We start from the raw sequence: 225075 nt of genomic DNA, 5'->3' as shown, positions 1-225075 counted from the left end.
CAGGCCGCGCTCCGGCACGATCAGCCCATTGCGGCAGACCAGACGGAACAGCAGCGGCTGGACCGACAGCGTCCCCTGGCCGACCTCGGAGTTCGTGATCGCCACGCCGGCCTGCACGATGTCGCCGGGCGCCATTTCCGTTCGCAGCTGCGGCGTGACGCATTTGAGGTACATGCGCGTCTCGGTCAGCTCGACCGACTCGAACACGACCTCGGGCAGCGCCTGCAGGATGGGCAGCACATGCTCGGCCAGATCGACGTGGTCCAGCCGGCGGTAACGGTCCGACAGCACCGCGCGCACGCGCCCGTCCAGGGTGCGCAGCAGCCGGCGCTCCCCCTCCTGGTCCAGCCACGCGTTCACGTTCAGATCCAGCAGCCCCGGCTGGTCGGTCCGCATGCGTTCGAAATACGCCTGCGGGATGCCCAGCTTGTCGGCCAGCTGGCGCCGCGCCAACGGCGTGACGCCGTAGCGCGTCGGCCCCGTGGTCTCCTGGACCTCCAGCGTCGTCGCGCCACCATCGTCCGTCTGGTGCCGCACGAGTGCGGAAGGCACGACCAGATCCTTCTTGCTGTCCAGCTGGCGCTGCAGTTCCTGCGCCAGGCTCACCAACGTCCGTCCATGTCTCATGATCCTCTCCTTCAGGGTGGATGACGGGGACGACGCGCCCCGCCGGAACGCAGGTCCCCAGGGGGTGCACAACGGCGCCGACCATGCGGCGCCCACGCGGCGCGCTTGCGCGCACCATCGACTCCAAGGCTGCCTTCGCCGCGCGAGCGGCCTGGTCTGGCAGCGACCAGTCGGGAACCCTCGGAAATGCCTTGTCGGCGCGGGCTCGCGTGCGGCGAACCCGCGCTGAAAAGGCCGGGCGCGGCCCCTGCCGTCGCCCGTCCAGCCATGGCGCAGGGTTGCGCCTGGATGGCCGCCTGCTCATGCCGCGCGCAGCTGGACAGTGCGCTGGCGCTGGCGCCAGATATCCGCCCAGTCCGTTCCGGCCGCCTTGGGCAGGTAGACCTGCACCTCGCACGGTGCCGCCCCGCGCGGCTCGCGGCGCAGCCGCCGGGCGAGCGCGTACGCGCAGGCCTGGCCCGTGAAGTCGCCATCGGCGTCGTTGTCGGCGTAGATGCAGACCCGACGCACGGTGGGCGGTACCCAGAGCTTCTCCAGGTTGCCCGCGCCGAGTGCGCACCACACCGGCTTGCCGGTCGCCAGCAGCACCGCGAGGCCGGTCTCCAGGCCTTCGCAGACCGCCAGCTCCTCGGTGGCCTCGGCCAGCGGCACGCAGGCGCCGACATAGCCACCCGACAGCAGCTTCTTGGCATCCTGCGCGGCCAGCTTGTCACCGCCGTTCAAGTACGTGCGGTGCAGTGTGACCAGCCCCTGCGGGCTTTGCACGCTGGCCAGCATGGCCGGGTAGTCGGCCAGCTTGCGCGCCCGCGCCACCCCCTCCTTGCGGAAGTAGCCCAGGGCCGGGTGGCAGCGCAGGGCCGGCGGGTAGGCCGCCAGGCCCAGGCCACGGGACTGCAGATAACGGTCCACGGCATCGCCGGTTACCACCGGCCGCGCCTCGTCCCAGATCCGCTGCGCCAGCTTGCGCATGCGCTCGGGGGACGGCGCCGGGTCCGGCGCGGCCGGGGCGGCGGGCAGCCGGCCCAGCAGCGACTCCACGGCGCACAGCGCGCCGTGGAAGTCCAGGCCTTTGCAGGCCTGCAGCAGCTTGAAGCCGCCGCCCGGGCCGCACTTGCGGCAGTGGTAGTTCCCCTCGCCGAACTTGTCGGTGTACTGGAACCGGTCCACGCCGGCGCGGCACAGCGGGCACGCCATGGGCTTGCGCAGCAGCATGCGCTCGTCGAGTCCCTGGGCGCGCAGGATCTCGGTCCAGCGCCCGTGTGCGGCCCGCCGGGTGGCATCCACGCGCTGCGCGTACTCAGCGTTGTCCATGGACTTCTCCGAGCGGGATCGCGGTCAGCGGCGAGCCGACCAGTTCGACCGAGCAGCCGGGCGCTGCGCCGGCGCCCACCGAGACCTCGAACGAGCAGCCGTGCAGCAGCGGGTAGCGCCCCAGCTGCATGGTCGCCAGCAGCGCGGTCATCGTGGCCTGCGCATCCGTGGAGCGCAGATGCCAGATCAGCGCCGCAAGCGCCTCGCGGTCGGCGTCCAACTCGCCGTCGCGGCGCCGTTCGTTGTCGTCCAGAAAGTCCGACAGCTGGCGCACGGACTCGCCGCCGTGCTCGCCCTCGGGCACCAGCAACTGCTCGCCGTGGCAGACGGCGGCGTCCTCGACCACGGCTTGGTCCGTGCCGACGCGGATGCGCACGGCGCGGCACAGCACGACCCGCGGGCGGACCCAGCGGCCGTCCAGCTGCGCGTGCGCCTGGACGTCCAGCGCCTCGACGTCGGCCTTGGCCTCGTCGAGCCGCTGCAGGTGGCGCTGCACCCAATGCCGGGCGTCCAGGCCGTAGGGACGCACCACGAGCCAGCGGCCTGCGCGGGCCAGCATCCAGTGCGCGGCGTTGTCCGCGTGCGGATCGTCCAGCGCGACCAGGCGCACCTGGCCCTGCTCGATCTCGGCACGGCTCGGGGCCTTCGCCACCGGGTCCATGAACGCCCGCTCGAACGCATTGCCCTGGACCGGGTAGCCGCCGATGCGCTCGAACAGCGCGGTGGGCAGTTCGTCCAGGTCGTTTAGCAATTCGAGCAGGCTCCAGCAGCGCATGGCGCCGTAGTAGGTGTCGACATACTGGCGTTCCGGCAGGCTGGCCTGCGCCTTGTGCAGCTGGTGGCGCCAGCACGCGTGCAACTGCGCCTCGATGCGCGGCAGTTGCTGGTCGGCGTCGATCAGCAGGTCGCGGTCGGGCAGGCGGGCCACGAACTGGCGCGGGTCCAGGTGCACGACATTGACCCGGTCGGTCTCGAAGTAGGACGGCGTGTGCACGCAAAAGCCCTGCAGGAAGACCAGCATGCCGCGCACGGCACGGCCGTCGTAGCGGCCCGTCAGGTGCACGGCGCCGAGAGGCGTGTGCTCGAACACCAGGCAATCCTCGGCGTAGCGGCGCACCAGCCGCTGGCCGTTGAACATCACCTCGACGGGAAAGCCTTGGCACAGCCGTTCCATGCGCAGGGGCAGGTCGCTGAGGTCCACGCCGTGCAACTCCACGCGCGTGCCCTGGACCAAGGTGTCCGTCTGGACGACCTCGCAGGGCATGCGGCGCAGGGCCACGTGGGTGTCGATGTCGACGCGGTGGTGTCCCGAGTGCACGACGCAGCGCGTGGCCGCGTACAGGCACTGGGTGAAGCCGACGCCGAACGGGTGCTCCTCGACCAGTGTGTGGTGGTCCCAGCCCGAGCGGTGGAAGGTCAGCAAGGCCTGGAAGTCCTGCAGGCCGCAGCCGTCGTCCTGGACGACGAGGCGCAGGTTCTCGTGGTCGTACACAACCTCGATGTGCCGGGCGCCGGCGCGGCGCGCGTTCTGCAGCAGCTCGGTCACGAGCGTGAAGCGGTGGCTGAAGGCGTAGCGCTGGTTGCGCAGCGCGCCGTCTTCGTCGATGTGGACTTGGATCTGCATGGTCATCTCCTCAAGTTGCGGAACGCGCCGATCGGGGCGTGACCGCGGGTTGGATGGAACGGCGGACAGCAGGACGACGGCTCAGGCGAACAGGTCGCCCTGCAGCGCGATGCGCCGCGTCTCCTCGTTGAGCCACTGCGGGTTGGCCGCCAGGCGCGCGGCGATCCAATCCGGGTGGTCCAGCACGGCCTCGCGTACCCAGACCGGGTAGCGCAGCAGCGTCTCGCGCAGCCATGGCTTCACGGCGGCGCGGATGCGGTCGCGGACCTCCTCGGGGTCCACCAGGCCGCAGTAGGGCAGGGGCGACAGCGGGCTGCAGCCCACGACGCGCAAACAGGACACGAACGAGAACGGCTGGCCGTCCTTGGCGCGCTCGGTGAAGACCCAGCGCAGCGTGTCCAGCTTCTCCTCCAGCGGCGTGTCCGGTTCGGCCAGGTGCTGGACCTCCCGGAGCAGCCGCCAATGGAGCAGCACCAGGTCTTCTTCGCTCCACTCCAGGGGGGAGGCGGTGTCGGCTTCGAGATCCGACGGGGCGGCCGCACACTCCGGGTCGTTCCAGAGCGACGGCATCGCGTCCAGGGCGGCGGGGCAGAGTGCAGGCTCCGGCCACGGTCCGGCAGGACACACGCGAACGTCAAGGGCCTGCGCGCAGGCGGCGGTTTGCAGCATGGTGGTCTCCAGGGGTGAACGAGGAGGCGACCAGCACCCGCGGGGCGTGGAGCCCCCAGGGGTTAGGCAAACATCGGATCCGGGACGGATCGGGACACGAGGCTGGCTTGCGCACGGCGCGCTGCGTCGTACGTCCGGTCTGCCAGCGACCGGCGGGAAACACGCTTTCGGCGCCAGGCCAGCGGTGCGGGGCCTGGACCGGCCTCGAAAGCCGCATCCGCGTCCGGTCAATCCACCTGACGCCGCACCGCACGGACTGCAGCGGGGGCGTCGTTCACTCCAGGGCTAGCCAGGGAAGCAGGGCCAAGCTACTGCATGAGACGCACAGTAGGCGACGCAACGCGCGGCGTCAAGGCGCATGGGACGGCGCACCTGGAGGCAGGTCGAAATCGGCGAAATCAGGGGGCATTTCGCGTGGCGGCTGGCGCCGAACCGGCCCACCATGCACGCAGCGTGATGCCACAGGAGGATCCCATGGCCGCAATCGAAGTCGTCCAACTCGACCACGGTGGCGTGAACGCCCGCATCCTCGCGCGCGAGAACAAAGCGGACTTCCGTCGCGTTGAGGCGGCCAGCCTGAAGATCCCGTCGCGCTTTGCCAGTCCCGACGGCAAGCGCGCCTTCGTGCGCTACTTCAACACCTTCCAGCTCGGCAGCCACTTCGTGTCCGTGATCGCGCGCACCCGGCTGGATCCGGCCAAGGTGGCCGAGGCCGAGAGCGTCTTGCGGACGCAGATGGAACAACTGGCCGAGGACATGGACCAGGCCTTTGACATGGCGGAGGCCAAGTTCAAAGCCCACGGGATCACCGTGTCGGCGACCTATGACACGGTGCCCATGGCGCTGGACGTCGGCGTGCTGTCGTCCAGCGGCCGGCGCTACCTGGAGATTCTGGGCAAGCTGGACCAACTCATGCCACTGCTGCAGACCCTGGAGATCCACGAAGTGGGCACAGCCGAGGAGATCGACCGCGACCGCGCGCGGCTCAAGCGCAGGGTGCGCGACGTGGCCAATACCGCACGTCACCTCGCAAGCCGGCTGCGGCGCCAGATGAACGCGCTGGACGCGTGGGACAGTACGGGCGGTCGTAACGCACAGGAGGGCGCTGACGTTCCGCCGTCCGCTGAGACGCAGACTGCCGCATCTGTCGCGGAGGTCAACGCGGTAGGCGTTGCACTCAACGGCGCAACGCCGCATCCCGTCACCGCCGCTGCAACGGATGGCGTTGCCACACCATAGCGTCCGGATTCGCGGAGGTTCTGGGAGCATCGACACAGCGGCAGCCCGCCACTCGGCTCGCAAGGACTAAAGTACGTTCGGCTGACTGTGCCTTGAGGCGCAGCAGCACGTCGCAGTCGTCACCTGCCTCCGTGTCCCGATCGCGTCGCCGATCGACGTTTCGACATTCCGACCCGCCGCGCGGCCGCGCATGCTGCCGCCGTGTGGGAGCGGATGACGTCCCCGTGGCAGCGGAGCGCCCACGGCGACGGACAAGGCAGGCGTTCCTTGGCAGCCATCGCTTGGTGACCGCGACAGCTGCGACTGGGCAGGTCTTCCATGTTCGCTGGCGCAACGCCGGCTTCCAGGATCGATCATGCGCGACTCTCGTTTTTCCCTCGTCAGTGCAGTGTCTGCAACAGATGCAGCGGCCCGGTTGGTCGAGCCAATCCGGTTCCCGGACACCGGTTTTCTTCGTCTGAAGCAATTGCTGCTCTTCATTCCGATGTCCCGGGCGACCGTCTGGCGGCGCGTCAAGGATGGCCAGTTTCCGAAGCCGGTGAAGCTCGCGGGCGCGATCACGGCTTGGCGCGCAGAGGATATTCGCCGTTGGATGCAGGAGTGCCCGTGACCCAAGTGGCGGAGCAGTCGCGGGTGCAGATTGCTGCGCGCAGCATGTCCCGCGTGGGCGCTGTTGCCAATGTGCGCCAAGTCGCGCTTTCTGCAACGAGCGGAATGGACCGCTCGGGGCTGCCGCCGGACGTGAACTCTCCTCGTCGAGCGCCAACAACGGCCTGCTGTTGTTTATGGCGACTGGCACCCGCCGTCGATTGCTAGAGCAAGATCGTTGCAGCTAGTCGCCTGCGCAGCAAACCTGGACGCCAGTTGTTCAGGGATTGCCGCCGTCGCCACCATAAAGCGGGTGGGTGGTCCAGGCCAGTTATCGGCCGCAGAGGGCTCCGTAGCATGCGTGGTTCGAACGACCGCACTGGAGTGGCCTGCGGTCATCCCGATCGTCGTCGCTCTACTATTTGAACATCACGAGGCCGAGCGGAGGGTCTGGTCCGGCCTTGAGGCCAGCGACGCCCCTGTAGCTGTAGTGGCGCGCACGACCGGTCTGAAGTGGCTTGCAGTCCTTTTAGTTTTGACTCTGTCGATCCTGGACTTTGGCAGTTCAACGACTGCGGCCGAAAGAGATGCGGCGACCGCGCCACGCGACCAAACAGTCCACTCAGCACTGCCCACCTCCAGCCAACCGAGATGACAACACCGTGCTGACCTCACGTGGACGAGTTCACCGGTTGCGCGGCGCTCGCCGTACACGCTGCGCAGTCGTCGGCCGTACAGCGCGTGCCAATGGTAGAAGAACTTAATTTCTTGCCCGACATGGGCAGAATGAACCGGAACTGGAGATGGGCCACAAGGCATGGATGTTCGTGGGCAGCAAAATGGCCGGCCAGCGGGTCACCTTACCGCTGGCAGCCACTGGCCGATGCAGTCAGCGGATGAAGAACATCGAGACGCTCATCGCTGAAGGCGGCGACATCACCATCGGCATGGTTGCAGGCGTCGAGTGCGGCGCCACGGCAGCAGATGGCCACAACGCGCTGGCCATGCTCGTGCGGCGTGAAGGAGAAACAACAGCGCCTTGCTGCGTCATTTATACAAGGCCGTCGGCAGGTACGACCTCACGACGAGCCAACAGACGAGATCAACCCGCCCTGACGACTCCGTCAGCTGGCTCGAGGTGGTATGACTGGACGCCCACGCCACACGAGTACCTGCGCAGAGAAGAGGCAAATCTCCCCAGCACGGTCGCTATCATTCAAACCAATTACATGCCCGCGAGCGCGGGCCGGGGAGACGGCTTGACGACGGCCTCAAAGATCACCATTCAAGAAACCTTAGATTTGCTGGACGGGCCCTTCGCTGCCGTTGCGAAGGGAATCGGCGAAGGCTCCTACACCTTATGGCTCGGGTCGGGCATCTCACGCGATCGTGTCATCGGTCTTGATGGCGTTCTTGCCAAGTTGATCGAGTTCCTTCGGATTAACGTCACGCCCCATCCGGATTGCGCTCACCGTCGAGCGCTTGAGAAGCTGTTCCGGATGTCAGGCTTGCCAGCTGCGGACATGGCGGGTATCGACCTTGGCCAATCCGCCGCGTCCTGGCCGGTCCTGAAGGCGCTTGTTGCGGCACTTTGGAATCAGTACTCCGCGGTCCTGTCCATCGAAGTGGGTGACCGCAAGCTCGACTATCTGCTCTGGGATGGATTGGACTTTCCGAACACGTTCGCCAGCCAGGATGCGGATGCCGAGCACCTGGCCATTGGCATGCTCTCGCTGGAAGGTGCGTTCTCCCTACTGGCGTCCGCCAACTGGGACGGTTTGCTGGAGGCGGGCGTGCGTGAGCTTGGGCATCCGGAGACGTACAGGGTTACCGTGACCGGCGAAGACCTGCGCAGTCCCGCAGCGGCCGTGGCGACGTTGTACAAGTTCCATGGATGCGCCATCCGTGCAATCTCCCACGAAAACCCGTATCGCCGTCTTTTGATCGCTCGTACTTCGCAGATCACATCCTGGATGACCAACGACGATTTTAAGATCGCGCGCGACCAGCTGGGTGCGATGCTTCAGGTGCAGCGCACGTTGATGGTCGGCATGTCGGCGCAGGATGAGAACATCCGGCACACCTTCGCAAACGCGAACGCGCACAAGGGCTGGCAATGGGACGCGGCGCCCACTCCCGTCCTGTTTTCGGCGCAAGAACTTGGCGACGATCACCGAAACCTGCTTCAGAACGTTTACGGCGAGATCACCTACGAGACGCACAGGGCGGCGATCTGCCAAGCCGCGCGCATACAGGCTTACGCCAAGCCGCTGCTGATTGCCCTCCTGCTTCAAGTGGTGTCCAGCAAGCTCAAGGTGTTGGCCAACGACGTGACGGCACCTGGACTTGATGGCGTCGCGCGCAACTCGATCGTTTCCGGGATTTCGTTCTTGAGAAGCCGTGCGGCGTCGGGAGGTGATGTTGACCGACTTGCCTATGTGAAACAGCTGGCGGCGACACTTGCTCGCGCGATGCACCAACATCATGCTGGGGTGAGCGCGAAAGGCCCGCAGCGGTACTTCCCGATCGACAGCGATCCAGTGTTACGGCTCAAGGACAAACTGATTCATCAGGGCTCCGGCATGCGCGAGGCGGCGGCCGCCCTCGGCTTGATCGGATTCGAAGAAAGTTCCCACGCGTGGCGAACATCCACTGACGACCCGCTGGACGCCCGATCGGGAGCGCTACGCCTGACCTCGACCACGGGATCCGCCCGGGTGTTTCTCGCCGCGAACGATGACGCCATTACCGGGCTGCTCGAGTGCGAGGCATTCGAAGATTCGGACGCAGACGTAGTGGTCATCTGCTCGGGGAGGGTCACGGCTCGGCAGTCACGCAGTCCCAGTGGTCATCGCCGCACCGGGGTCGCGACCGCTCGCTACGTAGGACTTCGGGAGATGCTCCGCGATGCGCGCGACCTGGACGATCTCCGAGAACGGTTTCGGCAGGAAGTGGCACTATGACGACCAGCGACCGCGTGGTGGACCTTCTGGTAAGTGAGGGTGGCTACAGGGAATTGCCCAAGCCCTTCAAGGTCGGCGCGATTTCGTTCGACTTCACCCACGTGCTCGTCGCCGGTGAGCGAGCAAACGATCTGGTGGTTGTGATCGAAGTCAAGGGCGACGCGCAGGATGATGCCGTCATCCGCAGGATGCTTGCCTTCACACGTGCCCTGGACGTCATGAGATCCAAACGACCGGTCACCGCCGTGCTGACGTCCGGTCAAGTGAGTGCAGAAACCGTGCGTTCTATGAGCAACGTCTGCCGGGTCCTTCCGTTGGGTGCGCCTTCCGGTCCGACGGCCTTGACCGCTGTCCGCGATTGGCTGTCCGTGCTCCTGCCGCTCCAGCAGCCCAGCACGAAAGAGCTGCAAGTGAGTTGGGAACACGATTTTCGCGCGCTCCTTCCGCAGGACGTCACGGCCGACCTTGTCGAGGCCGTCGTTGGCGCTGCCGCACTTGGCAAGGAGGCAGTGGAAGCGCAGTTTTCCAGCGCGATGGAGAACGCAATTGCTCCTGCGCTGCAGGAAGAGGGAGACAACTGATGGCCTCGCAGCGTCTCAACTCTCTCACAATCGAGAATTTTCGCAGCCTGCGCGGCAAGGTCGTGATACCGCTGCATGCGCAGGTCATTTTGGTCCATGGCACGAATGGCATGGGAAAGACCAGCGTGCTGTCCGCTCTTGAGCTGGGCCTGACCGGCAAGATCTCTCACCTAGCGGCTCCGGGCGACCCGTACAAGTCGTACTTGGCCACGCTTGGCACGGATGGCGGCTCGATCAACCTGACGACCACCACTGGCCAAGGCGATGTCGGACACGGCTCGCTCACTTTCGGAAATGGCGTGTTCGAGGACAAGCCGTTGTTGCAATCTGCGGACGCCCGCTTTTTCTCCGAGCGTTGCTACCTTCCTCAAGCCACTCTCGGGCGCTTGCTTGAGATCTACAACACCCAGGCTTCATCGGCGACGTCGCCGCTGACGTTGTTCGTTAAGGAACTTCTTGGGCTTGACCCTCTTGACGCGCTGGTGGACGGGCTCAACGCCGCGCACCACGTTGCGCGACTGCGCAATCTCGTGCCTGCCCAGAGAAGACTGGAGACCCTCCGCGATTCAATCGAAGAGGATATTGGTCGCTTAGATGAGCAGCGGACTGCTCTGCAGCGGGAGACGCAGGATCGCGAGCGGGACGTCCGCGAGTCGATTGCCGGTTTGAGGGGCGAGGTTGCGCAGGCGGAAGCGCCTTTTGACTCAGAAGCGATACGCGTCGAACTGCAAGCTGACCGTAGCTTAGAACAAGAGCTTTCCGATCGCATCCGGCAGGTGGCGGAGTTGCGGAGCTTGGAAGAACGATGGAAGTCCCTGCCTGCCGACGACGCGAGCCGCGACATCGCAAGCCACGAGCGGCACGCGCAGGCCTGCGCGGGTGCGCTGCGGCACTGGCGCGAGGGGCCTGGGGCGAAGCTCGATACGGTAGTGGCGACAGTGCGGGCTGTGTTCGCGGACGTTCCGCTGGTCGATGACGGACCCGAGACAAGTCACGCCGAGGCGAAGCGGCGCGCCGCGTCAGAGTCTGCGAGGTGCATTCAACTGACCACCAGAAGCGCCGCCGCGCAGGCGCGGATCACGGACCTGGACACCACGATCGAGCGCTCCACGAAACGGATCAAGGAAATCAACGATGCGCTGGCCGTCGCGGCGAACGATGCCGCCGCGCTCTCCAGCGCGTTGGCGGGGGTTATGCCGCACGTGAGGGGGGATCATTGCCCGGTGTGTGACCGCGACTTCGCGCAGGTTGGTGGCGAACCCTTGTCAGTGCACATCGCTGCGAAGATCGCGACACTGACCAACGAGGCTGGCCGGCTTCAGGGCCTTGCGACGGAGCGAGCCGAGGAGGCCGACCGCCTAGCTTCGGCGCAGCGTGAGCGCCTGGGTGCCTCCAGCAACCTTTTGTCCGCGGAAGAGAACGCTGCGATGACCTCGCGTGCGACCCAAATGTCCGAAGCGGCGGAGCAGCTTGAATCGTTGGGGGAGGTCGTTCGCATGTGGACGCATCTCATCGACGAGGCCGCAAAGGCGCACGAAGCGGTTGCGCAATTGCGTCGCCGTGACGAATCGTCGCAGTCGCTTCTTCCCGCTATCGAGGTGCATCTTGTTCGCAGCGGGGGGCGGAGCATAAGCACGTATCCGAGCGTGGAGGCCGCGATCGAAGAGGCTGAAAGGCTTTCGGGCGAACGGGTAGTTGTTGCGGAGAAGCGGCTGAAGAACCGGGTGGCCGTGTTGTCCCAACTTGACCTCCATGCAAAAGACGTGAAGACAGCTTCCAAACTGCAAGCCGATCAGCAGGCGCTGAAAAAGCGCCAAGCCACGGTGCTCGCGGCCGAGAAGGCTGCTAGCCAACGTCGAGACACGGCCAAGAAGATCGCGGCCGCCGCCGACAGGACAAGGTCGGAGATCGTCAAAACGGTTTTCAACACATCGCTGAACAGGGTGTGGCGCGATCTGTTCGTGCGGTTGGCACCATCCGAACAGTTCGTACCAGCTTTTAAACTGCCCTCCACGGACGGCGGCAAAGTGGAGGCGGTGCTCGAAACCTTGTACCGCTCCGGCACACCCTCTGGCTCACCGGGGGCGATGCTCAGCCAAGGCAATCTCAATACGGCCGCGTTGACCCTCTTCCTGGCGCTGCATCTTTCGGTCCCCGTGCGCTTTCCCTGGCTAATCCTTGACGACCCGGTGCAGTCCATGGATGACGTGCACACCGCGCAGTTCGCTGCGCTGTTGCGCACCTTATCCAAAAGCATGGATCGGCAGCTTGTGGTCGCGGTGCACGAACGCGCGTTGTTCGATTACCTGACACTGGAACTCAGCCCCGCGTTTCCCGGTGACAGTCTGATCACGGTAGAAATCTCACGCAACTTTCAAGGTGACGCCGTAGCGACGCCGCGCGCGTTTGGCTACGAAGAGACCTTTCCGATTGCCGCGTGAAGGGGTTCGTTCTCAGCAGCGGGTGGGGCGCCACAGGCTCTGGCACCGGTGTGAGAATGCCGGCCAACTTGTACCGCTTGATTTCTACTCCGTGCCGGATCGCGAAGGCGCATGCCACTGAGCACTTCAGCGTAGCCGAATAAATGTACGAACTGCATCGTCTGGGCTGGAACAGCTTCCAGCAACTCTGTCTCAGCATCGCGCGGGAGGTCCTCGGGCAAACTGTCCAGTCTTTCCTTGATGCGAACGATGCGGGACGCGATGGCGCGTTTGCAGGTCATTGGAGCCCCAAGCCGGGGCAAGACTACAAGGGAACGTTCGTCATCCAGTGCAAGTTCTCCAAGGTCGCGGGACGGCGACTTACCGTCGCCGATGTCGCCGAGGAGATTCCTAAGGTGCGCGCTTTGGCTGCACAGGGGTTGTGCGACGTCTACATCCTGATGACGAACGCCGGGGTCACGGGCCGGCAGGATGCCCGCATCCAGGCAGAATTCGTGCAGGCCGGGGCGAAGAATGCGCTGGTGTTTGGCGTGACCTGGATCGAGGACCAGATCCTTGGCAGTGCCCGTCTGCGCATGCTGGTGCCTCGCGTCTATGGCCTGGGGGACCTTAGCCAGATCCTGGATGAGAGGGCATACAGGCAAGCGCATGCGGTTCTGGAGTCCATGAAGGACGAGCTTGCGAAGGTCGTCCTCACCGATGCCTATCGCAAAGCCGTCAGGGCACTTGATGCGCACAGCTTTGTGTTGTTGATCGGTGAGCCTGCGGCAGGCAAGACTACGATTGCATCGATGCTCGCGATGGCGTCGGCGGACCGCTGGAAGTCGTTGGTGGTGAAGGTCGACGACCCCTCGACCATTGTCGAGCGCTGGAATGTGGACGAGCCGTCGCAGTTCTTCTGGGTCGACGATGCATTCGGATCGATGCAGTACGAGTCTTTGCTCGTGTACGAGTGGAACCGTAAGCTGACTCAGGTCAATGCCATGCTGCGCCGAGGTGCCAAGATCGTCATGACTTCGCGAGACTACATCTACAACCGAGCGCGCCAAGATCTGAAGGACAGCATGTTCCCTCTGGTCAGCGAGAGCCACGTAGTGATCGATGTGCATGAGCTGTCGAGCGCGGAGCGCGAGCAGATTCTTTACAACCATCTCAAACTAGGGGCTCAGCCACAGGAGTTCGTGGAAAAGATCGTGCCGCATCTGGACGCTGTTGCAGCGCATCCTCGCTTCGTGCCCGAGATCGCGCGACGCTTGGCCAATCCGAAATTCACGGAGAAGCTCTACCTCAGCCGCTACTCGCTTGAGCAATTCGTGGAAAAGCGTGAGCAGCTGTTGCTCGATGTCATCGAAGGACTCGACGACCACAGCAAGGCCGCTCTCGGGTTGATCTACATGCGTCGAGGCAACTTGGAAAGCCCTATCATGCTCCGCGAGTCCGAGCCGCAGGCTTTGGAGCGGATGGGCAGTACCTTGGGCGAATGCCTCAAGGCTATGGAGGCCTTGAACGACAGTCTTGTCATTCACACTTGCATCGACGACCAGACGGTATGGCGCTTCAAGCATCCAACCATCGGCGACGCCTACGCGACGAGCCTTGCCAAGAGCTCGGAGATGCTCGTGATCTATATCCGCGGCAGCGCCACGGAGAGTCTGTTGTCCCAGGTAACCTGCGGTGACGTCGGCCTGCAGAACGCGCTTGTCGTCCCCAAGTCGCTTTTCGCGATGATGGCCGAGCGACTGGGCTCTTACGCTGTGAGCAAGACCTTCAAGCAGGAGTGGCTGGGTAGCTGGATGGCTCGGCGCAACATCTGCCAGTTTCTCGCAGACCGCTGCTCCAAGGAGTTTCTGTCTCAGTACCTTGCACAGGCGCCCGAGCTGCTTGAGTGGGTTTCCGAGCCGGAGATCGGTCGTTACGCAACACCGCAGTCGGACTTGGGAGTCCAACTGCATCGATTCGGGTTGTTGCCGGAAGCGAACCGAAAGCGGTTGGTCGCGGCAGCCTGCAAGGCCACGATCTCGGGAAATGGCGTGGTTGCGCTCAGCAACTCGGGCATTCGAGGCCTTCTTCAGCCAGAAGAATCAGCGAAGCTCGACGAGCGCATGCGTTTAGAACTCCTGCCGAAGTTGCCAAGCCTGAGGTCCGAGAGGCAACTCAGCCATGACCCATCAGAACGGGCCGATGAGCATATGGCGGGCATGCAGGAATCCTTCTCCGAGCTCAAGCGCCACTTTCTCGCCGATGTCGATGTGGTCGAGCGGATCGACGGCGAAGCCAAGCTTGCCAATGACTGGGTCGCAAACGCCAATTCGCCCGAACCCAAGCGGGGACCCAGGGCTCTGGGCAAGGTCGAGCATGCGGAGGGCAAGCATGGCGCGCGCAGCATCTTCGACGACCTCGTTGTCCGGGAAGGCGACGGCGTTGATGGCTCGTCGCACTAGCGACCTATGAACTGCCCGCGAGCCGCCAACGGCTATTGCATGCCGCCTGCGAGCATGCAGCCGGCAGGCGCCAAGGCCGTGTCGCAGCATCGCCAGCCAGTCGAAAAGCCCACACGTCCAGCCACCCACAGCTTCCATGGCCAGGCGCACCAAGGATGGCGCACTGCACGCGCTTCGTGGAGATCACAGCCGCGCTGGACCGCCCATAGGTAGCGTCATGCCTTCGCATTTGGCAGCTCAGTAGTGGTTAAACCTGGGTGAGGCCGTAGTGGCCTTAGCCGACGTTGATCTCGGTGGCAGATCCGGGACCCGTCCGCAACTATTCCAGGACCACAGATTGGAGTCCGCGGACTGCATGGATTTCATCTTCAGCGCGCGGTCCGTGTCTTGCAGGAAGTCGCCGTTCAAGTGGAGCGGCACCGGTGCGGGCCCTGCATCGAGCAACAGCGCATTCGCGAAAAGGGCTGCGCTCGCGTCGTAACGCAACGGCTTGAAGAAGCGCCGTTGCTGCGCGATCAGGGCCTCGACCAGCGGCAGTTCATGCAGGCCTTCCAACGGGATCCAGTCGCGGCTGGCGAGCATCAGGCTGGCCGTGTCGACTTCGAAGGCAAACGGACGGCGGCAGCGCACCAGCGCGGCCACGAGCAAGCGCAGGCGTTGGTCCGACTGGGCATCGTGGGCTTCCAGCAGTGGGCGGTAGGCGCGCACGAGCCTGCCCCATCCCTGGGGCGCGAGCAGCAGCGGCGTGTCGGGCATGTGCCGGATCCAGAGACGGTGGTAGAGGTCGCCCGGCTCGGCGCGCTTGAGATCACCGATCACCAGCACCATCGGCGAACGACCTTCCTCTGGCCGCGTGATGGCGAGGCATTCGCGCCGCTGCGCCGCCTGCGCCTCCTTGCGCCGCTCGTCGAAGGGCTCCGGCACGTACAGCCGTTCGGCCAGCTCGCTGCCGTTGACCGTGACCCCCGCGGCCGCTTCCATCAGGTACTTGCGCAGTACGGCCTGGTTGCGCTTGCCGGCCATGGCCGGCGTCCAGCGGTTGAAGCCCGCGCGCTCCAACAGGTAGTGCAGGACTGCGCGTAGCGACATCCGATGGCGCGGGCTCGCGACATCGCCAGGTTCGCCCCGAGCGCCCGGCGGACTGCCGCGCCCGGCCAGGCGTGCCCAGGGAAAGTCCACACGCAGGGCCACCCGGTCGGGGCCTGTGTCCAGTACGGCATCGCCGACCAGGCGCCCCAGGCCCGAACAGGCGCCATCCGGCGCGTAGGACGGACAGGCGGGATGGTGCTGATCGCCGGTCTGCGGCATGCGCTTGACGAGGAAGCGTTCGTGCCGCGCGATGTACATCTCGACCCCGCCGGCCATGCACAGACACCGCGGCCGTTCTCCAGCCGCGTGGGCGCGTGCCAGCGCCTGCTGCAGCGCGGCATCGTTGGCCTGCCACAGCCCCGCGCGCAGTTGGAAGCGCTGTGCCTCGGCCGGGCCGTCGACTTCGATGTCCACGTTCCACCTACACCAGGTCCTGCATCAGGACGGCCAGGGTCGGCACGCGCCGCGGGAACTGCTCGCGCACATGGCGGCGCTCGGAGATGCCGAACAGCAGGCCGATCTGGGCCTCGTCCGCGCCGCGGGCGTAGAGCCGCGCGGCGAGCGTCTGGCGGGCGGTCAGCGCGGTCAGGTGCGGATGGTCGGCGTGGCGGAACAGCGTGCGGTAGCGGTCCCAGATGGCGCGGCACTGGTAGCGGTGCTGGCCCTCGGCGCCGTAGGCAGTAATCGCGTAGCCGCAGCCGGAAGGGGACAGGAACAGGCGGCTGTTGGGTGCCAGTCCGCGGAACGTGGCGTCGTCGCCCACGCCGCGCTGGCGCCCCCAGCGGTCGGCCAGGTATGCGTCCAGGGCCTCGCGCAGGCGCGCGCTGCCGAACACCAAGGGGCGGGCACGGCCGGTGATGGCGATCTCGCCACGAATTTCCGAGAACCTGCGCACGCTGCCGTCGGCGAGCAGATAGTCCCGCACCTGCAGACGCGCGATCTCCAGCGGGCGCGCGCCCGTGGACAGCAGCAGGTAGTACAGCGCCACATCCTCCAGCGGCTGGCGGCTGCGCGCGCGGATGCGGTGGGCCCCGGCGGCGATGTCGTCGTCCGACAGGCAGGGCGCGCGCGGCTCCACGCAGCGTTCCAGCTGCCCTGGCAGGTCCAGCGCGCGCAGCAACGCTCCGCTGTGCTGACGCAGGCGGCGCACCGAACTGGAGGCCTCGACGCTGAGGCCCTCGACGCGGCCACTGTCGGCCAGCCGCGCCGCCAAGGCCTTGATCTGGCGCTCCACCACGGTCCGGCTGACGCCGTGTGCCGTGGCGACGGCTTCATAGGTCTGGTCCGCCAGGACTGCGCGCAACATGTCCACCGTGCCCGCATTGATAGTGCCTGGCGCCGCGCTGGCGCCTTGCAATTGATCGTCCATCGGGTCACTCCTTCCAGCACGCCCTGTGTTGCGCGCCTGGAACTGAATGCTGGTCCAAAGCCGATGACCGCGCGAGCGAAAACAGGCCTTGATTTGCGCGATATCGACCCCGAGGCGGCGCAGCATCCGGCGGGATGCCCGGACCGCAGGCGCAGCGTCAGCACAACGCCGCCGCAGAGGCTTGTGCGGACGGCTGTTGCAATTCGCCACAACCCGGCGGCGCGCCGCGCGTCGGGCATCAGGTACCAGCAGCGCCGCGGCGCTTGAGGCCGGCGGGATCGGCGCGAGCATGGTCGGGCCGGCATGTGCCGGTGTCACCGATGGAAACCACCATGTCCAGTGCACTCGTTTAGGTCCATGGCGGCGTTCCGGCGTCTGCGGGCCTGCTCGGCCAGGGTCCGCTCCGTATCCCCACGGCCGGCAAGATCCGACCCGGCATCATGGTGCTGACGCGCCGGGCGGCCGAGCATGCCGAGGCGAAGTCGATCTACCGGCAGGGCGTGTCCGAGGGCCAGTCGTTCGAGCAGATCGAGCGCGCGCTGGCCCAGGCCTTGCCCGCGCTGAAGTCCCCGCTGGTGCCGCGCAACGTGCCGTGGTTCACGGTGCGGCCGCAGGACTTCCCGAACCCGGAGATCGCCGCGCAGATCCTCGACGCCTACGGCGAGGACCGCGGGCACGGGCGGCGGCTCTACCGTTTCCCTGTGGTGTTTCCCTCGGACCACTGGTCGACCGTCATGCCGCACGAGCTGGCCTGCTGGACCACCCACGAAAAGCGGTACTGGTCCCAGTACGGCCCGGATGGGCAGCAGCGCCACTGCATGCGCCATGCGCCCGTGCCGCTGGACAGCAGCGGCCGGCGCACCATCCGGGTTTTTGGCGGACGCAAGGCGGTGCCGCGCGAGGAGAACGGCGGGCTCTGCGATCCGGAGGTCTGCCCGGAATACCAGGATCGCCAATGCAACCTGACGGGCCGCTTCGTGTTCTTCGTGCCGGGCGTGCGCTCGATCTGCGCGATCGAGCTGCCGACCAACAGCTTCTACGCGATGAGCCGCGCCATCCAGCGCTTTCAGGCCGTGGCCCAGCTGCGCGGTGGCCGGATCTCGGGCTTCCTCGGGCGCGAGCGCAGCTGTTTCAACCTGACCAAGGTGCTGCAGGACGTCGCGCATCTGGACGAGCAGGGGCGTTCGGTCCGGGTGCCGCAGTGGATCATCGAGCTGGAGGCGCCCGTGGACGTGACGGCCCTGTTGCGCGAGCGCGAGGACGAGGCCACGGCGCTGCGGCAGGCCACCGGGGCAGCAGCGGCGCTGGAGGGCTGCAGCGCTGTCGAGCCGGCCGAACGCGAGACCGATGCGCAAGACGGAGCGGTCCCGGCCGGCGCGGCGTCCTCGCCGACCGTGGCCCAGCTGGTGCAACGCGCGGGGGCGATGGGCCTGGCGGCCGAGGACTACCTGCGCTACGTGGCGCGGCGTTTCGGGACCGGCTGGCAGCGCCAGGTGGCCGTGCGCGCGCAGGCCTGGGGCGAGCTGGAACGGCACCGCCATGACCCCAGCGGCTATGGCGACAAGGTCGCTGCGGCCCTCGCCGGTTGACGCGGCCGGAGACCGACCATGCGCATCGCCCACCTGTCCGATCTGCACTATGGCACGCGCACGCTGGAGGAAGCCGACCGCTGCCTGGCCCACGCGGTCGACCGGATCGGCGCGCTGGGCGTCGATGCCGCCGTGCTGTCCGGCGACGCCACCGACCATGCCCTGGCGCTGCATTCACCCGCCGCGGCCCGGCTGCTGACGCAGCTGCGCCGGTTGGCGGATCACTGTCCGGTGTTGGTGCTGCAGGGCACCTATGCGCACGAGCCACCGGGCGCGCTCGACGTGCTGCGAACGCTAGGCGGGCGCCATCCCATCCATGTCGCCGACCGGATCCAGCAGCTGGCGCTGACCCAGGCCGGCCATTGGACAGCCTCGGCCGCCTGGTGCTTCGACGTGCTGCCGGCGGACGCAGCGGCCGTGTTCTGCTGCGTGCCCACGGTCAACAAGGCCACGGTCGCGGCGGCCGTGGGCGCCGCCCAGGCCGGCGCCGAACTGGGCGACCAGCTGGCCACGCTGCTGGCCGGCTTTGCGCCAAGCCACCGTGCCGCGCGTGCGCGCGGGCTACCGACGATCGGCGTGTCGCACGGCACGGTGTTCGGCTGCCTCAGCGAGCACGGCGTGCCCACGGCCGGCTTCGACCACGAGTTCACGACGGGTGCGCTGTTCGCGGCCGAGGCGCAGGCCTTCCTGCTCGGCCACATCCACCGCCACCAGGCCTGGCGGCAGCACGACGCCTGCGGCACGCAGTGCATCGCGTACGCCGGCTCGATCGGTCGCTTTCACCATGGCGAGGAGGGCGACAAGGGCTTCTTGCTCTGGCAGGTCGAGGCCCACCGCGCCGATTGCCGGCTCGTGCCCACTCCGGCACGGCTCACCGTCGACATCGTGTTCGCGGGCCGGCCGGACCTGGACGCGTTGCGTCTGGCGGCCGCGCGCGAGGCCGTGGCGGGCGCCAGCGTCCGCGTGCGCTGGACCATCGCCGACGAAGAGCGCTGTGCCGTCGACCGTGCCGCCATGCTGCGCATCCTGGCGGGCGCCACCGATGTGCAGCTGGAGGGCCGCATCGTGCCGCTGGCCCGCGCCCGCGCGCCCGGCATTGCGCAGCTGCCCAGCCTGGCCGACAAGGTCCAGGCCTGGGCGCGCACCGTGCAGGTGGACCCCGACCCGTTGCTGGCGTGCCTGGCGGAACTGGCCGCCAGCCCTCCCGACGACACCGCCGCACGGGCGCTGGCGCTGCCACCGGCGGCTTTGCGGCCCGACTGGGCCGAGCTGCCGCCCGAGGCGCTGGCTGCGGCGGTTTGAGGGGCGATCGATGGGGGCTCACCTGGTTTGGTGAGCCGAAGGCCAGCGGGGCCATCGTGCGCCCCGCCGCCGCGCTGCGCGACGCCCGCCGCGTCTCCACCCGCCGGAGTGCCCTGTCCTTGTTCCTTGGGCAGAATCGCACCATGGAGGAACTCCTGAACCTGTCCGAGGTCGAGCTCGAACGGCTCGCCGCATCCTGGCGGGCCGAGGCGCTGCGCGGCGTGCGCGAGGCGCGCGGCCAGGCCCATTTGTGCGAGGCCGAACTGCGCCGCCGTCGCGGTGCCGTCCCGGTACGCGACCACCGCACGCTGGACCTGCGGCCGCTGGAGTCGCGGCAAAGCCGCCCGCGCTGGTGGGCATTCTGGTCGCCGCGCTGAGATCCAGCCGCGGCTTGCAGCGCGTCCAGGCACCGGCATGCTGGGGGCATCGGGACCGGTGTCCCGGGAGGGCCTCGCATGCAACCCTTGCACCTCACGCTCACTGGCTTCCGTGGGATCCGCGACGGCCTGGGGCTGGATGAACTCCGCCTGGACCTGCAGGCCTTGGCCGGCGATGCAGCGCTGGTCGCCATCACGGGCCGCAACGGCAGCGGCAAGACCACCGTCATGGACAACCTCACGCCGTACTGCCTGCTGGCCAGCCGCGGCAGCGGGACGGGCGGCTTCAGCTATTACGACCATGTCTTCCTGCCCGAAAGCGTCAAGGACCTGGTCTGGGCCCATGCCGGCCAGCGCTACCGGTCGCAGATCGTGGTACGGCTCAACGGTCGCCGGCGGACCGAGGCCTTTCTGCACCGGCTCGACGACGATGGACACTGGCGACCGGTGGTGCTCGACGATGGCCTGCGCTCCGACGGACGACTGGAAACGTACAACGGGTGCGTCGAACGCCTGTGCGGCAGCGCGGACACCTTCTTCACTTCGGTTTTCGCGGCGCAGGGCCGTCGCCCGCTCAGCAGCTACCGCAACGCCGAGATCAAGGGCTTGCTGGCCGACCTGCTCGGGCAGGACCAGATCCTGGCCATGGGCGCGCAGGCGGGGGACACCGTGCGCCTGCTCAAGGGCGGCCTGGCCGGCGTGCGGCAGGGCGGTGCCGAACTCGAACTGGCCTGCGCGCAGGTGGCGGCCGAACTGCAGCGCCTGGGCGGTGCGTCCATGCGCCAGGAGCGGGCTGCAAGCGTGCTGCAGCTGGCGACCGCCGACCTCGAGGCCGCCGTGGCGGCGCACGCGCGGTGCACGGCCGAACACGCGCAGCAGCAGGCCGTGTCGCCGCAGCGCGCCCGGTTGGCGCTGGAGCTGCGGGCGCTGCAGGAACAGGCCCGGACCACCGCGCAGGATTTCCAGACGCAGGACACGGCTGCGCTGCGGAGCCTGGAGCGCCTGCGGCAACGCGTGCAGACGCGCGGGGCGCAGGTGGCGCAGCGGCGGGACACCTTGTTGCGTGCTCAGCAGGGCTGGATGCAGACCCTGGCGCAAGAAGGATCGGTTCGGCATGCGCTGCACCGGTTGCCGCTGGCGCGCCGGAGCCTGGCCTTGCGGCAGGCGAGGGCGCAGGCGGCCGCGGACGGGGTGGCGGCGTTGCGCGAGGCCGAGACGGCCCAGCAGCGGGAGGACCAGCGGCTGGCCGCCATCGAACGCGAGGCCGGCAAGGCGGTGCTCTGGGTGCAGGAGCTGACCCACCGCGCTGGCCTGGTTACTACCGTCCCGTGCGTCGGGACCGACCTGCAGCACCGCTGCGGCCTGCTCGGCGATGCCCACGCGGCACGACGCCTGGTGCCCGATGCGCAGGCCGTTGTAGACCGCTGCGCGCGGGAGCGGCGCCAGGTGCTGCAGGACAGGCGCCGGACGCTGCAGCGCCTGTACGATCTTGCGCGCGCGCCTCAGGCGCTAGTGGTGGCCGAACAGGCCGCGCGGCGTGCGGGCGACCGTGTCGTCGCGCTGCGGGAGCTCGCGGCGCAAGGCCCGGCCTGCGACCAGGCGCGCTCCGCACTGGCGGATCTGGCGCTGGACCTGGCAGCGCTGCCCACGCCGGATCAGGCGGCCGACTGGACCGCGGAGGACCTGGCCGAGCGCAGCGAGATCCTGCAGGCGCGTCGGTCGGTGGCCGCCAGGGCGGCGCAGGCCCGTGCACGGCTGTCGACCGCACGGGCACGCTGCGAAGCCGCGTTGGCGGCGCTGCCGCCGGCCCCCGATGGATCGGCGCTCGCGCAGGCCGCAGCGGCCGTGGCGCGCGCACGGACCGCTCAACTGACGGCGCAGCAGGCGCTGGTGGCCGCCACGCGTGAGCGGCAGGCGGTCGATGGCTTGCAGGCGCAGCACGCGGCACAGTCCCAGCGGCTGGCGGCCATCAAAGCCCATGCGGCCAGCGTCGAACGCGCACTCGGCGACTGGACCCTGCTGGCGCGCTGTCTGGGCCACGACGGCCTGATTGCGCTGGCGATCGACGATGTCGGTCCCACGCTGGCCCATCTGACGAATGAGCTGCTGCTGGCCAGCCACGGCCCGCGCTTCACGGTCGTGCTGCAAACGCAATGCATGTCCGGCAAGGGCGAACTGCGCGAGGGCTTCGAGATCCTTGTGCATGACGGTGACAGCGGTGAGCCCAAGCCACTGGGTCTCATGAGCGGCGGCGAGCGCACCTGGATCGAGGCCTGCCTGGTGCGTGCCGTCGCGCTTTACCTGGCCCAGCACACGGGGCGCGGGTACGACACCTTGTTCTCGGACGAGGCGGACGGCGCGCTTGATCCGGAGCGCAAGCGCATGTTCATGGCCATGAAGCGTGCGGTGCTGCGGCTGGGTGGCTATAGCCGCGAGTACTTCGTGACGCAGACGCCCGAACTGGTCGCGGTGGCCGATGCCGTCATCGACCTGGACCGGCTCTGGGCAGCGCGGCCCGTGGAGGCGCTGCACGATGCGTGACGCCGGCCGCCTAAGCGGCGGCTGCTGCGTCACGCCGTGCGCGACGGCCGATCCGGCGCAACGGCAGGCGCCCGCCGCACGCGGCGCGGCGCCCGCTCGAGGGATCGACCCCCCGGCTCTGCATCAGATCAGTCCGCGCTCCGCGAATGAGACCAACTGGTCGCCACCCACGATGAAGTGGTCGATGCAGCGGACATCCACCAGCGCCAGCGCACTCTTGAGCGTGGCGGTCAGAACCTCGTCGGCCCGGCTCGGTTCGGCACTACCGCTGGGGTGGTTGTGGGCAAACGCCACGGCCGCAGCGTTGTGCGCCAGTGCGGCCTTGACCACCTCGCGCGGGTACACCGAGGTCTGTGTGAGGCTGCCGCGGAACAGCTGCTCCAGCGTCAGCACACGGTGCTGGGCGTCCAGGTACACGACCAGGAACACTTCATGCTCCAGGCCCTCGCAGTGCAGCCGCAACCAGTTGCGCAGCGTGCCGGGGCTGTCCATCAGGGGTCGACCCTGGAGGTCGCGTTCCATCTCGCGCAACAGGAGTTCGCGGGCGGTCGCCAGCAGGTCGCGCACGCGGTCGGCCTGCCAGGCCGCGCCTGCTGTCACGCGCTCGCCCGTGCAGGCGGCACCGGTGGCGGGCATGGGCGCCAGCAGGCGCTCGATCAGCGCCGCCTGGCTCATTCTTGTGAGGTCCATGGCATTCTCCTGAGTAGGGTGGAGCGACGCCGCGCCCTTCAGGGGCCAGTCGCCCCATGGGGTTGAAGCAAGTTTCGGCAATCCCTGTCGGTGCCGCATCGCAGTGCGGTGCCAGGCGCACCGTGGCGGGCACGCCACGCCCAAGGTCTGCAGTGACACCTGGCCGACATCGCCGTGTCGGCCCAGAAATCTTTGTGTCGTTGGCGCGAAACGCTGACGCAAAGGGCTTGACCTGCGGCACGATCGCGGCAGGAGGTGCACCTGCATGCTTTGCCTGGGCTCTGCGATCCGTTTGACGCACGCCGAGCGCGCACGGCTGCTGCAGCTCACCGACATCGCGCCGGACGGTATCCGCTCACGGGCCGACCTGTGGCACTACGTGGCGCGCTGCAAGGCGCACTACTGGGGCCGCTCCGAGGACACGCGCTTTCTGCACTGGCTGATCGACTGCGAGGCCGCGCGCTGTCTGGCGGTGGACGACAGCCTCCTCCCCGAGGGTGAACCCCGGGGAGGATGACCGTCGCCTCAAGCGCCTCCGACAGCGCGGACGACCGTGGCCGCCGTGGTCTGCGCAGGGTCGGTGTGCACCGGCGCTGCCTCCGGCGGCGTGACCCTGGCGTCCGCCGCCTGCGCACGAAACGACGACTTAGCGGCCCGCATGCCCGGGTCGGCCGACAGTCGGCGCACCTTGGCCTTGGCAGGCTCGCGCGCGTCGACGGCGTCTGCGGGCAGGCAGGCCAGCGCGGTATCGCCCGCGCGGACCAGCGTACGGCGCACGGCACCCGGTCCATCGACGAACAGGGTGCGGACGATCCAGCGCGCGCACCAACCGATCCGCGCGTCGCGGGCCGTGCGCGCCTCGGCCAGCCGCAGGGATTCGCGGCAGGTCAGGTACAGCGCCAGGTGCACGCGCTTTGTTTCCGGGTCCAGGTCGAGCTGGGCCAGCACTTCCGCCGCGATCGCCGGGTCGTGCCGGGCGCGGCGGTAGAACGACACCCAAGCGCGCTCCTCCTCGGTCTGGACGCTGGGGCGGTGCGCAGGGCTGCGGAACGAGTGAACGGTCATCGTGGATCTCCTGGTGGGGCGCGTCGAACGGGGGTCGAGAGCGCCGGGGAACCATTCACGGCAGGGCGACGGCGACCGCGAGCGGTCGATCGGCGCGGACCTCTGGCAGGAACAGGGCTGGCACGGCCCGGCGTGGACGCGATGTCGTCTGGGGGAGGGCGACGCCCCCCAACAGGTAGGGCACACGGCGCTGGGACTGCAGCATGGGAACAGCGGACATGGGGTTCTCCTTCATGGTGGACAAGGGAACGCCCATCCCCGACGGGGACGAGAGTCCCCGGTTGGGAAAGCGCCAGACGGGATGGCGCACGGACTGCGGACTGGCCTGCGGGACCAGTACAAGGTGAAGGCCCGCATCCACGGACGCAGGCCTTCGCTCGATGCCGGACAGCGCGGGCTGTCGTGGCATGCGTTCGGCATCGGCGCGAGGCCGACGAAGGGTTCCAGACCATCCGAGGATGGCCAGCCGGCATGGGCCGGCGCTACAAGGCAGGTGACGACTGCGACGCCAGCGAGCTGGACTCCAGGGGCGCCAGAGCGACCGTTGAAGGCTTGGTAGACGCGATGTCCACGAGAGCACTACCAGTATGGCGTGAGGGAGCCGCTGGAAGTAGTCCTGCGAGGCAGTTGCCACACGAGAACGTCCGGCGATGCGGGCGTTCTCGGCGGTTCGCGGCATAGGGTGCCATGTGAACAGCCCGAGTTGCCGGACCGTTTGTTCGAGACGCTGTGCGAGCACATGTCCCGCTTGCGCGTTGCGCAGCGCAAGCGCGCCCCAACGCCGTTGCAAGGTGCGGCCACAGAGATGGGTTTGTCAGGTCGTCGGCCTACATCGCGGACAGGCCGCCGCTCGTAACTTGGCATGTCTGACTGCGGGAAGGCAAGATGGACAAGGCAGAAGCGCCGCGACTGTCGACGTGCCGGGGAGCCTGCTGGAATCCTATGCCTGCATGCGCATGTGCTGGTTCAAGATCAGTCAGCTCAAGGAGAGCGCGCTGCGGCGCCTGGACCACCGCGCCCACCCCTAACCACAACGAAGGAACAGCTATGGCAGATACCCCCACCCCCAGCGGCGAAGGCTCGCGACCTACGACCGACGGGACGGTTGACAACATCGGCGCAGGCGGCAAGTTCGACGTTGGCCATGCTGCCACCGGCGAGCCCAACGAAGGTCCTGCCAACCCGGAAGGCATGCAGGACAAGCGGGCCGATGCAGACGCTGCTGAGCATGACGACTCCGTCCCGCTGGGGCTTCATGGCGACCAGCACGCGCAGACCAACCAGGAGCCGCCGGAGCACGGCGGCTGAGCGGAACAGAGCTTGCCTGCGCTACGTCCTACTGACGCCATGCAGGCTCGCACCTCTCCCGTCGAGACATCAACAGGCCGCAACGGCGTGCGGCCCCCCCGCAAGCGCGATTCGGAGCCCCCCATGGCTGACACCCATCTTCATGACCCACGCAACAAGTTTCCGGTGCTCCCTTTTCCACGGCAGCATCAGGATGTGCCAGGCAAGCAAAGCGCCATGCAACCTGTGCCCGACTGCGGTGAAAACTCCTACGCGGGTTCCGGCAAGTTGAAGGGCCGCAAGGCCATCATCACCGGGGGCGACAGCGGCATCGGTCGCGCCGTGGCCATCGCCTACGCGCGCGAAGGCGCGGACATCGTCATCTCGTACCTGAACGAACACGATGACGCCGAGGCGACGGCTGCGCTGGTGCGCGACGCTGGCCGCAAGTGTGGCCTGGTGCCAGGAGACATCCAAGACCAGCGCCACTGCCAGTCCATCGTCCAGCGCGCCGTGGAGGAGTTGAGCGGGCTCGACGTCCTGGTCAACAACGCCGCGTTCCAGATGTCGCACAAGGACCTGCAGGAGTTCTCGGCCGAAGAGTTGGATCGCACCTTCCGCACGAACGTGTTCGCCACGTTTTTCCTGACCCAGGCCGCCGTGCCCCACACGCCTCCCGGCAGCAGCGTCATCAAGACGGCTTCCATCAACGCCGACAAGCCCAACGCGACCTTGGTGGCTTACGCTGCCACCAAGGGCGCGCTACAGAATTTGACGGGCGGCCTGGCGCAACTTCTTGCCGAGAAGGGTATTCGGGTCAACTGCGTCGCGCCCGGTCCTGTGTGGACACCTTTGATCCCCAGCACCATGGATGCGGAAAAGGCCTCACAGTTCGGCGCGCAGGTGCCGCTCAAGCGCCCAGGGCAGCCCGCCGAACTCGCTGCGGCTTACGTCATGCTGGCCTCGGAAGGCGGCTCGTACATTTCGGGTGCAACAGTGGCCGTGACCGGCGGCGTGCCGCTGATCTAGCGGTTGCGCGCTTCGCCGCCCTCGAGTTCATTGCCATGCGTTTGCCGCTCTGTTCCAAGGTCACGGGGACGTGCCCGTCAAGGCCCGTTGCAACGGGGGCGGCACTTGCGCCGACATGGCGCGATCCAGGCGCAGCGACGGGGCACAGGGCCGAGTGGGACGCTCAGGACGATGAGGAGCGAAGCGCTGAGCATGGCGCGCTGACGTGGCTGATGGTGTGTGGGTTGGCTGCGGTGATCGGCGTCGCCGCCGTCGTCATCGCGGTACTCTGATAGGCACCCTCGCGTTTGAAGTCAAACGCCGGCCATCATCTTTGCAAGCACCGCCAGCCCTGCTTCCGCGTTCGGCGCGCAGAACCAGGTCTGAGGCCAGCTTTCCGTTGCACGTTCGTCGTATTCTGTCCCTCTGTATTGGCGGAATCCCCCACGCATCCGAACGAGCTTGACGTTGTGCATGTGGACGAGCTGCTTAGAGAGGCCTGGTAGCCCCAGCAGTTCGGCATGCCAGTGGGGGTGGTTGCCCCAATCCATGCAGATCACGACACCAGCCAGTGCGGGGGGCGCAGCGACTTCCGACGCGGAAAGCTTCAGGCCCTGCCTGCGCATGCAAAACACGACACAGCGGTAGCCCGCCTTTCCTTTGGCATCGAGGTCGGCGGGCGTGCCAGGCGCCCAGTTCCCCAGCCGGTAGCAGCCAGACCCGGGCTCGAACCACGGTGCGATGTCGCTCACGCCGAGACCTCGAACCAAGCAGCGCTGATGGCCGCCAGGCTCTGCAGCCCGGCCTCGCGTGCCACCAGGTGCGCGCGCTTCCATTTCCGAGCCAGGGCCTGCTCGTCGTCGGTCAGCGTGCGGCCGAGGTACTCGGCGTCCTGCAGGGTTCGCAGCGTCTCTCGCACAACCTCCGGCGTGCCGAGCTTGTCCTCCATCACCTTGGAAAAGCGCGTCTCCGCCTCGATTCGTTCGGAAGGCCCTAGATCGCTGTCGCGCAATCGGACCGTGTACGGCGGCGGTGGCGGCGGCGGCGCTGTGGGGGGCGCCGGCGGTGCCATGTCGAGGGAAAGCTGGATGCCCTGCATGGTTGACATCTCCGAACAACTGATTAAAAAAACAGTATATGCTTGCAATATGCTGCCGGCGCAAGATGGCTCGACTGCTGATCAGCCTCGCTCGCCCGCGGAAGCCCGCTGCTTCCGGGATGCCTGGCGCCAGTGCACCGATCGATATGGAAACGAAGGGCGTTGCGCTTGGGCACGGCTTGGAGAACATCGACCAAGTCAGCGGAAAGGGCTGGGTTTCAATGCGGCAGCACCGATGTCCGGTTGGGCAGCCGGCGGGCATGTGGATCACCTGGCTGAGGAACGCCCTGCACCCACTTGAGTGCTTGCGGACATCGCGACGCCGCTGCTGTACGCCGTGCTGGACAAATCCCATGCGAGGCGACGAGACGGCGTCGGCGCCACGCACAGCATCAGGGCAGGCGCGTACGGCGCTGGTGAAGGGCGTCCAACGCCTTCGGCGGCCGAGAGCGCACGCTCAAGACGTGGGCAATACCACCTGTAAACCTTGGCGAGATGACGATGCGTTACAGCCATCTCACAGGCAGTTGAACACGCCGGATGACCGATGGCGGGTTGAGCAATGCCGGCGCGGCCGGTGCGTTCAGCAAGCGCAAAAACGCGCTTGGCGAACCCAACAACGGCGCCGCTTCACACGAGCGCATGTAGGACAAGGCGAACGACGCGGCGTCTGCCGAGCACGACGACTCCGTGCCGTCCAACCTGCAGGGCGACCAGCATCCGCAAACCAACCAAGATCCGCGCTGGCTGTTGCGTTCGCCTGGTCTACCGGGTCCAGTTCGCGCAGCCCCAACCGGCCCACGATCCCCCCACCAGCCAGGCGCCGCTGCGCACCAGCCGCCAGGCGGTGTCACCGGCTGGCAACTGCACGAGCCAGACGTCGCCGCTGCGGTCGGCCCACAGCACGCGTGCGTCGACCTGGGCCACGGCGTTGAAGGCCTCGGCACCGTGGATGCCGGGGCCGAACACCACCAGCGATGGTTGATCTCCCGCAGGCCAGGTCGCTGCCATGGTGGCTGCGCCCAGCGTGACGACGACCAGCGCCCCCACCATCGCCCGCGCCCCATGCGCGGCCAAACGGCCAGGGCCGGCGCCGGGCGGAGCGCCGCGCCGCAGCCACAGGCCAATCGCCAGCGGCAGCAGGCCGAATACGGCGAACCACAGCAGGTCCCAGAACAAGGGGTCGGCCGCATCGCCGCGCACGCGGTGGATGCCGGTCAGCCAGTGCGACAGCACGGCATCCAGGATGTGCCAGCCGCCGAAGCCGGCCAGCGCCGCGCCGCCGAGACGACGTGCTGCACCCGGGCCTTCCTGCAGCGCATGGCGCGCGCGCCACAGGCCCACCAAGGCCACGCCGGCGACGACGTACATCAGCAGGTGGAATAGGCCGTCCGCTAGCATCTGCATGCGCATGTCCTGCAGCGCCGCCAGCCGCACGTCGCTGAGCAGGTGATGCCACTGCAGGACCTGGTGCAACAGGATGCCGTCGAAGAAGCAGCCGAGCGACAGGCCCAGCAAGGCGGCCGAGCGGCCCGGCGAGGGCTTCATGGGCTGCTGCCCGGCTCGGTGTCGGTCTTGCCCTGTTCCTGGGCCTCTTCGGTCAGTTCGCTGTAGTAGCGCTGCGTGGCCGGCCCGCGCGGCACATCGACATGGCCGTGCGCCACATCGCGCGCGGCCTGGTGCATGCGTTCGCTGGGCTCGCCGGTGCCGCTGTCGGACGACTCGTCGCGTTCATGCGGAAGCCGCGGCGCGACCTCGCCGTCCACCACCGCATGCGTGGCGCCGGGGCCGACGGCCCCCGGCTCCACCACCGGGCGCGGGGCGGCGGCGCTGCCGGTGCTGGCCGGGCTCGGCGATCGCGTGGGCGTCTTGCGGTCCATGGGCTCAGGCCGCCATGGCGTTCGGCGCCACGCGGTCCCAGCGGCGGTGCGCGCCCAGGTCGGCCATGAAGCTGGCCATGACAGCGGGCAGCTCGGCGCCGACGGAGACGCCGGCCGCCGGGGCCGCGCCTGCCAGCACGCCGGCGGCAGTCAGGAAGTCGCGGCCTTCGGCCAAGCCGGCCACGGGCTTGGCATGCTTGAACGCCTCACGCACGAAGTGCACGGCGTCGCCGCTGGCCTTGAGCTGCGCCACGTTGCCCGCGCCGCCGAACACGCACACGGCATCGAACACCACCGAGGGCATGGTGACGATGAGGTGGTCGACCGGCAGGCTGTCGCCCGCGGCGCCCTTCAGCGTGCCCAGCCGCGTCGACAGCACCTTCACCGCCGCACCGCCCTTGATCAAGGCGGCCTTCATGGCCTGCAGGCTGGCCACGTCGACACCATCGGCCGCGAGGAAGGCCACCTGCCGGCTGGCGATGCCGGTAGGGTTGCCGCGCGCGATCATGCTGAGCTTAGGCGACGGCGGGTAGCGCTTGTCGCCCACGCGCACGCTGGCGGGCGGCACCGGGATGCCCAGCACCTGGGCCACGCGCCCGGCCAGCTCGCGGTCCACGTTGACCAGGTTGGACAGCATGCGCACGCGCACTGCCGCCACGGCGACCTTGGCCAGCTCGAACTGCAGCGCCTGCACGATGTGCTGCTGTTCCACTGGTGTCTGGCTCTGCCAGAACAGCGTGGCCTGCGAATAGTGGTCGGCGAAGGTCTCGGAGCGGTGCCGCACCTTGGGGCCGTTCACGGCCTCGGGGAAGCTCGCGAAGCCGCCTTGCGATGCTGGCACCTCGCGGATCGGCGGCGCGTCGATGGAGCTGGGCTCGTAGTTGATGCGGCCCTTGGCAATCGTCTGGCGATGGAAGCCGTCGCGGTTCATGTTGTGCATGGGGCAGACCGGCCGGTTGATCGGGATCTCATGGAAGTTGGGCCCGCCCAGCCGCGTGAGCTGCGTGTCCAGGTACGAGAACATGCGGCCCTGCAGCAGCGGGTCGTCGGACACATCGATGCCGGGCACCAGGTTGCCGGTGTGAAAGGCCACCTGCTCGGTCTCGGCGAAGTAGTTGTCGGGGTTGCGGTTGAGCTGCATCTTGCCGATGGGGCGCACCGGCACCAGCTCTTCCGGGATCAGCTTGGTCGCGTCCAGCAGGTCGAAGCCAAAGCGCGTCGCGTCGGCTTCCTCGACCACCTGCACGCCCAGCTCCCATTCGGGGAAGTGGCCGGCGTCAATCGCATCGGCCAGGTCGCGGCGGTGGAAGTCGGGGTCCTTGCCGGCCAGCTTCTGCGCCTCGTCCCAGGCCAGTCCGTGCACACCGGCGAGCGGCTTCCAGTGGAACTTGACGAAGCGGCTCACGCCCTGCGCATTGATCATGCGGAAGCTGTGCACGCCGAAGCCCTCCATCATGCGGTAGGAGCGCGGGATGGCCCGGTCCGACATGATCCACATGACCATGTGCGTGGACTCCGGCATCAGCGAGATGAAGTCCCAGAAGGTGTCGTGCGCGATCGAGGCCTGGGGGATCTCGCGGTCGGCCTCGGGCTTGGCGGCGTGCACGAGGTCGGGGAACTTGATGGCGTCCTGGATGAAGAACACCGGGATGTTGTTGCCCACCAGGTCGTAGTTGCCTTCCTGCGTGTAGAACTTGGTCGCGAAGCCGCGCACGTCGCGCGCCGTGTCGGCCGAGCCGCGCGAGCCCGAGACGGTGGAGAAGCGCACGAACACCGGGGTGGTGAGGGCGGTGTCGTTGAGGAATTTCGCCTTGGTCAGGCTGTCCTGCGGCGCGTAGACGCGGAACACGCCATGGGCGGCAGCGCCGCGCGCATGCACCACGCGCTCGGGAATGCGCTCGTGGTCGAAGGCGGTGATCTTCTCGCGCAGCAGCTGGTCTTCGAGCAGGGTCGGGCCGCGGCGGCCTGCCTTGAGCGAGTTCTGGTTGTCGGAGATCTTTAGGCCCTGGTTGCTCGTGAGCAGCTGCCCCGTGTCCACGGAGGTTTCGGTCGCCAAGTCGGCCGCCTTGTCCACGGCCTTGACGGCCGCGGCAGCGGGGGCGTTGGGCGCGTTCTGCGCGGCGGCGCCCATCAGCAGGGGCGCGACGGCCGCCCCGGCGGTGGTGATGCCGGCCGTGCCGAGAAATCGCCTGCGGGAGGGCTCAACCGTGCCTGCAGGGCTTTGCTTGTCATCGTTCATGGGAAACTTTCAGGGGATTGAGGGGTGGTGCACATCCGTCTGGCACGATGGCGTCTGGCCACGTAGCGGGGTGCGCGGACCAAATCGATGCAGGCCCAGAAGCAAGCTGCGGTGCGAATGGGATGGTTGGCCTGCACGACGATCCGATGCGTGGGACAAGGCGCAGACATCAGCGGGCGCTTGTCCCACGCACAAGCGAGCGAACGGGGCAGCCATGTTGACTGACCTGGGTCGCGCGCGAGCGGCGGCACACGGCGCCCTAGCGCCCGACGACACCGCGTCACATTGCTGTAGCTCCCCCCTGTGTGTTTGCGCGCAGCAATCCCAGCAGCTTCCGCACGGAAGTCCCGGAACCGGGCGCGGTGTTCAGGATTTTTGTCGGCGGTGGACCGCGTTGTAATGGACGCCCAGTTTGTGAGGCACCGCGACGAAGAGGCGGTACGGCTCTGGCACTAGCGCGCTGAAGATGCTGCGATGTCGGCCAAGCGCCAGCTGCGCTGGGGGCCGCCTTTCGAGCCGACCGTAGTTAACGCCATCAAGGCGCGACGGGCCATGCGGGGCGGTGGCCGGAAGGCTCGTCGTGGGCCGTTGTGAGCCGTCGTGACCGGCGAGCAGCAGCTTGATGACCGGCGGATGCGGTTGCAGAGCCCTCACCTCCAAGCCGAGCGACAAGACCACGCGACGGTAAAAGGCCGACGCGTGGCGGCCCGAGCGTCTTCGGAAAGGGTGCCTTTGCACTGAGCCGCTTGCACGAATTCTTTGGAACTGAGGCTGCAATGTGCGCAAAGCCGCTGGCCCATGTAGACCCACTCCCGGCCACCAGCCGACTGTCAGTGAGAGCATCAAACTGCCGATCCAGACTGGCAGCTGACCTCAGACCTTCTGGGCTGAGCGACGGATGCTCGTGAAATTCGCCATTCACATCCGAAAAGCACGTCGGTCCGCTGTACGACCGGAACCGGTCCATCAACGACAGCTCGCCGCAACATCGTGCGAACGGATGCAAGCGCAGCTAGCGAAATGGCGATCTGCACCCGTTGCGGAAGTTTGAGCTCGTGGTATCGACTGCCGCAGTGGTGAGAGGGACTTAACCGTGCGGTGGGCGCTCCGTGCGGCACTTGAACGTTTGATCGGCGCGTTGGTGGCACCGTCAATGTCAAGGCAATGCCGCCTCGTCATCGCCAGAGCTGTAAACATGATTGGGACGCTCCGCGTGGAACTGCCGGTTGACCCGATCCAGCGGGCATGGTGCCTTGGCGTCGCTGATCGTGGTGCGCACTACCTTGCCGCGCATCACGCCGCGCAGGCCCTGGCGACGCATCAACCGCTCGACCGTGCAGCGGGCCACCACTGTCCCCTCGCGGGCCAGCTGTCGCCAGACCTTGTCGGCTCCGTAGACCTGCAAGTTGTCCTGCCAGACGCGTTCGATCTGCGGTAGCAGGGCTTCATCGCGACGCGCTCTTGCGCAGCGCTTGCCCGGCTCGCGCAGCAGCGCCGCATGCCGGCGATAGCCCGAAGGGGCGACCTGCAAAACTTTGCAGATCGGCTCGACCCCGAAGGTATCGCGGTGCTCGTCGATGAAGTCATTTACGACTTGAGTCGGCGGTCGAGCTCCGCCTGGGCGAAAAACGCGCTGGCCAGCTTCAGGATCTCGTTGGCCCGGCGCAGCTCCTTGACCTCGCGCTCCAAATCTTTGACCCGCTGCGCCTCGCTGGTGGTGACGCCTTCACGCACGCCGCTGTCGACCTCGACACGCTTGACCCATTGCAGCAGCGTCTGCGGCACGCAGCCGATCTTGGGCGCAATGGACTCGATGGCCGCCCACAATGACGGGTACTCCCCACGGTGCTCTTGCACCATCCTCACCGCGCGCTCACGGACCTCGGGTGAGAACTTGTTCGACTTGTTCATGGCTTCATCTTCTCAAGAGTTGAAGCCTCCTCGAAACCGGGGCGATTCAGTCCTGGGCGGGCGCCTCGCATGGGAGGGAACAGCGACAGGCTGGTGGGACCGTGACGCCATCTACCGCGTCATCGAGAACCTCACGCTGAACGCCGCCAAGTACGGGCTACCTGCGAGTCCGATCTTATGCCGCATCACCAGAATCACGGACAAGCACGTGGACCTGACCGTGGAAAACCAGGGAAGTCCATCGACTCCTCAGACCGCGAAACGATCTTTGCGCCATTTGCGCGGGGAATGGGTGGAAAGTCCAGCAACCAAGCCGGATGGGGCATCGGCCTGGCTTTCGCGCGGTCGGTCGCACATGGCCATTGTGGTCAGCTGAAGCTGTTGCGCTCGGACGAAGAGGGCACAGTTTTTGGACTGGATTTGCCGGTCGATGCCAGGGCAAGCATCGCGCGCGGTGAGGCCCTGGGGTATTGACGGATGCCGGAGCTGGCTACATCCGTCGCGGTGTGCTTCGGCGGGCGACCCGTGCTGGGAGCCGGCAATCGTCGCTCAGCGGCTTGCGGAGACAGACTGCCACGGGCGCGCAACTGCCGACCGCGTGGACCCGCTCCCGGCCATAAGCGGGCAACTGTCAATGGCCGCTTCCGCGCTTGCTGATACAGAGGCTTCGCGAAGATGCGGCCATCGGACTAGCACGACAACTGCGCGGGCCAGCGATCTACTGTGGCCCAACATCTGTCGCGTTCGCAGCGCGTCAATCGGACAGGGACATGAGTGCAGAGCCGCGGCGCTGATGGATACGACTGATCGTTATTGCACTTGGACCCCAGCCACTTGCACGACGCGGCTCCACTTGGCCATGTCGGCCGCCAGGAAATCTCGCAAGCTTTCTGGTGTGCCGCCCCCCGGGATCACGCCGTGGTTCGCCAAGCGTTGTTGCACATCGGGCATGGCCAGAATGTGCGCCAGCTCGCTGTGCAAGCGCTGGATGACGGCAGGCGGGGTTCGGCCTGGCGCGAACAGGCCAAACCACGCCGTGACTTCGAAGCCCGGCAACCCCGATGCATCGACCGTGGGGATCTGCGGCAGATCCGGCAGACGCGCTGTGCCGGTGACGGCCAGCGCTCGCACCTTGCCGGCCTGGATGTGTGGCAGCGCCGCCGGAATGGTAGAGAAGTACACCTGCACGTGGCCGCCTAGCAGGTCGGACATCGCGGGGCCGCCGCCTTTGTAGGGAACGCCCAGCATGCGCGTGCCGGCCATGTGGTTGAACAGTTCGCCGGCCAGATGCGCGGTGGTGCCGGTGCCGGAGTTGGCAAACGTGACGGACTGGGGCGCAGTCTTTGCCAACTGAATGAGCTCCTTCACGTCGCGCGCTGCAACGCTCGGGTGCACTACCAACACCAATGGCAGCGTGCCGACCAGCACGACCGGTGCGAAGTCCTTGACCGTGTCGAAGCCGAGCTTGTACAGGCTGGGATTGATAGGGAACGAGGTGATCGGCATGACCAGCGTGTAGCCGTCTGGCGTCGATTCCGCCACCAGTTGGGCGCCAAGGTTGCCCGCGCCGCCTGGACGGTTTTCCACGATGACCGGCTGACCCAGCGCTGGCCCCAGCTTGTCGGCCAGCAGACGTGCGGCGAAGTCCGTGCCACCACCGGCCGCCACCGGCACGACGATCTTGATCGGGCGGTTCGGGTAGTTACCGGCGCTCCAAGCGGGCAGACAGGACATGGCGGCGGCAGCGCCTGTCCAGCGCAGCACGCGTCGTCGCGTGGGGGTTGGTGTCGTGGGCGGCACGGTACAGGGGTAGCGAGCGGGCATGGTGAAGTCTCCTGATGGATGGAAGGCTGGGCGCAACGCTGGCGTCAGCGAGGGGGAACGTTCAGCGACCCACGACGCGTGGTGCGACAGGTCCTGTCGCGCCTGCGCGTGGCCGCGACTCGGAGAGCGTCGAGTCGCGGTTGTCTGCTGAACCGCATGCGAACTGCCTGTCATGGGCGCCCAAACGCTGCAGGATCTGGTTCACGATGTAGCAGGCAGGCTCGGCCTGGGCGTGCGCGGCGAATGCGCTGCAAGCCAGCACAGTTAGGGCCGCGAGGTCACGAAGCTGTTGCGCAGCGCATCTGAAGACGGGAGTGGGCATGGCATTCCTTTCCGATGGCGCTACATGTGCGCCATCAATGCAGAATGCATTTCAAGATCTTGCGGTGCTCTGCCGCTACGGGCTAACCCCAGCCGATTTCATCGATTGAAATTTTTTGCGCCCAAGGCGCCAAGGCTCTGCAGTGGCGTTCAGGGCCTGTGCAGGTGCGGCCACAGTTGCGCGACGACTTCACGCTCGCCTGCGTAGGCATAGCAGCTGTCGACTTTCGCAAGGCGCTGGGCTTCACTGCCGGGCAAGTTGATTTCGGCCAAGCGCTTGGGGGCCAGCCCCTGGAAGGCGGTCGTCGCCATCGGCCCCAGCAATTCCACGATGTGCGTGCACGAGGCCGCGCCCCCCAGCAGCTCACGGACCTGGCGATTCCAGCCGTTGCGCAGAGACAGGCCCTTGAGCGGGGCTAGGGTGCCGGTCGCACCTGGGCACACGGTGAACGGCGTGGCCTCCATGGACGCGAAGGCGTCGTGCACGAGCATGTCCTCGTCGATGACCAGGTGCACGGCGATGTCGTGGATGGGTGTGCCAGGTGGCGTGTCGCCCGCCGCCAGCTGGCGGCGGAACGGGTGGCTCTTCGTGTCGAGCAGGCGGCCGACCACCTCGTAGTGGCCATCGCCACGCCGGTAAAACCGCAGGTCGATCTGGCGGTGGTGCAGTTCTTCGCGTTTCATCGTGAGCTGGCGGCCTGCGCCGCGTGAGTCAGGCTTCCTGGCGCACGGGCGCCCAGGCAAAGCTGTCCGGATTGTCGGTGCACACGGCTCCGGACGCGACGAGGGCTGCGCACTCCGCGGCCGACATGCCGGCTTGTTCAAGCACCTGCAAGGTGTGCTCGCCGAGCGCGGCTGGCGCAAGGGTGGCGACGCCATCGCGGTCGGCGCCTTGTCGCGGGAACTCGGGCACTTCGAACTGCAGGCCGCGGAAGGCCACCTGGCGCAGCTTGCCGGGCGTGTGTGCTTGCGGCGCTTCCAGCACCCGCTCAATCGGCAGCACCTCGGTGCAGCCCACGCCCGCCGTTTTCAGGCGCGACATGGCGACGTCGAAGGTTAGCGCGCCGATCGCTTGTTTCACCAACCCTTCCACCTGCTCGCGCGCCTTCTTGCGCTCCCGCAGTTTGGCCAGCGCGGGGTCTCTCGCTTCCGGCAGATCCATCGCCTCGCAGAACTTCAGCCAATGCCCATCGGTCAGCATCAGCAGGTACAGCCAGCGCTCGTCTGCCGTCAGGTAGGCGCCGTAGCCCGGCATGCTGAACTCACCATGGGGTTCGCGTTCGGGGCGCCCCAGCAGCTGGGTCTTGAGTTGCACGCCAACGAGATCGCGCGCTGCAACGTGCAGCCCGGTTTCGTACAGGCCCACTTCCACGTGGCGTTCGGCCGCGCCCGACCTGGCCTGCAGCAGAGAGGCCAGCACGCCAATCACCGCGTACGCACCCGCAAACTGGTCGTGGTACGACGGCCCGAGCCGGCTTGGGCGACCCTGAATGCGGTTGCCCTCCATCACTCCCGTGGCGGCCTCGGCTACGGGATTGGACGCCAGATCGTCCTCTTGTGGTCCTGCTGCGTAGCCTCGGATGTGGCAATACACCAGGTTTGGGTTGATGGCCGCGCAGTCCTCGCGGCCGACCCCCAGCTTGCGCGCGGCCTTGGGCGCCAGGTTGTGCACCAGTGCATCGGCGCTGGCCAGCAACGTGTGCAGGGCAGAACGTCCCTCCGACTTGGACAGGTCAATGCACACGCTTTTTTTGCCGTGGCTGTAGGCGATGAAGGTGCCGCTCGGGCCGCCCCGCACCAGGCTGCGCGTCGGGTCGCCAGCGGGGGGCTCAACCTTGATCACCTCGGCGCCGAGCTGCGAAAGGATGTGGCTGGCGAAAGGCGCGGCCAGCATGGTGCCGATCTCGATGACACGGCGGCCGGAAAGCGGTGCAGACATTTTCAATTCCTTAAAGAATGCATTGTTTGTCGATGTGAATTGCCGGGTCGGAGCCTACTTTGGGTTGATCTTCCTGTGAAGACAAGGGAAAACCCTGCAACTTCTTTGCGATGTTGCTCTTATAGAATGCATTGTGCGTTTTGCATCATTTGTGTTTGGCACTTGCGATTTCCAGGAGGCAACCATGCAGAGAAGAACTATGTTGGCAGGCGGCGCGGCGGCGGCTGCGGCGTCCTTGCCCGGCTTGGTATGGGCCCAGCAGGCTTCGCCTGGCATCGACTTGGCGAACAAGACGGTGACGGTGGGTGCGTTCAGCCCCATCACCGGTCCCGTGCCGTTCTATACGACCCTCACGCACGCCGCCGATGCCTGCTTCAAGTGGGCCAATGAGACCAATCAGCTCGGCGATGGCTGGAAGATCAACTTCGTGACTTACGACGACGGCTACGAGCCGGCGCGCAGCGTGGCCGTCACACGCCGGCTGGTCGAGGAGAACAAGATCTTCGCGCTCGCCGCCGCCACCGGGACGGCGCAATCGGTCGCTGTGATTCCCTATGCCAAGGAGGTCGGCCTGCCGATGATCGGCCCCATCGGGGGCGCCACGGCCCTGTTCTCCGAACGCCTGGTGTTCCCGCTCTTGCCCGACTACGGTTGGTCCGCCGCGTCCAACCTGGCCTACGCGCTGAAAGAACTGAAGGCCACGCGCGTCGGCCTGCTGTGGGAGAACGACGAGCTGGGCCGTTCCGGCAAGCGCGGCTTCGACCTTCACCTGGCCACGCTGAAGAAAGAGGCGGCCGAATCGATTCCGTTCGAGGTGCGCAACACCGACTTCACCCCGCATGTGCGCCGCCTGGCCAACGCCAAAGCCGATGTCGTGATCCTGTTCGGCTCGAATGCCAACCTGGCTTCGGCGCTGAAGGCGGCCGAGCGCTCCGGCTACAGCCCCAAATGGATGGCGCCGTTCTTCACGGCCGATCCCACCACGCGCAAGCTGGCGGGCCCGCTGCTGGACGGCACCTACTTCTCGTCCTGGCTGATGCCGGCCGGAGCGGAAGACGCCGAGGTCAAGGCCTACCGCGACAACGTCGCCAAGCACTACCCGAACGACCCCATCGGCGTCTTCGGCCTGAACGGATGGAGCAACGGCGCCCTGTTCGTGAAGGGCTTCCAGATGCTGCTGGCCAGCGGCAAGCCGCTCACGCGCGCCAACCTGGTGGACGTGATGGAGACCATGACGAATGCCACCGTCGGCGGGGCCCGCAACGTCAGCTACAAGGCGGGCGACCACCGAGGCGCACGGCAAGAAGGGATCATCCAGGCGCAGTCCGACGGCAGCTTCAAGCTGGTGCGCGACTTCCAACCTTTCCCGGCCGACGTCTTCGACGCCAAGCTGGGTTGAACCGGAAGCCACCACCATGAGCGAAACCACCCAGAACCCTTTCGCCGGCTGGATCGGACGTGAGGAAGAACGCAGCCAGCGCCTGCTCGCCAGCACGGCCGAGGCCATGGCCGCCACGCTGGACCTGCCGGCCGCGCCGCAACCGGGCGAGCCCCTGCCGCCAGGTTGGCAATGGCTTTACTTCAATCCCGCCGTGCGCCGCAGTGGACTGGGCTTGGATGGTCATCCGCAACGCGGAGGGTTCCTGCCCCCGATCGAGCTGCCACGTCGCATGTGGGCCGGAAGCCGCCTGCGCTACCTGGCCGACCTCCCGGTCGATGCTCAGGCGACACGGCGCAGCCTGATCCAAAAGGTCGAGAACAAGACCGGCAAGCGCGGCGCGCTGTGGTTCGTGACGGTCGAGCACCAGACTTTGTGCAACGACCGGCTTTGCATCGTGGAAGAGCAAGACATCGTGTACCGCGAAGCAACGCCGCCCGGACAGTCTGCGCCCACGCCGGCCCGGCACGACGCGGTCGCGCAATGGGGCCACGAGGTGCAGCCCGACACCACCTTGCTGTTTCGCTATTCCGCGCTGACCTTCAACGGCCACCGCATCCATTACGACCAACCCTACGCGCAGCACGAAGAGGGCTACCCAGGGCTCGTGGTGCACGGCCCGCTCACCGCGACGCTGTTGCAGCAACTGGCCGTGGCGCAGGGTGGTGGCCGCGCGTTGGAGCGCTTCGACTTTCGCGGGGTCAGCCCGCTGTTCGTGGGCCGCACCTTCCGTCTGGAGGGCCGCGACGAGCCCGACGGGACGCTGGCCCTCTGGGCGCGCGGACCCGACGGTGAATTGGCCATGTCAGCCACGGCCGCCTTCCGCTGATCCCCAACGCATCGACAACCCATCCACAGGAGACATCACCCATGGCACAGCATCTGAGTGGGCCGGCGAGCCTGCAAGGCCAGGTCGCGCTGATCACGGGCGGCGCGGGCGGCATGGGCCGCGCCATCGCGCAGGCCTTCCACGGTGCCGGCGCCACCGTCATCGCGACCGACCGGGCCGAACACGAGGACGTCGGCGACGGCATCCACTACCGGCAATACGACGTGACATCGCGCCCAGCGACTGACCGGCTCGTGGACGGCATCGTGGCCGAATACGGCAAGGTCGACATCCTCGTGCTGTGCGCGGGCATCATCGCGCGCACGCCCCTGGCCGACAGCAGCGATGACGAATGGGACGCCATCCTGTCGGTCAACGTGCGCGGCGTCGTCAATCCCACGCGCAAGTTGTTCCCGTTGATGTGCGCTCAAGGATTCGGCAAGATCCTGGCGGCCGGCTCCATCGCCGCCAAGAACGGTGGCGTGGCCTCGGGTCCCGCGTACGTGGCCTCCAAGGCCGCCGTGCACGGCATGATGCGCTGGATCGCCAAGGCCGGCGCGCCGCACGGCGTCTACGCCAACACGCTGGCCCCAGGGCCGGTGGAAACGGCCATGTGGGCCAACGTGACGGGCCAGGCCGCCCCGTCCGCCAACGGCACAGTGCCGCTGGGTCGTTACGGCAACGCCCAGGACATCGCGCAGGCTGCCCTCTTCTTGTGTTCACCGGCGTCCAATTGGATCACCGGCACGTCGCTGGACATCAGCGGCGGCATGTGGATGGACTGAGCACGCCATGAGCACCTCATCCATTCCCGTGATCGGCTTCGTCGGCCTGGGCGTCATGGGCGGCGCCATGTGCCGCAACGTCGCACTCAAGCATGCCGGCGATGTGCTGGCCTTCGACATCAGCGCCGACGCTTTCGCCGCGGTGGAAGGCACCAAAGCACGCCGGGTCGCCACGCTGGCCGCCCTGGCCGAGCAGGCCGACGTCGTGCTGCTGTCCCTCCCAGGCGGTCCGGCCGTTGAGCAGGTCTGCCTGGGCGCTGGAGGCCTCACGGCTGGCGCGCGCCGCCCGTCCGTCATCGTGGACCTCAGCACCACTACGGTGGCCGCGGCCCGCAGCATCGACGCGCGACTGGCCGCGCTCGGTGTGGCGTTCGCCGATGCGCCGGTGGCGCGCACCCGGGAAGCCGCGCAGCGCGGTGAACTCAGCATCATGGTGGGCGCAGACGATGACCTCTTCGCGCGCATCGCGCCGCTGCTCTCTTACATGGGCTCGGACGTCACGCACTGCGGGCCTGTGGGCTGCGGCCAGGTCGTCAAGCTCATCAACAACGCGTTGGTGTTCGAAAACACCGTGGCGCTGGCCGAGATGATGGTGCTGGGCCAACGTGCGGGCGTCCAACCGGCCACGCTGCTCGATGCGGTGTCCAAGGGCTCGGGTGACAGCTTCGTACTGCGCAACCACGGCCGCAAGGCCATGCTGCCCAGGGAGTTTCCGGAGAAGTCCTTCCCCAGCGCCTACGTGCTCAAGGACATCGGTTACGTGCTCGAACTGGCGCAGCAGACAGGGACGGCCACGCGCGTTACCGAGCTGGCCCAGCTCTACTACCAGTCCACCCACGCGGCGCACGGCGCAGCCTACTTCCCCTCCGTCATCGAAGTGGTGGACGCTGGCCATGCCTTGGCCGATGCCGCGGGAGACCGTACATGAACGATCTGCTCGGTCTCGTCTGGGCAGGCGTCGTCAGCGGCTGCCTGTACGCCATGGGGGCGATCGGCATCGTGCTGATCTACAAGAGCTCCAAGGTCGTCAACTTCGCGCACGGCAACCTGGCCGGCCTGGCAGCCTTCCTGGTGTTCGGATTCACGGCCGGCACATTGGCACAGCTGTCGTGGGGCGTCGCGGTACTGGCCACGCTGGCCATCATGGTGGCGGTCATGGCCGTCAGCTACTGGCTGATCGCGCCGCTGGTCTTCAAGTCGGATCTCACCAGCACCATCGCGACGCTTGGCATCGGACTGGTCGCGCAGGGTGTCACGCAGTTGGTTTTCGGGGCCAACGTGGTCGCACTGGACCTGCCACTGCCGAAGTGGCACGTGCAACTCGGCGCGCTGCGTGTGACCGGCTACGACCTTGCGGTGCTGGGCGTGACAGGGCTGACGATCGCCGGGCTGTGGCTGCTGATCGAGCGCACGCGCATCGGCATTGCGTTCCGAGCCGTCTCGGCCAACCCCTTCGCCAGCCGCGTCTGCGGGCTGAACCTGCGCCACGTGCACCTCTTCTCATGGGTGGTGGCCGGCCTCCTGGGCCTGATCGCGGCGCTGCTGATCGTGCCCACCACCTTCCTGTCATCCACCACGGTAGCCGCGTTCATGCTGCAGGCGTTCGCGGCAGCGGTGGTCGGCGGCTTCAGCAGCCTGCCGGGCGCGGTGGTCGGTGGCATCTTCATCGGCGTGCTGATGAACCTGCTCTCCTACTACGTGGCCGCGGAGTTCAGCAACACCTACCTGCTGCTGACCATCCTGCTGGTCCTGAATTGGTTCCCCAGGGGCGTGCTCGCCATGCGGGAGGGCACCCGTGTCTGACGCCTCCACCTTGCAGGGCGGTCTGGTCCCTCCGGGTACCACCGCGGCCTCCACCGCACCCGTGCCACGCCGTCGCCTGGCCGAAACCATCAACTGGGTGGGCATCGCCCTTCTCGTGGTGCTGCCGCTGGTGGCAGGCGGCTACTGGACCTTCACACTCGGCCTGGCTTTTGCCAACGCCATCGCCATCTTGGGCGTGAGCTTCCTGGTGCGCTTCGGTGGCGAGGTGTCGATCGGCCACGGCGTTTTTGTCGCGGCTGGCGCCTACACCGTCGCGCTGGTCGAGAAGTACCTGGGCCTGTCGTTGCTGGCCAGCCTGCCGCTGGCGGCGGTGGTGGGGGCGCTGCTGGGCCTGGTCTTTGCCTTCCCGTCGCGCCACCTGTCCGGCATCACGCTGGCCGTGGCCACCATGGCACTCGCCCTGGCACTGCCCGAGATGCTGCTGCATTTTTCCAGTGTGACCGGCGGCTTCGAAGGCCTGTACGTCAAGCAGGATGCACTGCCTGGCCTGCCCAAGGAATTGCAGCGCTACTACCTGCCGCTGGCCGGCCTGGTGCTGGTGGTGCTGCTGCTCAAGCAGTTCCGCCGCTCACGCCAGGCGACGGCGCTGCTCCTGATCCGCACCTCCGCCCATGCCGCCGAGAGTTTCGGCATCCGCCGCAGCTGGGCCCGGCTGTCGTGCATGGCGCTGAGCGCCAGCATCGCGGCCCTGGCTGGCGCCCTGCTGTCGTTCAGCTCTTCGACGGTGTCGCCCAACAGCTTCACGCTGTGGACCTCGATCTTTTTGCTGGTCGGCTCCGTCGTCAGCCTGTACGCCCTGACCTTCGTAGGGGCACTGGTCGGCGGCCTGTTCCTGACGCTGATGCCGTTGCTGTTGGCCGGCGCGGGCAACTGGGTGCCCATCCTCTACGGCGGCGCGCTCTTGGCCGTGGTGCTGGGCTTCAACGCGCTGTCGCCCGCACTCAAAGCGCGGCTCGAAGGAGGACAAGGATGAGCGCCGTTCTGCAAGAACCCGATGGCGGCGCGCTGGTCGTGGAGCAGCTGTCGCTGTCCTTCGGTGGCATCCATGTGCTGCAGGAGATCGGCATGACCTTGCGTGCCGGTCAGATCACCGGATTGATCGGTCCGAACGGCGCCGGCAAGACCAGCTTCTTCAACTGCCTGACAGGCCTGTACGCACCGCAAGTCGGCGCGATCCGTTTCGGCGGCAGGCGGCTGGAACGGGTGCCGCCAGCCGGTCGCGCGGCGCTGGGCTTCTCGCGCAGCTTCCAGCACGTGGCGCTGTGCCCAGAGCTGTCGATCGCCGAGAACGTGATGATCGGCTTGCACCGGCTGTCCGGCGCGGGCTGGCTCGACGCCATCCTGCCACTGGCGCGCGGCCGTGCCGAGCGCCGCGCGCACCGTTCGCAGGCCGTGGCCGCGTTGCATCGGTTGGGCATCGCCGACGTGGCCGACGCCATGCCCGCGCAACTGCCGCCCGGCGTATTGCGGCTGGCCGAGATCGCGCGTGCCACGGTCGGTGCGCCACGGGTGCTGCTGCTCGACGAACCGGCCGCTGGCCTGAACTCGGTGGAAACCCACGATCTGGCGCAGGCGCTCAAGACCCTGCGCTCTCCGCAGCTGGTGCTGGTGGTCGTGGAGCACGACATGGACCTGATCATGGAAGTGTGCGACCAGATCCACGTGTTGAACGTCGGCCGCGTGCTGGCCTGCGGCACTCCTGCACAGGTCCGGGCCAACCCGGAAGTCGTGCGCGTGTACCTCGGAGACGACGATGTCTGAGCCCCTCCTGCAGCTCGAAGACTTGACCGTGCGCTACGGCGCCGGGCCGGTCGTGCATGGCGTGACGCTGGCCATGCAGGACGGCAGCGTGGCTGCGCTGCTGGGCGCGAACGGCGCCGGCAAGTCCAGCACCCTGCGCGCCATCGCCGGCCTGGAGAGCGCCGAAGGCCGGGTGTTGTTCGATGGCCAGGATGTGTCGCGTTTGCCGGTAGCGGCCCGTTTCAAGGCCGGCATCGTCTACGTGCCCGAGGGCCGCGCCATCGTGGCCGACCTCACCGTGGCCGAGAACCTGCTGCTCGGCGGCTACTTCGTCGACGCGGCCACGCGCAGCCGTCGCCAGCAGATGGTGCTGGAGTTCTTTCCCGAGATCGCCAACCGGTTGCGCGCACCGGCCGGCCTGCTCAGCGGCGGCGAGCAGCAGATGCTGGCCATCGGCCGCGGCCTGATGTCCGGCCCGCGCCTGCTGCTGCTCGACGAACCCTCGCTCGGTCTGGCGCCGCTGCTGGTGGCGCGCGTGTACGAGCGCATCGCTGCGATCCAGCAAGAGCAGCAACTGGCAGCGCTGTTGGTGGAGCAAAGCTTCCATGCCGCGGCCAAGCTGGCCACGCACGCCTGGGTCATGCGCCACGGCCACATCGTGGGCGAACTCGATGCCCAGGCCTTGCGCAGCCGCGAAGGCCGCCAGCAAGCCATCGACGCCTATCTGGGAGCGCGCCAGGAGGCCGCTGCCTGAACCGAATCTTTCACCCCGTCCCTTAGCCATCCGACCACCACCACCACAGGAGAGTAGACCTTGAACACCGCAACCCTCGACAAAGCCCCCGCTGCGCAAGCCCAACCGCAAGGCGAGGTCGGCAACGCACCGGCCGAAGGCCGCATCACCGATCAGGCCGTGGCCGACGCGCGCGCCATGATCGGCCTGCACCTGCGGCCCGAAGGCCCCTACCTGCAAGACGCCACGGCCGACACGCTGCGCAACTGGTGCAACGGCATCGGCGACTTGAACCCGCTCTACCGCGAGCTGGGCTACGCCTCCGGCACCCGCTTCGGCACGCTCGTCGGCCATCCGATGTTCCCGATGGCCTTCGGCTGGTTGGGCCGCACGCGCTGGGGCCTGCCTGGCGTGCATGGCTTCTACGCCGGCAACGACTGGGAACTGTTCCGCCACGTGCGTCCTGGCGACCGCATCACGGCCATCGAACGCGTGGTGGGCGTGGAGGAGAAGGAGAGCAAGTTCTCCGGTCGCCTGGTGCTCCAGTACGTGGAGGCGTCCTACTACAACCAACGCAGCGAGCTGGTCGCGCGGGGCCTGGGCACCTGCACGCGGCACGAACGCAAGGCGGCACGCGACACTGGCAAGTACGCTGAAATCGAGCAGTACCAATACACCAACGAGGAGCACGACCGCATCGACGAGATCGTGCTGAACGAGCCCAAGAACATCCGCGGCGCCAACGTGCGCTACTGGGAAGAAGTGGAAGTGGGCGAACAGCTGCCCACCATCGCTCGCGGCCCGCTGTCGTTGATGGACACCATGGGCTTCCTGGTGGGCTGTGGACGGGGCCACACGCATGGCGTGGTCCTGCAGGCCGCGGTCAAGCACCCGGGCCACTTCTTCCGCAACCCCGAAGCGGGCGGCGGCGTGGAGTACACCGGCATCGGGCACCACCGCGAGTCGGTGGCGAAGGAAGTCGGCGTGCCCGGTACTTACGACTACGGCCCGCAGCGTTCCTCGTGGATGGCCTCCATGGTGACCAACTGGATGGGCGACGCCGGGGTGCTGAAGCGTGTGCGCACGGAAATGCGCCGCTTCAACATCGTGGGCGACACCACCTTCTGCAAAGGCAAGGTCGTGCGCAAGTACGTCAAGGACAACGTCGGCCTGGTCGACATCGAGATCGCGGCGGAGAACCAGCGCGGCGAGGTCACCACCCCCGGCGTGGCGACCGTTGCGTTGCCCTCGCGCGATGTCAAGCGACCCGCCTTCCTGGACGGTGCGGCCATCGATCTGGAGCTGCCGGTCACCCGCTGAAAGCGAACGCCATGCCACTGCACACTGCCATGTCTTCCCAGGAGAGGCCGTCCGCTGCGGGTCTGCCGTTGTCCGGCTGCCGTGTCGTCGAACGCTCGCGCACGGTCGCGGCGGCCTACGCCGGCCGCCTGCTGGCAGCCATGGGCGCGCACGTGGTCATGGCCGAGCCGGCTGGCGGCTCGCCGTTGCGCCAGGCGCCGCCCTGGCTGGACGATGGCGGCGAGAGCGCGCTGTTCGCCTACTTGGCCGTGGGCAAGCACAGCCTGCTCTGTGACCTGCAGGCCGAGTCAGGACGGGCGCGCCTGGACACCGAATTGACCCAGGCCGACATCCTGCTGGACGACACGCCACTGCGCGAGCGGGCGGCGCTGGGCCTGGATGCCGCCAGCATCGGCGAGCGCTTCAAACAGCTTGTGCACGTGAGCGTTCTGCCATTCGGTGCCAGCGGTCCCAAAGCCGATTGGGATGGTGAGGAAGTCAACCTGGTGCATGCCGGCGGAGAGGGCTTCCTGCTGCCGAACGGCCTGTCGCACGAGATGTTCCCGGACCGGCCGCCACTGAAAATCTACGGTCACTTCGCGGGCTACCAGGGTGGCGCTATGGCTGCGATGTCGGCTTTGTCCGCTTGGTGGGCCGTGCCGCAAGCCGGCGGACAGTATGTCGACGTCTCGATCCAGGACGCGAACCTGTGCGTGGGCTCGTTCGCACTGCAGCGGCTGGGCGACGGATCGCTGGAGCACCGCGCCACGCGGCACTTCCGGTACGGTGGCGTGTTCCAGGCGGCCGACGGCTACCTCGAACTGCTGACGCTGGAAGACCGTCAGTGGTTGGCGCTGGTCGAGATGATGGCGTTTCCGGAGTGGGCCATGGACGAAGCGTTGCGCGATCCGCTGGAACGCAGCCGTCGTGGGAACGAGATCAACCAGCACATCCGAGCCTGGATGGCGCAGCATCCGGTGGATGAGATCGTCAGCCGGGCGCAGGCGCTCGGCGTTCCCGTGGGCCGTTACCGGTCACCGCAGGAAGTGGCGAGCGGCGCGCACGAACAGGCACGCGCGCTGTTCGCCGATGCGCAGCTCAGTGATGGGCGCAGCTTCCAGGTGTTGCGCGCCCCGTTTCAGTTCCGCTGCACCCCGTTGCCCGGCGGGGCCAGTGTGCCGGCCTTGGACAGTATGGCAACACAAGGGACGACATGAGCCAACAGACAACATCGCTGAACGCGCCGCTTGCAGGGGTGCGCATCGCCGATTTCACGATCCACGCCGCCGGCCCGTTCTGCACGCACCTGCTGTCGCAGATGGGGGCGGAGTGCATCAAGATCGAAAGCCGGACGCGTCCCGATGCCTTCCGCAAGCCGCATGCCGTCTATGGCCGCATGCAGGCCGCAACGTTCGACCAGGTGTCGGCCAACAAGCTGTCGGTGCGCCTGAACCTCAAGCATCCGGAAGCCGTGGTGCTGGCCAAGCGGCTGGTCGTGGCATCGGACATTGCCGCCGAGAGTTTTCGCCCCGGTGTCATGAAGCGCCTCGGCCTGGACTTCGAAGCGCTGTGCGCGGCCAAGTCCGACGTGGTGCTGTTGTCCTTGTCGTCATGCGGTCAGAGTGGCCCCGATTCGCATTTCGCGGGCTACGCGCCCCTGTTTGGCGCCTGGGGCGGGCTGGGCTGGATGAGCGGGTACAGCGACGGGCCGCCCGTGGAGATGCGCCATGTGATGGACCACTCGGCCGGCCTGCACGCCGCGCTGGCCACGATCGCCGCGCTGCACCAGCGTCGCCGCACGGGCCAAGCCCAGCACGTCGATCTGGCGGCGCGCGAAGTGGCCTCGGCCATGATTGGCGACGCGCTGGTCCTCGCCAGTGCCGGCCTGGTGCCGCCCCGGCCTGGAAATGCCGACCCGGTTCTGGCGCCGCACGGCGTGTACGCCACCGCGGTGCCGGACCGTTGGCTGACCTTGGCGGTGCGCAACGACGCCGAATGGCTGGCGTTGCTGCAGGTGCTGCGGCAGTCGGCGGCAGACCCCCGCTTTGCCACCGCTGACGGCAGGCGCGCGCACCGTGAGGCGCTGGATGTTCAACTGGAAGTGTGGCTGGCGGTTCTGGACGGCGATGTGCTGGCCTCCCAACTGCAGCAGGCGGGCGTGTGCGCCCATGTCTCCTGGAACATGCAGGACATCGCATCCGATCCGCATCTGCGTGCACGCCAGTCGCTCACCGAGGTGCAGGGCCCTGGCATCGAGCCGCGCCTGGCCGTGGGCGCGCCCATGCGCTTCGGCCGCACGTCCGACGTTGGCATCCGCAGGCTGACGCCCGAACTGGGCCAGGACGAGGACTACGTGTTCGGCGAGCTGTTGGGCTTGAGCAGCGCGCAGCGCGCCGAACTGGAAGAGCGCGAGGTGATCCTGTGAGCCGCGAACGCATCGACCGCAGCCTGTTGTTCGTGCCAGGCCACAAACCCGAACGCTTCGACAAGGCCGCTGCCAGCGGGGCGCATGCCATCGTGCTGGATCTGGAAGACGCCGTTGCCCCGCCCGATAAGGTGGCCGCGCGCGACCAGGCGGCTGCTTGGCTGGCGAGTGGACGCAGTGCATTCGTGCGGGTGAACGCCGCCGACACGCCCTGGCATACCGACGACATGCGCATGCTGGCCGCGAGGCCCTCTGCGGGCCTCATGCTGCCGAAAGCGAATGCCGCGAGCATGACGCGCGTGCTTCAGGCCTTGCCGCAGCGCCGCTCGATCGCCTTGCTGGAGACCGTGGCAGGCTACCAGGAACTGGCGTGGCTGGCCGTCGTGCCGGGCCTGGAGCGAATCGCCTTCGGCAGCGTGGACTTCGCCGCCGAGACCGGCATCTCCGATGTGGGCGAGGCGCTGACGGCCGTGCGCACGCAGATTGTGCTGCAGTCCTGCGCGGCCAGTTTGGCCCCGCCTGTCGATGGCGTGAGTTTGAGCTTCACCGATTTCACGGTGATGCGTGACGACGCGCGGCGCTCGCGCCTGCTCGGGTTTGGCGGCAAGTTGTGCATCCATCCCCAACAGCTTGCAGCCGTGCATGCCGCCTTCGCCCCCACCGAAGCCGAACGCGATTGGGCCGCGCGCGTGCTGGTGGCATTTGAAGCCAGTCGTGGCGCTGCCACCGCCGTGGATGGCAGGATGATCGACAAGCCCGTGGTCGACAAGGCGCGCCGCCTGCTGGCCGAGTCGGCCTTGGGCGCACTCTAGAATGGCCCGCAGCGGCCGGCGCATCCCATGAGAATCGCCCAACGACGCCACCACGCGGTGCCGCCGGCCAATTCTCAGGCCTACGGGGGAGATGCCTGGACCGGGATGGCTCGGCGGGCAATGGCAGATGGAGTACCGAACCAAGGAAGAGCAGGTCGCAGACTACCTGCGCGAGCGCATCCTGTCTGGCGTCTACCCGCGCGGATCTCGGCTGAAACAGGCCGAGATCGCCGAGCAGCTGCATCTGAGCATCACGCCGGTCCGCGAAGCGCTCAAGCTGCTGGAGGCGGAGGGTTACATCGGCGGCGATTCGTACCGGGGCGCCCGCGTGGCGCAGTTCGACGCGTCGGCGACGGGCGAAGTCCTTCAGCTTCGTCTCCTGCTCGAAACGCAGTTGGTGCGTGCTTGTGCGGAGCGGGTCACCTCGCGCGATGTCACGGATCTTCGCTTGCTGGCCGACGAGTTCGAACAGGCCTTCAAGACAGGCGATCGGGCCGCCGCGCGCGGGGTCAACTACCGCTTTCATCGACGCATGTACGACATCGCGGCCATGCCGCAGACGCTGCATTTCGTGCAGATCCTTTGGGCCCGCTATCCGTTCGACCTCATCAATGCCGTCGAGGACCGCGGCCAGGAGGCCGTCGACGAGCACGAGGAGATCTTGCGCGCGTTGACATCGGGCGACCAGTCGGCGGCCATGCTCGCCATGCGCAAGCACATCGAATCCGGTTGGTCGGTCCTCAAGACCGTGAATTCGACCGAGGCCTAGACCTCTGGACGCGCCGCGCACCGCGGCGCCACACGACCTGCTACGCACCTTCCGCCCTCGGTCGCGGGGGAAAACGACCGCGTGCGCGCGAACACCACGAATTTTTCAAGGAGACAAGCATGATCCATTGCTCGCGGCAGCGCGCCCGGCGCAGCCTGTTGATGACCCTGGCGGCCGTGATAGGTGTGAGCCTGTTCGGCGCAGCGAAGGCCCAACCCGTTTGGCCCGAGAAGCCGGTGCGCATCCTTGTGCCCTACGCTGCGGGGCAAGGCGCTGACGTGCTGGCGCGCATGATCGCGCACGAACTCACCAAATCATTGGGACAGAGCGTCTATGTGGAGAACAAGGCGGGTGCCGGCGGCAACATCGGCACCGCGCTGGTGGCCAAGGCGCCGCCCGACGGCTACACCTTCCTCCTGGGCACGAACGCCACCAACGCCGCCAACGGATACCTGTACGCCAACACCGGCTACAACGCGGCGACCGACTTCGATGCCGTGGCCATGCTGGGTCTGCTGCCGATGGTCATCTGCACATCCGCCGCGGAACTGCCATCCAACGGCATCGCGGAGCTCGTCAGCAAGGCGCGTTCCCATCCCAACACGCTGAACGTGGGGCTTCCGAGCACGTCGTCCAGCGTGATCTTCGCGCACTTCGTGAAGGCCGCGAACGCGCCGATGTTCGGCGTGAAGTACAAGGCGTCGGCGCAGTCCATGACGGACGTCCTGGGTGGGCAGATCCCGCTGGTCATCGACACCGTGATCGCCGCGCGTCCGCACCTGGCCGGTGGCAAATTGAAGGCGCTGGGCATCACGACGCTGAAGGAAAGCGAGGTGCTTCCAGGCGTGAAGTCCGTCGCCGATCAGGGCGTTCCCAATTTCGAGATCGTGGCGTGGGACGCCTTCTTCGCCCCACGCGGAACACCTGCTTCCGTGGTGCACAAGTTCGCCGAGCACGTGCAACGCGCGCTGCAACTGCCCGACCTGCGCCGCAGGCTATTGGAAGCCGGTCTGGAGCCGCGTTTCATGGGGCCTGCCGAGCTTGACACCTTCGTCAAAGGCGAACGCGCGCGCTGGGGTGAAGTCATCCAGGCCGCCGACATCCGGGTCGAGTGATCCGCGAATCCAGCCACCATCACAAGGAGAGCATCTTGTCGCGTTCCATCTATCTCGTTCTTGACATGGAGAACGACCTCGTCCACGCCGACGGCGTGAACTACAAGGCCGCTTACGCAGAGCAGGTCGAATCCCGGCGCATCGTGCCGAACACCCGCGTCGCGATCGACAAGGCCCGCGCCGCCAACGTGCGGGTTGGCTTCGTGCGGGTCGGCTTCTCGCCGGACTACCGCGAGTGCCCGCCCAACTCGCCCATCTTTTCCGGGGCGCGCACACGCGGCGTGTTCCAGCTCGGAACTTGGGGAACGGAGACCCACCCGAGCCTCGGGCAGCGTCCTGAGGATCTGGACATCGTCAAGCACCGCGTCAGTCCCTTCTACGCCACCAGTCTGGAAGCGATCCTGCGCGCCCAGGACATCCGGCGCATCTACTGCTCGGGCGTGTCCACGAACGCGGTGGTGCAGGCCATGGTTCGCGAAGGCCACGACCGCGACTACGAAATTGTCGTGCTGGAAGACTGTTGCTGCGCACCGACTGCCGAAGAGCACGCCAACGCCATTGGCGGGCTCAAGCGCTTCTGCCAACTGACCACCTCGCAGGTGGTGTTCGAATGAGGGAGCGCGTGTGACGCAGACCTCTGTCGGCTTGGTAGGCCTCGGCAACGCGGGCATGGCACTCGCCGAGGCGTTGCGCCAACGATTTCATGTCGTAGGGAACGACCGCGCTGCGGGGCGCGTGGAGATCGCGCGTGCTGCGGGCGTGGAGACCGTGTCGCAAGCCCAGGAGGTCGCGGCGCGTTGCGACATCTTGCTGCTGTCGTTGCCCAACCCGCAGGCATCACGCACGGTCATGGCCAGCTTGAGCCGAGCCGACCTGCAAGGTCGACTGGTGATCGAGACCAGCACCGTCGGGCCGTCCGACATCGAGTGGCTCGTGGACGCGGCTGCGCAGCAGGGGGCGCAAGTCATCGATGCTGCGATCGTCGGCGGCGTGCAAAAGCTGGCGCGCGGTCATGGCACCTTGCTGGTGGGAGCGTCGGACGCCGATCTGGTGCGGGCACGCCCGGTGCTCGAAGCCGCTGCCGATGCTATCTACCATTTGGGGCCGCCCGGCAGCGGCATGCGAGCGAAGCTGATCAACAACGCGGTGGCGCACACCACGATGGTCATGCTGGTCGAGGTGGCCGCGCTGGCCGCCAAGGCCGGGGTTGCTCTGGATCTCTTCCATGAGTTGATGCGCCGCGACACCGGGCTGCTGCGACCGCTCACGCACCGGTTCGATCAGCGCATCCGCAACCATGATTTTTCGGGTGGCATGCCGACTGTGAACGCGCGCAAGGATTCGGCTTTGGCGCTGGAATTGGCACGCGAGCTGGGTGTGCCACTGTTCACGCTCGAAGCGTCGCACAGAGTTTACGAAGAGGCCGGCCGCGAAGGCTTGGACGCCAGCGATTACGCTTCCATCGCGCTGCTGTGGGAGCGGTGGACGGGTGTGTCCTTTGCGCGCGAGGGCGTGTCCCAGGCCGCGGGCGGCCCCGTGCAACAAGTTGAAGCAGGAGAGCCAACATGCAGGAACTGACGCTTCAGGGTGAGATCGTTGCCCACGGCCTCCAATTCCCCGAGGGGCCGGTGGCGCTTGCCGACGGCAGCATCTTGCTCACCGAGATCGCCAGTGGCCGCCTGGTGCGCGTGACGCCCGCCGGTGCGATACAGACCGTCGCCGAATTGGGCGGCGGCCCGAACGGCGCCGCGTTGGGACCCGACGGCCATTGCTACGTGTGCAACAACGGTGGGTTTAGTTGGAGGACTGATGCAGGCTTCACGCGGCCCACGGGTCCTGCCGCCAACTACGAGGGGGGTTCGATCCAGCGGGTCGACCTGCACACGGGAGCGGTGCGAACGCTCTATTCGCACTGCGACGGTGTTCCTCTGCACGGACCCAACGATCTGGTGTTCGATGGCAGTGGGGGCTTTTGGTTCACCGATTTCGGCAAGACCTTCGAAGACCGCATCCTGAGGGGTGCGGTGTACTACGCGCGTGCGGATGGGAGCTTCATCCATCGCGCCGCGCATCCGTTCTTGACGCCCAATGGCATTGGCCTGTCACCGGACGGCGGCACGCTGTACGTCTCCGAGACCGAAACCAGCCGGCTGTGGTCCTACCCTGTCACTGGCCGCGGCGAGCTGGCGCTCGCCCCTTGGCCATCGCCCAATGGCGGCAACTTGGTGCATGGATTGCCCGGGTACCAGCGCTTCGATTCATTGGCCGTGGAGCAGTGCGGCAACGTGTGCGTTGCGACCCTGGTCCACGGTGGCATCAGCGTCTTCTCGCCCGGTGGCGAGCTGCTTGAGTTTCATGCAGCGCCCGAAGGCTATTGCACGAACATCTGCTTCGGCGGCTCGGAACTGCGCACCGCGTACATCACGCTGTCGGGCTACGGTCAGTTGCTGGCCGTGCGCTGGCCGCGCGCGGGCCTGGGTTCACGCTGAACGGACAGTCCCCTCGTCGGCGCCGGGCCTGCGAAGGGCGTGCGCAGCCCGGGCGGTGATGTCTCGCACGGCCAAGACCAGTTCTTCATGGATGGGACCTGCCTCGGACTCCGCCAGTCCGCTCTCGTGGCCTGCCACGGTCAACGCGGCGAACGGATGGCCGCTCTCGTCCAAGACGGCTTCTGCCATGGCCCATATTCCCGGTGCCAGGTCGCCACGTGTGTAACCGTACCCGGCGCGTTGGCTTCGCTGCCGCATGCGGGCTAGGTCGGGAAGTCTTCTGGTTCCGCGGCGCGTGATCTCCGTCTGCAAGTTGTCTTCGAGGATTAAAGCAGCCTCCACCGGTCGGAGCCGCTGCAAGATGGCCAAGCCGCCCACGGCTGCGATCAGCGGCCTCCGCGTGCCGACGCGGATGAGCATGCCAGGCAATTCGCTGGGACCTCGCTTCTGGAACGCGCACACCAACTCGTGACGACTGCGCAAGCTGAAACTGGCGATGCAGTCCAGCTCTTTGCACAGCCTCTCCAGTTGCGGCTCGACGCATTCGCGCAACAGCTGGTACTGAGGCAGTGCCAGTCCGATCTCGAACATCATGGGGCCTGCGTAGTACCGCACGTCGTTGGGATGGCGTTGTGCGAACCCTTCGCGCACCAGGCAGGACAGCATGCGGTGGCAAGTGCCGCGATCCAGGCCCACCTCCTCTGCTAGATCAAACAGCCGCCAGCCGAATTCGCCGCGCTGACTCAACTGCCGCAGCAGGGTCAGCGTCCGCTCGACGCTGCGCGTTCCTAGCGCAGCAGCGCTAGACGTCTCTGTTTTGGGCGGCCCTTTCAAGATGAAGCGCTCTTAGATGTAGAAGTGCAGAAATATGCCGCGCTCGACTTGGAAAATTGTTGCAGTGCGGAGCTTCGTGTATGAGCGAGCCAGCCAGCGCGACCCAACGATAGAGCTAACACCCGACTTGCTTTTCCCGCTTTCTCGGAGCAGGTCGAAGCTTTAGCAAGAAAGCCCCTTCCGGAGAGTAAGACAATCACCTAGTCGTTGCTTTCCGGATGCCTGAGCAACATCGGAATCTTCGGCGCACTTGTTTTCCAGCAATCTTACTGTGACGCAGCGATCGTCAAAACGCGTAAAAGCGCGACGTTGTCCGCAGCATGACTCGGTTGGGCCTGCGCCGCTCCCCATAGTCTGTGCGCCACCGGCTTTTTTTGGCGGCTGCTGACCTATGGCCTGCCCGGTCGGCTCCCAACAGGTGTACCGGCACGGTCTCACGCCGTGCTACCTGAATCGACTGGCGTGAGTTCTACCTGCTTTGTTCTTTGTTCAAAAGGCATCCCTCGATACTTCGAACGGTCGCCATATGTCAGCTTTGCGGTAACGAGTTCAGGTCAACCGATGTCTCCTCAGGGCGCAATCCGGTCGCCGAAAACTTCGAGCAGATGCCGCGCCCGCCGCAAGGCTCAACGTGCTAGAGATGGATCCATAGCCTTTGCTAGCGCGATGCTGTTCCCGTCGAGGTCCCTGACCATCACCGTGCGGACCCGCTCATTGTTCGTGCGGGCGCCAACTTCGACACTCATCGACTCCAGCTTGCGCAAGTGTTCGTCGATGTCGCTGACGGCCAGCGTGAACGAACAGTTGCCGGCACGCTCGGCGCCCTCGTAGACCTGAAGGCCACCGCCACGCGGAAACATCCATTCCTCCACTTCAGGCATGGGTCGATGCCCTCGGCCCCCCAGAAGCTCGCTGTACCAAGCGGCGGACCGGTCGAGATCCTTGACTGCGACGCTCGCCAATGCGTTCGCGAATGCCATGCTGGACTCCCTTTGCGTGGTGATGAGATGTTATGCGCCCGAGGGCAGCGTTACAGCTGGGGATGGCAGCAGCTGTACTGCAACTGCTCCTGGAAATCGGGACGTCCTCCCGGGGTCGGGTCGAACAGGTTCCAGAACGTGTCGAGGCTGCCGGTCGCGCGGTGGTCCTGGCCCGAGTCGGACGGTGCGTCGACCATTTCCGAACTCCAGGCCATGCGGACCACGCCATCGGCAGCGCGATGAAACGCGAGCATCATCGGTTTTTGCTGTCCGTCCTCGCCAATCGCGCCGTGGTCGGCCTTGAAGCGCGTGTTCTTGGACTACACCAGTTCTAGATGCCGCCATCCGAGGTCGCAGAAGGTCTTCGCCAGGTTCTCCGGCGACGTGTCGGCCGCAACGACGAAGCGTCCGCCGGCCGCGGCAAAAGCGTGGACCGCGGGATCGAGTTGATCGAGCAGCGTCGTGCAGGAAGGGCAGGGCTGCTCTTCGCGGGGCAGGGCGGCTGTCTCGCCAGTGGCGGCCGCATCACGCGGGTCCTGCCGATGGCGTGGGTACATGTAGCAATAGACCGGCAGCGCGTCGCTCTCACCGAACAGCATCGTCCGTCCGCATGCGTGATGCCTTCGACCAGCGCGTACGCATCCTCGCCGAACTGCGTACCGGGCTTGACCGTGGTGGCCGTCACCAATCGCGCGGCGACAAGGGCTTCGACGCAGCGAATTTCGTCCGATTCCTCGATCGGCAATGGGAAGCGCGCGCGCTCTATGGTGCGCAAGAAGTTCAGAGGCATGGCGCCAATAGTTCGCCACGAGTGTGTCAGACCGGAAGCCCTGTCCGCATGCTGGTTTATTTTTTGAGCCGATGGTGTCGCGGCTCTGCACGCCTTGCACCAGCTTCTCCGGCGCAGTGGGCATGCCCTTGGCGCGGAGCACCACGTTGCGGCGCCGGCCGGTGTGGGCTGCCTGCGAACTCCTCCACGGAAACCTTCTCGATGGCTTTGGGCTTGAGGCCGGCAAGCGCATCCAGCACGGCCTTCTTGTCCTTGCCGGCGCGTACCGCCGCGGTGGCCTTGGCGATGGCTGTAAAAACCTTGCCGGCTGTCCTTGTTCCGCGCTGTGCGCGGCGGCGAGGGCTAGTGCTGCAGTCAGGGCCGAGATGCGCCAGCGATATACGTGCGGCGGAAGTCCGTTGGATTGGTATTGCAGAGTCAATGCCCTATCTTTTTTGTACGGCTCGCGCTGGTGGGGTGGACGTCAGCCAGAGGGCAGCGCATTCCGAAGGATAGGCAGTCGCCGTGGCGAGCCGCAGCAGCGCGCTGAGCGTCGCCACGGCGGTGAAAACGCCGCGAATCGCAAGCAGTGCAAGCACGCTCACCGGCGAGCATGAGGAAGGACGGTTCACCTCGAATTCGGTGTCAATCTAACCGTACGCAGACGACTCACAGAGTCCAATTCGTCGCACCGTACAGGCAGCGGTGGCGTTTATTCACTCCCCGCACTCGCGTGAAGCAGTGGTCCTGAGGGAAAGGAAATCCGTGCCGTATAGGCGCGCGGGTTGACGGTCACCGCCCTCCAACTGCATCTGCGTGCAGCCCAGCCATCATGGTCATCGGAGGGCGCCACGACCGACGATTGCAGCGGAATTGCAGACGATCGTCAGCCGAACCCTACAAACTGTTCTCCTATTTGCTCTCATGAGGCTGGGAACGAGGCCGCGACCATTGCTAGCTTTGAACCGTAAGGGGCGCAATGGTGACAGGCAACATGAGCACAAGTGGAGGCCCGGACCGGTTGACCGTCAACGGAGTTCCGCTGTGGCAAATGCATACTGTCGTGACGGTCTCCTCGCTTCCGTTGTTCCTCGGCGCTCTCCTCACCGACTGGGCGTACGCGTCCTCGTACCAGATTCAATGGACCAACTTTGCCGACTGGCTTAACGTCGGAGGACTGACGCTTGCGGGCGTCGCTCTGGCGTGGGCCGCTGTTGCCGAAATTGTGAGTCCCAGGCGCCACGCGGGTCGCCGATGGCTTGACGTTGCACTGCTCGCCGTCACCGTTGTCCTCGGGATAGCGAACGCGTTCGTGCACGCGAAGGATGGCTGGGCTGCGATGCCTGCCGCGCCGATTCTCTCCATGCTCGTGATGGTTGTGGCGATGGCCGCATCGGTGGTCGGGCTTACACGGTTGGGCCGGAGGGCTCACCAATGAAGGCATCTCTTGTTTTGATCCTTGCGTTCGCCTGCGCGGGTCTCGCCGGATGCAGCCAGGACGCAACCGTTGGGACACAATTTGGAGCCATCGATGGTCTGCCGGAACCGAGCGGCGGCCTGCTGCCCAGCATGAAAATCGCCGAGCCTGCAAGTTGGTCCGGCAAGTTGCCGAAGGCTCCTGAAGGCTTCACCGTCGCCGCGATCGCGACCGACCTGCTGGTTCCCCGGCAGACGCTTGTACTGCCTAACGGCGACATTCTTGTCGCGGAAGGCAAGGGCGGTGGCGCTCCGGTGCTGACCCCGAAGGACTACATCGCCGGGTTTATCAAAGCCAAGGGAACGACCAAGGCAAAGAGCGGTGACCGCCTGACGTTGCTTCGCGATGCCGATGGTGACGGTAAGTACGAAGGTCGCTGGGTGTTCGCGGAAAAGCTTGACGCACCCTATGGACTGGCGCTGATCGGCAACCAACTCTTCGTGGCAAACCAAGATGCGCTGGTGCGCTTTGACTATCAGACAGGCCAGACCCGGGCATCGGCAGCGCCGGTCACCGTCGCGCTGCTGCCATCGGCCGTCAATCATCACTGGACCAAGGCGTTGACGGCAAGTCCCGACGGACGCCACCTTTACGTAGGCATCGGCTCCAACAGCAATGTCGGGGAGCGTGGCATGGAGATCGAAGAGAACCGAGCGATGATCTGGGAGGTTGACGCGCAGACCGGTGCAACTCGGCCGTATGCCACTGGATTGCGCAACCCTACGGCACTCGCCATTGAGCCGCGTCTGAAGCAGTTGTGGGCAGTGGTCAACGAACGCGACGAATTGGGGCCTGACCTAGTGCCGGACTACCTGACCTCGGTGCGCGAGCGAGCCTTTTACGGCTGGCCATATGCCTATTGGGGACAGAACGTCGATGCCCGGGTGCGCCCACAGGACGATGCCAAGGTGAAGATGACAGTCCGGCCCGACTACGCACTGCAGTCGCACTCGGCACCGCTGGGCGTCGCGTTCGCCGCGTCTAGCAACGCCGATTCCCGTTTCGCCGAAGGCGCCTTCGTCGGCTTGCATGGAAGCTGGAACCGCTCGGTGCCGGTGGGCTACAAGGTGATCTTCGTGCCGTTCCGCGAGGGCCGACCGAGCGGCCCGCCGGTAGACTTCCTCACCGGCTTCCAACATGACGCAAAGACCATGGGGCGGCCGGTCGGGGTGACAGTCGACCCGCGCGGTGCCGTGATCGTGGCCGACGATCTATCGAACACCGTCTGGCGCGTGGCACCGGCACGCTAGACGGAACGCCACTACCATGCCAGCATGAACGAGGCGCAGCGGTGGATACCCTATTGCGGTGAAGCGCCGGGCCCCGGCGTCTGGCTTGAGCGTTGGAATCTGGACCCGGTCCTCTGGACCGGCCTCGCCATTCTTGCTTTCTTCTTTTGGCGTCCGGCGATGACCGGCGGTATGTCGCGCGGGCGCCGTCGCAGTGTTCACGGCGCGTGGGGCTTGACGGTCCTTCTGTTTGTGTCGCCGCTGTGCGCGCTCAGTTCGGCGTTCTTCACGGTGCGTGTGATCCATCACATGGCCTTGGTGCTGGTGGTAGCGCCTCTGCTAGCGTTCGGGCTGGCTAGGTGGTTGGATCGCCTGCCGGCACCGCTGTGGACCAGCACGACACTGGCTGCGCTGACGTTCTGGATCTGGCACGCACCTGGCCCCTACGGCGCCGCGCTGTCATCGGTGCCGGTCTACGCACTGATGCAATTTTCTCTTGCGGGCAGTGCCGTGTTTTTTTGGACCGCACTGCGCCGCACCAGCGCCGCCTCAGCACTGGCTGCGTTGCTCCTCACAACGGTGCAGATGGGGCTGCTCGGCGCCCTGATCACCTTCGCCGCGCGGCCGATGTACCCACCGCACTTCCTGTCCACGCTGGCCTGGGGGGTCTCGCCGCTCGAGGATCAGCAGGTAGCCGGCCTAACGATGTGGGCGCCCGGCTGCCTGGCCTACTTGTGTGCCGCGGTCTGGATCGGCTGGCGCTGGATGCGATCCGAAGGCAGCCGGACCAGTCGCCCGTCACCATTGGAGTCAACCTGAACCTCGTTGCCATCATCGAATGGGCCGAGGGCTACAACCGCCGCGGCCTGTACTCGCCGATTGGCGTGACCTTCCATTGGGTGATGGCGGCGTTGATGGTGTTCCAGCTCGGCTACGGCTGGTATTTGAGCCTGCTGCCGGCGGGAGGCGATAAGTATGTGGGCTACCAGACTCACGCCGAGATCGGGCTGACGATCATGGCGCTTGGCTCTTTGCGATTTCTTTGGCGGAGCCAAATCAGCGGGCCAGAAAACATCGAACCGGATTCGTTCGCTGGCCGGGCCAGCCGGCTGATCCAGGCCTGGTTCTACTTCGGCTTCTTTGCGCTGCCGATCAGTGGCTGGGTGATGTGGTCCACGCTGCCGGGTGACCTGCCGCTGTCGATCGCCGGCGTGGTCCCTTTTCCCAACCTTCCGTTCGACCAAATGTCCGAGCAACTGCAGCACAGCCTCATGCAGGGCGCTTCAACAGCACACTTCTGCATTGTCTGGATCACCGTACTGGCCATTCCGGGCCACGCTGGTGCGGCATTCTTCCACTATGTGGTCAAACGCGACCGCGTGCTGCAGTCGATGCTCGACCTCAATGGTCCGCAGGTACCGGGCGTGGTGGGATCTGCGCCAGGTAGAGGCCCAGTGTCCTGATCTCCTCGGAATCCAACGATTGCGCCACGCGTAGCATCACATGAAGACCATCACCACGTCGCTTCGAGAGCTGCCAGTCGCGCAGCTGCTGGGCCGCGTAGAAGGCCGGCTGGCCCGCCAGCGGTGGCCCCGCCGACGTACCGGCGGCTTCGGCACCATGGCATTGCATGCAGGCGCGCGCGTACAGCGCGGCCGTGCCTTCGGTCGTCGCCTCCGTGGTGGCTGGCGCCAATGCTCGGGGCGGCAGCGCGGCATAGTGGTTCGCCACCATCACGCGCTCGTCGCTGTCGAGGAAGCGGGCCACGTCGCGCATCACCGCGTGCGGACGCAGGCCGGCAGCGTAGTCTTCCATCTGCTTTTGCAGGTAGCCGGCGGGCAAACCAGCAAGGCGGGGTGCATCGAAGCCGTTGCCTTCGCCCCGCGCGCCATGGCAGGTCGCGCAGGCGTAACGGGCGCCGCCTTCGCCGCCACTCATCGCGATCAATTCACCGCCGCGTCCAAAGCGGTCGTCGCTGGGCGCCATGCGGTCGGTGCATCCACCGGCGGCGATTGCGACGAACGCGGTAACAATCGTCGTTGTCAGGACGGATCGCTTGAACGGCCGGGCGGACTTGTCGGGTGAACGCATGGGACGCAAGTGTGACTCAATCGTTGCCCGGGGCAAGCGTTGTTGCCTGTGGATGGTGGTCTGCATGGCAGCATGCGGCTTGGCCGCTTGCGATGGACCTCCTGATCGAACGCCACGGCTCGACGAGGCCGATGTCGCCCGCGGAATTCGATTGGTCTCAACGAAGGGGTGCGTGGCCTGTCACACCTTCCCTGACGTCGCCTGGCCGCGCGGCGCTCTGGGACCCTCGCTGGAAAACTTCGGCGGGCAAGGCCTCATTGCCGGCCGGCTGCCCAACCAGCCCGGCGTGCTGATGCAGTTTGTTCGCAGTGCACCCGCGATGGTGCCCGGCACTGCGATGCCGGTCATGCCCATGTCGGACCAGGAAGCCCGCGATGTCACAGCCTACCTTCTCCAGCTCAAGTCTCGCTGAGGCCTTGCGCGGCTGGCCGCCGCCAGTACTCGACCCGCAGGGGCCGTTCTCAAACACGGTCACGACGCTGGCCTGGGGGCTGATGGCGCTGATGGGGCTGATCTTCGTGCTCGTCTGCGCCGCGATGTGGGTGGCGCTGTACGGCAGCGACGGGCTTCGCGCCAAGCTGGGCGGCGAGCGCGTCGTCAAATGGTTCGGGTTGATCGTGCCGGCAGGAGTGCTCTTTCTTCTGCTGGTCTGGAGCATGGCGCTGGTGTCGGGCCTGACGACCATTCGGGGCGACGAGCTGCGCATGCGCATCGCCGGCAACATCTACTGGTGGCGCGTGTCCTACCTGGACGCTGCCGGGCGCGAGTGGCTGGCCGATGCCAATGAGCTGCACATCCCCGTCGGCCAGGCGGTCGTGATCGACATGGTGTCCGAGGATGTCATCCACAGCTTTTGGGTGCCCAAGCTCGGCGGCAAGATGGACATGATCCCGGGCCGCACCAACCGCCTGAAGCTGCAGGCCGACAAGCCCGGCGTTTACGGCGGGCAGTGCGCGGAGTTCTGCGGCGGCGCGCATTCGCTGATGGGCTTCGTCGTGGTTGCGCACGACGCCGCCGACTGGCAACGCTGGCTGGCGGCACGACAGCCGCCGGCATCGACCACGGCGATCAAGCCTGCACCTGTCGCGAACACCGAAGTCGAGCGCGGCCGGCGGCTTTTCGGCGAGGTCGGCTGCGCGGCGTGCCACCGCATCGCAGGCACTTCGGCGCAGGGCCTGTCCGGCCCCGATCTCAGCTTTGTCGGTGCGCGGCGCTCGCTGGGGGCCGGCATCCTGCCGAACAACCGCGGCACGATGATCGGCTGGATCGGCGACAGCCAGTCGATCAAGCCAAACAACCGGATGCCCGCCTACCGCTCGCTCAGCGGGGCTGAGCTCGGCGCGCTGGCGGCTTACATGGAATCGTTGAAGTGACGGCCCACAGCGCCGGTGTGCCTGGGGTCGACGGCGCTGTGCGCGACGCCGCGGCCGAGCCCTCCGAGACTGGCTTCGACGCGCGCCTGTACCAACGCTTCCCGACGCAGGGCGGTCGGCCCGCCGGAGAGCTGGAGGCACTGGAGACGGTGTGGGCCTCGCCCCAGGGCTGGCAGCGCCTGAGCGACGTCAACAACAACGTCATCGGCTTCATGTTCATCGTGACTGCCTTCGCGTTCTTCGTGGCCGCGGGCATCCTGTCGCTGGTGATGCGCGTGCAGCTGGCCGCGCCGCTGGCCGGCATCGTGCCTCAGGAGACCTACAACCAGCTGTTCACCATGCATGGCTCGGTGATGATGTTCCTCTTCGCCGTGCCAGCAGTCGAGGCCATCGCGGTGCTGCTGCTGCCGCAGATGGTGGCCGCCCGCGACCTGCCGTTCCCGCGCCTCTCGGCGTTCTCGTACTGGGCCTACGCGATCGGCGGCTCGGTGTTCTTTTGCTCGATCTTCTTCAGCTTGGCGCCCTCCGACGGCTGGTTCATGTACCCCCCGCTGAGCTCGGGCACCTACTCCAAGGGCATCAACGCAGACTTCTGGCTGCTTGGCATCGGTTTCATCGAGATCAGCGCGATCGCCGGCGCGATCGAACTGATTGTCGGCGTGCTTCGCACCCGCGCGCCTGGGATGACGCTGACGAAGATGCCGATCTATGCGTGGGCGGTGCTGATCTTCGGCGTGATGATCATCCTGGCCTTTCCCGCGATGATCCTCGTCACGCTGCTGCTTGAGGTGGAACGCGCGTTCAACTGGCCGATGTTCGACGCAACCCGGGGCGGTGACCCGCTGCTGTACCAGCACCTGTTCTGGTTCTTCGGACACCCCGACGTGTACATCATCTTCCTGCCGGCCTCGGCGATGGTGTCGACGATGGTCGTCACGGTGGCGCAGAAGAAGCTCGTCGGCCATGAGATGGTCGTGCTTGCCATGGTCGCCACCGCGTTCATCAGCTTCGGCGTTTGGGCTCATCACATGTTCACCGTCGGCCTGCCCAACCTCTCCTCGGGCTACTTCTCGGCGGCGTCGATGGCGGTGGCGATCCCGGCCGGGGCGCAGGTCTTCGCGTGGATCGCCACGCTCGCGTCGGGCCGCCCGCAACGCAACGTGCCCTCACTCTTCCTCGTCGGCGGCATCCTGATCTTCGTGATGGGCGGGCTGACGGGCGTGATGGTGGGCATGGTGGCGTTCGACGGCCAAGCGCACGACACTTATTTCGTCGTCGCGCATTTTCACTACGTGTTGATTGGCGGCATGGTCTTCCCGCTGTTCGCCGGCTTCTACTATTGGACGCCCATGCTCGTCGGTCGGCAGCTTTCCGAAAGACTCGGCCGCTGGGTCTTCTGGCTGAGTTTCGTCGGCGTGCATGTCTGCTTCCTGCCGATGCACCTGACCGGCCTGATGGGCATGCCGCGGCGGGTGGACACCTACCTGCCCGAGCGTCTGTGGGGCCTGCCCAACCTCGTCTCGACCGTCGGCGCATTCATCATGGCCGCTGGAGTGCTGCTGTTCCTAATCGATGCCGTGCGCTGCTTCAGCCGTGGAACGGACGGCAACGCGCGCAACGTTTTCAACGGTGGCACGCTGGAGTGGCTGTCTGCGGCCAACTATGCTGTGCGCTCGATACCCGTGATCAATCACCTCGAGCCGCTGTGGGCCGACCCCCAATTGCGGAAGGACGTGGAAGCAGGCCGATACTTCCTGCCGAACACCGCCACCGGGCACCGCGAGACGCTGATCACGAGCACCTCGCGCGCAGAGCCACAGTATCTGCAGATCATGCCCGGGCCTTCGTGGTGGCCATTTCTCGCGGCCCTGTTCACCGCGGGATTCTTTTTGCTGCTGACGGTGAAGGCGATGGTGCTGTGCGCGGTATGTGGCGTGATGGCGATCGCGAGTCTGATGCGCTGGTTGTGGGACAGCGACCGTCACATCGAGCAACAGCATGTGGACGTCGGTGCGGGCATTCGGCTGCCCACGTACTTCACGGGCCCGCAGTCGCACGGCTGGTGGGCTGCGGTGCTGCTCGACATCGTGCTCGGAATGATCTTTCTGATGGCGATGTTCAGCTACCTGTACTTGTTCGGATCCCATCCCGACTGGGGGCGGGTCACCGCACCGCAGGGCGCACTGGTCAGCGGCCTCGTGCTGCTAGGGGCCGCGGCCGCGCTGGCTTTGGCGGCACGTCCGGCGCTGGCGCGTCTGCGGTACGGCCCGGGCATCAGTGCTGCGCTGATGGCGCTCAGCGCCACCTGCCTGACCGCTGCGCTGGCCGTCGATGTGCTCGACTGGTGGAACTCGGGCCTGCGCGGCGATGCGAGCGCTCAAGGTGCCTCAATCTTCGTCATGTTGGCCTGGCACGGGGTAATTGTCTTTGCGGTCGTACTCAGCGCGCTGTACTACCTTGCACGCTGGATGCGAGGTTTGACGCCCGCGCCTGTCAATAAGACGCTGGAGGCGCTGCGCCTGCTGTTCATCTACACAGCGCTTGAGGGCAGCGCCGCGTTGCTGCTGCCGCGTTTGGTGCCGTGGGGCGGCACATGAACGCCAACCGGCCAGCCAGCTGGCAGCCCGTGCTGAATGCGCTGTCGATCTGGTTCTTCCACTTCCTCGCATGCTGGGCAGTGTCGGAGTTCTCGCCCCACCGTTGGTGGAACCATGTGTCGGCATGGGGCTTCACTGTCGTCGCGCTGGCGGCCGTGGGTGTTGTTCACTGGCGGCTTGAGCACGCCGATGCCACCGGCGAGCTTGCTCGCTGGAAGCTGCGCTTCGCGCGCGGAGCGACTGCCCTTGCGTTGATCGCGATACTTTTTACAGCCTGGCCGTCGGTTGCGCTGCGGCCCTGAGCTTCAAGGTCGCTTCCGTCAACCCAAAGCCCCATATGTATGACGCTTGTTCGCCGCCCAACTCGCGTTCGGCGTTCTGGGCTCCCGGGAAGTCTGACAGCGCTGAAAGCATCGCTGAAGGTGTGAGCACCGAGTCCGCGGCGCCGGCACCGATGGCTGTTCGGCATGTCAGGGAATTCCGCCGTCCCTGGCGCCTGGACGATCGTCAGGCCGCCCGCATTGCGGATGGATTTGAGACCGACGGTGCCGTCATGGTCGGTGCCGCTGAGCGCGATGCCCACACAATGACCGCCTGCGTCCTCTGCCATGGACGTCATGGAAAAAGTCGATGGGTTATGCGCCGGACGCACGGAAGTGGGCGCAATCTCGAAAACACCTTGCCCCCATCCAGCCCCATCAACTTGCCAGGCGGCATCACATACACGTTCCACCCCCTCAGCGCTGTACGCTGTGAGCATCGGTGGCGGACAAAGAGCCGGCACGCCCCAGAAGATCCGCCAGATGGCTAACTCGGTCGACCGGGAGATGTGTCACGACGATGTAGGCCAATTGCGGATTGCCCGCGGCTGCGGCAAACAGCTGTTTGAGTGCGTCCACACCGCCGGCGGAGGCGCCACACCGCGACGTAGGTGAGCGGTTGCGAGGAGGTTTCTTCGAATCCGTCCGCTGAGCTTTCGCTGTGGTCCATAAACGCTCCCGGTCGCACGGGTTGCGGGGCATGCGAGCGTGCGCGCCGACGCGCTGGGACAAGCAATTGCGGCATTCTAGGCACGGCCCATTCCCCGATACCGCCGGACACCCCAAGTGCGCAGATTGAAGTCAGAGTCGGTGTCCGCCTCGGTCACATTCTTCTGAAGATCACGGACACCATGCGGTCTGCCCTGAATGCACCGTCCGTACGCAATGCCCACGCTGGCCAAGCGAATCAATCATGGAAGCACCTGGGCACGTTCGGCCTTGTAGTTGGCAAAACCTCTCTCTGAGTGCATGGGGCAAACACGCAGGGTGGCCTGCTCTCACCAGAAGCTTGAACCAAAGCGGGTTTGAGCCCCGCCGTCCATGGGCTAGGGCAGCCGCAGCGACTGGCACGGCACCTTACGCGTTGCCGTCTATTTCCGAGATGAATCGTAGGCCGGCAAGTCCAGGAAAAATCGTATGAGTTCATTGCTAGCGTTGAGGTCGCAGTCTTGTGTGAAAGAGCCCAAATTGCTTCCGCCAAACCAGGCATGGGTTCCACCCGAAACAATGAGCTCGCGCACCACCACGAGCCCCTGGTCGTCGACGAATTCCGTGAACCGACCACTCTTCGTGGTCACGGAGCCGGAAAGAGGCCGTCGCTTCGACACGTTGACTTTGGCTTTCTTAATGGCTGCAATCGCCTGCTTTGTGATGGCTCGGCCGTTGGTTTCATGTACGGTGCCGTCTGCGTCGCCGTGAATGACGAGCGTGCGCATTGGGGAGCTGTTGCGTTCCAACGAACGATCATGCACAGCAGCATTTCCCCGCATGACTGCGAACGCGCTTTTCACGTCGCAAGCCGCGCCGCGTGGCAGGCCGGAGTGGGCGGCAACGGCAGAGAAAATCTCAGGATAGGACTGCCCCAAAATGACCGCCATCGACGCGCCAGCCGATAGCCCGCCGATGAATACCCTGGTCTTATCGATCACAAATTCCGCCGCGATGGCGCCGACGATGCCAACAATCAAGTCGGGTTCGCGCCCACCACGTACTTGCTCCGCCGGCATGTACCAATTCCAGCAGCTTGCGCTGTTGGCATTCGGTGTCTGACGAGGGTAGGCGATCGCTACGGCACGCCCGATACCACTGTCGCCTCCGGTGATGACGGCTCTGCGTCCCGACAGCTTGTTCGAACCTACGTAGGACTTCTCGCGGCAGTCGGGCACCGGCTGCATCGTGGACTGCTCGCCCGGCGGCTCCTGGTGTTGCCGCGGAAATGGCGGCACCGGTACTTCGTGCGAGGGTCGATGAGAACAGGCTCAGCCATGGCCGTGTTCCGCGTTGCGCTTGCGTGTTGCCGCGGCCTTCTTGGCCGACGCGGAGCGCTCCTCGGCCGATCGCGATGCCGAGGCTCGCCCGCCAACGGCGCCTCCCTTGCGTGCCGAGGCCTTGTTGTCCGGCTTGCCTCGACCCGAGCCGCTGAAGTTGCCGCCGCCGGACTCCTTGTTGACGGTGGCCCAGGCACGCCGTTCAGCTTCGGCCTTTGGTGTACCGCTCGACTCGTAGCTCTCCTCGATGCGCGCAGCCTTGCGCTTCTGTTTGGACGTGTAGGACGACTTGTCGCCTTGTGGCATGTTGCGCTCCTCAGTGGTTCAACGCTGCAGGAGCAATGCTGGGAGTTCTCGTGTCGGCTCCATGCCCGATGCGGTCGAATGAAGGCGTCAGTGAAAAGGCAACAGCATTCCAGCAGGGTCGCGTTGCTTCGGAGATGGTGTTTTCCTTCACTGCAGGTCGAAGCGCCTCGCGCCAAGCTGTCGTAGTTCAGCGGATGACGGCAAGCGTAGGCGTTGTCCCACGCTCAGCGGTTTTGCGCGCGATTCAATGTCAGCCGGGCCGTGCGTGGTGCTCCGGCCCTTTCTGAAATTGGGGAGACATCATGAATCGCAGAACCTCACATGGCGCCGGCCACGGCGGTGACTGGCAAGGCAACGCGCAACAGTCGGGCTACGCGCCGTCCGATGGCCAACACGGTGACTACCCATCGGTTTACGATGGCCAACGGCGCGACTGGGAGCGGCATCAAGGCAGCTACGGCTCTGGACGCGACCAGTTCGGTCCCGGTTACAGCAGGGGACCGGGTGCCTATGGTGGCGGAGGAAGCTCCGGCGGACCCGGCGCGTACTGGGGTGCTGACTACGCCAATGATGAACTGGGCTATCAGGGCGGCAGCCGGAGACAGGCGTATGGCGGCGGCGACTTCCACGGGCGGACCTACGGTGGCGGAGGGCCTGGCTACCGCGGTCAAGGTTTCTCGGGTCAGGGCTACGACCGGGGTGACGGACGGCCGTCGGCCGATGCGGACGACCGCCGAGGTGATGGCTATCAGGGCACGGGGTGGTCCAAGTATGGCCAAGCCGAGGGCGGTCGCGCCCCGCACCATGACCCGGACTATCAGCAATGGCGAGACGAGCAGATGCGCAAGCTCGACAACGACTACGCCAGCTGGCGTCAGGAGCGTTACAACAAGTTCTCCGACGATTTCGCACAGTGGCGCTCCAGCCGCAGTGCCCAAGGGGCTGGCGGGTCGGGCGCAGGCTCGAGCGGCTCGGTGGACTCCAACAGCGCAGAGTCGTCGAGTGCCAATTCGGGTTCGCCGTCATCTTCGTCTACTTCGAAATCGAAGTAGCCACGTCGGCGCGACCGACCAAGTGTCGGTTGCGCGGCTCAACTGAGTGAATAGAGCAGGTAAGTGAGAAGTTCAGGCCCGGGCGATATCCCTCCAATGTCCTGCAAGCTGAGCGCTGGGTGACTTGAGTTGAACGGCCTATCTGGAGGCTTTCATTTTTCTCGGCACAGCCCATTGCCGCAGGATGTCCAAGGCTTGGCCCGCCATGTGTTGCTCCGACGGCATGCTGCGCGCCGCCATCGGAGCGCCGGCCTGCACGCGCAGTGCGTCCACGTCGATCGGATGCCGCTCGACCACCGGCAGCCCCTCGAAGGCCGCGCCGGACTGCTCCAGCGTCGCCGCGTAGAACAGCTTGCGGATGCCCACGATCTGCATCGCGGCCACGCACAGCGCACAGGGCTCGCAGGTGGTGTAGAGCTCGCAGCCGGCCAAGCTCACGCGCTGTAGCTTTCGGCAGGCATCGCGGATCGCCTCGACCTCGCCGTGCGAGGTCGGGTCGCAGTGCGCGACCGAGTGTTTGAAGCCCTCGCCGACCACCACACCGTCCTGCACGACCACGGCGCCGAAGGGCTCGGTGCCCGGTGTGTCCAAGGCCTGGGCCGACAGGGCCAAAGCCTGCTGCATGAATTTCTCTTGGTACATGGGGTTCCCCTTGTCAAACGTTCTGTGGCAGCAGCCAGGCGTGCTTGGGGTCCCAGGACAGGCCCACGCGGCGTCCGGGCGCCAGGCCCAGCGACTCGATCTCGTGCTGCTGCTTCTGCACGCGGAATTCGCGCCCGCCGGGCACGTCGATGAAGATGGTCTGCGTGGAGCCGACGAACTCCAGGCCGATCACCGTGCCTTCAAGCCGTGCCATGCCCGCGGGCGCGGCGCTGGCCGTGTCGGCCAGGCCCACGCGGTCGGCTGCGATCACGAAGCTCGCCGCGGCGCCCGAGGAGAGTGGCCGCGCGGCCGGCACTGCGAACGTACCGAGCGGCCCGACCACGTCGATGGTGCCCGCGCCGCCGCCCGCCGCCACCGTGCCCTGGACCAGGTTGTTGGTGCCGATGAAGTCGGGCACGAAGGGGTTGACCGGGGCGCGGTAGACATCCTGCGGCGCGCCGGCCTGCTGGATGCGGCCCTCGTTCATGACCACGATGCGGTCGGCCAACGCGAAGGCCTCGGACTGCGCATGGGTCACGTAGACGAAGGTGATGCCCAGCTCCTTGTGCAAGCGGCTCAGCTCGGTCTGCATGCGCACGCGCAGGTGCGCGTCGAGCGCACTGAGCGGCTCGTCCAGCAGCAGCACGGGCGGCTGCGTCACGAGTGCGCGCGCAATCGCCACGCGCTGGCGCTGGCCGCCCGACAGCTGGGCGATCTGCCGGTCGCCCATGCCGGCCAGGCCCATGCGGTCCAGCCATTCGAGTGCGCGCTTGCGGCGCTCGTTGGGCGCAATGCCTTGCATGCGCAGCGGGAAGGCCACGTTCTCGGCCACCGTCATGAGCGGGAACAGCGCCAGGCTTTGCCAGACCATGGGCGTGTTGCGCTCGTAGGCCGGCACGCCGTTCATGCTGCGCCCGGCAATGCGGATCTCGCCGCTGGTGGGCTGGTCCAGGCTGGCCAAGAGGCGCAGCGTGGTCGACTTGCCGCAGCCCGAGGGGCCCATGATGGCGATGAACTCGCCGGCCCGGATGTCCAGGCTCAGGTCGCGCACGGCGTGGTGGCCGGGAAAGCGCTTGTCCACGTGCTGCAGGGAGACGAAGCGTTCGTTGTCCATGGGTTCGTTCCTCGGGGTTAGGGGGCGGAAGGCTTCTGCCCGGCGCGCACGCCGACGAAGCGCTGCGCCAGCAGCACCAGGGCCACGCTGACCACCAGCACCAGCGTGCCGATGGCATTGATCTTGGGGCTGACCTGGCCTTGCAGCAGGTTCAGCACGCGCACGGGCAGGGTCTCGTGCAGGCCGCCGACGAACCAGGCGACCATGAACTCGTCGAAGGACACTGCGGCCGACAGGAAGAAGGACGCGACGAGCGCCGACTTGCAGAACGGCAGCACCACGCGCACCAGCGCCACGCCCGGCGGGGCGCCCAGGTTCCAGGCCGCCTGCTCCAGGTCCGGCCCCAGCTCGCCCAGGCGCAGCCGGATGATGGCCATCGAAAACGAGGTGGCGATGGCCACATGGCAGGCGATGATGGCCTCGAGCTGGCCGAACAGGCCGATGCGCGACAGGAAGGCCAGCATGGCCATGCCGAGGATGGTGGCCGGCACCGCGGGCGGGATGGCCACCAGCAGCGAGAACACCGTCTTGCCGCGAAAGCGGTAGCGGTAGTCCAGGTAGGCCGCCGCGAAGCCCAGCACGGTGGACAGCACGGCCGTGCCGCCCGCCACGATCAGCGTGTTCAGCGCGGCCTGCCGCACCATGTCGTCCGCCAGGATGGCGCGGTGCCACTGCAGGCTGAAGCCGCCGAAGGGAATGCTGGGAAACCGGTTCGTGTCGAACGAGAACACGACGATGACCAGGATGGGCGTGGCGATGAACGCGAACAGCCCGCCCAGCCAGAGGTACTGCAACACGCGTGAAATTTGTGGACTCGGGCGGGGATTCATGCGGATCTCCTCGTGCTGGCGAGCCGGCGGCCCAGCAGGAACACCAGCCCCAGCAGGGCCAGCATGCAGACGCCGATGACGGATGCCCGCGGCCATTGCGAGCCGGACTTCACGGTGTCGACAATCAGGATGGACAGCGTGGGCGGGTTGCTGCCCGTCATGAACAGCGAGCTCACGTAGTCGCCGAAGGCCAGCAGGAAGGTCGTGGACCCTGCCAGCACCAGGGCCGGCCGCACGGCGGGCAGCAGCACATGGCCGACCACCTGCAGGCGCCGGCAACCCAGATTCTCGGCCGCCTCGACCAAGGACGGGTCCACGCCGCTCAGCGCGAAGCTCAGCACCAGCACCGCGCTGGGCAGCGTCAGCGTCAGCAGGCCGACCTGCAGCGAGAAGGCGCCGCCCAGCAGCGGCAGCGCCTCGATGCCCAGCGCGCCGAGCAGGCTGTTGGCGATGCCCATGGGGCTCAGCACGATCTGCCAGGCGTAGATGCGCAGCATGTAGCTGGAAAACACGGGGATCACCAGCAGTGCGATGGCCAGGTCGCGCAGCCGTGGCTGCAGGCGCAGCGCGATGGTGTAGGCCGCGGGGAAGGCGATCAGCAGCGCCAGCACTGTCGTGGTGGCTGCTGCCTGCAAGGTGTGCAGCAGGGCCTTGTAAAAGGTCGCCGCGCCCAGGATGCGCTCCCAGTTGTCCAGCGAGAAGGCGGGCTCCAGCCGGAACGACTGCACGCGCCAGAAGGTCACGACGATGAGGAACAGCAGCGGCCCGGCGAAAAACACCAGCTGCCACGCCAGCACCGGCACCCCGAGCAGGGTGGGCAGCGTCTTGGAAAAAGGGCCGCGGGGGCGGTCCCTTCCAGGTTCCTGCACGGGCGGCACGCCCGTGAGGGTGCTTGCATCGGCCATGGCTGCGGCGTCCACGCGCGATCAGGCCGACTTGAACTGCGACCAGACCTCGTTCCACTCGTCGATGCTTTGCTTGCTCGGCAACTGGCGAAACGCGATCTTCTTGGCCTTGTACTCGTCCATGACGTTGGGGCCCTTGAGCGTCATGCGCAGGACCTCGGCCTCCTTGGGCATGGTCTGGTTCAGCAGCTTCCAGCCCGCCATGGAGGGAATGCTCTTCTTGTTGTCGGCCTTGGTGGCCATGCGCACCTGGCCTTCGGGCGAGGTCGTGTACTGGATGAACTTGCGCGCCAGGTCGCGCTTGAGGCTGCCATTGACGATGGACAGCGACTCGGTCCACTGCAGCCCGCCTTCCTGCGGAATCACGGTGTCCACGGGCACGCCGTTCTCGCGCAGGCCCAGCGTGATCCACTCGCCGATGCCCGGCACCAGCTGCGCGCGGCCGTTGGTCATGGACGAGAAGATGTCGGCGATGGTGTAGAAGCCCGAGGCGTGCGGCTTGAGCGAGAACAGCTTCTTCTTCACGGCCTCGAAGCGGGCCTTGTCTAGGTCGAAGGGCGGGCGGTTGCCCTCGGACAGGCTGATCGAGCCCATGGAGGGCAGGTACCAGTCGAACAGGCCGACCTTGCCCTTGGCCTTGGCCGTCCACATCGCGTTGTAGGACTCCAGCTCCTTGGGGCTAAAGGTCTTGCTGTTGTACGACAGGCCCAGGTAGCCGAAGTCGGTCATCACGCCGTAGAGCTTGCAGTCAAACCAGTGCAGCGGGAACTTCTGGAACTCGGGCCAAAAGTCCTTGATCTCGGCGATGTGCGGCGCGAGCTGCAACCGGCCGTCGTTGGCGGCGGATGAAGTGGAGAGAGCGGGGAGGGCGGACATGGCATCGAAATACTGGACGTTAATACAGTATCACGAACTTGGGGTGGTGTCTGCCCGGATCGCGGCAATGAGAGGCCGCCAAGGACGTCCATGGTGTGCATCGGGCGATCGCAGCGGGTGTGCAAAAGTTCCGTGCCGTTGCGTCGAGGCAGTCGAGCTGGTCATGGTTTTGCGCTGCGAAACGCGGCCCTTGGGTTGTCCCTGGGTCCCGTGGGCAACACTGTGGACAACTCGATGAACATCGCGCGGGATTGGCGCTGGGCGCGGCTTGCGACGCGATGCTCAAGAATTGGGCAGCGGCGGGAATGTGACTCGGGTCGGCGGCTACCTGCGCGGCTGGCGCGCGAATCGACGGACGCCGCTGGCCATGGGCTGCAACGGTGGTAGATGAAAGGGCGGTGCGACGATGTGCTACAGCGCTCAGATCAAAGCCGACTACACGCGCTTCGTGCGCGAGTACGGCGCCGTGCACAGCATCAAGGATTTTTTTGACCTGTTCTGGCGCCGCCTGTCCGACCCGAATATCCAGGTGCCGCGCGCTGTGGAAATCGGCGTTTGCCTCACCCGAGACCGACGAGGCGCGTGAGATCCAATCGATGATCGCGCAGCACGCGGCTGCGCACGCTGAGGACCTGCGGCTCAAGCAAGCAGCCCCGCACGAGCCGCTGGCTGTCGCAGGGGTGAAGCTTTCCAAGAAGACGACGGCGGCGGTGACGGAGAGCATGCGGATCGTGTTCAAGAAGATCGCCGCTTGCGGGAGCGCATAGACCATTCCAACGGGCCGAGCTCGATTCCTGCGCTCGCGGACGCAGGCGCATTGACGGAACTCGGCGCGTCGTTGATGTGGCCCTTGGCGGTCGTCTGGCGGTGAAAGCTGCCGAAGTTGATGTTGTGCTTTGGGCACACCGGCCGGATGATCGGGATCTCGTGGATATTGGGTCAACCTAGCCGCGTGAACTGCATGTTCAAGTACGAAACCGGCCCTGCGCCAAGGGGTCGGCCGATACGTCAATGCCCGGGACCAGATTGCTTGTGTGGAAAGCGACCGGTCGGTCTCGGTGACGTCGTTGTTCGGGGGTGCGGTTGAGCTGCATCCTGCCAATGGCGCGCACTGGCGCCAGTTCCTCGGGAATCAGCTTCGTGGAGTCCAGTAGATCGGCTGGAGCCAGTTTTTCGCGGGTTTCCAACCCGCCGCGACGGCGCACCGTCCCACAGCAGCGCGCTCGGGCGAACGCGAAGAATGCTTGACACCAAGGAGGAGCCAGCATGCCAGCCAGCCAACCCGGGTCTGCGTCGCAGAGCCCCGCATCGTTTCGACCCTCGACACACACTATCGACATCACCATCAACGGCGCCGCGCACCAGCTGCAGGTTGACGCCTGGGTCACGCTGTTGGACCTGCTGCGCGACAAGCTGCGGTTGACCGGCACCAAGAAGGGCTGCGACCACGGCCAGTGCGGCGCCTGTACGGTGCTGGTGGACGGCGAGCGTGTGCTGTCCTGCCTTTCGCTGGCCGTCATGCGTGATGGCTGCCAGGTCACGACCGTCGAGGGGCTGGCCGATGGCGATGCCCTGCATCCGCTGCAACGCGCTTTCGTCCAGCACGATGCGCTGCAGTGCGGTTACTGCACGCCTGGCCAACTGTGCTCGGCCGTGGGCCTGATCAACGAGGGCCACGCGAAGACGCTGGACGATGTGCGCGAGCTCATGAGCGGCAACCTGTGCCGCTGCGGCGCCTACGTGCAGATCGCGCAGGCGGTCGCCGAGGTTGCCCTGGGGCAGCCCGAAGCGCGCGGCGAGCGCGCCCATGCGGCGATCGTCACCGGCACGGTGCCGGCATGAACGGCTTCGACTACAGCGTCGCGGCCGACGTCGACGGCCTGCTGCAGCGGCTCGCGCCGGAGGGAGACGCAGCCCACGGCGCTTGCAAGATCATTGCGGGCGGCACCAACCTGCTGGATTTGATGAAGGAGAACCTGGTGCGCCCGCGCCAGCTCGTGGATGTGAACCGGCTGCCGCTGGCCGCGATCGAGCGGCTGTCCGATGGCGCGTTCCGCCTGGGCGCGCTGGCGCGTAACGCGGCCACGGCCTACCACGCAGAGGTGCGTGAGCAGCTGCCTTTGCTCTCCACGGCCATCCTGGCCGGTGCGTCGGCACAGATCCGCAACATGGCCAGCAATGGCGGCAACCTGCTGCAGCGCACGCGCTGCGTCTACTTTTACGACGCAGGCGTGCCCTGCAACAAGCGCGTGCCGGGTAGCGGCTGCCCCGCCATCGACGGCCTGGCGCGGCAAAACGCGATCTTGGGCGCCAGCGCGCACTGCATCGCCACGCATCCGTCGGACATGTGCGTGGCACTCGCAGCGCTCGGAGCGGTGGTGCACGTGCGCTCGACGCGTGGTGCGCGGCAGATCGCGTTCGCCGACTTCCACCGCCTGCCAGGTGACGCGCCCGACATCGACAACACACTGGCGGCGGACGAGCTGATCGAGGCCATCGTCGTCCCGCCGTCGCAGCACTATGCGGCCCACTCGGCCTACCTGAAGCTGCGCGAGCGGCTGTCGTATGCGTTCGCGCTGGTGTCGGTGGCAGCCGCGCTGGACCTGGACGATGACGGCCGCGTGCGCAGCGCCCGCATCGCGGTGGGCGGCGTGGCCCATAAGCCTTGGCGCGACCCGGCGGCCGAAGCACTGCTAGTCGGCCAGCCGGCCACAGCCGCTGCGTTCGATCGTGCGGCTGAACACCTGCTGCGCGGCGCGCAAGCCCGGGGCGTGGGGCCCGGCAGCAACGCATTCAAGATTCCGATGGCGCGCCGCGCCGTCGTGCGCGCGCTGGAGACGGCCGCGCAAGGCACCGTGACCAACACCGGGGACAACCTTTGATGAACAACACCGCAATGGATGTGCAGCCGGTCGCAGAGCCTGGCACGGGCTACGTGCAAAAGGGCGACGCGGTCGCGCGGGTGGACGGCAGGGCCAAGGTCACTGGCCAGGCCCGCTACGCAGCCGAGCACCTGTCGGACGACATGGCCTACGGTGTCGTGGTCAACAGTACGATCGCCAGGGGCTGCATCGTCGCCATGCATCTCGACGACGCACTGGCCGTGCCGGGCGTGGTGGACATCCTTACGCATGGCAATCGGCCCAGGACACGCAAGCTCGACCTGTTCTACAAGGACATGACAGCGCCCGCGGGCTCGCCGTTCAAGCCGTTCCACGGCAGCAGGATCTTCTACAGCGGCCAGCCCGTGGCGCTGGTGCTGGCCGACACGTTCGAGGCGGCACGCTACGCGGCGTCGCTGGTGACGGTCGAGTACGAGGAAGAAGCGCACGACACGCACTTGTTGAGCAACCTGGAGCGCGCCTACACACCAAGCCGGCTCAAGGCGGGCTTCACGCCGCCGCCTGCCGAAACCGGTGACGCGCAAGCCGCGTTCGACGCCGCGACCATCAAGGTCGACAGCACCTACTACGCCGGGGTCGAACACCACAACCCCATGGAGATGCATGCGACCACCGTGCTGCGCGCCGACGACGGGCACCTGACCATCTACGACAAGAGCCAGAGCTCGCAGAACAGCCGCTGGATGGTGTCGCACGTGTTCGGCCTGGCCAAGAGCAAGGTGACGGTGCGCAACCCGTTCGTTGGTGGCGCATTCGGCTCGGGCCTGCGGCCGCAATACAACCTGATCCTGGCGGTGATGGGCGCGTTGCAACTCAAGCGTTCGGTGCGCGTGGTGCTCACGCGCCAGCAGATGTTCACCTTCGGCCACCGGCCCGAGACCTGGCAGCGCGTGCGGCTTGCCGCCAGCGCCGACGGCACACTGCAATCGGTCATGCACGAGGCCATCGCCGAGACGTCCAGGCTGGAGGACTACGTCGAGGTTGTCGTCAACTGGTCAGGGCAGCTCTACAAGTGCGAGAACGTGAAGCTGGCCTACCAGGTCGTCAAGCTGGACCACTACAGCCCGATCGACATGCGCGCGCCTGGCGCCGCGCACGGCGTGCATGCGCTGGAGATCGCCATGGACGAACTGGCCTATGCGCTGGACATGGACCCGCTCGCGCTGCGGCTCAAGAACTACAGCGAGCGCGATGAGGCGCAAGACCTGCCGTACTCCACCAAGGAGCTTCGCGCCTGCTACGAGCAGGGCGCCGCGCGCTTCGGCTGGAGCCAGCGGCCCATGGCGCCGCGCAGCATGCGCGAAGGCAACGAGCTGATCGGCTGGGGCATGGCCACCGGTCAGTGGGATGCGATGCAGATGTTCGCGCGCGCCAGCGCAGTGCTGCATGCGAACGGGCGGTTGGTGGTCAGCAGTGCGGCCAGCGACATCGGTACCGGCACCTACACGGTGATGGCCCAGATCGCGGCGCATGCGATGGGCCTGCCCATGGAGCAGGTGGTGTTCCGCCTGGGCGACTCGACCTTGCCCGTTGCGCCGATCGAAGGCGGCTCTTCGCATGTGGCGACGGTGGGCTCGGCGGTGGAGGGCGTGTGCGAAAAGCTGCAGCGCACGCTGTTCGGCATGGCGCTGTCGCTGCCCGGCAAGCCATTAGACCGTGCGCGCTTTGCCGACATCCGGTTTCGCGACGGTTCAATCTGTTACGACGGCGCCGACGGCGCGGTGGCCGTACCGCTGGCCGACGTGCTAGGTGCGGCCGGCCGCGACCGCCTCGAAGAAAAATACCTGATGCTGCCCAACATCCTGAAGCAGAAGAAGTACGTGCGCGCCACGCACTCGGCGGTGTTCTGCGAGGTGCGCGTGGACGAGGACTTCGGCACCGTGCGCGTGACGCGCGTCGTCAGCGCCATTGCGGCCGGGCGCATCATGAACGCGCAACTGGCACGAAGCCAGATCCTGGGCGGCGTGGTCTGGGGCATTGGCCAGGCGCTGCACGAGGAGACGCACACCGACCACCGCTTGGGCCGCTTCATGAACCACAGCCTGGCCGAGTACCACGTGGCTGCCAATGCCGACATCCACGACATCGACGTGATCTTCGTGGACGAAGACGACCGCGTCGTGAGCCGGCTGGGGGCCAAGGGCGTGGGTGAAATCGGATTGGTAGGCGTGGCTGCTGCAGTCAGCAATGCGATCTACCACGCCACCGGGCGCCGTGTGCGCTCCACGCCGATGACACCGGACAAGGTGATGGCGCCTTCCGATGCGTGGGCTGCCGGCGACAGCGGCATGTTCATGAAAAGCTGACGCGCAGCCGATGCTCGGCTAATGGGCCGGTCGAACGGCCGTGCCGGCATGTATGCCGGCACGGCCTCTCATGCTGAGTTCACTCAGGCAGTTGCAGCGGCCATTTCTTCCATGAGCGCGTCCTTGCGCGCCTGCAGCTCATCGCGCATGGCCACCAGATCCAGGCCGCGCGCAGCACGCGCCTTGACGAAGATCTCGCCGCGCTCTTCCTTGACGTGGTGGTCGATGTACTCGCCCAGCACGATGACCTTGGCATCCCACTTCGGGTCGCTCTCATCGCCTTGCTCGATCTGGGCGATGAGGTCCTTCGCGGTCGAGTGCTCCACCTCGGCTTCGTCGAGCAGGTCGCCGGCCTTGGTGGCCGAGCGCAGGGCGGGGTAGAAGATTTCTTCCTCGATCTGCGCGTGCACGGTCAGCTCGCGGCAGATCTGGTCGGCCAGTTCACGCTTCTTCTGCACTGCGGACTTGGCCTTGGAGTTCGTGAGTTCCTCGAACTCCTTGAACATCTTCTTCACGTTGCGGTGATCGGCGTCGAGCAGCGTGCATGCATCTGGAGTTTGACGGGTGGCCATCGTGGGTTCCTCTTTGGGTTGTGGGGCCTCCAGGATGCTGCACCCCTGCACGCGGCCGCGTAGGCATCGCTCCTGCGCGCCATGGCCGATTCAGCTGCGGGCCCGTCAGTGGCGATGCCGTGACGCCGACCGATGCTTGGCTGCCGGTGCGTGCTGCAGCTGCAATCGGTCGCGCGGTCCTACGGCGTGCGGCCGGTGCAGCCGACACGGCAATGCGTGGCCGCGTTCACACACTGCAAGCCGGCGCTCATGCCCATCCCCCGTTCTCCAAGGCACCCATGACCAACAGACCCTTCCACATGCTGCGCTATGCCGCCGTGGCCGCAGCCTCTGCCGGCCTCGCGCTGGGCGCCTTTGCCCAGCAGGGCGACGGCACCGACGTGCCGATCCGCACCAATGTCTTCAAGCCCGCGAAGGTGGACCTGACGCAGGAGCGCCTGGCCGCGATCAAGGCGCCAGAGGGCTTCAGCGTCTCGGTGTTCGCCAACAGCTTGAAGAACGCGCGCATCCTGGCGGTGGCGCCTGATGGCACGGTCTACGTCAGCCGGCGCGACCAGGGCGACGTGGTGATGCTGCGCGACGAGGACGGCGATGGTCGGGCCGACAACGGCGGGCTCATCGTCGCGAGCCGGGCCGGCGCGCATGGCCTGGCGATCCGCGATGGCAGCCTATACATCGCCACCGTCAAGGAAGTCTTCAAGGCACCCATCAAGCCCGACGGCACGCTAGGCGACCTGGAGATGCTGCTCGGCGACCTGCCCGACTCGGGCCAGCACCCGAACCGCACCATCGCGTTCGGCCCCGACGGCATGCTCTACATCAGCGTGGGCTCCACCTGCAATGCGTGCAACGAGTCCAACCCCGAGAACGCCACACTGCTGCGCGCATCTCCCGACGGCAAGAGCCGCACCATCTTCGCCAGCGGGCTGCGCAACACCATCGGCTTCGGCTGGGATCCACGCACGGGCGAGCTGTGGGGTATGGACCACGGCATCGACTTCCTGGGCGACGACGTGCAGCCCGAGGAGCTCAACAGGATCGAACGCGGCAAGCAATACGGCTGGCCGCACATCTGGGGCGCAGGCGGCGTGAACCCTCAGAGCACGCCGGTCGGCGACATCAGCAAGGAGCAGTGGAAGGCGCTCAGCACGCCCATGGCGCTGGGCTACACGGCCCATGCCGCACCCATGCAGATGCTGTTCTACCCGGGCGGCGCGTTTCCGGCGCAGTACACGGGCGACGCGTTCGTCGCCATGCGCGGCTCGTGGAACCGCAACCCGGCCTCGGGCTACGAGATCGTGCGCGTGCGCTTTGCGGATGGCAAGCCGCAGAAGTTCGAGCCCTTCGTCACCGGCTTTTTGACCGACGGCGGCAAGACCCACATTGCACGGCCAGTCGGGTTGGCACTGGCCAAGGACGGCGCGCTGCTGATGTCCGACGATGCCAACGGCACGATCTACCGCGTGGCCTACCGCGGCGGCACGACCCCGGTGGCTGCCGCCACAGCGCCGGCCGGCCCCATGCAGCAGCAGGCGATGCAGGGCAGTGGCGTGCCGCTAGCCAAGGACCGCGAGGAGACGCGCACTGCGGCAACGATCACGGTCACGTCGGCCACCATCGCGCCACAGGCGGCGATACCACCCAAGCACAGCGAGTACGCCGATGGCGTGTCGCCCCAGCTGTCATGGTCCGCGGTCAGCGGCACCAGGTCGTACGCCATCGTGATGGAAGACCCGGACGCCAAGCCCGTGACGCCGTTCGTGCACTGGCTGGCGTGGAACATCCCGGCCACCGTCACGCACCTGCCCGAGGGCTTGCAGGAACAGCTGCGGCTGACCGAGCCCGACGGCGTGTTGCAAGGCGCCACCACGCGCGGCTCGCCAGGCTACTTCGGCCCGCGCCCGCCCGTGATGGACCCGCCGCACCATTACCACTTCCAGGTGTTCGCGCTCGACACCGTGCTGCAGGTGCCGCCCGGTGCCGATCGCGACCAGTTGCTGGCGGCTATGCGCGGCCACGTGCTGGCCAAGGGTGAACTCGTGGGCACATTTCAGCAGCAGGTGAAGCCGCCGAAGTGAACTCGCTTTTTTGCGATTGCCATCGACGCATGACACGGGCGCTTGCCAGCGACCGATGGGCCAAGGTGTCGACTGCGACATTTGGCTGCGTGCCTTGAGCGGGCTTCCCGCCTGAATAGCGTCATGGTTCGCAGTACACACACCTTGATCGTGGTCGGCACCGCGTTCGGCGACCGAGAAAGAATGACCAGGGCCTTTGCGCGCAAAGGTGCAGAGGTGCAGCTGCGACGTGCGATGGGCAGCAGGGATCCCCAGGCCATTGCCGTCTGGGTCCGATGCAGCCGCTTTTTTGGTTTGTGGAAGACCTGGGCTCACATTGGTTTTGTGGCACTTGACCCATCGGACCCCTGGGCTCCGAAGTTGGACTCGGGCGCCATGCGTGTCGTGCGGGCGTGGGTCCACAGCACTTATGTGCCACTGGAGCGGGAGATGCCGAAAGTTTCGGTGCGCGTGATCGTCGATTCGGACGCGCCGGACACCTTGCACAAGCCAGGGCTGTAGTGAGGTGCTTGCCGTTTTCCGTGTTCCCGAGGGCCGACGGTTAGCAGCAATTCGTTAATCCGGCCGCGCTCCTGGCAACCAGCGCGCCATCGTTGACGTCAGTGCTTCGAGCGTCAACGGTTTGGTCAGATAGTCGTCCATGCCAGCCTCGATGCACTTGGCCGCCTCTGCAGAGCCGGCGCTCGCCGTGAGCGCGACGATGGGAACCTTACCGCCTTGCTTGCGCGGCAGTTTGCGGATGGCCGCGGTTGCCTGAAAGCCGTCCAAGACCGGCATCTGACAGTCCATCAGGATCACGTCGAAAGACTGCGCAGACGCCATGTCCAGCGCGATGGCGCCGTTGGCGGCCAGAGCAGTGCGCAGCCCGAGCATGTCCAACATCGCCAGCACTACGCACTGGTTCACGGGATTGTCTTCGACCACCAGAACCGACCCACGCAATGCGGTGGAAGGCAGCTTAGGTGCACTGCGCTCTATCTCGCATTGCGGTCCCATCCCCGCACGTGCGCCCTCGACCGCATGCCGCAGGTCCGCGCGGCGCACCGGTTTGGCAAACTGGCTTGCGATTTCCAGTTCCTGAAGTTGCTGTGTCACGGTCCGCGTGTGGCCGCCGCCCAGGAGCACCAGGCGCGTGCCCGCCAACGCCGGTCGATTGCGGATCTCGAGAGCGAGTTGCAGACCATCCATGCCTGGCATGTCCGCGTCCAGCATGACCAACTCAAACGCGCGGCCGGCCAGTGCAGCTTGCTCAAGTTTCTCGAGCGCATGGGCGCCACACGCGGCACTGACTGCGGCCACGTCCATTGCCTGCAGTTGCGCGACCAGGGTCTGTCGACTGGCGGCGCTGTCATCGACCACGAGCGCGGCAAACCGTTGCCGTGGCTGCGCGATCTGGCCCTGCAACGGATCGACAGTCTCGTGCACTAGCGGCAGCAGCAGCTCGACAACGAACCGCGAGCCCAGCGTTTGGCTGCTGTCGATGTCGATGCGGCCGTCCATGAGTTCGGTCAGCCGGCGGCAAATCGCCAGCCCCAGACCCGTGCCACCGAATTGCCGGGTCGTCGAACTGTCTGCCTGCGAGAAAAGTTCGAAGATCCGGCCATGCGCTTCGGGGGCGATGCCGATCCCGGTGTCACGCACAGAGACCACGACGCGCGCACGGCAGTCGGCCTGCCGGGCAACGGTCGCGTGAAGTTCCACATGTCCGCGTTCTGTGAACTTGACGGCGTTGCCGACCAAGTTGACGAGAATCTGCCGTAGGCGAAGCGGGTCACCATGCAGCCGTGCTTCACCGTCCGCTGGCGTGAACCGGCCCAGCAATTCCAAGCCCTTGGCCTGCGCCGGGTGGGCAAACATCGCCAGCGTGTCCTCAATGACGTCGGCGAGAGTGAAGTCAACCGTCTCGAGGGTCAGATGACCCGATTCAATCTTCGACACGTCGAGGACGTCGTTGATGACGCCCAGTAGATGACGACCGGACATTTGCACCGTGTTGGCCCAACTGCGCTGCTGCGGTAGCAGGTCACTGTTCATCAGCAGCTCCGTCATGCCGAGCACCCCATTCATCGGCGTCCGAATCTCGTGGCTCATGGCGGCCAGAAATTCACTTTTCGTTTTTGCGAGGGATTCGGCGGCTTGCCGTGCGTCATCAAGGTCGCTGCGCATCGCGAACTCCTTGCGCAGCACGAACTCGCGCCACCAACCGATGCCAGCCGCCAGGATGAACAACGTGGACACGTGGTAGAGCCAGTACGCGAACTCGCTCGTGGATTGACCAAACTCCATCCACAGCGCGCTGCCGAAGGCCAGCAGGATCATCGTGCCAGACAACAGTGCGAAGCGGAACTGCACGCCCAGGATCACGAAGCAGTAGAACTGCAGGAACGTGAAGTTGAGGATGCCGACCCAGCTCTTGAGCCCTGCGCCACCTTGTCGGTCGACGAGCGACAGGATCCAGAAGAGCGCGACAGCCACCACCACGATGAAGCCAGCGACGACGGGCTGCCAATGCCGGCGGGCGGCAGGTAGAGCGGTGTATGCCAGGCCCGCCACGAGGATCGGTACGGCGACCTGCAGGCGAAGCCAGTTCGCAGCGATCGCCGGATCGGCGAAGTGGTCCACGAGGAAGTCGCCGACGATCAGCAAAAGGCCGAGAACCAGGCTTGCCTGCGCATACCGAAAGTAGAACGCGACGTAGTGCTGGATGAATCGGCGCTCGTAGGGCATCGACGCGAACGCCAGCATCAACCGCAATGGCATGCGACTGTCCATCGGATCAGTCAGCGTTCTGCTCCTGTGTGTGGCGTGGTCGGACGGTGATTTCAAACGGGGATCAACGCCAGGATCGGACGCATCGTCCGGAACAGCTCGCTGTGAAAGCATGGGGCACTTCCGCGCATTTGCACATGTGGGTGGGGCCGGGCCCGATGCACACGCTGCGCAGCGCAGTCATGTGATGCCCGGGATCATTTTTCCCGCAACGCCTCGCGCGATGGTGGAGGAACTGTGAACGCGATCTGCGATTTCGCCCGTAGGAAAGCTTTTTGGTCCTCGCTTCCTACAACCGCGCCGGACCGCGGCGTTTACAACAGGCAGCCAATCAAACGGAGCCGGTATGAACCAGACAAACACCCAGGGCCAGCGTGTCCAGGAACCCACGACAGTGACCAGTCCAGACGAGCCGACAGAGGGTGAAGGGGATGCGCAGCGTCTGAAGGAGGACATGCGTCAAGCTGTGGCCGGATCCAGCAAGAAGTTGGATGATGCAGAGGATCAGGCGCGTTCGAATGCGCAGGTGGTCCGGCCTGACCACAAGAGCAACGACGCAGGTCAGTAGTCAGCGGTGCGACGGTCCACGCGAACGACGCCATGGCCAAGGTGACCCGGCTCGCCGGGTCTGCCGCACGCAGATGAGGCTGTCACATTCACTGCGCCGAATGCGTGACGCGGTCATGGCCGTCAAGTTTCTGCGCATCTTGTTTAGGGCGGCCCTGAACTACATCCAGCATCAAAGCGCAAACCAGGCGGGCAGTGTTGCCTTCTCCATGGTTCTGTCGATGTTCCCGCTGTTGATCCTGTTGTCAGCGGCGGCAGGGTACGCGGGGCAGCCCGGGGACGCCGCTGCACTGGCTGCCCGGGTGATGGAGTACGCGCCGCAGCTGGTCCGCGACGCCGTACAGCCGGTGATCGATCAGGTGATCGCGCGTCGAAACCAGACGTTGTTGACGATCGGCCTGTTCGTCACCCTCTGGACGGCTTCATCTGGCATGCAGGCCGTTCGGACAGCTTTGAATCGGGCCTATGGCGTGGACCAGGGACTTCCCTTTTGGAAGGCACGCATCAAGGTCACGGTGTTCACGGTCGTGGTTGGCGCCTGCACGTTGGTGGCGTTCAGTTCCGTCATCGTGATGCCCTACGCGTGGCGGCTCCTGCAGACCGACGGTGCTGGTGAAGAAGCCGTGTGGCTGCGCCATAGCGTGCGGTATGGCTCTGCCTTCCTGGTGATCGTCATCCTTTACGCGATCTTGTACGGGTGGTTGCCGGATCTCCGCCAGCGTTTGCTGACCGTCGCGCCGGGAGCTCTCGTCGGCGCCACCGCTTGGACCGCGGCGGCCGCCATGCTGTCGTACACGTTCAGCACGGCCGGCAAGCTCGCCCTGCTGTACGGCGGCTTTGCCGGCGTCGTGGCAACCCTGGTGTTCCTCTACGTCAGCGCAAGCACGCTCATCTTCGGAGCCGAGATCAACGGCGCCCTGCGATCAGAACGGGACGGTGCCTGACGGAGGTCCGACACGATCCACCGCGCTGCATCGCTGGATTGCAGCCGGCATGTAGTTGCGCAGGAAGACATGGCGGGCCATCCACGTTTCGTAGACCTCGGTTGTCCCCACATTTCGCACAACCAGGAAGCCGCGGTGAAGCCCCCTGTAGTTCCTAGGCTCCTTCATGCAATGTCGTGCTGCCAGCAACGTGTAGCGCCTGTCGTAGTCGGCACTCGACATTTCGAGTGCCAACACCGTGGTGCCGTGCGGACTCTGCGATCCGCCCTTGGGCCCCACAAAGGTCTGCATCTGCTCCCAGCCCACGCAGAGGGGTTCACTGTCGAGTTCCACTGGCACCCCACGCGCCCAGATAGGCCTGTTGTTAAGCGGTCATTCTGATCGACACGTGCAACAAATTCGCGACGGATTTGTCACGAAAGAAGAACTAATCAAGGCGCGTGACCGTTGCGGTCGATCTGTGCGAAGCCTTGCTCAAGCAGATCCGGCGATGGATGCCGCCACCCACGGCTCGGATCGGGATGTCGGACTCAAACTGCCGTTGCGCGCTACAACGCTGTGGCCCATGGGCGTGACTGCCAACACAACGGCAGCGGGTTGTATGGCGTGTCCGGCCCGCGTGCGGATCAAGGCCGGTATCGCCAACTCCACAAAGCCAGCCGCCTGGTATGCCAGCACCAATTCGAACGCCGGGCCGACCGGGACACGCCTGGGCAATGGGCTCGCGGCCAGAATGCGCAAAAAGCGCAGGTCGACGACATGCTGCAGCAAGGGGAGGGCACTCATGAACTTCTGCGGTCCGAGGCGAGGTTGGCAACGTGTATTCCGACGCGCTCGCCTGTTGGCGCGAGTGTCCGGCGCGTGCGGAACGTGATGGACCAGCGCATGACCTCGGTCGGCATGACGCAATGTTGCCAGGCCCAACGTGCCTCACCTTGCATCACGTACGCCGAGCGGGGCGCAGCATCAAGGCGCAGGGCGTGCCGGTTGCTCGCAGGGGTCGGAGGGTAGGGTCGGAGGCGCAATTGCGCGGCTCCACCCAACGACACACCGGCGATGGTCTCGAAGTCCGGCACATCGCGGTGCCAGCCCAAGGGCGTGCCCGGTGCGTACTCGGCCACGAGCGCGTGCACCAACGCATCGTCTTGAACCTGTAGCCAACGCGCGACCTTGCTGCGCAATGGGTGCAGTTCGCAAGGCAGGGTCGCGGCCGGGCGGAGCACGTTGTCGTCGTAGTCGAAGCGTCCGCCGAAGCTCAAGACCTTGCGCCGGGCCGTGTACCCCTTGTAGAGCGCGGGCTGCAGTGCCATGGCGCGCACGTGCTCGATCAGGTCCAATTCCTCGGCGACGGACAGGAACTCCGTCTCGTAGTGCAGGCCGGCGATGCCTGGAGGCGCGGTATTGCCGAACAGGTCCGGCGTGGGTGGGGGCATCTGTGTCATGACATGGCCTCTGGCTGCACGGCGCGGTCGCCCAGCAGGCGCATCAAGGCACGGCCGTTGCGCTGGCCCTGGTCTTCCATGTTGTTGTTGAAGACGACATGCATGGCCGTCACGCGCTCGGCCAGGCGCACGATGTCCGGTACGAATCCGGACAGCTCTTCGTCGGAGTAGTCGTAGTTGAAGCGGTCCGATGCGGCGGTCAATCCTTTGACGTTCCAGCTCGACGTATTGCGGCCGTGCAGCCGCAGGATGGCCAGTTCGGGATTCGTGGCCTCCCACAACGCGGGAACGCTGTTGGCGAAGCCCTGCGGCCCATCGACCACCACATGGACGAGGCCCAGCTCGCGTTCCCAATCCAGCGTCGCCGCCGCGTTCTCGGGCCGAAACCAGGTCTCGTCGCGAAACTCGACGGCCAGCCGGTACCCGGCCATGCGCTGCACGCATTCCTCCACATGCAGCCGACCCGGCCGGTTGCGCTTGACCCATGGCGCGAACTGGAAGTGCACGGCTTGCAGCTTGCCCGACGCCCGCAAAGGCTCCAATGCCAGAAGGAACCGGCGCCACAGCTCGTCGACGATCTCACCCGGCAGGTCGCGGTAATAGAACACGTCGCGCCCGAATGGGGCGAGCGCCTGTTGGATGTCCTGGTGCAGCACCACCACGGGCGTTTGGTGCAGGGTAAACAGCCTGAACGCCTTGATGTTGAACACGAAGGAGGAGGGCGTACGCTCGGCCCATGCCTGCGTGCGGTCCGGCGTCGGCATCGCGTAGTAGCTCGAATCCACCTCGACCATCGGGAACTGCGTCGCGTAGTGGCGCAGTCGGGCCTCGGCCGACATGGTCTTGCGCGGGTAAAAGCGCTGGCAGTCGATCAGTGTCTTGTCGGTCCAGGACGCTGTGCCCACGAAGGTGTTTGGCATGCCCATGATGAAGCTGTATTGATATACAGTGTACTCATGTCCCCCGTCTTCGACCACACGCCAGGGCTCAAGACCCGATCCGACCCATTCGCCGATCTCAACGAGGCCCAGCGTGAAGCCGTCGAACATGGCACGTCCAACGCGCCAGATGCGCGCCCCTTGCTCGTGATCGCTGGAGCAGGCTCGGGCAAGACCAACACGCTGGCCCACCGCGTGGCACGGCTGATCCTCGATGGTGCCGATCCGCATCGGATGCTGCTGCTGACCTTCTCACGCCGCGCGGCCTCGGAGATGGAACAACGCGTGGCCGGCGTGCTGCGCCGCGTGCTCGGCATCGGTTCGGCCCATGCGCCCGTGGCACTGCCTTGGTCGGGCACCTTCCACAGCGTTGGCGCGCGCCTGCTGCGCGAGTACGCCGGACGCATCGGGTTGGAAGAAAACTTCACGATCCAGGACCGTGGCGACTCCGAGGACCTGATGGCCATCGTGCGCAACGATCTGGGCCTGTCGGCGACCAAGAACCGCTTCCCGCAAAAGGGCACCTGCGTGTCGATCTATTCGCGCGTGGTCAACACGCAGGGCAGCTTGGGTGAGGTGCTGCAGCACACGTACCCCTGGTGCAGCCAGTGGGAAGCCGAACCGCGCCGGCTCTTCGCTGGCTATGTCCAAGCCAAGCAGGAGCAGAACGTACTGGACTACGACGACCTGCTGCTGTTCTGGTCCGAGACGATGGGCGATCCTGAACTGGCTGCCGACCTCGGGGCGCGCTTCGACCACGTGCTCGTCGACGAGTACCAGGACACGAACCGTCTGCAAGCGGCCATCGTCTTGGGCCTCAAACCTCAGGGGACCGGCGTGACCGTGGTCGGCGATGACGCGCAGTCCATCTACGCGTTCCGCGGCGCGACGGTACGCAACATCCTGGACTTCCCGCACCAGTTCGGCCAGCCGGCCCGCACCGTCGCTCTGGAGCGTAACTACCGCTCCACGCAGCCCATCCTGTCCGTGTCGAACGCCGTGATCGCACAAGCCAGCGAACGCCACGCCAAGACCCTGTGGACCGACAAGCCGTCGCAGACCTTGCCGCAGTTGGTCACGGTGCCGGACGAAGCCAGCGAGGCCCGTTGGGTCGCCGACCGCGTGCTGCAGCACCGCGAGGCCGGCCTGCCGCTGACTTCGCAGGCCGCGTTATTCCGCGCGTCCTCGCACAGCGCGATGCTTGAACTGGAGCTCACGCGCCGCGGCATCCCCTTCGTGAAGTTCGGTGGGCTCAAGTTCTTGGAAGCGTCCCACGTGAAGGACATGCTGGCCGTACTGCGCTTCGCACAGAACCCGCGCGGGCGCCTCGCCGGCTTTCGTACGCTGCAGCTCATGCCGGGGATCGGCCCTGTCACCGCCACGCGTGTTTTGGATGCGATGGAGCAGGCCGCCGACCCGATGGAAGCCGTCATGGCGTTCGAGCCGCCGACCAACGCCGCGGCCGAGTGGGCTGGCTTCGTGGCGCTCTACACTGCACTGCGCAGGGGCGCATCGAGCTGGCCGGCCGAGGTCGGACTGGTCAAGGGCTGGTACCTGCCGCATCTGGAGCGTTTGCACGACGACGCAGATGCGCGGCGCGCGGACGTCGACAACCTGGAGCGCATGGCCGGCGGCTACGCGAGCCGGGAGCGCTTCCTGTCGGAGCTGACCTTGGATCCGCCCGATGCCACCAGCGACCAGGCTGGGCCGCCAGGCCGTGACGAGGACTACATGATTCTGTCCACCATCCACTCGGCCAAAGGGCAAGAGTGGAAGGCTGTGTTCGTGTTGCGCGCGGTCGACGGCTGCATCCCTTCGGACATGGCCACAGGCAACAGCGCGGAGATCGACGAAGAACGGCGGCTGCTGTACGTGGCCCTGACCCGCGCCCGCGACCATCTGCACGTGATGGTGCCGCATCGCTTCTACGTCACGCAGCAGGGGGCGATGGGCGACCGGCATGTGTACGCGGCGCGGACGCGGTTCATTCCGGAGGCGATGGTGGGTCAGTTCGAGTGCGTGCAGTGGCCTGTGGCCACCAGTGCAGCGAGCCCAGCAGCGGGCCGGCAAGCCGTGGTGATGCAGGTCAGGGACCGCGCGCGTTCGGCCTGGCGCTAGCCTGGTCTCCACCCATCGGGTGTGCCTCTCGTCCTACATTGCAGTGTGCTCGACGCGCCATGCAGGCGTTGATCTGCCTGCCTACGCTGTGTGCTGCCCAAAGCAGGAGATGCACATGGTCACCGCACGCTCGATCGCCTCACTGACCCTCGGCTTCGGCCTGGTCAACATCCCGGTGCGGTTGTACTCGGCGACCGATTCCGGCTCATCGGTCCGCTTCAACCTGCTGGCCAAAGATGGCTCGCGCCTGAAGCAGCAGTACATCTCGGAAAAGACGCGCAAGGTCGTACCGCGTGCGGAAATGGTCAAGGGCTACGAGGTGGAAAAGGACCATTTCGTGTTGTTCAGCCAGGAGGAGCTCAAGGCCTTGGAGGAGGCGAGCAGCCACGTCATCGAGATCGTGGCTTTCATCCCCGAGCAGGCGGTTGACCCGCTGTACTACGACAATGCCTACCTGCTGGCACCGGACAAGCGCGGCGGCAAGCCCTACCACCTGCTCATGGCCGCCATGCAGAAGAGCGGCCGCTGCGCGCTTGCCAAATGGGCCTGGAAGGCGAAGCAGTATGTGGTGCAGGTGCGAGCGACAGACGATGGTCTAGTGCTTCAGCAGTTGCTGTACGCGGACGAGGTGCGCTCGCTCAAGAACCTGGACATCGAGCCCGTGAGCGTGTCGGCCAGCGAATTGCAGTTGGCCCTGCAGCTGATCGACCAGATCGCCGAGGACCACTACGACCCGTCGCAGTACAAGGATGAAGAGAAGGAGCGAGTCCTCGCGGCGATCGACGAGAAGATCGCCGGCAAACAGGTCATCGCGTCCGCCCATCCAGAGGATGCCGTGGCTGGCGGCGGACAGGTCATCGATCTCATGCAGGCGCTGCAGGCCAGCCTGGGCAAGCGCAAGCCTGATGCGAAGGCGCCTGCCAAGCCTGGCACCACGGTGACGGCGATGGCCGATGCCAAAGAGCGCAAGGGCGTCAAACGCGCATCCAAGGTGGCCGCCCCAGCGCCGGTTGCCGCGCCGCGCGGTCGCGCGCGCAAATGAATGCAGCCGCGGGGCCAGGCATGTGGTCGCTGCGACGCGTGCAGGCAACGTTGGGGCTATCACGCCGGGTGGTGCAAGGGCTCATCGCCGAGCACGTCGTGCAGCCGGAGAGAGGTCCGCGCAACCAGATGCGCTTCACGTTCCAGGATCTGGTGCTGCTGCGCACGGCATTCGGACTGCAGCACGCCAAGGTGCCTCCGCGCCGCATTCTGCAGGCGCTTGCCAAGCTGCGCGCAGACCTGCCGCCTTCGCTTCCGCTCAGCGGCCTGCGCATCACGGCCGAAGGTGCAGATGTCGTGGTGCGCGGCGCCGATGGTCCTCGCGAGGCGATCTCTGGCCAGTTGGTTCTCGACTTCGAAGTGCTTGCACGGGAGGAGGGCAGCCTGACGCTGTTGAATGTTGGCGAAGCGGGCCCGTCGGTCGGCAAGGCTTCCGACACGACGCGATTGGCCGAGGCGCATTTCCAGCGTGCCGAGGCGTTGGAGGACACCGATCGCGCAGCCTCACTTGAAGCCTATCGGCAGGCCTTGGCGTTGAACCCTGCGCACCCTTGCGCGTCCGTCAACCTGGGGGCGTTGTTGTGCGAGGACGGTTCGTGCGAGGAGGCCGTCGCGGTGTTCGAGTCGGCGCTACGACATGGGGTGGCCGATGCCTTGCTGCACTTCAACCACGCTGTCGCACTGGAGGATGTCGGCCAGTACGAGGCGGCGCAGGCCAGTTACGAGGTTGCATTGACGCTCGATCCGCAGCTTGCCGATGCCCATTTCAACCTCGCACGGCTGCTGAGTGTGCAAGGCGACTTGCAGGGCGCTGTGCGCCATTGGAACGCCTACCGTCGGCTGCAATCCCAATTGATCGTTTGATCATCGATCAAGATCGCCCTCGGCTCGCAGGAGCCGATGGCCGCTGTGCGCCCATTGCAGTCGGTCGTCTTGAGAAGCTGAGCGCTGCACTAGAAGCAATCAGATCTCCATCCGCTCTGAGATCTCCGGGGCGTCATTGACCTCGATGCCCAGGTATCTCACGGAGGACCCTAGTGTCGAGTGCCCATGCAAAACTGCCCCGCATGCAGGTTCTTTGTTCGACAGTCAATCGGCGTCGCCTTAGTTCTACGTATTGGATGAGAGCCAAAGTCCGTGGATCCAGGCACAGGGCGGTTTCAAACTTGAAGTGCAACGCCGGCAATGAGATCCGCAGTGAGTTGTGAGAACACTTCATGCGGGGAGTGRAAGTTGAGGATTTTGCGCGGACGGTGGTTGAGCATGTGCTCGATGGCGGTGAGCTGCTGATGGCTCACCTGACTGAGGTCCATGCCCTTGGGCAGGAACTCGCGCACCAGGCCGTTGGCGTTCTCGTTGGAGCCGCGCTGCCAGGGGCTGTGCGGGTCGCAGAAKTAGATGTCCATGTTCAACTGAGCACTGAGCGTTTCGTGCAGCGCCATCTCCGAGCCCTGGTCGTACGTCATGGTCTTGCGCAGGCTCTCAGGGATGCTCTTGAGGCGGCGCTTGAAGCCCTCCARCACGTCCTGCGCGGTGTTGCCATCGAGCTTGACCAGCATGGTGTAGCGGCTCAGGCGTTCGACCAGCGTGCCCACCGTCATGGTCTTGCGCAGGCTCTCAGGGATGCTCTTGAGGCGGCGCTTGAAGCCCTCCARCACGTCCTGCGCGGTGTTGCCATCGAGCTTGACCAGCATGGTGTAGCGGCTCAGGCGTTCGACCAGCGTGCCCACCGAGGAGCGGTTCATGGCSCCCTTGATCAGRTCGCCCTCCCAGTGMCCGGGCACGATRCGCGCGGCYACCTCKGGCGGTCGCAGGCTGATGTTGGTCATGTTGGGCAGGCCCCCCTTGCGGGCRGTGCCGCGGGCGCGTGGCAGGCGGGCCTTGTGGCTCTTGCGCAGCAGGCCGACCAGCTCAGTGCGCAGGGTATTGCGCGGCATCGCATAGATGGCGCAGTAGATCGTCTCGTGCGAGATCGACATGGGTGGCTCGGGCAGCGCAAGCCCGGCCTGGATCGCTGCCTTGTTCATGCGCGGTTGGCTTGCAGCAAGGCCTGGATCGACATCCGATCAGCTGCTGTGACGTGCGAGTAGTGAGTTCCCATTTGGGCGGCACCTTACAGGTTGCGCCGTGTCGCACTTCAAACTTGAGGCCACCCTACCCTTTGGCAGGCAATGCTGCCTGTCGCAGGCTGAAGCGTGCCGGGCCGCCATCGCTGGGCACCAGCTGCCAGCTGCGGTCGTGGAACGCGGCCACGGCCGGACGGTGCGCGATCGACAGCAGCGCGCCGCCCGCGCCCTGCACCTGGGCCACCAGCTTGCCGTAGACCGTCTGCTCGGCTGCCGGGTCCAGCGCGCTGGTGGCCTCGTCCGCGAAGATCCAGCGCGGTTTCTTGAGCAGCACGCGCGCGATGGCCAGGCGCTGCTGCTCGCCGCCCGAGAGCTTCTGGCTCCAGGCGTCGGGCCGGTCCAGGCTGTCCTGCAGCTGCGGCAGCAGCGCATCGCGCAAGGCGGCGCGCAGGTCCTCGTCGCGGTAGTCGCTGGCGGGCTTGGGATAGGCCAGCGCATCGCGCAGCGGACCGTCCGGGAAGTAGGGCCGCTGCGGGATGAACATGGCGTCCGCCGGCTGCGTGACGCTGCCGCTGGCATAGGGCCAGATGCCGGCGATCGCGCGCAGCAGCGTGGACTTGCCGCTGCCCGATGGGCCTTGCACCAGCACGCGTTCGCCGGGCTGCATGTTGAGGTCCAGGCCGCTCAGCAGCTGCGTGCCATCGGGCAGGGCCAGCGCCAGATCCTGCGTGGCGAGCGCGCCCTCGGCCTGCGTGTGGCGGCTGTGGACGCTGTTCACCTCGTCGCGATGCGCGGCCAGGCTGGCCTCGAAGCTGGTGAGCCGGTCGGTCGTGGCACGCCACACGGCCAGCTGCTGGTAGTTGTCGACGAACCAGGCCAGCGAGTCCTGCACGCGGCCGAAGGCCGTGGAGATCTGCATCAGCTCGCCCAGCTGGATCGCGCCGCTGAAGAAGCGCGGCGCGGAGATGACGAACGGGAAGATCACCGCGGCCTGCCCGAAGAAGCTGCTGAACCAGATCAGGCGCTTCTGCGCGCGGATCAGGTCCAGGTAGTTGGCCAGCACGCGCGAGAAGCGCAGGTCCAGCTGCTGGCGTTCCACGGGCTCGCCGCGGTCCAGCGCGATGGCCTCGCTGTACTCGCGCACGCGCACCATGTGGTGCCGAAAGTCCGCCTCCAGCCGCTGCTGCTGGAAGTTCAGGCCGATCTGCGGCTTGCCGATCACATGCGTGATCCAGCTGCCGGCCACGCAGTACAGCACCGCCATCCACACCATGAAGCCCGGCACCTCGACAGGGCGCCCGCCCAGCTCGAACGCGAACGCGCCCGACAGGCTCCACAGGATGCCCACGAAGCTCACCAACGTGACCGCGGCGTTGAACGCACCCATGGTCAGGGACACGGTGTAGGTGGTGAACAGGTTCAGGTCTTCCTGGATGCGCTGGTCCGGGTTGTCGGGCACGGTGCCGTCGGCCGCCTGGCCATAGCGCGCCAGTTCCAACCGGTAGAACGCATGGCCTGCCAGCCAGCGCTGCAGGTACTGCGTGGTCATCCAGGTGCGCCAGCGCACCTCCAGCAGCTGCGTCAGGTAGAAGCGGTAGACCGCCAGCACGATCAGGCCAAAGGCAATCAGCGTGAAGCGCTGCAGCTGCTGCCAGAACACCGCCTGGTTCTTCTCCTGCAGCGCGTCGTAGAACACGCGGTACCAGTCGTTGTACTGCACCAGCAGCCACACGCCGCCAAGGTTCAGCGCAATGATCGCGGCGAGCAGGCCGCGCGCACGCCATTTCTCCTCGGACTGGAAGTAAGGCAGCGACAGTGCCCAGATCTTGCGGGCCTGCCGGCCCGTCAGTTGGAGTCGTTCTTGCAGCTTCATCGTGGCGCTGTCGAAAGTCGTGGTGCGACCCATGCTAGCGCCGGACCCCGGCGGTGAACTTACGTGGTGCTTAAAACTTCGGCGCCGGGAACTGCATGTCGCGGTAGGCCACGATGCCGCCGCCGCGCACCAGCCGGTAGCCGCCCCAAATCAGGAAGAACAGCGGCAGGCCGATGTAGGTGGCCACCACGCCGGCCCAGTCGATGCGGTCCTGCAGGAAGGCCTGGTAGTTCTGCCCCAGCGTGATCACCAGGCACAGCGCGAACGCGAACACCGGCCCCAGCGGGAACAGCCCTGCGCGGTAGGGCAGCGCGGCCAGGTCGCGGCCCTGGAAGGCATAGCCCTGGCGGAAGCGGTAGTGGCTGATGGCGATGCCCAGCCAGGCGATGAAGCCCGTCATGCCCGACAAATTCAGCAGCCACAGGTAGACCTTCTGCGGGCTGAACACGAAGCTGAAGAAGCACAGGCCCGCGACCACGGTGGTGGCGACCAGCGCCATGCGCGGCACGCCGTTGGACGTGACCTTGGCGAAGATGCGCGGCGCCTTGCCCTCGGTGGCCAAGGTGTAGAGCATGCGCGTGGACGCGTACATGCCCGAATTGCCGGCCGACAGCACGGACGTGAGCACCACGGCGTTCATCACCGCTGCGGCCGACAGCAGGCCGGCGCGCTCGAACACCAGCGTGAAGGGGCTCACGCTGATGTCGCCCAGGTCGTTCTTGAGCAGCTGCGGGTCGGTATACGGAATCAACAGGCTGATCACGGCGATCGCCAGCACATAGAACAGCAGGATGCGCCAGAACACCTGGCGCACGGCGCGCGGGATGTTGCGCGCCGGGTTTTCGGACTCGCCGGCCGCAATGCCGATCAGCTCCGTGCCCTGGAACGAAAAGCCCACGATCATGGCCACGCCGATCAGCGCCGCGAAGCCGCCTGCAAAGGGCGCATCGCCGACCGACCAGTTCGCCAGGTTGCCCATGAAGCCCTGGGGCGCGCCGCCGCGCAGGATGCCGAAGATCATCAAGGTGCCCAGCGCGATGAACACGATCACCGTGACCACCTTGATCGCGGCGAACCAGTACTCGGCCTCGGCGAAACCGCGCACCGAGAACGCGTTGAGCGCGAACATCAGCGCCAGGAACAGGGCGCTCCACAGCACGCCCGGCACGGCCGGAAACCAGTAGGCCATCACGAGCTGCGCGGCCACCAGGTCGACCGCGATGGTCACCGCCCAGTTGTACCAATAGTTCCAGCCGATCGCGAAGCCGAAGCCCTCGTCCACATAGCGCGCGCCGTAGGTGGCGAACGAGCCCGACACGGGCATGTAGGCGGCCAGCTCGCCCAGGCTCGTCATCAGGAAGTAGACCATCAGCCCGATCACCGCATAGGCCAGCAGCGCACCGCCCGGGCCGGCCTGCGACACCGTGGCGCCGGAGGCCACGAACAGCCCGGTGCCGATGGAGCCGCCGATGGCGATCATCGACAGGTGGCGGGCCTTGAGGACGCGGTGGAGTTGGCCCGACGGGGCGGCGGCTGTCATGGAGATCGTTCTTGTGGCGTGCGCGATGCGCGCGCATTCTCCATGCCGTGCCCCGCCGCGTCGAGCGGGCGCCGGCGAGCGCGTTGCGCCGGCGCAGCGGTCTCAGTGCGCGTGCATCGTGATTGTGCAGGCGCCGTCGACCGTCTCCGCATGGTCGGCATGGCCACTGCCGCACATCTTCTGGTAGGCCTTGAGCGCACGCGAACGCTGCGCGATGGCCAGCGGGGTCTTGAACGGCGCCAGGATGTCCTGCACCGACATCGTGATGCCGTTCTTGACCACGTACTGCACGTTGGCCGCGGCCTTCAGGTCGTCCAGCGGGTTGCCGCTGACGATGGTCAGGTCGGCCAGCTTGCCGACCTCCACCGTGCCCAGGTCGCGGTCCACGTAGCTCATGCGCGCGGCGTTGATGGTCACGTTCTGCAGCGCCTGCAGGTTGGTGGTCGCCAGGCCCGAGCCGCGCAGGCCGGTATGCAGCGCGATGCCAGGCGCCACCAGCGGCGCGTCGGTGCCGATGGCCAGCAGGCCGCCGGCCGCGGCCACCTTGGCGCTTTGGTCCGCGTCTTTCTTCACCAGGGCGACCTGGGCCGGCGTGGGCACTGCCGTGCCCTGCAGCCCGGCGATGAAGTTGGGCGGCACCAGCAGCGCCATGCGTTCGCCCGCGATCAACGCCGGGTCCTGCCCGACCAGCGCCAGCGAGGAGAACAGCGTGTCCACGACATGGAAGTCGGACTTGGCATGCAGGTCGTACGCGTCCTGGTAGGTGAAGCCGCCCACCGACTTCGACCAGCCATAGCCCATGCGCTGCGTGGCCGACAGGTGGGTCGTGCCGCCCAGCCCGGCGGCCGAGCCCGGGGCCAGCATGTGCGTGCCGGTGGGCACGCCGTAGTCCAGACCGGCCTGCGCGATGCGGTTCATCACCGGGATCGGCGCGCGCACATAGGACTTCATGTAGTCCGTGCCCATGGCGCGTGCCTTGGCGATCTCCAGGTCGGCGATCTCCGTCGTGCGCAGGCTGCGCGCAAAGCTGTAGAAGGAGCGGTTGCCCTCCCACAGCGGCGGCGAGATGAACACGCGCGGGCCGACCAGGTTGCCGGCCTCCAGCGCCTCGCGGATCTCCACGCTCTGGTGCAGCGGCCCGGCCACCGACTGCACGGACGTGATGCCGTAGGCCAGCATCAACGCCGAGATCTGGCCGAACTGCCCGCCCTGGTACAGCGTGAGCGGGTGCACATGCGGGTCCCACAGCCCGGGCATCACCGTCAAACCCGAGGCATCGACATAGCGGTCGGCCGTGGCTTCGGAGCCGGCCTGGTGCGGGCGCACCTGCGTGATGCGGTTGCCCCGGATCACGATGTCCATGTCGGTCTGCACCGAGGCGCTCTTGCCGTCCCACAGCGTGCCGGCGCGCACGATGGTGGTGGCAGGGCCCACGGCCTGCTGCCAGGTCAGCGGCACGGCCACGTCGCGGTCGTTGCTGCCGTCGGACTGGATCAGTTTGAGCCTGGTCGCCGACTTGTACAGAATGGTTTTCGAGTCGCCGGCCCAGCTCGGCAGGTCGGCCACGGCGCTGGTGATGGCCTTGGCGGCGCCGGCCGGCGAGCCGTCGGGTTTGAGCGGCATCACGTGCAGCACGGCGTCCATGATGAACGCGACCTGGGTACCGTCGGGCGACAGCGCGGCCGCGCCTTCCTCGCGGTCGGCGATGTGCTGCGGCGCGGCGGCCACGGCGTGGAAGGTCCCGGTCTTGGCGGCCACGTCGATCACGCGCAGCTTGTTGTAGCCCTCGCGGAAACGGTTGTTGATGCGCTCGTTGTCCACCAGCACGATCTTGTCGCCGTCCGGCGTCCAGTACGGTGTGCTGACCTGCGAGCTCACCTGCGCGATGACCACGCTGGCGGTCTTGCTCGCCACGTCCCACAGCTCCAGCTGGCCCGAGCCCGTGGTGTAGGCGATGCGGCTGCCGTCGGGTGACATCATGGGCGTGACCATGGACTTGGCCGCGATGGCGCCGAGCCGCGTGCGCGCCTTGGTCGCCACATCGATGCGGTCGATGGCCAGCGCACCCGCGTTGCCGCGCTCCGACGAGAAGATCACCGCGCTGCCGTCGCGCGTCCACTGCGGGCTACCGTCGCGGTCCTTGTCGTTGGTCAGCCGCACGGGCGGCTCGCCGATCTTCATGGTCCACACGTCGTTCAGCGCGACGAAGGCCACGCTCTGCCCGTCTGGCGACAGGGCCGGGCCGCTGATGCCGGTCACGGTGCGCTGGCCCAGGTCGTCGAAGCCACGCGGCTTGGGGGCGGTGATGACGGGCCGGCGCACCGTGAGCTGGGCGCTGAACGGCACGTCAGCCGGGTTGGCGCCGGCCGCATTGCGGATCCGGATCTTGCCGTCGGTGGTGTAGAGGAAGCGGCCGTCGGGCAGCCAGCGCACCGGGAAGGTGAACACGTCTTCGGTGCCCGAGACGTTGGCGCCGCCGATGGTGAGCGCGCGCTCCGGCGTCTGGAAGACCATGGCCGTGCCGCTGGGCGTGTAGTTGGGCGCGATGCCGGGGCCGACCAGGGTGCGCGCGCCGCCGGCCAGCGGCGCGGTGTACAGGTTCGCGGTGTCGACGAACAGCACCTGCTGGCCATTGGGCGATACCACCGGATTGCTCTCGGCGCCCGCGCCGCTGGTGACCTGGCGCAGCGCACCGTTCGCCAGGCTCAGGCTCCAGATCTTGTACTGGCCGTCGTTGCTGCGGTCCGACGAGAACACCAGCGCGCTGCCGTCCGGCGTGAAGGCCGGCTCGCGGTCGTCCTGCGGGCCGGTGGTGAGCTCCTTGGCGTTGGCACCGTTGGGCGCGATGGACCACAGGTGGTAGTTGCCTTCTCCCGTGTAGTTCTGGAACACGATGCTCTTGCCGTCGGGCGACCAGACCGGTGCCGTGGGCTCCATGGTCCACGGCGTGATGCGGGTGGCGTTGCCGCCAGCGATGGGGATGACCCACAGTGCGCCCTGCGCCGAAAAGACGATCTTCGTGCCATCGGGCGAGGGCGCGGCCGCCATGTTGGTGCCCTCGTGCAGCTCGACCGTCACGTCGCGCGTGGAGCCACTGAGGTTGCTGGTCTGCCGTACCTCGATCGTGTCGTTGCCATCGTCGCCGCCGCTGTTGCAGGCCGCGAGCACGGCTGCAGCCAAGGCGCTCACCAGAATCCGGGGGTGCAGGTGCATCGTCTCCTCCAGGTTGCTCGGCCACCGCTGCCGTCGAAGGAAAAGACCGGCTTGGGGCCGGCCTCCTCAGCGGGTCAGACGTTCGCCTCGCCGAGCGACTGCGTGTGACCGAGGGGCCGACCATAGGAGCGCCGGGCGCCATGCACAACGGCGCTTGTATCCAAACGCTATGCGTGCATCAACGCGTTATTTCGGCCGGTTCCGGTGCTGCATTCGCGCACAGGATGAACGAATGTGCGCCCCAAAGTGGGGCGAGGTTTTACAAAGTTTTTCAGATCGGCCGTGCTGACGACCAGAAGTCAGGCCTGGGGCGGCAAATTCGCCACACCGTGGTGCACGTGCCCGGCCGGCACGTGGCGCGCGGCCGAATGCACATGCGTGGTCTGGTCGTCGAAGAAGAAATCGGGCTCGAACTCGCGCAGGAATTCGCCCTTGGCCAGGCCGCCCAGGAACATCGCCTCGTCGACCGCGATGTTCCAGTTCATGAGCGTGCGGATCGCGCGCTCATGCGCCGGCGCGCTGCGTGCGGTGACCAGCGCGGTGCGGATGCGCATCTTCGGCGTGCCGGCCTGCTGCAGCCGGTGCAGCGCGGCCAGCAGCGGCTTGAACGGGCCGTCGGGCAGCGGCAGTGCGGCCTTGTCGGTCTCGTGCAGCTGGAACGCGTCCAACCCCTGGGCGCGAAACACCTGCTCGGCCTCGTCGGAGAACAGCACGGCGTCGCCGTCGAATGCGATGCGCACTTCCTCGGGGTGGTTGTGGCCGGCCTGGGCCGACTCGGTCAGCACGCGCGCGGCTGGGAAGCCCTGGGCCAGCGCCTCGCGCACGTCGGCCTCGTTGGCCGACAGAAACAGGTGGGCGCGCAGCGGGCGCAGGTAGCCGAAGGGGTCGCGGCCCTGCGTGAACACGCCGCGCTCGAGCTTGATGCCGGCCTCGCGCCCCGACCGGAAGATGCGCATGCCGCTCACCGGGTCGTTGCGCGACAGCATGACGACCTCCACGCGCTGCACATCCGGCTCGTTGAAGGCCAGCAGCTTGCGCACCAGCGAAAAGGCGACGCCGGGCGCGGCCGGCACGTCCAGGCGCTCCAGCTGCAGCTGCATGTAGGCCTTGGCGTCGCCCGCGTCGAACAGGCGGTTCTCTTCTTCCAGGTTGAACAGCGCGCGCGAGGAGATCGCGACCACCAGCTTGTCGTCCAAAGTAACCGGCATGTGCGACTCCTGTCCATGCAGTAGGAGGAACTACGTGTGCGACACCGAACCGAGGCGTGGGCCGTCACGGAACCGGCTTTGCCGGGCCGTAGACGGCGCCCCCTGAAGGAGGTTGGCGGACCAGCGCGCAGCGCGGGGAGACTGGGGGTGAGCCATGTCTACCTCGCGAATTGGTTGAGCTGGATGATGGGCAGCAGCACCGCCAGCACGATGAGCATGACCACCAGGCCCATGGCCACGATCAACAGCGGCTCCAGGATGGTGGCCAGCGCCATCGCGCGGCGTTGCACCTCTGTGCCGATCTGCTTGGCCGCGCGCTGCAGCATCACGGGCAGCTGGCCGGTCTGCTCGCCCAGCCGCGCGAACATCGCGACCAAGCCGGGAAAGCGCTTCTTCTGCGCCATGGCGGAGGCCAGCGGCGCGCCTTCTCGCACCAGCACCAGCGCGTCCATTGCGTCGGCGCGCATGGCGCGGTTGTTCAGCGTTTCGGCCGCGGCCTGCAGCGCGCGCAGGATGGGCACGCCGGCTGCCGCCAGCATGGCCAGCGTGCTCGTGAAACGCGCGGCGTTGTAGCCGGCGGCCAGCCGGCCGATCAGCGGCAGGCGCAGCGTCGTGGCGTCGAAGCGCTCGCGAAAGCCCTCGTTGCGCAGCGCGAACTTCAGGCCCACGCCGGCCAGCACCAGCGCCAGCAGGATCCACAGGCCGTAGTTGCGCACCACGTCGCTCACGGCCAGCATGGCCATCGTCAGGAACGGCAGCGCGCGCTTGGTGCCCGCGAACACGTTGGCCACCTGCGGCACCACGTAGCCGACCAGGAACATCACGATGACGATGGCCACCAGCGTGACGATGGCCGGGTACAGCGCCGCACCGATCAGGCGCGACTTGAGCTCCTGCTGCGCCTCCAGGTCGTCGGCCAGGCGCTCCAGCACCAGGCCCAGGTGGCCGCTTTGCTCGCCGGCGCTGATGACGGCCGTGTAAATGGGCGTGAACTCGCGCGGGTGCTGGGCCAGGGCCTTGCCGAAGGGCGAGCCGGCGTTGACCTCGGAACGCAGGCCGGCCAGCAGGTCGCGCTGACGTTCGTCTTCGGACTCTTCGGTCAGCGCCGACAGCGCGCGCTCCAGCGGCAGCCCGGCGCTGACCAGGCCTGCGAGCTGGCGCGTCCACACCGCCAGGCGCGTGTTGCTGAACACGCGGCCAACGAAGATCGCGCGCGACTTGCGTGAGTGGCTGGCGCCATCGGCCGCGGCATTGCCGGCGCCCACGGGCTCGACCGACAGCGGCACCAGCGCCTGCGCACGCAGCATGCTGCGCGCGGCGCGCGCCGTGTCGGCCTCCAGCACGCCCTTGCGGGACGCGCCCTCGGCATCGACGGCTTCGAAGGTGTAGGCGGGCATGCTCTGCTACGACTCTCTTGTCACCCGCAGCAGCTCTTCGCGCGAGGTGATGCCGGCGGCCACCAGCCGCTCGCCGTCCTCGCGCATCAGGGACATGCCATTGCGCTGCGCGGCGGCACGGATGTCGGCCTCGGATGCACGGTTGTGCACCTGGGCGCGGATGGCTTCGTCGGCCAGCAGCAGCTCGAACACCCCGGTGCGGCCCTGGTAGCCGGTCTGGCCGCAAGCCTCGCAGCCCTGGCCGCGGCAGTGCGTGCACAGCTTGCGCACCAGGCGCTGGGCCAGCACGCCGAGCAGGGACGAGCTCAGCAGGAAGGGCTCCACGCCCATGTCGGTCAGCCGCGTCACGGCGCTGGACGCGTCGTTGGTGTGCAGCGTGGCCAGCACCAGGTGGCCCGTCAGCGAGGCCTGGATGGCGATCTGCGCGGTCTCGAAATCGCGGATCTCGCCGATCATGATCACGTCCGGGTCCTGCCGCAGGATGGCGCGCAGGGCCTTGGCGAAGGTCAGGTCGATCTTGGCATTGACCTGGGTCTGGCCGATGCCGGGCAGCTCGTACTCGATGGGGTCTTCCACCGTCATGATGTTGCCGCGGCTCGCGTCCAGCTCGCTCAGGGCGGCGTACAGCGTGGTGGTCTTGCCCGAGCCCGTGGGCCCGGTCACGAGGATGATGCCGTGCGGCTGCGCGATCAGGTTCTGCAGCTGGCGCAGCGCGTCGCCCTGCATGCCGACGGACTGCAGGCTGATGCGCTCGCCGGATTTGTCGAGCAGGCGCAGCACGGCGCGCTCGCCGTGGGCGCTGGGCAGCGTGGAGACGCGCACGTCGACCGCGCGCGTGCCGATACGCAGGCTGATGCGGCCGTCCTGCGGCAGGCGCTTCTCGGAGATGTCCAGCTCGGCCATGATCTTCAGGCGCGAGATCAGCGCGGCGTGCAGCGCGCGGTTGGGCTGCACGACTTCGCGCAACGTGCCGTCGACGCGGAAGCGCACGCTGGAGTGGCGTTCGTAGGGCTCGATGTGGATGTCGCTGGCGCCGTCGCGCGCGGCCTGCGTGAGCAGCGCGTTCAGCATGCGGATGATGGGCGCGTCGTCCGAGGTTTCCAGCAAGTCCTCGACGGCTGGCAGCTCCTGCATCATGCGCGACAGGTCGGCGTCGCTCTCGACTTCGCTGACGACGGCGGCGGCGTTCGACTCGCCCTGCGCGTAGGCCGCGCTGATGCGCTGCACGAGGGCCGGCTGCGAGAGCGTGGCGACGTGCTGCACCGGGTGCTTGCGCATGACCTCGGCCACGGCCGAGGCCGGCGATGCCGGGTGCAGCCACAGCGTGAGCTCGCCGAGGTTGTCTTCCAGTAGCACCTGTTGGGTGCGTGCGAAGGCGTAGGGCAGGGGGTGGCGCATGTCAGCGGGCGTGCGGCATCAGGACTGCGGGCGGCCGACGGGCTGGGGCGGGCCGCCCGGCGTCTGCGTTTCCAGGTTGGTGGAAGGCGGCAGCAGCGGCGAGGGCATGGGCACGGGCGAGCGCAGCACGCGCTCCGGCAGAACGGGCGCCTCGTTCACCGGCGTGAGGCGGCTGGGTTCGGGCTGCGCCTGCTGCTGGCCCACGCGCATGAGGTCGTAGCGGTCCATGGACAGCTGCTCGATCGACTGCGCGTCTCGCACCACCACCGGCCGCAGGAACACCATCAGGTTGGTCTTGCGCCGGTTGCGCGTCTCGCTGCGGAACAGGTTGCCGAAGAACGGCACGTCGCCGACGCCGGGCACCTTTTCCTGGTTGCCCGTGTACTGGTCCTGCAGCAGGCCGCCCAGCACGACGACGGAGCCGTCTTCCACGAGCACGGTGGACTCGATGGCGCGCTTCGTCGTCGTCGGGCCGTTGGCAGCGTTCTCGGTGCCGCCCTTCACGGCCGAGCTTTCCTGGTAGATCACCATCTTGACCGTGCCGTTCTCGTTGATCTGCGGGCGCACGCGCAGCGTCAGGCCCACGTCCTCGCGCTGCACGGTCGTGAACGGGTTCACCGTGGAGGCGCTGGTGGCGTTGCTGTAGGAGCCGGTCACGAAGGGCACGTTCTCGCCGATGATGATGCGCGCTTCCTCGTTGTCCAGCGTCAGCAGGTTGGGCGTGGACAGGATGTTGCCGTCGCCCTGCGATTCCAGGAAGCGCGCCAGGAAGCCCAGGATGTTGTTGCTGCCGTTCCTGTAGACGTAGCCCAGGTTGATGCCGGTGGACGGAACGGTGGTCCCCGCCGCTGGTGTACCCCCCGTGGCTAGCGTTGGCGAGATGCCGAAGATGTTCTGGCCGCCGATGGCGAAGTTGGTGCCGATCGCGCCCAGCTTGGTGCCGCCGCCCAGCAGCGCCTGCCACTGGATGCCGAACTCGGCCGCCTTCTCGGCATTGACTTCGACGATCAGGCTTTCCACCAGCACCTGCGCACGCCGGCCGTCCAGTTTGTCGATGACGGCGCGCAGCTGGCGGTATTGCGGCTCGGGCGCCGTGATGATGAGCGAGTTGGTCGTCGGGTCGGCCTGGATCTGCCCGCCGGTGGACGGCTGGTTGCTGTTGGCCCCGCCCAGGCTGCCGCCGGCCGCGCCGCTGCTGCTGCCAAAGCCGCTGCTGCTGCCCGAACTGCCGAAGCTGGAACTGGAGCCGCCCAGGCTGCTGCTGCCGCTGTTCGTGCCGCCGCTGCCCAGCGAGGTCTGCAGCGTGCCGCTGCCCAGGCTGCTGCCGGTGTTGCCCAGCCCGCCGCTGCCCGTGCCGGCCGCGCCGATGGCGGCGCGCAGCGTGGCAGCCAGCTTCACGGCGTCGGCGTTCTTCAGGTAGACCACGTGGATGTTGCCGGCCGCGCCGCTGGCGCCCTGCACGGAAGGTTGGTCCAGCCGCGCCACCAGCGAGCGCACCAGGTTCATGCGCGCCGGGTTGGCCGCGCGCACGACCAGCGCATTGCTGCGCGGCTCGGCCAGCAGCGTCGTGCGGTAGGCGCTGTCGCCGCCCTGGCCCGCGGCGGCCGGCGTGGCGCCGATGGCGGCGGCCGAGCCCGGCTCGATGAGGCGCGCCACCAGCGGTGCCAGGTCGGCCGCGATGGCGTGGCGCAGCGGGATGATCTCCAGGTCGGTGGCGTTGGACACGTCCATCGCCGCGATGACCTTGGCCAGGCGGCGCAGGTTGTCGGCGTAGTCGGTGATGACCAGCGAGTTCGTGCCGGGGTTGGCGTTGATGGTGTTGTTCGGGCTGATCAGCGGGCGCAGCACCGGCACCAGGTTGTTGGCGCTCTCGTGGTTGAGCCGGAAGATCTGCGTGACGATCTGGTTGCCCGAGGGCAGGCCGCTGTCGCCGCCGTCGCTGATGCTGACCGGGCCGCCCTGCAGCTTGGCGTCGGCCTCGGGCACGACCTTGTCCAGCCCCGCCGAATCGACCACCGTGAAGCCCTGCATGCGCAGCGCGGCGATGAACTGGTTGTAGGCGGTGGACGGGCTCACCGGGCGGTCCGTCGACAGGTTGATCTGGCCCTTCACGCGCGGGTCCACGACCACGTTGCGGCCGGTGATGGTGGACATGGTGCGTGCCACGGCCTCGATGTCGGCGTTCACGAAGTTCAGGGTGACCGGGTCGCCGCGGCGCGTGCCGGTGGGCGTCATGCTCACCGTGCCGGGGCCGCTGCCAGGCGCGGTGGTACCGGGCTGCACGCCCGGCGTGCCGGGCACCACGGGCGTGGTGGGGATCGCACCCGGCATGCCGGGCGCGGGCTGGATCTGGGCGGCGGCGGGCAGGGCGGTGCACAGCAGGGCGATGGCCGAGGCGCATGCGCCCAGGCGGGGCAGCACGGCGTGGCGGCGGGTCGGTGAAGAAGACATGGTGCTAACCCACTTTGATGATGGAACGCGCGCCGTTACGGCGGCCAATGATGTTCAGCAGATTGGACAGTGCGTCGATGCGCTCCGGCGCGGCGCTGGCCACGCCGTCGAAGCGCAGCCGCGAGCCCACCCATTGCCCGCTGCCGGTCAGCTGCAGGCTGCCCGAGATGGTTTCCAGCTGCAGGCTGGCCGGGCCATCCTGCGCGCCGCCCGCCAGGGTCAGCCGGTAGCTGCCCATGGGCTTGAGCGTGGACAGCCGGGAGGACAGGTCGGTGGCTTCCAGCCGCATGCTGCCGTTCAGCACCAGCCGGTTGGAGATCCATTCGGCGGCCAGGCCCTGCGTGGACAGCGCCAGCAGCCCCTCGGGCTGGACCGTGTTCCACGGCGTGCCCAGGCCGGCCAGCATGGCGGCCGGCCAGTGCGATCGGCCGTCGGCCACGCTCACCAGCGCGCCGGTCCAGCGCGGCTGGGCGCGCAGCTGCCAGGGCTGGTCCATGCAGCAGCTGGCCTGCAGCGCAACGGCGGCGCCCAGGCCGCTGGGCCGGATGCGCCAGTGCAGCCGCTCGGGCAGCGCCGTGGCGTCGCGGCTGTCGATGCCGCCCGCCAGCACCAGCTGGGCCGAGCCGTTCCAGACGGTGCCGCGCGCGTCGCGCAGCAGCACATGGCGCTCGCTGGCGCTCTCGATGGCCAGTGCCAGCCAGCGGGCCGGCGCGAACAGCACCAGGGCGAGCACCAGTCCGATGCTGCCGCCCAGCGTCGCCCAGCGCCAGTGGGTGGTGCCGGTGCTGGGCGTGGGCGTGCGGCTGGCCACGGGTCAGCGCGCGGGCAAGGTCAGCACCAGGGAGCCGTCCCAGCGCGCCGGGGCCGTTGGGGCGCCGGCAGCGCGTGTCAGCCGCGCCTCGGACGGCAGTGCGCGCGCGTTGACGCGGGCCTGGGTCAGCCAGCGGGCCAGCGCGTCGGGGTCGGCCGCCTTCAAGGTCAGCGTGGCGCGCTCGCCGGCCACGCTCAGCTGGGCCGTGGCGCCCAGGCGCTGGCGCACCGAGGCTTCCAGCGCGCGCAGTGCGTCGTCGTACGACAGCTTGGGCTGCCCCTGCAGCGCCAGGGCTTCGGTCTGCAGGCTGCGCATGGTCTGCAGCTGCGCGTCCAGCGCCTGATGCTGGGCCTCGGCGTGGCGCAGCGTGGTGAGCGCCGGCCCCAGCACCACCCACCAGAGCAGGGCCACGACCACCAGGGCGACCGCGATCCCGACGCCGGCGCGCTCGCGCCCGGCCAGCAGGGCCCAGCGCGCGCGCAGCGCGTCCTGCCAGCCGGCGGTCTTCATGGCGAGGCTGTCGCGCGATGCGGCGTTCATGGCGCGCCCTCCCGCCCGGCGGCCGGGCGCAGCACCCAGCGGTCGCCTTCGGACCGGGCCTGCAGGCCGAATGCGCGCAGGCTGTCGTTGACCGGCCCGGCGCCATCGGCGGCCAGCGTGAGCCCGCGCAGCCTGGCCTCGCCAGCGGCGAACTCCACGCCCTGCAGGGACTGGCCCGGCGGCAGTGCGGCGCCCAGCGCGCCGAGCATGGCTTCGAGGTCGCGCTGCGAGTAGGCGCCTGCGGCCTGGCGCAGCAGGGCGACTTCGCGCTGCATCTGCACCGGGGCATCGACGACGACGCGCACGCCGGGGAAGGTGCTGGTCAGCGTGCCGCGCACGGCGGCGCGCTTGTCGGCCAGCGCGGCGGACTCCTTCCAGGCCCAGGCGTTGACGCCCACCAGGTGCGCCGCCACGAGCAGGCCCGCGCCCCACCGGGCGGCGCGCCATTCGGGCGCGCGCAGCAGGGCGACGGCGTGGCGGCCGGTGCGCTGGAAGGCGCGGCGCCGGTCGGAGCTGGCCATGTCGAATTGCGCCAGGTCCCAGTTGGCACCGGCGGCCTGCAGCCAGCGGTCGCCGCTGCTTTGCAGGACCACCTGCTGCGCGCCGAGCTGTTCAGCCTGCTGCGCCAGCGCGGGCTCGGCCAGGATGGCCACCGTGTCCGGGGTGCCGGTTTGGGCCAGTGCCCAATCCAGCGCAGTGCTGGCCAGTGGCAGCACGCCGACGCCCTTGGCGCCGCTGTAGGCCAGCAGCGGCGCTTCGGCCGTGCCAATGATCTGCAGCCGGTCTTCGCCGGGCGCCAGCTCTGGCACCACGCGTGCAGCGGGGCGGCGTGCCGATTCGAGCAGGGCCAGCGCAGCGCGCAGCCAGGCGCGGTCGCAGCTTGCCACCCACACGGGGGCCTGGGCGCGGGCGTCGGGCTCCAGTGCGAAATGCAGGTCGGCAGGGTCGTCGAGCAAGCGGTCTTCGAGCAGGCCCTCGAGCATCGCCCGCAGCCGCGGCGTGCCGGCCGTGCCGCCCAGCGTGCTGCGCGACAGGCTGCCCTTGGGCAGCTCGACCCGGTGCCAGGACAGGGCCTGCACCGGCACCACGGCGACGATCTCGCGCGCGGCCGGCAGCAGCGCGGCCACGGCGCGGTCGTGGCTGCCCTGCGTACGGCCGTCGGGGCTGAGCACGTAGTCCAGGGGGGTGGCCGCACTGGGGGGGGCCAGCGGCAGAACGACGATCAGGGTGCTCATGCGGTCGGCGATTGTAGAGAGACGAGGTGACACCCCGTAGGAAGTTGGCGGGGGCTCACTGCAGCAGTTCTCCAGGTGCGCGTTCGCGCCACACGGTCGTCACGACGGAGCCGGCGCGCTTGACCAGCGAGCGTTCGTTCACGACGCTGCGCTCCACGCGCAGGCGGCCCTGCACCTCGAAGAATTGGGTCTGCACGCTGAACCCGGCAGCGTCCAGCCCCTCGGCCTGGTCCAGCACCTTGGCCGCATCGGCCACGCTGCGCAGCTGGCTGTGCGTGCGCACGTCCACCAGCCGCGCGGCGCCGGCCAGGTCCAGCCCGGGAATGCTGGCGGCGATGACCGGCGCGCTGGCGGTGTTCAGGTTGACCGGCGTGGCCTCGGGCAGCACGGTCACGTAGGGTTCCAGCGCCTGCATCAGCGCGGGCGACACGCCCAGCCAGGCCAGCTGGTCGAAGCGCTGCGGGCGCAGCGGCACGTCGCCGTCCTGCACGTTCGGCAAGTGGGCGCGGCGCAGGTTTTCCGCCAGGTTCTGCAGGTCCTGCGGCGGCAGGCCCAGCAGCTCGAACAAACGCGTGAAGGCTGCCATCGGCTTCTCGATGAGCTCGCCCTTGTCGCTGACCAGGCCGGTCAGGTTCAGGCGCGATTGCAGGTCGATGATGCGGCCGGACAGGAAGACCTCGGGCAGGTCGTCCTCGTCGCCGCTGGCCACGCCACGGTCGGCTGCCAGGAAGGTGGACAGGCGCGACTCCTGCAGCGGCACGGCCCAGGGCTCGGCCAGGTGGTCGGTGGTGCTGGCGCGGGCATCCTCGCGCAGGATCAACCGGGCCCAGTCCAGCGCGCCGACCAGCACCCAGGACGACTGCACGCGCGCGCGCTCGGCGGTCTCGATCTCCACCGCGCGCCACTGCTGCCACAGCGCGGTGGCGGCGAAGGTGGCGACCAGGGTCACGGTCAGCATGGCCATCAGCAAGGCTGCGCCGCGCTGCGGGTGCCGACGGGCGCGCACTGGGGAAGCTTCGCGCTGCGCGCTGCGGTGCTGAGCCTCTTCGGGCGGCCGGGCGAGGCTCATGATTTGTTGCCCCCGGCCGTCGGGCGGGCCCAGTCGCGCGTCAGCACGCCGGCCACGGCCTGGCCTGGCGGCAACTCCAACACCAGGCGCACGCCATCGGGGGGTGTCGTCCTGGTGCCGGTGGCCGGTTGCGTGTCGCCGCTGGACATGGGGTTGGTCCAGGCGTTGCCGCGGTAATAGAACAGGCGCCAGTCGGCCAGCGGCACGATGGCGACTTCCTGGCGCCGCTCCTCGGTGCCGGGGTTCTGCGCCCACAGCGCTGCGCGTTCCCAGGCCTGCAGCATCTCCGCACGGCTGCGCAGCACGGGCGACTGCCAGCGCAGCCACAGGCCGGCGCCGCCCTGCTCGCGGCGCGTCCAGGCCACGATGCGCGGGCCGGCCCAGCCGGGGTCGTTGCTGGCGCGCACGATGCGCAGGGCGCGGCCGTCCCAGTCGATGGCGGCCGGCAATTCCTCGACATCGAGCATGGCGTCCAGGTCGGCGCTCCACTGGGCCAGGCCGGTCTGCAGGGTGAGCACCTGGTCCGTGTGCAGCTGGGTCAGTTGCTGCGCGCGGGTCATGCCGTCCAGGCCGCGCCAGCTCATGATGGCCAGCAGCGCCATGACCGACAGCGCGATCAGCAGCTCGACCAGCGTGAACCCGCGCGCGCGCCGCATCACCAGCGCCCCAGCACGGTGGACAGGCGCAGCACGGGCAGGCCGGCCTCCAGCACCTGCGCGTCGATGCGGCGAAAGCTCGGGTTGGGCGTGGGCCGCACCGACAGGCGCACGTCGAACTGGCGGCCGGCCTGCTCGCAGGGCAGGTCGGTGTCGCCCACGCCGGGCATCTGCGGCGACAGGCGCAGGCGAGAAAGTTCGTTCTCGGCGCACATCTGGGCCAGCAGCACGTCCGATTGCCGCGTGGCATTGGCCGTCAGTGCGTTCGTGGCCTGCAGGCCCGCCAGCAGCGCGATGGCCACGATGCCCAGCGCGACCAGCACCTCGACCAGTGTGAAGCCGCGCGCGCGCTTCACGGCAGCAGCGGCTGAACGGTGAACGGGCGTACGCCGTCGGTGGCGACGCGCAGCGCCAGTTCGGGCTGGGCCGCCGTGCGCAGCACCAGTTCCTGCGCGCCGATGATGGGCTCGGGGCCGAGCAGCACCACGGCGCGCGCCGCGACCACGGTCTGCTCGCTGAGCCAGTACTCGGGCAGGCTGCCGGGGCGGGCGCCCTCGAAGCGAAAGCCACGTTCCAGGGCGCGCCAGCGCAGGGGCACGCCGCTGGCGCGGGACTGGGCACGGGCGGATTCGAACAAGGCGGCCAGGCGCTGGGCCTCGCGTTCGAGGTTGCTGCCGGCCGTGTCGCGCAGCGCGAAACCGACGCCGGCGCTGGCCATGGCGATGATGGCCACCACGACCATCAGCTCCAGCAGCGTGAAGCCGCGGTGCGGGCGCCGGCTACTGCCAGCTGCCGATGTCGGCATCTTTGCCCTCGCCGCCGGACTGGCCGTCGGCGCCAAAGGACATCACGTCGATCTCGCCCTTGATGCCGGGGTTCAGGTACTGGTAGGGCCGGCCCCAGGGGTCGTTCGGCAGCTTTTCCAGGTAGGGCTTCCAGTTCGGCGGCACGGGCGTGGTGGTGGGCTTGACCAGCAGCGCCTGCAGGCCCTGCTCGGCCGTGGGGTAGCGCTGGTTGTCCAGCCGGTACAGGCGCAGGGCCTGGACGAGGTTGTTCACGTCGGTCTTGGCGGCCGTGCTGCGTGCATCGTCGGCGCGGTCCAGCACGTTGGGCACGATCAGCGCCGCGAGCACGCCGATGATGACAAGCACCACCATGAGCTCGATCAGCGTGAACCCGTGGTGCCGGTGGCGGCGACGAAATGGAAGCAGTGATTTCATGGGGGTGTTGAGCGCGGCCTGTGCGAAACAGTCCATGATAATCGTCGGATGTTGCGCAAGGCTTCCTCCCCCAACGTCGGCAATGGCAATCCATGGCTGGCCCGGCTGGTCACGCTGCTCGTCTGGGGCCTCGCGGCGGCCAGCGTGGCGTACTGGGCCTTGCGCCTGTGGGCGCCGGCGGGTGTGACGTCGGCCGTGCCTGTGGCCCAGGCGGCGCTGTCGCAGGCCGACGCCACGGCGGTCGCCCGCGTGCTGGGCGCCACGCCGCAGGTGGTCGCGGTGGCGGGCACGCCCACCGGCAACCGCTACGTGCTGACCGGCGTCGTGGCCGACCGCCGCCAGGGCGGGGCGGCGCTGATCGCCGTCAACGGCCAGCCCCCCAAGCCCTTCCGCGTGGGCGCCGAGATCGAGCCCGGCGTGGTACTCACCTCCGTCGGCCCCCGGCGCGCGGTGTTGGCGCCGGATATGCGGTCCGATCCCGTGGCTACGCTGGAGCTGCCGCCGCTGTTCCGCCAGTAGGCAGGTCCAGCACCGTCCACGCGCCGAACGCGACGCTCTCGCGCGGCCACTGGGTCGCATGCGCAATGGGCGGCCGGCCGCTGGCCAGCCACTGCGCGGTCTTGATGACCCCCGCATGCGTGATCCACAGGCCATGGGCTGCGGGCATGGCCGCGCAGTGGCGCAGCGCGGCGCCGACGCGCTGCATCAGCTGCGCGACAGATTCCCCGCCGCCGGGCCGGTAGGCGGCGAAGTCGTCCGTCCAGGCGTCGAGCGCGGCGGCGCCGATGGCGTCCCAGGGCTGGCACTCCCAGGCGCCGAAGTCCATCTCCGCCAGGCGCGCATCGCTGGCGATGGCCAGGCCAGGCTGCAATGCCTGCAGGCGGTCCGCCAGCACCCGGCAGCGCTGGAGCGGCGAGCACCAAGCACGCGCAATCGGCGGCAATTGCGCAGCGAGCCGCAAGGCCGTGGCTTCTGTGTGGGCCGCATCGGCCGCCAGGTCGGTGGCGCCATAGCACAGGCCCGCGGCCTGCGGCAGCGCGGCGTGTCGCACCAGCCACAGTTGCATCACGTGCGGCCCAGCACGAGCGCCGCACCCAGGTAGAACGCGATCTCGCAAACCTGCTGCGTCGCGCCCAGGCAGTCACCCGTGAAGCCCTGCAGGCGGCGCCGGAACAGTCGGAACATCCAGCCGGCCGCGAGCAGTGCGGCCAGGCTGGCGCCCACGCTGAATGCCGGCCCCTGCCACCAGGCCACGGCCAAGAGCGCCGGCAGGCACCACAGCGTCGCGCACAGCAGGCTGCCCCGGCTGACCTGGTCGGCCAGCGGCTTGCTCTTGGACCGCGCCGTGTCGCCCACATGCGGCAGCAGCGTCGGCAGCAGCAGCGGCAGCCAGCGCGACAGCACATGGGCTCCGAGCAGCGCCGCCAGCAGCGGCGCCAGGCCGGCCGTGCCCAGCACCGCGAGCAGCGCGACCTTGGTCACCAAGCCCAGCACCAGCGCCATGGCGCCGAATGCGCCGATGCGCGAGTCCTTCATGATCTCCAGCGCGCGCGCGCGGTCCTGGCTGCCGCCCAGACCGTCTGCCACATCGGCCAGGCCGTCTTCGTGGAAGCCGCCGGTCAGCAGCACGGTGGCGACAGTGCTCAATGCCGCCACGGCGAGGGGCGCCTGGCCGCCGACGGGCAGCGCGTGCCACAGCACGGCTGCGACGGCGCATGCCACGCCGGCGACCAGCCAGCCGACGCCGGGGAAGTGCGCCGCGGCCGAACGCAGCATCGTGGGGCTGAAGCCGACCCAGGCCGCCAGCCGGCCCGTGACCGGCACGCGGGTGAAGAATTGCAGCGCGAGCAGGAAGTGGCGCACGCCCTGCATGGCGTCAGGTCTGCAGGAACAGGCGGTAGACCGGGTTGTCGGTCTCTTCCACGTAGGGGTAGCCCAGCTCGTTCAGGAATCGGCCGAAGGCCTTGTCGTCGACATCGGGCACCTGCAAACCGATCAGGATGCGGCCGTAGTCGGCGCCCTGGTTGCGGTAGTGGAACAGGCTGATGTTCCAGCTCGGCCGCATCAGATTCAGGAATTTCAGCAGCGCGCCGGGCCGCTCGGGAAACACGAAGCGCAGCAGGCGCTCGTTGCGCGCCAGGGCCGAACGGCCACCCACCATGTGGCGCACATGCTCCTTCGCGAGCTCGTCGTGCGTGAGGTCGATGGCCTGAAAGCCGCTGCGCACGAAGCGCGTGGCCAGCCTGGCCGACTCGCCCTTGCCGTGCGTCGTCAGGCCGACGAACACATGGGCCTGGGCTGCGTCGCTGATGCGGTAATTGAATTCGGTCACGTTGCGCGGGCCGCCGGGCAGCTGGCCCACGACTTCGCAAAAGCGCCGGAAGCTGCCGCGCTCCTCCGGGATGGTGATCGCCAGCAGGGCCTCGCGCTCCTCGCCGACTTCGGCGCGCTCGGCCACGAAGCGCAGGCGGTCGAAGTTCATGTTGGCGCCGCACAGGATGGCAGCGTAGGTCTCGCCACGGGTCTTGTGGGTCGCCACGTACTGCTTGATCGCAGCGACGGCCAAGGCGCCGGCCGGCTCCACGATGCTGCGCGTGTCGACGAAGACGTCCTTGATGGCCGCGCAGACGGCATCGGTATCGACGGTGATGTAGCTGTCCACGAGGCCGCGCGCCACGCGGAAGGTTTCCTCGCCGACCAGCTTGACGGCCGTGCCGTCCGAGAACAGGCCCACATCGTCCAGCGTCACGCGCTTGCCGGCGCTGACCGAGCGGACCATGGCGTCGGAGTCGTTCATCTGCACGCCGATGACCTTGATCTCCGGCCGCACGGCCTTGATGTAATTGGCCACGCCCGAGATCAACCCCCCGCCGCCGATGGCCACGAACACCGCATCCAGGTGGTGCGAGCCCAGGCCCTGCAACTGGCGCAGGATCTCCATGGCGATGGTGCCCTGGCCCGCGATCACGTCGGGGTCGTCGAAGGGGTGGACGAAGGTCAGGCCCTGCTTCTTTTCGAGCTGGGCGGCGTGCTGGTAGGCATCGGAATAGCTGTCGCCATGCAGCACCACGTCGCCGCCCAGGCCGCGCACGGCATCGATCTTGAGCTGCGGCGTGGTCGTGGGCATCACGATGACTGCGCGGCTGCCGAGCTTGCGGGCACTCATGGCCACGCCCTGGGCATGGTTGCCGGCAGAGGCGCAGATCACGCCCTTCTTCAATTGCGCGGCCGTGAGGTGCGCCATCTTGTTGTAGGCCCCGCGCAGCTTGAAGCTGAAAACGGGTTGCTGGTCCTCGCGCTTGAGCAGCACGGTGTTATGCAGACGCTGGCTGAGGCTCTTGGCCGGCTCCAGGGCCGACTCCACCGCCACGTCGTAGACCCGGGCGGTCAGAATTTTCTTCAGATAATCGGCGGGCGTAAGACGCTTGGCCGGGCGCGGACCGGCAGCAGTGTTGGACGGCATGGTGGGAACGGGAGGTCGCATGGCGCGACGCAGCGGTGAACGACCGCGGATGATAGAGCCACGGCTTGAGGCGCCCCGCCTGAGATGCCGCCAAGAAAAAAGCCCCCGGGTCTTGCGACCCGGAGGCTAATCCACCTTTTCGGAGGGTGGAGGAGACAATCGGTGCATCCCGTTGGATGCGATGGATTCAGTATAGCCAGCTTTTTTGTGCGTCGCAGCATTAGTGCGGAGATGCTACTGGTTTTCGTGAAATATTAGTCATATTCACAGCGCAAAAGCGTTCGTGATGCAGGAGCAGACAGGATGGAATGCACAGTCAGTTGGACCGGCTCCGCCGGCACCCAGTCCGGCATGGGTTTCGTGGCCGAAACGGGCAGCGGGCATGTCTTGGCGATGGATGGCGCTCCGGACGCCGCAAAGCCGGAAAACGGCGGACGCAATTTCGCGCCCCGGCCCATGGAGACGTTGCTGGCAGGTGCTGGCGGCTGCACGGCCTACGACGTGGTGCTGATCCTCAAGCGGGGTCGCCACCAGGTGCGCACTTGCTCGGTCAAGCTCAGTGCAGAGCGGGCCGAAACCGACCCCAAGGTCTTCACGAAGATCCACATGCACTTTACCGTGAGCGGCAAGGAGCTGCCTGCGGCTGCGGTCGAGCGCGCCATTGCGATGAGCCACGACAAATATTGTTCGGCGACGGTGATGCTGGGCAAGACCGCCGAGATCACCACGAGCTTCGAACTCCAGGACGCCTGACAGGCGGCGCCTCCGGGGCGGCTGCTCAAATGCGGTGCGCCGTCGTGGTCATCACCTTGGCCGCGGCGCGCATGATGCCGCGCACCGGTGCCGGCAACCGCACGGCCCCGGCTGCCTCGGCTTCACGCGCATGGCGCAGTTCGTCATCGCGCATCTGCGCCACGATGGCGCGGGAAGCCTGATCGTCGCGGGGCAGGCGCTCCAGGTGGCTGTCCAGGTGGGCGGCCACCTGCTTCTCGGTTTCCACCACGAAGCCCAAACTGACCTTGTCGCTGACCTTGCCGGCAGCAAATCCGAGCGCGAAGGCGCCGGCATACCAGAGCGGATTCAGCAAGGAGGGCCGTGCGCCGAGCTCTTCCAACCGTTCCGCCGTCCAGGCGAGGTGGTCCGTCTCTTCCAGACCGGCGGCCTCGTAGTGCGCCTTCAGGCCTGGGTCCCGGGTCGCCAGGGCCTGACCTGTGTAGAGCGCCTGCGCGCACACCTCGCCCACATGGTTGACCCGCATCAGGGCGCCGGACAGCTGCCTGTCCTGCGCGTCCAGCACGCCCTGTTCGGCGGGCAGCGTCGGGCAGATGCGGCTGGCGCGCGGGCGCGCGAACAAGGTTCTCAGTGCCGCGTCGGCAGTGCTCAGTAGACGGTCCATGCCAGCCCATGTCAGCTTGAAAAAGTCAGTATAGGTTTGGCGCCCGTTCCGCCGCTTTCCGCAGGCTTTGCCAATCTTCGGCGCCGGCATGCTGCATGTTGTAGTCATGCAACGAAAAAGTGGAAGTTCGGCTATTTCTTTTGCTTAAGGTCACCGGCTCTGGTGCAATAAGCCCAACTTCCCAAAAGGAGGTTGGCCCGGGCCTCCGGCGAGATCGAACAAAAGTGCTGAAGCACGATGCGGTCTCTTCGAGCCGGAGCCCTATGTTTAACCTTGGAGAATCTCGCAATGAAAAAAACCCTGATCGCTTTGGCCGTGCTGGCTGCTTCCGGCGCTGCCATGGCTCAGTCGTCCGTCACCCTGTACGGCGTGCTGGACATTGGTGTGGGCAAGCTGAAGGACGGCAAGTGGGGCCTGAACAACGGTGACGCAGGCTATGGCGGCACCCCCGACGGCTTCAACAGCACCTCCGTGATCGGCTTTCGCGGCACGGAAGATCTGGGCGGCGGTCTGAAGGCCAACTTCAACCTGCAAACCGGCGGTCTGGATCTGTCGACCGGTGGCACTTCGCTGGCGTTCAGCCGTGAAGCCTGGGTCGGCCTGGAAAGCGGCAGCTTCGGTGCCATCCAGCTGGGTCGTTCCTCGTCCATCGGTGCCAAGGTGATGGGCGCCTATGACTTCAACGGCACGTCGTACTCTTCCGCCCTGGACCGCGCCGGTATCAGCGCTGTGACCTGGTACGGTTCCTCGCGTCGTAGCAGCCAGATCCAATACGCTTCGCCGAACTTCGGCGGCGTGGTGGTGCGTGCCGGCTTCACCCCCAAGGGTGACGAAGGCGGCGTGCAAGGCGTTGGTGTTCCTGACACGGCCAAGAACCGTTACAGCCTGGGTGCAACCTTTGCCAACGGTCCTCTGTCTGTCAGCGCAATCGCTGAAACGAAGCAGCGTGAAGGCCTTCGCACTGCTTACGCCATCGGCGCCAGCTACGACCTGAGCGTGGTGAAGATCGCTGCAACGTACAACCGTCGTGAAGCCGAAGGTATCGACGGCTACAACACGTTCTCCAACGGCACCGCCGGTAACGGTGGCCAGAACGCTGGCGGCAAGGGTTGGACTGTGGGCGTCGTTGCTCCCCTGGGCGCAGCCAACGTGGGCGTTCAGTACGCACGCAACACCGATGCAGACATCAAGGCACTGGAACTGTTTGCCAACTATGCGCTGTCCAAGCGTACCCGCGTGTACGTCGACTTCGTGAAGGGCTATGACCAGAACGCAGTCGCGGCTTCCGCTGTTCGCGCTGCTGCACCCTCCAACCCCTACGCCGTCGGCCTGGGAGTTGTCCATACGTTCTAATGGCGAAGCTGCCTGAGGGCAGCCTTGCGATGCAAACGTTCAAAGCCGCCGCGTCGAAAGACCGGCGGCTTTCTTGCGTCTGGAGAGTTTCTTGAAATCCATGTTGATGCGCTTCGTGCCGGGTGTCTGCCTGTGCCTGGGATTGGTGGGTTGTGCGTCATGGCAGGCGCAGGACGAGGCCGAGCCGCTCCTTGCCGTGGACCCCGTGGTCCAGACCCCCTGGGCCAAGGCATCGCTGCCGCAGTTGGATGCCAAGCCCTGGCAGCACATGCCGCTGCCGGGCAAGCGGGCCACCGAGTTCAAGCCAGCATTTGTCGATGGCCGTCAGGCGATGGCGGTCACGGCCGTGTCGTCGGCCAGCATGCTGCGCAAGCAGGTGCACGTGAAGCCGGACGACCTGGGGCAACTGCGGTTTTCGTGGATGGTGCCAGCCTTGATGGCCGGGTCAGACATGGCGCTGCGCGACGCCGACGACGCCCCGGTGCGCGTGGTGCTGGCCTTCGATGGCGACCGCAGCAAGTTCTCGTCCAAGAACGCCATGCTCTCCGAGATGGCCCGCATGCTCACGGGCGAAGACATGCCCTATGCCACGCTGATGTACGTGTGGTGCAACGAGCGGCAGGCGGGCAGCGTGATCCACAACCCGCGCACCGACCGCATTCGCAAGCTGGTCGTCGAGTCCGGCGCCGATCGGCTGGGGCAGTGGGTCGACTACCAGCAGGACATCCGCGCCGACTTCGTGCGGGCTTATGGCGAAAAGCCCGGCGCGCTGATCGCCGTCGGCATCATGACCGACTCGGATAACACGCGCTCCACGACGCAGGCCTGGTACGGCCCGCTGCGCATGCTGCCGGCCAGCATGCGGACGCCCTGACCGCCGCCTCGGCTGCCCCCATGGTCCATGGGGAAACTCCGGCTGCCTGCTCTGGCGCGTTTGTTGCATAGTGGAATCTCCATTTCTTGAGAGACCGCTTATGCGAAAGATTGCTTTGATGTGTGCCGGTGCGATGACGGTGCTGGCGCTCGGTTCGGTGGCACAGGCCAAGACCTTCAAGTGGTCCAGTGCCAGCGACATCCCGACGCTGGACATCCACTCGCAAAACAATGCATTGGGCAACGGCGTGCACGCGGCGATCTATGAAGCCCTGGTCTACTACAACAGCAAGACCTTCAAGCCTGAAGCGCAGCTGGCCACGAGCTGGACCAACATCTCGCCGACGCAGGTGCGCTTCACACTGCGCAGCGGCGTGAAGTTCAGCGACGGTTCTCCGTTGACGGCCGACGACGTGGTCTTCTCGATCACGCGCTCGATGTCCAAGACCTCCAACTACGCCGTGTTCGCGCAGGGCATCGACAAGGTCGTGAAGGTCGATGCCAACACCGTGGACATCCTGCTCAAGGCGCCCACGCCGACGCTGATCAACCAGCTCACGGAGCTGCGCATCATGAGCAAAGCCTGGGCTGAGAAGAACAAGTCTGTCGAGCCCAAGGACATCAAGACGCCCGAGGAAACCTTCGCGCACCGCAACGCCATGGGCACCGGCCCCTACATGGTCAAGGACTGGCAGCCCGACCAGCGCCTGGTGCTCGTGAGCAACCCCAACTACTGGGGCAAGAATCCGAGCAACGTGACCGAGATCGTCTACACGCCGATCAAATCGGCGCCCACGCGCCTGGCCGCGCTGCTGTCGGGCGAGACTGACTTCGTGCTCGACCCCGGCCCGCAGGACCTGGGCCGGTTGCGCGCCGACCCGGCCATGAAGGTGATGGACGGGGCGGAAAACCGCACCATCTTCCTCGGCATGGACCAGTTCCGCGACGAGCTGCCAGGCTCCAGCGTCAAGGGCAAAAACCCCTTGAAGGACGTGCGCGTGCGCAAGGCGCTGTACCAGGCCATCGACATCAACGCCATCCAGCGCGTGACCATGCGCGGCCTGGGCCAGGCCACCGGCACGCTGATCTCGCCGCAAGTCAACGGCTGGACCAAGAAGGCCGACGCGCGCTGGCCCTACGACGTGGCCGCCGCGCAAAAGCTGCTGGCCGACGCCGGCTACCCGCAGGGCTTCGAGGTCGATTTCGCGTGCCCGAACAACCGCTACATCAACGACGAAGCCGTGTGCCAGGCCATCACCGCCATGTGGGCGCGCGCCGGCATCAAGGCCAAGCTGCGCACGCTGCCGCTGGTGACCTACTTCCCGATGATCCAGCGCTACGAAGCCAGCATTTACATGCTGGGCTGGGGCGTGCCCACCTTCGATGCGCTGTACAGCCTGCAGTCGCTGGTGCGCTCGGTGGGCGCCGGTGGTGACGGCAACTACAACGTGGGCCGTTACTCCAACCCGCAGATGGACGCACTGATCGAGCGCACCAAGGTCGAGACCGACCTCAAGAACCGCAACGAACTGATCGAGAAGGCCTTGATCCTGTCGCACGAGGACGTGGCCTACCTGCCGCTGTACAACCAGGTCATCCCCTGGGCCATGAAGAAGAACATCGAGGTCGTGCACCGCGCCGACAATCGCCTCGACTGGCGCCTGATCAAGGTCAACTGAGCCCGGGCCGGGTGACGGGCGCCGGCCCGTCACCCGGCTTGTCCGCCGCCCCGGCTCCCTAAGACCTTCCCACCCTGATGTTTGCATTCATTCTTCGTCGCCTGCTGCAGGCCGTGGTCGTGATGGTCGCCGTGGCCTTCATCGCGTTCCTGTTGTTCCAATACGTGGGCGATCCGGTCGTGTTCCTGCTGGGGCAGGACGCGACACCCGACCAGATCCGTGAGCTGCGCGAAGCGCTGGGGCTGGACAAGCCCTTCATCGTGCAGTTCTGGCACTTCCTCTACAACGCCGCGCATGGCGAGTTCGGCCTGTCGTTGCGCCAGGGCGCCAAGGTCTCGCGCCTGATCGCCGAGCGCTTCCCGGCCACACTCGAACTCTCGCTGGTCGCCGCCTTGATCGCGCTGTTGATCGGCGTGCCGGCAGGTGTCTACGCGGCGCTCAGGCGTGGCGGCTTCATGAGCCAGGTGTTGATGACGCTGTCGCTGCTGGGTGTCTCCTTGCCCACCTTCCTGATCGGCATCCTGCTGATCCTGGTGTTCGCCGTCTGGCTCGGCTGGTTCCCGAGCTTTGGCCGAGGCGAGACCATTCAGCTCGGCTGGTGGAGCACCGGCCTGCTGACACCCAAGGGCTGGCACCACATCCTGCTGCCGGCCATCACGCTGGCCGTATTCCAGCTCACGCTGATCATGCGGCTGGTGCGCGCCGAGATGCTGGAGGTGCTGCGCACCGACTACATCAAGTTCGCGCGGGCGCGTGGCCTGTCGGACCGTGCCATCCACTTCGGACATGCACTGAAGAACACGCTGGTGCCCGTCATCACCATCACCGGGCTGCAGTTGGGTACGCTGATCGCGTTCTCCATCATCACCGAGACCGTGTTCCAGTGGCCCGGCATGGGCCTGCTGTTCATCCAGGCCGTCACCTTCGCCGACATCCCGGTCATGGCCGCCTACCTGTGCCTGATCGCACTCATCTTCGTCACCATCAATTTGATCGTCGACCTGCTGTACTTCGCGGTCGACCCGCGTTTGCGCCTCGGCCAGGGCGGGGGACACTGATGCTGGCGCCCGTGCTGCGCGCCGGCGGACGCGCGTTCGCCCACATCGCGCGCTTCCACCCCGAGCTGACGGCACTGCGCCGCGACCTGCATGCGCACCCCGAGCTCGGCTTCGAAGAGTTCTACACGGCAGACCGCATCGCCGATGCGCTGCGGCTGTGCGGTGTCGACGAGGTGCACACCGGCATCGCCAAGACCGGCGTGGTGGGCGTGATCCGCGGCCGCAGCACGGCCAGCGGCGGCATGCTGGGCCTGCGCGCCGACATGGACGCGCTGCCCATGGTGGAGCAGGGCGACCGTGACTGGCGCTCCGCGCGCAACGGTCTGATGCATGGCTGCGGCCACGATGGGCACACGGCCATGCTGGTCGGCGCGGCGCGCTACCTGGCCGAGACCCGGCGTTTCGACGGCACGGCCGTGCTGATCTTCCAGCCCGGGGAGGAAGGCTTCGCGGGTGCCCGCGCCATGATCGAAGACGGCTTGTTCCAACGCTTTCCTGTCGACTCGGTCTATGCCATGCACAACTGGCCGGGCATGGAGCCCGGCACCGTGGGGCTGAACAGCGGCGCCATGATGGCGGCGGCCGACCGCATCACGATCACCATCACGGGCAAGGGCGGGCACGGCGCGCATGCCTACCAGACGGTGGACCCGGTGCTCGTGGCGGCCCACATCATCACGGCCGCGCAAAGCATCGTGTCACGCAACACGCGGCCGATCGACGCAGCGGTCGTCAGCCTGTGCGCGATGCAGGCCGGCGACCTGGGCGCCATGAGCGTGGTGCCCGGCGAGGCCACTCTGGTGGGCACGGTGCGCACCTTCGATGCCAAGGTGCAGGCCATGGTCGAGCGCCGCCTGGCCGAGCTGTGCAGCGCGATCGCGCAGGGCTTCGGGGCCAGCGCTGCGGTGCGCTTCGAGCGCATCTACCCCGCCACCATCAACACGCGCGAGCAGGCCCGCTTCGCCGGCGACGTGGCCGAGCGCCTGGTCGGCGCCGAACGCCTGGTGCGCGACATGGAGCCCAGCATGGGCGCCGAAGATTTCTCCTTCATGCTGCAGGCCAGGCCTGGCGCCTACCTGCGCATCGGCCAGGGCGCGCCCGATGGCTGCTACCTGCACAACAGCCGCTACGACTTCAACGACGAGATCCTGCCGCTGGGCGCCGCCCTGCATGCGGGGCTCGTCGAGCAAGGCATGCCGCTGGCCGACCCACAGTCCGATTGACCGCGTTTCGACTTCCCCAGGAGCTACCGATGAAGACCAAGACCACCTTGATGGCCTTTGCGCTGAGCGCGCTGGCCACGGCCCTGTTGCCCGTGCATGCCCTCACGCTGAAGATCGCCAACCAGGGCGACGCCACATCGCTGGACCCGCACTCGCTGCAGGAATCGCTGCAGCTCACCGTGACCGGCAACGTCTACGAGCCGCTGGTCACGCGCGGCAAGGACTTCAAGCTGACCGCAGCGCTGGCCACCAGCTGGAAGCAGACTCAGCCCACCGTGTGGCGCTTCGACCTGCGCAAGAACGTGCAATTCCACGACGGCACACCGTTCACGGCCGACGACGTGATCTTCAGCTACGAGCGCGCGAAGGGCGAAGGCTCGGACGTGAAGAGCTACGTGGGCCAGATCAAGCAGATCAACAAGATCGACGACACCACCATCGACATCGTCACCACGCAGCCCTTCCCCATCCTGCCCGACCTGATCACCAACTGGTACATCATGAGCAAGAAGTGGTGCGAGGAAAACCAGGCCACCCGCCCGGTGGACCGGCGCAAGGGCATCGAGAATGCCGCGTCGTTCCGCGCCAACGGCACCGGGCCGTTCCGTGCGCGCGAGCGCCAACCCAACGTGCGCTCGGTCTTCACGCGCAGCGCCAATTACTGGGCCAAGATCGACAGCAATGTCGACGAGGTGATCTTCAACGTGGTGGGCAACGACGCCACGCGCGTGGCGGCGCTGCTGTCCGGCGAGGTCGATGTGATGGAGCCGGTGCCGGTGCAGGACATCGAGCGCATCAAGGGCGACCCCAAGCTCACCGTGCTGCAGGGCCCCGAGCTGCGCGTGATCTTTCTCGGCATGGACCAAAAGCGCGACGAGCTGCTGTTCTCCAACGTGAAGGGCAAGAACCCGTTCAAGGACAAGCGTGTGCGCCAGGCTTTCTACCAGGCCATCGACATCGAGTCGATCCGCACGCGCGTGATGCGCAACTCGGCCATCCCGGTCGGCCTCATGATCCCCCCGCAGGTGCGCGGCTTCGCGCCCGACCTGGCCAAGCGCCTGCCGTTCGACCAGGAGGCCGCCAGAAAGCTCATGGCCGAGGCGGGCTACCCCAACGGCTTCGAGGTCAAGATGAACTGCCCGAACGACCGCTACGTCAACGACGGCGAGATCTGCCAGGCGGTGGCGGCCAACCTCTCGCGCATCGGCGTGAAGATCAACCTGGAGGCCGAGACCAAGGCCAGCTACTTCCCCAAGATCCTGCGCCGCGACACCAGCTTCTACATGCTGGGCTGGACGGCGAGCACGGTGGATGTGCACAACGTGTTGTTTCCTGTCATGGGCACACCGGGCGAAGGCGGGCGCGGCCAGTTCAACCTGGGCGCCTACAGCAACGCCAAGGTCGATGCGCTGACCGATCAGGTGGCCTCCGAGATCGACGACACCAAGCGCATGGCCATGATCCATGAAGCCATGAAGCTGCACCAGGACGACATCGGCCACATCCCGCTGCACCAGCAGACCTTGAACTGGGCCGTACGCCAAGGCGTGACCGTGGTGCAGTTGCCTGACAACTTCATGCCGTGGAAGTTCATCAAGGTGGGCAAGTGATGCAGGCCGCGACACACGGCCACTGGTTCCAGCGCGCCTGGCACAGCGACGTCGGCTACAGCTTCCGCACCTCGCCCACGGCCATCCTGGCCGGCGTCGTGGCGCTGGTGTGCGTGTTCTGCGCCTTCTTCGCAGGCTGGGTGGCGCCGCACAACCCGTTCGACCTGGCCACGCTGGAGCTCGGCGATGCGCGCCTGCCGCCGGCCTGGGAGGCCCAGGGCTCGCGCAAATACCTGCTGGGCACCGACGACCAGGGGCGCGACATCCTGTCGGCCTTGATGTATGGCGCGCGCATCTCGCTCGTCGTCGGCCTGGCCTCGGTCATGCTGTCGCTGATCGTGGGCGTGGGCCTGGGCCTGCTCGCCGGGTTCAAGGGCGGCTGGATCGACACGGCGCTGATGCGGCTGTGCGATGTGATGCTGTCGTTCCCGGCTATCCTGGTGGCGCTGCTGATCGCCGGCGTCGGCCGCGCGCTGTTCCCGAACGCGCACGAGGGCCTGGCCTTCGGCGTGCTGATCATCTCGATCTCGCTCACGGGCTGGGTGCAGTACGCGCGCACCGTGCGTGGCTCCACGCTGGTCGAGCGCAACAAGGAATACGTGCAGGCCGCACGCGTGACCGGCGTCTCGCCGCTGCGCATCATGCGCCGCCACGTGCTGCCCAACGTGCTGGGGCCGGTGATGGTGCTGGCCACCATCCAGGTGGCCACGGCCATCATCACCGAGGCGACGCTGTCCTTTCTGGGCGTGGGCGCGCCGCCGACCTCGCCCTCGCTGGGCACACTGATCCGCGTCGGCAACGACTACCTGTTCTCCGGCGAATGGTGGATCACCGTGTTCCCCGGCCTGATGCTGGTCATCATCGCGCTCAGCGTGAACCTGCTGGGCGACTGGCTGCGCGACGCCCTGAACCCCCGCCTGCGCTGACGCGCCCGTTTCTGCCAGCCCCGAGCCAGCCTTCATGTCCCTGCTAGAAGTCAAGAACCTCGTCGTCGAGTTCCCCCACCGGCGCGGCACGCTGCGCGCGCTGGACGACATCTCCTTTTCCATCGCGCCCGGCGAGATCCTCGGCGTGGTCGGCGAGTCCGGTGCCGGCAAGTCGCTGACCGGCGCGTCCATCATCGGCCTGCTGGAGCCGCCGGGCCGCGTGGCCAGCGGCCAGATCCTGCTCGAAGGGCAGCGCATCGACAACCTGGACCACGACGCCATGCGGCGCATCCGCGGCCGGCGCATCGGCGCGATCTTCCAGGACCCGCTGACCTCGCTGAACCCGCTGTATTCCGTGGGCCGGCAACTCATCGAGACCATCCAGACGCACCTGCCGGTCGGCGCTGCCGAAGCGCGCCAGCGCGCCATCACCTTGCTGCAGGACACCGGCATCCCGGCGGCCGAGCAGCGCATCGACCACTACCCGCACCAGTTCTCCGGCGGCATGCGCCAGCGTGTCGTGATCGCCCTGGCGCTGGCGGCCGAGCCCAAGCTCATCGTGGCCGACGAGCCGACCACGGCGCTGGACGTGTCGATCCAGGCGCAGATCATCAGCCTGCTCAAGCGCGTGTGCCAGCAGCATGGCGCGGCCGTGATGCTGATCACGCACGACATGGGCGTGATCGCCGAGACCTGCGACCGCGTGGCCGTGATGTACGCCGGCCGCATCGCCGAGATCGGCCCGGTGCACGAGGTGATCAACCACCCGGCGCACCCGTATTCCGAAGGCCTGATGGCCGCGATCCCGGACATCACCATGGACCGCGACATGCTCAACCAGATCGACGGCTCCATGCCGCGCCTCAACGCCATCCCGCAGGGCTGCGCGTTCAACCCGCGCTGCCCCAAGGTGTTCGACCGCTGCAAGGTCGAGCGGCCCGAGCTGCTGCCGGCCGGTGCCAGCCGAGCGGCCTGCTGGCTGCATGCGGAGGGCGCGCGATGAGCACGACCACCGGCCACCAACCCCTGGTCCAGGCGCACGATCTGGCCAAGACCTTCGACGTCTCGCCGCCCTGGCTGAACCGCGTGATCGAGCGCAAGCCGCGCATGCTCCTGCATGCCGTCGACGGCGTGAGCTTCTCCATCGAGAAGGGCAAGACGCTGGCCCTGGTGGGCGAATCGGGCTGCGGCAAGAGCACGGTGGCGCGCTTGCTGGTCGGGCTGTACGCACCCACGCGCGGTGGGCTGACCTTCGACGGGCAGGACGCGCAGGCCGCGTTCAAAGCGTCCGAAGGCCGGGCCGGCAGCAGCGGCGCGGCGCTGCGCCGGCGCATCCAGATGATCTTCCAGGACCCGTACGCCAGCTTGAACCCGCGCTGGGTGGTCGAGGACATCATCGCCGAGCCCCTGCTCGAGCATGGCCTGATCGACACCCGCAGCGCGCGGCGCGAGCGCGTGGGCGAGCTGCTGCAGTCCGTCGGCCTGTCGGCGCTGGACATGGTCAAGTACCCGCACCAATTCTCGGGCGGCCAGCGCCAGCGCATCTCGATCGCGCGCGCACTGGCCACGCAGCCGGACTTCCTGGTCTGCGACGAGCCGACCTCGGCGCTGGACGTGAGCGTGCAGGCCCAGGTGCTCAACATCATGAAGAACCTGCAGCGCGACCGCGGGCTCACCTATCTCTTCATCTCGCACAACCTGGCCGTCGTGCGCCACGTCAGCGACGAGGTCGGCGTCATGTACCTCGGGCGCCTCGTGGAGCTGGCCGACAAGCAGATCCTGTTCGCCACGCCGCGCCACCCCTACACGCGCATGCTGCTGGACGCGATCCCGAAGATGCACGACACCGGCCGCGCACGCACGCCGGTGCAGGGCGAGGTGCCCAACCCCCTGAACCCGCCGACGGGCTGCACCTTCCACCCGCGCTGCCCGCATGCCAACGCGCGTTGCAAGGCCGAGCGCCCGCTGATGCAGAAGATCGCCGGCGTGACGGTCGCCTGCCACGCGGTGGAAGAAGGCCGCATCTAGGCAGCTGCCAGTGCCGCCGCGGTCACGTCCATGCGGTACTGGTACACGCGGGCGTCGATGAGCTCGCCGTAGCCCGATCCGGGCAGGCGCAGCCCGGCCAGGATGCGCTGGGCCGCGGGCACGCCTGTGCATTCGAGCACCACGTAGCAGTCCTGCCCGCCTGTGTAACTGGCATCGGCCGTGACCGGCCGCGACAGGCGCGGGTCCGCCTCGACGAAATGGATGCAGCCCGCGCCCGGCTGCTGCAGCAGGTCCACCAGGCCCGCCAGGGCCGGCAGCATCGCGGGCGCGCCGGCAGGGCGCAGGCGCAACAGCAGCACGGCCACGCCGCGCACTGCGCCCTGGCTGTGCACCAGCCGGCCGACCACGCGCGTGGGCGTGATGAAGCGCGTGATGTGGTGCAGCGACCAGGCCGTCTGGTGCGCCAGCGCTGCGCGGTAGTGGGGGCCGTCCAGCACGCCGATGTCGCGCGTGTTGTAGATCTGCAGGTAGCGCGTCGGCGCATCGACCGACGTGTAGCGCCGCCCGTCCAGGAAGCCCGGGATCGCCACGCGCTCGGCCATGTGCTCGCGGTCGTTCCAGATGTTGAAGTCCGCATCTTCGTGCGGCAGCACTTCCATCGACGATATCAGGATGCCGGTCCCAGAGAAAACCATAGTCTGCTCCTGCCTGCTCAGTCGACGCGGATGTTGGCGTCCGCGATGACCTTCTCCCACTTGAGCCGGTCGCGCCGCACGGTGTCGGCCAGCTTCTGCGGCGTGCCGCCCTCGATCTCCATGCCCAGCTCGGTCAGCTTGGCCTTCATGGCCGGCTCCTGCAGGATCTCGTTGACATGCTGGTTCAGCAGCGCCACGACGGCCGGCGGCGTGCCGGTCGGCGCGAGCAGGCCGAACCAGTGCAGCAGCTCGAAGCTGGCAAAGCCCGCCGTCTCGGCCACGGCCGGCAGGCCGGGGTAGGCGGCCGAGCGCCTGGCGGTGGTCACGGCGATGGCGCGCAGCTTGCCGGCCTTGGCCATGGGCATGGACTCGGGGCCGATCGCCATCATCACCGGAACATGGCCGGACATCAGGTCCTGCAGCGCCGGTGCGCCGCCCTTGTACGGCACATGCGTCAGCTCCAGCGCGGCGACGCGCTTGTACAGCTCCATGCCCAGGTGGCTGGGGTTGCCGGCGCCGCTGGAGGCATAGCTCACGGCCGTGGGCGAGGCGCGCAGGTAGGCCGTCAATTCGTCGAAGCTGCGCACCGGCAGCGCGGGGTGGACCATCACGATGCTGGGCAGCGTCACGAGCTGCGCGATCGGCGCGAAGTCCTTCTGCGCGTCGTAGGCCAGCCGGCCCTTGTACAGCGTGGGGTTCACCGACAGGCCGGCGGTGGACGCCAGCAGCAGCGTGTAGCCGTCGGCCCGGGACTTGGCGACGAAGCCGGCGCCGATCTGCTCGGTGGCGCCCGGCTTGTTCTCCACCACGACGGGCTGGCCCAGGCGCTGCGACAGCTGCAGGCCGATCAGCCGCGACACGGTGTCGGACGCGCCGCCGGGCGGGTAGGGCACGACGATGCGCACGGGCTTGTCGGGGTAGTCCGCGGCGCCTGCCAGGCCGGCCAGGGCCAGCGACAACGCACACAGCAGATGTTTCAGGGGGGTCTTCATGGGGAGCTCCAGCGAGGGGTTGGGAAAGCGAAGGCAACAGCCGGCCAGGCATGGCTGCGGCCATGCCGCAAAGCGTGGGCGCAAGGGGCCGCTACTGCGGCGTGATGTGTGCGGACCGCACCAGGCGTGCGTAGTGCTCCGCGTCCTGGCGCATGAACGCGCCGAAGGCCTGCGGCGAATCGCCGACCGGAATCAGCGAGGTCTCTTCGAGCTGCCTGCGCAGCGGGCCCTGCAGCGCAGCCTTGATGGCGGCATTGAGCTTCTCGACCACGGCCGGCGGCGTGCCGGCCGGCGCGGCGATGCCGGTCCAGGTCATGACCTCGAAGTCCGGCAGGCCGGCCTCGCGCATGGTCGGCACATCGGGCAGCAGCGGCGAGCGCTGCCGGCTCGTGATGGCCAGCGCGCGCAGCTTGCCGCTCTTCGCATAGGGCAGTGCCGTTGGCGAGGTGTCGAACAGCATGTCGATCTGCCCGCCCATCAGGTCCACGAGCGCGGGAGCGCCGCCCTTGTAGGGCACGTGCAGCAGTTCGATGCCGGCCTGCTGCATGAAGATCTCGGTCGAGAAATGCTGGGCCGAGCCCACGCTGGCCGTGCCGAAGGTGATCTTGCCGGGCTGCGCCTTGGCCAGCGCGATCAGCTCACGCACCGTGCGCGCGGGCGACGCATTGCCCACGACCAGGATGTTGGGCTGGTCCACGATGCGCATGATGGGCGCGAAGGCCGTCAAGGGATCGAGCGGCGGGTTCGCGTAGAGGAACTGGTTGGCCGCGAACACGCCCGCGCTGCCGACCAGCAGCGTGTAGCCGTCCGCCGGAGCCTTGGCGACGTAGGCCGCGCCGATGTTGCCGGACGCGCCCGGCTTGTTGTCGACGACGAAGGGCTGTTGCAGCGCGTCCTGCAGGCTCTTGCCGACCAGGCGCGCGACCAGGTCCACGCTGCCGCCGGGCGGGAACGGCACGACCAGGCGCACCGGCTTGTCCGGGTAGCCCTGGGCCAGGGCGCAGGAGGCGGCCAGCGCCATCCCCATGGCGATCAGTCTGTGCAGCATGGCAGTGCTCCGGTCAGAGGGAAGGCGAGGCGGCCAGTGCCGCCGCGGCATCGTGCGCGAGCGCCAGCAGCGCGTGGTCCGCACCGGCACGGCCGACCAGCTGCAGGCCGATCGGGCGCTCGTCGTCGTCCAGCCCGGCGGGCAGCGAGATGCCGCACAGCGCCAGCAGGTTGATGGGCCGCGTGAACTGCACAGGCGCCGTGCCGTGGTCGATGTCCTGCAGCCGCGGCGCGGTCACCGCAGTCACCGGCATGGCGATGGCGGCCAGGCCCAGCCGGTCCATCTCGGCCGCGAATTGCTGCTGCCATTGCGCCGCCGTGGCCCGGGCCTGCAGGTACTGCACGGCTGTCGTCGCGCGCGCGGCGACCAGGCGCGGCCGCACGGCGGGGTCGATCGGCGCGTCCGGGTCGTCCAGGAAGCGGTCGTTCACCCAGGCACCCTCGGCGATCTGGATGGCGTTGGTCGGCTCCTTGAACGCGACCAGCGGCGCGGGGAAGCGGAATGGCACCAGGGTCCAGCCGGCCTGCTCCAGCCGAAGCAGGTTGCTGGCCAGGCATTGCGCCAGCGCGGGGGCGAGCGTCGCAAGTTCTTCCGGCTCCAGCACGCCAATGCGCCTGCCGGGTGCGGCCGCGGCCGCGGGCTTGCCGGCCAGCGCCTCGAAGCAGGTGCGCGCATCCTCAACCGAGGAGACCAGCAGGCCCAGGCTGTCCAGCGTGTCGCTGAGCGGGTAGACGCCGCCGCGCGGCAGTGCGTCGATGGTGGGCTTGAAGCCGACGATGCCGCAGAACGCGGCCGGCACGCGCACCGAGCCCCCCGTGTCCGAGCCCACGGCCCAGGGCACGAGATGGGCCGCCACGGCGACCGCCGACCCGCTGCTGGAGCCGCCGGGCGCCAGCGTGTCGCTGGCGCGGCCGGCCGGGTTGCGCGGCGTGCCCATGTGCGGGTTGGTGCCCCAGGCGCCCAGCGCGAACTGCACCAGGTGCGTCTTGCCGATGACGATGCCGCCGGCCTCGGCGATGCGGCGCACGATGGCCGCGTCTCGCCGCGCGATGTTGTCCGCCAGCAGCGGCGAGCCGGCCGTCGTCGGCCTGCCCTCGACGTCCACCAGGTCCTTGAGCGCCACCGGGATGCCGTGCAGCAGCCCGCGGTCCTGGCCGGCGCGCAGCGCCTGGTCGGCGCGGGCGGCGGCGGCCAGGGCCTCGTCTGCGTAGACCGCGATGAAGCTGTGGCACTGCGCGTCGTGGGCCGCGATGCGTTGCAGGCAGTCCTGCGTCAACGCGACCGAGGTCAGCGTGCCGATGCGCAGCGCCTTTGCCAGCTCGGCGATGGGCGCAAAGGGTGGGGGCAGGGTAGAGGTGCTCATGTCAGGCTTTCTGCGGCGGCGAGCCGCGTGTTCAGGATGTGGGGGTAGGTCTCGCCTGCGCGCAGCCGCGCCAGCGTCTGGTGCTCGGCCTGCTGCAGCGCGATGGCGCGCTCGGCCAGCGCCCGGGCTTCGGCCGGGGCCATGACCAGCACGCCGTTCTCGTCGGCCAGCACGGCATCGCCGGGGTGCACGCGCACGCCGCCGCAGTCCACGGGCTGGCAGAAGCTGCCGGCCTGGCCGCCGGCGCGCGTGGTGCGGGCGGCCAGGCCGCGCGCCCACACCGGCAGGCCCAGCGCGCGCAGCTCGTCGATGTCGGTCACGCAGCCGTCGACCACGATGCCGGCCGCGCCGCGCAGCTGCGCGGCCAGCACGCTGGCGCCGCCGATGCAGGCCACGACCTGGTCGCCGGCGCGGTCGACGAACAGGAAGTCGCCGGCACGCAGCTGGCCCAGCGCGTGGTGCAGGATGGAGCCGTCCATGCCTTCGCAGCGCACCGTCACGGCCGTGCCCACGCTGCGCGTCACGCCCGCCATGGCGCGGATGCCGCCATGCAGGAAACCGCGTTCGTGAAAGTGGCCGATGGTGGCCGGCTCGGCCTGGCGCAGCAGCGCAAGCAGGGATGGGGTGCAAGGGGGCGGCAGCGCGCCGAGTGCGATGCCGATCATCTGGGATATCGTGCCTGTGTCATGGCTGGCCATCGTAGGCAGCCCTTCCCGGCCCGGCTATTGATCAATTCTGCGCATGGTTGATACACGTTCTTTATCAGCGCGTTTCACGCTGCACCAACTCGAAGCATTCGTCTGGACCGCACGCCTGGGCACAGTGCATGCGGCCGCGCGCCAGCTGCACCTGACGCAGCCCGCCATCTCGCACCGCATCCGCGACCTGGAGCAGGAGCTGGGCATGCAGCTGTTCGAGCGCCAGAGCCAGCGCCTGTCGGTCACCGAGCTGGGCCGCAACGTGCTGGTCTACGCCGAGCGCGTGCTGGCCTCGGCGCAGGACATGGCGCGGCTGGATCTGCGCAGCACCATCACCGGCCTGGTGCGCCTGGGGGTGGACGAGTCGTGCGCCAGCGTCGGCATGCCGCAGATCCTCAAGGACATCAAGGACAGCTACCCCGCGCTGCGCGTGGACCTGACGGTGGGCGGCGGCGCGCACCTGCTGCACAAGATCGAGCAGCACGAGCTGGACATCGCGCTGCACACCGGCCAGAGCCAGCAGCCCGACGTGACCAGCCAGTTCATCGGCCTGACCGAGCACCATTGGGTGGCGGCACACGACCTGCTGCTGCCCGAGGGCGAATTCCTGCCGGCCCATGCGCTGAACCACCGCATCGTCTGCAATGCGCCGCCCTCGACGCTGCACGTGTCGGCCTCGCGCTGGCTCGCGTCCGACGGCATCGCGTTCGAGGAATACAGCAGCTGCAATTCACTGGCGCTGATGGTGGCGCTGGTCGCCTCGGGCCATGCGATCGCAGTGCTGCCGGCATCGGTCACGCGGCGCCTGGTGGCCGACAAGGCTCTGCAGGTGCTGCGCGCCAGGCCGGCGATGCCGCACGTGCCCTACTACTTCTCGCACCTGGCGCACCACCGCAGCGAGACCATGGCGCGCATCCTGGAGATCGCGCTGCGCAACCTGCGCCAGGCCGGCTTCTTCTGCGCGGTGGATGCTCAGGTGTAGCGCTTGCTGCGCAGGTTGTCCTTCATGTCCTGCAGCAGCGGCTGCAGGCGCGCGCCGCCGATGCGCAGCGCCACGCAGGTGGCCAGGATGTCGATCACCATCAGGTGCAGCAGCCGCGACACCATGGGGCTGTAGCGGTCGTAGCCCTCGGGGTGGTCGGCCGCGACATGGATCTCGCCGGCCGTGGCGAGGGGCGAGCCGCTGGCCGTGATGACGATGGTGGTCGCGCCGTTGCGCCGCGCGATGTCGCAGGCGTCCATCAGGTCGCGCGTGCGGCCCGAGTTGGAGATCACCACCACGCAGTCGCCCGGTCGCAGCATCGAGGCGCTCATGACCTGCATGTGGCCGTCGCTGTAGCTGATCGCGTTCACGCCCAGGCGGAAGAACTTGTGCTGCGCGTCCTGCGCCACGATGCCGGAATTGCCGGCGCCGTAAAACTCGATGTGCCGGCCGGTCTCGTAGGTGGCAGCCAGCGCGGTCGCGGCCTTCTCGATGGCCGAGACGCTGGCGTCGTTGCGGTACTTCAGGAACGCGGCCACCGTGTTGTCGATGACCTTGACCATCACGTCGCTGGTCTTGTCGTCCATGTCCACCGCGCGGTGGATGAAGGGCACGCCCTCGCTCACGCTGCCGGCCAGCTTGAGCTTGAAGTCCGCCAGCCCGTCGTAGCCCACGCTGCGGCAAAAGCGCACCACCGTCGGCTTGCTGACGTGGGCCAGCTCGGCGAGCTCGACCACGGGCAGAGAGGCGAAGCGCCGCGGGTCGGCCAGCACCAGCTTGCCCACGCGTTGCTCGGCGGGAGCCAGCGAAGGCAGGCAGGCGCGGATGCGGTCCAGCATCAGGCCTCTTCGCTCCAGTAAAACGCGTCACGCGCAATCATGGCGCTGGACGCGCTCGGGCCCCAGGTGCCGGCCGCGTACGGGCGCGGCGGGCGTGGGTCCTGCTTCCAGAAGTCCAGGATGGGCTCGACCCAACGCCAGGCGGCTTCCTGCTCGTCGCTGCGCACGAACAGGTTCAGCCGGCCATCCAGCACGTCGAGCAGCAGCCGTTCGTAGGCGCCCACGCGCTCGGTGCCGAAGCGCTTGTCGAAGTCCAGGTCCAGCTGCACCGGCGCCAGCTGCTGCGCGCTGCCGGCGCGCTTGCGGCTGCCCTGGGCCTGGGCCATCAGGTGCAGCTCCAGCCCGTCCCTGGGTTGCAGGTTGATGACCAGCTTGTTGAAGGCACCGGTCGGCGTCTGGTAGATGGCGTGCGGCGTGGGCTTGAAGTTGACCTCGATGCGCGCATCGCGCGAGGACAGTCGCTTGCCGGTGCGGATGTAGAACGGCACGCCGGCCCAGCGCCAGTTCTCCACCTCGGTGCGCAGCGCGACGAAGGTCTCGGTGCGGCTGTCCGGGTCCACGCCGGGCTCGTCCAGGTAGCCCGGCACGCGCTCGCCGTAGGCCGTGCCGGCCACGTATTGGCCGCGCACCGTGTGCAGGCCCAGCGTCTCCTCGTTCCAGCGCTTGAGCGAGCGCAGCACCTTCAGCTTCTCGTCGCGGATCGCGTCCGCATGCGAGTTGATCGGCGGCTCCATGGCGATGGCGCAGACCAGTTGCAGCGCATGGTTCTGCACCATGTCGCGCATGGCGCCGGTCTGGTCGTAGAAGGCGCCGCGCTTCTCCACGCCCAGATCCTCGGCGATCGTGATCTGGATGTTGGCGATGTACTCGCGGCGCCAGATCGGCTCGAACAGCGCATTGCCGAAGCGCATCGCGAACAGGTTCTGCACCGAGGGCTTGCCCAGGTAGTGGTCGATCCGGAATACCTGGTTCTCGTCCAGCACCTTGGCCACGGCCTGGTTGATCGCGCGGTTGGAGGCCAGATCGTGGCCCAGTGGCTTTTCCAGCACCATGCGCGTGCGCGGGCCGTTCAGCCCGGCGGCGGCGACCTGCTCGACCACGTTGGTGAACAGGGCCGGCGCCGTGGCCAGGTACATCACGACGGACTCTGCATTGCGCGCGTTCAGCATGGCCGCCAGCCGAGCGTAGTCCGGCGGCTGGGACAGGTCCATGCGCAGGAAGTACAACAGCGAGGCGAAGGCCTTGAACTCCTCGGGGGAGGGCCGCTTGGCGCCTTCCACCGCGTCGAATCGCGCCTGGATCAGTTCGCGGTACTGGTCGTCGGAGAGGTCGTCGCGACCCACACCGATGATGCGGCCACCGGGTGGCAGCGTGCCGTGGCGGAAGGACTGGAACAGCGCCGGCATCAGCTTGCGCCAGGCCAGATCGCCAGTGCCGCCAAAAAGGACGAGGTCAAAACTCATGGCTTTTTTTGGAACATTTGGGTGCATGGGACTGTAACTTAGTTTCATGGCCGGGCATACTAGGGTCCGCGCAACAAGCTGTTTCCGTGCCCCTGGCACCGCACTGGCTTGCCGTATCCTCCCCACCACCACCCCTGCAATTGCCACGCCACCTGCCATGAACCAACTCGATGCCTTGAAGGCCCACACCACCGTCGTTGCTGACACCGGCGACTTCAAGCAGCTCGACGCTTTCAAGCCGACGGACGCCACGACCAACCCGTCGCTGATCCTCAAGGCCGTGCAGCGGCCCGACTATGCGCCGCTGCTGCAGGAGACCGTGACGCGGTTTCGCGGCAAGCCGCTGGACGAGGTGATGGACCGGCTGCTGGTGCGCTTCGGCCGCGAGATCCTGTCCATCATCCCGGGCCGCGTCTCCACCGAGGTCGATGCCCGGCTGTCCTTCGACACGCAGGCCACGGTCTCGCGCGGCGAACGCATCATCGCGCTCTACGAGGCCGAGGGCATCGCCAGCGACCGCGTGCTGATCAAGGTCGCGTCCACGTGGGAAGGCATCCAGGCGGCCGCGCAGCTGGAGCGCCGCGGCATCCACACCAACCTCACGCTGCTGTTCTCGTTCTGCCAGGCGGTGGCCTGCGGCACGGCCAAGGTGCAGCTGATCTCGCCCTTCGTCGGCCGCATCTACGACTGGTACAAGAAGTCCGCCGGCGCCACCTGGGACGAGGCGGCGCAGTCGGGCGCCAACGACCCCGGCGTGCGCTCGGTGCGCCAGATCTTCGAGTACTACAAGCGCTTTGGCATCAAGACGGAGGTGATGGGCGCGAGCTTTCGCAACGTGGGCCAGATCACGGCGCTGGCAGGTTGCGACCTGCTGACCATCAGCCCCGACCTGCTGGCCCAGCTGGCCGCCAGCGAGGCGCCGCTGCCGCGCGCGCTGGACGCCGCTGCCGCGCGCGAGCTCAGCCTGCAACCCGTGCAGTACGACGAGGCGGGCTTTCGCTACGCCCTGAACGAGGACGCCATGGCCACCGAGAAGCTGGCCGAGGGCATCCGGGCTTTCGCGGCCGATGCCGTCAAGCTCGAACAACTGATGCAGGCTGTCTGATGGACTGGGAAAACCGCCCCCGCTGCGACCAGTTGCCCGCCTGGGGCCAGCTCCGCGCGCAGAGCCAGGCCTGGGCCAAGGGCTTCGATGTGCGCGCCGCGTTCGCCGCCGATGCGCAGCGCACGGCGCGCTTCGGCCAGGAGGCGCCCGAGCTGTTCGCCGACCTGTCGAAGAGCTGCATCGACGCGCCGACCGAGGACCTGCTGTTCGCGCTGGCACGCGAGTGCGGCGTCGAGGCCCACCGCGACGCCATGTTCGCCGGCCAGCCCATCAACAACACCGAGCAGCGCGCCGTCCTGCACACGCTGCTGCGCGCACCGGCCGGCGCGCCGCAAGCCGACGCGGCCTGGGACGCGGCGCTGGCCGAGGTCCACGGCACACTGGACGCGATGCTGGCCTACGCCGATCAGGTGCGCTCCGATGCGGCCATCACCGACGTCGTGAACATCGGCATCGGCGGCTCCGACCTGGGGCCGCAGATGGTGGTGCGCGCGCTCGATGCCTTCGCCGCGCCGGGGCGGCGCCTGCACTTCGTCAGCAATGTCGACGGCCACGAGATGGCCTCCGTGCTGCGCCGGCTGAAGCCCGAGAGCACGCTGTTCCTGGTCGCCTCCAAGACCTTCACCACGGCGGAGACCATGGCCAATGCGCGCTCCGCGCTGGCCTGGTTCCGGCAGAACGGCGGCAGCGACGTGGCGCGGCATTTCGCGGCGCTGTCCACCAATGTCGAGGCGGCGCGCGCCTTCGGCATCAGCAACATCTTCGGCTTCTGGGACTGGGTGGGCGGCCGCTACTCGCTGTGGTCGGCCATCGGCCTGCCGATCGCGATCGCCATCGGCGCCGAGCGCTTCCGTGAGTTCCTGGCCGGTGCGCACGCCATGGACGAGCACTTCAGCAGCGCGCCGCTTGCGGCCAACCTGCCCGTGCGGCTCGGCCTGCTCGACGTCTGGTACCGCAACTTCCTGGGCTACACCAGCCGCAGCATCGCGCCCTACCACAGCGCGCTGGCGCGCCTTCCGGCCTATCTGCAGCAGCTGGAGATGGAGAGCAACGGCAAGCGCGTGGACCGCCATGGCGCGGCCCTGCCGTACGGCACCTCGCCCGTGCTGTGGGGCGAGCCGGGCACCAACGGCCAGCATGCCTACTTCCAGATGCTGCACCAGGGCAGCGACGTCGTGCCCGTGGAGTTCATCGCCGTGCGCGAGGCCGCACACGACCTGCCCGGCCACCAGTCCGCACTGCTGGCCAATGTGCTGGCCCAGGCCCAGGCGCTGATGCAGGGCAAGGCCGATGCCGGCGGTCACCGCGACTTCCCGGGCAACCGTCCCAGCACCTTCTTACTGCTGCAGGCGCTCACGCCGCGCAGCCTGGGCGCGCTGATCGCGCTGCAGGAACACCGCGTGTTCGTGAGCGGCTCGGTCTGGGGCATCAACAGTTTCGACCAGTGGGGCGTGGAGCTGGGCAAGGTGCTGGCCAAGGACATCGAGCCGCGCCTGGCCAGCGGCGACGCGAGCGGGCTGGACGCTTCCACGGCCGGCTTGCTGCAGCGGCTGCGGGGCTGAACGCCATGCAGCACCTGCAGATCCGCATCGAGCAGCCCCATGGCCCCGGTGCCAGCGCCGTGTTCGGCCCCAAGGGCGGCACCATCGGCCGCGCGGAGAACAACACGCTGGTGCTGTCGGACGCCGAACGCTCGGTCTCGCGCCTGCATGCGCGCGTCGAGTGGCGTGGCGGCGCGTTCCTGCTGGTCAACATGGGCATCAATCCCGTGGGCTGCAACAACACCGTGCTGTCCACGGCCGAGGCCGCGACCCTGGCGTCGGGCGACACGGTGCGCATCGGCAGCTTCACGCTGCGTGTGCAGGCGGTCGACGCCGATGCCGAGCCCGTCACGCTGGCGCCGGGGCAGGGTGACGAAGCCCTGTTCGACGACATGACCGGCCTGCCGCTGCGCGCGGCCTGGGCCTCCGACTTCGCCATGTTCCACGATTCGGCTGGTGCCAAGCTCGCGGGCACCGAGCAGGGCTGGCTGCAGAGCCTGCTGCACGGCATGGGCTGCGAGGTGCCACCCACGTCCGTGCCACCCTCGGCCGAGCAGGCCGGCGCGCTGATGCGCCAGGCCATGAACGACACCATGCGCACCTGGATGGCGCACTGCTCGCCTGCGGTGCAGCAGGCCTGGTTCAGCAATTTCGAAGACGCGTTCCTGAAGGCCTGCCTGGCGGCAGCGGCCTCTGCCGCGGGCACCACGCAGCCCAAGCGCTGAGCAGCGCCTGCGCCGTGCGCGCGGCCAAAGAAAAAGCCCCGCGGCTTCGCAGCCGCGGGGCTTTCGTGCTTGGCCTGGCAGCCAGGCGAAGGGGCATTACATGCCCATGTCGCCCATGCCACCCATGCCGCCCATGCCACCCGGCATGCCGCCGCCGGCAGGAGCGTCGTCCTTCGGGGCTTCGGCGATCATGGCTTCGGTCGTCAGCATCAGCGAGGCGACGGAAGCAGCGTTCTGCAGCGCGGTGCGCGTCACCTTGGTCGGGTCCAGGATACCCATTTCGATCATGTCGCCATAGGTGTCGTTGGCGGCATTGAAGCCATGGTTGCCCTTGCCGGCCAACACAGCGTTCACGACCACGGAGGCTTCGCCACCGGCGTTGTAGACGATCTCGCGCAGGGGCGCTTCGATGGCCTTGAGCACCAGCTTGATGCCGGCGTCCTGGTCGGCGTTGTCGCCCTTGATCTCGCCAGCGGCTTGCTTGGCGCGCAGCAGCGCGACGCCGCCACCAGCCACGATGCCTTCTTCGACGGCGGCACGCGTGGCGTGCAGCGCGTCTTCGACACGGGCCTTCTTTTCCTTCATCTCGACTTCGGTGGCAGCGCCGACCTTGATCAGAGCCACACCGCCAGCCAGCTTGGCCACGCGCTCTTGCAGCTTTTCACGGTCGTAGTCGCTGGTCGCTTCTTCGATCTGCACGCGCACTTGCTTGACGCGCGCTTCGATGTCGGCAGCGGCACCGGCGCCATCGATGATGGTGGTGTTTTCCTTGCCCACTTCGATGCGCTTGGCCTGGCCCAGGTCGGCCAGCGTCACTTTCTCCAGCGTCAGGCCCACTTCTTCAGCGATGACCTTGCCGCCCGTCAGGATGGCGATGTCTTCCAGCATGGCCTTGCGGCGGTCGCCGAAGCCAGGTGCCTTGACGGCCACGACCTTCAGGATGCCGCGGATGGTGTTCACGACCAGGGTCGCCAGGGCTTCGCCCTCGACTTCTTCGGCAATGATCAACAGCGGACGGCCAGCCTTGGCGACGGCTTCCAGCGTGGGCAGCAGTTCGCGGATGTTGCTGATCTTCTTGTCGAACAGCAGCACGAAGGGGTTGTCCAGCAACGCGGCTTGCTTTTCCGGGTTGTTGATGAAGTAGGGCGACAGGTAGCCGCGGTCGAACTGCATGCCTTCGACGACTTCGAGCTCGTTGTCCAGCGACTTGCCGTCTTCGACGGTGATGACGCCTTCCTTGCCGACCTTGTCCATCGCGTCAGCAATGATCTTGCCGATGGATTCGTCGCTGTTGGCCGAGATGGAGCCGACTTGCGCGATTTCCTTGGAGGTGGTGGTGGCCTTGGAGGCTGCCTTCAGCTGGGCGACCAGGGCGGTGACTGCCTTGTCGATGCCGCGCTTCAGGTCCATCGGGTTCATGCCGGCGGCCACGTACTTCATGCCTTCGCGCACGATGGCCTGGGCCAGCACGGTGGCGGTGGTGGTGCCGTCGCCAGCGTTGTCAGAGGTCTTGGAAGCGACTTCCTTGACCATCTGCGCGCCCATGTTCTGAAGCTTGTCCTTCAGTTCGATTTCCTTGGCCACGGACACACCGTCCTTGGTCACGGTGGGGGCGCCGAACGAGCGCTCGAGCACCACGTTGCGACCCTTGGGGCCCAGGGTGACCTTGACCGCGTTGGCCAGGATGTTCACGCCTTCGACCATGCGTGCGCGGGCTTCGCCGCCGAAAATGACGTCTTTAGCTGCCATGAGTAATTCTCCGGATTCGGTTCAATGAGAGGATGAAAGGCGAGAAATTACTTCTCGACGACTGCGAACAGGTCGTCTTCCTTCATCACCAGCAGTTCGTCGCCTTCGACCTTGACGGTCTGGCCCGAGTACTTGCCGAACAACACGCGGTCGCCGACCTTGACGGACAGGGCAATGCGCTTGCCGTCTTCGTCTTGCTTGCCCGGGCCAACGGCCAGGACTTCGCCCTGGTCGGGCTTTTCAGCAGCGTTGTCGGGGATGACGATGCCGGAAGCGGTCTTGGTTTCGCTTTCAACGCGCTTGACGATCACGCGATCGGCCAAAGGACGAAGTTTCAATTGCATCTCCTAAAGGGATAAACAGGGGCTTGGCTTGGCGCCGGCATCAAAGGCCGACGCCACGAAAACGTGGAACGGTGTTGTTAGCACTCAACTCCAGCGAGTGCTAATGATACGGGCTAATCGTGACATTTCAAGGTGGTCATCCGTAAAACGGGGGGTGTTACAGCTGCTGCGGAACGACACTGTACTTTCGTAAACGCGCCATTGAACTTTCGGCAGTTGTGTTGGTGTTCGCTGACTTTTCGCGGTCGAAGCCTTCGGATCAGGGCGTCGGGCCTATGGTCACGCGGCCGCTGAGACTTCGCCCAGCACTCAGTCAGGCCATAGATCGCCGATCCGCGCAGGCATGGCACATGCATCTGGTCGGCGCGTGCCGCCATCCATGAACGCCCAGGCACTCCCGTGGCACCTTCGCGGCCACGGAAAGCAGCACTAGCGGCCCGGCGGGAACGTTGAGCCAAGGTGCCATTTGCCAGGGCGTGCAGCAGCGCACATACGGACTGCGGGAGCGCGTCGCTCCTCTTGGACCTTGCCATGGTATGGCCTTGCTCCGCCGGCGCGGGGCGGATTCGATGACATCCTCGGTACCCGAAATCGGCCAGGAGCGGACATAGACGAGTGGCCGCTTCCAGCCGCCGTGGCGACCTTGACGGACATGCGGTGGTCTGCCCGGTCGTTGAAGGGCTGAAGGCGAGAAGATTTGGTGAGGCGCGGAGCAGTGGAACTCGCCTGGCTCACAACCAGCGCAGCCCGTCTTCACGCAAACATGACTGAACGTACCGCCACTCGTGCTGAATTTTGTCATGGCTGGACCAGCCGGCTTGGGTGGCAATGGCGCGCACCTTTTGCGCCGCCTCCAGCAAGCTTGCCTGCCCACTATCGGTGCGCCATAGATGCCCGGCCCACGCCACTTTGGCCCAGGCCTGGGCACGCGCCGCTTGGATGCCTGCATGGGCCGCAAAGTCCGGCTGCGCGGTGGCGATCTGCTCCACGGTGGCCGCCAGGCGCAGCGCCTCGGCCAGGNCTCGCCGCCGAGTTGGCCGGCGGCGTAGGCGGCGTAGCGCCAGGCGTGGGCACGCGCCGCTTGGATGCCTGCATGGGCCGCAAAGTCCGGCTGCGCGGTGGCGATCTGCTCCACGGTGGCCGCCAGGCGCAGCGCCTCGGCCAGGGCGCGCTCGCCGCCGAGTCGGCTGGCGGCGTCGACGGCGCAGCCCAAGGCCAGGGCGCGCTCCTCTTGGATGCGTGCATGGGCCGCAAAGTCCGGTTGCGCGGTGGAGATCTGCTCCACGATGGCAGCCAGGCGCAGCGTCTCGGCCAGGGCGCGATCGCCGCCGAGTTGGCTGGCGGCGTAGACGGCGTAGCCCCAGGCCTGGACGCGCTCCTCTTGGATGCCTGCATGGGCCGCAAAGTCCGGGTGCGCGATGGCGATCTGCTCCACGGTGGCGACCAAGCGCAGCACCTCGGCCAGGGCGCGCTCGCCGCCGAGTCGGCAGGCGGCGTAGGCGGCGTAGCGCCAAGCCTGGACGCGGCCCCCTTGGATGCCTGCATGGGCCGCAAAGTCCGGCTGCGCGGTGGCAATCTGCTCCACGGTGGCCGCCAGGCGCAGCGCCTCGGCCAGGGCGCGCTCACCGCCGAGTTGGCCGGCGGCGTAGGCGGCGTAGCGCCAGGCGTGGGCACGCGCCGCTTGGATGCCTGCATGGGCCGCAAAGTCCGGCTGCGCGGTGGCGATCTGCTCCACGGTGGCCGCCAGGCGCAGCGCCTCGGCCAGNTGGGCACGCGCCGCTTGGATGCCTGCATGGGCCGCAAAGTCCGGCTGCGCGGTGGCGATCTGCTCCACGGTGGCCGCCAGGCGCAGCGCCTCGGCCAGGGCGCTTTCGCCGCCGAGTCGGCTGGCGGCGTGGACGGCGCAGCCCAAGGCCAGGGCGCGCTCCTCTTGGATGCGTGCATGGGCCGCAAAGTCCGGCTGCGCCGTGGCGATCTGCTCCACGGTGGCCGCCAGACGCAGCGCCTCGGCCAGGGCGCGATCGCCACCGAGTAGGCAGGCGGCGTCGGCGGCGCAACGCCAGGCCTGGGCGCGCTCCGCTTGGATGCGTGCATGTGCCTCAAAGTCCGGCTGCGCGGTGGCGATCTGCTCCACGGTGGCTGCCAGGCGCAGCGTCTCGGCCAGGGCGCGATCGCCGCCGAGTTGGCTGGCGGCGTAGGCGGCGTAGCCCCAGGCCTGGACGCGCTCGTCTTGGATGCGTGCATGGGCCGCAACGTCCGGCTGCGCGGTGGCGATCTGCTCCACGGTGGCGACCAAGAGCAGCACCTCGGCCAGGGCGCGCTCGCCGCCGAGTAGGCCGGCGGCGTAGGCGGCGTAGCGCCAGGCCTGGGCGCGCTCCTTTTGGATGCCTGCATGGGTCGCAAAGTCCGGCTGCGCGGTGGCGATCTGTTCCACGGTGGCAGCCAGGCGCAGCGCCTCGGCCAGGGCGCGCTCGCCGCCGAGTTGGCCGGCGGCGTAGGCGGCGTAGCGCCAGGCCTGGGCGCGCTCCTCTTGGATGCCTGCATGGGCCGCAAAGTCCGGCTGCGCGGTGGCGATCTGCTCCACGGTGGCAGCCAGGCGCAGCGTCTCGGCCAGGGCGCGATCGCCACCGAGTAGGCAGGCGGCGTCGGCGGCGCAGCGCCAGGCCTGGGCGCGCGACTCTTGGAAGTCAGCATCCGTGAGGCCCGGCTCCACGATGGCGATGCCATCGACTTCCAAGGCATGCGACTGCGCCACCACCAGCCCGCGCTGGCCACCCAACTTCGCGCCAACAGCAGCCAGAAAGGCGACATGTCGTGCTCGAGCCAGGGTTCTTGCAGAGCAATCCGTCTGCACGGCTGGTCCCAAAACGGGCCCGTGAGCGGTCTTCCTCAGAACCCGCCAGGCTACGCGCGCAGCGTCGCGGCCCTCGGCAAAGGGCAAAAGCTCCTCAGCCCACTGTCTGCACCCATCGTGGTCGAAATCACTTGTACTGGCGCACGCCAGCCACGACGACAAAAACTGCCCAACGGCCGTTGCGAGCGCACGCCGCACGGACCGACGTGCGTGGGCCCGCGGGCCGACAGCCTGCGCCCAGTATTTGTGGGCTGCCAAAGTGTCGTCCCAACACAGAGTCATGCCGCGCCGTAGCGTCTGCGCATCCACCACCAGCATCACCTGTAAAGCCGCACTAGGGTCCGCGATCGGCTGCGGTCGTGCGACGCTGAGGCACATCCGCAACCAGCGTGCAAGTGCCTCGTGTTCGGCATTGTCCAGCGCCGCTAGTGCAGGTTGCAGTGCTGGCGGCTCCGCATAGCGATAGAGCAGCGCGCCGACACATCCCTGCGCCCACGGCAAACGAAACGCCGCTTCTCTCGGCACAGCCTGCAGCGCAAGGGCAAGCCTTGGATCGGGCGAGACGGCCGCCAGCGCGGTGCGTAGTGCTCGCTCGGGCTGCTGCGCCCAGGCCAACCGAGCCATTTCTCGAGCCGCGGTATCCTGGTCGTCAAAGTCCTGCAGCCACTGGCGCACATAGGCGCGGGCAATCGCAGCCGGTCGCGGAGGCGGCAGCCACCGGGTGGGGCCCACAGGCGGATTGTGGGGAAAGAGATCGCGGATCAGCCCGGCGGGCAAACGTGCCGCGATGGCTTCGGGCAAGGTTGTACCGCCCAGCCAGGCGGCGAGCACGAGCTGCCGGTGCAATTCTTCGGCGATGCCCGGTGCACGATCACGAAGCAATCGCGCATGGCCGTCGGCCAGGTCCGCAGCACGTTCATTCAGGAGGCGCTCGCGCAACGCACGGAACTGCAGGGCCTGCGTCGGCGATGCGCGTTCGACGTCCGGCACCTGGGGGTCGTCGACGGGGGCCTCAGAGACCCAGCGGCTGAGGTCTGCGTCTGTGCTAGCCAGTGCGGCCAGCGCCAGCGCTACGTTCAGCGGGTTGCCGTCGGCGACCTGGGCTACAACGCCGGGTGCGTGGCTGGGCCAAAGCTTGCTGCGGCGGCGCTGCCAATCGGCCTCAGCAACACCACTGGCGGCCTCCATCTGCTGGCTCAACGCACCCCACATTGCACGCACCGCTGTACCGTCGAAACGAAGGTCACCCAGCTGAAGCGACGCGCCGTGCTCCAGCGGCAATGCCGGGGCCGGGCGGCCTGGCTTAGGCCACAAGGCATACAGTTCCGACGGGAAGTGCTGGTCGATCACCAGCACGCGCACGGGGTGCCAAAACACCATCCGCCGTCCTTCCAGCAACTCCAGAGCCTCTTGAGCACTGGCGGCTGGCTCGTCCAGCACCAGCAACGTGGGGCGGCTGGGTTCCCAGGACTTGAGCTGTTCACGCACCTGTGCGTCAGCGGGTTGAAGTGCGCCAACGTGCCAGGGGTCTCCCGGCAAGCGCTCCAGGCCGGGCAACGCTGCTCGCCGCCATCGCGCCACTGCAAGGCGCCAGCCAGTGCCTCCAGGGTGTTCGGGCGGCGGCCACCCTTGCCGCATTCGGCGCCCGAGTTCAGCGGCCAACGAGGACTTGCCGATACCATTCACGCCCGTGACCAATGCCACGGCGACCGGTTGCCAGCTGGGCTGACGCCGCTGGTCGGGCCGGCGCGGCCAGAGCCGCCCCCACATGCCGTTCCCCGATCCCTTTTCGGCCCACCGCAGCAAGTGCTCCATCGCGCGGCGCTGATCATGCCAGGAGCGATAGCCATGCGGGCCTCTGGTCGCGTCTTCGCCCCCTTCCGAGGGCGGTGGCGGTGCTTCGACCCACGGCATCGGCGCCATGTTTATCGCTGCAAACTCCAGCGGACGCAGGATGACGGAGTCGGGGCGGCCCTCGGCGAAGAATGCAGCACGGCGGGCAACGGGCCAGGCGATCAAAGCTCCAGCCAGCCAGAGGAACAATGGATGCCAGTTCGAATCGCCTGTCCACTTGGCCAAGCTTCCAAGGACTGGCCACTTGCCCAATTCGAATAGGAGCCACTCCGATGCATTCCAACCGATGGCAGCGTCTAAACCATAAATCAGGAGCAGGGACACCGCCGCCAGCAGCGCGCCGGCACACAGACTGATCGCGGCGCGGAATAGATGAGCGCGCATAGTCGGAACCTCCCCTCTTCCATTTGAACATTTCCTTTCCAGCTTATCTGAAGGGCGTGCCGCTCAATTTGTTCTTCGGATGCTTGTCTCGTTGACGTGCTTACGCGCGCCGATTGGACGCCAGCTTCAGCGCAGCGAACTCAGAACAACGAAGGTCCGTTCAGGGCGCATTCCGGGCGTTGATCACCTCCCGAATCGGCCATCCACCCTGCCCTGCCCAATCCGCCTCGGGCGTGCTTCTCCGCATGACCGAAGGTTGAATGGCGCGCTTGCCGAACGTCCACTGGCGCGGAGTCTGGCCATGCTATTGAAATCAATGGAATGCGGAGACCTTCGCCGAAGGTTCAGTCACGTTCCGCAGCTGCCAGTGCCTGAGGCCGACCGTGTTGCGGCTATGGAAGATCTCGATGTGCGAGCAGCGTCTCCAGGCCGATCGCAAGGGCAGCGCAGAGCATGGCCGGGCCGACGCCCGGCTTGGAACTCGGTTCTACGTCCCGGCCAGGTACGCCGGAAAGCTGCGCGCCGCGCGCTGCAGCAGCTCGAATTCCTCGTCCGACAGCTCGATCGGCACGGTGTCGAAATGGCACAGCGTGCCCCAGAGCTCGCCGCGGCTCGACATCACCGGCACGCCGTGGTAGCAGATCGCAACGCCCTGGCAGGCGTGGCCGTCCAGCCGCATGTCGGCCGCCGCATCGTCGGTGCACAACACGGCGTCGCGCAGCACGAACTGGCAAAAGCTGTCTCGCATGGGCACGGCCGCCAGGGCCTCGGGGCGGATGCGCCCCTGCTTGTCGTGCAGCAGGACGTTGTGCAGCACGTCTCCATCGATGCGGCAGGCGGCCGTGTAGCGGTGCGGCACGCCGCCGTTCAGGTAGGCGATGGCGGCGGCGGCGCCGCTGCTGGCCAGCACGCGGTCGACGGCCTCAATGGATCTCGTCGTCATCAGGCGTTGGTCGAAAGGTGGAGTCAAGGCCCTGCGTGCGTGCCTGGCGGGCCGCGACGTGCAGGCTGTCCGCGGTGCGGGCCGCGGCTTCGGGCGTCATCGTCACGGCGAGCCCGTCGGGGCCTTCGAGGATCACCACACCGTGTTCTGCCGTGGCCTTGCCGGCATCGCTGCGCGGCTGGCGCGCGGTCGATCGATCAGTCATGGGGCACTCCGCTGGGCGCCGTTGCGCGCATCGCGATGCGGCGGTTGAGATAGAGATATTCCGGATCGAACAGGGCGGTAGCCGCCAGGCCCGGCAGGTCGTGGATCTGCACCTGCGCGGCACGCATCTGGCACAGGCCCATCTCGCGCAGCTGGCGCAGCACGCGGTTCACGTGCACGTTCGTGAGGCCGCAGACCTCGCCGATATCGGCCTGCGTCATCGGCAATGCAAAGCTGTGGCCGTCCGACGCATCGATGGCCAGCAGCCGCGCGTTCATCTCGCACAGGAAGTGCGCCACGCGCTGCAGGGCGTTGAGGCTGGCCAGCCTGCAGATCCATTGCCGGTGCATGGCCGCATCGAGCAGCGTCAAAAACCACAGGCGACGGGTCAGCTGCATGTCCTGCAGCTGGATGCGTTCCAGCTCTGCGTGGCGGAAGACAGCCACCGTGATGTCGCTCAGCGCTCCGACCTCGTGGTCCAGCTGCTTCAAGGCGTAAGCATGCAGGTCCACGAAATCGCCGGGCAGGTGCACGGCCACGAGATGGCGCCGGCCATCGTGCGCGTCCACATGGCGCGTCATGAGCCCCTGCACCAGCAGGGTGCTGATGTCGACCGGCACGCCCTGGCGCACCACCGTCTCGCCAGCACGAAAAGTCTGTGTGTGCGAGATCGCGCTTTCCAGCAGCAGGCGCTCGGCTTCAGAGAGTTCTGCGGAGCGGTTGCGCAGGACGTTGTGGGTGAACATGGGCATGGCCTGGTTGGCGATGGTGCCGCATCCGGCGGCGCGCCGCATTAACGTGGATCAACGCGCGCGGAATATCCACTGCGCCTGTTGCAAGAAGATGGTGTCCTACACCGCCGCACCGGCTTGCTGCCTAACCTCGCGCACGGCGGCGTCGCCATTCACTAGCAGGAACTCTATGGCCAAGAACAGCAAAGTGCAGCAGGTATTGAGCAACAAGGGCGATGCGATCGACGACAGCGCCGAGCAGATGCAGGAGGTCGATGCACCCGAAGCTCCGCCCGATACCGCAACCGGCACCCGCGCCTCGCGCGAGGACCGCATCCGGCTTGCCGCCTACGCCGCAGCCGAGCGCCGGGGCTTCGCGCCAGGCTCCGAGGAGCAGGACTGGCTCGATGCCGAGCGACAGATCGACGCCGAGGGCGATGAGAGCATCGCTCCGGCGAGCGCCTCTTGACCGCCATCGGCCTCGCGCAGCCGCACGTGCGCGGCTGCGTGAGAGGCGCGGTGTGATCGGCATCGTCATCCCGGCGCATGACGAAGCCTCGCTGGTCGGCGCCTGCATCGAGGCGGCGCTGGCCGCGGCGCGCCATGGCGGGCTATACGGGGAGTCGGTCGAAATCGTGGTGGTGCTGGACGCATGCTCCGACGGCACGGCCGAGATCGTGGCGCGGCATCCCGTCGCCAGCCTCTCGCTTGCGCTGCGCAACGTCGGCGCGGCACGCGCAGCAGGCGCGCAGCAGTTGCTGGCACGCGGCGCGCGCTGGCTGGCTTTTACCGATGCAGACAGCCGTGTTGCCGACGACTGGCTGGTCCAGCAGCTGCGGTTGCAGGCTGACGTGGTCTGCGGCACGGTGGCGGTGGACGACTGGTCCGACCACCCACGCCACGCGCTGCTGCTGGAGCAGCACTTTCGCCGTACCTACACCGATGCGGACGGCCACCGCCACATTCATGGCGCCAACCTCGGCGTGAGCGCGCAGGCCTACCAATCCGTCGGCGGCTTCCTGCCGCGCGCATCGAGCGAGGACGTGGCCCTGGTCCAGGCCCTGCAGCAGGCGGGCGCCCGCATCGCCTGGAGCGCGGCGCCGCGCGTGGTCACCAGCGCGCGCCGCGTGGCGCGGGCACCGGCCGGCTTTGCCGCAGCGCTGTGCTCGGCGGTCGACGCCATGCGCCTGCCCGTGCCGGTGCTGGCGGCCGGTTGAGGCTGCGCGGCTGGCCCGGCACGCTGACGCCGAGACTCCCGTCCTTCTCTGCCATGCAGGCGTGGACTAGGCGTGCAGCGCTGGCCTTGTGGGCCTGCAAGCGATCACTCCCTCCGTCCTGGACCTGACCTCGGGCGAGGCCAGGCAGGTCGCGACTGCCTCGTAACCCGGGGCGCCCAGACAAGGTGCGACTGGCGTCGGGGCACTGTGGTTGGCGGGGCACAGAATGATCGACGCATGGGGCTGGACAGCGTCCAGGTCCAGGATCGCGCAGGAGCGGGTGAGCAGGAACAGCGGGCTGCCTGCGCGCTCGCGCCGGCGCAGATGGGCAGCCAGCGCGCGTTGCGTTGCGTGGTCCAGGCCTTGCTCCACGAGGTCGACGATCAGCACCGTGGCACTGTGGTCCTCCAGGCCGGCCAACAGCGCCGTCAGTGCCTGCGAGGCAACAGCGCCGTGTTCGAGCAGCCACGTGCGCGTGCGATCCACGCGCGCCCCCAAAGCGGCGTCGTTCTCCAACCGCGACCGGGCTGCGCCGTCGTGCGCGCGCTCCAGGCCCAGGAACCGTGCACCTGGCACGGTCTCGGCCAGCCGCATGGCGAACCGCGTTTTGCCACTGCCCAGGGGGCCGACGACGTAGGTCAGCGGCTGGATGCGGGGCAGCGTGAAACGTTCGCCACCCCAGGGCCAGGGGAGATCGAACGCGATGCCCGGTGCCTTCGCAGGGGCCGCGAGGCTCGTCGATTCCTTCAGCGTCGGAGCCTGGCCTTTGCCCAGATCCGACTGCAGGCGCCGGACCTGCGCCATCGTGTCGGTCAGCTCGCGGATGCGGGTGGCGAGGGCCGCTTCATGCGCTGCCAGTGCCGGCTTCAGGTCCTGCGGATCTCCGCCCAGCGCCCTTGCGACCTGCGCCAGGCTGAGGCCGAGCGTACGCAGCGCGACGACCTCGGCGCCCCGCGCCATCTCGTGCGGGCCATAGGAGCGCCAGCCCGCGGGCGTGCGAGCGGGCGTGACCAGGCCGCGCTGCTCATACAGGCGCAAGGCCTTGGCGGATACGCCCAGCCGGGCGGCAGCCTCGGACGGGCGGAGGAATCGGGAAGCGTCGTGCATGGCGGCCTCGTCATGAAGGGACAGGCGTTTATCGGGGCGGCCCCAGGGGCCGGGTCAAGCAGTTTTCGGCGGTCACGAAGAAGACATCCTGACACGACGACTGCCCATCCTTGGTTTCTGACCAGGCAACCGCCGATCGTCAAGCGCTGCGAATCTGAGCCCGGACCGCCAGCGGCAACGCCAGTACCGATGCGGCCGGCGCAAAGCCCGAGCCGGGCGAGGTGCTGGCCGTCGGCCCTAGCAGGGCGCCCGGCGGCGGCTTCGGCGGCGCGCAGTTGTGATCGGATGACGTCACGGGGTCAGGCGGTCGCCGGCCTTGCAGGCGCATGGGGCGAGGCGGACTGCAAGCCCGGCCACGGTGCTGGACAGGGGCGATGGCGCGTATGGCGCGCCACTTTCAATCGAACAGGACGACGTCGCGCAGCGCGTTGCCGGTGGCCAGCCGGTCGAAGCCTTCGTTGATCGAATCCAATGTCAGCGTGTGGCCCATCAGGCGGTCGATGGGTAGCTTGCCGCGCTGGTAGAGGTCGATGTAGCGCGGGATGTCGCGCGCAGGCACGGCCGAGCCGATGTAGCTGCCACGCAGCGTGCGCTCTTCCGCAACCAGTGCGACGGGCGGCAGCGCAAAGCGCAGGGCCGGATTGGGCAGGCCGGCCGAGACCGTGCTGCCGCCGCGGCGCGTGATCTTCCAGGCCAGTTCCATGGCCGGGATCGCCCCCGCCATCTCGAACGCGAAGTCCACGCCGCCCTTGGTGCGCTCACGGATCTGGTCTGCCGTGTCGGAGTGGCCGGCGTTGAAGACCGCGGTCGCGCCCAGCTGCTGCGCCAGGCGCAGCTTGTCTGCGTTGAGGTCGATGGCGATGACTTCGCGCGCGCCGCTGGCCACCGCGCCGAGCAGCGCACTGAAACCGACGCCACCCAGGCCCAGCACGGCGGTCGTGGTGCCGGCCTGCACGCGGGCCGTGTTGACCACGGCGCCGACGCCGGTCAGCACGGCGCAGCCGAAGAGTGCGGCTTCGCGGTGGCTGATGTCCGACTCGATCTTCACGCAGGAACGGCGCGACACCACGGCATGCTCGGCGAAGCACGACACGCCGAGGTGGTGGTGGATCTCGCTGCCATCGGCCGCGTGCAGGCGGCGCCCGCCGCCCAGCAGCGTGCCGGCGTTGTTGGCGGCCGCGCCAGGCTCGCACAGCGCAGGCCGGCCTTCGGCACAGGGCACGCAGCAGCCGCAGCTCGGCATGAAGACGAGCACGACGCGATCGCCGGGTGCCAGGTCACTGACCCCGGCGCCGCAGGCCACGACCTCGCCGCAGGCCTCGTGGCCGAGCGCCATCGGCACGGGCCGCGGACGGTCGCCGCTGATGACGGACAGGTCGGAGTGGCACAGGCCCGCGGCGCGCAGGCGCAGCAGGACTTCGCCATGGCCGGGCGCGTCGAGTTCGACTTCCCCGACGCGCAGCGGCCGGCTTTGGGCATAGGGGGCGGGCAGGCCGATGGCCTGCAGGACGGCTGCACGGGTTTTCATGTGTCTCTTTTCTGGATCGCGGATGGCACGGGATGTGCCGGGCCCGGAAGGCGAAGCCAAGCCTCGCAACGGATGGCGGCCGCAGCTTAGGGCGGGGGTGTCCTGATGGCAATTCAGCGTTGCTGAACAAGCCATAGGCTGGCTGGATAAATCAGCCGCTGCTGCCGGTGTCGAGTGCCGCCAGCGTGTTCGCGTATTCCTGGTGCAGATAGCGCACAAAGCTTTGCGCCGCGCCGCTGAGCCCGTTCTTCTTCTGCAGCACGATGCCGTAGCGGCGGGTCAGCCGCACGTCGGTCACATGCAGGGTGACCCGCTCGCGCTTGGCGTTGATCTGCGCCATGGACTTGGGCAAAAACGTGATGCCGTTGCCGGCATCGAGCATGCCCAGCAAGGTGTTCAGATTCGACGCCTCATTCAGCGGTGGCTGCTGCCAATGGCGCTTGCGGCACTCTTCCTTGATGGCGGTGATCAGCGTGGTGTAGCGGTCCAGGATGAGCAGCGGGTGCGGCACGACCTGCTCGAGCGTGGCCTGTGCTTGCGCGGCCAGCGCGTGGCCCTGGGGCACGACCAGTAGCAGCTCTTCCTCGGCCAACGGCTGGAAGCGCAGCTTGGCGGAATCGCCGTCGAACGCGACGATGGCCAGGTCAGCCGCACTGGTCTCGATGTGCGCGATCACATCGCGGTACTGCATGTCGAGCAGCTTGATGCGCACGTCCGGGAAGCGGTTGCGGTAGCCACGGATCAGGCTGGGCAGCACGGTCGCCGCGATCATGGGCGTGGCCGCGACCACGATGCGCCGGCCGCCGCGCGCACCCGGGGACCCGAACTCGCGCACCAGTTCCCTGAGCCCCTGCAGTGCCTGCGTGGCTGCGTCATACAGGCGCAGGCCTTCCTTGGTCGGCTCGACGCTGCGCGTCGTGCGGCGCAGCAGCTGCGTCGCCAGCCGTTCCTCCAGCCGCTGCACCCGCGCCGTGACCGAGGGCTGCGAGATGTGCATGCGCGTGGCGGCCAGGCTGAAGCTGCCGAGCTCGACGATGGCGATGAAGGTTTCAAGCTCCGTCAGATCCAGGCGCAGCGGCAAGCTGTCCTGTGCATCGAACGGCGCATCGTGGACGGCGGCAGCGGGTGCTTGAGAGTCGCGCAAGGCCAGGAATTCGGGATGGTGCCGGGTGGGCGGTGAAAGAGCGAATGCCAGCCCAAATTTGATTTATTGGCTGGGCAAATAAGTCTATCAGCGATGGCGAATTGTCTGGACGGGGTGTGGGTTTGACACTCCTTCCCAAGCGCACCGGCCATGCAGCCACCGCAAGGCAGGCCGGCGCGATCCGAACCCAGAACCTGGAGACAACGTGCAATTCACCCGCCGCCAACTTTCATCGATGACGCTGGGCACGCTGCTGGCCGTCACCACGGCCACCGCCAGCGCGCAGGACGCGGCAGCCAGTTTTCCCGACAAGCCCGTGCGCATCGTCGTGGGCTTCCCCAGCGGCCAGGCGATCGACGGTGTGGCGCGCTTCTTCGCCCAGAAGCTGGGAGAGGAACTGAAGCAGCCCATCTACGTCGACAACCGTGCAGGCGCCTCCGGCATCATCGCGCACGAACACGTGAAGAACGCGCAGCCCGACGGCTACACGCTGCTCATCACCTCTGGCGCCACGATGGCCATCAACCCGGCGCTGTTCAAGAAGCTGTCGTACGACCCGATCAAGGACTTCACGCCGGTCATCCTGACCAACACGACACCGATGTTCCTGGCCGTCAACGCCAGCACGCCGATCCACTCGTTCCAGGAGATGGTGGCCTACGCGAAGGCGCGGCCGGGCAAGCTTGCCTACGGCTCCGGCGGCAGTGGCCTCACGCAGCACATCGCGATGGAGATGCTGAAGAAGGCCGCCGACATCGACCTGCTGCACGTGCCCTACAAGGGTTCGCCTGCCATGGTGACCGACCTGATCGGCGGCCAGGTGCAGTTCGCCTTCGACACCTCCACGTCCATCCTGCCGCACGCGGCAAACGGGCGCGTCAAGCTGCTCGGCGTGACCAGCCTGGCCCGGTCGGCTGCTGCCCCCAACGTGCCGACGCTCGCGGAGCAGGGCCTGCCCGGCTTCGAGGCGCTGACGTGGGCGGGGCTGGTGACGCCGGCACACACGCCACCGGCCATCGTCGAGAAGATCAACGCCGCGATGAACCGCGTGCTCAAGGCGCCGGCCACGGCCACCTACCTGGCGGGCATCGGGGCCACGCCGGCCGGGGGCACGACTGCCGACTTCGACCAGTTCATCCGCAAGGAGCTGGCGCGCTGGGGCAAGGCCGTCAAGGACTCGGGCGCGCAGGTCGACTGACGCCGCGCCACGCCCGTCGTGCGCATCCCGGCACGGCACCAGTGAACCATCCCACCACGAATTCGCCGCCACCACGGCGCTGCACAACCATGACCTCTTCCGCCAAGAAACGCCAGATGGCGCTCGTCGCCTTCATGCAAGCCCAGAACTGCTCGATGTACGTTGGCTCCTGGCGCCACCCGTCGAGCATGACCGACTTCATGACGCCGGAGTACTACCAGCGCATCGCCCGCACGCTGGAGGAAGGCAAGTTCGACATGGCCTTCTTCGACGACCGCCTGGCCATGCCCGACATCTACGGCAACAGCCACCGCGAGACCGTGGCCCATGGCGTGCGGGCCGTCAAGCTCGACGCCGCCACGGTGATGATGGCCATGGCCATGGCCACCACGCGGCTGGGCCTGGGCGCCACCTACTCGACCAGCTACTACGAGCCCTACCACGTGGCACGGCTGTTCTCGACCATGGACCTCATGACGCGTGGCCGCGTGGCCTGGAACGTCGTCACCTCGCTCAACGATTCCGAGGCCGCGAACTTCGGCAAGTCCGGCCACATGGAGCACGACCTGCGCTACGACCGCGCCGACGAGTTCATGGAAGTCGTGATGGGCCTGTGGGACAGCTGGCAGGACGACGCGCTCATCGTCGACAAGGCCAACGACCGCTTCGCCGACCCCGACAAGGTGCAGCGGCTCGATTACGAAGGCCGCTTCTTCAAGTCGCGCGGGCCGCTCACGGTGCCGCGTTCGCAGCAAGGCCACCCGGTGATCCTGCAGGCCGGCTCCAGCGGCCGCGGGTTGAAGTTCGCCGGCCGCTGGGCCGAGCTGGTCTTCGCCGTCTACCCCAGCCTGGAGGCCGGCAAGAAGCAGTACAAGGCGCTGCGCCAGGCCGTGGCCGACGATGGCCGCGACCCCGACCTCGTGAAGATGATGCCGGAGATGAAGATCATCGTGGCGCCCACCGAGTCCGAGGCCAAGGACCGCCGTGACCTGGTCGCCGCGACCGCCAGGCCCATCGATGGCCTGACGCTGCTGTGCGAAGTGCTCAACGTCGATTTCTCCAAGCGGCCCATCGACCTGCCGTTCACCGACGAGGAACTGGCCGCCGTCTCGTGGCAGAGCCTGCGCGACCGCGTGGTGTCGGTCAGCGGCAAGAAGAACCCTTCGGTGCGCGACTTCGTCGACGCCTCGGGCCGCGGCACGCTGCGCGAAGGACCGTGCTTCGTCGGCACGCCCACGCAGGTGGCCGACCAGATGGAGGAGTGGTTCGGCAGCGCCTGCGACGGCTTCGTGCTGTCGGCCACCTCGGTGCCCGGCACTTACGAGGACATCGTGCGACTGGTGGTGCCCGAGCTGCAGCGCCGCGGCCTGTTCCGCAAGGAATACGAGAGCGACACGCTGCGCGGCAACCTGGGCCTCACGCGCCCCAACGCAGGCGACTGGCGCAAGTGAGCGGCGCGATGGACATGAAGGCCGAACTCAAGATCCTCACGCCGCACGGCATCCTGGGCTACGGCATCCCCGAGCGCGACTTCTGGCGCGGCATCGAGGCCGGTGCCGACGCGATGGTCATCGATGCGGGCTCCACCGACCCGGGCCCCTACCTGCTGGGGCTGGACGCGACCATCGTCTCGCGCGAGGCCTACATCCGCGACCTGACCGTCATGCTCAAGGCCACCGCCACGCGCAAGGTGCCGGCCTACATCAGCTCTGCCGGCGGCGCCGGCACCAACAGCCAGGTCGACGCGCTGCTGGGCGTGATCGCCGAGATCGCCCAGGCCAACGGCTGGACCTTCCAGGCCGCCGCGATCTACTCGGACATCGACAAGGCCGTCATCCTGGACCGCCTGGGCGCCGGCCGCATCGAGCCCTGCGCCTCGGCGCCCGCGCTGACGGCGCAGGACGTCACGTCCTCCACCAACATCGTCGCGCAGATGGGCGCCGAGCCCTTCCTGCAGGTGCTGCGCGAGCGGCCGGACATCGACATCATCGTGTCGGGCCGCGCCTACGACCCATCGCCCTTCGCGGGCCTGTGCATGCTGCACGGCATCGACCCCGGCGTGTACTGGCACATGGGCAAGATCGTCGAGTGCGGCGCCAACTGCGCCGAGCCCAAGGGCAAGGTCATCCTCGCGACCGTGCGCAAGGACAGCTTCGACCTGGAGCCGATGAACCCGGACGAGCGATGCACCATCGCGTCGGTGGCCGCGCATTCGCTGTACGAGAAGACCCGGCCCGACCTGCTGTCCGGCCCGGGTGGCGTGCTCGACCTGCGCCAGTCGCGCTACGAGCAGCTGGACGAGCGGCGCGTGCGCGTGAGCGGCAGCGTCTTCATCCCGTCGGATGTCTACAAGGTCAAGCTCGAAGGCGCGGCCGTCGTGGGCTTTCGCACCATCTTCATCGGCGGCATCCGCGACCCGATCCTGATCGGCCAGATCGACGGCTTCCTGGACAAGGTGCGCCAGGACGCGAAGAACACCTACCCCGCCATCGCCTCGGGCGCGGCCAGCATCCACTTCCACGTGTATGGCAAGAACGGCGTGATGGGTGACTCCGAGCCGTTGAAGGACGCGGTGCCGCACGAGATCGGCCTCGTCGGCGAAGTGACCGCGCCCACCCAGGCCGCGGCCAACGCCATCTGCAACAGCACGCGCATCTCGGTGCTGCACAACCCCTACCCGGGCCAGGTGGCGACGGCCGGCAACTTCGCCATTCCGCTGAACCCGCCCGAGAACCCCATCGGGCCGGTCTGCAAGTTCTCCGTCTACCACCTGATGGAAGTGGAGTCGCCGACCGAACTCTTTCCCATCCGCTACCTGGAGATTTGACATGGCGACGCGAACATTGCGAGAACTGGCCAAGGTCGTGCGCAGCAAGAACTCCGGCCCGTTCGAGATCACCTTCGACGTGATCTTCGACGGCGTGGCGGTCTACGAGAGGGTCAAGGCCAGCGGTGCGCTGCAGCCCGAGGCCATGGCCGCCGCGTATGGCGTGCCCGTGTCGGACATCGTGACCTTCATGTTCTTCGACCCGGCCCGCGCGTTCAAGATGACGCTCAAGCGCTCCTGGGCGCAGGGCACCGTCGGCGAGCGCGACACCTTCGGCGCGCAGCAGCATGCACCGCTGCTGGACATCGCCGTCGAGATGGACTGAGAGGCCCGCGTTGGCCACGGCAAGCCCTGAAGCACGCGCTGTGCATTGGCGACGTGCGCCCCTGATCCGAACGAATAGGAGACCCCCATGAGCCCCGCCACCACCTTGACGGCGCCACCCGCCGTGCAGACCCCCGCCATCGACCAGAAGGAGTTCCGGCGCGCGCTCGGCAGCTTCCCGACCGGGGTGGCCATCATCACCACGCGCGACCGCGACGGCACGCCCACGGGCCTGACCTGCAACTCGTTCAGCTCCGTCTCGCTGGAGCCGCCGCTGGTGCTGTGGAGCCTGCGCAAGGCCAGCAAGTCCATCGAGATCTTCCGCGGCGCCAGGTCCTTCGTGATCAACGTGCTGGCCGAGGACCAGGACCACCTCTCGTCGCGCTTCGCCACGAGCAGCATCGCCGACAAGTTCGACGGGGTGGCCTGGAAGACCGGCTACGACGACATGCCGCTGGTGGACGACTGCGTGGCGCGCTTCGAGTGCAGCGTATTCCAGCAGCACGATGCGGGCGACCACATCGTCTTCATCGGCCAGGTGCAGGCGTTCGAAGTGGTGCGCGAGGAAGACCCGCTGGTCTTCTACAAGGGCGCCTACATGATGCTGACCCAGTCCATGCGCGAGCTGGCCAACAAGGGCCGCGTGTCGCACCGCGCGCTGGCCGAGTCGCGCACCATGATCTATGGCGCGCTGCTGCGGCTGGCCTGCGAGAACGCGCAGCCTGCGGACCTGGACGCCATCGAAGATATCCTGCGCCGGATGGACGCGCAGGTGGCCGCAGGCGACATGGCCGGGCGCATGAAGTCGGCGATCCGCTTCTTCGAGCTGATCAGCGCCGCCGCCCACAACGAAGTGATCGCGCTGGTGGCGCAGTCGCTCAACACGCTGCTGCTGCACACGGTGAAGGCCGAGGCCGCCACGGGCACGGCGCCCGACACGTATGTGCCGGCGCTGAACCCCATCCGTCGGGAGATCCTGGCGGCGCTGCGCCAGCGCGACGAGCCCGCCGCGCTGGCCGCCATGGCGCAGTACGTGGCCCGCGCCACGCAACACTGATGGCACAGCCGGCGCGCGCCGGCTGTCAGCCTGGCGCCTTGGGCTCCAGCATCGACGCCATGGCGTCGAGCACAGGCTCGAACAGCTGGCGCCAGGCGTCGACGACGGCGCGCTTCTCGGGGTCCGATGCATCGATCTGGGCCTCCAGCGTCTTGAGAAACGCCTCGCGGAAGTGGCGCAGGTGTTCGATCGTGATGCCCTTGTCGCGGTGCGAGGGCACCAGGTCGTCGATGGACGAAGGCGGGCTGCCGCGGCGGTAGTTCAGCACCTTGCCCAGCGAGCCGACCAGCTTGTTGTGGTGCGCATCGTCCACCAGGATCAGCCCGGCGGCACGCGGGCCCAGAGCCCGCTCGAAGATGGCGCGGCTGGCCTTGTCGTCCTGGAAGAAGCGCGTGTAGAAGGCCTGCGAGAACTGCATGCCCAAGGGCTCCACCCATTGCCGGTAGGCGTATTTGGCCAGCACGCGGTGCGGCTCCTCGAGCGAGGCCAGCTGGCTCGTCACCTCGCGCATCGAGGCAAAGCGCTGGTCTGGGTCGTCCTGCAGCAGGCGCTCCAGCAGCGCCACGAGCTGCTGGTGCCGCGTCCAGAGCTTGCGGCTGTTGCGCAGCACGGTGAGGGGGGCGGGCGCCGGGACCTGCGCGAACACACGCTCGCATTCCAGCAGCTCCAGCGCCAGCATGCCCAGGAAGTACTGGTCGGCCCGCTGGTCCATGGCCTGGCCGTTGCGCTTCTCGGGCACGACGTAGGTGCCGCCCTTGGGCGTGATCATGCGCGTGAACGTGTCGGGGTCGAAGAAGTGCCACAGGAAGCTGGTCACGCCGACCAGCGAGAGCATCGGCCGCTCGCTGCGTTCGTCCCAGAACACGCTGTCCGGGGGCAGCGGGCCGAAGATGTGCAGGTAGTCGCGGGCCTCCAGGCCTTCGGAGGGCACGGGCGCCAGGTCGTGCAGCTTGGACAAGGCACTGGCCAGGCGGCGCAGGATCACGCCGACCCGGTCGGGCCGCAGGGTGCGCTCCGCCTCTTCCGTCTTTTGCTGGTCCTGCGCGAGCAACGAACCCAGCGTCTCGTCGCGCGCCAGCTCGCTGACGATCACGATGCGCTCGGCCTGGCCGGCGTCCACGGTGAACACGCGGTGCACGCGCAGCACCGACGGGTCCACCACCTCCTTGCGCTGGCGCGCCACGCGCATGAACAGGGTCTGGAGCCGGTGCAGCGGCGTGTTGGTCAGCACCTTGATGACGACGTCGTCGTCGTTCTTGTCGAGCCCGCGGCAGACGATGGAGAAGTTGCTGCTGTCCTTGCCCAGGATGCGGGTGGGCCGGTAGGGCGTGGCCTCGTCCGCGCGCAGCAGCAGTTCGCGGACCGACCTGACGTCGGGGTCTTCCTCGGTGGAAAGCTGCAGCGCGTCGGTGGTGACGCGGGCACACAGCTCCACCAGCATCTGGTCGCGCTCCAGGCCCGGTGGCAGGCTTTCCAGCGCGAGCGTGGGCGGCTCCTGCACCGCCTGCAGGTCGTGCAACTCGGTCCATGACCAGGCGCAAGGGCGCAGCAGCAGCCAGTACACGGCTGCCAGGTCGCCCTTCATGCGCGCCTGGTGCAGGGAGGCCAGCTCGCGCCGGCACCATGGCGACACCAGGTATTCGGGGCTGACCAGCACCAGCGCCGTGCCCGCGCCCTTGAGCGCCGTCAACAGCACGCTTTCCCAGGTGGCGCCGGGGCGGATGTTCCGGTCCGTCCACACGCGGCACTGGGCTTGCATCGCGCCCTCCAGGTGCATGCGGATGGCCTGCATCCAGCGCCGGTCGACGTGGCTGTAGCTGATGAACAGAGCACCGCCCATGGCATCCGCCTTTCGCGTTGTGAGGCTGCGCATTGTCCGGCGGGGGCACAGGGCATGCACACCCCTCGCGCAACGTGGTCATGCGTTCGCGAGCGTGCCCACCCCGCCCTTCCTCAGGCCCAGGCAAGTGTGGCCGCACGGCTGGCACGTCGGCAATGGATGACAGCGCCGCGGCGAGACGCTTGCCGGCAGAGCACGCGTTGGATTGCCATCCCGATGCATGCCGGCCTACGCTGGCTCCCCGTGCCAGGGGCGATCGTCGATAGGCGCATCGCCGGTGCTGGCTGGCGAACCTGTTGCGGACACGGGCGCGACGTCCGCCCACTGGATGGCATACACAGGAGCCCCTCATGCACGATCTCGAAACCCTCGCGGTACAGATGCGACAGGCTTTCGCGGCCGGCATCCCCGTGCGCATGCCGCTCATGCGCTTCAGCGACCTGGAGATCCTCTTCGATCTGCTGGAGAACGACTGAACGCCGCGCCCGCGCGGTGCTGTCGGGCGCGGGTTCGGCGGGTCGCGCTGGGCATGGGCAGGGCCGAGGTCCAGGTGCTCGCCATGCTGGCGGGCATGCGGCTCCTTGCAGGGCATCAGCGGCGCCGGCCGCCGGCCACCGCGAACCGGTACCGCATCCTGCGGTCACCTTGGTGTCTGCCCGCAGGCCTTTGCCGGTGCTATACCCGGCGGCGCATCCAATACCACCAACGGAGACAGGCATGTACCAACCCTTCGACCTCACCGGGCGCAGCGCGCTCGTCACCGGCGGCAACGGCGGCATCGGCTACGGCATGGCGCGCGCGCTGCTGCAGGCCGGCGCCTCGGTGTCGATCTGGGGCTCCAAGGCCGACAAGACGGCCAGCGCGCACGAGGCGCTGGCGCGCGAGTGCGGGGATGCGGCGCGCGTGCACAGCGCCGTGTGCGACGTGGGCGACGAGGCGGCGGTGGAGCAGGCCTTCGCCGCCACGGTCGCTGCGCTGGGCCCGATCGGGGCCTGTTTCGCCAATGCCGGCGTGTCGAGCAAGGGCACGGTGCTCATGGAGATGTCGCTGGAGGAATTCCGCCGCGTCCAGCGCATCAATGTCGAAGGCGTGTTCCTCACGTTGCGCGCGGCGGCGCGCCACATGGCAGCCCACGGCGGTGGCTCGCTGGTGGCGACGGCCAGCACCGCGGCCGTGGAGGGCGCGGCGCGCAACAGCCACTACGGTGCGTCCAAGGGCGCGGTGACGGCCATGGTGCGCGCGCTGGCCGTGGAGCTGGCGCGCCACAAGATCCGTGTGAATTCGATCCTGCCAGGCTGGATCGAGACCGACATGACGCAGCGCTCGTTCGGCAACGACAAGTTCGCCAGCGCCGTGCTGCCGCGCGTGCCGGCGCGCCGCTGGGGCACGGGGGAGGACTTCGGCGGCATCGCGGTCTACCTGGCCAGCGATGCGTCGGGCTACACCACGGGCGAGCAGTTCCTGATCGACGGGGGCTACACCAAGTTCTGAGCCGGCAGCGCGCGGGGCAGCCGGCCTACAGCAGCCGACGGCACGGTTTCGATACTGAAGGGTAGACCACCGCATCCAAGGGAGCTGCCATGCAACAGACACCGCTGCGCCATCTCGCGCTGTCCATCGACGAGCCCGAGCCAGGCCTTTACCACTGGATGATCCTGGAGAGCGAGGACGCCATGAAGACTTGGTTCGTGCTCGAGGCTTCGGACGATGCCTATGACACGTTCGGCGAAGCCTGGGACGACGGCGCCGCCCAGCTGCGCGACATGAGCGACCTGCAGCACGGGCCGCGGGCGGATGAGGTGGAGGACGAAGGCGCCGACCCGGTGCTGGAGACTGGGCCGGGCGTGGACGAGTAACAGGCGGCGGCTGGCGCCAACGTCGCTTCAGCTGCCCCGCAACAAGCTGGCCGGCGACAGGCGCAGCTGTGCCAGCAGCCACTGCGCGCCCAGCGCCAGGCTCACAGCGCTCACGCCGAGGGCTGCCACGGCGCCGGTCCACCACAGGCCGCTGGCATCGAGCTCCAGCCGCCACTGCAGCAGGGCCAGCGCCAGGGCGCTGCCCGCCAGCGTCGCGAAGGCGCTGGTCACCACAGCCAGTACCGCGTATTCCCAGCGCAGGGCGCGCTGCAGGCTGCCGAGCCGGGCGCCCAGCACGTGCAACACGCTGGACTCGTAGACCTGCCGCGCACGGCTGGCCGCGACCACGCTGGTCAGCACCAGCAGGCTGGCCAGCAGGCAGATGCCGGCGATCACAGCCAGCGCGGCACTCGCGCGGCCCAGCAGCAGCCGGCTCTCGGACAGCAGCGCGTCGGTGCGCACGCTGACGATATTGGGCGCCTGGGCCGCCAGCCGGTCCTGCGCGGCGATGGCCTGCTGCGGGCCGAGCCAGGCGGCGCCGACATGGCGCGTGATGTAGGGGTCGAGCACGCCGTCGCTGAAGATGCCCTCCAGCCACAGCCGGGCCTGTAGCCGGCGCTGGCCGTAGATGGCAGCCAGTTCGGCCTCCACGCTCTGGCCCTGGATGTCGAAGCGCAGGCGGTCGCCGACCTGCAGGTCGAGCTGGTCGGCCTCGCGGTCCTCCATGGCGACGAGTGGCGGGCCTTGGTAGTCGGCGGGCCACAGCGCGCCGCGCTCGACCACCACGTCGTCGACATTGCCGGCGCGTGTGGACAGCTTGTGTTCGTTGCGCGCCTCGCGTGCGCGGCGCGTGTCGCTGCTCTCGCGCAGCGGCTCGCCGTTGACGGCGGCCAGCCTGCCTAGCACCAGCGGCGCGGTCTGCAGGCGGTCGGCGCCGGCCAGTGCCTCGCGCAGCAGCGGCAGCTGCTCGGTCTGCACGTCGTGCAGCACCATGCCGGGCGCCTCGCGCGGCACCGTGTCGGCGATGGTGCGCAGCAGCGCGGCCACGGTCAGCGTGCAGGCCACCAGCAGCGTCAGCGCCGTGCCCAGGGACAGCAGGGCCGGGCGCAGCGCCGAGCCCGGGCGCTGCAGGCTGGCCAGGGCCAGCCGCAGTTCGAACGCGGGCTGCCAGCGCGAGGCAAGCAGCCGGCGCGCCGCCGTGCGCAGCAGCGCCTGCACGCCTTCGAGCACGGCCAGCAGCGCGGCCACGACTGCCAGGAAGGCCCAGCCCAGCCGCGGGTCGGGCAGCGTGCCCACCAGCAGCGCGGCCAGCGCCAGGCCGCAGCCGGCGCTCGCCAGCCACGCCCAGGCGGGCGTGCGCAGCGGAGCCGCGTGCAGGCCACGGAACAGCGCGGCCGGCGAGACCGTCAGCGCGCGGCCCAAAGGCGGCAGCGCGAAGGCCAGCGCGGTCAGCACGCCGAAGCCCATGGCCAGGGCCGCGGGGCCGGCCATGGTGGCGATCTGCGGGCCGAGCTGCTGCGCCAGCGGCAGGCTGCGCGCGGCCAGGGCCACGCCGCCCAGGGCCAGCGCACCGCCCCCGGCCACGCCGAGGGCGCTGGCCACCAGCGCCAGCATGAGGATCTGCAGCAGCACCAGCACGGCCAGCCGCGCGTCGCGCAGGCCCAGCGCACGCAGGGTGGCAAGCAGGCCAAGCTTGCCCTGCAGATAAGCCTGCACGCTGTTGAACACGCCCAGGCCACCGATGAACAGGGCCGACAAGCCGATCAGCATCAAGGCCGAGCCGACCTGCTCCAGCACCTGGGCCACGCGCTCGCTGCGCTGCGCGAAGCTGCGCACCTCGGCGTTGGACTGCGGGAACGCGGCGATGAAGTTGTCGCGCCAGGCCGCGGGCGGCGTGGGCGTGCGGACGCGGTAGTGGTAATGCACGCGGCTCAGCGGCTGCACCAGGCCGGTGGCGGCTAGCGCGCCTTCGGCCAGCAGCACGGGCGCGCCGTTCCAGTCGGCACGCAGGCTGCGGTCGGGCTGGCGCGCGATCGTGGCGCGCACTTGCAGCGCCAGGTCGCCCAGGTGCACGGTCGCGCCGGGCGTGAGGTTGAGGCGCTGGGCCAGCACGGCGTCCAGCGCGATGCCCCAGCGGCCATCCTGCTGGGCCAGCGCATCGGCCAGCGGCTGCGGCGGGGCCAGCTCCACCGCGCCGTACAGCGGGTAGCGCGCGTCGGCGCTCTGCACGGTGACGAGCTGCGTGCGGCCGTCGGCACTGCGCAGCATGCTGCGCAGTTCGATCAGGCGCGAGACCTCGCCGCGCGCGGCGATCCAGTCGAGTTCAGGCGCTGGCAGCGGGTCGGCATGGCGCACCTCGAGGTCGCCGCCGAACAGCGCGCGCGCGTCCTCGTGCAGCGCGCCGGCCACCTGGCGGTACAGGCCGCCGCTGGCCATGACCAGGGCCACGCCCAGCGCCAGGCAGGCGCAGAACACCCAGAGCGGCCGGCCGCTCGCGCGCAGGTCGCGCCAGGCCAGGTCAATCAGCATGGGCGGGCTCGCGCGGCGCGGGGGCCGCTGCGGCCGTGGGGCGGTGGGTGTGCTCGTGCAACTGGCCCTCGTGCAGGCGCAGCACGCGGTCGCAGCGCGCGGCGAAGTCCAGGTCGTGCGTGACCAGCACCAGGGTCGTGCCGGTATCGCGGTTCAGCGCGAACAGCAGTTCGCGCACCAGGGCGCCGGTGTGGTCGTCCAGGTTGCCGGTGGGCTCGTCGGCCAGCAGCAGGCGCGGTCCGTGCACGAGGGCGCGCGCGATCGCCACGCGCTGTTGTTCGCCGCCCGAGAGCTGGCCGGGGTAATGGCCCTCGCGCGCGGCCAGGCCCACGCGGCGCAGGAAGTCGCGGGCGCGCGGGTAGGCGTCGCGCTGGCCGGCGATTTGCAATGGCAGGGCCACGTTGTCCAGCGCCGTCAGGCTGGGCAGCAGGTGAAAGGACTGGAACACGATGCCGATGCGGTCGCGCCGCAGGTCGGCCAGCGCGTCGCGGCCCTGCTCGCCCAGGCGCACGCCATCGAGCGTCACGTGGCCGCTGGCAGGCTGCTCCAGGCCGGCCAGCAACAGCAGCAACGAGGTCTTGCCCGAGCCGGAGGGGCCGGCCACGGCCACGCTCTGGCCGGCGGGGATAGAGAGGGTCACGTCGCGCAGCACGTCGATGCGCGCGCCGTTCAGGCTGTAGTGCAGGCACAGCCGGTCCAGTTCGATGATGTTCATGCAGGGCGTGGCGGGGGCTTGGGTGCGAAGCAAGGTGGGAGCGCTTCGGCCTCTGATTCGTTCCATCGCCGGCGCGGCGTTGTGCGCGGACGTCGTTGTGTGCCGAAACAGATCGTTGTGCGATTGCGCACTGTCCTGTGATTCGACAGCTTGGGGGTATGCACCTGTGTCGCCTCACGCCAACGCCCCGCACGATGCGCGCGCCGTTCTGTGGCGGCGGCCGGGCAATCGCAATGCCCGCGAGGCTGCTGCAGACAGGCCCGGTGCCGCCCAGGCGGCCCGGCCATCAACCTTGTCGTGGAGCCGGTGAAATGAAGATCTCAATCCAACAATGCGCGCCGCTGCTGGGCCTGGCTCTGGCCGGCATGGCGTGGGGCCAGTCCAGCGTGACGCTGTACGGCGTCGTCGACGTGGCCGTGCGCCATGACACCAACGCCGATGGCAACGGCCATTCGCGCACCGCGCTCGGCCCCGGCGCCACGGGCAGCAGCCGGCTCGGCTTCAAAGGCACGGAAGACATGGGAGGCGGTCTGAAGGCCAACTTCAAGCTGGAGAACGGCTTCAATGCCGCCAATGGCGACCTGGCCGACAACACGCGCGCCTTCAGCCGCGAGGCCTGGGTCGGCCTGTCGGGCAGCTATGGCGAGCTGCGCCTGGGCCGCCAGTACACGGTGATGTTCGAGCACTACAACACCTTCGACCCGATGTACGGCATCTCCAACGTGGCCGAGAGCGTGCCTTTCCTGGCCTACAGCGCCGGCACGGACCCGGTGCACATCGACAACGCCGTGCGCTATGGCAAGGACTGGGGCCCGGTGGGCCTCGCGCTGATCGCCGCGCCGGGCGAGGTGCCGGGCGTTGGCGGCAAGGGCCGGTACGCGGGTGCCACGCTCAAGTACGCGGTGGGGCCGAACGGCATCAGCGGCTACTACGAGCAGCGTGACCCGAACACCGATGCCACGAGCGGCGAGCCGAAGAAGCGCGTCTGGGGCGTGGGCGGCTCCTACATGGTGGGCCCGGTCATCCTGTACGCCAATTACCAGCGTCACAACCAGTTGTTCGCGATCCCTGGCGAGGTCAAGGGCAACCTGTACTCGCTGGGTGCGGTGTACCCCGTGGGGCAGTGGACCTTCCTGGCCGCGTTCTACCGCGACCGGCAGGAAAACGACGGCGGGCTGGATGCCAGGCGCAACACGCTGGCACTGTCGGCCTACTACAGCCTGTCCAAGCGCACGGCGGTCTATGCCTATGTGGACAGCACGCGCTGGAAGGACGGCTACGTGGAACTGCTGGCCGACGACTACGGCAGCAAGGGCCGCCGCGCCAACGTGATGCTGGGCATGCGGCACAACTTCTGAGCGGTCAGGTGCTGGCGTTGCGCCCGATCTCGGGCCAGCGCCGGTGCAGCCAGATCCAGGACACCAGGCCGATGGCCATCATCACCAGCGAGGCCGTGGCCAGCAACACGGTGGAATGCATGACCAGCGGCGCGATCACGCCGGCCACGACGCCGTTGGCCGTGGAGCCGACCACCGCCTGCAGCGACGAGGCCATGCCGCGCCGCGTGGGGTGCAGGTCCAGCACCAGCAAGGTGACCACGGGCACCATCAGCGCCCAGCCGAATGCGAACACCGCGATCGGCGGCAGCGCCCACAGCGGGTGCGCCGTCCACAGCAGGTTGGCGGCCAGATTCAGCACCGCAACCACCGTCATGATCAGAAAGCCGTGGCGGATCTGCCGCTTGGGCGCGATGCGCCCGGCCAGCCGGCCGCTGGCCCAGGCGCCGCCCATGATGCCGGCGATGGTCAGCAGGAAGAACCAGAAGAACTGCGTGGGCGCCAGGCCCAGCAGCGTGCCCAGGAATTCGGGCGCCGACAGCACGTACAGGAACATGCCGTTGAACGGCACGCCGCTCGCGAAGGCCAGCAGCACGAAGCGCGGGTCGGTGATCAGCGCGCGGTAACCGCGCATGAGCTGGGGCACGCGGAAGGGCTGGCGCTGCGCGGGCCGCAGCGTCTCGGGCAGCAGCTTCCAGTTGCTGATCAACATCACGACACCGACGCCCGTGAGGAACCAGAACACGCTGTGCCAGCCCAGGTGCACGAACAGCCAGCCGCCCACGATGGGCGCGATGGCCGGTGCCACGCCGAAGTAGATGGTCACCTGGCTCATGACCTTCTGCGCCTCGGCCGGCGGGTACACGTCGCGGATCACCGCGCGCGAGACCACGATGCCGGCGCCGGTCGACAGGCCCTGCAAGGCGCGGAAGAAGACCAGCTGCTCGATGTTCTGCGCCAGCGCGCAGCCGGCCGAGGCGAGCGTGAAGACGCCGATGCCCCACAGCACCACGGGCCGACGGCCGAAGCTGTCCGACAGCGCGCCGTGGAACAGGTTCATGAACGCGAAGCCGAACAGGTAGGCCGAGAGCGTTTGCTGCATCTCCACCGGCGTTGCGCCGAGCGAGCGCGCGATGCCGGAGAAGGCCGGGATGTAGGTGTCGATCGCGAACGGGCCCAGCATGCCCAGTGTGGCGAGCAACACCGCCAGGGCCCAGCGCGGGCCGCGCCACAGGGGCGTAGCCTCTGCGCTCATGGTCGGGTCTGCTTACTTCAGGCCAGCAGCGGCGCGCAAGGCGGCAGCCTCGTAGCGCAAGTCTGCGGGTCTGCTGGCGCGGACGCAGGCCTTCACAGGCCTGCCGCTGCACGCAGCGCCGCAGCCTTGTAGCGCAAGTCTGCGGGTCCGCTGGCGCGGACGCAGGCCTTCACAGGCCTGCCGCTGCACGCAGCGCCGCAGCCTTGTCCGTGCGCTCCCACGAGAACTCCGGCTCTTCACGGCCGAAGTGGCCGTAGGCCGCGGTCTTCTCGTAGATCGGACGCAGCAGGTCGAGCATCTGGATGATGCCCTTGGGCCGCAGGTCGAAGTGTTCGGCCACCAGCGCCGACAGCTTCTCGTCGGAGACCACGCCCGTGCCTTCGGTGTAGACCGTGATGTTCATCGGCCGTGCCACGCCGATGGCGTAGGCCACCTGGATCTGGCACTGGCGCGCCAGGCCGGCGGCCACGATGTTCTTGGCCACGTAGCGCGCGGCATAGGCGGCCGAGCGGTCGACCTTGGACGGGTCCTTGCCCGAGAACGCGCCGCCACCGTGCGGGCAGGCGCCGCCGTAGGTGTCGACGATGATCTTGCGGCCCGTGAGGCCGCAATCGCCCTGCGGGCCGCCGATGACGAAGCGGCCGGTCGGGTTGATCAGGTACTTGGTGTCCTTGAGCCACTCCTTGGGCAGCACGGGCTTGATGAGCTCCTCGATGATGGCTTCGGTGAAGCTGGCCTTCATCTTCTTGGAGGTCTCGCTCTGGTCGGGGTGGTGCTGGGTGGACAGCACCACGGTGTCGATGCTGTGCGGCTTGCCGTCCACGTAGCGCATCGTCACCTGGCTCTTGGCGTCGGGCCGCAGGAAGGGCAGGCGGCCGTCCTTGCGCAGCTGGGCCTGGCGCTCGACCAGGCGGTGCGCGTAGTAGATGGGCGCGGGCATCAGCTCGGGCGTCTCGTCGCAGGCGTAGCCGAACATCAGGCCCTGGTCGCCAGCGCCGGTGTTCAGGTGGTCGTCGCTGGCATGGTCCACGCCCTGGGCGATGTCGTTGGACTGCTTGTCGTAGCAGACCATGACCGCGCAGCCCTTGTAGTCGATGCCGTAGTCGGTGTTGTCGTAGCCGATGCGCTTGATGGTGTCGCGCGCGACCTGGATGTAGTCCACGTGCGCGTTGGTGGTGATCTCGCCCGCCAGCACCACCAGGCCGGTGTTGGTCAGCGTCTCGGCGGCCACGCGCGAGAGCGGGTCCTGCTGGAAGATCGCGTCGAGGATCGCGTCGGAGATCTGGTCCGCCACCTTGTCGGGGTGGCCTTCGGACACGGATTCGGACGTGAAGAGAAAGTCGTTCGCCATTTGAATAAACTCCTGTGCTTCGCAAAAAGGCTGTCACGTCTTGCGTTGCCTTGAGCCGGAGCTTGCGGCGAACGCTTTAGCAGATGTGTTTAAGGTCGCCCTGCAAGTAGTTCAATAACTCGGCGACCGCCGCGATTCTAGACCCATGCCCTGTTTCCCCTTGCCGCCGGCGGGCCGTTCTTGATGCTGGCGCGCGTCGCCATCGTGCTGATGCGCCTGCTGGCGCCGCTGCCCTTGCCGCTGGTGCGCGGGCTGGGCTGGCTGCTGGCGCAACTGCTGTACCGGCTCGTGGGCAGCCGCCGCCGCATCGCGCTGACCAACCTGGCGCTGTGCTTTCCGGACATGCCCGCGGCCGAGCGCGAGGCGCTGGCGCGCCGGTCCTTCGTGGTGTTCCTGCAAGCCTGGCTGGACCGCTCCTGGCTCTGGCATGGCCGGCCCGAAACCACGCGCAGGCGCTTGCGCATGACGGGCGAGCTGGCGCAGTTTGACGGCCAGTCGCCGGTGTTGATCTTCGCGCCGCACTTCGTCGGGCTGGACGCGGGCGCCACGGCGCTGTCGCAGCAGATCCCGCGCCAGTTCGCCACCATCTACACGCCGCAGTCCAACCTGGTCATCGACGCCTGGGTCGCCCGGGGCCGCCAGCGTTTCGGCAATGCGAAGCTCTACAACCGCGCCGACGGCATCAAGCCCGTGGTGGCGGCGCTGCGCGCGGGCGAGCCGGTCTACCTGCTGCCCGACATGGATTTCGGCGCACGCGATTCGGTGTTCGTGCCGTTCTATGGCGTGCCGGCCGCGACCGTGCCCTCACTGGCGCGCTTCGCACGGCTGGGCCGCGCGCGCGTGGTGCCGGTCGTCACGCGCATGACGCGGCAAGGCTACGAGGTGCAGGTGCTGCCGGCCTGGGAGCAGTTTCCGACCGACGATGCGGTGGCCGACACGGCGCGCATGAACCAGCGCCTGCAGGGCTACATCGACGCGATGCCCGCGCAGTACTTCTGGGTGCACAAGCGCTTCAAGACGCGGCCGCCGGGAGCGGCTTCCGTTTACTGAGACGGGGCGGCGGGTGCGGCCAGGCCGTCGGGGTGCGCCCACTGCCACAGCATGCGGCTGGCCTCGTCGATGCCCGTGCGCTTGAGCGCAGAGAACAGCGCCGCATGGCCGCCGCCGGCCTGCAGCTTCGCGATCGACAAGGCCTTGGTGGCCTCCATGCGCGTGAGCTTGTCGGCCTTGGTCAACAGCAGCAGGAACTTGAGCCCCTCTTCCACGCGCGGGCGCACCACTTCGAGCAGCACCTCGTCCAGCTCGGTCAGGCCCAGGCGCGGGTCGCACAGCAGCACGATGCCCTTGAGGTTCTCGCGCGTGACCAGGTAATTGGCCATGACCTGCTGCCAGCGCAGCTTGTCGGCCTTGGGCACGGCCGCGTAGCCGTAGCCCGGCAGGTCGGCCAGCACGGCGTCGGTGACGCCCTGCTTGCCGAGGGCGAACAGGTTGATGTGCTGCGTGCGGCCGGGCTTCTTGGATGCGAAGGCCAGCTGCTTTTGCTGCGTCAGCGTGTTGATGCAGGTGGACTTGCCGGCATTGGAGCGGCCCACGAATGCGATCTCGGGCACGTCCAATGCGGGCAGGAACTGCAGCTGCGGCGCCGTGGTCAGGAAGCGGGCGGTGTGCAGCCAGCCCGAGGCGACGACCGCAGTCGGTGCCGTGGGCGGCGCCTCGGTGGGGGAAGGGGCTGCCGAGGAGGCTGCGGGAGCGGGTGCGGTCATGTCGGCAATCGGGAGGGCGCGGGGTCGCATTGTAGAATCGCCGGGTTTTGCGCATATAAAACCACCCTCGATATGAAGTTGCTTGCTCCCATGCTCCTGGCTGCCATGCTTGCGGCAGCGTCGTTCTCCAGCGCCGCTGCGGACGGAAAGCCCGCCGCGCCTGCCAAGGCGGCCAAGCCGGATCTGGTCAAGGGCGAGCAGGGCTACACCGCCGTGTGCGCAGCCTGCCATGGTGCCGACGGCAATTCCGCCATTCCGGCCAATCCCAAGCTGTCGCAGCAACACCCGGAGTACCTGGTCAAACAGTTGCAGGAGTTCAAGGAGGGCAAGCGCGACAACCCGATCATGAAGGGCTTCGCCTCCACGCTCAGCGACGAGGACATGCGCAACATCTCGTACTGGGTCACGACCAAGCCGGCCAAGGCCGGCTTTGCCAAGGACAAGGAACTCGTGATGCTGGGCGAGCGCATCTACCGCGGTGGCGTGCCCGACCGGCAGATCGCCGCCTGCGCCGGCTGCCACAGCCCGAATGGCGCCGGCATCCCGTCGCAGTACCCGCGCCTGTCGGGCCAGCATGCCGACTACACGGCCACGCAACTCACTGCGTTCCGTGATGGCAAGCGCAAGAACAATGCCCAGATGACGGGTGTGGCCGCCAAGCTCAATGACCGCGAAATCCGCGCCGTCTCCGACTACATCGCCGGCCTGCGTTGAATTGACACGCAAGCGGGCGTGCGCACGCGCCTGCTTGCGGAACCAAGTGCCGGATCCTCGGCCTAAGCAGAGGGCCGGACCAGCGGGCCTTCGCGCGGGATGGCCCGCTTTTTCTTTGTGGCGCCATTCCTGGCGCGGCTGAACTGCAGACGATGTCGATCACCACCCACGGACTTCGCGTCAAGACGGGCTCGCATGCATGGCGGGTCGCGATCGAGTTGCTGTCGTCCATGCGGTTCGCGATCTCGCTGCTGACGGTGATCTGCATCGCCTCCGTCATCGGCACCGTGCTCAAGCAGCACGAGCCCAGCAACAACTATGTGAACCAGTTCGGCCCGTTCTGGTCCCAGGTGTTCGACACGCTGAGCCTGCCCGCCGTCTACAGCGCCTGGTGGTTCCTGCTGATCCTGGCCTTCCTGGTGACCAGCACCTCGCTGTGCATCGCGCGCAGCGCGCCCAAGATCTTCGCCGACCTCAAGGTCTACAAGGAAGACATGCGCGCGCAGAGCCTGAAGGCCTTCGGCCACCGCGCCCAGTCCGTCATGGCGGGCACGCCCGAGCATGCTGCGGCGCGCGTGGGCCAGGCGCTGGCCGGCGCCGGCTGGAAGGTCAAGCTGCAGCGCCGCGAGACACCCGCTGGCGAGGGCTGGATGGTGGCGGCCAAGGCCGGCGCGGCCAACAAGTTCGGCTACATCGCGGCGCACAGCGCCATCGTGCTCGTGTGCATCGGCGGCCTGCTCGACGGCGACCTGGTGGTGCGCGCGCAGACCTGGTTCAACGGCAAGTCCATCTACAAGGGCGGCGGCATGCTTGCCGACGTCGCCCCCGAGCACCGGCTGTCGCCGCGCAACCCCACCTTCCGCGGCAACCTGATGGTGGCCGAGGGCACGCAGTCCAGCACAGCGATCCTGGCCCAGTCCGACGGCGTGTTGCTGCAGGACCTGCCTTTCGCGATCGAGCTCAAGAAGTTCATCGTCGAGTACTACTCGACCGGCATGCCCAAGCTGTTCGCCAGCGACATCGTGATCCACGACCGCGAGACCGGCAGGCAGACGCCCGCACGCGTGGAGGTCAACCACCCGGCGAGCTACAAGGGCATCGAGATCTACCAGTCCAGCTTCGACGACGGCGGCTCCACCGTGCAGCTCAAGGCCGTGCCGCTCACGCCTGGCGTGAAGCCCTTCGAGATCGAGGGCGTGATCGGGGGGAGCTCCGAGCTCACGCGCGGCGGTGAGGGCGGCGAGAAGATGACGCTGGAGTACACGGCCCTGCGCGTGATCAACGTGGAGAACTTCGGTGCCGGCGCCGGGGCCCCCGTCGACGTGCGCAAGGTCGACCTGCGCGGCGCCATCGACGCGCGCCTGGGCGCCGGCAACAAGACCGTCACGCACCGCGAGCTGCGCAACGTGGGCCCCAGCATTTCCTACAAGCTGCGCGACGCCGCCGGCCAGGCGCGGGAGTTCCACAACTACATGCTGCCCGTGGACATGGGCGACGGCGCCGTGCCGGCCTTCCTGCTGGGCATGCGCGAGAACCCGGCCGACTCCTTCCGCTACCTGCGCATTCCGGCCGACGAGGCGGGCAGCATGGACACCTTCTTGCGCCTGCGCGCCGGCATCCTGGACGCCGCCACGCGCGACGAGGCCGTGCGCCGCTATGCCGCGCGCGCCGTCGACCCGGCGCGGCCCGAGCTCGCGCAACAGCTTGCGGCCTCGGCCTCCAAGGCGCTGGCGCTGTTCGCGGGCGAGCCGGCGGACGCGGCCTCGGCCACACCGCGCGGCGGGCTGCAGGCGATCGCCGACTTCATGGAAAGCAACGTGCCCGAGGCCGAGCGTGGCCGCGCCAGCGAGGTGCTGATCCGCATCCTGAACGGCGTGCTGTTCGAGCTGGTGCAGATGACGCAGCAGCGTGCCGGCGCCCAGCCGCTGGACACGAGCGAGAAGACGCAGGCGTTCATGACGCAGGCCGTGCTGTCGCTCAGCGACGCGCAGATCTACCCGGCGCCCATGGCCTTCCAGCTGGCCAACTTCACGCAGGTGCAGGCCAGCGTGTTCCAGGTCGCGCGCGCGCCAGGGCGCAACATCGTCTACCTGGGCTGCCTGTTCCTGATCCTGGGCGTGTTCGCCATGCTGTACGTGCGCGAGCGCCGGCTCTGGGTCTGGATGGCGCCGCATGCGCAGGGCACCGAGGCGACGATGGCCTTGTCCAGCAACCGCCAGACGCTGGACGTGGACCGCGAGTTCGAGCAGCTCAAGACTAAACTGATTGGCGCAAAGGAGACACCATGAACACGATCACGCGCAGTGACACGCTGGTGCTGAACGAGGGGTTCTTCAGCCGCCGCAACTGGTTCGATTGGGTGTTTGCCGCCATCGTCGTGGCAGGCGGGCTGTGGACGCTGTCGCGCTACCACGCGTCCATGGACATCTACGAGAAGTGCATCCTGGCCGGTGCCGTGCCCAGCCTGGTCTGGCTGGGCTGGTTCTGGCGGCCCCTGCGCACGCTGATGCTGGTGGTGGCCGGCCTGGCCCTCGTGGCCATCGCGTCCTACCAGGTCGATGGGCAGGCGGACCTGGCGCGCGCCGACCAGGTGTTCTGGCTCAAATACTTCCTGTCCAGCCAGTCGGCCATCCTGTGGATGAGCATGCTGTTCTTCATCAGCACCGTCTTCTACTGGGGCGGCATGGTCTCGCGCAACCCGGCCGCCGCGCTGGAGCTGCTGGGCTCGCGCATCGCCTGGGGCGCCGTGACCATGGCCCTTGTCGGCACCATGGTGCGCTGGTACGAGAGCCACCAGCTCGGCCCGGACATCGGCCACATCCCGGTCAGCAACCTGTACGAAGTCTTCGTGCTGTTCTGCTGGATGACCGCGCTGTTCTACCTGTACTTCGAGGCCCAGTACCGCACGCGTGCGCTGGGTGCCTTCGTGATGTTGGTCGTCAGCGCGGCCGTCGGCTTTTTGCTCTGGTACACGGTGGTGCGCGAGGCGCACGAGATCCAGCCGCTGGTGCCCGCGCTCAAGAGCTGGTGGATGAAGCTGCATGTGCCGGCCAATTTCGTGGGCTATGGCACCTTCGCGCTGGCCGCCATGGTCGCCTTCGCCTACCTCATCAAGCAGCAGGCCGGCGAGAGCCGCTGGTGGCGCCTGGCGCCGCTGTGGCTGCTGGGCATCGTGCTGTGCTTCGAGCCACTGGTGTTCCGCCAGGGCGCGGGCGAGGCCGGCAGCGGCTACTGGGCTGTGTATTTCGGCATCTCGGCGCTGATCGTGGGCACCATCATCTACGGCCGGCGCCGCATCGCCGAACGCCTGCCCAGCTTCGAAGTGCTGGACGACGTGATGTACAAATCCATCGCCGTCGGCTTCGCGTTCTTCACGATCGCCACCGTTCTCGGCGCGCTGTGGGCGGCCGAGGCCTGGGGCGGCTACTGGAGCTGGGATCCGAAGGAGACCTGGGCCCTGATCGTCTGGCTCAACTACGCGGCCTGGCTGCACATGCGCCTGCTCAAGGGCTTGCGTGGCACCGTGGCAGCCTGGTGGGCCTTGGGCGGGCTTGTGGTCACGACCTTCGCCTTCCTGGGCGTCAACATGTTCCTGTCGGGCCTGCACAGCTACGGAACGCTGTGACCGTGGTCGTCTCTGACGGCATCCGGCGCGGCGTTTTCTGCGTATGACTACTCCGAAAGGATGCACGATGCTGATCAAGACGAATGCCGACGGATTTCTGCACCCGCACGTCAGTCAGATCACGCCGTATGGCGCCTACCGGAACCGGCGCGAACTGATGCGCTGGATGGCCGGCGGCGCGGCCGGTGTGGCACTGGCGGGCTGGGCCCAGCGCGAGGCGCTGGCACAGACGGCGCGGCCCGGCAAGCTGGCGGCCCTGCCGGGCGCCAAGTCGGCCGTGGCAGGCGCGGTCACCATGGAAAAGCTGACCGCCTACCAGGACGCCAGCACCTACAACAACTATTACGAGTTCGGCACCGACAAGGCCGACCCGGCGAAGAACGCCCACACGCTGAAGACCTCACCGTGGACGGTGGAGATCGAGGGCCTGGTCAAGAAGCCCGGCAAGTACGCGCTGGAAGACCTGCTCAAGCTGACCGCGATGGAAGAGCGCATCTACCGCATGCGCTGCGTCGAGGGCTGGTCCATGGTGATTCCGTGGGTCGGCTACTCGCTGAGCACGCTGATCCAGCGCGTGGAGCCGCAGCCCGGTGCCAAGTTCGTCGAGTTCCTGACCCTGGCCGACCCCAAGACCATGCCTTTCGTGGGATCGCGCGTGCTGGAGTGGCCCTACGCCGAAGGCCTGCGCATGGATGAGGCCATGCACCCGCTGACCCTGCTGTCGTTCGGCATGTACGGCGAGGTGCTGCCGAATCAGAACGGCGCGCCCGTGCGCCTGGTCGTGCCCTGGAAATACGGCTTCAAGAACGCCAAGAGCCTGGTCAAGATCCGCTTCACCGACAAGCAGCCCGGCACGGCCTGGAACAAGGCCGCGGCCAACGAATACGGCTTCTATTCCAACGTGAACCCCGAGGTGGACCACCCGCGCTGGAGCCAGGCGACCGAGCGACGCATCGGCGAGGACGGCCTGTTCGCCAAGAAGCGCAAGACGCTGATGTTCAACGGCTACGAGGCCCAGGTCGGCCAGCTCTACGCCGGCATGGACCTCAAGAAGAACTATTGATTCACGATGCCTCCACGCTCATCGCTTCGCGTATCGCTGCCCCCCGAGGGGGCGCGTCAGCAGCTTCGGAGCGGCCGGGCGCCGCTGACGTGAAACCGCTGCTGCACCCGGCCGCCAAGCCGGCGGTGTTCGCGTTGTGCCTGCTGCCGTTCGGCTGGCTGGCGTGGAACGTGGCGCAGGCCCAGGCGGGCAATGCCCACATCCTGGGTGCCAACCCGGCTGAATACCTGATCCGCACCACTGGCGACTGGACACTGCGTTTTGTCTGCATCGTGCTGGCCGTCACGCCCTTGCGCGTGCTGGCGGGCTTGCCGGCGCTGGCCCGTTTCCGCCGCATGCTCGGGTTGTTCGCGTACTTCTACGTCGTGCTGCACCTGTTGTGCTACGCCTGGTTCGACATGGGCTTCGAGGTGGCCGACATCGCGGCCGACATCGCCAAGCGGCCGTTCATCCTGGTCGGCTTCCTCGGCTTCGTGCTGCTGAGCCTGCTGGCGGCCACCTCGTTCAACCGCGCGATCAAGGCCATGGGCGCCAAGCGCTGGCAGGCGCTGCACAAGCTGGTCTATGCGGTCGCCGGGCTGGCGCTGCTGCACTTCTTCTGGATGCGCGCGGGCAAGAACGACTTCGCCGAGGTCGCGGTCTATGCCGCGATCATGGCTGTGCTGCTGGGCTGGCGGCTGTGGCGCCGGTTCAGTCCAGCAACAGCTCGCCGCGCATCTGGTCCTGCGCGTCCTCGCGCCGGCGGATGAGCCGGGCCTGGGCCCCATCCACCAGCACTTCGGCCGGCCGGCCGCGCGTGTTGTAGTTGCTGGCCATGCTCATGCAATAGGCACCGGCGGACAGCACGGCCAGCAGGTCGCCTGCCTGCACCGCCAGCGCGCGCTCGCGGCCGATCCAGTCGCCGCTCTCACAGACCGGGCCGACCACGTCGTAGGAGGCCGTCGCACCGTCGCGCGGGGAGAGCGGCACGATCTGGTGGAAGGCCTGGTACATGGCCGGCCGCGGCAGGTCGTTCATGGCGGCGTCGACGATGCAAAAGCTCTTGTGCTCGCCGGGCTTCAAGTACAGCACTTCGGTCACGCACAGGCCGGCGTTGCCGACCAGCGAGCGGCCGGGCTCGATCATGAGCTGGCGCTGGCCGTAGCCACGCGCATCCAGCTTGGCCAGCAGCTTGTGCCACAGCGCGTCGGCAGCGGGCGGTGTGTCGCCCTGGTAGTCGATGCCCAGGCCGCCGCCGAAATCGATGTGCTTGAGCGGGATGCCCGCCGCCTCGATCTGGGCCACGAGGTCCAGCACGCGGTCCATGGCGTCCAGGTAGGGCGTCTCTTCGGTGATCTGCGAGCCGATGTGGCAGTCGATGCCGACCACGCGCAGGCCCGCCAGGCTGGCGGCGCGCTGGTAGCTACGCAGCGCGTCTTCATGGGCCACGCCGAACTTGTTGCCCTTCAGGCCGGTGGAGATGTAGGGGTGGGTCTTGGGGTCGACGTTCGGGTTCACGCGGATGCTGACCGGCGCGACATGGCCACCCGCCAGCGCAACCGCATTCAGCACCTCGAGCTCGGCCTCGCTCTCCACGTTGAAGCAGCCGATGCCGGCCTGCAGCGCGCGCTGCATTTCCGCGCGCGTCTTGCCGACGCCGGAGAAGATGATCCTGGCCGGCGTGCCGCCGGCCGCCAGCACGCGTTCGAGTTCGCCGCCCGACACGATGTCGAAGCCGCAGCCCGCCTGCGCGAACACCTGCAGCACGGCCAGCGAGGAGTTGGCTTTCATCGCATAGCAGATCTGCGCGTTGCGCCCTGCGAAGCCGCGCTGGTAGGCCGCCAGCGCCGCCAGCATGGATGCCTTGGAATACACGAACAGCGGCGTGCCGTGCTGCTGCGCCAGGTCGGCCACGCGCACGCCCTCCACGTGCAATGCACCGTCGGCGAAGTGGACATGGGGTTGGCCGGGCAGGGGCATGGGCGTCATGGTGCGGCAGGGCAAAAGAAAGGAATCATAGGCAGGCGCGGCGCGCCGCACCATGTGCAAACCAAGGCTGCAGGCGGTTGTGGCCTGGATTTCAAAGGCTTTGCGCGGGCACGGCCTTCAAGGCCGCGTCTCAACTGCCGGGCAGCGGCAGTGGGGGCGTGACCGGCGCGACCGGAGGCAACGGCTGCGCGACGGGCGCCGGAGCCGACGCCGCTGCGCTGGCGCGCCCGGGCGTCAAGGTCTGCCCGAGCGAGGCGCGGTTGGCGGCGGCCGCGTCGGTCGCGTAATACAGATTGCCCTTTTGCCCACAGGCCGACAAGGCCAGCACGCAGGAGGCCGTTACTAGAATGCGGATCACTCTGGACATGGCTGAAATTATGACCGACCCCGAATTCATGGACCGTGCCGAGCGCCTGCTCGCGGCCGTGGAAGCCAGCTGCGACCGCATCAACGACAGCAGCGATGCCGACGTGGACAACCAGCGCACCGGCGGCATGGTCACGCTGGCGTTCACCAACGGCAGCCAGATCGTGGTCAATCTGCAGAAACCGCTGCACGAGGTCTGGCTGGCCGCGCAGTCCGGTGGCTACCACTACAAGGGCGACACCGGCCAGTGGCTGGACACCAAGAGCGGCGCCGAGTTCTTCGCCCAGCTCTCGCGCGACGCCAGCGCGCAGGCTGGCCAGCCACTGGTCTTTCGCGCGCTCTAGTTGCGGAACAGGTCGAGGATGCGGTTGCGCTCCTCGGCCGGCGGTGGCGCCGCCACCGTGCCGTTGGGCGCTGGCATCGGGGTCTCCAGGCCCAGGCTGCTGACGCCGTTGTTGCGCGCGTATTCCTCGTAGAACCATTCGCCGCCGTTGTTCACGACGCCCGGTGGCGGCGTCAGCGCGGCAACCGGCACGCCCTTGAGGGCCTGCTCCATGAAGTTGATCCACACCGGCAGCGACAGGCCGCCGCCGGTCTCGCGCGCGCCCAGGTTGCGCGGCGTGTCATAGCCGATCCAGGCCACGGCCGCCAGCGTGGGCTGGTAGCCGGCGAACCAGGCGTCGATGGCGTCGTTGGTCGTGCCGGTCTTGCCGTACACGTCGGGCCGCTTGAGCGTGGCCTGCGCGCGCGCCGCCGTGCCGCGCAACGTCACTTCGTTGAGCAGGCTGTTCATCATGAAGGCATTGCGCGCCGGGATGGTGCGCATGGACTCGTCCAGCACCGGCGGCTTGGTCTCCACCAGCACGCGGCCCTTCTGGTCCGTGACCTTGGCGATCAGCCAGGGGTTCACGCGGTAGCCGCCATTGGCGAACACCGAGTAGGCCGCCGTCATCTGCATCGGCGTGACCGAGCCGGCGCCCAGGGCCATGGTCAGGTAGGCCGGATGCCGCTCGGCGTCGAAGCCGAAATGCGTGACCCATTCCTGCGCGTTCTGCGGGCCCACGGCCTGCAACACGCGGATCGAGATCATGTTCTTGGACTTGGCCAGGCCGGTGCGCAGGCTCATCGGGCCGTCGAACTTGCCGTCGTAGTTCTTGGGCTCCCAGGGCTGGCCGCCCGTGAAGCCGGCATCGAAGAACAGCGGCGCGTCGTTGACCATGGTGGCCGGCGTGAAGCCCTTTTCCAGCGCGGCCGAGTAGATGAAGGGCTTGAAGCTCGAGCCCGGCTGGCGCCAGGCCTGCGTCGCGTGGTTGAACTTGTTCTTCTGGAAGTCGAAGCCGCCGACCAGCGCCTTGATGGAGCCGTCGCGCGGGTCCATGGCCACGAACGCGCCCTCGACCTCGGGCAGCTGCGTGATATCCCAGGTGTTCTTGGGCGTCTTCATCACGCGGATGATGGCGCCGCGGCGGATCTTGATGTTCGGCTGGGCGCTGGCGGCCAGTCCGGACTGCGCTGGCTTCAGGCCTTCGCCCGTGATCTCGACCTCGTCGCCGTTGGCGCGCACGGCCTGGATGCGCTTGGGGTCGGCGCTGAGCACCATGGCCGACAGCACGTCGCCGTTGTCCGGGTGCTCCAGCAGCGCGTCGTCGATGGCGTCTTCCAGCTCGGCGGCGTTGGTCGGCAGGTTCACGAATTTCTCGGGGCCGCGGTAGATCTGGCGCCGCTCGAAGTCCATCAAGCCCTTGCGCAGCGCCTTGTAAGCCGCGTCCTGGTCGCTGGCCTTGAGCGTGGTGTAGACGTTCAGGCCCCGCGTATAGGTCACGTCGCCGTACTGCGCGAACATCAGCTGGCGCACCGTCTCGGTCACGAATTCGGCGTGCACGCGCGTGCCTTCGCCGGCCGGGCGGATGCGCAGCTCCTCGGTCTTGGCCTGCTTGGCCTGGGCTGCCGTGATGAAGCCGTTCTCCAGCATGCGGTCGATGATGTGCAGCTGGCGCGTGCGTGCGCGGTTCGGGTTGCTGATCGGGTTGTAGGCCGAGGGGGCCTTGGGCAAGCCGGCGAGCATGGCGGCTTCGGCGATGGTGAGGTCCTTGAGCGGCTTGCCGAAGTAGGTCTCGGCCGCCGACGCGAAGCCGTAGGCGCGGTTGCCCAGGAAGATCTGGTTCATGTAGATCTCCAGGATCTGGTCCTTGGAGAGCAGGTGTTCCAGCTTGAAGGTCAGCAAGATCTCGTAGATCTTGCGTGTGTAGGTCTTCTCGGACGACAGGTACACATTGCGCGCCACCTGCATGGTGATCGTCGACGCGCCCTGGCTCTTGAGCTGGCCCAGGTTGGCCACGGCCGCCCGCAGCACGCCCTTGTAGTCCACGCCGCCATGCTCATAGAAGCGTGAGTCCTCGATGGCCAGCACGGCGTCCTTCATGACCTGCGGGATCTCGGCGATCGGCGTCAGGTTGCGGCGCTCCTCGCCGAACTCGGCCAGCAGCAGCCCCTCGCTGGAGAACACGCGCAGGGGCAGCTTGGGCCTGTAGTCCGCCAGGTCCGAGATGTCGGGCAGGTTGGGGTAGGCCACGGCAAGCGCCAGGCCGATGACCAGCGCCAAGGCAGCGGCGCCCGCCAGGGCCACGCCGGCGGTCCAGGCCAGCGCCTGCCCGCACCGCGCCAGCCAGGACGGCGCGCGGGATTCGGCGCCGCGCGAGTCGCCTGTCTTCGGTGGTTGGGGCATAGGGGATACGTGGAGTCAGCAGAGCAGGTCGGTGGGCCGGTTGCGGCCCAGGGGCGCCATTTTGCCTTGCACCCGCTTGCACCGGTGGCATCCAGGGCCTTGCGTGTAACGGTCCGCAAGGCCCCTGGTGAGCTTGACAGGGTCGTCTGCTTTTACCAACGCTCGCCCGCGCCAGGGGGTGATCTGGCTTCCCTGCGCGCGACTGTTGCTGCTAGCATCCCAAAAGCTTGTCAGTATTTGTATCATTTTTGCGCAATTCAGGAGCCGGCCTTGATCTCACTGGGATCGCTCTTCAGTCGAAAGCCCGGCCCACTGTTGGGGCTTGATGTCAGCTCCTCCAGCCTGAAGCTGGTGGAACTCGACCACGATGCGGGCGGCAACCTGGTGCTGCGGCGTTGCGCCATCGAACCGCTGGAACGCGGCTGGATCAACGACGGCAACATCGAGAAGTTCGACGAGGTTGCCGACGCCGTGCGCCGGCTGGTGAAAAAGAGCGGCACGCGCACCAAAAACGTGGCCATGGCGCTGCCGCCGTCCGCCGTCATCACCAAGAAGATCGTGCTGCCGGGCGGGCTGTCCGACCAGGAGCTCGAATTCCAGGTCGAGTCCGAGGCGAACCAGTACATCCCGTTCTCGCTCGACGAGGTCAGCCTGGACTTCTGCGTGATCGGCCCCAGCGTGAGCTCGGTCGGCGATGTGGAAGTGCTGATCGCCGCCTCGCGCAAGGAAAAGGTGCAGGACCGCCAGGGCCTGGCCGAGGCCGCGGGGCTCAAGCCCGTGGTGCTGGACATCGAGTCCTACGCGTCGCGGCTCGCGGCCGGCCGGCTCATCGAGCGCCTGCCGAACAAGGGCGTGGACCTGGTCGTCGCGCTGTTCGAAGTGGGCGCCGTGGCCACCAGCATGCAGGTGATCCGCAACGACGAGGTGCTCTACGACCGCGACCAGGCCTTCGGCGGCGCGCAGCTCACGCAGCTGATCGTGCGCCAGTACGGCTTCTCCGTCGAGGAGGCCGAGGCCAAGAAGCGCAGTGGCGAGCTGCCCGAAGACTACGAAACGGGCGTGCTCAAGCCCTTCGTGGACAGCCTGGCCCAGGAAATCAGCCGCGCATTACAGTTCTTTTTTACGAGCACGCCGCACAACCGGGTCGACCGCGTGATGCTGGCCGGCGGCTCCGCGCCGCTGCCCGGCCTGACCGAGGCCGTGACCGCGTATTCCTCGTTCCCCTGCATGCTCGTGAACCCGTTCGAGGGCATGGAAGTGGGTGGTGACGTGCGCATGGCCAAGATGGCGCGCGAGGCGCCGTCGTATCTCACCTCCTGCGGGCTGGCGATGCGGAGATTCCTGCAGTGATCCTGATCAACCTGCTGCCCCACCGCGAGGCGGCGCGCAAGGCCAGGCGGGATGCGTTCCATGTGACGCTGGGTGCATCCGCACTCGTCGGCCTGCTGCTGGCCGCCGTCGTGTACTTCTGGTTCCAGGGCCAGATCGAGACCCAGCGCAACCGCAACGGCTTCCTGCAGAGCCAGATCCAGACGCTGGACAACCAGATCAAGGAAATCGCCACGATCGAGCAGGAGATCGCCGCGCTGACGGCGCGCCAGAAGGCGGTGGAAGACCTGCAGGCAGACCGCAACCTGCCCGTGCACCTGCTCAACGAGTTGGTCCGGCAGACGCCCAACGGTGTCTACATCACCAGCTTGCGCCAGGAAAACCAGTCCGTGACGCTGGCGGGCGTGGCGCAGTCCAACGAGCGCATCTCCGAGCTGCTGCGCAACCTGACCGACAGCACGCCCTGGCTGGCCAAGCCCGAGCTCACCGAGATCGTGTCCGCCACCTTGCCGCTGAGCGCGCGCGACACGCGCCGTGTGGCCAACTTCAACCTGCGCGTGCGCCTGATGCGCGCCAGTGAACTGCAGCAGACCGCCGCCACGCCGGCATCCACGGCCTCGGCCCCGGCACGGTAAGCAATCCTCATGGCCACCAAGCCCGCCCCCAAAGCCGCCTTCTCCGCCATCCAGGAGCAGTTCGCGCGGCAGTTCCGCAATCTGCATCCGTCCGACCCCTCGCAGTGGCCATCGCTGCCGCGCGCACTGCTGCTGGTGTTCGTGGCCACCGCCGTGGTGGCCGTGCTCTGGTTCACCTACCTGAGCGGCTTTGAGGACGAGCTGATCGCCGAGCGCGCCAAGGAAACCGAGCTGCGCACCGCCTACCAGACGCGCATGGTCAAGGCCGTGAACCTGGAGGCGCTGAAGAAGCAGCGCGAGCAGATCCAGCAGTACGTGACGCAGCTCGAAAAGCAGCTGCCCAGCAAGGCTGAAATGGCCGCGCTGCTGTCCGACGTGAACCAGGCCGGCCTGGGCCGCAGCCTGCAGTTCGACCTGTTCCGGCCCGGCCAGGTCGTGGTGCGGCCCTACTACGCCGAGCTGCCGATCGCGCTGCGCGTGACGGGCCGCTTCCACGACATCGGCGCCTTCGCGTCCGACGTGGCCAATCTGTCGCGCATCGTGACGCTGAACAACATCGCCATCGTGCCCGGCCGCGATGGCGCGCTGACCATGGACGCCACGGCGCGCACCTTCCGCTATCTCGACCAGGACGAAATCACCGCCCAGCAGGCCGCCGCCGGAGCCAAGAAATGAGGCGCCTGCTCCGCCTGTCGCTGTTGGCGCTGTCGGCCCTGGCCCTGGCGGGCTGCGGATCCGCGGACGAGGACGAACTGCAGCAGTGGATGACGGAGCAGCGCAGCCAGGTCCGCCCGCGCGTCACGCCGCTGACCGCGCCCAAGCAATTCGTGCCCCAGGCATATGACCAGGAGAGCGGCGTCGACCCGTTCAGCCAGCAGAAGCTGGCCCAGGCCCTGCGCCAGGACTCGGCCCAGACCACGGCCAATGCCAGCCTGGTCGCGCCCGAGCTGGCACGGCGCAAGGAGCCGCTGGAGTCCTATCCGCTGGACAGCATGGCCATGGTGGGCAGCCTGCGCCGCGACGGCGCGCCGGTGGCGCTGATCCGCATCGACAACCTGTTGCACCAGGTGCGCGTGGGCGCCTACCTCGGCCAGAACTACGGCAAAGTCACCAAGATCGACGAGACAGAAGTTTCCCTGCGCGAGATCGTCCAGGACGGCGGCGGAGATTGGATCGAGCGCAAGGCGAGCCTGGTGCTGCAAGAAAGGGTGAAATGAAGATTCAGAACGCGATCGCGCACAGCGCGCCGCGCCGTTGGGCCGCGGCCTTGCTGTGGGTGGCAGCCTCGTGCAGCGCGCTCGCGCAGCCGGCGATCGAGGCCGTGACCGGCGCCCTGCAGCAGGGCACGGAAGTGATCCGCATCGACCTGAGCGAGGCGCCCACCTCCATGCCCACCGGCGTGTCCATCCAGTCGCCGGCCCGCATCGCGCTGGACTTCCCGGGTGTCGTGACCACGCTGGGCCGTGCGCCCATCGAGATGAACCAGGGCAACCTGCGCTCGGCCAACGTGCTGCAGGTGGGCGACCGTTCGCGCGTGGTGCTGAACCTGAAGCAGGCGACCTCGTACAAGGCACAGCTGCAGGGCAAGTCCATCCTGATCGTGCTGGAGCCCGTGGTCACGGCGCTGCCGGCCAGCCCGGCGCCCGTGTTTCCCGACGCCGGCACGCGCGGCCGCCCGGCATTGAAGGACCTGGACTTCAGGCGTGGCCCGGACAACACGGGCAAGATCGTCGTGGGACTGGGCAGCAGCCAGGTCGGTGTCGACCTGCGCCAGCAGGGCCAGACCCTGGTCGTCGAGTTCCTGAACTCCTCGCTGCCCGAGGGCCTGCGCCGCCGGCTCGACGTGAGCGACTTCGACACGCCGGTGCAGAACATCTCCACCTTCCAGGTCGGCGACCGCGTGCGCATGGTCATCGAGCCGCGCGGCGCCTGGGAACACAGCGCCTACCAGAGCGACGGCCAGTTCGTCGTCGAGGTGCGGCCGCAGCGCGTGGACCCGAACCGCCTGAGCCAGGGCCCCGGCTTCACGGGCGACAAGCTGTCGCTGAACTTCCAGAACATCGAAGTGCGCGCGCTGCTGCAGGTGATCGCCGACTTCACGAACTTCAACGTCGTGACCTCCGACTCCGTGACCGGCTCGGTCACGTTGCGCCTGAAGGACGTGCCCTGGGACCAGGCGCTGCAGATCATCATGGACGCCAAGGGCCTGGGCATGGAGAAGAGCGGCAGCGTGCTGTGGATCGCGCCCAAGGACGAGATCGACGCACGCAAGAAGAAAGACCTCGAATCCGCCGCCGCGCTGGAAAACCTGGAGCCGCTGCGCACCCAGTCGTTCCAGATGAACTACGCGCGCGCGGTCGACATCGCCGCGCAGATCGCCAACTCGTCCAGCGGCGGCGGTGGCGGCGGCACTGGCGCCAGCTCGCGTTTCCTAAGTGCACGGGGTACGGCCATCCCCGAGCCGCGGACCAACCAGTTGTTCGTGACCGACATCGCAAGCCGGCTGCAGGCCGTCAACGAGCTGATCAAGAAGCTGGACATTGCCGTGCGCCAGGTGCTGATCGAGGCGCGCATCGTCGAGGCCTCCGACACCTTCGGCCGCTCGCTGGGCGTGCGACTGGGCGGCGGCGACCTGCGCGCGCAGAACGGCGGGCTGGGCGGCTACCGCCTCTCGGGCAACAACCGCGCCGTCTTCGGCACCACCTACGGCAACGCGGTGGCCAGCGCCGGTGCGGGCGGCGTCATCAACACCAGCAGCAACTTCGTGAACCTGCCGGCCGAAGCGCTCGGCGTAGCCGACAGCGCGGCCAGCTTCGCGGTCTCGATCTTCAACGCCGCCGCCAACCGGTTCCTGACGCTGGAGCTGTCGGCCCTGGAGTCCGACGGCAAGGGCAAGGTCGTCTCCAGCCCGCGCGTGGTCACGGCCGACCAGACCAAGGCGCTGATCGAGCAGGGCACCGAGCTGCCCTACCAGGTCGCCACCTCCAGCGGCGCCACATCGATCGCGTTCCGCAAGGCCAACCTCAAGCTCGAAGTGGTCCCGCAGATCACGCCGGAGGGCAACATCATCCTGGACCTGGACGTCAACAAGGACAGCGTGGGCCAGAGCACGGCGGCTGGCTTTGCGATCAACACCAAGCACATCAAGACCCAGGTGCTGGTGGAGAACGGCGGCACGGTCGTGATCGGCGGCATCTTCGAGCTGAACGAGGTCGACACCGAGGCCAAGGTGCCATTGCTGGGCGACATCCCGATCGCCGGCAACTTGTTCAAGAGCCGCACGCGGACCTCGAACAAGCAGGAAATGCTGATCTTCATCACGCCGAAGATGATCGCGGAGCGCTCGGCTTCGCGCTGAGCACAAGAATTCGAAAAGGGTGAGGACACCATGCGTTACGTGAAGTACTTGATGGCACTGGCGATGACCGGCCTGCTGGCGGCGTGCGGGGGTGGGGGCGGCAGTGCGGGGACGCCGATCGGGGGAGGTGGGGGGACGACTCCGACACCGAGCGTGCCGACGCTGGTCGTCACAGTCATCAACAGCAGTGATGCTGTCGTGCCTAGCATTTCTGCTGGCGGCGCGTACACGGCACGTGCCACGCTCAAGGATGCGTCGGGTGCTGCAATCGCCAATCGGTTGGTCACGTTTGCGCTGTCCGACCAAACCACGGCCAAGTTGACGCCGACAACCGCGTTGACCAATGCCTCTGGTATCGCGCAAGTAGCTGTCGAACCCGTCTCGTTGTCCGCCTTGGGCGCAGCCACGTTGACCGCGACGGCTACGGTCGATACCGCAACCATCACGGGCACGACGGACTTCGCCGTCTCTGCCTCCAGTCTCGTGTTGTCGCCGCTGGTCAGCAGTTCTTCCGCCCTTGCTTCCGGCGGCAATGCAACGCTGACCACCACTGCATCGATCAGTGGCGTTCCCGCGGCCGGCATCCCGGTCAATGTTGCTTTTGCCGCGTCCTGTGGTCGTATCAATGGCCAGGATGCAAGCGCGGGCAGCTTTGGCGTGACGACCAATGGCAGCGGTGTGGCGGAGGTCTCCTACACCGCCGTTGCTGCCGACGGCAAGCCATGCAGCGGCGCGGTAACGTTGACCGCAACCAGCCCTGGCGCGACGTCGCAGTCGACCACTGTCACGGTTGCCGCGCCCATTGCCAATACGCTGACCTTCGTCAGTGCGACGCCGGATCAGATCTTCGTAGCAGGCTCCGGGGCGGTCGAGCAGTCAGTGGTCAGCTTTCGAGTACTGTCTTCGGTCGGATCGGCGCTCGCCAATGTGCCCGTCGATTTCAGCATCGATACCAATCCAGGTGGCGTCGGCATTGGTGCATCCGGCTCGACCGCGTCGGTGCGGCGTACGAGTGACCAGGATGGCTTGGTTTCGGTCTCCCTGTTCTCCGGCACGATTCCCGGACCGGTCAAACTACGAGCAACCTTGATCGGATCGAGTCCGGCGGTGTTTGCCGAGTCGCAAAATCTAACTGTCGCATCGGGGCCCCCATCGCAGCGCTTCATGAGTTTGTCGGTCAGCCGAACCAGCTTGGAAGGTTGGGCCATTGACGGGACACCTTCCACCTTCACGGTGCGTCTGGCAGATCGTCAAGGCAACGCTGTCAACGATGGGACGGTCGTCAACTTCACGGCAGAGGGTGGTCAGATTGCCCGAAGTTGCGCGACAACGAGAGTCAACGGCATCTCGTCGTGCTCCGTGGAGTTTGTGACGCAGAACCCGCGCACGGCTGACGGCCGCATCACGGTGATGGCGCATACGTCCGGTACCAAGGACTATGTGGACGTCAACGGGAACAACATTTATGACGCCGGTGTCGATCAGCTAGCGGTCATGGGGGATGCCTACCGCGACGACAACGAGAACAACGTGGCCGATGTAGGCGAGTTCTTCGTGCCACGCGGCGGTACAGGCAGTTGTCCTTCCGCGGGTGGCGCCTTTCCGTCGAAGTCCAACACCTGCGACAGCGGGCTTGCAACCACGGTGCGGCAGCAGGCCGTCGTTCTTTATGGCTCGTCGATGGCGGCGATCTCAGCGGTTCAGGCGACCGCGGGCAGTGTGTCGTTCCGGTTGCACAGCGCGGATAATCTCCTGCTTCCAATGCCCGCAGGAACAGCAGTGTCCGGCACTGGCGCGCCGACGACTTGCACCGTGGCAGAGGTTGCAGGTGCTCCAGTTGTGGACGTGCGGCCGACGATTGGCCAGCCTGGTGAGAGCCTTGCGACGGCTGTCCGGCTGACGCTGAACGGATGTGTACTTGGAAACAGCGTGTCGATCAAAATTACGGCCCCCTCGGGCTTAACGACGACTTTCTCTGTGCCATTGCAGTGAGGTTTTTTCTTGAACATCGCCCTTGTGGGCATGCCCGGCTCGGGCAAGTCGACGGTCGGGCGCCAGCTGGCGCGCCGGCTCCAACTCCCCTTCGTTGATGCGGACCACTGGGTCGAGCAGGCGCTGGGCTGCTCGATCCGCGAGTACTTTGAGCGCGAGGGCGAGGCCAGTTTCCGCGATGTCGAGGCCCAGGCGATCTCCGACATCACGGACAGCGGCCCCGTGGTCATCGCCACCGGCGGCGGCGCGGTGCTGCGGCCTGCGAACCGCGAGTGCCTGCGTGGCCGCACACGCGTGTTCTACCTGTTCGCGACGCCCGAGGAGGTCTACCGCCGCCTGCGGCACGACCAGAACCGGCCGCTGCTGCAGGTGGCCGATCCGCTCATGCGGCTGCGCGAACTGTTCGCGCAACGCGACGCGCTGTACCGTGAGACCGCGCACGACGTGATCACCATCGGCCGGCCATCGACGGCAGCGCTGGTCAACACCATTGCCGCCATCCTGCAGCCTGCGCCGGGGCCCGCCGCCTGAGGGGCGCCTTACACTTGGCGCCCTGATGGACGCCACCCTAGCCCCTCCTTCCGCCCGCACCGAGGTGCGCATCGATCTCGGTGACCGCAGCTACCCGATCGCCATCGGCAGTGGCCTGCTCGACGACCCCGCCACGTTTGCCGGCGTGCCACGCGCGGCCACGGCGTTGATCGTGACCAACACGACCGTGGGGCCGCTCTACGCGCAGCGCCTGCAGGCCGCGCTGGCCGGCCGCTACGCCGCCATCCACACCGTGGCGCTCCCCGACGGCGAGGCCTACAAGACCTGGGAAACGCTGAACCTGGTGTTCGATGCGCTGCTGTCGCGTGGCTGCGACCGCAAGACCGTGCTGTTCGCGCTGGGCGGCGGCGTGGTGGGCGACATCACCGGCTTCGCCGCTGCCAGCTACATGCGCGGCGTGCCCTTCGTGCAGGTGCCCACCACCTTGCTGGCGCAGGTCGACTCCTCGGTCGGCGGCAAGACGGCCATCAACCACCCGCTGGGCAAGAACATGGTCGGCGCCTTCTACCAGCCCCAGTTGGTGGTGTGCGACCTGGGCGTGCTCAAGACGCTGCCCTCGCGCGAGCTCAGTGCCGGCCTGGCCGAGGTCATCAAGTACGGCCCGATCGCCGACGCGGCGTTCCTGGCGTGGATCGAAGAGAACCTGGACGCGCTGCTGGCCGGCGACCCGGCGGCGCTCGCGTATGCCGTGCAGCGCAGCTGCGAGATCAAGGCCGAGGTCGTGGGCCAGGACGAGCGCGAGGCCGGCCTGCGCGCCATCCTGAACTTCGGCCACACCTTCGGCCATGCGATCGAGGCCGGCATGGGCTACGGCGCCTGGCTGCATGGCGAAGGCGTGGGCTGCGGCATGGTGATGGCGGCACGGCTGTCCGAGCGCCTGGGCCTGCTCGATGCGGCCTCTGTCCAGCGGCTCACGCACCTGGTCGCGCGCGCCGGGCTGCCGACCGTGGGGCCGGTGCTGAGTGCTGCCGACAACGCGGGTCGCTACCTGGAACTCATGCGCGTGGACAAGAAGGCCGAGGGCGGCGAGATCAAGTTCGTGCTGATCGATGGCATCGGCCGCTGCGTGGTGCGAGGCGCGCCGGACGCGCTCGTGCGCGAGGTCATCGACGCGTCCTGCACCTGAGCATGCAAGGCGCGCTGGCCCCTTATGCCTGCGACCCGGCCCACAGCCGCGGCCGCCGCCATGCCGAGGCGCCAGCCCCCACACGCACCGAGTACCAGCGCGACCGGGACCGCATCGTGCACTCCACCGCGTTCCGGCGCCTGGTCTACAAGACCCAGGTGTTCCTGAACCATGAGGGCGACCTGTTCCGTACGCGGCTCACGCATTCGCTGGAGGTGGCGCAGCTCGGCCGTTCCATCGCACGCTCGCTGCGGCTCAACGAGGATCTGGTCGAGGCCATCGCGCTCGCGCACGACCTGGGCCACACGCCCTTCGGCCATGCCGGGCAGGACGCGTTGAACGCCTGCATGGCCGCGCACGGTGGCTTCGAGCACAACCTGCAAAGCCTGCGCGTGGTGGACGAGCTGGAGCACCGCTACCCGCGCTACGACGGCTTGAACCTCAGCTTCGAGACGCGCGAGGGCATCCTCAAGCACTGCTCGCGCGCCAATGCCGAGCATCTGGAGGCCGCGCATCCCGGCGACGTGGGCCAGCGCTTCCTGCAGCGCACGCAGCCCAGCCTGGAGGCGCAGCTGTGCAACCTGGCCGACGAGATCGCCTACAACGCGCATGACATCGACGACGGCGTGCGATCCGGCCTGCTGGTGATGGAGCAGCTGCACGAGGTGCCGCTGTTCGACGACTTCCGGCGCGAAACGCTGCGCGAGCATCCCGGGCTCACGGGCCGCCGCGTGCTGTACGAAAGCATCCGCCGCATGCTGAGCGCCCAGGTCTACGACGTGATCGCGGCCAGCAGCGCGGCCCTGGCGGAGCACCGTCCCGGCAGCACCGATGCCGTGCGGCGCTGCGTGCCGCTGATCGGCTTTCAAGCCGCGATGCGGGAGGCCTCGCAGGTGCTCAAGCGCTTCCTCACGCGCAACCTGTACCGGCATCCGCAGGTCAACGACATCACCGACCAGGCCAAGGCCGTGGTGCAGCAGTTGTTCGAGGCCTACCACCACGCCCCACGCGAAATGGCCGAGCGCTTTGCCGAACGCGCAGCCGACCGCCTGGCGCGCGGCGGCGTGGCCGCCCAGGCCCGCGTGGTGGCCGACTACATCGCCGGCATGACCGACCGCTTCGCCGCGCGCGAGCACGAGCGCCTGACCGGCCAGCGCTTGCTGGGATGAGCATGGACGCGACTGAAATCGAGACGGTGCGCCGCGACACCATTGCCTGGCTGGAGCGCGCCGTGATCGGGCTCAACCTGTGCCCCTTCGCCAAGGCCGTGCACACCAAAGGCCAGGTGCACCTGGCCGTCAGCGCAGCACGGCACGCCGACGCGGTTGAGGCCGACCTCAGGCGCGAGCTGCTCGACCTGCTGGCGCTGGACGCCTCCGTGCGCGACACCACACTGCTGGTGCTGCCGCAGGCGCTGGCCGATTTCCTGGACTACAACGATTTCCTGGACCAGGCCGATGCCGTGCTGGAAGAGCTGGACCCGGACGGTGAGATCCAGATCGCGAGCTTCCACCCCGATTACCAATTTGCCGGCACCGCGCCCGACGACGTGACCAACTGCAGCAACCGCTCGCCTTACCCCATCCTGCACCTGCTGCGCGAAGACAGCGTGGAGCGCGCCGTCCAGGCCGTCCCCGACGCGGCCGACATCTTCGAGCGCAACATGGAGACGCTGCGCAAGCTGGGCCCACAGGGCTGGGCCGCGCTGGGCGTGGGGCGGTCCAGGGGGGAGGGCGCCGCATGAAAAAGACGCAGCAACCCGACCCCGCCGCCGCTGTGGCCGCCGAGCTGCGGCCAGGCCAGTCCATCGAGCTGCTCAAGGAATTGCACATCTTGACGCGCGAGGGCCGGCTGAACCAGGACTCGCGCCGCAAGCTCAAGCAGGTGTACCACCTCGTGCAGTTCATCGAGCGCGAGGTGCAGGATGGCTTTGCCGCCGACCAGGCCGTGACGCTGGCCGACCACGGCGCCGGCAAGTCCTACCTGGGCTTCATCCTGTACGACCTGCTGTTCGCCAGGCGCCCCGGCCATGTCTACGGCATCGAGACGCGGGCCGAGCTGGTCGACAAGTCGCGCGCGCTGGCGCAGCGGCTGGGCTTTGGCCGCATGTCCTTCCTGAACCTCCGCGTGGCCGAGGCTGCCGAGTCTGGCGAGTTGCCGGGCCGCATCGACATCGTGACCGCGCTGCACGCCTGCGATACGGCCACCGACGACGCGATCCGCTTTGGGCTGCAGAAGCAGGCCGCCAGCATGGTGCTGGTGCCTTGCTGCCAGGCCGAGGTGGCGTCCTGCCTGCGCCAGCACAAGGCGCTGCAGCTGTCGCGCACGCCGCTGGCCGAGCTGTGGCGCCACCCGCTGCACACGCGCGAGATGGGCAGCCAGATCACCAACGTGCTGCGCTGCCTGTACCTGGAGGCCTGCGGCTACCAGGTCACGGTGACCGAGCTCGTGGGCTGGGAGCACAGCATGAAGAACGAGCTCATCGTCGCGCGCCGCACCGGCAAGCCCAAGCGCAGCGCGGCCGAGCGGCTGGGCCAGTTGCTGGACGAGTTCGGCCTGGACAGCCTGCGCGCGACGCGGTTCGACTTGCTGCCTGCCGCTGCGTGAGAGGCTGAAGATGGCGAGGCTGCCCCGCCTGTCGCTGGCCGGCCATGTGCACCACCTGTTGCAGCGTGGCAACAATCGCCAGCCCATCTTCACGAGCACGTCCGAGCACAACGCCATGCTGGAATTGCTGGCGCAGGAGGCCCGACGCCACCGCGTGGCGCTGCATGCCTACGTGCTCATGCCCAACCATTTCCACATTCTGGCCACGCCGGAGGAGGTCGACGGCCTGTCGCGCATGATGCAGGCCGTGGGCCGCGCCTATGTGCGCGCGTTCAACCAGGCACATGGCCGCAGCGGCACGCTGTGGGAGGGGCGCTACCGCTCGACCCTGCTGCAGCCCGAGCTGCATCTGCTGGCATGCATGGCGTACTTCGACCTGAACCCCGTGCGCGCCGAACTGGTGCCCGCCCCTGGCGAGTACCCCTGGTCCAGCCACCAGCATTACGCCGGCCTGCGGCACGACGGCTGGCTGGTGCCGCCGCCGGCCTATTGGGCGCTGGGCAACACGCCGTTCGCGCGCGAAGCCGCATACGCCGAAATGGTGCACGCCGGTGTCACGGCTCCCCAGCAAGAAGCATTGACGCAATCGGTGCTGGGCGGATGGGTACTGGGCGATGCAGCGTATGTGGCACAGCTGCAGCAGGCCGTGCCGCGCCGCTTGTCCCGCGCCCGGCCCGGTCGACCAACCAAAGCGGTTTGAATGTGGGTCGTGCCACGACATCCACAATGGTTGTCCCGAGGCGCTTGATATGTCCCCAATTAATATTAGAGGGAATTGATCGGGTTTAATAAGGTGTCTGACCCCATTTATTGTTGTTGGCATCGATGTTGCAACGCACTATGCTCACTCTCCCGCGATAAGACCGAAGACTGAAGGAGTGCGTCAATGACCACGGAAGCCGAGATCCAACACCTGGAACAGCACGGGCTGTATTCCGCCGCCAATGAGCACGACGCGTGCGGCCTGGGCTTCGTGGCCCACATCAAGGGCGAGAAACGGCACGACATCGTGACCCAGGCGCTCAAGATCCTCGAGAACATCGACCACCGCGGCGCGGTCGGTGCCGACAAGCTCATGGGCGACGGCGCCGGCATCCTGATCCAGATCCCGGACGCGCTGTACCGCGAGGAAATGGCCAAGCAGGGCGTCACGCTGCCGCCAGCGGGCGAATATGGCGTGGGCGTGATCTTCCTGCCCAAGGAACATGCATCGCGCATGGCCTGCGAGCAGGAGATCGAACGCGCGATCAAGGCCGAAGGCCAGGTGCTGCTGGGCTGGCGCGACGTGCCGGTCAACAAGGACATGCCCATGTCCCCGGCCGTGCGCAAGACCGAGCCCATCCTGCGCCAGGTGTTCATCGGCCGCGGCAGCGACGTGATCGTGCAGGACGCGCTGGAGCGCAAGCTGTACGTGATCCGCAAGACGGCCAGCGCCAACATCCAGAACCTAGAACTTAAGCACTCCAAGGAGTACTACGTTCCCAGCATGTCCAGCCGCACCGTGGTCTACAAGGGCCTGCTGCTGGCGGACCAGGTGGGCGTGTACTACGTCGACCTGGCCGATGAGCGCTGCGTGTCGGCCATCGGCCTGGTGCATCAGCGCTTCTCCACCAACACCTTCCCCAAGTGGCCGCTGGCCCACCCGTATCGCTACGTCGCGCACAACGGCGAAATCAACACGGTGCGCGGCAACTACAACTGGATGCTGGCGCGCGAGGGCGTGATGTCGTCCCCGGTGCTGGCGGCCGACCTGGCCAAGCTCTACCCCATCAGCTTCGCCGGCCAGTCCGACACCGCCACCTTCGACAACTGCCTGGAACTCATGACCATGGCGGGCTACCCGATCGCCCAGGCCGTGATGATGATGATCCCCGAGCCGTGGGAGCAGCACGAGAAGATGGACGAGCGCCGCCGCGCGTTCTACGAGTACCACGCCGCCATGATGGAGCCCTGGGACGGCCCGGCCTCCATCGTGTTCACCGACGGCCGCCAGATCGGCGCCACGCTGGACCGCAACGGCCTGCGCCCCTCGCGCTACTGCGTGACCGACGACGACATGGTCATCATGGCCTCCGAGGCCGGCGTGCTGCCCATCCCCGAGCACAAGATCGTCAAGAAGTGGCGCCTGCAGCCCGGCAAGATGTTCCTCATCGACCTGGAACAGGGCCGCATGATCGACGACGACGAACTCAAGTCGCTGGTCGTCAACACCAAGCCCTACAAGCAGTGGATCGAGAACCTGCGCATCAAGCTGGACGACCTGTCGGAAACCTCGGGCGACCCGTCCGACAGCGAGGTCTCGCTGCTGGACCGCCAGCAGGCCTTCGGCTACACGCAGGAAGACATCAAGTTCCTGATGAGCCCCATGGCGCAGGCCGGCGAAGAGGGCATCGGCTCCATGGGCAACGACAGCCCGCTGGCGGTGCTCTCGTCCAAGAACAAGCTGCTCTACAACTACTTCCGGCAGATGTTCGCGCAGGTGACCAACCCGCCGATCGACCCGATCCGCGAGGCCATCGTGATGTCGCTGAACAGCTTCATCGGCCCCAAGCCCAACCTGCTGGACATCAACCAGGTCAACCCGCCGATGCGGCTGGAAGTCAGCCAGCCCATCCTGGACTTCGCCGACATGGCCAAGCTGCGCGACATCGCGCGCATCACCCAGGGCAAATTCCGCTCGGCGACGCTGGACATCACCTACCCGGCCGACTGGGGCCGCGAAGGCGTGGAGGCCAAGCTGGCCTCGCTGTGCGCCGAAGCCGTGGACGCCATCAAGGGCGGCCACAACATCCTGATCGTGTCCGACCGCGCCGTCAGCGCGACACAGGTGGCCATCCCCGCCCTGCTGGCCTCCAGCGCCATCCACCAGCATCTGGTGCGCGAGGGCCTGCGCACCACGGCCGGCTTGGTCGTGGAGACCGGTAGTGCGCGTGAGGTGCACCACTTCGGCGTGCTGGCCGGCTACGGCGCCGAAGCCATCCATCCCTACCTGGCCATGGAAACGCTGGCCGCGATGCATGCCGACCTGCCCGGCGCGCTGTCGGCTGAAAAGGCCATCTACAACTATGTAAAGGCCATCGGCAAGGGCCTGTCCAAGATCATGTCCAAGATGGGCGTGTCGACCTACATGTCGTACTGCGGCGCGCAGCTGTTTGAGGTGATCGGCCTCAACAGCGGCACGGTGGACAAGTACTTCACGGGCACCGCCAGCCGCGTCGAGGGCATCGGAGTGTTCGAGATCGCCGAGGAAGCGCTGCGCATGCACGCCGCCGCTTTCGGTGATGACCCGGTGCTGGCCAGCATGCTGGACGCCGGCGGCGAATACGCCTGGCGCACGCGCGGCGAAGAACACATGTGGTCGCCCGACGCGATTGCCAAGCTGCAACACAGCACGCGCGCCAACAGCTGGAGCACCTACAAGGAGTACGCCCAGATCATCAACGACCAGAGCCGGCGCCACATGACGCTGCGCGGCCTGTTCGAGTTCAGGATCGACCCGTCCAAGGCCATCCCCGTGGACGAGGTGGAATCCGCGGCCGACATCGTCAAGCGCTTCGCGACCGGCGCCATGTCGCTGGGCTCGATCTCCACCGAGGCCCATGCGACGCTGGCCGTGGCCATGAACCGCATCGGCGGCAAGAGCAACACTGGGGAGGGCGGGGAAGACCCGGCGCGCTACCGCAACGAACTCAAAGGCATCCCGATCAAGCAGGGCGACACGCTCAAGAGCGTGATCGGCGAGAAGGAGGTCGAGGTCGACCTGCCACTCAAGGACGGCGACTCGCTGCGCTCCAAGATCAAGCAGGTTGCATCCGGCCGCTTCGGCGTGACGGCGGAGTACCTGTCGTCCTCCGACCAGATCCAGATCAAGATGGCCCAGGGCGCCAAGCCTGGGGAGGGCGGCCAACTGCCCGGCGGCAAGGTCACCGAATACATCGGCAAGCAGCGCTACGCCGTGCCTGGCGTGGGCCTGATCTCGCCGCCGCCGCACCACGACATCTATTCGATCGAAGACCTGGCGCAGCTGATCCACGACTTGAAGAACGTCGCGCCGCACGCGTCCATCAGCACCAAGCTGGTGTCCGAAGTGGGCGTGGGCACCATTGCCGCGGGCGTGACCAAGTGCAAGAGCGACCACATCGTGATCGCCGGCCACGACGGTGGCACGGGTGCCTCGCCCTGGTCGTCCATCAAACATGCCGGCAGCCCCTGGGAGATCGGCCTGGCCGAGACCCAGCAGACCCTGGTGCTGAACCGCCTGCGCGGCCGCGTGCGCGTGCAGGCCGATGGCCAGATGAAGACCGGCCGCGATGTGGCCATCGGTGCGCTGCTGGGCGCCGACGAGTTCGGCTTCGCCACCGCGCCGCTGATCGTCGAGGGCTGCATCATGATGCGCAAGTGCCACCTGAACACCTGCCCGGTGGGCGTGGCAACGCAGGACCCGGTGCTGCGCAAGAAGTTCTCGGGCAAGCCCGAGCACGTGGTGAACTACTTCTTCTTCGTCGCCGAGGAAGTGCGCCAGATCATGGCCCAGCTGGGCATCCGCAAGTTCGACGACATGATCGGCCGCTCCGAGCTGCTGGACATCAAGAAGGGCATTGCGCACTGGAAGGCCAGGGGCCTGGACTTCAGTCGCCTGTTCGCCGTGCCGCAAGTGCCGGCCGACGTGCCGCGCTTCCATGTGGAGAACCAGGAACACGGCCTGGAGCACAACCTGGACACGCGCCTGATCGAGAAGAGCCGCGCCGCCATCGACAAGGGCGAGAAGGTGCAGTTCATCGAGGTCGCGCGCAACGTGAACCGCACCGTAGGCGCAAAGTTGTCGGGCGCCGTGACGCGCGTGCATCCCGAGGGCCTGCCGGACGACACCATCCGCATCCAGCTCGAAGGCACGGGCGGCCAGTCCTTCGGCGCCTTCCTGTGCAAGGGCATCACGCTGTACCTGATCGGCGAGGCCAACGACTACACGGGCAAGGGACTGTCGGGTGGCCGCGTCGTCGTGCGGCCCAGCCTGGACTTCCGTGGCGAGCCGGTGCGCAACACCATCGTCGGCAACACCGTCATGTACGGCGCGACCACGGGCGAGGCCTACTTCTGCGGCGTGGCCGGCGAGCGTTTCGCCGTGCGCCTGTCGGGCGCCACGGCCGTCGTGGAGGGCACGGGCGACCATGGCTGCGAGTACATGACGGGCGGCACGGTCGCCGTGCTGGGCAAGACCGGCCGCAACTTCGCCGCCGGCATGAGCGGTGGCGTGGCCTACGTGTTCGACGAGGACGGCCAGTTCGCCAGCCGCTGCAACCCCTCCATGGTCACGCTCGAGAAGGTGCTGCCCACGGCCGAGCAGACCGCCACCGTCAAGCGCGGCCACTGGCACAACGGCCAGACCGACGAGGCCCAGCTGCGCAAGCTGCTGGAAGACCACCACCGCTGGACGGGCAGCAAGCGCGCGCGCGAACTGCTGGACGACTGGGCCACGGCACGCGGCCGCTTCGTGAAGGTGTTCCCGAACGAGTACAAGCGCGCGCTGGGCGAGATCCACGACCGCAAGGTGGAGCTGGCCAGCAGCGGCAACAACGCCCATGTGGGCCTGGAACCCCACGCCGTGCGCGCGCCGGCCAAGGTCTGAACGCACAGAACAACGAGGAAGAACACGATGGGAAAGATCACCGGCTTCATGGAGCATGGCCGCATCGAGGAGGGCTACAAGCCCGTGGACGAGCGCCTGAAGCACTACAAGGAATTCGTGGTGGCGCTCACGCCCGAGCAGGCCAAGATCCAGGGCGCGCGCTGTATGGACTGCGGCACGCCGTTCTGCAACAGCGGCTGCCCGGTCAACAACGTCATCCCCGACTTCAACGACCTGGTCTATCGCAACGACTGGCAGAACGCCTTCGCGGTGCTGGATTCGACCAACAACTTCCCCGAGTTCACGGGCCGCATCTGCCCCGCGCCCTGCGAGGCGGCCTGCGTACTGAACGTGAACGACGACGCGATCGGCATCAAGTCCATCGAGCACGCCATCATCGACCGTGCCTGGGACGAAGGCTGGGTCACGCCGCGGCCCGCGCGCATCAAGACCGGCAAGAAGGTGGCCGTGGTCGGTTCCGGCCCGGCCGGCATGGCGGCCGCGCAGCAGCTTGCGCGTGCGGGCCATGACGTGACGCTGTTCGAGAAGAACGACCGCATCGGCGGCCTGCTGCGCTACGGCATCCCCGACTTCAAGATGGAGAAGAGCCACATCGACCGCCGCGTCAAGCAGATGGAGGCTGAGGGCGTGACGTTTCGGACGGGCGTCGTCGTGGGCAACTGGCCGAAGGATTCGAAGGTCACGAACTTCGCCAAGCAGACCATTACGCCGGACGAGCTGAAGAAGGAATTCGACGCCATCGTACTGACCGGCGGCTCCGAGCAGTCGCGCGACCTGCCCGTGCCGGGCCGCGATCTGGACGGCATCCATTTCGCTATGGAGTTCCTGCCACAGCAGAACAAGGTCAATGCCGGCGACAAGCTCAAGGGCCAGCTACGTGCCGACGGCAAGCACGTCATCGTGATCGGCGGCGGCGACACCGGCAGCGACTGCGTGGGCACCAGCAACCGCCATGGCGCGGCGAGCGTCACGCAGTTCGAGGTCATGCCCCAGCCGCCGGCGGAGGAAAACCGGCCCATGACCTGGCCGTACTGGCCGATCAAGCTGCGCACCAGCTCCAGCCACGAGGAAGGCTGCGAACGCGAGTTCGCCATCTCGACCAAGGAGTTCATCGGCGAGAAGGGCAAGATCACGGGCTTGAAGACCGTGCGCGTCGAGTGGAAGGACGGCAAGATGGTCGAGGTCGCCGGCAGCGAGCAGGTGCTCAAGGCCGATCTGGTGCTGCTGGCCATGGGCTTCGTGCATCCGGTAACGACCGTGCTGGAATCCTTCGGCGTGGACAAGGACACGCGCGGCAATGCCAAGGCCACGACCGAGTTCGATGGCGGCTACGCGACCAACGTGCCCAAGGTCTTCGCCGCCGGTGACATGCGTCGCGGTCAGTCGCTGGTGGTCTGGGCGATCCGTGAGGGGCGCCAGGCGGCGCGCGCGGTGGACGAGTTCCTGATGGGCTTCTCGGATCTGCCGCGCTGACGCAATGTCCTGGGTGAATGTCGCGTATACGAGCGTGTCCGCGGCATCCCTTATCATCGTTCAAGGCCGGAACTCCTCCGGCTTTGTCGTTTGATGGACTCCTCGAACCCTCCCCCCGATCCCCTGGTCACGCTGCAGGACCTCTCCTTTGGTTATGGCGAACGCCTGATCCTGGATGGTGTGTCGCTGACCGTGCCGCGCGGCAAGGTCACGGCCCTGATGGGCGCCTCGGGCGGCGGCAAGACCACGGTGCTGCGCCTGATCGGCGGGCAGATCCGGCCCCAGCGCGGCAAGCTGCTGTTCGACGGCCAGGACGTGGGCGCGATGCAGGCCGAAGCCTTGTACGCCGCGCGCCGGCGCATGGGCATGCTGTTCCAGTTCGGTGCGCTGTTCACCGACCTCAGCGTGTTCGAGAACGTCGCCTTTCCGCTGCGTGAGCACACCGACCTCAGCGAAGCCCTGGTGCGCGACATCGTGCTCATGAAGCTCAACGCCGTGGGCTTGCGCGGCGCGCGCGACCTGATGCCCAGCGAAGTTTCCGGTGGCATGGCGCGGCGCGTGGCGCTGGCCCGGGCCATCGCGCTCGACCCGGAACTCGTGATGTACGACGAACCCTTCGCCGGCCTGGACCCGATCTCGCTCGGCACCGCCGCCAAGCTGATCCGCCAGCTCAACGACGCCATGGGCCTGACCAGCATCGTGGTCTCGCACGACCTGGACGAAACCTTCGCCATCGCAGACCAGGTCATCGTGCTGGCCAACGGCAAGATTGCCGCCCAGGGCACACCGGACGAGGTGCGCCAGAGCACCGATCCTCTCGTGCACCAGTTCGTGCATGCCGAGGCCGAAGGCCCTGTGCGCTTCCACTATCCCGGCCCGTCGGTCGAGCAGGACTTCGGAGCGGCGCCATGAGCTGGTGGCGCCCGTCCGACGTGGGCTTTGCCGTGCGGCGCGAGCTGGCCGACCTGGGGCAGGCCACGCGCCTGTTCCTGCGCCTGGTGGCACTCGGTGGCGCGAGCGTGCGGCGCTTCGGCCTGGTGCGCGACCAGATCCACTTCCTGGGCAATTATTCGCTGGCGATCATCATGGTCTCGGGCCTGTTCGTCGGCTTCGTGCTGAGCCTGCAGGGCTACTACACCTTGCAGCGCTACGGCTCGTCCGAGGCACTGGGGCTGCTGGTCGCACTGAGCCTGGTGCGTGAGCTGGGGCCGGTGGTCACCGCACTACTGTTCGCTGGGCGCGCCGGCACCTCGCTGACGGCCGGCATCGGCCTCATGAAGGCAGGCGAACAGCTGACGGCCATGGAGATGATGGCCGTCGATCCGGTCAGCCGTGTGCTGGCGCCGCGCTTCTGGGGCGGCGTGATCGCCATGCCCCTGTTGGCCGCGCTGTTCAGCGCGGTCGGCATCATCGGCGGCTGGCTGGTCGGCGTGGTCATGATCGGCGTGGACGCGGGCGCGTTCTGGAGCCAGATGCAAGGCGGCGTGGATTGGTGGAAGGACGTGGGCAACGGCGTGCTCAAGAGCATCGTGTTCGGCTTCACCGTGACCTTCGTCGCACTGCTCATGGGCTGGCGTGCGCAGCCCACGCCCGAGGGCGTGTCGCGTGCCACGACGCGCACGGTGGTCGTGGCCTCGCTGGCCGTGCTGGGGCTCGATTTCGTGCTCACGGCAATGATGTTCAATATATGAAAAGATCCAACGCTGGATCTCAGAGGAATGGCGATGGAACGCGCAAAGACTGATGTGTGGGTGGGGCTGTTTGTGCTGCTGGGCGCGGCCGCCATCCTGTTCCTCGCGCTGCGCGCGGCGAACCTGACCAGCCTGAGCCTGTCGTCCAGTTACCCGCTGACGGCAAGGTTCGACAACATTGGCGGGCTCAAGCCCAAGGCCGCTGTCAAGAGTGCTGGCGTGGTCGTGGGACGTGTCGAATCCATCGAATTTGATGACAAGAGCTTCCAGGCGAGCGTGCAGATGGCAATGCAGAGCCGCTACACTTTTCCGAAGGACAGCTCCTTGAAGATCCTGACCAGCGGGCTGTTGGGTGAGCAATACATCGGCATCGAAGCGGGCGCGGATGAGAAAAACCTGGCGGCCGGCGACACCATCACGACGACACAATCCGCGGTGGTGCTGGAAAACCTGATCGGCCAGTTCCTTTACAACAAGGCGTCCGACGGGCCCGCGGCACCAGCGGCTAAAAAGTAAGAACAACCCAATTCCACCATGACGCATCTCCTCGTTCGACCCCTCGCAATCACCGCCTGCGTGCTGACCCTGGCCCTGGCAGGCGGTTGCGCCAGCGGCCCGAATGCGGATCCGCGTGACCCGCTGGAGCCCTTCAACCGCGGCGTCACGCGCTTCAACGACGGCGTGGACCGTGCCGTGCTCAAGCCTGTCGCTCAGGCCTACGACAAGGTCACGCCCGACGTGGTGCGCACCGGCGTCAGCAACTTCTTCAACAACCTGCAGGACGCCTGGACGGCCGTCAATGCGCTGTTGCAGTTCAAGCCGCAGGCCGCGGTGGACAGCCTGTTCCGCTTCCAGATCAACACCGTGTTCGGCATCGGCGGCCTGCTCGACATCGCCAGCGAAGCCAACATCGAGCGGCACAAGGAAGACTTCGGCCAGACACTGGGCCGCTGGGGCGTGCCGGCCGGTCCCTACTTGGTGCTGCCGCTGCTCGGGCCGTCCACTGTGCGCGATGCGTCGGCCCTGCCCGTGAACACCTGGGGCAATGGCATCACGCACCTGGACAGCGAGTCGCTGCGCTACACGCTGTATGGCCTGCGCCTCGTCGAGGCGCGCGCGAACCTGCTGCGCGCCAGCAACGTGCTGGACGAAGCCGCGCTCGACAAGTACACGTTCACGCGCGATGTCTACCTGCAGCTGCGTGGCGACGCCGTGCATGACGGGGAGCCGTGGAACCCGGAGAAGGATCCCGCGGCATCCGGCACGGCCAAATAGCCTGCGCATGCTGTATGCCGGGCCGGGCGCCAAGGAACCATTGGCCCCCGCCGGTCTCGAAACCGTGCATCCCCGAACTTCGTTCTTCTGAAGGAAAACAATGATGATGAATCGCAGGAATCTGGCCCGCTGGGCAAGCGCTGCCAGCTTGGTGCTGGCGCAGCTTGCAACGGGCGTGGCCATGGCCGCCGACGAAGCGCCGGACGCGCTGATCAAGCGCCTGTCCACCGAGGTGCTGGACGCGATCAAGGCCGACAAGTCGATCCAGGCGGGAGACATTGCCAAGGTGGTCACGCTCGTCGACACGAAGATCATGCCCAACGTGAACTTCCAGCGCATGACCGCGTCGGCCGTCGGCCCGGCCTGGCGTCAGGCGTCGGCCGAGCAGAAGCAAAAGCTGCAGGATGAATTCAAGATCCTGTTGGTGCGCACCTATTCGGGCGCGCTGGCCCAGGTCAGCGACCAGGAAATCGTGGTGCGACCGCTGCGCGCGGCGGCGGACGACAAGGACGTCGTCGTGCGCTCCGAGGTGCGTGGCCGTGGCGATCCGGTGCAACTGGACTACCGTCTCGAGCAGACGCCGGGCCAGGGCGCAGGCTGGAAGATCTACAACCTGAACGTTCTGGGGATCTGGCTGGTGGAAACCTACCGCAGCCAGTTTGCGCAGGAGATCAACGCCAAAGGCATCGACGGCCTGATCGCCACGCTGGCCCAGCGCAACAAGAGCAACGACGGCAAGAAGGGCTGATGCTGGTCCTGCCGGCCGAACTGACGCATGCGCAGGCCACTGCCTCGCTGCGCATGCTGTTGCAGGGCCTGGCCTCACAGCAGGGGCCAGTCCTGGTCGACGCAACGGCGCTCGCGCGCTTCGATTCATCGGCCCTGGCCGTGCTGCTGCAATGCCGCCGAGAAGCCCAGAGCCTGCAACGCGGCTTCAGTGTGCGCGGCCTGCCGGAGCGCCTGCGTTCGCTGGCGGCCCTGTACGGCGTGGACCAACTCCTGACCACGCCGGCCTGAGCACTCCGCTCCGCCGGCCAGCGTGCGCCGGCCTGGCGCTTTAGAATCGCCGGTTGCCCATGCCCGCCATCTCGTTTCAGTCTGTCACCAAGTCGTATAGCGGCGCTCGTGGCAGCAACTCCCCCTCCTTTCGCGCCCTGGACGATGTCAGCTTCGACATCGAACAAGGGGAATTCTTTGGCCTGCTGGGCCCCAACGGCGCTGGCAAAACGACGTTGATCAGCATCCTGGCCGGCCTGACACGGGCCAGCGGCGGCAAGGTCCTGGTGCAGGGCCACGACGTGCAAACCGACTACGCGGCCGCCCGCCGCGCGCTCGGCGTGGTGCCGCAGGAGCTGGTGTTCGACCCGTTCTTCAATGTGCGCGAGGCCCTGCGCATCCAGTCCGGCTATTTCGGCGTGCGCAACAACGACGCCTGGATCGACGAATTGCTGGAAAGCCTCGGCCTGGCCGACAAGGCCAAGTCCAACATGCGCCAGCTGTCGGGCGGCATGAAGCGCCGCGTGCTGGTCGCGCAGGCCCTGGTGCATCGCCCGCCCGTGATCGTGCTCGATGAGCCCACGGCAGGCGTGGACGTGGAACTGCGCCAAACCCTGTGGCAGTTCATCGCGCGCCTCAACAAGCAGGGGCACACCGTGCTGCTGACCACGCATTACCTGGAAGAAGCCGAAGCCCTGTGCACGCGCATCGGCATGCTCAAGCAGGGCCATCTGGTGGCCCTGGCCGAGACCAGCGACCTGCTCAAGTCCGCCTCCAGCAACGTGTTGCGTTTCAAGATCGACCGTGAACTGCCTGCTTCGCTGGCCGCGACGGCGCGCGTCACCGGCCGCATCGTGCAGTTGCCAGCCCAGGGCGCGCTCGAAATCGAGCAGTACCTGGCGGCCGTGCGCCAGGCCGGCCTGACCGTCGAGGACGTGGAGATCCGCAAGGCGGACCTGGAGGATGTGTTCCTGCAGGTCATGGCGGCCGAGCGTGGCAGCCCAACGGCACTGGTGGCGTGATGACCGGCTGGCAAACCCTGTTCTACAAAGAGATCCTGCGTTTCTGGAAGGTCGGCTTTCAGACCGTGGCCGCGCCCGTGCTGACGGCCGTGCTGTACCTGATGATCTTCGGCCATGTGCTGGAGGGCAACGTCAAGGTCTACGACACCATCGGCTACACCTCGTTCCTGGTGCCCGGCCTTGTCATGATGAGCGTGCTGCAAAACGCCTTCGCGAACAGCTCGTCCTCGCTGATCCAGAGCAAGATCATGGGCAGCCTGGTCTTCGTGTTGCTGACGCCGTTGTCGCACTGGAGCTGGTTCATCGCCTACGTCGGCTCGTCGATCGTGCGCGGCGTGCTGGTCGGGTTCGGCGTGTTCATCGTGACCGTCGGCTTCACGGGCGTGCACCTGGTGGCACCGCTGTGGATTCTGGTGTTCGCGGTGCTGGGCGCGGCGCTGCTGGGCGCGCTGGGCGTGATCGCCGGCTTGTGGGCCGAGAAGTTCGACCAGATGGCGGCGTTCCAGAATTTCGTGATCATGCCCATGACCTTCTTGTCCGGCGTGTTCTATTCCATCCACTCGCTGCCCAGCTTCTGGCAGACCGTGAGCCACCTGAACCCGTTCTTCTACATGATCGACGGCTTTCGCTACGGCTTTTTCGGCGTCAGCGACGTCTCGCCCTGGATCAGCCTTTCCATCGTCGGCACGGCGCTGGTGATGGTGGGCGCGATCAGCGTGCACCTGCTGCGCATCGGCTACAAGATCAGGAGTTGAGCCATGACTGCGGACGAACTGCAAACCATCATTTCCGCGGGCCTGGCCTGCGAGCACCTCAGCGTGCAGGGCGACGGCCGCCATTGGTACGCGACCATCGTGTCCGCGGCCTTCGAGGGCAAGCGGCCCATCCAGCGCCACCAGCAGGTCTATGCCACGCTGGGTGAGAAAATACGCACCGACGAAGTGCATGCGCTCTCGATGAAGACCATGACCCCGGCCGAGTGGACGGCACAGGGCCGGCCCCAGTCCTGATTCCCGGCGCGCCCCCGATGGCGTCGCCCCCAACGATTTCCAAGAACACAGCGATGGACAGACTATTGATTCGCGGCGGCCGCCGCTTGCAGGGCGAGGTGCGCATTTCCGGTGCCAAGAACGCGGCCCTGCCCGAGCTGTGCGCGGCATTGCTGACCGACGAGGCCGTGCAGCTGTCCAACGTGCCGCGCCTGCAGGACGTCAACACCATGCTGGCGCTGATCCGCAACATGGGCGTCGCGGTGGAGCAGGGCGCGGACGGCCATATCACGATCAACGCCAGCACGCTGTCCGTGCGCGAGGCGCCGTACGAACTCGTCAAGACCATGCGCGCCGCGGTGCTGGCGCTGGGCCCGCTGCTGGCGCGTTTCGGCGAGGCCACCGTGTCGCTGCCGGGCGGCTGCGCCATCGGCTCGCGGCCCGTGGACCAGCACATCAAGGGCCTGCAGGCCATGGGCGCCGAGATCGTGGTGGAACACGGCTACATGCTGGCCCGGCTGCCGGCCGGCCGCACGCGCCTGCGCGGCACGCACATCACGACCGACATGGTGACCGTGACGGGTACCGAGAACCTCATGATGGCCGCCACGCTGGCCGAGGGCACGACCGTGCTCGAGAACGCAGCGCAGGAGCCCGAGATCCCCGACCTGGCCGAGATGCTGATCGCCATGGGCGCGCGCATCAGCGGCCACGGCACGCGGCGCATCGTGATCGAGGGTGTGGACCGCCTGCACGGCTGTGCGCACCAGGTCGTGGCCGACCGCATCGAGGCCGGCACCTTCCTGTGCGCGGTCGCGGCGACGGGTGGCGACGTGGTGCTGCGCCATGGCCGGGCCGACCACCTGGACGCGGTCATCGACAAGCTGCGCGACGCCGGTGCGCGCGTGCAGGCGGTCGAGGACGGCATCCGCGTGCAGGCCGACGCGCCGGCCTACGAATTCCTGCGCGCGCAGAGCTTTCGCACCAGCGAATATCCGGGCTTCCCGACCGACATGCAGGCGCAGTTCATGACGCTGAACTGCATCTCCCAGGGCGCGAGCAAGGTCACCGAGACCATCTTCGAGAACCGCTTCATGCACGTGAACGAGTTGCTGCGGCTGGGCGCCAACATCCAGATCGACGGCAAGATCGCCATGATCGAAGGCGGCCCGCGGCTGTCGGGTGCGACCGTCATGGCGACCGACCTGCGCGCCTCGGCCAGTTTGGTCATCGCCGGGCTGGTGGCCGATGGCGAGACCATGGTCGACCGCATCTACCACCTGGACCGCGGTTACGACCAGATGGAAGCCAAGCTGCGCGGCATCGGTGCCGACATCGAGCGTGTGCAGGACAAGGTGACCGCATGATCACGCTTGCGCTGTCCAAGGGCCGGATCTTCGACGAGACGCTGCCGCTGCTGCGCGCCGCCGGCATCGAGGTGCTGGAAGACCCGGAAACCTCGCGCAAGCTGATCCTGGCGACCAACAAGGCCGACCTGCGCGTGGTGCTGGTGCGCGCCACCGACGTGCCGACCTATGTCGAGTACGGCGGCGCCGACCTCGGCATCACCGGCCGTGACACGCTGATCGAGCACGGCGGCCAGGGCCTGTACCAGCCGCTGGACCTGGACATCGCGCGCTGCCGCATCAGCGTGGCCGTGCGCAAGGACTTTGACTACGCATCCGCCGTGCGCCAGGGCTCGCGGCTGCGTGTGGCGACCAAGTACGTCGCCATCGCACGCGACTTCTTCGCGACCAAGGGCGTGCATGTGGACCTGATCAAGCTCTACGGCAGCATGGAGCTGGCGCCGCTGACGGGCCTGGCCGACGCCATCGTCGACCTGGTCTCCACCGGCAACACGCTCAAGGCCAACGACCTGGTCGAGGTCGAGACCATCATGGACATCAGCGCCCGGCTGGTCGTGAACCAGGCCGCGCTGAAGCTCAAGCAGGCCGCGCTGCGGCAGACCATCGACGGCTTTGCCGCGGCACTGCGGCAGGCGCCGGACCGGAATTCCTGATGACCGCTCCTGCCCGTCCCCTGCGACTGTCCACGGCCGACGCCGACTTCGAGGCCCGGTTCCAGCAGCGGCTGCATTGGTCGGCCGACACCGACGCCGCGATCGAGCAGCGCGTGGCGGACATCCTGGCCGATGTGAAGGCGCGCGGCGACGCGGCGGTGCTGGAATACACGCGCCGCTTCGACGGCCTGGCCGCCGACACCGTCGCCGATCTGGAGTTGACGCAGGCCGACTTCCAGCAGGCGTTCGACTCCCTGCCGGCCGAGCAGCGCGATGCGCTGCGTGCGGCGGCGGCACGGGTGCGCAGCTACCACGAGGCCCAGAAGAAGGCCAGCGGCGAGAGCTGGACCTACCGCGACGCCGACGGCACGCTGCTGGGGCAGAAGGTCACACCGCTGGACCGCGTGGGCATCTACGTGCCTGGCGGCAAGGCGGCCTACCCATCCAGCCTGCTCATGAACGCGATCCCGGCGCACGTGGCGGGCGTGCAGGACATCATCATGGTGGTCCCCACACCGGCCAAGGGCAGTGTCGCCACCGGCGGCGCGGGCACCGAAGCCGCCACCAGGGGCGAGCGCAACGTGCTGGTGCTGGCTGCGGCCTACGTGGCCGGCGTCACGCGTGCGTTCACCGTCGGTGGCGCCCAGGCCGTGGCCGCGCTGGCCTACGGCACCGCCAGCATCCCGGCCGTCGACAAGATCACCGGCCCGGGCAACGCGTATGTGGCGGCCGCCAAGCGCCGCGTGTTCGGCACCGTGGGCATCGACATGATTGCGGGCCCCAGCGAGATCCTGGTGTTGGCCGACGGCAGCACGCCGGCCGACTGGGTGGCCATGGACCTGTTCAGCCAGGCTGAGCACGATGAGTTGGCGCAAAGCATCCTGCTGTGCCCCGACGCGGTGTACATCGACGCTGTGCAGGAAGCCATCGACCGGCTGCTGCCCCAGATGCCGCGCGCGGACATCATCGCGGCCTCGCTCAACGGCCGGGGTGCGCTGATCCACACCCGCAGCATGGACGAGGCCTGCGCCATCAGCAACCGCATCGCGCCTGAGCACCTGGAGGTCAGCAGCCACGAGCCGCACCGCTGGGAGCCGATGCTCAAGCATGCCGGGGCCATCTTCCTGGGCGCCTACACCAGCGAAAGCCTGGGCGACTACTGCGCCGGCCCCAACCACGTGCTGCCGACGAGCGGCACGGCGCGCTTCTCCAGCCCACTGGGCGTCTACGACTTCCAAAAGCGCAGCAGCCTGATCGAGGTCAGCCAGGCGGGAGCCCAGGCCCTGGGCGGCATCGCGTCCGTGCTGGCCCATGGCGAAGGCTTGCAGGCCCACGCCCGCGCGGCCGAAATGCGCATGCGTTCCGAATGACTGAAGCCCTGAACCCACGCCTCGCGCCCTTGATCCGGCAGGACGTGCAGTCCATGCATGCCTATGCGGTGCAGGACGCCACCGGCCTGCTCAAGATGGACGCGATGGAGAACCCGCACCGGCTGTCCCCTGCGCTGCAGGCCGAGCTGGGCCAGCGGCTGGGCGCCGTCGCGCTCAACCGCTACCCTGGTGCGCGGCTGGACGACCTGCGCCGCGCGCTGGCGCGGCACGCACAGATGCCGGCGGGCTTCGACCTCATGCTGGGCAATGGCTCGGACGAGCTGATCTCGCTGATCGCCGTGGCCTTCGACGTGCCGGGTGCCAGCATCCTCGCCCCCGTGCCCGGCTTCGTGATGTACGCCATGAGCGCGCAGCTGCAAGGCCTGCGCTTCGTCGGCGTGCCGCTCACGGCCGACTTCGAGCTGGACGAGGCCGCCATGCTGGCTGCCATCGCCGAACACCGGCCCTCCATCGTCTACCTGGCCTATCCGAACAACCCCACGGCCAACCTGTGGGACGACGCGGCCATCGAGCGCATCGTCGAGGCCGCGCCTGGTCTGGTGGTCATGGATGAGGCCTACCAGCCCTTCGCCGCCCGCAGCTACATCGACCGCGTGGCGCGCCACTCCCATGTGCTGCTGATGCGCACGCTCAGCAAGTTCGGCCTGGCCGGCGTGCGCCTGGGCTACATGATGGGCCCCCAGGCCTTGATCGCGCAGATCGACAAGGTGCGCCCGCCCTACAACATCAGCGTGCTGAACGCCGAATGCGCGCTGTTCGCGCTGGAACATGCCGAGGTCTTTGCCGAACAGGCGCGCGACCTGCGTGCGCAGCGCGACGCCTTGCTCAAGGCCTTGCGCGCGGTGCCGGGCGTCCAGGTCTGGAACAGCGATGCCAACATGGTGCTGCTGCGCGTGCCCGGCCAGGACGGGCGTGCCCAGGCCGTGTTCGAAGGCATGCGGGCACGCGGCGTGCTTGTGAAGAACGTTTCTAAAATGCATCCGCTGCTGGCCAATTGCCTGCGCCTGACCGTCGGCACTTCCGACGAGAACGCCCAGATGCTCCAGGCCCTGCAGGACTCCCTATGACGCAAGCCCCCACCCCCACCGCCCGCACGGCCGAAGTCAGCCGCAACACTGCCGAGACCAAGATCACGGTGCGCGTGAACCTGGACGGCACCGGCCAGGCCAAGTTGGCCACCGGCATCGGCTTCTTCGACCACATGCTGGACCAGATCGCGAGGCACGGCCTGATCGACCTGGACATCCAGGCCGAGGGCGACCTGCATATCGACGGTCATCACACGGTGGAGGACGTGGGCATCACGCTCGGCCAGGCCGTGGCCAAGGCCGTGGGCGACAAGAAGGGCATCCGGCGCTACGGCCATGCCTACGTGCCGCTGGACGAGGCGCTGAGCCGCGTCGTCATCGACTTCTCCGGACGCCCGGGCTTGCTGCTCAACGTGCCGTTCAAGAGCGGCATGATCGGCGCGTTCGACACCCAGCTCACGCACGAGTTCTTCCAGGGCTTCGTGAACCACGCCTTTGTCACGCTGCACATCGACAACCTGCGCGGCGAGAACGCGCACCACCAGGCCGAGACCGTGTTCAAGGCCTTCGCGCGCGCGTTGCGCTCGGCGCTGGAGCTCGATCCGCGCTCCATCGGCACCATCCCTTCCACCAAAGGTTCGCTCTGACCATGACGGACAAGACCGTGGCCGTGGTCGATTACGGCATGGGCAACCTGCGCTCGGTTTCGCAGGCCGTGCAGCATGCGGCCGAGGGCGAGGGCTTCAACGTGCACGTGACAGCCGACCCGGCCGTCGTGCGCGCTGCGGGCCGCATCGTGCTGCCGGGCCAGGGCGCGATGCCGGACTGCATGCGCGAACTGCGCGAGTCGGGCCTGCTCGAATCGGTACTCGAGGCGGCCGCCCGCAAACCCCTCTTCGGTGTATGCGTCGGCATGCAGATGCTGCTGGACCGCAGCGAAGAGGCTTGGGCTGGGGAAGAAGCGCAGGGCACGCCGGGCCTGGGCCTGATCGGCGGCGAGGTCATCCGGTTCCAACTGGAGGGGCGCTTGCAGCCCGACGGGAGCCGCTTCAAGGTGCCGCAGATGGGCTGGAATCGCGTCTCCCAGCAACAGCCGGACGGGCGCCGGCATCCGGTCTGGGGCGATGTGCCCGACCAGAGCTGGTTTTATTTCGTGCACAGCTTTTACGCGCGACCGTCGGATCAGCGCCACAGCGCGGGCTTGACGGAGTACGGGGAAACCTTTACCTGTGCGGTCGCACGCGATAATATTTTTGCGACCCAGTTTCACCCGGAGAAGAGCGCGGCGCACGGTCTGGCGCTGTACCGCAACTTCCTCCACTGGAATCCCTGAACCCTTTCCCCTCTCACCGGCTGTCTACAGCACCATGCTTCTTATTCCTGCGATCGATTTGAAAGACGGTCAATGCGTGCGCCTCAAGCAAGGCGACATGGAACAGTCCACCATCTTCAACGAAGACCCGGCCGCGATGGCCCGCACCTGGGTCGACCGCGGCGCCCGTCGGCTGCACCTGGTGGACCTGAACGGCGCCTTCGCCGGCAAGCCCAGGAACGAGATGGCGATTCGCAGGATCCTGAAGGAAGTGGGCAGCGAGGTCGACGTGCAGCTCGGTGGCGGCATCCGCGACCTGGACACGATCGAGCGCTACCTGGACGCCGGCCTGCGCTACGTGATCATCGGCACAGCTGCCGTGAAGAACCCGGGCTTTCTGCAGGACGCCTGCACGGCTTTCGGCGGACACATCATCGTGGGCCTGGATGCCAAGGACGGCAAGGTCGCGACGGACGGCTGGAGCAAGCTGACGGGACATGAGGTCATCGATCTGGCCAAGAAGTTCGAGGACTACGGTATCGAGTCCTTCATCTACACCGACATCGGCCGCGACGGCATGCTGACGGGTATCAACATCGAGGCCACCGTCAAGCTGGCCCAGGCCCTGACCACGCCCGTGATCGCATCGGGTGGCCTGTCCAACATCGCCGACATCGACAAATTGCTCGAAGTCGAAAGCGAAGGCGTGGAAGGCGTGATTTGCGGCCGCGCCATCTACACCGGCGACCTCGATTTCGCCAGCGCTCAGGATCGCGCCGATCAGTTCGGCAATGTCTGAGTTCGCGGCGGCCCCAGAGACGTTTCGGGGCCAGCCCTGCCTGCGTCTGGCGTGGGGCCCGCAGGACAGCCTGCTCGTCGCGCTGCATGGTGCCCATGTGCTGTCGTGGATCGCGGCCGGGCAGGAGCGCCTGTACCTGAGCCCCACGGCGATCTTCGACGGCAAGAGTGCGATCCGCGGCGGCGTGCCGGTCTGCTTTCCGCAATTCAATGTGCGCGGCCCGCTGCCCAAGCACGGCTTTGCGCGCAACCTGGCGTGGACGCCAGGCCAGGCGAACCACGACGCCGCAACGGGTGACGCGGTGCTTGCATTGCAGCTCGCGAGCGACGCGGCCAGCCGCGCATTCTGGCCTGAAGAGTTCCAGTTCGAACTGCGCCTTGCACTCGGGGCAGGACGGCTACGGATGGACCTGGCTGCGCGCAATGGCGGCAGCACGCCCTGGTCGTTCACAGGCGCATTGCACACCTACCTGCGCGTGGCCGACATTGCGGCCGTGCGCCTCGACGGCCTGGACGGCCAGCCCTGCTGGGACGCTTTGACGGACCAGCGCAGCACGCACGCCGGCCCGATCCGCTTTGCTGGCGAGTTCGACCGCGTGTTCCGCGCCGCGCCTGGGCCGCTGGTCCTTCACGACGGCCCATCGCGTCTGCAGATCGAACAGAGCGATAGCTTTGCCGACACGGTGGTCTGGAATCCCGGCCCGGCCCTGCGCCTGGCCGACATGCCAGCCGAAGGTTTCGCGCACATGGTGTGCGTCGAGGCCGGCCAGGTCGAACAAGCCCAGACGCTGGGACCGGGGGCCGCATGGGCCGGTTGGCAGCGCTTGACGATTTCCTGATTTCTCACCGCTCCCACATGCTGGCCAAACGCATCATTCCCTGCTTGGACGTGACCGGTGGCCGCGTCGTCAAGGGCGTCAACTTCGTCGAGCTGCGCGATGCGGGCGACCCCGTGGAGATCGCCGCGCGCTACAACGAGCAGGGCGCGGACGAGCTGACCTTCCTGGACATCACGGCGACCAGCGATGGCCGCGACCTGATCCTGCCCATCATCGAGGCCGTGGCCTCGCAGGTGTTCATCCCACTGACGGTGGGCGGTGGCGTGCGCACGGTCGAAGACGTGCGCCGCCTGCTGAATTCCGGCGCCGACAAGACCAGCTTCAATTCCGCGGCGCTCGCCAACCCGGACGTCATCGTGCAGGCCTCGGGCAAGTACGGCGCGCAGTGCATCGTCGTGGCCATCGACGCCAAGCGGCGCAGCGAGGCCGATGCGCTTGTGCGCGGACCGGGCTGGGATGTCTACAGCCACGGCGGGCGCAAGAACACGGGCCTGGACGCCGTCGCCTGGGCGCGCGAAATGGCACAGCGCGGTGCCGGCGAGATCCTGCTGACCAGCATGGATCGCGATGGCACGAAGTCCGGCTTCGACCTGGCGCTGACCCGTGCCGTCAGCGACGCCGTCAGCGTGCCCGTGATCGCCTCGGGCGGCGTCGGCACGCTCGACCACCTGGCCGACGGCGTGCAGACCGGCGGTGCCGACGCCGTGCTGGCCGCCAGCATCTTCCACTACGGCGAGTTCACAGTCGGCCAAGCCAAGGCCCACATGGCGGGGCGCGGCATTCCCGTGCGTCTGTAGTGGCTTCGCCCCTGTCGTGGCGATGACCGAGAATCTGGCCATGCATTGGTTGGACGAAGTGAAATGGGATGGCCAGGGCCTTGTGCCGGCCATCGCGCAGGAAGCCGCGACGGGCGACGTGCTGATGTTTGCCTGGATGAACCGCGAGGCCCTGCAGAAGACCTTCGAGTTGCAGCGCGCCGTGTACTTCAGCCGCTCGCGCGGCAAGCTCTGGTTCAAGGGCGAAGAGTCGGGCCATGTGCAAACGGTGCATGAGATCCGGCTCGATTGCGATGCTGACGTCGTGCTGCTCAAGGTTACGCAACTGGGCCACGAGCCCGGCATCGCGTGCCATACAGGCCGCCACAGCTGCTTCTTCCAGAAGCTCGAAGCCGGCACCGCGGGCGATGGCGCATGGCGGGCGGTTGATCCGGTCTTGAAAGACCCCGAGTCCATCTACAAGTGACGGCCATGACGACGCTCTCCCAGGACGCACTTGACCGCCTCGCGGCCGTGATCGAAAGCCGCAAACCCGCGGCCGGCGGCGATGCTGCGGCCAGCTATGTGGCACGCCTGCTGCACAAGGGGCCGGACGCGTTCCTGAAAAAGATCGGCGAAGAGGCCACCGAGGTGGTCATGGCCGCAAAGGACATCGACGCCGCCCAGGGGGATGCCGACGTGCTACGCGGCAAGCTGGTCGGCGAGGTGGCCGACCTGTGGTTCCACTCGCTGGTGGCGCTGGCGCACTACGGGCGCGGCCCCCAGGACGTGATCGCCGAGCTGCTGCGCCGCGAAGGCACGAGCGGCATCGAGGAAAAGGCCTTGCGCAAGGCCGTCGCACGCGAAGGAGAAGTCCGTGGCTGACATCATCGACGTCCAGGTGGTCGACAACGAGAAGGCGCAAGGCCTCAAGACCGTCGGCTGGATCAGTTACCTCATGCACCTGGTCGTCGCGGTAGCGGCGGTCATCCCGACGGCCCAGGCCAGCATTGCGCTGCTGATCATCGCTCTCGTGATCGACCTCGTGAAGAAGTCGGACGCCGAGGGCACCTGGCAGGCCAGCCATTTCGATTGGCGCATCCGGTCCGTGTTGTGGGCCGGCGTGCTGTACATCGTGACGCTGCCGTTGTTTCTGCTGTTGTACGTGCCGGGCGCCATCGCCTGGGCCGTGATTTCGATCTGGTTCCTGTACCGCATCGTGCGTGGCATGGTGGACATGAACGCCAGCCGCCCCGTCGGCCTTTCACGCTAGGTTTCCACCATGCACGATCCCGATTGCCTGTTCTGCAAGATCGCCCAGGGCAAGATCCCGTCCCGCAAAGTGCACGAGGACGAAGACTTTTTCGCCTTCCACGACATCCGGCCGGCGGCGCCCATCCATTTTCTGATCGTGCCCAAGCGCCACATTCCCTCCATGGCGCAGCTCACCGCCGAGCATGCCGAGCTCATGGGCCGGATGGTGGTGCTGGCACCGCAGCTGGCGCAGCAGGAGGGCTGCAATCCCTATCCCGATGGCGGCTTCCGCACCGTGGTCAACACGGGCACGGAGGGCGGCCAGGAAGTCCACCATCTGCACATGCATGTGATGGGTGGTCCCCGGCCCTGGGCCCGGGGTTGAGTCCAAAGCCCCGCATGGCGGGATCGTTTCATCCCGCCGACTAAAATTCGACGCAATTCGTTAGGAGTATTTCCATGGGTTCTTTTTCCATCTGGCACTGGTTGATCGTGCTGCTGATCGTGGTGATGGTGTTCGGCACCAAGAAGCTCAAGAACATGGGGTCGGACCTCGGCGGAGCCGTCAAGGGTTTCAAGGACGGCATGAAGGACGGCTCGGCCACTGCTGAAGAGAAGGCGGCCGCCAACGCGCAGGTGGGCAACGCGCCGGTGACGGCCGACAAGTCCACCATCGACGTCGAAGCCAAGACCAAGTCCTGAGCCTCGCGCTGTGATCGATCTCGGCATATCGAAGATGGCGCTGATTGGCGCGGTGGCGTTGATCGTCATCGGGCCCGAAAAGCTGCCGGGTGTCGCGCGCACCGTGGGCGCCTTGCTGGGCAAGGCGCAGCGCTACGTGGCCGACGTGAAGGCCGAGGTCAACCGTTCCATGGAGCTGGACGAGCTCAAGAAGATGAAGGAAACCGTGGAAGGTGCGGCACGCGATGTGCAGAGCTCCGTCCACAACGCGACCAGCGATTTCGAGAAGGACTGGGCCGCCACCACCAGCGGCCTCTCGGGCGAGAGCACGGCCGAGAGCACGACGGCCGACAGCTTCGTGCGCTATCCCGAGTACAAGCATCCCAGGAAGCATTGGCGCGTCAAGCAGGGCGCGATGCCGCAGTGGTACAAGGCCCGGGCCGGTGTGCGCACCAAGGCGCTGTCGGGTGCGGCGCGCGTCGCCCGGTTCCGCCCGCAAAAATTCAATTGACCGCGCCGCGCGCCAGGCTTCGGCTGCGGCGAGCCTGTCGCCCCACCCGTTAGTACCATGCCTGATTCGAACACCAAGGAAGATGAGCTTGCCGGCACCGAGCAGCCGTTCGTGCAGCACCTCATGGAGCTGCGCAACCGGTTGGTCTACTGCCTGATCGGCCTGGGCATCGCCATGGCGGCGCTGGCCATCTGGCCTTCGCCCAGCGGGCTCATCGACATCGTCGCGCACCCGATCCGGGCGCACATGCCGCCCGGCGCCAAGCTGATCGCCGTAGGCGTGTTCTCGCCGTTCTTCGTGCCCCTCAAGGTGCTGATGATGGCCGGTGTGCTGCTGGCCCTGCCCTGGCTCATGTACCAGATCTGGGCCTTCGTCGCGCCCGGCCTGTACTCGCATGAGAAACGGCTGGCCGTGCCCTTGATCGTGTTCGGCAGTGCACTGGCCTATATCGGCATCGGGTTCGTGCAATTCTTCGTGCTGGACAAGATGTTCGCCTTCATCCAGGCCGTGACGCCCGAGAGCGTGAACGCGACGCCGGACATCGCGTCCTACGTCGAGGCCATCCTGGGCCTGTATCTGGCCTTCGGCCTGGCGTTCCAGGTGCCCATCGTCGTGATGCTGCTGGTGCGCATGGAGATGGTCACGATCGAGAAGCTCAAGAGCTTCCGTGGCTACTTCATCGTGCTGGCCTTCGTGATCTCGGCCGTCATCACGCCGCCGGACGTGATCTCGCAACTGGCGCTGGCCGTGCCCATGTGCCTGCTGTACGAGGCCGGCATCTGGGGCGCGCGCTTCTTCGTGAAGTACAGCCGCGCGCCGGAAGACGAAGAGAAGGCGCCGTCGCCGGACGCCTGAGCGGCTTTACTGGCCGTTGCGGCGCTGCGCGGGCCGCACGCCGGGTGTGACATCGATGCGGACTTTCTCATCGCGGCGCAGCACCTCGAAGGCCGAGACCGTGCCGGGCTTGAGCGCCGCCACGCTGGACAGCAGTTCCGACACATTGCCGACCGCCTTGCCTGCCACGTCCACGATCACGTCGCCCGGCCGGATGCCGGCCTGCGCGGCCGGACCGTTCTGCAGCACGCCAGTGATGATCACGCCAGCGGTGGCCTTCACGCCGAAGGTCTCGGCCAGCTCGGGCGACAGGTCGTTGGGCTCCACGCCGATCCAGCCGCGCGTGACATGGCCATCACGCACGATGCCCTCGAGCACGAGCTTGGCAGTCGATGTCGGGATCGCAAAGCCGATGCCCATGCTGCCGCCCGAGCGCGAGTAGATCGCGGTGTTGATGCCCATCAGGTTGCCGGCGGTGTCGACCAGCGCCCCGCCGGAGTTGCCGGGATTGATGGCGGCATCGGTCTGGATGAAGTTCTCGAAGAGATTGATGCCGAGCTGGTTGCGCCCCAGCGCGCTGACGATGCCGCTCGTCACGGTCTGGCCCACACCGAACGGGTTGCCGATCGCCAGAACCTGGTCGCCGACCAGCAGCGCATCCGAGTTGCCCAGCACCATGACGGGCAGCTTGTCGAGCGCGATCTTGAGGATGGCCAGGTCGGTCTCCGGGTCCGTGCCGATGACCTCTGCCCGGATGCGCCTGGCATCGGTCAGGATGACCTCGATGGCATCCGCGCCCTCGACGACGTGGTTGTTGGTCAGCACATAGCCCTCGGGGCTGACGATCACGCCGCTGCCCAGGCCGGCCTGGGCTTCACCGCCACGGTCGCCGAAGAAGAAGCGGAACCAGGGGTCGTTGCTCTGCGGATGGCGTGCCGCCTTGCTGGTGTTGATGCTGACCACCGCGGGCGAGGCCCGCTTGGCGGCGGCCGCGAAGCTCCCGGCTGCCGGCTGGACCGGCACCGCGGGCGCAGGTGCCTCGAGCAGCGAGACCGCGCCGAAGGCGGGCCGCTTGCCCAGCCATTCGGGTTTCAAGGTGCCGACGACGAAATACGCCGCCAGCAACACGGTGACGGATTGGGCAAATAGGAGCCAGATGCGCTTCATGGGAGAGGGGGAGTGCGCTCCTGCGTGGGGAGTCCACGGGACCGGCGGAGCGGGCCGCCATTGTCCCCCATGGCCGCGCGCTGAGACAATCGCCGCCATGGGCACCACGACAAGACAGGAACTGCTGCAGGCCTTCGACGGCCTGTTGCAGCCAGCGCGTTTCAAGGACTACGGGCCCAACGGGCTGCAGGTCGAAGGCCGGGCCGATATTGGCTTACTGGTCAGTGGCGTCACTGCGAGCCGGGCACTGATCGAAGCGGCGATCGCTGCCCGGGCCGACGCCATCTTCGTGCACCACGGCTTGTTCTGGCGCGGCCAGAGCGGCACAGTCACGGGCTGGATGAAGCAGCGCCTGGCGTTGCTGCTCGCGCACGACATCAGCCTCTACGCCTACCACCTGCCGCTCGATGCACACGCGGAGTTGGGCAACAACGCGCAACTCGGACGCGTGCTGGGCCTGGCGCCTGCGGCCACGCGCTTCGGCGAGCAGGACCTGGGCTTCCTCGGCGCGGCGGTGGAGGGCGAGGCGTTTGCCGATGCGCGGGCCCTGGCGCGCCAGGTCGAGCAGCGGTTGGGCCGCGCCGTCACCCTGGTCGATGCCGGTGCCCGGCCGCTGCGCCGCATCGCCTGGTGCACGGGGGGCGCGCAGTCCTATTTCGAAGCTGCCATCGCGGCTGGGGCCGACGCGTTCATCACGGGCGAGATCTCCGAACCGCAGGCGCATCTGGCGCGCGAGTGCGGCGTGGCCTTCCTGGCCTGCGGCCACCATGCGAGCGAGCGCTACGGGGCGCCGGCCGTCGCTGCCCATGTGGCCGACGCACTGGGTATCGCGCACCGCTTCATCGAGATCAAGAACCCTGCCTGATGTCCAGACGCCCCATTGCCATCAGCCTGGGCGATGCCGCGGGCATTGGCCCGGAGACCATCGCCATGGCGTTTCGCGCTGCTCCGGAGCTGGTGCAGCACTGCTTCGTCGTCGGTGACGTGGGCGTGATGCGCCGTGCAGCGGGCTTCCTGCCCGGCATCGCGATGCCAGTGGCGCGCATCGGCGCGGCGCACGACGCGCTGACCGTGCCCCCGCGCTGCATTCCCGTGCTGCAGCCAGGGCCCGATGTGACGGCGCCAGCCATGGGTGTCGTCAGCGCGGAGGCTGGCCGCCTAGCCGCCGACTGCGTGGTCTGGGGCGCGCGCGCTGCGCTGCGCGGCGAGGTCGCGGCGCTGGTGACGGCGCCGCTGCACAAGGAGGCCCTGGCCGCTGCCGGTGTGCCGTATCCGGGGCACACCGAGTTGTTGCAGGCCGAGGCCGCTGCATTTGCGCACCGACCCTTGTCGGCCATGCCCGTGCGCATGATGCTTGCGAACCCCGAGCTGCGCACCGTGCTGGTCAGCATCCACATGTCGTTGCGCGCCGCTCTGGATGCCGTGACCTTCGACAACGTTCTGCAGACCTTGCGCATCACGCAGGCCGCGCTGAGCACCATGCTGGGCCGTGGACCGCGCATTGCCGTGGCGGGCCTGAACCCCCATGCAGGCGAAGGCGGCCTGTTCGGCCGCGAAGAGATCGACACCATCGTGCCGGCGATCGCGGCCGCCCGGGCCGAGGGCATCGTGGCCGACGGCCCCCATGCGCCCGACACCGTGTTCATGCGTGCGCGTACGGGCGAGTTCGACGTGGTGGTGGCGATGTACCACGACCAGGGATTGATCCCGGTGAAGTATCTGGGTGTGGAGCAGGGCGTGAACGTGACCTTGGGTCTGCCGCTGGTCCGCACCAGCCCGGACCATGGCACGGCCTTCGACATCGCCGGCACGGGCACGGCCGATGCACGCAGCCTCATCGAGGCCTTGCGCATGGCGCGCCAGCTCGCCGGGGCCTGAAGGCGCTTACCTGCGTTGCAGGCTGTCGCGGATCTCGCGCAGCAGGACGATGTCTTCGGGGGCCGCGGCCGGCGGCGGCGGAGGTGCCTGGCGCTTCAGGCGGTTGATCTGCTTGACCATCATGAAGATGATGAAGGCCAGGATGATGAAGTTCACCGCGATGGTGATGAAGCTGCCATAGGCCAGCACGGGCACACCGGCCTTGCGCAGGGCATCGAGCGTCATCGGCACGCCCGCGGGCGGTGTGCCGAGCACGACGAACAAGTTGGAGAAATCCAGCCGCCCGAACACCAGGCCCACGACCGGCATGATCAGGTCGGCGACCACGGAGTCGACGATCTTGCCGAATGCGCCGCCGATGATCACGCCGACCGCCAGGTCAATCACGTTGCCTTTGACGGCGAACTCCCTGAACTCTTGCATCATGCCCATGGCACACATCTCCGTTGTTGAAAACGGCTGCATTCTCGCTGCAAACACGTGTCGGAATCGCTTGCTTTCGGGGGAGCTGCGCCTGCAGAGCAGCTGAAGCGGTCCGCTACAATCTTCGGTTGACTCCAATAAGAGATGTTGTTTGAGGAACCCCATGAGTGACATTCCGGTCGACCGCAGCAAACGGACCTGGCTCATCGCCTCCGGTTGCGCGGGTGCAGTGGGTGGCGTCGCCACCGCTGTGCCTTTCGTGAGTACCTTTCAACCGTCCGAGCGAGCCAAGGCCGCTGGTGCTGCCGTCGAAGTCGACATTTCGGCGCTCAAGCCCGGCGAGAAGGTCACCGTCGAATGGCGGGGCAAGCCGGTGTGGATCATCAAGCGCACACCCGAGCAACTCGCCGAGCTGCCCAAGCTCGATCCGCAGCTGGCCGACCCGAAGTCCGAACGCAAGCCATCCGAACTCACGCCCGCGTACGCGCGCAACGAAGGCCGTTCGATCAAGGCGGACGTGTTGGTCGTTGTCGGAATCTGCACCCACCTTGGATGCTCCCCTGTCGACAAGTTCCAGCCGGGTGCGCAGCCGTCGCTGCCGGATGATTGGGGCGGTGGCTTTCTTTGCCCCTGCCATGGCTCGACCTTCGACATGGCCGGCCGCGTGTTCAAGAACAAGCCCGCGCCCGACAACCTCGAAGTGCCGCCGCACATGTACCTGTCCGACACGCGCCTTCTGATCGGCGAAGACAAGAAGGCCTGAGGACGACATGGCACAGTTCAACGAGATCTCTCCGAACGCCCCGATCGGCGCCAAGCTGCTCAACTGGGTCGATAACCGCTTCCCCGCGTCCAAGCTGTACAAGGAACATCTGTCCGAGTACTACGCGCCGAAGAACTTCAACTTCTGGTATTTCTTCGGTTCGCTGGCCCTGCTGGTGCTGGTGATCCAGATCGTCACGGGCATCTTCCTCGTGATGCACTACAAGCCCGATGCGAACCTGGCGTTCGCCTCGGTCGAGTACATCATGCGCGACGTGCCATGGGGCTGGCTGATCCGCTACATGCACTCCACGGGCGCGTCGGCCTTCTTCGTGGTCGTGTATCTGCACATGTTCCGTGGCTTGCTGTACGGCTCGTACCGCAAGCCGCGCGAACTGGTCTGGGTGTTCGGCTGCGCGATCTTCCTGTGCCTGATGGCCGAAGCCTTCATGGGCTACCTGTTGCCCTGGGGCCAGATGTCGTACTGGGGCGCGCAGGTGATCGTGAACCTGTTCGCCGCCATCCCGTTCATCGGGCCGGACCTGGCCCTGCTGATCCGCGGCGACTACGTGGTCGGCGACGCCACGCTGAACCGCTTCTTCAGCTTCCACGTGATCGCCGTGCCGCTGGTGCTGCTGGGCCTGGTGGCTGCGCACATCATCGCGTTGCACGAAGTCGGCTCGAACAACCCGGACGGCATCGAAGTCAAGGCCCCCAACTATCCCAAGGACGCCAACGGCCATTCGGTCGACGCGATTCCGTTCCACCCCTACTACTCGGTGCACGACATGCTTGGCGTGGGCGTGTTCCTGATGGTGTTCACCGCGATCATCTTCTTCGCACCCGAGTTCGGCGGCTACTTCCTCGAGTACAACAATTTCATTCCCGCCGACCCGCTGAAGACACCGGCGCATATCGCCCCGGTCTGGTATTTCACGCCGTTCTATTCGATGCTGCGTGCGATCACGAGCGAGATGATGTACGTGCTGATGGCCTGCGTGGTGCTAGGCGCCGGCCTGATGGTCGCCAAGCTGCGCCTGCCTGGTCTGGTCAAGGGTGTCATCGTGGTCGCAGCCGTCGTCGCTGTCGCGCTCATGATGTCCATCGACGCCAAGTTCTGGGGCGTGGTCGTGATGGGCGGCGCCGTGATCATCCTGTTCTTCCTGCCCTGGCTGGACTTCAGCCCCGTCAAGTCGATCCGCTACCGCCCCAACTGGCACAAGTACGTGTACGGCGTGTTCGTCGTGAACTTCCTGGTGCTCGGCTACCTGGGCGTTCAAGCCCCGTCACCCATCGGCGAGCGTGTGTCGCAGGTCGGCACGCTCTTCTACTTCGGCTTCTTCCTGCTCATGCCGTGGTGGAGCCGCCTGGGCGAGCCCAAACCCGTGCCTGCGCGCGTGACGTTCACGCCGCACTGAGCCGATTGCTGACCATGAAAAAAAACATCCACGGTTTTCTCGCGGGACTCCTCTTGTCCTTCGGCCTGATGGCTGGCGCGCAAGCTGCCGAAGGTGGCATCGCCTGGGACAAGGCGCCGCTCAAGACGAACGACATGTCGTCGCTGCAGAACGGCGCCAAGCTGTTCGTCAACTACTGCCTGAACTGCCACTCCGCAGCCTTCATGCGCTTCAACCGCCTGCGCGACATCGGCCTGACCGAGCAGCAGATCAAGGACAACCTGCTGTTCACGACCGAGAAGGTCGGCGACACCATGAAGGCCGCGATCGATCCGCAGAAGGCCAAGGAATGGTTCGGTGCGAACCCGCCCGACCTGACCTTGATGACGCGTTCGCGCTCGGGCCATGGCGGCACCGGTGCCGACTATCTCTATACCTACCTGCGCACCTACTACCGCGATGACACCAAGGCGACGGGCTGGAACAACCTGGCGTTCCCCAGTGTCGGCATGCCGCACGTGTTGTGGCAGCTGCAAGGCGAACGCCGCCCAGTGTTCGAAGAGGTGCAAAGCCACGGCCACGCTACCCAGGTCTTCAAGGGCTGGGAGCAGGTCACGCCCGGCAGCATGACGCCACTGCAGTACGACCAAGCTGTGGGCGATCTGGTCAGCTTCATGGCCTGGATGGGCGAGCCGGCCCAAAATACGCGTGTGCGCATCGGCGTCTGGGTGCTGCTGTTCCTGAGCGTGTTCACCGTGATTGCCTGGCGCTTGAACGCGGCGTTCTGGAAAGACGTCAAGTAACCCGTGCCTGGGGCGCTGCCCCGGGTGACCGCAGAGTGGGTGCGTACGGCGCAGCCCACTCTTTTTGATTTTTAGGAGTCTGTGCTCATGATGGTCTTGTACTCGGGAACGACCTGCCCCTTTTCCCACCGCTGCCGCTTCGTCCTGTTCGAAAAGGGCATGGACTTCGAGATCCGTGACGTCGATCTCTACAACAAGCCCGAAGACATCAGCGTCATGAACCCGTACGGCCAAGTGCCGATCCTGGTCGAGCGCGACCTGATCCTGTACGAGTCGAACATCATCAACGAGTACATCGACGAACGCTTCCCGCATCCCCAGTTGATGCCCGGCGACCCGGTCGACCGCGCCCGCGTGCGCCTGTTCCTGCTGAATTTCGAGAAGGAGCTGTTCGTACACGTCGGCCTGCTCGAATCGCGCGCCTCCAAGGGCAACGAGAAGGCGCTGGAAAAGGCGCGCGCCCACATCCGTGACCGCCTCACGCAACTGGCCCCGGTGTTCCTGAAGAACAAGTACATGCTGGGGGAGAACTTCTCCATGCTGGACGTGGCCATCGCGCCGCTGCTGTGGCGCCTGGACTTCTACGGCATCGACCTCAGCAAGAACGCAGCGCCGCTGTTGAAGTACGCCGAGCGCATCTTCTCGCGCCCGGCCTACATCGAGGCGTTGACGCCGTCCGAAAAGGTCATGCGCAAGTAAGCAGGCATGGGCTTGATGAACGCACTCGACGCCACCTCGACGCGCCCGTACCTGATCCGGGCGCTCTACGAATGGTGCACCGACAACGGCTTCACGCCCTATGTTGCGGTGCTGGTCGACGAATCGGTGCAGGTGCCGCGTGAGTACGTGAAGGACGGCGAGATCGTGCTGAACATCAGCTTCGACGCCACCAGCGCGCTCAAGCTCGGCAACGACTTCATCGAATTC

At 67.3% G+C, this 225075-nt stretch carries 214 protein-coding genes, 3 pseudogenes and 1 other annotated feature (2 of these 218 cut by a window edge); of the genes and pseudogenes, 132 read left to right on the top strand and 85 right to left on the bottom strand.

Annotated elements, in window-relative coordinates; translation table 11 throughout:
- The 4 genes from ASF43_RS05720 to ASF43_RS05705 all read right to left on the bottom strand — a co-directional run.
- Positions 1-627: the 5' portion of a DUF932 domain-containing protein gene (locus ASF43_RS05720; RefSeq protein WP_056177541.1), read on the bottom strand. It extends 438 nt beyond the left edge of the window; 627 of the gene's 1065 nt are visible here — the first part of the coding sequence; the start codon lies at positions 625-627; the stop codon falls past the left edge of the window.
- 300 nt (positions 628-927) lie between these two features.
- Positions 928-1938: a toprim domain-containing protein gene (locus tag ASF43_RS05715; protein ID WP_056177539.1), complete on the bottom strand. Its 1011-nt coding sequence runs from the start codon at positions 1936-1938 to the stop codon at positions 928-930.
- Positions 1925-3562, bottom strand: a complete 1638-nt coding sequence (locus ASF43_RS05710; protein WP_056178159.1) for an ATP-binding protein — start codon at positions 3560-3562, stop codon at positions 1925-1927. Before ASF43_RS05710 ends, ASF43_RS05715 begins: the two co-directional genes overlap by 14 nt.
- Before the next feature lie 81 nt (positions 3563-3643).
- Positions 3644-4231: a hypothetical protein gene (locus ASF43_RS05705; RefSeq protein ID WP_082497619.1), complete on the bottom strand. Its 588-nt coding sequence runs from the start codon at positions 4229-4231 to the stop codon at positions 3644-3646.
- Positions 4232-4705: 474 nt separating this feature from the next.
- Between ASF43_RS05705 and ASF43_RS05700 the strand changes: the two genes are divergently transcribed.
- The 6 genes from ASF43_RS05700 to ASF43_RS05675 all read left to right on the top strand — a co-directional run bounded on the left by ASF43_RS05700 (position 4706) and on the right by ASF43_RS05675 (position 14484).
- Positions 4706-5470 (top strand): AcaB family transcriptional regulator, encoded by a 765-nt coding sequence (locus ASF43_RS05700; RefSeq protein WP_056177537.1) that lies wholly within the window; start codon positions 4706-4708, stop codon positions 5468-5470.
- 355 nt (positions 5471-5825) lie between these two features.
- The gene (locus ASF43_RS05695; RefSeq protein ID WP_082497618.1) at positions 5826-6080 is read left to right on the top strand and encodes an AlpA family transcriptional regulator; all 255 of its coding nucleotides are present in this window, start codon (positions 5826-5828) and stop codon (positions 6078-6080) included.
- Positions 6081-6861: 781 nt separating this feature from the next.
- A complete protein-coding gene (locus ASF43_RS05690) occupies positions 6862-9021 on the top strand; it encodes an SIR2 family protein (protein ID WP_082497617.1) in 2160 nt (719 codons plus the stop codon).
- Positions 9018-9602, top strand: coding sequence for a hypothetical protein (locus ASF43_RS05685; protein WP_056177533.1), 585 nt, complete (start codon positions 9018-9020; stop codon positions 9600-9602). Before ASF43_RS05690 ends, ASF43_RS05685 begins: the two co-directional genes overlap by 4 nt.
- The gene (locus ASF43_RS05680; protein ID WP_056177531.1) at positions 9602-12043 is read left to right on the top strand and encodes an AAA family ATPase; all 2442 of its coding nucleotides are present in this window, start codon (positions 9602-9604) and stop codon (positions 12041-12043) included. Before ASF43_RS05685 ends, ASF43_RS05680 begins: the two co-directional genes overlap by 1 nt.
- A gap of 143 nt (positions 12044-12186) precedes the next feature.
- Entirely contained in the window at positions 12187-14484 is a 2298-nt protein-coding gene (locus ASF43_RS05675) for a DEAD/DEAH box helicase family protein (protein WP_056177529.1), read from the top strand.
- A gap of 237 nt (positions 14485-14721) precedes the next feature.
- On the opposite strand, the gene ASF43_RS05670 is transcribed toward ASF43_RS05675, so the two are convergent.
- Both ASF43_RS05670 and ASF43_RS05665 read right to left on the bottom strand, forming a co-directional pair.
- On the bottom strand, positions 14722-15987 hold the full coding sequence (locus tag ASF43_RS05670) for a DUF1173 family protein (protein WP_056177527.1): 1266 nt from the start codon (positions 15985-15987) through the stop codon (positions 14722-14724).
- Positions 15988-15994: 7 nt separating this feature from the next.
- Positions 15995-16942, bottom strand: a complete 948-nt coding sequence (locus tag ASF43_RS05665; protein ID WP_056177525.1) for a site-specific integrase — start codon at positions 16940-16942, stop codon at positions 15995-15997.
- A 383-nt stretch (positions 16943-17325) separates the two neighbouring features.
- Here ASF43_RS05665 and ASF43_RS05660 point away from each other — a divergent pair, with 383 nt between their 5' ends.
- From ASF43_RS05660 to ASF43_RS05645, 4 genes are all read left to right on the top strand, one after another.
- The gene (locus ASF43_RS05660; protein ID WP_369803241.1) at positions 17326-18531 is read left to right on the top strand and encodes a hypothetical protein; all 1206 of its coding nucleotides are present in this window, start codon (positions 17326-17328) and stop codon (positions 18529-18531) included.
- A gap of 18 nt (positions 18532-18549) precedes the next feature.
- Positions 18550-19833 (top strand): metallophosphoesterase family protein, encoded by a 1284-nt coding sequence (locus ASF43_RS05655; RefSeq protein ID WP_056177523.1) that lies wholly within the window; start codon positions 18550-18552, stop codon positions 19831-19833.
- Between the two features lie 143 nt (positions 19834-19976).
- A complete protein-coding gene (locus tag ASF43_RS05650) occupies positions 19977-20210 on the top strand; it encodes a hypothetical protein (RefSeq protein ID WP_056177521.1) in 234 nt (77 codons plus the stop codon).
- 78 nt (positions 20211-20288) lie between these two features.
- Positions 20289-22751 (top strand): hypothetical protein, encoded by a 2463-nt coding sequence (locus ASF43_RS05645; RefSeq protein ID WP_056177519.1) that lies wholly within the window; start codon positions 20289-20291, stop codon positions 22749-22751.
- 123 nt (positions 22752-22874) lie between these two features.
- Here the strand turns inward: ASF43_RS05645 and ASF43_RS05640 are convergent, their stop codons facing one another.
- Complete coding sequence (locus tag ASF43_RS05640) at positions 22875-23441, bottom strand: RadC family protein (RefSeq protein WP_056177517.1); 567 nt, start codon at positions 23439-23441, stop codon at positions 22875-22877.
- Positions 23442-23706: 265 nt separating this feature from the next.
- Between ASF43_RS05640 and ASF43_RS05635 the strand changes: the two genes are divergently transcribed.
- A complete protein-coding gene (locus ASF43_RS05635; protein WP_056177515.1) occupies positions 23707-23958 on the top strand; it encodes a hypothetical protein in 252 nt (83 codons plus the stop codon).
- Positions 23959-23966: 8 nt separating this feature from the next.
- On the opposite strand, the gene ASF43_RS05630 is transcribed toward ASF43_RS05635, so the two are convergent.
- The gene (locus ASF43_RS05630) at positions 23967-24506 is read right to left on the bottom strand and encodes a hypothetical protein (RefSeq protein WP_056177513.1); all 540 of its coding nucleotides are present in this window, start codon (positions 24504-24506) and stop codon (positions 23967-23969) included.
- A 55-nt stretch (positions 24507-24561) separates the two neighbouring features.
- Positions 24562-24726 (bottom strand): hypothetical protein, encoded by a 165-nt coding sequence (locus tag ASF43_RS05625; protein ID WP_156373146.1) that lies wholly within the window; start codon positions 24724-24726, stop codon positions 24562-24564.
- 827 nt (positions 24727-25553) lie between these two features.
- Between ASF43_RS05625 and ASF43_RS05620 the strand changes: the two genes are divergently transcribed.
- Both ASF43_RS05620 and ASF43_RS05615 read left to right on the top strand, forming a co-directional pair.
- Entirely contained in the window at positions 25554-25814 is a 261-nt protein-coding gene (locus ASF43_RS05620) for a hypothetical protein (RefSeq protein ID WP_056177508.1), read from the top strand.
- Positions 25815-25937: 123 nt separating this feature from the next.
- Positions 25938-26822 (top strand): SDR family oxidoreductase, encoded by an 885-nt coding sequence (locus ASF43_RS05615; RefSeq protein ID WP_082497616.1) that lies wholly within the window; start codon positions 25938-25940, stop codon positions 26820-26822.
- Between the two features lie 293 nt (positions 26823-27115).
- On the opposite strand, the gene ASF43_RS30415 is transcribed toward ASF43_RS05615, so the two are convergent.
- From ASF43_RS30415 to ASF43_RS29665, 6 genes and pseudogenes are all read right to left on the bottom strand, one after another.
- Positions 27116-27553, bottom strand: coding sequence for a hypothetical protein (locus ASF43_RS30415; RefSeq protein WP_156373145.1), 438 nt, complete (start codon positions 27551-27553; stop codon positions 27116-27118).
- Positions 27550-27900, bottom strand: a complete 351-nt coding sequence (locus ASF43_RS05610; RefSeq protein ID WP_156373144.1) for a hypothetical protein — start codon at positions 27898-27900, stop codon at positions 27550-27552. The genes ASF43_RS30415 and ASF43_RS05610 overlap by 4 nt, the downstream gene beginning before the upstream one ends.
- Before the next feature lie 765 nt (positions 27901-28665).
- A complete protein-coding gene (locus ASF43_RS05605; RefSeq protein WP_056177502.1) occupies positions 28666-29448 on the bottom strand; it encodes a DUF2243 domain-containing protein in 783 nt (260 codons plus the stop codon).
- Positions 29445-29780 carry a hypothetical protein gene (locus tag ASF43_RS05600; RefSeq protein WP_056177500.1) on the bottom strand — a complete coding sequence of 112 codons (336 nt, stop codon included), beginning with the start codon at positions 29778-29780 and terminating at the stop codon, positions 29445-29447. Before ASF43_RS05600 ends, ASF43_RS05605 begins: the two co-directional genes overlap by 4 nt.
- A gap of 4 nt (positions 29781-29784) precedes the next feature.
- Positions 29785-32019 (bottom strand): catalase, encoded by a 2235-nt coding sequence (locus tag ASF43_RS05595; RefSeq protein WP_156373143.1) that lies wholly within the window; start codon positions 32017-32019, stop codon positions 29785-29787.
- A gap of 1183 nt (positions 32020-33202) precedes the next feature.
- A pseudogene (locus ASF43_RS29665) lies at positions 33203-33930 on the bottom strand (IS3 family transposase); the annotation flags it as partial.
- Positions 33536-33652 (bottom strand) — a sequence feature (AL1L pseudoknot). Its footprint overlaps the pseudogene before it by 117 nt.
- Between ASF43_RS29665 and ASF43_RS30410 the strand changes: the two are divergent.
- Together ASF43_RS30410 and ASF43_RS32170 are read left to right on the top strand one after the other, a co-directional pair.
- A complete protein-coding gene (locus tag ASF43_RS30410) occupies positions 33929-34306 on the top strand; it encodes an ATP-binding protein (protein WP_162241763.1) in 378 nt (125 codons plus the stop codon). The pseudogene ASF43_RS29665 and the gene ASF43_RS30410 overlap by 2 nt on opposite strands.
- Complete coding sequence (locus ASF43_RS32170; protein ID WP_369803240.1) at positions 34219-34404, top strand: hypothetical protein; 186 nt, start codon at positions 34219-34221, stop codon at positions 34402-34404. The genes ASF43_RS30410 and ASF43_RS32170 overlap by 88 nt, the downstream gene beginning before the upstream one ends.
- Before the next feature lie 336 nt (positions 34405-34740).
- Here ASF43_RS32170 and ASF43_RS05580 read toward each other — a convergent pair whose 3' ends face one another.
- From ASF43_RS05580 to ASF43_RS05570, 3 genes are all read right to left on the bottom strand, one after another.
- Positions 34741-35694 carry a tripartite tricarboxylate transporter substrate binding protein gene (locus ASF43_RS05580; protein WP_056177496.1) on the bottom strand — a complete coding sequence of 318 codons (954 nt, stop codon included), beginning with the start codon at positions 35692-35694 and terminating at the stop codon, positions 34741-34743.
- A gap of 531 nt (positions 35695-36225) precedes the next feature.
- Complete coding sequence (locus tag ASF43_RS05575; RefSeq protein WP_056177494.1) at positions 36226-36759, bottom strand: DUF2889 domain-containing protein; 534 nt, start codon at positions 36757-36759, stop codon at positions 36226-36228.
- 28 nt (positions 36760-36787) lie between these two features.
- Positions 36788-38014, bottom strand: coding sequence for a CaiB/BaiF CoA-transferase family protein (locus ASF43_RS05570; RefSeq protein WP_056177493.1), 1227 nt, complete (start codon positions 38012-38014; stop codon positions 36788-36790).
- 184 nt (positions 38015-38198) lie between these two features.
- On the opposite strand from ASF43_RS05570, the gene ASF43_RS05565 reads away from it, so the two are divergent.
- The 17 genes from ASF43_RS05565 (at position 38199) to ASF43_RS05485 (ending at position 54272) form a co-directional block, all read left to right on the top strand.
- Entirely contained in the window at positions 38199-39413 is a 1215-nt protein-coding gene (locus ASF43_RS05565) for an ABC transporter substrate-binding protein (protein ID WP_056177491.1), read from the top strand.
- Positions 39414-39429: 16 nt separating this feature from the next.
- Positions 39430-40281, top strand: coding sequence for a MaoC family dehydratase N-terminal domain-containing protein (locus tag ASF43_RS05560; protein WP_056177489.1), 852 nt, complete (start codon positions 39430-39432; stop codon positions 40279-40281).
- 41 nt (positions 40282-40322) lie between these two features.
- A complete protein-coding gene (locus tag ASF43_RS05555) occupies positions 40323-41066 on the top strand; it encodes an SDR family NAD(P)-dependent oxidoreductase (RefSeq protein ID WP_056177487.1) in 744 nt (247 codons plus the stop codon).
- A gap of 7 nt (positions 41067-41073) precedes the next feature.
- Positions 41074-41994, top strand: coding sequence for an NAD(P)-dependent oxidoreductase (locus ASF43_RS05550; RefSeq protein WP_056177486.1), 921 nt, complete (start codon positions 41074-41076; stop codon positions 41992-41994).
- Positions 41991-42869, top strand: coding sequence for a branched-chain amino acid ABC transporter permease (locus tag ASF43_RS05545; RefSeq protein ID WP_056177484.1), 879 nt, complete (start codon positions 41991-41993; stop codon positions 42867-42869). Before ASF43_RS05550 ends, ASF43_RS05545 begins: the two co-directional genes overlap by 4 nt.
- Positions 42862-43863, top strand: a complete 1002-nt coding sequence (locus tag ASF43_RS05540) for a branched-chain amino acid ABC transporter permease (protein WP_082497614.1) — start codon at positions 42862-42864, stop codon at positions 43861-43863. The genes ASF43_RS05545 and ASF43_RS05540 overlap by 8 nt, the downstream gene beginning before the upstream one ends.
- A complete protein-coding gene (locus tag ASF43_RS05535) occupies positions 43860-44651 on the top strand; it encodes an ABC transporter ATP-binding protein (RefSeq protein ID WP_056177482.1) in 792 nt (263 codons plus the stop codon). The genes ASF43_RS05540 and ASF43_RS05535 overlap by 4 nt, the downstream gene beginning before the upstream one ends.
- On the top strand, positions 44644-45384 hold the full coding sequence (locus ASF43_RS05530) for an ABC transporter ATP-binding protein (RefSeq protein WP_056177480.1): 741 nt from the start codon (positions 44644-44646) through the stop codon (positions 45382-45384). Before ASF43_RS05535 ends, ASF43_RS05530 begins: the two co-directional genes overlap by 8 nt.
- A gap of 60 nt (positions 45385-45444) precedes the next feature.
- A complete protein-coding gene (locus ASF43_RS05525; RefSeq protein ID WP_056177478.1) occupies positions 45445-46683 on the top strand; it encodes a MaoC family dehydratase N-terminal domain-containing protein in 1239 nt (412 codons plus the stop codon).
- Between the two features lie 29 nt (positions 46684-46712).
- On the top strand, positions 46713-47879 hold the full coding sequence (locus ASF43_RS05520; RefSeq protein WP_056177476.1) for a CoA transferase: 1167 nt from the start codon (positions 46713-46715) through the stop codon (positions 47877-47879).
- On the top strand, positions 47876-49087 hold the full coding sequence (locus ASF43_RS05515) for a CaiB/BaiF CoA-transferase family protein (RefSeq protein WP_056177474.1): 1212 nt from the start codon (positions 47876-47878) through the stop codon (positions 49085-49087). The genes ASF43_RS05520 and ASF43_RS05515 overlap by 4 nt, the downstream gene beginning before the upstream one ends.
- Positions 49084-49899 (top strand): CoA ester lyase, encoded by an 816-nt coding sequence (locus ASF43_RS05510; RefSeq protein ID WP_235578129.1) that lies wholly within the window; start codon positions 49084-49086, stop codon positions 49897-49899. The genes ASF43_RS05515 and ASF43_RS05510 overlap by 4 nt, the downstream gene beginning before the upstream one ends.
- 127 nt (positions 49900-50026) lie before the next feature.
- Positions 50027-50668 carry a GntR family transcriptional regulator gene (locus tag ASF43_RS05505; protein WP_056177473.1) on the top strand — a complete coding sequence of 214 codons (642 nt, stop codon included), beginning with the start codon at positions 50027-50029 and terminating at the stop codon, positions 50666-50668.
- 119 nt (positions 50669-50787) lie between these two features.
- Positions 50788-51783: a tripartite tricarboxylate transporter substrate binding protein gene (locus tag ASF43_RS05500; RefSeq protein ID WP_056177471.1), complete on the top strand. Its 996-nt coding sequence runs from the start codon at positions 50788-50790 to the stop codon at positions 51781-51783.
- Positions 51784-51818: 35 nt separating this feature from the next.
- The gene (locus tag ASF43_RS05495; RefSeq protein ID WP_156373141.1) at positions 51819-52397 is read left to right on the top strand and encodes a cysteine hydrolase; all 579 of its coding nucleotides are present in this window, start codon (positions 51819-51821) and stop codon (positions 52395-52397) included.
- 10 nt (positions 52398-52407) lie between these two features.
- Positions 52408-53361: an NAD(P)-dependent oxidoreductase gene (locus ASF43_RS05490; RefSeq protein ID WP_082497613.1), complete on the top strand. Its 954-nt coding sequence runs from the start codon at positions 52408-52410 to the stop codon at positions 53359-53361.
- A complete protein-coding gene (locus tag ASF43_RS05485) occupies positions 53349-54272 on the top strand; it encodes an SMP-30/gluconolactonase/LRE family protein (protein ID WP_056177467.1) in 924 nt (307 codons plus the stop codon). Before ASF43_RS05490 ends, ASF43_RS05485 begins: the two co-directional genes overlap by 13 nt.
- Here the strand turns inward: ASF43_RS05485 and ASF43_RS05480 are convergent.
- From ASF43_RS05480 to ASF43_RS31170, 4 genes are all read right to left on the bottom strand, one after another.
- Entirely contained in the window at positions 54264-55106 is an 843-nt protein-coding gene (locus tag ASF43_RS05480) for an IclR family transcriptional regulator (protein WP_082497612.1), read from the bottom strand. The genes ASF43_RS05485 and ASF43_RS05480 overlap by 9 nt on opposite strands.
- Before the next feature lie 626 nt (positions 55107-55732).
- Positions 55733-56086, bottom strand: coding sequence for a VOC family protein (locus tag ASF43_RS05475; RefSeq protein WP_056177462.1), 354 nt, complete (start codon positions 56084-56086; stop codon positions 55733-55735).
- A gap of 50 nt (positions 56087-56136) precedes the next feature.
- Complete coding sequence (locus ASF43_RS05470; protein WP_056177460.1) at positions 56137-56343, bottom strand: DUF899 family protein; 207 nt, start codon at positions 56341-56343, stop codon at positions 56137-56139.
- Positions 56344-56406: 63 nt separating this feature from the next.
- A complete protein-coding gene (locus ASF43_RS31170; RefSeq protein ID WP_056177458.1) occupies positions 56407-56685 on the bottom strand; it encodes a DUF899 family protein in 279 nt (92 codons plus the stop codon).
- 1191 nt (positions 56686-57876) lie between these two features.
- Between ASF43_RS31170 and ASF43_RS05460 the strand changes: the two genes are divergently transcribed.
- Genes ASF43_RS05460 through ASF43_RS29655 form a run of 4 tightly spaced genes read left to right on the top strand, consistent with a single transcriptional unit; the run spans position 57877 to position 61024 of the window.
- Positions 57877-58293 (top strand): hypothetical protein, encoded by a 417-nt coding sequence (locus ASF43_RS05460; protein ID WP_235578128.1) that lies wholly within the window; start codon positions 57877-57879, stop codon positions 58291-58293.
- A complete protein-coding gene (locus ASF43_RS05455) occupies positions 58290-59582 on the top strand; it encodes a sorbosone dehydrogenase family protein (protein WP_056177454.1) in 1293 nt (430 codons plus the stop codon). The genes ASF43_RS05460 and ASF43_RS05455 overlap by 4 nt, the downstream gene beginning before the upstream one ends.
- A gap of 24 nt (positions 59583-59606) precedes the next feature.
- A complete protein-coding gene (locus ASF43_RS05450) occupies positions 59607-60380 on the top strand; it encodes a cytochrome c oxidase assembly protein (protein WP_056177452.1) in 774 nt (257 codons plus the stop codon).
- Positions 60296-61024 (top strand): cytochrome b, encoded by a 729-nt coding sequence (locus tag ASF43_RS29655; protein ID WP_156373140.1) that lies wholly within the window; start codon positions 60296-60298, stop codon positions 61022-61024. The genes ASF43_RS05450 and ASF43_RS29655 overlap by 85 nt, the downstream gene beginning before the upstream one ends.
- Here ASF43_RS29655 and ASF43_RS05445 read toward each other — a convergent pair.
- Positions 60963-61718, bottom strand: a complete 756-nt coding sequence (locus ASF43_RS05445) for a c-type cytochrome (RefSeq protein ID WP_082497608.1) — start codon at positions 61716-61718, stop codon at positions 60963-60965. The genes ASF43_RS29655 and ASF43_RS05445 overlap by 62 nt on opposite strands.
- A gap of 106 nt (positions 61719-61824) precedes the next feature.
- On the opposite strand from ASF43_RS05445, the gene ASF43_RS05440 reads away from it, so the two are divergent.
- The 4 genes from ASF43_RS05440 to ASF43_RS31570 are packed head-to-tail and all read left to right on the top strand — an operon-like array spanning position 61825 to position 65924.
- Positions 61825-62064, top strand: coding sequence for a cytochrome c family protein (locus ASF43_RS05440; RefSeq protein WP_235578127.1), 240 nt, complete (start codon positions 61825-61827; stop codon positions 62062-62064).
- Positions 62065-62068: 4 nt separating this feature from the next.
- Positions 62069-63025 carry a cytochrome c oxidase subunit II gene (gene coxB / locus ASF43_RS05435; RefSeq protein ID WP_235578126.1) on the top strand — a complete coding sequence of 319 codons (957 nt, stop codon included), beginning with the start codon at positions 62069-62071 and terminating at the stop codon, positions 63023-63025.
- Positions 63022-65622, top strand: coding sequence for a cbb3-type cytochrome c oxidase subunit I (locus tag ASF43_RS05430; protein WP_235578125.1), 2601 nt, complete (start codon positions 63022-63024; stop codon positions 65620-65622). Before coxB ends, ASF43_RS05430 begins: the two co-directional genes overlap by 4 nt.
- Positions 65619-65924: a hypothetical protein gene (locus ASF43_RS31570; protein WP_235578124.1), complete on the top strand. Its 306-nt coding sequence runs from the start codon at positions 65619-65621 to the stop codon at positions 65922-65924. Before ASF43_RS05430 ends, ASF43_RS31570 begins: the two co-directional genes overlap by 4 nt.
- 167 nt (positions 65925-66091) lie before the next feature.
- Here the strand turns inward: ASF43_RS31570 and ASF43_RS32165 are convergent.
- The 4 genes and pseudogenes from ASF43_RS32165 to ASF43_RS05415 form a co-directional block, all read right to left on the bottom strand.
- Positions 66092-66241, bottom strand: a pseudogene (locus ASF43_RS32165) (chemotaxis protein CheB); the annotation flags it as partial.
- 118 nt (positions 66242-66359) lie between these two features.
- Positions 66360-66644: a chemotaxis protein CheB gene (locus ASF43_RS32160; RefSeq protein WP_369803239.1), complete on the bottom strand. Its 285-nt coding sequence runs from the start codon at positions 66642-66644 to the stop codon at positions 66360-66362.
- Positions 66645-67033: 389 nt separating this feature from the next.
- Entirely contained in the window at positions 67034-67837 is an 804-nt protein-coding gene (locus ASF43_RS05420; RefSeq protein ID WP_156373139.1) for a PHB depolymerase family esterase, read from the bottom strand.
- Between the two features lie 84 nt (positions 67838-67921).
- Positions 67922-68236 (bottom strand): hypothetical protein, encoded by a 315-nt coding sequence (locus ASF43_RS05415; RefSeq protein WP_056177442.1) that lies wholly within the window; start codon positions 68234-68236, stop codon positions 67922-67924.
- Between the two features lie 302 nt (positions 68237-68538).
- On the opposite strand from ASF43_RS05415, the gene ASF43_RS30405 reads away from it, so the two are divergent.
- Entirely contained in the window at positions 68539-69288 is a 750-nt protein-coding gene (locus tag ASF43_RS30405; RefSeq protein ID WP_156373138.1) for a hypothetical protein, read from the top strand.
- 138 nt (positions 69289-69426) lie between these two features.
- Here ASF43_RS30405 and ASF43_RS05410 read toward each other — a convergent pair whose 3' ends face one another.
- Genes ASF43_RS05410 through ASF43_RS05390 form a run of 5 tightly spaced genes read right to left on the bottom strand, consistent with a single transcriptional unit; the run spans position 69427 to position 73655 of the window.
- The gene (locus ASF43_RS05410; RefSeq protein ID WP_056177440.1) at positions 69427-69930 is read right to left on the bottom strand and encodes a nucleoside deaminase; all 504 of its coding nucleotides are present in this window, start codon (positions 69928-69930) and stop codon (positions 69427-69429) included.
- A 13-nt stretch (positions 69931-69943) separates the two neighbouring features.
- Positions 69944-71044, bottom strand: coding sequence for an ABC transporter ATP-binding protein (locus ASF43_RS05405; protein ID WP_056177438.1), 1101 nt, complete (start codon positions 71042-71044; stop codon positions 69944-69946).
- 17 nt (positions 71045-71061) lie between these two features.
- Complete coding sequence (locus ASF43_RS05400; RefSeq protein WP_056177436.1) at positions 71062-71874, bottom strand: ABC transporter permease; 813 nt, start codon at positions 71872-71874, stop codon at positions 71062-71064.
- The gene (locus ASF43_RS05395) at positions 71871-72779 is read right to left on the bottom strand and encodes an ABC transporter permease (RefSeq protein ID WP_156373137.1); all 909 of its coding nucleotides are present in this window, start codon (positions 72777-72779) and stop codon (positions 71871-71873) included. The genes ASF43_RS05400 and ASF43_RS05395 overlap by 4 nt, the downstream gene beginning before the upstream one ends.
- A 21-nt stretch (positions 72780-72800) precedes the next feature.
- Positions 72801-73655, bottom strand: coding sequence for a PotD/PotF family extracellular solute-binding protein (locus ASF43_RS05390; RefSeq protein ID WP_082497604.1), 855 nt, complete (start codon positions 73653-73655; stop codon positions 72801-72803).
- Positions 73656-74061: 406 nt separating this feature from the next.
- On the opposite strand from ASF43_RS05390, the gene ASF43_RS05385 reads away from it, so the two are divergent.
- Together ASF43_RS05385 and ASF43_RS30400 are read left to right on the top strand one after the other, a co-directional pair.
- Positions 74062-74241 (top strand): hypothetical protein, encoded by a 180-nt coding sequence (locus tag ASF43_RS05385; RefSeq protein WP_056177430.1) that lies wholly within the window; start codon positions 74062-74064, stop codon positions 74239-74241.
- A 10-nt stretch (positions 74242-74251) separates the two neighbouring features.
- A complete protein-coding gene (locus ASF43_RS30400; RefSeq protein WP_156373136.1) occupies positions 74252-74422 on the top strand; it encodes a hypothetical protein in 171 nt (56 codons plus the stop codon).
- A 198-nt stretch (positions 74423-74620) separates the two neighbouring features.
- Here ASF43_RS30400 and ASF43_RS29640 read toward each other — a convergent pair whose 3' ends face one another.
- Complete coding sequence (locus ASF43_RS29640) at positions 74621-74923, bottom strand: catalase (RefSeq protein ID WP_235578123.1); 303 nt, start codon at positions 74921-74923, stop codon at positions 74621-74623.
- Between ASF43_RS29640 and ASF43_RS05380 the strand changes: the two genes are divergently transcribed.
- From ASF43_RS05380 to ASF43_RS05370, 3 genes are read left to right on the top strand one after another with little or no spacing between them, the layout of a single operon-like run.
- The gene (locus ASF43_RS05380) at positions 74922-75497 is read left to right on the top strand and encodes a (2Fe-2S)-binding protein (protein WP_056177428.1); all 576 of its coding nucleotides are present in this window, start codon (positions 74922-74924) and stop codon (positions 75495-75497) included. The genes ASF43_RS29640 and ASF43_RS05380 overlap by 2 nt on opposite strands.
- Positions 75494-76537, top strand: coding sequence for a xanthine dehydrogenase family protein subunit M (locus ASF43_RS05375; RefSeq protein WP_056177426.1), 1044 nt, complete (start codon positions 75494-75496; stop codon positions 76535-76537). The genes ASF43_RS05380 and ASF43_RS05375 overlap by 4 nt, the downstream gene beginning before the upstream one ends.
- Positions 76537-78864, top strand: coding sequence for a xanthine dehydrogenase family protein molybdopterin-binding subunit (locus tag ASF43_RS05370; RefSeq protein WP_056177424.1), 2328 nt, complete (start codon positions 76537-76539; stop codon positions 78862-78864). Before ASF43_RS05375 ends, ASF43_RS05370 begins: the two co-directional genes overlap by 1 nt.
- 83 nt (positions 78865-78947) lie before the next feature.
- Here ASF43_RS05370 and ASF43_RS05365 read toward each other — a convergent pair whose 3' ends face one another.
- Positions 78948-79436, bottom strand: a complete 489-nt coding sequence (locus tag ASF43_RS05365; RefSeq protein ID WP_056177422.1) for a hemerythrin domain-containing protein — start codon at positions 79434-79436, stop codon at positions 78948-78950.
- A gap of 278 nt (positions 79437-79714) precedes the next feature.
- Here ASF43_RS05365 and ASF43_RS05360 point away from each other — a divergent pair, with 278 nt between their 5' ends.
- Both ASF43_RS05360 and ASF43_RS05355 read left to right on the top strand, forming a co-directional pair.
- Complete coding sequence (locus ASF43_RS05360; RefSeq protein ID WP_235578122.1) at positions 79715-81514, top strand: YbhB/YbcL family Raf kinase inhibitor-like protein; 1800 nt, start codon at positions 79715-79717, stop codon at positions 81512-81514.
- A gap of 144 nt (positions 81515-81658) precedes the next feature.
- Positions 81659-82015, top strand: coding sequence for a hypothetical protein (locus tag ASF43_RS05355; RefSeq protein ID WP_156373135.1), 357 nt, complete (start codon positions 81659-81661; stop codon positions 82013-82015).
- Between the two features lie 54 nt (positions 82016-82069).
- Here the strand turns inward: ASF43_RS05355 and ASF43_RS05350 are convergent, their stop codons facing one another.
- The gene (locus tag ASF43_RS05350) at positions 82070-84286 is read right to left on the bottom strand and encodes a response regulator (RefSeq protein WP_162241759.1); all 2217 of its coding nucleotides are present in this window, start codon (positions 84284-84286) and stop codon (positions 82070-82072) included.
- A 343-nt stretch (positions 84287-84629) separates the two neighbouring features.
- Here ASF43_RS05350 and ASF43_RS31160 point away from each other — a divergent pair, with 343 nt between their 5' ends.
- A complete protein-coding gene (locus tag ASF43_RS31160) occupies positions 84630-84851 on the top strand; it encodes a hypothetical protein (RefSeq protein ID WP_162241758.1) in 222 nt (73 codons plus the stop codon).
- A 100-nt stretch (positions 84852-84951) separates the two neighbouring features.
- On the top strand, positions 84952-85794 hold the full coding sequence (locus ASF43_RS05345; RefSeq protein ID WP_056177414.1) for a YihY/virulence factor BrkB family protein: 843 nt from the start codon (positions 84952-84954) through the stop codon (positions 85792-85794).
- Positions 85795-86268: 474 nt separating this feature from the next.
- Here ASF43_RS05345 and ASF43_RS30395 read toward each other — a convergent pair whose 3' ends face one another.
- The 3 genes from ASF43_RS30395 to ASF43_RS05335 are packed head-to-tail and all read right to left on the bottom strand — an operon-like array spanning position 86269 to position 88162.
- Positions 86269-86580 carry a hypothetical protein gene (locus ASF43_RS30395; RefSeq protein ID WP_156373134.1) on the bottom strand — a complete coding sequence of 104 codons (312 nt, stop codon included), beginning with the start codon at positions 86578-86580 and terminating at the stop codon, positions 86269-86271.
- Positions 86577-87236, bottom strand: coding sequence for an alpha-ketoglutarate-dependent dioxygenase AlkB (locus tag ASF43_RS05340; protein WP_056177411.1), 660 nt, complete (start codon positions 87234-87236; stop codon positions 86577-86579). Before ASF43_RS05340 ends, ASF43_RS30395 begins: the two co-directional genes overlap by 4 nt.
- Positions 87233-88162: a DUF72 domain-containing protein gene (locus tag ASF43_RS05335; RefSeq protein ID WP_369803217.1), complete on the bottom strand. Its 930-nt coding sequence runs from the start codon at positions 88160-88162 to the stop codon at positions 87233-87235. Before ASF43_RS05335 ends, ASF43_RS05340 begins: the two co-directional genes overlap by 4 nt.
- 30 nt (positions 88163-88192) lie before the next feature.
- Between ASF43_RS05335 and ASF43_RS05330 the strand changes: the two genes are divergently transcribed.
- The 3 genes from ASF43_RS05330 (at position 88193) to ASF43_RS05320 (ending at position 92197) form a co-directional block, all read left to right on the top strand.
- Positions 88193-90292 carry an ATP-dependent helicase gene (locus tag ASF43_RS05330; protein WP_056177409.1) on the top strand — a complete coding sequence of 700 codons (2100 nt, stop codon included), beginning with the start codon at positions 88193-88195 and terminating at the stop codon, positions 90290-90292.
- 115 nt (positions 90293-90407) lie between these two features.
- Positions 90408-91334, top strand: coding sequence for a Ku protein (locus ASF43_RS05325; protein WP_056178147.1), 927 nt, complete (start codon positions 90408-90410; stop codon positions 91332-91334).
- On the top strand, positions 91331-92197 hold the full coding sequence (locus tag ASF43_RS05320; RefSeq protein ID WP_056177407.1) for a tetratricopeptide repeat protein: 867 nt from the start codon (positions 91331-91333) through the stop codon (positions 92195-92197). Before ASF43_RS05325 ends, ASF43_RS05320 begins: the two co-directional genes overlap by 4 nt.
- A gap of 99 nt (positions 92198-92296) precedes the next feature.
- Here ASF43_RS05320 and ASF43_RS31560 read toward each other — a convergent pair.
- The 17 genes and pseudogenes from ASF43_RS31560 to gspG form a co-directional block, all read right to left on the bottom strand.
- Positions 92297-92457: pseudogene (locus ASF43_RS31560) on the bottom strand (integrase); the annotation flags it as partial.
- Between the two features lie 36 nt (positions 92458-92493).
- Complete coding sequence (locus ASF43_RS05315; RefSeq protein WP_056177405.1) at positions 92494-93360, bottom strand: IS30 family transposase; 867 nt, start codon at positions 93358-93360, stop codon at positions 92494-92496.
- Positions 93361-93487: 127 nt separating this feature from the next.
- Entirely contained in the window at positions 93488-95272 is a 1785-nt protein-coding gene (locus ASF43_RS05310) for an ABC transporter ATP-binding protein/permease (RefSeq protein ID WP_056177403.1), read from the bottom strand.
- Between the two features lie 70 nt (positions 95273-95342).
- Positions 95343-96812, bottom strand: a complete 1470-nt coding sequence (locus ASF43_RS05305; RefSeq protein ID WP_056177402.1) for an amino acid permease — start codon at positions 96810-96812, stop codon at positions 95343-95345.
- Positions 96813-96914: 102 nt separating this feature from the next.
- Positions 96915-100025, bottom strand: coding sequence for an amidohydrolase family protein (locus ASF43_RS05300; protein WP_056177400.1), 3111 nt, complete (start codon positions 100023-100025; stop codon positions 96915-96917).
- Positions 100026-100324: 299 nt separating this feature from the next.
- The gene (locus ASF43_RS05295) at positions 100325-101233 is read right to left on the bottom strand and encodes a 5'-nucleotidase (protein ID WP_056177398.1); all 909 of its coding nucleotides are present in this window, start codon (positions 101231-101233) and stop codon (positions 100325-100327) included.
- Positions 101234-101391: 158 nt separating this feature from the next.
- Positions 101392-102630 (bottom strand): type II secretion system inner membrane protein GspF, encoded by a 1239-nt coding sequence (gspF, locus tag ASF43_RS05290; protein ID WP_056177396.1) that lies wholly within the window; start codon positions 102628-102630, stop codon positions 101392-101394.
- A 6-nt stretch (positions 102631-102636) separates the two neighbouring features.
- On the bottom strand, positions 102637-104028 hold the full coding sequence (locus ASF43_RS05285; RefSeq protein ID WP_056177395.1) for a GspE/PulE family protein: 1392 nt from the start codon (positions 104026-104028) through the stop codon (positions 102637-102639).
- Between the two features lie 18 nt (positions 104029-104046).
- Positions 104047-106359 carry a type II secretion system secretin GspD gene (gene gspD / locus ASF43_RS05280; RefSeq protein ID WP_082497668.1) on the bottom strand — a complete coding sequence of 771 codons (2313 nt, stop codon included), beginning with the start codon at positions 106357-106359 and terminating at the stop codon, positions 104047-104049.
- Between the two features lie 124 nt (positions 106360-106483).
- Positions 106484-107290 (bottom strand): type II secretion system protein N, encoded by an 807-nt coding sequence (gene gspN, locus ASF43_RS05275; RefSeq protein WP_056177391.1) that lies wholly within the window; start codon positions 107288-107290, stop codon positions 106484-106486.
- Positions 107291-107293: 3 nt separating this feature from the next.
- Positions 107294-107830 carry a type II secretion system protein GspM gene (gene gspM, locus ASF43_RS05270; RefSeq protein ID WP_082497598.1) on the bottom strand — a complete coding sequence of 179 codons (537 nt, stop codon included), beginning with the start codon at positions 107828-107830 and terminating at the stop codon, positions 107294-107296.
- Positions 107827-109065 carry a type II secretion system protein GspL gene (gene gspL / locus ASF43_RS05265; protein ID WP_056177386.1) on the bottom strand — a complete coding sequence of 413 codons (1239 nt, stop codon included), beginning with the start codon at positions 109063-109065 and terminating at the stop codon, positions 107827-107829. The genes gspM and gspL overlap by 4 nt, the downstream gene beginning before the upstream one ends.
- 55 nt (positions 109066-109120) lie before the next feature.
- Positions 109121-110134: a type II secretion system minor pseudopilin GspK gene (gspK, locus tag ASF43_RS05260; protein WP_082497597.1), complete on the bottom strand. Its 1014-nt coding sequence runs from the start codon at positions 110132-110134 to the stop codon at positions 109121-109123.
- A complete protein-coding gene (locus ASF43_RS05255) occupies positions 110131-110790 on the bottom strand; it encodes a type II secretion system protein J (RefSeq protein ID WP_056178143.1) in 660 nt (219 codons plus the stop codon). The genes gspK and ASF43_RS05255 overlap by 4 nt, the downstream gene beginning before the upstream one ends.
- The gene (gene gspI / locus ASF43_RS05250; protein ID WP_056177385.1) at positions 110790-111146 is read right to left on the bottom strand and encodes a type II secretion system minor pseudopilin GspI; all 357 of its coding nucleotides are present in this window, start codon (positions 111144-111146) and stop codon (positions 110790-110792) included. The genes ASF43_RS05255 and gspI overlap by 1 nt, the downstream gene beginning before the upstream one ends.
- Entirely contained in the window at positions 111143-111595 is a 453-nt protein-coding gene (locus ASF43_RS05245) for a Tfp pilus assembly protein FimT/FimU (protein WP_056177383.1), read from the bottom strand. The genes gspI and ASF43_RS05245 overlap by 4 nt, the downstream gene beginning before the upstream one ends.
- On the bottom strand, positions 111570-112010 hold the full coding sequence (gene gspG, locus ASF43_RS05240; RefSeq protein WP_056177381.1) for a type II secretion system major pseudopilin GspG: 441 nt from the start codon (positions 112008-112010) through the stop codon (positions 111570-111572). Before gspG ends, ASF43_RS05245 begins: the two co-directional genes overlap by 26 nt.
- Positions 112011-112058: 48 nt before the next feature.
- On the opposite strand from gspG, the gene ASF43_RS05235 reads away from it, so the two are divergent.
- A complete protein-coding gene (locus ASF43_RS05235; protein WP_056177379.1) occupies positions 112059-112529 on the top strand; it encodes a type II secretion system protein N in 471 nt (156 codons plus the stop codon).
- Here ASF43_RS05235 and ASF43_RS05230 read toward each other — a convergent pair.
- From ASF43_RS05230 to ilvA, 3 genes are read right to left on the bottom strand one after another with little or no spacing between them, the layout of a single operon-like run.
- Complete coding sequence (locus tag ASF43_RS05230) at positions 112495-113076, bottom strand: histidine phosphatase family protein (RefSeq protein WP_056177378.1); 582 nt, start codon at positions 113074-113076, stop codon at positions 112495-112497. The two genes, ASF43_RS05235 and ASF43_RS05230, sit on opposite strands and share 35 nt — an antisense overlap.
- On the bottom strand, positions 113076-113882 hold the full coding sequence (locus ASF43_RS05225) for an adenosylcobinamide-GDP ribazoletransferase (protein WP_056177376.1): 807 nt from the start codon (positions 113880-113882) through the stop codon (positions 113076-113078). The genes ASF43_RS05230 and ASF43_RS05225 overlap by 1 nt, the downstream gene beginning before the upstream one ends.
- A gap of 4 nt (positions 113883-113886) precedes the next feature.
- Complete coding sequence (gene ilvA / locus ASF43_RS05220) at positions 113887-115473, bottom strand: threonine ammonia-lyase, biosynthetic (protein ID WP_056177374.1); 1587 nt, start codon at positions 115471-115473, stop codon at positions 113887-113889.
- Positions 115474-115776: 303 nt separating this feature from the next.
- Here ilvA and ASF43_RS05215 point away from each other — a divergent pair, with 303 nt between their 5' ends.
- Entirely contained in the window at positions 115777-116226 is a 450-nt protein-coding gene (locus ASF43_RS05215; RefSeq protein ID WP_056177371.1) for an OsmC family protein, read from the top strand.
- Positions 116227-116251: 25 nt separating this feature from the next.
- Here the strand turns inward: ASF43_RS05215 and coq7 are convergent, their stop codons facing one another.
- Complete coding sequence (coq7, locus tag ASF43_RS05210; protein ID WP_056177369.1) at positions 116252-116869, bottom strand: 2-polyprenyl-3-methyl-6-methoxy-1,4-benzoquinone monooxygenase; 618 nt, start codon at positions 116867-116869, stop codon at positions 116252-116254.
- 288 nt (positions 116870-117157) lie between these two features.
- Here coq7 and ASF43_RS05205 point away from each other — a divergent pair, with 288 nt between their 5' ends.
- The 9 genes from ASF43_RS05205 (at position 117158) to ASF43_RS05165 (ending at position 127619) form a co-directional block, all read left to right on the top strand.
- Positions 117158-118222 carry a porin gene (locus tag ASF43_RS05205; protein WP_162241757.1) on the top strand — a complete coding sequence of 355 codons (1065 nt, stop codon included), beginning with the start codon at positions 117158-117160 and terminating at the stop codon, positions 118220-118222.
- A gap of 100 nt (positions 118223-118322) precedes the next feature.
- On the top strand, positions 118323-119096 hold the full coding sequence (locus ASF43_RS05200; protein ID WP_235578164.1) for a DUF3047 domain-containing protein: 774 nt from the start codon (positions 118323-118325) through the stop codon (positions 119094-119096).
- A 100-nt stretch (positions 119097-119196) separates the two neighbouring features.
- A complete protein-coding gene (locus ASF43_RS05195; RefSeq protein ID WP_082497595.1) occupies positions 119197-120774 on the top strand; it encodes an ABC transporter substrate-binding protein in 1578 nt (525 codons plus the stop codon).
- A 77-nt stretch (positions 120775-120851) separates the two neighbouring features.
- Positions 120852-121832, top strand: coding sequence for an ABC transporter permease (locus ASF43_RS05190; protein WP_056177362.1), 981 nt, complete (start codon positions 120852-120854; stop codon positions 121830-121832).
- On the top strand, positions 121832-123055 hold the full coding sequence (locus ASF43_RS05185) for a M20 aminoacylase family protein (protein ID WP_056177360.1): 1224 nt from the start codon (positions 121832-121834) through the stop codon (positions 123053-123055). The genes ASF43_RS05190 and ASF43_RS05185 overlap by 1 nt, the downstream gene beginning before the upstream one ends.
- Positions 123056-123084: 29 nt before the next feature.
- Entirely contained in the window at positions 123085-124665 is a 1581-nt protein-coding gene (locus tag ASF43_RS05180; protein ID WP_056177358.1) for an ABC transporter substrate-binding protein, read from the top strand.
- Positions 124665-125591, top strand: coding sequence for an ABC transporter permease (locus tag ASF43_RS05175; protein WP_056177356.1), 927 nt, complete (start codon positions 124665-124667; stop codon positions 125589-125591). The genes ASF43_RS05180 and ASF43_RS05175 overlap by 1 nt, the downstream gene beginning before the upstream one ends.
- A 34-nt stretch (positions 125592-125625) precedes the next feature.
- Entirely contained in the window at positions 125626-126594 is a 969-nt protein-coding gene (locus ASF43_RS05170; RefSeq protein WP_056177354.1) for an ABC transporter ATP-binding protein, read from the top strand.
- A complete protein-coding gene (locus tag ASF43_RS05165; RefSeq protein WP_056177352.1) occupies positions 126591-127619 on the top strand; it encodes an ABC transporter ATP-binding protein in 1029 nt (342 codons plus the stop codon). The genes ASF43_RS05170 and ASF43_RS05165 overlap by 4 nt, the downstream gene beginning before the upstream one ends.
- On the opposite strand, the gene ASF43_RS05160 is transcribed toward ASF43_RS05165, so the two are convergent.
- The 5 genes from ASF43_RS05160 to ASF43_RS05140 form a co-directional block, all read right to left on the bottom strand.
- Positions 127616-128275, bottom strand: a complete 660-nt coding sequence (locus ASF43_RS05160) for a hypothetical protein (protein WP_056177349.1) — start codon at positions 128273-128275, stop codon at positions 127616-127618. The two genes, ASF43_RS05165 and ASF43_RS05160, sit on opposite strands and share 4 nt — an antisense overlap.
- A gap of 17 nt (positions 128276-128292) precedes the next feature.
- Complete coding sequence (locus ASF43_RS05155) at positions 128293-129267, bottom strand: tripartite tricarboxylate transporter substrate binding protein (RefSeq protein ID WP_056177347.1); 975 nt, start codon at positions 129265-129267, stop codon at positions 128293-128295.
- Positions 129268-129358: 91 nt separating this feature from the next.
- On the bottom strand, positions 129359-130315 hold the full coding sequence (locus tag ASF43_RS05150; protein ID WP_056177345.1) for a tripartite tricarboxylate transporter substrate binding protein: 957 nt from the start codon (positions 130313-130315) through the stop codon (positions 129359-129361).
- Positions 130316-130328: 13 nt separating this feature from the next.
- The gene (locus tag ASF43_RS05145; protein ID WP_056177343.1) at positions 130329-131678 is read right to left on the bottom strand and encodes an amidase; all 1350 of its coding nucleotides are present in this window, start codon (positions 131676-131678) and stop codon (positions 130329-130331) included.
- Positions 131675-132343, bottom strand: coding sequence for an RraA family protein (locus ASF43_RS05140; protein ID WP_056177341.1), 669 nt, complete (start codon positions 132341-132343; stop codon positions 131675-131677). Before ASF43_RS05140 ends, ASF43_RS05145 begins: the two co-directional genes overlap by 4 nt.
- Before the next feature lie 76 nt (positions 132344-132419).
- Here ASF43_RS05140 and ASF43_RS05135 point away from each other — a divergent pair, with 76 nt between their 5' ends.
- Positions 132420-133358 carry a LysR family transcriptional regulator gene (locus ASF43_RS05135; RefSeq protein WP_056177339.1) on the top strand — a complete coding sequence of 313 codons (939 nt, stop codon included), beginning with the start codon at positions 132420-132422 and terminating at the stop codon, positions 133356-133358.
- Here the strand turns inward: ASF43_RS05135 and ASF43_RS05130 are convergent.
- Together ASF43_RS05130 and zwf are read right to left on the bottom strand one after the other, a co-directional pair.
- Positions 133349-134197, bottom strand: coding sequence for a MurR/RpiR family transcriptional regulator (locus ASF43_RS05130; RefSeq protein WP_056177337.1), 849 nt, complete (start codon positions 134195-134197; stop codon positions 133349-133351). The two genes, ASF43_RS05135 and ASF43_RS05130, sit on opposite strands and share 10 nt — an antisense overlap.
- Positions 134197-135660, bottom strand: a complete 1464-nt coding sequence (gene zwf / locus ASF43_RS05125) for a glucose-6-phosphate dehydrogenase (RefSeq protein ID WP_056177336.1) — start codon at positions 135658-135660, stop codon at positions 134197-134199. Before zwf ends, ASF43_RS05130 begins: the two co-directional genes overlap by 1 nt.
- Positions 135661-135817: 157 nt before the next feature.
- On the opposite strand from zwf, the gene tal reads away from it, so the two are divergent.
- The 3 genes from tal to ASF43_RS05110 are packed head-to-tail and all read left to right on the top strand — an operon-like array spanning position 135818 to position 139031.
- Entirely contained in the window at positions 135818-136765 is a 948-nt protein-coding gene (tal, locus tag ASF43_RS05120) for a transaldolase (protein WP_056177334.1), read from the top strand.
- Positions 136765-138327 carry a glucose-6-phosphate isomerase gene (pgi, locus tag ASF43_RS05115; RefSeq protein ID WP_056177333.1) on the top strand — a complete coding sequence of 521 codons (1563 nt, stop codon included), beginning with the start codon at positions 136765-136767 and terminating at the stop codon, positions 138325-138327. Before tal ends, pgi begins: the two co-directional genes overlap by 1 nt.
- A 5-nt stretch (positions 138328-138332) precedes the next feature.
- A complete protein-coding gene (locus tag ASF43_RS05110; protein WP_056177331.1) occupies positions 138333-139031 on the top strand; it encodes an FHA domain-containing protein in 699 nt (232 codons plus the stop codon).
- Between the two features lie 96 nt (positions 139032-139127).
- On the opposite strand, the gene groL is transcribed toward ASF43_RS05110, so the two are convergent.
- The 5 genes from groL to ASF43_RS05080 all read right to left on the bottom strand — a co-directional run bounded on the left by groL (position 139128) and on the right by ASF43_RS05080 (position 148109).
- Positions 139128-140780 carry a chaperonin GroEL gene (groL, locus tag ASF43_RS05105; protein WP_056177329.1) on the bottom strand — a complete coding sequence of 551 codons (1653 nt, stop codon included), beginning with the start codon at positions 140778-140780 and terminating at the stop codon, positions 139128-139130.
- 47 nt (positions 140781-140827) lie between these two features.
- Positions 140828-141118, bottom strand: coding sequence for a co-chaperone GroES (groES, locus tag ASF43_RS05100; protein ID WP_056178141.1), 291 nt, complete (start codon positions 141116-141118; stop codon positions 140828-140830).
- Between the two features lie 5585 nt (positions 141119-146703).
- Positions 146704-147159 (bottom strand): GAF domain-containing protein, encoded by a 456-nt coding sequence (locus ASF43_RS05090; protein WP_082497594.1) that lies wholly within the window; start codon positions 147157-147159, stop codon positions 146704-146706.
- Positions 147140-147364 carry a hypothetical protein gene (locus tag ASF43_RS05085; RefSeq protein WP_056177323.1) on the bottom strand — a complete coding sequence of 75 codons (225 nt, stop codon included), beginning with the start codon at positions 147362-147364 and terminating at the stop codon, positions 147140-147142. The genes ASF43_RS05090 and ASF43_RS05085 overlap by 20 nt, the downstream gene beginning before the upstream one ends.
- On the bottom strand, positions 147357-148109 hold the full coding sequence (locus tag ASF43_RS05080; protein ID WP_056178139.1) for a Crp/Fnr family transcriptional regulator: 753 nt from the start codon (positions 148107-148109) through the stop codon (positions 147357-147359). The genes ASF43_RS05085 and ASF43_RS05080 overlap by 8 nt, the downstream gene beginning before the upstream one ends.
- A gap of 175 nt (positions 148110-148284) precedes the next feature.
- On the opposite strand from ASF43_RS05080, the gene ASF43_RS29630 reads away from it, so the two are divergent.
- Together ASF43_RS29630 and ASF43_RS05070 are read left to right on the top strand one after the other, a co-directional pair.
- Entirely contained in the window at positions 148285-148563 is a 279-nt protein-coding gene (locus ASF43_RS29630) for a DUF2934 domain-containing protein (RefSeq protein WP_056177321.1), read from the top strand.
- Between the two features lie 52 nt (positions 148564-148615).
- A complete protein-coding gene (locus ASF43_RS05070) occupies positions 148616-149311 on the top strand; it encodes a glycosyltransferase family 2 protein (protein ID WP_056177319.1) in 696 nt (231 codons plus the stop codon).
- 66 nt (positions 149312-149377) lie between these two features.
- Here the strand turns inward: ASF43_RS05070 and ASF43_RS05065 are convergent, their stop codons facing one another.
- The 3 genes from ASF43_RS05065 to ASF43_RS05055 all read right to left on the bottom strand — a co-directional run bounded on the left by ASF43_RS05065 (position 149378) and on the right by ASF43_RS05055 (position 153090).
- Entirely contained in the window at positions 149378-150418 is a 1041-nt protein-coding gene (locus ASF43_RS05065; RefSeq protein ID WP_056177316.1) for a MerR family transcriptional regulator, read from the bottom strand.
- A gap of 397 nt (positions 150419-150815) precedes the next feature.
- Positions 150816-151946, bottom strand: coding sequence for a zinc-dependent alcohol dehydrogenase family protein (locus ASF43_RS05060; RefSeq protein WP_056177314.1), 1131 nt, complete (start codon positions 151944-151946; stop codon positions 150816-150818).
- Between the two features lie 151 nt (positions 151947-152097).
- Entirely contained in the window at positions 152098-153090 is a 993-nt protein-coding gene (locus ASF43_RS05055; protein ID WP_056177313.1) for a LysR family transcriptional regulator, read from the bottom strand.
- A gap of 205 nt (positions 153091-153295) precedes the next feature.
- Here ASF43_RS05055 and ASF43_RS05050 point away from each other — a divergent pair, with 205 nt between their 5' ends.
- The 5 genes from ASF43_RS05050 (at position 153296) to ASF43_RS29625 (ending at position 158496) form a co-directional block, all read left to right on the top strand.
- A complete protein-coding gene (locus tag ASF43_RS05050; protein ID WP_156373132.1) occupies positions 153296-154288 on the top strand; it encodes a tripartite tricarboxylate transporter substrate binding protein in 993 nt (330 codons plus the stop codon).
- Positions 154289-154377: 89 nt separating this feature from the next.
- Complete coding sequence (locus ASF43_RS05045; RefSeq protein WP_156373131.1) at positions 154378-155739, top strand: LLM class flavin-dependent oxidoreductase; 1362 nt, start codon at positions 154378-154380, stop codon at positions 155737-155739.
- A gap of 8 nt (positions 155740-155747) precedes the next feature.
- Positions 155748-157115 (top strand): acyclic terpene utilization AtuA family protein, encoded by a 1368-nt coding sequence (locus ASF43_RS05040; protein WP_235578121.1) that lies wholly within the window; start codon positions 155748-155750, stop codon positions 157113-157115.
- 1 nt (position 157116) lies between these two features.
- Positions 157117-157440 carry a DUF4387 domain-containing protein gene (locus ASF43_RS05035; protein ID WP_056177306.1) on the top strand — a complete coding sequence of 108 codons (324 nt, stop codon included), beginning with the start codon at positions 157117-157119 and terminating at the stop codon, positions 157438-157440.
- Positions 157441-157527: 87 nt separating this feature from the next.
- Complete coding sequence (locus tag ASF43_RS29625) at positions 157528-158496, top strand: flavin reductase (RefSeq protein WP_082497592.1); 969 nt, start codon at positions 157528-157530, stop codon at positions 158494-158496.
- Positions 158497-158521: 25 nt separating this feature from the next.
- Here ASF43_RS29625 and ASF43_RS05025 read toward each other — a convergent pair whose 3' ends face one another.
- Positions 158522-160336 (bottom strand): TIR domain-containing protein, encoded by a 1815-nt coding sequence (locus ASF43_RS05025; protein WP_056177304.1) that lies wholly within the window; start codon positions 160334-160336, stop codon positions 158522-158524.
- 350 nt (positions 160337-160686) lie between these two features.
- On the opposite strand from ASF43_RS05025, the gene ASF43_RS31985 reads away from it, so the two are divergent.
- The 3 genes from ASF43_RS31985 to ASF43_RS05015 all read left to right on the top strand — a co-directional run bounded on the left by ASF43_RS31985 (position 160687) and on the right by ASF43_RS05015 (position 162192).
- Positions 160687-160812 (top strand): hypothetical protein, encoded by a 126-nt coding sequence (locus tag ASF43_RS31985; protein WP_255358085.1) that lies wholly within the window; start codon positions 160687-160689, stop codon positions 160810-160812.
- A gap of 241 nt (positions 160813-161053) precedes the next feature.
- Positions 161054-161827 (top strand): SDR family NAD(P)-dependent oxidoreductase, encoded by a 774-nt coding sequence (locus tag ASF43_RS05020; protein ID WP_056177302.1) that lies wholly within the window; start codon positions 161054-161056, stop codon positions 161825-161827.
- A gap of 89 nt (positions 161828-161916) precedes the next feature.
- Positions 161917-162192 (top strand): hypothetical protein, encoded by a 276-nt coding sequence (locus tag ASF43_RS05015; RefSeq protein ID WP_056177301.1) that lies wholly within the window; start codon positions 161917-161919, stop codon positions 162190-162192.
- A gap of 27 nt (positions 162193-162219) precedes the next feature.
- Here the strand turns inward: ASF43_RS05015 and ASF43_RS05010 are convergent, their stop codons facing one another.
- Together ASF43_RS05010 and ASF43_RS05005 are read right to left on the bottom strand one after the other, a co-directional pair.
- Positions 162220-164721, bottom strand: coding sequence for an ABC transporter permease (locus ASF43_RS05010; RefSeq protein ID WP_056177299.1), 2502 nt, complete (start codon positions 164719-164721; stop codon positions 162220-162222).
- Positions 164711-165436 carry an ABC transporter ATP-binding protein gene (locus tag ASF43_RS05005; RefSeq protein WP_200932427.1) on the bottom strand — a complete coding sequence of 242 codons (726 nt, stop codon included), beginning with the start codon at positions 165434-165436 and terminating at the stop codon, positions 164711-164713. The genes ASF43_RS05010 and ASF43_RS05005 overlap by 11 nt, the downstream gene beginning before the upstream one ends.
- A gap of 311 nt (positions 165437-165747) precedes the next feature.
- Here ASF43_RS05005 and ASF43_RS05000 point away from each other — a divergent pair, with 311 nt between their 5' ends.
- Positions 165748-166794, top strand: coding sequence for a porin (locus tag ASF43_RS05000; protein WP_056177297.1), 1047 nt, complete (start codon positions 165748-165750; stop codon positions 166792-166794).
- A gap of 4 nt (positions 166795-166798) precedes the next feature.
- On the opposite strand, the gene ASF43_RS04995 is transcribed toward ASF43_RS05000, so the two are convergent.
- Together ASF43_RS04995 and metK are read right to left on the bottom strand one after the other, a co-directional pair.
- Positions 166799-168028, bottom strand: a complete 1230-nt coding sequence (locus tag ASF43_RS04995) for a multidrug effflux MFS transporter (protein WP_056177295.1) — start codon at positions 168026-168028, stop codon at positions 166799-166801.
- A 169-nt stretch (positions 168029-168197) separates the two neighbouring features.
- Positions 168198-169379: a methionine adenosyltransferase gene (gene metK, locus ASF43_RS04990; RefSeq protein ID WP_056177293.1), complete on the bottom strand. Its 1182-nt coding sequence runs from the start codon at positions 169377-169379 to the stop codon at positions 168198-168200.
- A gap of 183 nt (positions 169380-169562) precedes the next feature.
- Here metK and ASF43_RS04985 point away from each other — a divergent pair, with 183 nt between their 5' ends.
- Complete coding sequence (locus tag ASF43_RS04985) at positions 169563-170429, top strand: lipid A biosynthesis acyltransferase (RefSeq protein ID WP_056177291.1); 867 nt, start codon at positions 169563-169565, stop codon at positions 170427-170429.
- Here the strand turns inward: ASF43_RS04985 and yihA are convergent.
- Positions 170423-171142 carry a ribosome biogenesis GTP-binding protein YihA/YsxC gene (gene yihA / locus ASF43_RS04980; protein WP_056177288.1) on the bottom strand — a complete coding sequence of 240 codons (720 nt, stop codon included), beginning with the start codon at positions 171140-171142 and terminating at the stop codon, positions 170423-170425. The genes ASF43_RS04985 and yihA overlap by 7 nt on opposite strands.
- Before the next feature lie 72 nt (positions 171143-171214).
- On the opposite strand from yihA, the gene ASF43_RS04975 reads away from it, so the two are divergent.
- The 5 genes from ASF43_RS04975 (at position 171215) to ASF43_RS04955 (ending at position 177293) form a co-directional block, all read left to right on the top strand.
- Positions 171215-171856, top strand: coding sequence for a cytochrome c (locus ASF43_RS04975; RefSeq protein ID WP_056177286.1), 642 nt, complete (start codon positions 171215-171217; stop codon positions 171854-171856).
- 152 nt (positions 171857-172008) lie between these two features.
- On the top strand, positions 172009-174144 hold the full coding sequence (locus ASF43_RS04970; protein ID WP_056177284.1) for a cytochrome c biogenesis protein ResB: 2136 nt from the start codon (positions 172009-172011) through the stop codon (positions 174142-174144).
- On the top strand, positions 174141-175481 hold the full coding sequence (gene ccsB, locus ASF43_RS04965) for a c-type cytochrome biogenesis protein CcsB (protein WP_056177282.1): 1341 nt from the start codon (positions 174141-174143) through the stop codon (positions 175479-175481). Before ASF43_RS04970 ends, ccsB begins: the two co-directional genes overlap by 4 nt.
- Positions 175482-175548: 67 nt before the next feature.
- Complete coding sequence (gene msrP / locus ASF43_RS04960; RefSeq protein WP_056177280.1) at positions 175549-176544, top strand: protein-methionine-sulfoxide reductase catalytic subunit MsrP; 996 nt, start codon at positions 175549-175551, stop codon at positions 176542-176544.
- Between the two features lie 89 nt (positions 176545-176633).
- Positions 176634-177293, top strand: coding sequence for a sulfite oxidase heme-binding subunit YedZ (locus tag ASF43_RS04955; protein ID WP_056177278.1), 660 nt, complete (start codon positions 176634-176636; stop codon positions 177291-177293).
- Here the strand turns inward: ASF43_RS04955 and lysA are convergent.
- Positions 177235-178512: a diaminopimelate decarboxylase gene (lysA, locus tag ASF43_RS04950; RefSeq protein WP_056178134.1), complete on the bottom strand. Its 1278-nt coding sequence runs from the start codon at positions 178510-178512 to the stop codon at positions 177235-177237. The two genes, ASF43_RS04955 and lysA, sit on opposite strands and share 59 nt — an antisense overlap.
- Before the next feature lie 130 nt (positions 178513-178642).
- On the bottom strand, positions 178643-178879 hold the full coding sequence (locus ASF43_RS04945) for a lipoprotein (protein WP_156373130.1): 237 nt from the start codon (positions 178877-178879) through the stop codon (positions 178643-178645).
- Positions 178880-178889: 10 nt separating this feature from the next.
- Between ASF43_RS04945 and cyaY the strand changes: the two genes are divergently transcribed.
- Positions 178890-179222 carry an iron donor protein CyaY gene (gene cyaY, locus ASF43_RS04940; RefSeq protein ID WP_056177276.1) on the top strand — a complete coding sequence of 111 codons (333 nt, stop codon included), beginning with the start codon at positions 178890-178892 and terminating at the stop codon, positions 179220-179222.
- Here the strand turns inward: cyaY and ASF43_RS04935 are convergent.
- Positions 179219-181603: a penicillin-binding protein 1A gene (locus ASF43_RS04935; RefSeq protein ID WP_056177275.1), complete on the bottom strand. Its 2385-nt coding sequence runs from the start codon at positions 181601-181603 to the stop codon at positions 179219-179221. The genes cyaY and ASF43_RS04935 overlap by 4 nt on opposite strands.
- A 270-nt stretch (positions 181604-181873) precedes the next feature.
- On the opposite strand from ASF43_RS04935, the gene ASF43_RS04930 reads away from it, so the two are divergent.
- The 39 genes from ASF43_RS04930 (at position 181874) to tatC (ending at position 217739) form a co-directional block, all read left to right on the top strand.
- Positions 181874-182953, top strand: a complete 1080-nt coding sequence (locus ASF43_RS04930; RefSeq protein ID WP_056177273.1) for a pilus assembly protein PilM — start codon at positions 181874-181876, stop codon at positions 182951-182953.
- Positions 182950-183567, top strand: a complete 618-nt coding sequence (locus ASF43_RS04925; RefSeq protein ID WP_056177271.1) for a PilN domain-containing protein — start codon at positions 182950-182952, stop codon at positions 183565-183567. Before ASF43_RS04930 ends, ASF43_RS04925 begins: the two co-directional genes overlap by 4 nt.
- Positions 183568-183576: 9 nt before the next feature.
- A complete protein-coding gene (locus ASF43_RS04920; RefSeq protein ID WP_082497589.1) occupies positions 183577-184242 on the top strand; it encodes a type 4a pilus biogenesis protein PilO in 666 nt (221 codons plus the stop codon).
- Positions 184239-184784, top strand: a complete 546-nt coding sequence (locus ASF43_RS04915) for a pilus assembly protein PilP (RefSeq protein WP_056177267.1) — start codon at positions 184239-184241, stop codon at positions 184782-184784. Before ASF43_RS04920 ends, ASF43_RS04915 begins: the two co-directional genes overlap by 4 nt.
- On the top strand, positions 184781-186925 hold the full coding sequence (gene pilQ / locus ASF43_RS04910) for a type IV pilus secretin PilQ (protein WP_056177265.1): 2145 nt from the start codon (positions 184781-184783) through the stop codon (positions 186923-186925). The genes ASF43_RS04915 and pilQ overlap by 4 nt, the downstream gene beginning before the upstream one ends.
- Before the next feature lie 30 nt (positions 186926-186955).
- Positions 186956-188917 (top strand): hypothetical protein, encoded by a 1962-nt coding sequence (locus tag ASF43_RS30385; protein WP_156373129.1) that lies wholly within the window; start codon positions 186956-186958, stop codon positions 188915-188917.
- 9 nt (positions 188918-188926) lie between these two features.
- Positions 188927-189448 carry a shikimate kinase gene (locus ASF43_RS04905; protein ID WP_056177263.1) on the top strand — a complete coding sequence of 174 codons (522 nt, stop codon included), beginning with the start codon at positions 188927-188929 and terminating at the stop codon, positions 189446-189448.
- Between the two features lie 25 nt (positions 189449-189473).
- On the top strand, positions 189474-190595 hold the full coding sequence (aroB, locus tag ASF43_RS04900; RefSeq protein ID WP_056177260.1) for a 3-dehydroquinate synthase: 1122 nt from the start codon (positions 189474-189476) through the stop codon (positions 190593-190595).
- A gap of 2 nt (positions 190596-190597) precedes the next feature.
- Positions 190598-191764, top strand: coding sequence for a deoxyguanosinetriphosphate triphosphohydrolase (locus ASF43_RS04895; RefSeq protein ID WP_056177258.1), 1167 nt, complete (start codon positions 190598-190600; stop codon positions 191762-191764).
- Positions 191765-191766: 2 nt separating this feature from the next.
- Positions 191767-192339 carry a DUF1415 domain-containing protein gene (locus ASF43_RS04890; RefSeq protein ID WP_235578120.1) on the top strand — a complete coding sequence of 191 codons (573 nt, stop codon included), beginning with the start codon at positions 191767-191769 and terminating at the stop codon, positions 192337-192339.
- Positions 192336-193202 (top strand): SAM-dependent methyltransferase, encoded by an 867-nt coding sequence (locus ASF43_RS04885; protein ID WP_056177254.1) that lies wholly within the window; start codon positions 192336-192338, stop codon positions 193200-193202. Before ASF43_RS04890 ends, ASF43_RS04885 begins: the two co-directional genes overlap by 4 nt.
- 10 nt (positions 193203-193212) lie before the next feature.
- Positions 193213-193902 carry a transposase gene (locus ASF43_RS04880; protein ID WP_056177252.1) on the top strand — a complete coding sequence of 230 codons (690 nt, stop codon included), beginning with the start codon at positions 193213-193215 and terminating at the stop codon, positions 193900-193902.
- A 186-nt stretch (positions 193903-194088) separates the two neighbouring features.
- Entirely contained in the window at positions 194089-198828 is a 4740-nt protein-coding gene (locus tag ASF43_RS04875; protein ID WP_056177251.1) for a glutamate synthase-related protein, read from the top strand.
- A gap of 27 nt (positions 198829-198855) precedes the next feature.
- Positions 198856-200322, top strand: coding sequence for a glutamate synthase subunit beta (locus ASF43_RS04870; protein WP_056177249.1), 1467 nt, complete (start codon positions 198856-198858; stop codon positions 200320-200322).
- Positions 200323-200415: 93 nt separating this feature from the next.
- Complete coding sequence (locus ASF43_RS04865) at positions 200416-201234, top strand: ABC transporter ATP-binding protein (protein ID WP_056177247.1); 819 nt, start codon at positions 200416-200418, stop codon at positions 201232-201234.
- Entirely contained in the window at positions 201231-202013 is a 783-nt protein-coding gene (mlaE, locus tag ASF43_RS04860; protein WP_056177245.1) for a lipid asymmetry maintenance ABC transporter permease subunit MlaE, read from the top strand. The genes ASF43_RS04865 and mlaE overlap by 4 nt, the downstream gene beginning before the upstream one ends.
- Before the next feature lie 33 nt (positions 202014-202046).
- Complete coding sequence (gene mlaD / locus ASF43_RS04855; RefSeq protein ID WP_056178130.1) at positions 202047-202529, top strand: outer membrane lipid asymmetry maintenance protein MlaD; 483 nt, start codon at positions 202047-202049, stop codon at positions 202527-202529.
- A gap of 18 nt (positions 202530-202547) precedes the next feature.
- Positions 202548-203288: a VacJ family lipoprotein gene (locus ASF43_RS04850; protein WP_056177243.1), complete on the top strand. Its 741-nt coding sequence runs from the start codon at positions 202548-202550 to the stop codon at positions 203286-203288.
- A 106-nt stretch (positions 203289-203394) separates the two neighbouring features.
- On the top strand, positions 203395-204036 hold the full coding sequence (locus ASF43_RS04845; RefSeq protein WP_082497667.1) for an ABC transporter substrate-binding protein: 642 nt from the start codon (positions 203395-203397) through the stop codon (positions 204034-204036).
- The gene (locus ASF43_RS04840) at positions 204036-204305 is read left to right on the top strand and encodes a lipid asymmetry maintenance protein MlaB (protein WP_056177241.1); all 270 of its coding nucleotides are present in this window, start codon (positions 204036-204038) and stop codon (positions 204303-204305) included. Before ASF43_RS04845 ends, ASF43_RS04840 begins: the two co-directional genes overlap by 1 nt.
- Positions 204306-204364: 59 nt before the next feature.
- Positions 204365-205306 carry an ABC transporter ATP-binding protein gene (locus tag ASF43_RS04835; protein WP_056177238.1) on the top strand — a complete coding sequence of 314 codons (942 nt, stop codon included), beginning with the start codon at positions 204365-204367 and terminating at the stop codon, positions 205304-205306.
- Positions 205306-206061 (top strand): ABC transporter permease, encoded by a 756-nt coding sequence (locus ASF43_RS04830; RefSeq protein WP_056178126.1) that lies wholly within the window; start codon positions 205306-205308, stop codon positions 206059-206061. The genes ASF43_RS04835 and ASF43_RS04830 overlap by 1 nt, the downstream gene beginning before the upstream one ends.
- A 3-nt stretch (positions 206062-206064) precedes the next feature.
- Positions 206065-206316: a BolA family protein gene (locus ASF43_RS04825; protein WP_056177236.1), complete on the top strand. Its 252-nt coding sequence runs from the start codon at positions 206065-206067 to the stop codon at positions 206314-206316.
- 53 nt (positions 206317-206369) lie between these two features.
- Positions 206370-207662, top strand: a complete 1293-nt coding sequence (gene murA / locus ASF43_RS04820) for a UDP-N-acetylglucosamine 1-carboxyvinyltransferase (protein ID WP_056177234.1) — start codon at positions 206370-206372, stop codon at positions 207660-207662.
- A complete protein-coding gene (gene hisG, locus ASF43_RS04815; protein ID WP_056177232.1) occupies positions 207659-208315 on the top strand; it encodes an ATP phosphoribosyltransferase in 657 nt (218 codons plus the stop codon). The genes murA and hisG overlap by 4 nt, the downstream gene beginning before the upstream one ends.
- Complete coding sequence (gene hisD, locus ASF43_RS04810) at positions 208315-209685, top strand: histidinol dehydrogenase (RefSeq protein ID WP_056177231.1); 1371 nt, start codon at positions 208315-208317, stop codon at positions 209683-209685. The genes hisG and hisD overlap by 1 nt, the downstream gene beginning before the upstream one ends.
- Complete coding sequence (gene hisC / locus ASF43_RS04805) at positions 209682-210773, top strand: histidinol-phosphate transaminase (protein ID WP_056177230.1); 1092 nt, start codon at positions 209682-209684, stop codon at positions 210771-210773. The genes hisD and hisC overlap by 4 nt, the downstream gene beginning before the upstream one ends.
- Positions 210770-211381, top strand: coding sequence for an imidazoleglycerol-phosphate dehydratase HisB (gene hisB, locus ASF43_RS04800; protein WP_056177228.1), 612 nt, complete (start codon positions 210770-210772; stop codon positions 211379-211381). Before hisC ends, hisB begins: the two co-directional genes overlap by 4 nt.
- 2 nt (positions 211382-211383) lie before the next feature.
- The gene (hisH, locus tag ASF43_RS04795; RefSeq protein ID WP_056177227.1) at positions 211384-212067 is read left to right on the top strand and encodes an imidazole glycerol phosphate synthase subunit HisH; all 684 of its coding nucleotides are present in this window, start codon (positions 211384-211386) and stop codon (positions 212065-212067) included.
- Positions 212068-212101: 34 nt separating this feature from the next.
- Complete coding sequence (gene hisA, locus ASF43_RS04790) at positions 212102-212845, top strand: 1-(5-phosphoribosyl)-5-[(5-phosphoribosylamino)methylideneamino]imidazole-4-carboxamide isomerase (protein WP_056177225.1); 744 nt, start codon at positions 212102-212104, stop codon at positions 212843-212845.
- Positions 212838-213683, top strand: a complete 846-nt coding sequence (locus ASF43_RS04785; protein WP_056177223.1) for a D-hexose-6-phosphate mutarotase — start codon at positions 212838-212840, stop codon at positions 213681-213683. The genes hisA and ASF43_RS04785 overlap by 8 nt, the downstream gene beginning before the upstream one ends.
- Before the next feature lie 17 nt (positions 213684-213700).
- A complete protein-coding gene (hisF, locus tag ASF43_RS04780) occupies positions 213701-214480 on the top strand; it encodes an imidazole glycerol phosphate synthase subunit HisF (RefSeq protein WP_056177221.1) in 780 nt (259 codons plus the stop codon).
- Between the two features lie 22 nt (positions 214481-214502).
- Positions 214503-214925 carry a phosphoribosyl-AMP cyclohydrolase gene (hisI, locus tag ASF43_RS04775; RefSeq protein ID WP_082497666.1) on the top strand — a complete coding sequence of 141 codons (423 nt, stop codon included), beginning with the start codon at positions 214503-214505 and terminating at the stop codon, positions 214923-214925.
- A gap of 5 nt (positions 214926-214930) precedes the next feature.
- Positions 214931-215323: a phosphoribosyl-ATP diphosphatase gene (locus ASF43_RS04770; RefSeq protein WP_056178122.1), complete on the top strand. Its 393-nt coding sequence runs from the start codon at positions 214931-214933 to the stop codon at positions 215321-215323.
- Complete coding sequence (locus ASF43_RS04765; protein WP_056177219.1) at positions 215316-215711, top strand: hypothetical protein; 396 nt, start codon at positions 215316-215318, stop codon at positions 215709-215711. Before ASF43_RS04770 ends, ASF43_RS04765 begins: the two co-directional genes overlap by 8 nt.
- Before the next feature lie 9 nt (positions 215712-215720).
- Positions 215721-216077, top strand: coding sequence for a histidine triad nucleotide-binding protein (locus ASF43_RS04760; RefSeq protein WP_056177217.1), 357 nt, complete (start codon positions 215721-215723; stop codon positions 216075-216077).
- A 74-nt stretch (positions 216078-216151) separates the two neighbouring features.
- Positions 216152-216394, top strand: coding sequence for a Sec-independent protein translocase subunit TatA (gene tatA / locus ASF43_RS04755; protein ID WP_056177215.1), 243 nt, complete (start codon positions 216152-216154; stop codon positions 216392-216394).
- Positions 216395-216404: 10 nt separating this feature from the next.
- Positions 216405-216884, top strand: coding sequence for a Sec-independent protein translocase protein TatB (tatB, locus tag ASF43_RS04750; protein WP_056177213.1), 480 nt, complete (start codon positions 216405-216407; stop codon positions 216882-216884).
- Between the two features lie 57 nt (positions 216885-216941).
- Positions 216942-217739 carry a twin-arginine translocase subunit TatC gene (gene tatC / locus ASF43_RS04745; RefSeq protein WP_056177211.1) on the top strand — a complete coding sequence of 266 codons (798 nt, stop codon included), beginning with the start codon at positions 216942-216944 and terminating at the stop codon, positions 217737-217739.
- A 6-nt stretch (positions 217740-217745) separates the two neighbouring features.
- Here the strand turns inward: tatC and ASF43_RS04740 are convergent, their stop codons facing one another.
- A complete protein-coding gene (locus ASF43_RS04740; RefSeq protein ID WP_056177209.1) occupies positions 217746-218885 on the bottom strand; it encodes a S1C family serine protease in 1140 nt (379 codons plus the stop codon).
- 97 nt (positions 218886-218982) lie between these two features.
- Between ASF43_RS04740 and ASF43_RS04735 the strand changes: the two genes are divergently transcribed.
- Positions 218983-219750: a Nif3-like dinuclear metal center hexameric protein gene (locus ASF43_RS04735; protein ID WP_056177207.1), complete on the top strand. Its 768-nt coding sequence runs from the start codon at positions 218983-218985 to the stop codon at positions 219748-219750.
- Positions 219750-220763, top strand: a complete 1014-nt coding sequence (gene pdxA / locus ASF43_RS04730) for a 4-hydroxythreonine-4-phosphate dehydrogenase PdxA (RefSeq protein WP_056177205.1) — start codon at positions 219750-219752, stop codon at positions 220761-220763. Before ASF43_RS04735 ends, pdxA begins: the two co-directional genes overlap by 1 nt.
- Before the next feature lie 6 nt (positions 220764-220769).
- On the opposite strand, the gene mscL is transcribed toward pdxA, so the two are convergent.
- Positions 220770-221195 carry a large conductance mechanosensitive channel protein MscL gene (gene mscL / locus ASF43_RS04725; protein WP_056177203.1) on the bottom strand — a complete coding sequence of 142 codons (426 nt, stop codon included), beginning with the start codon at positions 221193-221195 and terminating at the stop codon, positions 220770-220772.
- Between the two features lie 154 nt (positions 221196-221349).
- Here mscL and petA point away from each other — a divergent pair, with 154 nt between their 5' ends.
- The 5 genes from petA to ASF43_RS04700 all read left to right on the top strand — a co-directional run.
- The gene (gene petA / locus ASF43_RS04720; RefSeq protein ID WP_056177201.1) at positions 221350-221949 is read left to right on the top strand and encodes a ubiquinol-cytochrome c reductase iron-sulfur subunit; all 600 of its coding nucleotides are present in this window, start codon (positions 221350-221352) and stop codon (positions 221947-221949) included.
- 7 nt (positions 221950-221956) lie between these two features.
- Positions 221957-223366, top strand: coding sequence for a cytochrome bc complex cytochrome b subunit (locus tag ASF43_RS04715; protein WP_056177198.1), 1410 nt, complete (start codon positions 221957-221959; stop codon positions 223364-223366).
- Between the two features lie 14 nt (positions 223367-223380).
- Positions 223381-224148 (top strand): cytochrome c1, encoded by a 768-nt coding sequence (locus tag ASF43_RS04710; protein WP_056177197.1) that lies wholly within the window; start codon positions 223381-223383, stop codon positions 224146-224148.
- 87 nt (positions 224149-224235) lie between these two features.
- Positions 224236-224847 carry a glutathione S-transferase N-terminal domain-containing protein gene (locus tag ASF43_RS04705; RefSeq protein ID WP_056177195.1) on the top strand — a complete coding sequence of 204 codons (612 nt, stop codon included), beginning with the start codon at positions 224236-224238 and terminating at the stop codon, positions 224845-224847.
- Between the two features lie 15 nt (positions 224848-224862).
- Positions 224863-225075, top strand: the beginning of a protein-coding gene (locus ASF43_RS04700; protein WP_200932426.1) for a ClpXP protease specificity-enhancing factor. It continues 282 nt past the right edge of the window; 213 of the gene's 495 nt are visible here — the first part of the coding sequence; it begins with the start codon at positions 224863-224865; its stop codon lies beyond the right edge, outside the window.

Source organism: Pseudorhodoferax sp. Leaf267, from assembly GCF_001422405.1.
GTDB lineage: Bacteria > Pseudomonadota > Gammaproteobacteria > Burkholderiales > Burkholderiaceae_C > Pseudorhodoferax.
The sequence above is the reverse complement of the archived record's forward strand: the minus strand, read 5'-3'. Positions and strand labels throughout refer to the sequence as shown.

Excerpts from the sequence above, each read along its gene's own strand:
- hisH (WP_056177227.1), top strand. The coding sequence starts at position 211,384 with ATGACGGACAAGACCGTGGCCGTGGTCGATTACGGCATGGGCAACCTG.
- ASF43_RS04945 (WP_156373130.1), bottom strand. The coding sequence starts at position 178,879 with ATGTCCAGAGTGATCCGCATTCTAGTAACGGCCTCCTGCGTGCTGGCC.
- hisI (WP_082497666.1), top strand. The coding sequence starts at position 214,503 with ATGACCGAGAATCTGGCCATGCATTGGTTGGACGAAGTGAAATGGGAT.
- ASF43_RS05190 (WP_056177362.1), top strand. The coding sequence starts at position 120,852 with ATGTTTGCATTCATTCTTCGTCGCCTGCTGCAGGCCGTGGTCGTGATG.
- ASF43_RS05605 (WP_056177502.1), bottom strand. The coding sequence starts at position 29,448 with ATGAAGCCCTCGCCGGGCCGCTCGGCCGCCTTGCTGGGCCTGTCGCTC.
- ASF43_RS05300 (WP_056177400.1), bottom strand. The coding sequence starts at position 100,025 with ATGCACCTGCACCCCCGGATTCTGGTGAGCGCCTTGGCTGCAGCCGTG.
- ASF43_RS32170 (WP_369803240.1), top strand. The coding sequence starts at position 34,219 with ATGGGTGGAAAGTCCAGCAACCAAGCCGGATGGGGCATCGGCCTGGCT.
- ASF43_RS05305 (WP_056177402.1), bottom strand. The coding sequence starts at position 96,812 with ATGACAGCCGCCGCCCCGTCGGGCCAACTCCACCGCGTCCTCAAGGCC.
- ASF43_RS04770 (WP_056178122.1), top strand. The coding sequence starts at position 214,931 with ATGACGACGCTCTCCCAGGACGCACTTGACCGCCTCGCGGCCGTGATC.
- ASF43_RS05485 (WP_056177467.1), top strand. The coding sequence starts at position 53,349 with ATGCAGGAACTGACGCTTCAGGGTGAGATCGTTGCCCACGGCCTCCAA.
- ASF43_RS04885 (WP_056177254.1), top strand. The coding sequence starts at position 192,336 with ATGAAAAAGACGCAGCAACCCGACCCCGCCGCCGCTGTGGCCGCCGAG.
- ASF43_RS05405 (WP_056177438.1), bottom strand. The coding sequence starts at position 71,044 with ATGGACAACGAACGCTTCGTCTCCCTGCAGCACGTGGACAAGCGCTTT.
- ASF43_RS04705 (WP_056177195.1), top strand. The coding sequence starts at position 224,236 with ATGATGGTCTTGTACTCGGGAACGACCTGCCCCTTTTCCCACCGCTGC.
- ASF43_RS05550 (WP_056177486.1), top strand. The coding sequence starts at position 41,074 with ATGAGCACCTCATCCATTCCCGTGATCGGCTTCGTCGGCCTGGGCGTC.
- ASF43_RS05155 (WP_056177347.1), bottom strand. The coding sequence starts at position 129,267 with ATGAAGACCCCCCTGAAACATCTGCTGTGTGCGTTGTCGCTGGCCCTG.
- ASF43_RS05255 (WP_056178143.1), bottom strand. The coding sequence starts at position 110,790 with ATGCGGCGCGCGCGCGGGTTCACGCTGGTCGAGCTGCTGATCGCGCTG.
- ASF43_RS04875 (WP_056177251.1), top strand. The coding sequence starts at position 194,089 with ATGACCACGGAAGCCGAGATCCAACACCTGGAACAGCACGGGCTGTAT.
- ASF43_RS05085 (WP_056177323.1), bottom strand. The coding sequence starts at position 147,364 with ATGACTGATCGATCGACCGCGCGCCAGCCGCGCAGCGATGCCGGCAAG.
- ASF43_RS04970 (WP_056177284.1), top strand. The coding sequence starts at position 172,009 with ATGTCGATCACCACCCACGGACTTCGCGTCAAGACGGGCTCGCATGCA.
- ASF43_RS30405 (WP_156373138.1), top strand. The coding sequence starts at position 68,539 with ATGAATCGCAGAACCTCACATGGCGCCGGCCACGGCGGTGACTGGCAA.
- ASF43_RS05200 (WP_235578164.1), top strand. The coding sequence starts at position 118,323 with ATGTTGATGCGCTTCGTGCCGGGTGTCTGCCTGTGCCTGGGATTGGTG.
- ASF43_RS05410 (WP_056177440.1), bottom strand. The coding sequence starts at position 69,930 with ATGTACCAAGAGAAATTCATGCAGCAGGCTTTGGCCCTGTCGGCCCAG.
- ASF43_RS05080 (WP_056178139.1), bottom strand. The coding sequence starts at position 148,109 with ATGTTCACCCACAACGTCCTGCGCAACCGCTCCGCAGAACTCTCTGAA.
- hisF (WP_056177221.1), top strand. The coding sequence starts at position 213,701 with ATGCTGGCCAAACGCATCATTCCCTGCTTGGACGTGACCGGTGGCCGC.
- ASF43_RS29640 (WP_235578123.1), bottom strand. The coding sequence starts at position 74,923 with ATGCTGGCTCCTCCTTGGTGTCAAGCATTCTTCGCGTTCGCCCGAGCG.
- ASF43_RS05325 (WP_056178147.1), top strand. The coding sequence starts at position 90,408 with ATGGTCACCGCACGCTCGATCGCCTCACTGACCCTCGGCTTCGGCCTG.
- ASF43_RS05625 (WP_156373146.1), bottom strand. The coding sequence starts at position 24,726 with ATGTCCGCTGTTCCCATGCTGCAGTCCCAGCGCCGTGTGCCCTACCTG.
- ASF43_RS05395 (WP_156373137.1), bottom strand. The coding sequence starts at position 72,779 with ATGGCCGATGCAAGCACCCTCACGGGCGTGCCGCCCGTGCAGGAACCT.
- ASF43_RS05310 (WP_056177403.1), bottom strand. The coding sequence starts at position 95,272 with ATGAAGCTGCAAGAACGACTCCAACTGACGGGCCGGCAGGCCCGCAAG.
- ASF43_RS05060 (WP_056177314.1), bottom strand. The coding sequence starts at position 151,946 with ATGAAAACCCGTGCAGCCGTCCTGCAGGCCATCGGCCTGCCCGCCCCC.
- ASF43_RS05025 (WP_056177304.1), bottom strand. The coding sequence starts at position 160,336 with ATGGGCGGTGCTCTGTTCATCAGCTACAGCCACGTCGACCGGCGCTGG.
- ASF43_RS05205 (WP_162241757.1), top strand. The coding sequence starts at position 117,158 with ATGAAAAAAACCCTGATCGCTTTGGCCGTGCTGGCTGCTTCCGGCGCT.
- murA (WP_056177234.1), top strand. The coding sequence starts at position 206,370 with ATGGACAGACTATTGATTCGCGGCGGCCGCCGCTTGCAGGGCGAGGTG.
- ASF43_RS31170 (WP_056177458.1), bottom strand. The coding sequence starts at position 56,685 with ATGCTGTTCGGTGAGAGCGACGCGCTGCCGGTCTATTGCTACATGTAC.
- ASF43_RS05215 (WP_056177371.1), top strand. The coding sequence starts at position 115,777 with ATGGAATGCACAGTCAGTTGGACCGGCTCCGCCGGCACCCAGTCCGGC.
- ASF43_RS05295 (WP_056177398.1), bottom strand. The coding sequence starts at position 101,233 with ATGCCGGTTACTTTGGACGACAAGCTGGTGGTCGCGATCTCCTCGCGC.
- ASF43_RS05520 (WP_056177476.1), top strand. The coding sequence starts at position 46,713 with ATGTCTTCCCAGGAGAGGCCGTCCGCTGCGGGTCTGCCGTTGTCCGGC.
- ASF43_RS04975 (WP_056177286.1), top strand. The coding sequence starts at position 171,215 with ATGAAGTTGCTTGCTCCCATGCTCCTGGCTGCCATGCTTGCGGCAGCG.
- pdxA (WP_056177205.1), top strand. The coding sequence starts at position 219,750 with ATGTCCAGACGCCCCATTGCCATCAGCCTGGGCGATGCCGCGGGCATT.
- pilQ (WP_056177265.1), top strand. The coding sequence starts at position 184,781 with ATGAAGATTCAGAACGCGATCGCGCACAGCGCGCCGCGCCGTTGGGCC.
- groL (WP_056177329.1), bottom strand. The coding sequence starts at position 140,780 with ATGGCAGCTAAAGACGTCATTTTCGGCGGCGAAGCCCGCGCACGCATG.
- ASF43_RS05565 (WP_056177491.1), top strand. The coding sequence starts at position 38,199 with ATGCAGAGAAGAACTATGTTGGCAGGCGGCGCGGCGGCGGCTGCGGCG.
- petA (WP_056177201.1), top strand. The coding sequence starts at position 221,350 with ATGAGTGACATTCCGGTCGACCGCAGCAAACGGACCTGGCTCATCGCC.
- ASF43_RS04870 (WP_056177249.1), top strand. The coding sequence starts at position 198,856 with ATGGGAAAGATCACCGGCTTCATGGAGCATGGCCGCATCGAGGAGGGC.
- ASF43_RS05655 (WP_056177523.1), top strand. The coding sequence starts at position 18,550 with ATGCGCATCGCCCACCTGTCCGATCTGCACTATGGCACGCGCACGCTG.
- ASF43_RS04840 (WP_056177241.1), top strand. The coding sequence starts at position 204,036 with ATGCTGGTCCTGCCGGCCGAACTGACGCATGCGCAGGCCACTGCCTCG.
- hisA (WP_056177225.1), top strand. The coding sequence starts at position 212,102 with ATGCTTCTTATTCCTGCGATCGATTTGAAAGACGGTCAATGCGTGCGC.
- ASF43_RS05505 (WP_056177473.1), top strand. The coding sequence starts at position 50,027 with ATGGAGTACCGAACCAAGGAAGAGCAGGTCGCAGACTACCTGCGCGAG.
- cyaY (WP_056177276.1), top strand. The coding sequence starts at position 178,890 with ATGACCGACCCCGAATTCATGGACCGTGCCGAGCGCCTGCTCGCGGCC.
- ASF43_RS04760 (WP_056177217.1), top strand. The coding sequence starts at position 215,721 with ATGCACGATCCCGATTGCCTGTTCTGCAAGATCGCCCAGGGCAAGATC.
- ASF43_RS05040 (WP_235578121.1), top strand. The coding sequence starts at position 155,748 with ATGGACATGAAGGCCGAACTCAAGATCCTCACGCCGCACGGCATCCTG.
- ASF43_RS05695 (WP_082497618.1), top strand. The coding sequence starts at position 5,826 with ATGCGCGACTCTCGTTTTTCCCTCGTCAGTGCAGTGTCTGCAACAGAT.
- ASF43_RS05665 (WP_056177525.1), bottom strand. The coding sequence starts at position 16,942 with ATGGACGATCAATTGCAAGGCGCCAGCGCGGCGCCAGGCACTATCAAT.
- ASF43_RS05475 (WP_056177462.1), bottom strand. The coding sequence starts at position 56,086 with ATGGCATTCGCGAACGCATTGGCGAGCGTCGCAGTCAAGGATCTCGAC.
- mscL (WP_056177203.1), bottom strand. The coding sequence starts at position 221,195 with ATGGGCATGATGCAAGAGTTCAGGGAGTTCGCCGTCAAAGGCAACGTG.
- ASF43_RS05640 (WP_056177517.1), bottom strand. The coding sequence starts at position 23,441 with ATGGACCTCACAAGAATGAGCCAGGCGGCGCTGATCGAGCGCCTGCTG.
- ASF43_RS05615 (WP_082497616.1), top strand. The coding sequence starts at position 25,938 with ATGGCTGACACCCATCTTCATGACCCACGCAACAAGTTTCCGGTGCTC.
- ASF43_RS05680 (WP_056177531.1), top strand. The coding sequence starts at position 9,602 with ATGGCCTCGCAGCGTCTCAACTCTCTCACAATCGAGAATTTTCGCAGC.
- ASF43_RS05575 (WP_056177494.1), bottom strand. The coding sequence starts at position 36,759 with ATGAAACGCGAAGAACTGCACCACCGCCAGATCGACCTGCGGTTTTAC.
- ASF43_RS05715 (WP_056177539.1), bottom strand. The coding sequence starts at position 1,938 with ATGGACAACGCTGAGTACGCGCAGCGCGTGGATGCCACCCGGCGGGCC.
- ASF43_RS05005 (WP_200932427.1), bottom strand. The coding sequence starts at position 165,436 with ATGAACATCATCGAACTGGACCGGCTGTGCCTGCACTACAGCCTGAAC.
- ASF43_RS05710 (WP_056178159.1), bottom strand. The coding sequence starts at position 3,562 with ATGCAGATCCAAGTCCACATCGACGAAGACGGCGCGCTGCGCAACCAG.
- ASF43_RS05360 (WP_235578122.1), top strand. The coding sequence starts at position 79,715 with ATGACCAACAGACCCTTCCACATGCTGCGCTATGCCGCCGTGGCCGCA.
- ASF43_RS29625 (WP_082497592.1), top strand. The coding sequence starts at position 157,528 with ATGAGCCCCGCCACCACCTTGACGGCGCCACCCGCCGTGCAGACCCCC.
- ASF43_RS04835 (WP_056177238.1), top strand. The coding sequence starts at position 204,365 with ATGCCCGCCATCTCGTTTCAGTCTGTCACCAAGTCGTATAGCGGCGCT.
- ASF43_RS05180 (WP_056177358.1), top strand. The coding sequence starts at position 123,085 with ATGAAGACCAAGACCACCTTGATGGCCTTTGCGCTGAGCGCGCTGGCC.
- hisC (WP_056177230.1), top strand. The coding sequence starts at position 209,682 with ATGACTGAAGCCCTGAACCCACGCCTCGCGCCCTTGATCCGGCAGGAC.
- ASF43_RS05560 (WP_056177489.1), top strand. The coding sequence starts at position 39,430 with ATGAGCGAAACCACCCAGAACCCTTTCGCCGGCTGGATCGGACGTGAG.
- ASF43_RS04850 (WP_056177243.1), top strand. The coding sequence starts at position 202,548 with ATGACGCATCTCCTCGTTCGACCCCTCGCAATCACCGCCTGCGTGCTG.
- hisB (WP_056177228.1), top strand. The coding sequence starts at position 210,770 with ATGACGCAAGCCCCCACCCCCACCGCCCGCACGGCCGAAGTCAGCCGC.
- hisG (WP_056177232.1), top strand. The coding sequence starts at position 207,659 with ATGATCACGCTTGCGCTGTCCAAGGGCCGGATCTTCGACGAGACGCTG.
- ASF43_RS05635 (WP_056177515.1), top strand. The coding sequence starts at position 23,707 with ATGCTTTGCCTGGGCTCTGCGATCCGTTTGACGCACGCCGAGCGCGCA.
- ASF43_RS04915 (WP_056177267.1), top strand. The coding sequence starts at position 184,239 with ATGAGGCGCCTGCTCCGCCTGTCGCTGTTGGCGCTGTCGGCCCTGGCC.
- ilvA (WP_056177374.1), bottom strand. The coding sequence starts at position 115,473 with ATGCCGTCCAACACTGCTGCCGGTCCGCGCCCGGCCAAGCGTCTTACG.
- ASF43_RS05345 (WP_056177414.1), top strand. The coding sequence starts at position 84,952 with ATGCGTGACGCGGTCATGGCCGTCAAGTTTCTGCGCATCTTGTTTAGG.
- ASF43_RS05065 (WP_056177316.1), bottom strand. The coding sequence starts at position 150,418 with ATGCACGACGCTTCCCGATTCCTCCGCCCGTCCGAGGCTGCCGCCCGG.
- gspF (WP_056177396.1), bottom strand. The coding sequence starts at position 102,630 with ATGCCCGCCTACACCTTCGAAGCCGTCGATGCCGAGGGCGCGTCCCGC.
- ASF43_RS05020 (WP_056177302.1), top strand. The coding sequence starts at position 161,054 with ATGTACCAACCCTTCGACCTCACCGGGCGCAGCGCGCTCGTCACCGGC.
- ASF43_RS05185 (WP_056177360.1), top strand. The coding sequence starts at position 121,832 with ATGCTGGCGCCCGTGCTGCGCGCCGGCGGACGCGCGTTCGCCCACATC.
- ASF43_RS05340 (WP_056177411.1), bottom strand. The coding sequence starts at position 87,236 with ATGACACAGATGCCCCCACCCACGCCGGACCTGTTCGGCAATACCGCG.
- ASF43_RS32160 (WP_369803239.1), bottom strand. The coding sequence starts at position 66,644 with ATGCCCCGCAACCCGTGCGACCGGGAGCGTTTATGGACCACAGCGAAA.
- ASF43_RS05015 (WP_056177301.1), top strand. The coding sequence starts at position 161,917 with ATGCAACAGACACCGCTGCGCCATCTCGCGCTGTCCATCGACGAGCCC.
- metK (WP_056177293.1), bottom strand. The coding sequence starts at position 169,379 with ATGGCGAACGACTTTCTCTTCACGTCCGAATCCGTGTCCGAAGGCCAC.
- ASF43_RS05225 (WP_056177376.1), bottom strand. The coding sequence starts at position 113,882 with ATGCAGGGCGTGCGCCACTTCCTGCTCGCGCTGCAATTCTTCACCCGC.
- ccsB (WP_056177282.1), top strand. The coding sequence starts at position 174,141 with ATGAACACGATCACGCGCAGTGACACGCTGGTGCTGAACGAGGGGTTC.
- ASF43_RS05675 (WP_056177529.1), top strand. The coding sequence starts at position 12,187 with ATGTACGAACTGCATCGTCTGGGCTGGAACAGCTTCCAGCAACTCTGT.
- ASF43_RS04825 (WP_056177236.1), top strand. The coding sequence starts at position 206,065 with ATGACTGCGGACGAACTGCAAACCATCATTTCCGCGGGCCTGGCCTGC.
- ASF43_RS05385 (WP_056177430.1), top strand. The coding sequence starts at position 74,062 with ATGTGCTACAGCGCTCAGATCAAAGCCGACTACACGCGCTTCGTGCGC.
- gspD (WP_082497668.1), bottom strand. The coding sequence starts at position 106,359 with ATGCCGGGTGCGATCCCCACCACGCCCGTGGTGCCCGGCACGCCGGGC.
- ASF43_RS05705 (WP_082497619.1), bottom strand. The coding sequence starts at position 4,231 with ATGCTGCAAACCGCCGCCTGCGCGCAGGCCCTTGACGTTCGCGTGTGT.
- ASF43_RS31570 (WP_235578124.1), top strand. The coding sequence starts at position 65,619 with ATGAACGCCAACCGGCCAGCCAGCTGGCAGCCCGTGCTGAATGCGCTG.
- ASF43_RS05555 (WP_056177487.1), top strand. The coding sequence starts at position 40,323 with ATGGCACAGCATCTGAGTGGGCCGGCGAGCCTGCAAGGCCAGGTCGCG.
- ASF43_RS05700 (WP_056177537.1), top strand. The coding sequence starts at position 4,706 with ATGGCCGCAATCGAAGTCGTCCAACTCGACCACGGTGGCGTGAACGCC.
- ASF43_RS04785 (WP_056177223.1), top strand. The coding sequence starts at position 212,838 with ATGTCTGAGTTCGCGGCGGCCCCAGAGACGTTTCGGGGCCAGCCCTGC.
- ASF43_RS31985 (WP_255358085.1), top strand. The coding sequence starts at position 160,687 with ATGCACGATCTCGAAACCCTCGCGGTACAGATGCGACAGGCTTTCGCG.
- ASF43_RS05595 (WP_156373143.1), bottom strand. The coding sequence starts at position 32,019 with ATGAACGATGACAAGCAAAGCCCTGCAGGCACGGTTGAGCCCTCCCGC.
- ASF43_RS05650 (WP_056177521.1), top strand. The coding sequence starts at position 19,977 with ATGGAGGAACTCCTGAACCTGTCCGAGGTCGAGCTCGAACGGCTCGCC.
- ASF43_RS05380 (WP_056177428.1), top strand. The coding sequence starts at position 74,922 with ATGCCAGCCAGCCAACCCGGGTCTGCGTCGCAGAGCCCCGCATCGTTT.
- ASF43_RS05145 (WP_056177343.1), bottom strand. The coding sequence starts at position 131,678 with ATGAGCACCTCTACCCTGCCCCCACCCTTTGCGCCCATCGCCGAGCTG.
- ASF43_RS30400 (WP_156373136.1), top strand. The coding sequence starts at position 74,252 with ATGATCGCGCAGCACGCGGCTGCGCACGCTGAGGACCTGCGGCTCAAG.
- ASF43_RS05620 (WP_056177508.1), top strand. The coding sequence starts at position 25,554 with ATGGCAGATACCCCCACCCCCAGCGGCGAAGGCTCGCGACCTACGACC.
- ASF43_RS29630 (WP_056177321.1), top strand. The coding sequence starts at position 148,285 with ATGGCCAAGAACAGCAAAGTGCAGCAGGTATTGAGCAACAAGGGCGAT.
- ASF43_RS05235 (WP_056177379.1), top strand. The coding sequence starts at position 112,059 with ATGTTGCGCAAGGCTTCCTCCCCCAACGTCGGCAATGGCAATCCATGG.
- lysA (WP_056178134.1), bottom strand. The coding sequence starts at position 178,512 with ATGACGCCCATGCCCCTGCCCGGCCAACCCCATGTCCACTTCGCCGAC.
- ASF43_RS05645 (WP_056177519.1), top strand. The coding sequence starts at position 20,289 with ATGCAACCCTTGCACCTCACGCTCACTGGCTTCCGTGGGATCCGCGAC.
- ASF43_RS05400 (WP_056177436.1), bottom strand. The coding sequence starts at position 71,874 with ATGAATCCCCGCCCGAGTCCACAAATTTCACGCGTGTTGCAGTACCTC.
- mlaD (WP_056178130.1), top strand. The coding sequence starts at position 202,047 with ATGGAACGCGCAAAGACTGATGTGTGGGTGGGGCTGTTTGTGCTGCTG.
- ASF43_RS04735 (WP_056177207.1), top strand. The coding sequence starts at position 218,983 with ATGGGCACCACGACAAGACAGGAACTGCTGCAGGCCTTCGACGGCCTG.
- ASF43_RS05160 (WP_056177349.1), bottom strand. The coding sequence starts at position 128,275 with ATGGTTTTCTCTGGGACCGGCATCCTGATATCGTCGATGGAAGTGCTG.
- ASF43_RS05500 (WP_056177471.1), top strand. The coding sequence starts at position 50,788 with ATGATCCATTGCTCGCGGCAGCGCGCCCGGCGCAGCCTGTTGATGACC.
- ASF43_RS05000 (WP_056177297.1), top strand. The coding sequence starts at position 165,748 with ATGAAGATCTCAATCCAACAATGCGCGCCGCTGCTGGGCCTGGCTCTG.
- ASF43_RS05140 (WP_056177341.1), bottom strand. The coding sequence starts at position 132,343 with ATGATCGGCATCGCACTCGGCGCGCTGCCGCCCCCTTGCACCCCATCC.
- hisD (WP_056177231.1), top strand. The coding sequence starts at position 208,315 with ATGACCGCTCCTGCCCGTCCCCTGCGACTGTCCACGGCCGACGCCGAC.
- ASF43_RS05230 (WP_056177378.1), bottom strand. The coding sequence starts at position 113,076 with ATGCAACTGTGGCTGGTGCGACACGCCGCGCTGCCGCAGGCCGCGGGC.
- ASF43_RS05170 (WP_056177354.1), top strand. The coding sequence starts at position 125,626 with ATGTCCCTGCTAGAAGTCAAGAACCTCGTCGTCGAGTTCCCCCACCGG.
- ASF43_RS30395 (WP_156373134.1), bottom strand. The coding sequence starts at position 86,580 with ATGAGTGCCCTCCCCTTGCTGCAGCATGTCGTCGACCTGCGCTTTTTG.
- ASF43_RS05365 (WP_056177422.1), bottom strand. The coding sequence starts at position 79,436 with ATGGCCACCCGTCAAACTCCAGATGCATGCACGCTGCTCGACGCCGAT.
- aroB (WP_056177260.1), top strand. The coding sequence starts at position 189,474 with ATGGACGCCACCCTAGCCCCTCCTTCCGCCCGCACCGAGGTGCGCATC.
- ASF43_RS05455 (WP_056177454.1), top strand. The coding sequence starts at position 58,290 with ATGAAGGCATCTCTTGTTTTGATCCTTGCGTTCGCCTGCGCGGGTCTC.
- ASF43_RS05685 (WP_056177533.1), top strand. The coding sequence starts at position 9,018 with ATGACGACCAGCGACCGCGTGGTGGACCTTCTGGTAAGTGAGGGTGGC.
- ASF43_RS05245 (WP_056177383.1), bottom strand. The coding sequence starts at position 111,595 with ATGCCGACATCGGCAGCTGGCAGTAGCCGGCGCCCGCACCGCGGCTTC.
- ASF43_RS04865 (WP_056177247.1), top strand. The coding sequence starts at position 200,416 with ATGGACTCCTCGAACCCTCCCCCCGATCCCCTGGTCACGCTGCAGGAC.
- ASF43_RS05530 (WP_056177480.1), top strand. The coding sequence starts at position 44,644 with ATGTCTGAGCCCCTCCTGCAGCTCGAAGACTTGACCGTGCGCTACGGC.
- pgi (WP_056177333.1), top strand. The coding sequence starts at position 136,765 with ATGGACTGGGAAAACCGCCCCCGCTGCGACCAGTTGCCCGCCTGGGGC.
- ASF43_RS05010 (WP_056177299.1), bottom strand. The coding sequence starts at position 164,721 with ATGCTGATTGACCTGGCCTGGCGCGACCTGCGCGCGAGCGGCCGGCCG.
- ASF43_RS05445 (WP_082497608.1), bottom strand. The coding sequence starts at position 61,718 with ATGCAGACCACCATCCACAGGCAACAACGCTTGCCCCGGGCAACGATT.
- ASF43_RS05610 (WP_156373144.1), bottom strand. The coding sequence starts at position 27,900 with ATGCAGGGCATCCAGCTTTCCCTCGACATGGCACCGCCGGCGCCCCCC.
- ASF43_RS05330 (WP_056177409.1), top strand. The coding sequence starts at position 88,193 with ATGTCCCCCGTCTTCGACCACACGCCAGGGCTCAAGACCCGATCCGAC.
- ASF43_RS05545 (WP_056177484.1), top strand. The coding sequence starts at position 41,991 with ATGAACGATCTGCTCGGTCTCGTCTGGGCAGGCGTCGTCAGCGGCTGC.
- ASF43_RS05420 (WP_156373139.1), bottom strand. The coding sequence starts at position 67,837 with ATGCAGCCGGTGCCCGACTGCCGCGAGAAGTCCTACGTAGGTTCGAAC.
- ASF43_RS05285 (WP_056177395.1), bottom strand. The coding sequence starts at position 104,028 with ATGCGCCACCCCCTGCCCTACGCCTTCGCACGCACCCAACAGGTGCTA.
- tal (WP_056177334.1), top strand. The coding sequence starts at position 135,818 with ATGAACCAACTCGATGCCTTGAAGGCCCACACCACCGTCGTTGCTGAC.
- ASF43_RS05195 (WP_082497595.1), top strand. The coding sequence starts at position 119,197 with ATGCGAAAGATTGCTTTGATGTGTGCCGGTGCGATGACGGTGCTGGCG.
- ASF43_RS30385 (WP_156373129.1), top strand. The coding sequence starts at position 186,956 with ATGCGTTACGTGAAGTACTTGATGGCACTGGCGATGACCGGCCTGCTG.
- ASF43_RS05130 (WP_056177337.1), bottom strand. The coding sequence starts at position 134,197 with ATGCTGGACCGCATCCGCGCCTGCCTGCCTTCGCTGGCTCCCGCCGAG.
- gspK (WP_082497597.1), bottom strand. The coding sequence starts at position 110,134 with ATGAGCCTCGCCCGGCCGCCCGAAGAGGCTCAGCACCGCAGCGCGCAG.
- yihA (WP_056177288.1), bottom strand. The coding sequence starts at position 171,142 with ATGACCGCACCCGCTCCCGCAGCCTCCTCGGCAGCCCCTTCCCCCACC.
- ASF43_RS05535 (WP_056177482.1), top strand. The coding sequence starts at position 43,860 with ATGAGCGCCGTTCTGCAAGAACCCGATGGCGGCGCGCTGGTCGTGGAG.
- gspG (WP_056177381.1), bottom strand. The coding sequence starts at position 112,010 with ATGAAATCACTGCTTCCATTTCGTCGCCGCCACCGGCACCACGGGTTC.
- ASF43_RS04995 (WP_056177295.1), bottom strand. The coding sequence starts at position 168,028 with ATGAGCGCAGAGGCTACGCCCCTGTGGCGCGGCCCGCGCTGGGCCCTG.
- ASF43_RS05335 (WP_369803217.1), bottom strand. The coding sequence starts at position 88,162 with ATGGGCATGCCAAACACCTTCGTGGGCACAGCGTCCTGGACCGACAAG.
- ASF43_RS04740 (WP_056177209.1), bottom strand. The coding sequence starts at position 218,885 with ATGAAGCGCATCTGGCTCCTATTTGCCCAATCCGTCACCGTGTTGCTG.
- ASF43_RS05175 (WP_056177356.1), top strand. The coding sequence starts at position 124,665 with ATGCAGGCCGCGACACACGGCCACTGGTTCCAGCGCGCCTGGCACAGC.
- ASF43_RS04845 (WP_082497667.1), top strand. The coding sequence starts at position 203,395 with ATGAATCGCAGGAATCTGGCCCGCTGGGCAAGCGCTGCCAGCTTGGTG.
- tatC (WP_056177211.1), top strand. The coding sequence starts at position 216,942 with ATGCCTGATTCGAACACCAAGGAAGATGAGCTTGCCGGCACCGAGCAG.
- ASF43_RS04985 (WP_056177291.1), top strand. The coding sequence starts at position 169,563 with ATGCTGGCGCGCGTCGCCATCGTGCTGATGCGCCTGCTGGCGCCGCTG.
- ASF43_RS05035 (WP_056177306.1), top strand. The coding sequence starts at position 157,117 with ATGGCGACGCGAACATTGCGAGAACTGGCCAAGGTCGTGCGCAGCAAG.
- ASF43_RS05110 (WP_056177331.1), top strand. The coding sequence starts at position 138,333 with ATGCAGCACCTGCAGATCCGCATCGAGCAGCCCCATGGCCCCGGTGCC.
- ASF43_RS05450 (WP_056177452.1), top strand. The coding sequence starts at position 59,607 with ATGAACGAGGCGCAGCGGTGGATACCCTATTGCGGTGAAGCGCCGGGC.
- ASF43_RS05600 (WP_056177500.1), bottom strand. The coding sequence starts at position 29,780 with ATGGACCGCAAGACGCCCACGCGATCGCCGAGCCCGGCCAGCACCGGC.
- ASF43_RS05415 (WP_056177442.1), bottom strand. The coding sequence starts at position 68,236 with ATGCCACAAGGCGACAAGTCGTCCTACACGTCCAAACAGAAGCGCAAG.
- ASF43_RS04880 (WP_056177252.1), top strand. The coding sequence starts at position 193,213 with ATGGCGAGGCTGCCCCGCCTGTCGCTGGCCGGCCATGTGCACCACCTG.
- tatA (WP_056177215.1), top strand. The coding sequence starts at position 216,152 with ATGGGTTCTTTTTCCATCTGGCACTGGTTGATCGTGCTGCTGATCGTG.
- ASF43_RS05045 (WP_156373131.1), top strand. The coding sequence starts at position 154,378 with ATGACCTCTTCCGCCAAGAAACGCCAGATGGCGCTCGTCGCCTTCATG.
- zwf (WP_056177336.1), bottom strand. The coding sequence starts at position 135,660 with ATGAGTTTTGACCTCGTCCTTTTTGGCGGCACTGGCGATCTGGCCTGG.
- mlaE (WP_056177245.1), top strand. The coding sequence starts at position 201,231 with ATGAGCTGGTGGCGCCCGTCCGACGTGGGCTTTGCCGTGCGGCGCGAG.
- ASF43_RS05090 (WP_082497594.1), bottom strand. The coding sequence starts at position 147,159 with ATGACGACGAGATCCATTGAGGCCGTCGACCGCGTGCTGGCCAGCAGC.
- ASF43_RS05375 (WP_056177426.1), top strand. The coding sequence starts at position 75,494 with ATGAACGGCTTCGACTACAGCGTCGCGGCCGACGTCGACGGCCTGCTG.
- coq7 (WP_056177369.1), bottom strand. The coding sequence starts at position 116,869 with ATGGACCGTCTACTGAGCACTGCCGACGCGGCACTGAGAACCTTGTTC.
- ASF43_RS05570 (WP_056177493.1), bottom strand. The coding sequence starts at position 38,014 with ATGTCTGCACCGCTTTCCGGCCGCCGTGTCATCGAGATCGGCACCATG.
- ASF43_RS05515 (WP_056177474.1), top strand. The coding sequence starts at position 47,876 with ATGAGCCAACAGACAACATCGCTGAACGCGCCGCTTGCAGGGGTGCGC.
- ASF43_RS05350 (WP_162241759.1), bottom strand. The coding sequence starts at position 84,286 with ATGGACAGTCGCATGCCATTGCGGTTGATGCTGGCGTTCGCGTCGATG.
- ASF43_RS30410 (WP_162241763.1), top strand. The coding sequence starts at position 33,929 with ATGGCTTCATCTTCTCAAGAGTTGAAGCCTCCTCGAAACCGGGGCGAT.
- ASF43_RS04715 (WP_056177198.1), top strand. The coding sequence starts at position 221,957 with ATGGCACAGTTCAACGAGATCTCTCCGAACGCCCCGATCGGCGCCAAG.
- ASF43_RS05630 (WP_056177513.1), bottom strand. The coding sequence starts at position 24,506 with ATGACCGTTCACTCGTTCCGCAGCCCTGCGCACCGCCCCAGCGTCCAG.
- ASF43_RS05165 (WP_056177352.1), top strand. The coding sequence starts at position 126,591 with ATGAGCACGACCACCGGCCACCAACCCCTGGTCCAGGCGCACGATCTG.
- ASF43_RS31160 (WP_162241758.1), top strand. The coding sequence starts at position 84,630 with ATGAACCAGACAAACACCCAGGGCCAGCGTGTCCAGGAACCCACGACA.
- ASF43_RS05370 (WP_056177424.1), top strand. The coding sequence starts at position 76,537 with ATGAACAACACCGCAATGGATGTGCAGCCGGTCGCAGAGCCTGGCACG.
- ASF43_RS04895 (WP_056177258.1), top strand. The coding sequence starts at position 190,598 with ATGCAAGGCGCGCTGGCCCCTTATGCCTGCGACCCGGCCCACAGCCGC.
- ASF43_RS05470 (WP_056177460.1), bottom strand. The coding sequence starts at position 56,343 with ATGATGCTCGCGTTTCATCGCGCTGCCGATGGCGTGGTCCGCATGGCC.
- gspL (WP_056177386.1), bottom strand. The coding sequence starts at position 109,065 with ATGAGCACCCTGATCGTCGTTCTGCCGCTGGCCCCCCCCAGTGCGGCC.
- ASF43_RS05135 (WP_056177339.1), top strand. The coding sequence starts at position 132,420 with ATGGTTGATACACGTTCTTTATCAGCGCGTTTCACGCTGCACCAACTC.
- msrP (WP_056177280.1), top strand. The coding sequence starts at position 175,549 with ATGCTGATCAAGACGAATGCCGACGGATTTCTGCACCCGCACGTCAGT.
- ASF43_RS04890 (WP_235578120.1), top strand. The coding sequence starts at position 191,767 with ATGGACGCGACTGAAATCGAGACGGTGCGCCGCGACACCATTGCCTGG.
- ASF43_RS04920 (WP_082497589.1), top strand. The coding sequence starts at position 183,577 with ATGGCCACCAAGCCCGCCCCCAAAGCCGCCTTCTCCGCCATCCAGGAG.
- ASF43_RS05150 (WP_056177345.1), bottom strand. The coding sequence starts at position 130,315 with ATGCTGCACAGACTGATCGCCATGGGGATGGCGCTGGCCGCCTCCTGC.
- ASF43_RS05390 (WP_082497604.1), bottom strand. The coding sequence starts at position 73,655 with ATGTCCGCCCTCCCCGCTCTCTCCACTTCATCCGCCGCCAACGACGGC.
- ASF43_RS04935 (WP_056177275.1), bottom strand. The coding sequence starts at position 181,603 with ATGCCCCAACCACCGAAGACAGGCGACTCGCGCGGCGCCGAATCCCGC.
- ASF43_RS05690 (WP_082497617.1), top strand. The coding sequence starts at position 6,862 with ATGGGCCACAAGGCATGGATGTTCGTGGGCAGCAAAATGGCCGGCCAG.
- ASF43_RS04710 (WP_056177197.1), top strand. The coding sequence starts at position 223,381 with ATGAAAAAAAACATCCACGGTTTTCTCGCGGGACTCCTCTTGTCCTTC.
- ASF43_RS05320 (WP_056177407.1), top strand. The coding sequence starts at position 91,331 with ATGAATGCAGCCGCGGGGCCAGGCATGTGGTCGCTGCGACGCGTGCAG.
- gspM (WP_082497598.1), bottom strand. The coding sequence starts at position 107,830 with ATGAACGCCGCATCGCGCGACAGCCTCGCCATGAAGACCGCCGGCTGG.
- ASF43_RS04830 (WP_056178126.1), top strand. The coding sequence starts at position 205,306 with ATGACCGGCTGGCAAACCCTGTTCTACAAAGAGATCCTGCGTTTCTGG.